215 protein-coding genes, 5 tRNA genes, 1 pseudogene and 1 riboswitch are annotated in these 226,951 nt (G+C 71.1%); of the genes and pseudogenes, 166 read left to right on the top strand and 55 right to left on the bottom strand.

What is annotated here, in order from left to right; translation table 11 throughout:
* Positions 1-3 precede the first annotated feature (3 nt).
* Together ABD297_RS10845 and ABD297_RS10840 are read right to left on the bottom strand one after the other, a co-directional pair.
* Positions 4-1,725: an MDR family MFS transporter gene (locus ABD297_RS10845; RefSeq protein ID WP_344254940.1), complete on the bottom strand. Its 1,722-nt coding sequence runs from the start codon at positions 1,723-1,725 to the stop codon at positions 4-6.
* 1 nt (position 1,726) lies between these two features.
* Positions 1,727-2,236, bottom strand: coding sequence for a MarR family winged helix-turn-helix transcriptional regulator (locus ABD297_RS10840; protein ID WP_344254939.1), 510 nt, complete (start codon positions 2,234-2,236; stop codon positions 1,727-1,729).
* 237 nt (positions 2,237-2,473) lie between these two features.
* Between ABD297_RS10840 and ABD297_RS10835 the strand changes: the two genes are divergently transcribed.
* A complete protein-coding gene (locus ABD297_RS10835; protein ID WP_344254938.1) occupies positions 2,474-3,241 on the top strand; it encodes an ANTAR domain-containing protein in 768 nt (255 codons plus the stop codon).
* Positions 3,242-3,396: 155 nt separating this feature from the next.
* Here the strand turns inward: ABD297_RS10835 and ABD297_RS10830 are convergent, their stop codons facing one another.
* Both ABD297_RS10830 and ABD297_RS10825 read right to left on the bottom strand, forming a co-directional pair.
* The gene (locus ABD297_RS10830; protein WP_344254937.1) at positions 3,397-4,185 is read right to left on the bottom strand and encodes a sigma-70 family RNA polymerase sigma factor; all 789 of its coding nucleotides are present in this window, start codon (positions 4,183-4,185) and stop codon (positions 3,397-3,399) included.
* A gap of 186 nt (positions 4,186-4,371) precedes the next feature.
* On the bottom strand, positions 4,372-5,235 hold the full coding sequence (locus tag ABD297_RS10825; protein WP_344254936.1) for a maleylpyruvate isomerase family mycothiol-dependent enzyme: 864 nt from the start codon (positions 5,233-5,235) through the stop codon (positions 4,372-4,374).
* A gap of 26 nt (positions 5,236-5,261) precedes the next feature.
* Between ABD297_RS10825 and ABD297_RS10820 the strand changes: the two genes are divergently transcribed.
* The 8 genes from ABD297_RS10820 to ABD297_RS10785 all read left to right on the top strand — a co-directional run bounded on the left by ABD297_RS10820 (position 5,262) and on the right by ABD297_RS10785 (position 14,323).
* Complete coding sequence (locus ABD297_RS10820; protein ID WP_344254935.1) at positions 5,262-7,325, top strand: bifunctional copper resistance protein CopD/cytochrome c oxidase assembly protein; 2,064 nt, start codon at positions 5,262-5,264, stop codon at positions 7,323-7,325.
* Positions 7,326-7,384: 59 nt separating this feature from the next.
* Complete coding sequence (locus ABD297_RS10815) at positions 7,385-7,567, top strand: DUF6767 domain-containing protein (RefSeq protein WP_344254934.1); 183 nt, start codon at positions 7,385-7,387, stop codon at positions 7,565-7,567.
* Positions 7,568-7,663: 96 nt separating this feature from the next.
* Positions 7,664-8,470 carry a carbon-nitrogen family hydrolase gene (locus tag ABD297_RS10810; protein ID WP_344254933.1) on the top strand — a complete coding sequence of 269 codons (807 nt, stop codon included), beginning with the start codon at positions 7,664-7,666 and terminating at the stop codon, positions 8,468-8,470.
* Entirely contained in the window at positions 8,467-10,365 is a 1,899-nt protein-coding gene (locus tag ABD297_RS10805) for an NHL domain-containing thioredoxin family protein (RefSeq protein ID WP_344254932.1), read from the top strand. The genes ABD297_RS10810 and ABD297_RS10805 overlap by 4 nt, the downstream gene beginning before the upstream one ends.
* Positions 10,366-10,412: 47 nt before the next feature.
* Positions 10,413-11,288, top strand: coding sequence for a hypothetical protein (locus ABD297_RS10800; protein ID WP_344254931.1), 876 nt, complete (start codon positions 10,413-10,415; stop codon positions 11,286-11,288).
* A gap of 94 nt (positions 11,289-11,382) precedes the next feature.
* Complete coding sequence (locus ABD297_RS10795) at positions 11,383-11,676, top strand: DUF6458 family protein (protein ID WP_344254930.1); 294 nt, start codon at positions 11,383-11,385, stop codon at positions 11,674-11,676.
* A 161-nt stretch (positions 11,677-11,837) separates the two neighbouring features.
* Positions 11,838-13,232, top strand: coding sequence for an acyltransferase family protein (locus ABD297_RS10790; RefSeq protein ID WP_344254929.1), 1,395 nt, complete (start codon positions 11,838-11,840; stop codon positions 13,230-13,232).
* 83 nt (positions 13,233-13,315) lie between these two features.
* Positions 13,316-14,323 carry a GNAT family N-acetyltransferase gene (locus ABD297_RS10785; protein ID WP_344254928.1) on the top strand — a complete coding sequence of 336 codons (1,008 nt, stop codon included), beginning with the start codon at positions 13,316-13,318 and terminating at the stop codon, positions 14,321-14,323.
* Positions 14,324-14,411: 88 nt separating this feature from the next.
* Here the strand turns inward: ABD297_RS10785 and ABD297_RS10780 are convergent, their stop codons facing one another.
* From ABD297_RS10780 to flgN, 6 genes are all read right to left on the bottom strand, one after another.
* Positions 14,412-16,274 carry an acyl-CoA dehydrogenase gene (locus tag ABD297_RS10780; RefSeq protein ID WP_344254927.1) on the bottom strand — a complete coding sequence of 621 codons (1,863 nt, stop codon included), beginning with the start codon at positions 16,272-16,274 and terminating at the stop codon, positions 14,412-14,414.
* 284 nt (positions 16,275-16,558) lie between these two features.
* Positions 16,559-16,632, bottom strand: a tRNA-Gly gene (locus ABD297_RS10775).
* Between the two features lie 73 nt (positions 16,633-16,705).
* The gene (locus tag ABD297_RS10770) at positions 16,706-17,065 is read right to left on the bottom strand and encodes a flagellar assembly protein FliW (RefSeq protein ID WP_344254926.1); all 360 of its coding nucleotides are present in this window, start codon (positions 17,063-17,065) and stop codon (positions 16,706-16,708) included.
* Positions 17,062-17,943: a flagellar hook-associated protein FlgL gene (gene flgL, locus ABD297_RS10765; protein ID WP_344254925.1), complete on the bottom strand. Its 882-nt coding sequence runs from the start codon at positions 17,941-17,943 to the stop codon at positions 17,062-17,064. Before flgL ends, ABD297_RS10770 begins: the two co-directional genes overlap by 4 nt.
* A 3-nt stretch (positions 17,944-17,946) precedes the next feature.
* Entirely contained in the window at positions 17,947-19,368 is a 1,422-nt protein-coding gene (flgK, locus tag ABD297_RS10760) for a flagellar hook-associated protein FlgK (RefSeq protein WP_344254924.1), read from the bottom strand.
* Positions 19,369-19,465: 97 nt separating this feature from the next.
* A complete protein-coding gene (gene flgN, locus ABD297_RS10755; RefSeq protein ID WP_344254923.1) occupies positions 19,466-19,990 on the bottom strand; it encodes a flagellar export chaperone FlgN in 525 nt (174 codons plus the stop codon).
* Positions 19,991-20,250: 260 nt separating this feature from the next.
* Here flgN and ABD297_RS10750 point away from each other — a divergent pair, with 260 nt between their 5' ends.
* From ABD297_RS10750 to ABD297_RS10605, 30 genes are all read left to right on the top strand, one after another.
* On the top strand, positions 20,251-21,096 hold the full coding sequence (locus ABD297_RS10750; RefSeq protein ID WP_344254922.1) for a flagellin N-terminal helical domain-containing protein: 846 nt from the start codon (positions 20,251-20,253) through the stop codon (positions 21,094-21,096).
* 216 nt (positions 21,097-21,312) lie between these two features.
* A complete protein-coding gene (gene fliD / locus ABD297_RS10745; RefSeq protein ID WP_344254921.1) occupies positions 21,313-22,719 on the top strand; it encodes a flagellar filament capping protein FliD in 1,407 nt (468 codons plus the stop codon).
* 11 nt (positions 22,720-22,730) lie between these two features.
* A complete protein-coding gene (gene fliS / locus ABD297_RS10740; RefSeq protein ID WP_344254920.1) occupies positions 22,731-23,150 on the top strand; it encodes a flagellar export chaperone FliS in 420 nt (139 codons plus the stop codon).
* Positions 23,143-23,460, top strand: coding sequence for a hypothetical protein (locus ABD297_RS10735; protein ID WP_344254919.1), 318 nt, complete (start codon positions 23,143-23,145; stop codon positions 23,458-23,460). The genes fliS and ABD297_RS10735 overlap by 8 nt, the downstream gene beginning before the upstream one ends.
* Positions 23,461-23,562: 102 nt before the next feature.
* Entirely contained in the window at positions 23,563-23,904 is a 342-nt protein-coding gene (gene flgB / locus ABD297_RS10730; RefSeq protein WP_344254918.1) for a flagellar basal body rod protein FlgB, read from the top strand.
* Positions 23,904-24,299 (top strand): flagellar basal body rod protein FlgC, encoded by a 396-nt coding sequence (flgC, locus tag ABD297_RS10725; protein WP_344254917.1) that lies wholly within the window; start codon positions 23,904-23,906, stop codon positions 24,297-24,299. Before flgB ends, flgC begins: the two co-directional genes overlap by 1 nt.
* Positions 24,296-24,664: a flagellar hook-basal body complex protein FliE gene (gene fliE / locus ABD297_RS10720; protein WP_344254916.1), complete on the top strand. Its 369-nt coding sequence runs from the start codon at positions 24,296-24,298 to the stop codon at positions 24,662-24,664. The genes flgC and fliE overlap by 4 nt, the downstream gene beginning before the upstream one ends.
* The gene (gene fliF, locus ABD297_RS10715; RefSeq protein WP_344254915.1) at positions 24,664-26,283 is read left to right on the top strand and encodes a flagellar basal-body MS-ring/collar protein FliF; all 1,620 of its coding nucleotides are present in this window, start codon (positions 24,664-24,666) and stop codon (positions 26,281-26,283) included. The genes fliE and fliF overlap by 1 nt, the downstream gene beginning before the upstream one ends.
* Positions 26,280-27,299, top strand: coding sequence for a flagellar motor switch protein FliG (fliG, locus tag ABD297_RS10710; protein ID WP_344254914.1), 1,020 nt, complete (start codon positions 26,280-26,282; stop codon positions 27,297-27,299). Before fliF ends, fliG begins: the two co-directional genes overlap by 4 nt.
* Positions 27,289-27,897, top strand: a complete 609-nt coding sequence (locus ABD297_RS10705; protein ID WP_344254913.1) for a FliH/SctL family protein — start codon at positions 27,289-27,291, stop codon at positions 27,895-27,897. Before fliG ends, ABD297_RS10705 begins: the two co-directional genes overlap by 11 nt.
* Positions 27,894-29,213, top strand: a complete 1,320-nt coding sequence (locus tag ABD297_RS10700) for a FliI/YscN family ATPase (protein WP_344254912.1) — start codon at positions 27,894-27,896, stop codon at positions 29,211-29,213. The genes ABD297_RS10705 and ABD297_RS10700 overlap by 4 nt, the downstream gene beginning before the upstream one ends.
* On the top strand, positions 29,210-29,644 hold the full coding sequence (locus ABD297_RS10695) for a hypothetical protein (RefSeq protein WP_344254911.1): 435 nt from the start codon (positions 29,210-29,212) through the stop codon (positions 29,642-29,644). The genes ABD297_RS10700 and ABD297_RS10695 overlap by 4 nt, the downstream gene beginning before the upstream one ends.
* A complete protein-coding gene (locus tag ABD297_RS10690) occupies positions 29,641-30,876 on the top strand; it encodes a C40 family peptidase (RefSeq protein WP_344254910.1) in 1,236 nt (411 codons plus the stop codon). Before ABD297_RS10695 ends, ABD297_RS10690 begins: the two co-directional genes overlap by 4 nt.
* The gene (locus ABD297_RS10685; protein ID WP_344254909.1) at positions 30,876-32,417 is read left to right on the top strand and encodes a flagellar hook-length control protein FliK; all 1,542 of its coding nucleotides are present in this window, start codon (positions 30,876-30,878) and stop codon (positions 32,415-32,417) included. The genes ABD297_RS10690 and ABD297_RS10685 overlap by 1 nt, the downstream gene beginning before the upstream one ends.
* A gap of 13 nt (positions 32,418-32,430) precedes the next feature.
* On the top strand, positions 32,431-32,856 hold the full coding sequence (locus ABD297_RS10680; protein ID WP_344254908.1) for a flagellar hook capping FlgD N-terminal domain-containing protein: 426 nt from the start codon (positions 32,431-32,433) through the stop codon (positions 32,854-32,856).
* 72 nt (positions 32,857-32,928) lie between these two features.
* Complete coding sequence (locus ABD297_RS10675; RefSeq protein WP_344254907.1) at positions 32,929-34,104, top strand: flagellar hook protein FlgE; 1,176 nt, start codon at positions 32,929-32,931, stop codon at positions 34,102-34,104.
* Positions 34,105-34,178: 74 nt separating this feature from the next.
* Positions 34,179-34,514 (top strand): flagellar FlbD family protein, encoded by a 336-nt coding sequence (locus ABD297_RS10670; protein ID WP_344254906.1) that lies wholly within the window; start codon positions 34,179-34,181, stop codon positions 34,512-34,514.
* A gap of 9 nt (positions 34,515-34,523) precedes the next feature.
* Entirely contained in the window at positions 34,524-35,351 is an 828-nt protein-coding gene (locus tag ABD297_RS10665) for a motility protein A (RefSeq protein ID WP_344254905.1), read from the top strand.
* On the top strand, positions 35,348-36,145 hold the full coding sequence (locus ABD297_RS10660; protein ID WP_344254904.1) for an OmpA/MotB family protein: 798 nt from the start codon (positions 35,348-35,350) through the stop codon (positions 36,143-36,145). Before ABD297_RS10665 ends, ABD297_RS10660 begins: the two co-directional genes overlap by 4 nt.
* Before the next feature lie 79 nt (positions 36,146-36,224).
* Positions 36,225-37,214, top strand: a complete 990-nt coding sequence (locus tag ABD297_RS10655) for a flagellar motor switch protein FliM (RefSeq protein WP_344254903.1) — start codon at positions 36,225-36,227, stop codon at positions 37,212-37,214.
* On the top strand, positions 37,211-37,945 hold the full coding sequence (gene fliN / locus ABD297_RS10650) for a flagellar motor switch protein FliN (protein ID WP_344254902.1): 735 nt from the start codon (positions 37,211-37,213) through the stop codon (positions 37,943-37,945). Before ABD297_RS10655 ends, fliN begins: the two co-directional genes overlap by 4 nt.
* Positions 37,946-38,476, top strand: a complete 531-nt coding sequence (gene fliO, locus ABD297_RS10645) for a flagellar biosynthetic protein FliO (RefSeq protein WP_344254901.1) — start codon at positions 37,946-37,948, stop codon at positions 38,474-38,476.
* A complete protein-coding gene (gene fliP, locus ABD297_RS10640) occupies positions 38,431-39,456 on the top strand; it encodes a flagellar type III secretion system pore protein FliP (RefSeq protein ID WP_425581159.1) in 1,026 nt (341 codons plus the stop codon). Before fliO ends, fliP begins: the two co-directional genes overlap by 46 nt.
* Positions 39,453-39,728, top strand: coding sequence for a flagellar biosynthesis protein FliQ (gene fliQ, locus ABD297_RS10635; protein ID WP_344254899.1), 276 nt, complete (start codon positions 39,453-39,455; stop codon positions 39,726-39,728). The genes fliP and fliQ overlap by 4 nt, the downstream gene beginning before the upstream one ends.
* A 4-nt stretch (positions 39,729-39,732) precedes the next feature.
* On the top strand, positions 39,733-40,491 hold the full coding sequence (locus ABD297_RS10630; protein ID WP_344254898.1) for a flagellar biosynthetic protein FliR: 759 nt from the start codon (positions 39,733-39,735) through the stop codon (positions 40,489-40,491).
* Positions 40,491-41,660 carry an EscU/YscU/HrcU family type III secretion system export apparatus switch protein gene (locus ABD297_RS10625; protein ID WP_344254897.1) on the top strand — a complete coding sequence of 390 codons (1,170 nt, stop codon included), beginning with the start codon at positions 40,491-40,493 and terminating at the stop codon, positions 41,658-41,660. The genes ABD297_RS10630 and ABD297_RS10625 overlap by 1 nt, the downstream gene beginning before the upstream one ends.
* Entirely contained in the window at positions 41,657-43,702 is a 2,046-nt protein-coding gene (locus tag ABD297_RS10620; protein WP_344254896.1) for a flagellar biosynthesis protein FlhA, read from the top strand. The genes ABD297_RS10625 and ABD297_RS10620 overlap by 4 nt, the downstream gene beginning before the upstream one ends.
* Complete coding sequence (locus ABD297_RS10615; RefSeq protein WP_344254895.1) at positions 43,677-44,600, top strand: hypothetical protein; 924 nt, start codon at positions 43,677-43,679, stop codon at positions 44,598-44,600. Before ABD297_RS10620 ends, ABD297_RS10615 begins: the two co-directional genes overlap by 26 nt.
* Positions 44,601-44,646: 46 nt before the next feature.
* Positions 44,647-44,937: a carbon storage regulator gene (locus tag ABD297_RS10610; protein WP_344254894.1), complete on the top strand. Its 291-nt coding sequence runs from the start codon at positions 44,647-44,649 to the stop codon at positions 44,935-44,937.
* Positions 44,938-45,106: 169 nt separating this feature from the next.
* Positions 45,107-45,961, top strand: a complete 855-nt coding sequence (locus tag ABD297_RS10605) for a sigma-70 family RNA polymerase sigma factor (protein ID WP_344254893.1) — start codon at positions 45,107-45,109, stop codon at positions 45,959-45,961.
* 131 nt (positions 45,962-46,092) lie between these two features.
* On the opposite strand, the gene ABD297_RS10600 is transcribed toward ABD297_RS10605, so the two are convergent.
* Positions 46,093-46,590 (bottom strand): FBP domain-containing protein, encoded by a 498-nt coding sequence (locus ABD297_RS10600; protein WP_344254892.1) that lies wholly within the window; start codon positions 46,588-46,590, stop codon positions 46,093-46,095.
* A 370-nt stretch (positions 46,591-46,960) separates the two neighbouring features.
* Positions 46,961-47,105: riboswitch (cyclic di-AMP (ydaO/yuaA leader) on the top strand.
* Between the two features lie 177 nt (positions 47,106-47,282).
* On the opposite strand from ABD297_RS10600, the gene ABD297_RS10595 reads away from it, so the two are divergent.
* Positions 47,283-47,690 (top strand): C40 family peptidase, encoded by a 408-nt coding sequence (locus ABD297_RS10595; protein WP_344254891.1) that lies wholly within the window; start codon positions 47,283-47,285, stop codon positions 47,688-47,690.
* 83 nt (positions 47,691-47,773) lie between these two features.
* Here the strand turns inward: ABD297_RS10595 and ABD297_RS10590 are convergent.
* Positions 47,774-47,844 (bottom strand) — tRNA-Gly (locus tag ABD297_RS10590).
* A gap of 108 nt (positions 47,845-47,952) precedes the next feature.
* On the opposite strand from ABD297_RS10590, the gene ABD297_RS10585 reads away from it, so the two are divergent.
* Complete coding sequence (locus ABD297_RS10585; protein WP_344254890.1) at positions 47,953-48,384, top strand: hypothetical protein; 432 nt, start codon at positions 47,953-47,955, stop codon at positions 48,382-48,384.
* Complete coding sequence (locus ABD297_RS10580) at positions 48,384-49,259, top strand: SMP-30/gluconolactonase/LRE family protein (protein ID WP_344254889.1); 876 nt, start codon at positions 48,384-48,386, stop codon at positions 49,257-49,259. Before ABD297_RS10585 ends, ABD297_RS10580 begins: the two co-directional genes overlap by 1 nt.
* 60 nt (positions 49,260-49,319) lie before the next feature.
* Here the strand turns inward: ABD297_RS10580 and ABD297_RS10575 are convergent, their stop codons facing one another.
* Entirely contained in the window at positions 49,320-50,849 is a 1,530-nt protein-coding gene (locus ABD297_RS10575) for an AAA family ATPase (protein WP_344254888.1), read from the bottom strand.
* A gap of 79 nt (positions 50,850-50,928) precedes the next feature.
* Between ABD297_RS10575 and dcd the strand changes: the two genes are divergently transcribed.
* The 7 genes from dcd (at position 50,929) to rpmG (ending at position 56,308) form a co-directional block, all read left to right on the top strand.
* A complete protein-coding gene (gene dcd, locus ABD297_RS10570) occupies positions 50,929-51,507 on the top strand; it encodes a dCTP deaminase (RefSeq protein WP_344254887.1) in 579 nt (192 codons plus the stop codon).
* The gene (locus ABD297_RS10565; protein WP_344254886.1) at positions 51,504-52,292 is read left to right on the top strand and encodes a serine aminopeptidase domain-containing protein; all 789 of its coding nucleotides are present in this window, start codon (positions 51,504-51,506) and stop codon (positions 52,290-52,292) included. The genes dcd and ABD297_RS10565 overlap by 4 nt, the downstream gene beginning before the upstream one ends.
* Before the next feature lie 52 nt (positions 52,293-52,344).
* A complete protein-coding gene (locus ABD297_RS10560) occupies positions 52,345-53,499 on the top strand; it encodes an ABC transporter ATP-binding protein (RefSeq protein WP_344254885.1) in 1,155 nt (384 codons plus the stop codon).
* Positions 53,496-54,137: an ABC transporter permease gene (locus tag ABD297_RS10555; protein ID WP_344254884.1), complete on the top strand. Its 642-nt coding sequence runs from the start codon at positions 53,496-53,498 to the stop codon at positions 54,135-54,137. The genes ABD297_RS10560 and ABD297_RS10555 overlap by 4 nt, the downstream gene beginning before the upstream one ends.
* The gene (locus ABD297_RS10550; protein WP_344254883.1) at positions 54,134-54,991 is read left to right on the top strand and encodes an ABC transporter permease; all 858 of its coding nucleotides are present in this window, start codon (positions 54,134-54,136) and stop codon (positions 54,989-54,991) included. Before ABD297_RS10555 ends, ABD297_RS10550 begins: the two co-directional genes overlap by 4 nt.
* Complete coding sequence (locus tag ABD297_RS10545; RefSeq protein ID WP_344254882.1) at positions 54,988-55,920, top strand: ABC transporter substrate-binding protein; 933 nt, start codon at positions 54,988-54,990, stop codon at positions 55,918-55,920. The genes ABD297_RS10550 and ABD297_RS10545 overlap by 4 nt, the downstream gene beginning before the upstream one ends.
* A gap of 220 nt (positions 55,921-56,140) precedes the next feature.
* Positions 56,141-56,308 (top strand): 50S ribosomal protein L33, encoded by a 168-nt coding sequence (gene rpmG, locus ABD297_RS10540; RefSeq protein WP_344254881.1) that lies wholly within the window; start codon positions 56,141-56,143, stop codon positions 56,306-56,308.
* Between the two features lie 85 nt (positions 56,309-56,393).
* On the opposite strand, the gene ABD297_RS10535 is transcribed toward rpmG, so the two are convergent.
* Complete coding sequence (locus ABD297_RS10535) at positions 56,394-57,119, bottom strand: hypothetical protein (protein ID WP_344254880.1); 726 nt, start codon at positions 57,117-57,119, stop codon at positions 56,394-56,396.
* Positions 57,120-57,294: 175 nt separating this feature from the next.
* Between ABD297_RS10535 and ABD297_RS10530 the strand changes: the two genes are divergently transcribed.
* From ABD297_RS10530 to ABD297_RS10520, 3 genes are all read left to right on the top strand, one after another.
* Entirely contained in the window at positions 57,295-58,536 is a 1,242-nt protein-coding gene (locus tag ABD297_RS10530) for a GAF domain-containing protein (RefSeq protein WP_344254879.1), read from the top strand.
* Between the two features lie 303 nt (positions 58,537-58,839).
* Positions 58,840-60,363, top strand: a complete 1,524-nt coding sequence (gene exaC, locus ABD297_RS10525) for an acetaldehyde dehydrogenase ExaC (protein ID WP_344254878.1) — start codon at positions 58,840-58,842, stop codon at positions 60,361-60,363.
* Positions 60,364-60,377: 14 nt separating this feature from the next.
* The gene (locus ABD297_RS10520) at positions 60,378-60,824 is read left to right on the top strand and encodes a DUF779 domain-containing protein (RefSeq protein WP_344254877.1); all 447 of its coding nucleotides are present in this window, start codon (positions 60,378-60,380) and stop codon (positions 60,822-60,824) included.
* Between the two features lie 66 nt (positions 60,825-60,890).
* On the opposite strand, the gene ABD297_RS10515 is transcribed toward ABD297_RS10520, so the two are convergent.
* From ABD297_RS10515 to ABD297_RS10505, 3 genes are all read right to left on the bottom strand, one after another.
* A complete protein-coding gene (locus tag ABD297_RS10515; protein ID WP_344254876.1) occupies positions 60,891-61,613 on the bottom strand; it encodes a transporter substrate-binding domain-containing protein in 723 nt (240 codons plus the stop codon).
* Positions 61,614-61,761: 148 nt separating this feature from the next.
* Positions 61,762-63,666, bottom strand: a complete 1,905-nt coding sequence (locus ABD297_RS10510) for a glycosyl hydrolase family 28-related protein (RefSeq protein ID WP_344254875.1) — start codon at positions 63,664-63,666, stop codon at positions 61,762-61,764.
* 158 nt (positions 63,667-63,824) lie between these two features.
* Positions 63,825-66,173, bottom strand: a complete 2,349-nt coding sequence (locus ABD297_RS10505) for a heterodisulfide reductase-related iron-sulfur binding cluster (protein WP_344254874.1) — start codon at positions 66,171-66,173, stop codon at positions 63,825-63,827.
* A 305-nt stretch (positions 66,174-66,478) separates the two neighbouring features.
* On the opposite strand from ABD297_RS10505, the gene cysK reads away from it, so the two are divergent.
* The 5 genes from cysK (at position 66,479) to ABD297_RS10480 (ending at position 70,560) form a co-directional block, all read left to right on the top strand.
* Positions 66,479-67,408, top strand: coding sequence for a cysteine synthase A (gene cysK, locus ABD297_RS10500; RefSeq protein ID WP_344254873.1), 930 nt, complete (start codon positions 66,479-66,481; stop codon positions 67,406-67,408).
* Positions 67,409-67,454: 46 nt separating this feature from the next.
* The gene (gene epsC, locus ABD297_RS10495; protein WP_344254872.1) at positions 67,455-68,165 is read left to right on the top strand and encodes a serine O-acetyltransferase EpsC; all 711 of its coding nucleotides are present in this window, start codon (positions 67,455-67,457) and stop codon (positions 68,163-68,165) included.
* Between the two features lie 180 nt (positions 68,166-68,345).
* Positions 68,346-68,436, top strand: a tRNA-Ser gene (locus ABD297_RS10490).
* A 709-nt stretch (positions 68,437-69,145) separates the two neighbouring features.
* Positions 69,146-70,129, top strand: coding sequence for a dihydropteroate synthase (folP, locus tag ABD297_RS10485; protein ID WP_425581158.1), 984 nt, complete (start codon positions 69,146-69,148; stop codon positions 70,127-70,129).
* Positions 70,130-70,356: 227 nt separating this feature from the next.
* On the top strand, positions 70,357-70,560 hold the full coding sequence (locus tag ABD297_RS10480) for a cold-shock protein (RefSeq protein ID WP_030200907.1): 204 nt from the start codon (positions 70,357-70,359) through the stop codon (positions 70,558-70,560).
* 118 nt (positions 70,561-70,678) lie between these two features.
* On the opposite strand, the gene ABD297_RS10475 is transcribed toward ABD297_RS10480, so the two are convergent.
* Positions 70,679-72,214, bottom strand: a complete 1,536-nt coding sequence (locus tag ABD297_RS10475; protein WP_344254871.1) for an LCP family protein — start codon at positions 72,212-72,214, stop codon at positions 70,679-70,681.
* Positions 72,215-72,404: 190 nt separating this feature from the next.
* On the opposite strand from ABD297_RS10475, the gene ABD297_RS10470 reads away from it, so the two are divergent.
* A tRNA-Ser gene (locus ABD297_RS10470) sits at positions 72,405-72,494 on the top strand.
* Positions 72,495-72,797: 303 nt separating this feature from the next.
* On the opposite strand, the gene ABD297_RS10465 is transcribed toward ABD297_RS10470, so the two are convergent.
* Together ABD297_RS10465 and ABD297_RS10460 are read right to left on the bottom strand one after the other, a co-directional pair.
* Complete coding sequence (locus ABD297_RS10465) at positions 72,798-73,316, bottom strand: DUF6328 family protein (protein WP_344254870.1); 519 nt, start codon at positions 73,314-73,316, stop codon at positions 72,798-72,800.
* A gap of 180 nt (positions 73,317-73,496) precedes the next feature.
* Complete coding sequence (locus ABD297_RS10460) at positions 73,497-75,341, bottom strand: phosphoenolpyruvate carboxykinase (GTP) (protein ID WP_344254869.1); 1,845 nt, start codon at positions 75,339-75,341, stop codon at positions 73,497-73,499.
* Between the two features lie 431 nt (positions 75,342-75,772).
* Here ABD297_RS10460 and ABD297_RS10455 point away from each other — a divergent pair.
* The 8 genes from ABD297_RS10455 to ABD297_RS10420 all read left to right on the top strand — a co-directional run bounded on the left by ABD297_RS10455 (position 75,773) and on the right by ABD297_RS10420 (position 86,474).
* Positions 75,773-75,845 (top strand) — tRNA-Arg (locus ABD297_RS10455).
* 156 nt (positions 75,846-76,001) lie between these two features.
* Positions 76,002-77,669: an MFS transporter gene (locus tag ABD297_RS10450; protein WP_344254868.1), complete on the top strand. Its 1,668-nt coding sequence runs from the start codon at positions 76,002-76,004 to the stop codon at positions 77,667-77,669.
* Positions 77,670-77,765: 96 nt separating this feature from the next.
* Positions 77,766-79,409, top strand: a complete 1,644-nt coding sequence (locus ABD297_RS10445; protein WP_344254867.1) for an AMP-binding protein — start codon at positions 77,766-77,768, stop codon at positions 79,407-79,409.
* Between the two features lie 126 nt (positions 79,410-79,535).
* Complete coding sequence (locus ABD297_RS10440; RefSeq protein WP_344254866.1) at positions 79,536-81,614, top strand: sunset domain-containing protein; 2,079 nt, start codon at positions 79,536-79,538, stop codon at positions 81,612-81,614.
* 313 nt (positions 81,615-81,927) lie between these two features.
* On the top strand, positions 81,928-83,688 hold the full coding sequence (gene argS, locus ABD297_RS10435) for an arginine--tRNA ligase (protein WP_344254865.1): 1,761 nt from the start codon (positions 81,928-81,930) through the stop codon (positions 83,686-83,688).
* A gap of 104 nt (positions 83,689-83,792) precedes the next feature.
* Complete coding sequence (locus ABD297_RS10430) at positions 83,793-84,512, top strand: flavodoxin family protein (RefSeq protein WP_344254864.1); 720 nt, start codon at positions 83,793-83,795, stop codon at positions 84,510-84,512.
* 113 nt (positions 84,513-84,625) lie between these two features.
* Complete coding sequence (locus tag ABD297_RS10425) at positions 84,626-85,006, top strand: SHOCT domain-containing protein (RefSeq protein WP_344254863.1); 381 nt, start codon at positions 84,626-84,628, stop codon at positions 85,004-85,006.
* Between the two features lie 19 nt (positions 85,007-85,025).
* Positions 85,026-86,474: a DUF2252 domain-containing protein gene (locus ABD297_RS10420; protein WP_344254862.1), complete on the top strand. Its 1,449-nt coding sequence runs from the start codon at positions 85,026-85,028 to the stop codon at positions 86,472-86,474.
* Positions 86,475-86,493: 19 nt separating this feature from the next.
* Here ABD297_RS10420 and xylB read toward each other — a convergent pair whose 3' ends face one another.
* The 6 genes from xylB to ABD297_RS10390 all read right to left on the bottom strand — a co-directional run bounded on the left by xylB (position 86,494) and on the right by ABD297_RS10390 (position 93,527).
* Positions 86,494-87,936, bottom strand: a complete 1,443-nt coding sequence (xylB, locus tag ABD297_RS10415; RefSeq protein WP_344254861.1) for a xylulokinase — start codon at positions 87,934-87,936, stop codon at positions 86,494-86,496.
* Positions 87,912-89,429, bottom strand: coding sequence for a mannitol dehydrogenase family protein (locus tag ABD297_RS10410; RefSeq protein ID WP_344254860.1), 1,518 nt, complete (start codon positions 89,427-89,429; stop codon positions 87,912-87,914). Before ABD297_RS10410 ends, xylB begins: the two co-directional genes overlap by 25 nt.
* A gap of 48 nt (positions 89,430-89,477) precedes the next feature.
* Positions 89,478-90,260, bottom strand: a complete 783-nt coding sequence (locus ABD297_RS10405; RefSeq protein WP_344254859.1) for an SDR family oxidoreductase — start codon at positions 90,258-90,260, stop codon at positions 89,478-89,480.
* Complete coding sequence (locus ABD297_RS10400) at positions 90,257-91,081, bottom strand: carbohydrate ABC transporter permease (RefSeq protein WP_344254858.1); 825 nt, start codon at positions 91,079-91,081, stop codon at positions 90,257-90,259. Before ABD297_RS10400 ends, ABD297_RS10405 begins: the two co-directional genes overlap by 4 nt.
* A complete protein-coding gene (locus ABD297_RS10395) occupies positions 91,078-92,037 on the bottom strand; it encodes a carbohydrate ABC transporter permease (RefSeq protein WP_344254857.1) in 960 nt (319 codons plus the stop codon). The genes ABD297_RS10400 and ABD297_RS10395 overlap by 4 nt, the downstream gene beginning before the upstream one ends.
* 125 nt (positions 92,038-92,162) lie before the next feature.
* Positions 92,163-93,527: an ABC transporter substrate-binding protein gene (locus tag ABD297_RS10390; protein ID WP_344254856.1), complete on the bottom strand. Its 1,365-nt coding sequence runs from the start codon at positions 93,525-93,527 to the stop codon at positions 92,163-92,165.
* Between the two features lie 397 nt (positions 93,528-93,924).
* Here ABD297_RS10390 and ABD297_RS10385 point away from each other — a divergent pair, with 397 nt between their 5' ends.
* The 3 genes from ABD297_RS10385 to pntB all read left to right on the top strand — a co-directional run bounded on the left by ABD297_RS10385 (position 93,925) and on the right by pntB (position 97,974).
* The gene (locus ABD297_RS10385; protein ID WP_344254855.1) at positions 93,925-94,833 is read left to right on the top strand and encodes a helix-turn-helix domain-containing protein; all 909 of its coding nucleotides are present in this window, start codon (positions 93,925-93,927) and stop codon (positions 94,831-94,833) included.
* Positions 94,834-95,019: 186 nt separating this feature from the next.
* A complete protein-coding gene (locus ABD297_RS10380) occupies positions 95,020-96,591 on the top strand; it encodes a Re/Si-specific NAD(P)(+) transhydrogenase subunit alpha (RefSeq protein ID WP_344254854.1) in 1,572 nt (523 codons plus the stop codon).
* A 6-nt stretch (positions 96,592-96,597) separates the two neighbouring features.
* Complete coding sequence (gene pntB / locus ABD297_RS10375; protein ID WP_344254853.1) at positions 96,598-97,974, top strand: Re/Si-specific NAD(P)(+) transhydrogenase subunit beta; 1,377 nt, start codon at positions 96,598-96,600, stop codon at positions 97,972-97,974.
* Positions 97,975-98,186: 212 nt separating this feature from the next.
* On the opposite strand, the gene ABD297_RS10370 is transcribed toward pntB, so the two are convergent.
* Entirely contained in the window at positions 98,187-99,098 is a 912-nt protein-coding gene (locus tag ABD297_RS10370) for a DUF3152 domain-containing protein (RefSeq protein WP_344254852.1), read from the bottom strand.
* 331 nt (positions 99,099-99,429) lie between these two features.
* Between ABD297_RS10370 and rplJ the strand changes: the two genes are divergently transcribed.
* Complete coding sequence (gene rplJ / locus ABD297_RS10365) at positions 99,430-100,014, top strand: 50S ribosomal protein L10 (RefSeq protein ID WP_142176945.1); 585 nt, start codon at positions 99,430-99,432, stop codon at positions 100,012-100,014.
* Positions 100,015-100,080: 66 nt separating this feature from the next.
* Positions 100,081-100,467, top strand: coding sequence for a 50S ribosomal protein L7/L12 (gene rplL, locus ABD297_RS10360; RefSeq protein ID WP_030194119.1), 387 nt, complete (start codon positions 100,081-100,083; stop codon positions 100,465-100,467).
* A 350-nt stretch (positions 100,468-100,817) separates the two neighbouring features.
* On the opposite strand, the gene ABD297_RS10355 is transcribed toward rplL, so the two are convergent.
* Entirely contained in the window at positions 100,818-101,942 is a 1,125-nt protein-coding gene (locus ABD297_RS10355) for a pyridoxal-phosphate-dependent aminotransferase family protein (RefSeq protein WP_344254851.1), read from the bottom strand.
* Positions 101,942-103,333: an FAD-binding oxidoreductase gene (locus ABD297_RS10350; RefSeq protein WP_344254850.1), complete on the bottom strand. Its 1,392-nt coding sequence runs from the start codon at positions 103,331-103,333 to the stop codon at positions 101,942-101,944. Before ABD297_RS10350 ends, ABD297_RS10355 begins: the two co-directional genes overlap by 1 nt.
* Positions 103,334-103,529: 196 nt before the next feature.
* Here ABD297_RS10350 and ABD297_RS10345 point away from each other — a divergent pair, with 196 nt between their 5' ends.
* Entirely contained in the window at positions 103,530-104,696 is a 1,167-nt protein-coding gene (locus ABD297_RS10345; RefSeq protein WP_344254849.1) for a hypothetical protein, read from the top strand.
* 52 nt (positions 104,697-104,748) lie between these two features.
* Here ABD297_RS10345 and ABD297_RS10340 read toward each other — a convergent pair whose 3' ends face one another.
* Positions 104,749-105,225, bottom strand: coding sequence for a DUF4178 domain-containing protein (locus ABD297_RS10340; protein WP_344254848.1), 477 nt, complete (start codon positions 105,223-105,225; stop codon positions 104,749-104,751).
* Between the two features lie 149 nt (positions 105,226-105,374).
* Between ABD297_RS10340 and ABD297_RS10335 the strand changes: the two genes are divergently transcribed.
* The 13 genes from ABD297_RS10335 (at position 105,375) to ABD297_RS10275 (ending at position 118,958) form a co-directional block, all read left to right on the top strand.
* Positions 105,375-106,427 (top strand): ABC transporter ATP-binding protein, encoded by a 1,053-nt coding sequence (locus tag ABD297_RS10335; RefSeq protein ID WP_344254847.1) that lies wholly within the window; start codon positions 105,375-105,377, stop codon positions 106,425-106,427.
* Position 106,428: 1 nt separating this feature from the next.
* Positions 106,429-107,199: an MlaE family ABC transporter permease gene (locus ABD297_RS10330; RefSeq protein ID WP_344254846.1), complete on the top strand. Its 771-nt coding sequence runs from the start codon at positions 106,429-106,431 to the stop codon at positions 107,197-107,199.
* Positions 107,200-107,210: 11 nt separating this feature from the next.
* Positions 107,211-108,077 carry an MlaE family ABC transporter permease gene (locus ABD297_RS10325; protein WP_425581157.1) on the top strand — a complete coding sequence of 289 codons (867 nt, stop codon included), beginning with the start codon at positions 107,211-107,213 and terminating at the stop codon, positions 108,075-108,077.
* Positions 108,074-109,441, top strand: a complete 1,368-nt coding sequence (locus tag ABD297_RS10320; protein WP_344254845.1) for an MCE family protein — start codon at positions 108,074-108,076, stop codon at positions 109,439-109,441. Before ABD297_RS10325 ends, ABD297_RS10320 begins: the two co-directional genes overlap by 4 nt.
* On the top strand, positions 109,438-110,469 hold the full coding sequence (locus ABD297_RS10315) for an MCE family protein (protein WP_344254844.1): 1,032 nt from the start codon (positions 109,438-109,440) through the stop codon (positions 110,467-110,469). Before ABD297_RS10320 ends, ABD297_RS10315 begins: the two co-directional genes overlap by 4 nt.
* Positions 110,466-111,497, top strand: a complete 1,032-nt coding sequence (locus tag ABD297_RS10310) for an MCE family protein (RefSeq protein WP_344254843.1) — start codon at positions 110,466-110,468, stop codon at positions 111,495-111,497. Before ABD297_RS10315 ends, ABD297_RS10310 begins: the two co-directional genes overlap by 4 nt.
* Positions 111,497-112,714, top strand: coding sequence for an MCE family protein (locus tag ABD297_RS10305; RefSeq protein ID WP_344254842.1), 1,218 nt, complete (start codon positions 111,497-111,499; stop codon positions 112,712-112,714). The genes ABD297_RS10310 and ABD297_RS10305 overlap by 1 nt, the downstream gene beginning before the upstream one ends.
* Entirely contained in the window at positions 112,711-113,949 is a 1,239-nt protein-coding gene (locus tag ABD297_RS10300) for an MCE family protein (RefSeq protein WP_344254841.1), read from the top strand. The genes ABD297_RS10305 and ABD297_RS10300 overlap by 4 nt, the downstream gene beginning before the upstream one ends.
* Positions 113,946-115,241 (top strand): MCE family protein, encoded by a 1,296-nt coding sequence (locus ABD297_RS10295; RefSeq protein WP_344254840.1) that lies wholly within the window; start codon positions 113,946-113,948, stop codon positions 115,239-115,241. Before ABD297_RS10300 ends, ABD297_RS10295 begins: the two co-directional genes overlap by 4 nt.
* Positions 115,242-115,265: 24 nt before the next feature.
* Positions 115,266-115,904, top strand: a complete 639-nt coding sequence (locus tag ABD297_RS10290; protein WP_344254839.1) for a hypothetical protein — start codon at positions 115,266-115,268, stop codon at positions 115,902-115,904.
* On the top strand, positions 115,888-116,793 hold the full coding sequence (locus ABD297_RS10285) for a hypothetical protein (protein ID WP_344254838.1): 906 nt from the start codon (positions 115,888-115,890) through the stop codon (positions 116,791-116,793). The genes ABD297_RS10290 and ABD297_RS10285 overlap by 17 nt, the downstream gene beginning before the upstream one ends.
* 135 nt (positions 116,794-116,928) lie before the next feature.
* Positions 116,929-117,891, top strand: coding sequence for a nitrilase-related carbon-nitrogen hydrolase (locus ABD297_RS10280; RefSeq protein WP_344254837.1), 963 nt, complete (start codon positions 116,929-116,931; stop codon positions 117,889-117,891).
* A gap of 56 nt (positions 117,892-117,947) precedes the next feature.
* Complete coding sequence (locus ABD297_RS10275) at positions 117,948-118,958, top strand: agmatine deiminase family protein (protein WP_344254955.1); 1,011 nt, start codon at positions 117,948-117,950, stop codon at positions 118,956-118,958.
* A 107-nt stretch (positions 118,959-119,065) separates the two neighbouring features.
* On the opposite strand, the gene ABD297_RS10270 is transcribed toward ABD297_RS10275, so the two are convergent.
* Complete coding sequence (locus ABD297_RS10270) at positions 119,066-119,656, bottom strand: DUF4282 domain-containing protein (protein ID WP_344254836.1); 591 nt, start codon at positions 119,654-119,656, stop codon at positions 119,066-119,068.
* Positions 119,657-120,153: 497 nt separating this feature from the next.
* Between ABD297_RS10270 and rpoB the strand changes: the two genes are divergently transcribed.
* The 7 genes from rpoB to tuf all read left to right on the top strand — a co-directional run bounded on the left by rpoB (position 120,154) and on the right by tuf (position 133,262).
* Complete coding sequence (gene rpoB / locus ABD297_RS10265; protein WP_425581156.1) at positions 120,154-123,636, top strand: DNA-directed RNA polymerase subunit beta; 3,483 nt, start codon at positions 120,154-120,156, stop codon at positions 123,634-123,636.
* 121 nt (positions 123,637-123,757) lie between these two features.
* Positions 123,758-127,654: a DNA-directed RNA polymerase subunit beta' gene (locus ABD297_RS10260; RefSeq protein WP_344254834.1), complete on the top strand. Its 3,897-nt coding sequence runs from the start codon at positions 123,758-123,760 to the stop codon at positions 127,652-127,654.
* Positions 127,655-127,843: 189 nt separating this feature from the next.
* The gene (locus tag ABD297_RS10255; RefSeq protein WP_344254833.1) at positions 127,844-128,461 is read left to right on the top strand and encodes a hypothetical protein; all 618 of its coding nucleotides are present in this window, start codon (positions 127,844-127,846) and stop codon (positions 128,459-128,461) included.
* A 406-nt stretch (positions 128,462-128,867) separates the two neighbouring features.
* Complete coding sequence (gene rpsL, locus ABD297_RS10250) at positions 128,868-129,242, top strand: 30S ribosomal protein S12 (protein WP_141823424.1); 375 nt, start codon at positions 128,868-128,870, stop codon at positions 129,240-129,242.
* A complete protein-coding gene (gene rpsG, locus ABD297_RS10245) occupies positions 129,242-129,712 on the top strand; it encodes a 30S ribosomal protein S7 (RefSeq protein ID WP_344254832.1) in 471 nt (156 codons plus the stop codon). Before rpsL ends, rpsG begins: the two co-directional genes overlap by 1 nt.
* Positions 129,713-129,844: 132 nt before the next feature.
* Positions 129,845-131,962 carry an elongation factor G gene (gene fusA, locus ABD297_RS10240; RefSeq protein WP_344254831.1) on the top strand — a complete coding sequence of 706 codons (2,118 nt, stop codon included), beginning with the start codon at positions 129,845-129,847 and terminating at the stop codon, positions 131,960-131,962.
* Positions 131,963-132,065: 103 nt separating this feature from the next.
* A complete protein-coding gene (tuf, locus tag ABD297_RS10235) occupies positions 132,066-133,262 on the top strand; it encodes an elongation factor Tu (protein ID WP_020143252.1) in 1,197 nt (398 codons plus the stop codon).
* Between the two features lie 292 nt (positions 133,263-133,554).
* Here the strand turns inward: tuf and ABD297_RS10230 are convergent, their stop codons facing one another.
* The 3 genes from ABD297_RS10230 to ABD297_RS10220 all read right to left on the bottom strand — a co-directional run bounded on the left by ABD297_RS10230 (position 133,555) and on the right by ABD297_RS10220 (position 135,774).
* Positions 133,555-134,382, bottom strand: a complete 828-nt coding sequence (locus tag ABD297_RS10230) for a class I SAM-dependent methyltransferase (RefSeq protein ID WP_344254829.1) — start codon at positions 134,380-134,382, stop codon at positions 133,555-133,557.
* Between the two features lie 85 nt (positions 134,383-134,467).
* Positions 134,468-134,989 (bottom strand): hypothetical protein, encoded by a 522-nt coding sequence (locus ABD297_RS10225; protein WP_344254827.1) that lies wholly within the window; start codon positions 134,987-134,989, stop codon positions 134,468-134,470.
* A 35-nt stretch (positions 134,990-135,024) separates the two neighbouring features.
* Positions 135,025-135,774, bottom strand: coding sequence for a DUF2785 domain-containing protein (locus ABD297_RS10220; RefSeq protein WP_344254825.1), 750 nt, complete (start codon positions 135,772-135,774; stop codon positions 135,025-135,027).
* Positions 135,775-135,848: 74 nt separating this feature from the next.
* Here ABD297_RS10220 and ABD297_RS10215 point away from each other — a divergent pair, with 74 nt between their 5' ends.
* From ABD297_RS10215 to ABD297_RS10075, 29 genes are all read left to right on the top strand, one after another.
* Complete coding sequence (locus ABD297_RS10215) at positions 135,849-136,658, top strand: hypothetical protein (protein ID WP_344254823.1); 810 nt, start codon at positions 135,849-135,851, stop codon at positions 136,656-136,658.
* Between the two features lie 23 nt (positions 136,659-136,681).
* The gene (locus ABD297_RS10210; protein WP_344254821.1) at positions 136,682-137,986 is read left to right on the top strand and encodes a M18 family aminopeptidase; all 1,305 of its coding nucleotides are present in this window, start codon (positions 136,682-136,684) and stop codon (positions 137,984-137,986) included.
* A gap of 69 nt (positions 137,987-138,055) precedes the next feature.
* Positions 138,056-138,454, top strand: a complete 399-nt coding sequence (locus tag ABD297_RS10205) for a thiol-disulfide oxidoreductase DCC family protein (protein WP_344254819.1) — start codon at positions 138,056-138,058, stop codon at positions 138,452-138,454.
* Between the two features lie 331 nt (positions 138,455-138,785).
* Entirely contained in the window at positions 138,786-139,094 is a 309-nt protein-coding gene (rpsJ, locus tag ABD297_RS10200; RefSeq protein WP_009775966.1) for a 30S ribosomal protein S10, read from the top strand.
* 11 nt (positions 139,095-139,105) lie between these two features.
* Complete coding sequence (rplC, locus tag ABD297_RS10195; RefSeq protein WP_344254817.1) at positions 139,106-139,759, top strand: 50S ribosomal protein L3; 654 nt, start codon at positions 139,106-139,108, stop codon at positions 139,757-139,759.
* Positions 139,756-140,391 carry a 50S ribosomal protein L4 gene (rplD, locus tag ABD297_RS10190; protein WP_344254815.1) on the top strand — a complete coding sequence of 212 codons (636 nt, stop codon included), beginning with the start codon at positions 139,756-139,758 and terminating at the stop codon, positions 140,389-140,391. Before rplC ends, rplD begins: the two co-directional genes overlap by 4 nt.
* The gene (gene rplW / locus ABD297_RS10185; RefSeq protein WP_030194219.1) at positions 140,388-140,687 is read left to right on the top strand and encodes a 50S ribosomal protein L23; all 300 of its coding nucleotides are present in this window, start codon (positions 140,388-140,390) and stop codon (positions 140,685-140,687) included. The genes rplD and rplW overlap by 4 nt, the downstream gene beginning before the upstream one ends.
* Before the next feature lie 26 nt (positions 140,688-140,713).
* The gene (gene rplB, locus ABD297_RS10180; RefSeq protein WP_142176969.1) at positions 140,714-141,550 is read left to right on the top strand and encodes a 50S ribosomal protein L2; all 837 of its coding nucleotides are present in this window, start codon (positions 140,714-140,716) and stop codon (positions 141,548-141,550) included.
* A 15-nt stretch (positions 141,551-141,565) separates the two neighbouring features.
* Positions 141,566-141,847: a 30S ribosomal protein S19 gene (gene rpsS, locus ABD297_RS10175; protein WP_141823434.1), complete on the top strand. Its 282-nt coding sequence runs from the start codon at positions 141,566-141,568 to the stop codon at positions 141,845-141,847.
* Positions 141,848-141,873: 26 nt separating this feature from the next.
* Positions 141,874-142,242: a 50S ribosomal protein L22 gene (rplV, locus tag ABD297_RS10170; RefSeq protein ID WP_020143239.1), complete on the top strand. Its 369-nt coding sequence runs from the start codon at positions 141,874-141,876 to the stop codon at positions 142,240-142,242.
* A complete protein-coding gene (gene rpsC, locus ABD297_RS10165; RefSeq protein ID WP_344254813.1) occupies positions 142,242-143,066 on the top strand; it encodes a 30S ribosomal protein S3 in 825 nt (274 codons plus the stop codon). The genes rplV and rpsC overlap by 1 nt, the downstream gene beginning before the upstream one ends.
* 2 nt (positions 143,067-143,068) lie before the next feature.
* Entirely contained in the window at positions 143,069-143,488 is a 420-nt protein-coding gene (rplP, locus tag ABD297_RS10160) for a 50S ribosomal protein L16 (RefSeq protein WP_020143237.1), read from the top strand.
* Positions 143,488-143,874 (top strand): 50S ribosomal protein L29, encoded by a 387-nt coding sequence (gene rpmC / locus ABD297_RS10155; protein ID WP_344254811.1) that lies wholly within the window; start codon positions 143,488-143,490, stop codon positions 143,872-143,874. The genes rplP and rpmC overlap by 1 nt, the downstream gene beginning before the upstream one ends.
* Entirely contained in the window at positions 143,871-144,161 is a 291-nt protein-coding gene (gene rpsQ, locus ABD297_RS10150; protein WP_147066118.1) for a 30S ribosomal protein S17, read from the top strand. Before rpmC ends, rpsQ begins: the two co-directional genes overlap by 4 nt.
* 138 nt (positions 144,162-144,299) lie before the next feature.
* Positions 144,300-144,668, top strand: a complete 369-nt coding sequence (gene rplN, locus ABD297_RS10145) for a 50S ribosomal protein L14 (RefSeq protein WP_020143234.1) — start codon at positions 144,300-144,302, stop codon at positions 144,666-144,668.
* A gap of 2 nt (positions 144,669-144,670) precedes the next feature.
* Positions 144,671-145,048 carry a 50S ribosomal protein L24 gene (gene rplX, locus ABD297_RS10140; protein WP_344254810.1) on the top strand — a complete coding sequence of 126 codons (378 nt, stop codon included), beginning with the start codon at positions 144,671-144,673 and terminating at the stop codon, positions 145,046-145,048.
* A 1-nt stretch (position 145,049) separates the two neighbouring features.
* Entirely contained in the window at positions 145,050-145,610 is a 561-nt protein-coding gene (gene rplE / locus ABD297_RS10135) for a 50S ribosomal protein L5 (protein ID WP_344254808.1), read from the top strand.
* A 1-nt stretch (position 145,611) separates the two neighbouring features.
* Entirely contained in the window at positions 145,612-145,797 is a 186-nt protein-coding gene (locus tag ABD297_RS10130) for a type Z 30S ribosomal protein S14 (RefSeq protein WP_020143231.1), read from the top strand.
* A gap of 133 nt (positions 145,798-145,930) precedes the next feature.
* Positions 145,931-146,329, top strand: a complete 399-nt coding sequence (gene rpsH, locus ABD297_RS10125; protein WP_147066123.1) for a 30S ribosomal protein S8 — start codon at positions 145,931-145,933, stop codon at positions 146,327-146,329.
* 12 nt (positions 146,330-146,341) lie between these two features.
* On the top strand, positions 146,342-146,878 hold the full coding sequence (gene rplF, locus ABD297_RS10120; protein WP_142176973.1) for a 50S ribosomal protein L6: 537 nt from the start codon (positions 146,342-146,344) through the stop codon (positions 146,876-146,878).
* 3 nt (positions 146,879-146,881) lie between these two features.
* Positions 146,882-147,256 carry a 50S ribosomal protein L18 gene (gene rplR / locus ABD297_RS10115; protein WP_147066127.1) on the top strand — a complete coding sequence of 125 codons (375 nt, stop codon included), beginning with the start codon at positions 146,882-146,884 and terminating at the stop codon, positions 147,254-147,256.
* A 40-nt stretch (positions 147,257-147,296) separates the two neighbouring features.
* Positions 147,297-147,953: a 30S ribosomal protein S5 gene (rpsE, locus tag ABD297_RS10110; protein ID WP_147066129.1), complete on the top strand. Its 657-nt coding sequence runs from the start codon at positions 147,297-147,299 to the stop codon at positions 147,951-147,953.
* Positions 147,953-148,135: a 50S ribosomal protein L30 gene (gene rpmD, locus ABD297_RS10105; protein WP_020143226.1), complete on the top strand. Its 183-nt coding sequence runs from the start codon at positions 147,953-147,955 to the stop codon at positions 148,133-148,135. The genes rpsE and rpmD overlap by 1 nt, the downstream gene beginning before the upstream one ends.
* A 2-nt stretch (positions 148,136-148,137) precedes the next feature.
* Positions 148,138-148,617, top strand: coding sequence for a 50S ribosomal protein L15 (gene rplO, locus ABD297_RS10100; protein WP_344254806.1), 480 nt, complete (start codon positions 148,138-148,140; stop codon positions 148,615-148,617).
* 180 nt (positions 148,618-148,797) lie between these two features.
* Entirely contained in the window at positions 148,798-150,120 is a 1,323-nt protein-coding gene (gene secY, locus ABD297_RS10095) for a preprotein translocase subunit SecY (RefSeq protein ID WP_344254804.1), read from the top strand.
* Positions 150,121-150,690 (top strand): adenylate kinase, encoded by a 570-nt coding sequence (locus ABD297_RS10090; RefSeq protein WP_344254802.1) that lies wholly within the window; start codon positions 150,121-150,123, stop codon positions 150,688-150,690. It begins immediately after the preceding gene.
* Between the two features lie 31 nt (positions 150,691-150,721).
* The gene (gene map / locus ABD297_RS10085) at positions 150,722-151,576 is read left to right on the top strand and encodes a type I methionyl aminopeptidase (protein WP_344254801.1); all 855 of its coding nucleotides are present in this window, start codon (positions 150,722-150,724) and stop codon (positions 151,574-151,576) included.
* A gap of 45 nt (positions 151,577-151,621) precedes the next feature.
* Positions 151,622-153,070 carry a serine hydrolase domain-containing protein gene (locus ABD297_RS10080; protein WP_344254800.1) on the top strand — a complete coding sequence of 483 codons (1,449 nt, stop codon included), beginning with the start codon at positions 151,622-151,624 and terminating at the stop codon, positions 153,068-153,070.
* 149 nt (positions 153,071-153,219) lie between these two features.
* On the top strand, positions 153,220-154,773 hold the full coding sequence (locus ABD297_RS10075; protein WP_425581155.1) for a DHA2 family efflux MFS transporter permease subunit: 1,554 nt from the start codon (positions 153,220-153,222) through the stop codon (positions 154,771-154,773).
* A gap of 88 nt (positions 154,774-154,861) precedes the next feature.
* Here ABD297_RS10075 and ABD297_RS10070 read toward each other — a convergent pair whose 3' ends face one another.
* A complete protein-coding gene (locus ABD297_RS10070; RefSeq protein ID WP_344254799.1) occupies positions 154,862-155,608 on the bottom strand; it encodes a hypothetical protein in 747 nt (248 codons plus the stop codon).
* 97 nt (positions 155,609-155,705) lie between these two features.
* Here ABD297_RS10070 and ABD297_RS10065 point away from each other — a divergent pair, with 97 nt between their 5' ends.
* The 15 genes from ABD297_RS10065 to ABD297_RS09995 all read left to right on the top strand — a co-directional run bounded on the left by ABD297_RS10065 (position 155,706) and on the right by ABD297_RS09995 (position 168,315).
* Positions 155,706-156,050 (top strand): iron chaperone, encoded by a 345-nt coding sequence (locus ABD297_RS10065; protein ID WP_344254797.1) that lies wholly within the window; start codon positions 155,706-155,708, stop codon positions 156,048-156,050.
* A 192-nt stretch (positions 156,051-156,242) separates the two neighbouring features.
* On the top strand, positions 156,243-156,464 hold the full coding sequence (infA, locus tag ABD297_RS10060) for a translation initiation factor IF-1 (RefSeq protein ID WP_013493543.1): 222 nt from the start codon (positions 156,243-156,245) through the stop codon (positions 156,462-156,464).
* A gap of 155 nt (positions 156,465-156,619) precedes the next feature.
* A complete protein-coding gene (gene rpmJ / locus ABD297_RS10055; RefSeq protein WP_006592630.1) occupies positions 156,620-156,733 on the top strand; it encodes a 50S ribosomal protein L36 in 114 nt (37 codons plus the stop codon).
* Between the two features lie 223 nt (positions 156,734-156,956).
* Positions 156,957-157,331 (top strand): 30S ribosomal protein S13, encoded by a 375-nt coding sequence (gene rpsM, locus ABD297_RS10050; protein ID WP_030194267.1) that lies wholly within the window; start codon positions 156,957-156,959, stop codon positions 157,329-157,331.
* Positions 157,332-157,388: 57 nt separating this feature from the next.
* Positions 157,389-157,784, top strand: a complete 396-nt coding sequence (gene rpsK / locus ABD297_RS10045; protein ID WP_020143208.1) for a 30S ribosomal protein S11 — start codon at positions 157,389-157,391, stop codon at positions 157,782-157,784.
* 32 nt (positions 157,785-157,816) lie between these two features.
* Positions 157,817-158,425 carry a 30S ribosomal protein S4 gene (gene rpsD, locus ABD297_RS10040; RefSeq protein ID WP_045191881.1) on the top strand — a complete coding sequence of 203 codons (609 nt, stop codon included), beginning with the start codon at positions 157,817-157,819 and terminating at the stop codon, positions 158,423-158,425.
* A 154-nt stretch (positions 158,426-158,579) separates the two neighbouring features.
* Positions 158,580-159,611 carry a DNA-directed RNA polymerase subunit alpha gene (locus ABD297_RS10035; RefSeq protein WP_344254795.1) on the top strand — a complete coding sequence of 344 codons (1,032 nt, stop codon included), beginning with the start codon at positions 158,580-158,582 and terminating at the stop codon, positions 159,609-159,611.
* Between the two features lie 72 nt (positions 159,612-159,683).
* Complete coding sequence (rplQ, locus tag ABD297_RS10030; RefSeq protein WP_344254794.1) at positions 159,684-160,382, top strand: 50S ribosomal protein L17, sunset domain variant; 699 nt, start codon at positions 159,684-159,686, stop codon at positions 160,380-160,382.
* Positions 160,383-160,607: 225 nt separating this feature from the next.
* Entirely contained in the window at positions 160,608-161,441 is an 834-nt protein-coding gene (gene truA, locus ABD297_RS10025) for a tRNA pseudouridine(38-40) synthase TruA (RefSeq protein WP_344254953.1), read from the top strand.
* Between the two features lie 135 nt (positions 161,442-161,576).
* Complete coding sequence (locus ABD297_RS10020; protein WP_344254792.1) at positions 161,577-162,191, top strand: hypothetical protein; 615 nt, start codon at positions 161,577-161,579, stop codon at positions 162,189-162,191.
* Positions 162,192-162,195: 4 nt separating this feature from the next.
* Positions 162,196-162,831 (top strand): hypothetical protein, encoded by a 636-nt coding sequence (locus ABD297_RS10015; protein ID WP_344254791.1) that lies wholly within the window; start codon positions 162,196-162,198, stop codon positions 162,829-162,831.
* Between the two features lie 61 nt (positions 162,832-162,892).
* Positions 162,893-164,575: an ABC-F family ATP-binding cassette domain-containing protein gene (locus tag ABD297_RS10010; protein ID WP_344254790.1), complete on the top strand. Its 1,683-nt coding sequence runs from the start codon at positions 162,893-162,895 to the stop codon at positions 164,573-164,575.
* 61 nt (positions 164,576-164,636) lie between these two features.
* Positions 164,637-165,689 carry a nitronate monooxygenase gene (locus tag ABD297_RS10005; protein ID WP_344254788.1) on the top strand — a complete coding sequence of 351 codons (1,053 nt, stop codon included), beginning with the start codon at positions 164,637-164,639 and terminating at the stop codon, positions 165,687-165,689.
* Between the two features lie 138 nt (positions 165,690-165,827).
* The gene (locus ABD297_RS10000; protein ID WP_344254787.1) at positions 165,828-167,660 is read left to right on the top strand and encodes a carbohydrate-binding module family 20 domain-containing protein; all 1,833 of its coding nucleotides are present in this window, start codon (positions 165,828-165,830) and stop codon (positions 167,658-167,660) included.
* Positions 167,661-167,784: 124 nt separating this feature from the next.
* Complete coding sequence (locus ABD297_RS09995) at positions 167,785-168,315, top strand: YbaK/EbsC family protein (RefSeq protein WP_344254786.1); 531 nt, start codon at positions 167,785-167,787, stop codon at positions 168,313-168,315.
* A gap of 24 nt (positions 168,316-168,339) precedes the next feature.
* Here ABD297_RS09995 and ABD297_RS09990 read toward each other — a convergent pair whose 3' ends face one another.
* The gene (locus ABD297_RS09990) at positions 168,340-168,621 is read right to left on the bottom strand and encodes a WhiB family transcriptional regulator (protein ID WP_344254784.1); all 282 of its coding nucleotides are present in this window, start codon (positions 168,619-168,621) and stop codon (positions 168,340-168,342) included.
* Between the two features lie 294 nt (positions 168,622-168,915).
* Between ABD297_RS09990 and ABD297_RS09985 the strand changes: the two genes are divergently transcribed.
* The 4 genes from ABD297_RS09985 (at position 168,916) to ABD297_RS09970 (ending at position 177,451) form a co-directional block, all read left to right on the top strand.
* Positions 168,916-169,989: a MerR family transcriptional regulator gene (locus ABD297_RS09985; RefSeq protein WP_344254782.1), complete on the top strand. Its 1,074-nt coding sequence runs from the start codon at positions 168,916-168,918 to the stop codon at positions 169,987-169,989.
* Positions 169,990-170,133: 144 nt separating this feature from the next.
* Positions 170,134-175,938, top strand: coding sequence for a pullulanase-type alpha-1,6-glucosidase (pulA, locus tag ABD297_RS09980; RefSeq protein ID WP_344254780.1), 5,805 nt, complete (start codon positions 170,134-170,136; stop codon positions 175,936-175,938).
* Between the two features lie 74 nt (positions 175,939-176,012).
* Positions 176,013-176,414, top strand: coding sequence for a hypothetical protein (locus tag ABD297_RS09975; protein WP_344254778.1), 402 nt, complete (start codon positions 176,013-176,015; stop codon positions 176,412-176,414).
* A gap of 95 nt (positions 176,415-176,509) precedes the next feature.
* On the top strand, positions 176,510-177,451 hold the full coding sequence (locus tag ABD297_RS09970; protein WP_344254952.1) for an aldo/keto reductase: 942 nt from the start codon (positions 176,510-176,512) through the stop codon (positions 177,449-177,451).
* A gap of 124 nt (positions 177,452-177,575) precedes the next feature.
* Here the strand turns inward: ABD297_RS09970 and ABD297_RS09965 are convergent, their stop codons facing one another.
* Both ABD297_RS09965 and ABD297_RS09960 read right to left on the bottom strand, forming a co-directional pair.
* On the bottom strand, positions 177,576-178,886 hold the full coding sequence (locus ABD297_RS09965; RefSeq protein ID WP_344254777.1) for an MFS transporter: 1,311 nt from the start codon (positions 178,884-178,886) through the stop codon (positions 177,576-177,578).
* Positions 178,883-179,560, bottom strand: a complete 678-nt coding sequence (locus ABD297_RS09960; RefSeq protein WP_344254775.1) for a helix-turn-helix domain-containing protein — start codon at positions 179,558-179,560, stop codon at positions 178,883-178,885. The genes ABD297_RS09965 and ABD297_RS09960 overlap by 4 nt, the downstream gene beginning before the upstream one ends.
* Positions 179,561-179,817: 257 nt before the next feature.
* On the opposite strand from ABD297_RS09960, the gene rplM reads away from it, so the two are divergent.
* From rplM to ABD297_RS09930, 6 genes and pseudogenes are all read left to right on the top strand, one after another.
* On the top strand, positions 179,818-180,261 hold the full coding sequence (gene rplM / locus ABD297_RS09955; protein WP_344254773.1) for a 50S ribosomal protein L13: 444 nt from the start codon (positions 179,818-179,820) through the stop codon (positions 180,259-180,261).
* 34 nt (positions 180,262-180,295) lie between these two features.
* Positions 180,296-180,802: a 30S ribosomal protein S9 gene (gene rpsI / locus ABD297_RS09950; RefSeq protein ID WP_344254772.1), complete on the top strand. Its 507-nt coding sequence runs from the start codon at positions 180,296-180,298 to the stop codon at positions 180,800-180,802.
* 226 nt (positions 180,803-181,028) lie between these two features.
* Entirely contained in the window at positions 181,029-183,446 is a 2,418-nt protein-coding gene (locus ABD297_RS09945) for a hypothetical protein (RefSeq protein WP_344254771.1), read from the top strand.
* Between the two features lie 235 nt (positions 183,447-183,681).
* Positions 183,682-185,028, top strand: coding sequence for a phosphoglucosamine mutase (gene glmM, locus ABD297_RS09940; RefSeq protein ID WP_344254770.1), 1,347 nt, complete (start codon positions 183,682-183,684; stop codon positions 185,026-185,028).
* A gap of 84 nt (positions 185,029-185,112) precedes the next feature.
* Positions 185,113-187,161 (top strand): M3 family metallopeptidase, encoded by a 2,049-nt coding sequence (locus ABD297_RS09935; RefSeq protein WP_344254768.1) that lies wholly within the window; start codon positions 185,113-185,115, stop codon positions 187,159-187,161.
* A 123-nt stretch (positions 187,162-187,284) separates the two neighbouring features.
* Positions 187,285-188,428 (top strand): annotated as a pseudogene (locus ABD297_RS09930) (low temperature requirement protein A).
* A gap of 91 nt (positions 188,429-188,519) precedes the next feature.
* On the opposite strand, the gene ABD297_RS09925 reads toward ABD297_RS09930, so the two are convergent.
* Positions 188,520-189,035: a beta-class carbonic anhydrase gene (locus tag ABD297_RS09925; RefSeq protein ID WP_344254767.1), complete on the bottom strand. Its 516-nt coding sequence runs from the start codon at positions 189,033-189,035 to the stop codon at positions 188,520-188,522.
* A 14-nt stretch (positions 189,036-189,049) separates the two neighbouring features.
* Positions 189,050-190,762, bottom strand: coding sequence for a fumarate hydratase (locus ABD297_RS09920; RefSeq protein ID WP_344254765.1), 1,713 nt, complete (start codon positions 190,760-190,762; stop codon positions 189,050-189,052).
* 386 nt (positions 190,763-191,148) lie between these two features.
* Here ABD297_RS09920 and ABD297_RS09915 point away from each other — a divergent pair, with 386 nt between their 5' ends.
* The 3 genes from ABD297_RS09915 to ABD297_RS09905 all read left to right on the top strand — a co-directional run bounded on the left by ABD297_RS09915 (position 191,149) and on the right by ABD297_RS09905 (position 194,465).
* Positions 191,149-192,477 (top strand): ABC transporter substrate-binding protein, encoded by a 1,329-nt coding sequence (locus ABD297_RS09915; RefSeq protein ID WP_344254763.1) that lies wholly within the window; start codon positions 191,149-191,151, stop codon positions 192,475-192,477.
* A 78-nt stretch (positions 192,478-192,555) separates the two neighbouring features.
* On the top strand, positions 192,556-193,539 hold the full coding sequence (locus tag ABD297_RS09910) for a carbohydrate ABC transporter permease (protein WP_344254762.1): 984 nt from the start codon (positions 192,556-192,558) through the stop codon (positions 193,537-193,539).
* The gene (locus tag ABD297_RS09905; RefSeq protein WP_344254760.1) at positions 193,536-194,465 is read left to right on the top strand and encodes a carbohydrate ABC transporter permease; all 930 of its coding nucleotides are present in this window, start codon (positions 193,536-193,538) and stop codon (positions 194,463-194,465) included. The genes ABD297_RS09910 and ABD297_RS09905 overlap by 4 nt, the downstream gene beginning before the upstream one ends.
* Before the next feature lie 105 nt (positions 194,466-194,570).
* Here ABD297_RS09905 and ABD297_RS09900 read toward each other — a convergent pair whose 3' ends face one another.
* The 4 genes from ABD297_RS09900 to glpX form a co-directional block, all read right to left on the bottom strand.
* Positions 194,571-196,232: a glycoside hydrolase family 13 protein gene (locus ABD297_RS09900; RefSeq protein WP_344254759.1), complete on the bottom strand. Its 1,662-nt coding sequence runs from the start codon at positions 196,230-196,232 to the stop codon at positions 194,571-194,573.
* A gap of 119 nt (positions 196,233-196,351) precedes the next feature.
* On the bottom strand, positions 196,352-198,079 hold the full coding sequence (locus ABD297_RS09895; protein WP_344254758.1) for a substrate-binding and VWA domain-containing protein: 1,728 nt from the start codon (positions 198,077-198,079) through the stop codon (positions 196,352-196,354).
* Positions 198,080-198,187: 108 nt separating this feature from the next.
* Positions 198,188-199,144, bottom strand: coding sequence for a carbohydrate kinase family protein (locus tag ABD297_RS09890; protein WP_344254756.1), 957 nt, complete (start codon positions 199,142-199,144; stop codon positions 198,188-198,190).
* A gap of 10 nt (positions 199,145-199,154) precedes the next feature.
* Positions 199,155-200,147, bottom strand: coding sequence for a class II fructose-bisphosphatase (glpX, locus tag ABD297_RS09885; RefSeq protein WP_344254754.1), 993 nt, complete (start codon positions 200,145-200,147; stop codon positions 199,155-199,157).
* A 96-nt stretch (positions 200,148-200,243) separates the two neighbouring features.
* Here glpX and ABD297_RS09880 point away from each other — a divergent pair, with 96 nt between their 5' ends.
* Positions 200,244-200,951 (top strand): DUF4245 domain-containing protein, encoded by a 708-nt coding sequence (locus ABD297_RS09880; RefSeq protein ID WP_344254753.1) that lies wholly within the window; start codon positions 200,244-200,246, stop codon positions 200,949-200,951.
* 76 nt (positions 200,952-201,027) lie between these two features.
* Here the strand turns inward: ABD297_RS09880 and ABD297_RS09875 are convergent, their stop codons facing one another.
* Positions 201,028-201,309, bottom strand: a complete 282-nt coding sequence (locus ABD297_RS09875) for an exodeoxyribonuclease VII small subunit (RefSeq protein WP_344254751.1) — start codon at positions 201,307-201,309, stop codon at positions 201,028-201,030.
* A 10-nt stretch (positions 201,310-201,319) separates the two neighbouring features.
* A complete protein-coding gene (xseA, locus tag ABD297_RS09870; protein WP_344254951.1) occupies positions 201,320-202,816 on the bottom strand; it encodes an exodeoxyribonuclease VII large subunit in 1,497 nt (498 codons plus the stop codon).
* Between the two features lie 61 nt (positions 202,817-202,877).
* On the opposite strand from xseA, the gene ABD297_RS09865 reads away from it, so the two are divergent.
* Positions 202,878-203,891 (top strand): phosphotransferase, encoded by a 1,014-nt coding sequence (locus tag ABD297_RS09865; protein ID WP_344254750.1) that lies wholly within the window; start codon positions 202,878-202,880, stop codon positions 203,889-203,891.
* Positions 203,888-204,922, top strand: a complete 1,035-nt coding sequence (locus ABD297_RS09860) for a 4-hydroxy-3-methylbut-2-enyl diphosphate reductase (protein WP_344254749.1) — start codon at positions 203,888-203,890, stop codon at positions 204,920-204,922. Before ABD297_RS09865 ends, ABD297_RS09860 begins: the two co-directional genes overlap by 4 nt.
* 43 nt (positions 204,923-204,965) lie before the next feature.
* On the opposite strand, the gene ABD297_RS09855 is transcribed toward ABD297_RS09860, so the two are convergent.
* Together ABD297_RS09855 and ABD297_RS09850 are read right to left on the bottom strand one after the other, a co-directional pair.
* Positions 204,966-206,678: a substrate-binding domain-containing protein gene (locus ABD297_RS09855; RefSeq protein ID WP_344254748.1), complete on the bottom strand. Its 1,713-nt coding sequence runs from the start codon at positions 206,676-206,678 to the stop codon at positions 204,966-204,968.
* Positions 206,679-206,816: 138 nt separating this feature from the next.
* Positions 206,817-208,046, bottom strand: coding sequence for a DNA recombination protein RmuC (locus ABD297_RS09850; protein WP_344254746.1), 1,230 nt, complete (start codon positions 208,044-208,046; stop codon positions 206,817-206,819).
* A 139-nt stretch (positions 208,047-208,185) separates the two neighbouring features.
* Here ABD297_RS09850 and ABD297_RS09845 point away from each other — a divergent pair, with 139 nt between their 5' ends.
* From ABD297_RS09845 to ABD297_RS09825, 5 genes are all read left to right on the top strand, one after another.
* Entirely contained in the window at positions 208,186-209,025 is an 840-nt protein-coding gene (locus ABD297_RS09845; RefSeq protein ID WP_344254745.1) for a thioesterase family protein, read from the top strand.
* Between the two features lie 10 nt (positions 209,026-209,035).
* Positions 209,036-209,575: a histidine phosphatase family protein gene (locus ABD297_RS09840; protein WP_344254744.1), complete on the top strand. Its 540-nt coding sequence runs from the start codon at positions 209,036-209,038 to the stop codon at positions 209,573-209,575.
* Between the two features lie 67 nt (positions 209,576-209,642).
* Positions 209,643-210,728, top strand: coding sequence for a redox-regulated ATPase YchF (gene ychF, locus ABD297_RS09835; protein WP_344254743.1), 1,086 nt, complete (start codon positions 209,643-209,645; stop codon positions 210,726-210,728).
* Positions 210,729-210,815: 87 nt separating this feature from the next.
* Positions 210,816-211,115 carry a hypothetical protein gene (locus ABD297_RS09830; RefSeq protein ID WP_344254742.1) on the top strand — a complete coding sequence of 100 codons (300 nt, stop codon included), beginning with the start codon at positions 210,816-210,818 and terminating at the stop codon, positions 211,113-211,115.
* Between the two features lie 176 nt (positions 211,116-211,291).
* A complete protein-coding gene (locus ABD297_RS09825; RefSeq protein ID WP_344254741.1) occupies positions 211,292-212,032 on the top strand; it encodes a GAF and ANTAR domain-containing protein in 741 nt (246 codons plus the stop codon).
* Between the two features lie 51 nt (positions 212,033-212,083).
* Here the strand turns inward: ABD297_RS09825 and ABD297_RS09820 are convergent, their stop codons facing one another.
* A complete protein-coding gene (locus tag ABD297_RS09820; RefSeq protein ID WP_344254739.1) occupies positions 212,084-212,824 on the bottom strand; it encodes a GAF and ANTAR domain-containing protein in 741 nt (246 codons plus the stop codon).
* 46 nt (positions 212,825-212,870) lie between these two features.
* Positions 212,871-213,605, bottom strand: coding sequence for a GAF and ANTAR domain-containing protein (locus tag ABD297_RS09815; protein WP_344254737.1), 735 nt, complete (start codon positions 213,603-213,605; stop codon positions 212,871-212,873).
* A gap of 452 nt (positions 213,606-214,057) precedes the next feature.
* On the opposite strand from ABD297_RS09815, the gene ABD297_RS09810 reads away from it, so the two are divergent.
* A complete protein-coding gene (locus ABD297_RS09810) occupies positions 214,058-215,173 on the top strand; it encodes a fatty acid desaturase family protein (RefSeq protein WP_344254736.1) in 1,116 nt (371 codons plus the stop codon).
* 695 nt (positions 215,174-215,868) lie between these two features.
* Positions 215,869-216,228: an arsenate reductase (glutaredoxin) gene (gene arsC, locus ABD297_RS09805; protein ID WP_344254735.1), complete on the top strand. Its 360-nt coding sequence runs from the start codon at positions 215,869-215,871 to the stop codon at positions 216,226-216,228.
* A 14-nt stretch (positions 216,229-216,242) separates the two neighbouring features.
* On the opposite strand, the gene ABD297_RS09800 is transcribed toward arsC, so the two are convergent.
* On the bottom strand, positions 216,243-217,544 hold the full coding sequence (locus ABD297_RS09800) for a DUF1479 domain-containing protein (RefSeq protein ID WP_344254734.1): 1,302 nt from the start codon (positions 217,542-217,544) through the stop codon (positions 216,243-216,245).
* A gap of 86 nt (positions 217,545-217,630) precedes the next feature.
* Between ABD297_RS09800 and ABD297_RS09795 the strand changes: the two genes are divergently transcribed.
* Entirely contained in the window at positions 217,631-218,860 is a 1,230-nt protein-coding gene (locus ABD297_RS09795) for an ROK family transcriptional regulator (protein ID WP_344254733.1), read from the top strand.
* Positions 218,861-219,089: 229 nt separating this feature from the next.
* On the opposite strand, the gene ABD297_RS09790 is transcribed toward ABD297_RS09795, so the two are convergent.
* Positions 219,090-219,854: a DUF5995 family protein gene (locus ABD297_RS09790; RefSeq protein ID WP_344254732.1), complete on the bottom strand. Its 765-nt coding sequence runs from the start codon at positions 219,852-219,854 to the stop codon at positions 219,090-219,092.
* A 113-nt stretch (positions 219,855-219,967) separates the two neighbouring features.
* Here ABD297_RS09790 and ABD297_RS09785 point away from each other — a divergent pair, with 113 nt between their 5' ends.
* On the top strand, positions 219,968-220,324 hold the full coding sequence (locus tag ABD297_RS09785; protein ID WP_344254730.1) for a hypothetical protein: 357 nt from the start codon (positions 219,968-219,970) through the stop codon (positions 220,322-220,324).
* Positions 220,325-220,330: 6 nt separating this feature from the next.
* Positions 220,331-221,191 (top strand): hypothetical protein, encoded by an 861-nt coding sequence (locus ABD297_RS09780; RefSeq protein ID WP_344254729.1) that lies wholly within the window; start codon positions 220,331-220,333, stop codon positions 221,189-221,191.
* Here ABD297_RS09780 and ABD297_RS09775 read toward each other — a convergent pair.
* Entirely contained in the window at positions 221,178-221,909 is a 732-nt protein-coding gene (locus ABD297_RS09775; protein WP_344254728.1) for a cache domain-containing protein, read from the bottom strand. The two genes, ABD297_RS09780 and ABD297_RS09775, sit on opposite strands and share 14 nt — an antisense overlap.
* A gap of 5 nt (positions 221,910-221,914) precedes the next feature.
* Positions 221,915-222,652 carry a FadR/GntR family transcriptional regulator gene (locus tag ABD297_RS09770; RefSeq protein WP_344254727.1) on the bottom strand — a complete coding sequence of 246 codons (738 nt, stop codon included), beginning with the start codon at positions 222,650-222,652 and terminating at the stop codon, positions 221,915-221,917.
* A gap of 116 nt (positions 222,653-222,768) precedes the next feature.
* Between ABD297_RS09770 and ABD297_RS09765 the strand changes: the two genes are divergently transcribed.
* Genes ABD297_RS09765 through ABD297_RS09750 form a run of 4 tightly spaced genes read left to right on the top strand, consistent with a single transcriptional unit; the run spans position 222,769 to position 226,823 of the window.
* Complete coding sequence (locus ABD297_RS09765) at positions 222,769-223,881, top strand: ABC transporter ATP-binding protein (protein ID WP_344254726.1); 1,113 nt, start codon at positions 222,769-222,771, stop codon at positions 223,879-223,881.
* A gap of 11 nt (positions 223,882-223,892) precedes the next feature.
* The gene (locus ABD297_RS09760) at positions 223,893-225,116 is read left to right on the top strand and encodes an ABC transporter substrate-binding protein (protein ID WP_344254725.1); all 1,224 of its coding nucleotides are present in this window, start codon (positions 223,893-223,895) and stop codon (positions 225,114-225,116) included.
* A gap of 38 nt (positions 225,117-225,154) precedes the next feature.
* The gene (locus tag ABD297_RS09755; protein WP_344254724.1) at positions 225,155-225,967 is read left to right on the top strand and encodes an ABC transporter permease; all 813 of its coding nucleotides are present in this window, start codon (positions 225,155-225,157) and stop codon (positions 225,965-225,967) included.
* A 37-nt stretch (positions 225,968-226,004) separates the two neighbouring features.
* A complete protein-coding gene (locus tag ABD297_RS09750; protein WP_344254723.1) occupies positions 226,005-226,823 on the top strand; it encodes an ABC transporter permease in 819 nt (272 codons plus the stop codon).
* Positions 226,824-226,833: 10 nt separating this feature from the next.
* On the opposite strand, the gene ABD297_RS09745 is transcribed toward ABD297_RS09750, so the two are convergent.
* Positions 226,834-226,951: integrase core domain-containing protein (locus ABD297_RS09745; protein WP_344254950.1), on the bottom strand; the 118-nt coding region annotated here is incomplete at its 5' end.

The following is a 226,951-nucleotide window of genomic DNA, read 5'->3' as shown; positions in this document are numbered from 1 at the left end:
CCGTCAGTGACCGGCCGGGATGGCGACGGCCTCGTCGTCGTCCTTCGCAGTCGCAGCGCCCGGCTTGGGGCCGAGGTCGACGTGCGGGAGGAAGAGCGTGGCGACGAACGCGAGGATCAGCACGCCGGCAGCCACGAGGAAGACGACCGACATCGCGTCGGAGAAGCCGACGAGGAACGGCTTGGCCAGGCGCGGGTCGAGCTGGTTGATGAACGAGCTGTCCGACAGGGCCGAGCCGCCGACGCCGCCACCGGCGCTACCCGACTGCTGGGCCGCCTGGAGCTGGCCGATGAAGGCCTTGTTGGTGGCCGGGTCGCCGCCGGTCGGGTTGCGCAGGGCCGCCTGGAAGGCCGGCGTCGGCGCGATGCTCGCGAAGGCGTCGGAGATCTTCGTGCCGGCCTGCGAGAACAGGATCGACAGGAAGACCGCGGTGCCGAGCGTGCCGCCGATCTGGCGGGTGAAGGTGGCCGAGCTCGTGGCCACACCGATGTCGCGGCGGTCGACGGCGTTCTGCACGGCGAGCGTCAGCGGCTGGAAGTTGAAGCCGAGGCCGATGCCGAAGAAGAACATCCCGATCATGGTCTTCCACAGCGGGGTGTCGGCCCCGACGAAGTGGAAGCCGTAGAGCGACAGCACGAGGATCGCGGCGCCGATGATCGGGAAGTGGCGGTAGCGGCCGGTGCGCGAGATGAGCTGACCGGAGATGATCGAGCCGGACATGATGCCGAGCGTCATCGGCAGCAGCTGGAGACCGGCCTCGGTCGGCGTCGAGCCCTTGACGATCTGCAGGTAGAGCGGGATCGCGGCGAGGCCACCGAACATGCCCATGCCGATGAAGACCGAGGCGACCGAGCTCGAGGCGACGGTGCGGTTGGTGAACAGGCGCAGCGGGATGAGCGCCTCCTCACCCATCGAGCGCTCGATGAGGAAGAACGCGACGAGCCCGACGACGCCGATGGCGTAGCAGGTGATCGAGGTGGCCGAGCTCCAGCCCCACTCACGGCCCTGCTCGGCCACGATGAGCAGCGGCACGAGCGCGACCGAGAGGCTGAGCGCACCGAAGTAGTCGATGCGGTGGTCGAGGCGGTGGTGGCGCAGGTGCAGCGTGCGCGTCACGACGATGAGGGCGGCGACGGCGATCGGCACGTTGACGAGGAAGACCCAGCGCCAGCCGGTGACGCCGAGGAGCGTGGACTGGCCGGCGAAGAAGCCGCCGATGACCGGGCCGAGCACGCTCGAGGTGCCGAAGACGGCGAGGAAGTAGCCCTGGTACTTCGCGCGCTCGCGCGGCGGCACGATGTCGCCGATGATCGCGAGGGCGAGCGAGAAGAGGCCACCGGCGCCGATGCCCTGGACGGCACGGAAGGCCGCGAGCGACGGGATCGACCAGGCGAGCGTGCAGAGCATCGAGCCGATCGTGAAGATCGAGATCGCGAAGATGAAGAGCTTCTTGCGACCGTAGATGTCGCCGAGCTTGCCGTAGAGCGGCGTCGCGATGGTGCTCGTGATGAGGTAGGCCGTCGTGACCCAGGCCTGGCCGGCGAGGTCGTTGAGGTCGTCGGCGATGACCCGCATCGCGCTGGCGACGATGGTCTGGTCGAGCGCCGCGAGGAACATCCCCATCATCAGGCCGACGAGGATCGTGAGGATCTCCTTGTGGGAGAGCACCGGGTGGCCGGCCCCGCTCGCGTCGACGCGCGACGGTTCGGCGGTGGTGTCGGACATGTCAGTCCTCTTTCTGCTTCTGGATTCTGGAGTCGTAGGGCATGGGGGGCGTCGTTGCACCCCGGTCCCGGAGGTTGGTGTCGAGCGCGTCGCCGAGCTCACGCAGCCGTGCGACGAACTCGGTGGTGACCGGGCCGTCCCAGTCGGTGAGCAGCCCCTGGAACCAGGCGGCACGGCTGGCCTGGATGCGGACCACGGCGTCGTGGCCGTGGTCGGTGAGCGAGACGACCCACGCGCGCCCGTCGTTGGGGTCGGCGCTCTTCTCGAGCAGGCCGCTCGTGACGAGCGAGCTCACCTGGCGGCTGACGGTGGAGACGTCGTTGTGCAGCGTGGTGGCGAGCTCGGAGATGCGCACGGTGCCCACGCCCGCTACGACGAAGAGCACGGGGTATGCCGTGACGTCGATGCCGTCCTCGAGGCGCGGTGCGGTGTGCTTGGCCGCGACGAGGAGCTTCTGGACGCGCAGCAGCCCGAGGAAGACGGCGTTCGCCTCGTCCTCCGTGACAGCCATGGTCGCTCCTGGGTGCGGGTAGTTGCTTGCAGCACGCAAGTATCTTCCGCGACCGGGCTCACGTCAACTCACTGTGTCCAATGTTTGTCTAAGGTGAGACGGCCTCGCCACGGAGGGGGGTCGTGTGGTTGTCTGTGGTCTCGCGCCACGGGGGAGGTGCGAGGATGACTGACGCGCCCGGACCGTCCAGCAGAGTGCGGGGCCCAGGCGCAAGAATGCAGGAGTGCAGGGAGTGACATGACGAGCGACGTTCCGATCGACCCGACGGTCAACGACGCCTTCCGACAGATGTCGGCGCTGATCTATGCCGGGGCCGACTCGGGCTCGATCCACCAGTCGCTGGTCGACGCCGCACTCCGGCTCGTCGAGGGCTGCGACCGCGCGTCGCTGCTCGTGCGCACCCGGGACCGCTACGTGACCGCCGCGAGCACCGACGACATCGCCCGCCGGATCGACCAGATCGAGCTCGAGGTCGGCGAGGGCCCCTGCGTCGACGCCATCATCTCCGAGGCCTACCAGCACGACGCGGACCTCACCGACGCCAAGACGCCGTGGCCGCGCTTCACCGAGCGCATCGTGGCCGAGACCCCGGTCCGGTCGGCCATCGGCTACCGGCTGCTCCTCGACGGCGACAAGGTCGGGGCGCTCAACCTCTTCTCCGACACCCCGGGCGGCCTGACGTCGAGGTCGGCCGACGTCGGCGCCGTCATCGCCTCGTTCGCCTCGGTCGCCCTGATGGCCATCCGGGCCCGCGAGGAGGCGGCCACGCTGCGTCAGGGGCTGCAGAGCAACCGCGAGATCGGCAAGGCGGTGGGCCTGCTCATGGCCGCGCACCACATCAGCGGCCAGCAGGCGTTCGAGCTGCTGCGGAGCACGTCGCAGGAGCTGAACATGAAGCTCGCCCAAGTGGCCTCGCAGGTCATCGAGGGGCAGGAGTCGCAGTTCGGACCGGGCTCGGCCGGCGGGCAGGGCGTCGGCGACAGCGCGACGAGCTCCGCGGTCTGACGCTCGGGCGGCCCACCGGCCCCAGGGGCCCGGTCGCTCCGTCTCGCGGTCCGGAGTCCGGTCCTCGGCCCGCGAGTCCCCGAAAGGGGCCCGGAACGACGAATGGCCCCGAGCCGCTGTTCGCGGTTGTCGGGACCATTCGGATCTGCTGGGGGTCAGGCGGAGGTCATTCCCTCCGCCGACAGCTGACGGCGCAGCTCGTCGAGGGTGCGCCGCAGCAGGCGGCTCACCTGCATGGCGCTCAGGCCCATCGAGTCGGCGATCTCGGCCTGGGTCATGTCGCCGCCGAACCGCAGCTGCACGAGCCGCTGGTCACGGGCGGGCAGCCGCTCGAGAGCGGTGCGCACGACGATGCCTTCGTCGAGGGCCGGGTCTGCACCCGGGTCCCCGCGGGCGTCGAGCAGGTCGAGGACCGGCCGGCTGCCGTCCGCCGTCGTCGAGTCGAGCGAGGCCGGGCGGAGGTTGGTCGAGGCGACCTGGGCCTCCCGGACCGACTCGAGCGGGATGTCCAGCTCGGTGGCCAGCTCGCCGGCGTCCGGGTCGTGGCCGAGTCGCTGCTCGAGCCGTGACCGGGTGTCGGTGACGAGCTGCCGGCGCTCCTGGAGCTCCCGTGGCGGCCGCACGAGCCAGCCGTGGTCGCGGAAGTGCCGACGGAGCTCGCCGGTGATGGTGGGTGTGGCGTAGGCGCCGAACTCGGTCGGCTTGGACAGGTCGAAACGCTTGACGGCCTTGAGCAGGGCCAGGAAGGCCACCTGCTCGAGGTCCTCACGGTCGAGGCCCTTGCCCGAGTAGCGGTGGGCGAGAGAACGGGCGAGCGGCATGTGCAGCACCGTCACGGTCTCGAGAGCGTTGGTGCGGTCGGACTCCGAGTCCGACGTGCGAAGGGTATGGATGAGCTCTCTGGTTCGCGCGTCCTTGCGCGGACCCACGGATGGGTCGGTCATTTCAACTCCGATGGATCGGATCCCCGATGCGGCGCTGGCTTGACCGACTTCTTATGACGCTAGGCCGTTGGGCACATATACACAAGGTGGCGGCCCGCCCCGCGCGAGGCCCTTTGGGTGTATACGCGGGCACGCGTCCGCCCCTGTGGCGGACGGCTCCGGGGGGTGTTTCGGCCCGTGGCTGAATCAGTGCGTGACGACGACGAGGGCCTCGAGGAGGCGGCGCGCGGTCTCCTCGTCGCCGGTCACGGTGTAGTGGATCTCGTCGACCGGGCGGCGCCCGGCGGCCCTCCGCGTCAGGGCGTCGGTGGTCAGGTGGATCGACGTGACGTCGAGCTGCTCCTCACCGTCGGGCCGGTCGTTGCCGCTGAACAGCGTTTCGCCGTAAGGGCGCCCGTCCTCACCCGTGACGATGCGCGCTCCGCCGCGGGCCACGACGGGGCCGCTCACGTCGAGCACGACGGCGTGCCCCGCGCCGATGCCGGCGACGCGTGAGGCGATGCGGGGGAGGGCTGCGAGGATGTCGGCGGTGAAGACCGCGGCGCTCGCGGAGTCGAGGTTGCCCGGACGGTCGAGGGCGGCGCGGAGGTCCTGCTCGTGCACCCAGGCGTCGACGATCCGGCGGTGCAGGTGCTCGCCGAACGTGGTGTCGGGCCCGAAGAAACCGCCGATGACGGTGTCGATGTCGGCGTCGGACTCGCGCAACTGGGCCACTCGGACGGGGTGGAACTCCGCCAGCTCGGCCACGACCTCCCGGCCGCTGAGCCCCCTGCGGGCCTCGACGTCCACCTCGACGAACCGGGCGAAGTCGGAGTGGACGTGGGGGTAGTCGGGCACCTCGACCTGGGGCCGGGGCAGTCCCGCGAAGGACTTCTCGGCGCCCACGACGTGCGCGATCTGGTCCTTGACGGTCCACCCGGGGCACTCGGTCTGGAGGTCGAAGTCCTCGTCCCGGCAGGAGTACCCGAGGTCGATGATGGACTGAACGGAGTGGTCGAACGCGTCGATCAGTCCGGTGCGGTCGTCAGGGGCGGCCGGGTGCATGGGCATGTCATCAGACTACTTACCCTTGAGGCATGCCAAGCCTCGAGCGAGCCCGCCTCACCGGTGCACCGACCGGTCCGGACGCCTCGGGCGGGGTCGCCGCCGCCGTGGTCGTGGCGGGTGTCGTCACCGTCGGCCTCGTGGCCAGTGTGGTCGCCGCCCGCTACACCGGCGCGGCCGAGGCGCTCCCCGGAGGTCTGAGTGACGCGGGGCCGGTCGTTCGGTGGGCGCTCCCGCTCACCCGAGTCGTCCACGACGTCGCAGCCTCCCTGACGATCGGCGCGCTGCTCGTCGCGGCGACGATGGTGCCGGGCCGTACGCGTGCGGAGAGCTCCGCGCTCGACGAGCCCCGCCGTGCGGCAGCCTTCCGGGTCGTCACCGCATCGGCCTTCGTGTGGGCCATCGCGGGGGCCGTGGGTGTCGTCTTCGCCTTCGCCGACGCCGCGGGCCTGCCGGTCTCGAGCCCCGACTTCGGCAACCAGCTCATGGGCTCGGTCTGGGCCATCGAGACGCTGCGCGTGGGTCTGCTCAGCACGGTCGCCGCCTTCCTCGTGGCCTCCGTGGCAGCGGTGTCCCGCTCCCGTGGCGTGGCCGTGGCGCTGACCGCCGTGTCGGCCCTCGGCCTGCTCGTCCTCGGGCTCGCCGGTCATGCCGGGGGCTCCGCCGACCACGAGACGGCCGTCAACGCCATCGCCGCGCACCTGCTGAGCGCCGCCGTCTGGGTCGGCGGTCTCCTCGCCCTCGTCGTGCTGAGGAACCAGCTCGGGGACGCGCTCGGCGTCGTGGCCCGGCGCTACTCGAGCGTCGCGCTCTGGTGCTTCGTCACCCTCGGCGTCTCGGGCGTGATGTCGGCGACGACGCGGCTCGGCGCCTGGTCCGACCTCGGGACGCCCTACGGCGTGCTCATCCTCGTCAAGGTGCTCGCCTTCACGGCTCTCGGCGTCGCTGGGGCCTGGCACCGCCGGGTCTCCCTCGACCGCATCGACGACTCCGGACCGGGCCGGGTGCGCGGCCGGCTCTTCGTGCGCCTCGCCGTCGCCGAGACGATGGTCATGGCGCTCGCCTTCGGCGTGGCCACCGCGCTGGCGCGCAGCGAGCCACCCGTGCCCGAGACGGTGGCCGACCCCAGCGCGGCGCTGTCGCTGACCGGCTACCCGGCACCGTCGGCGCCGACGGCCCTGTCCTGGCTCACGGCCTGGCGCGTCGAGTGGCTCTTCCTCGCGACCGGCCTGCTCGCCATCGGCCTCTACGTCGGGGGCGTCGTGCGGCTCCGGCGACGGGGTGACTCGTGGCCGGTGCTGCGGCTCGTCAGCTGGGTCGTCGGCTGGCTGCTGTTCCTCTACGCCACCAACGGCGTGCTCGGCATCTACGGCCGGGTCGCCTTCTCCTGGCACATGACCTTGCACATGGTCGAGGCGATGGTCGTGCCCATCTTCCTCGTGCTTGGTGCTCCGGTGACGCTGGCCCTGCGCTCGGTCCGCGCCCGCACCGACGGCACGCTGGGTCCGCGCGAGATGCTCCTCGCCCTGATCCACTCCCGGTTCCTCGCGGTGGTCGGCAACCCCATCTTCGCCGCCGTCTTCTTCTTCATGAGCCTCGTCGTCTTCTACTGGACCGGGCTCTTCCAGCTGGCCCTGCAGACGCACACGGGCCACCTGCTCATGACGGCCCACTTCGTCCTGGCCGGCTACCTCTTCGCCTGGGTCCTCGTCGGCGTCGACCCGGGACCCAAGCGCTGGAGTCCCGCGCTGCGCCTCGTCGTGCTCTTCGCGACGATCTCCTTCCACGCGTTCTTCGGTGTCGCGATGATCAGCGGCACCACCCTGCTCGGCGGGGACTTCTTCCCGACGGTCGCGATGCCGTGGGTCACCGACCCGCTGGCCGACCAGCGCTACGGCGGTGGCGTCGCGTGGGCGATCGGCGAGCTGCCGAGCCTCGTCCTCGCCCTCACGGTCGCGATGCAGTGGTTCCGCACCGACAGCGCCGAGTCGGTGCGCAAGGACCGCCGTGCCGACCGTGACGGCGACGCCGAGCTCACGGCATACAACGAGCAGCTCGCTGCCCTGGCCAGGCGCGACGCGCGACCCCGCCCCTGACCATGGCCTGACCCGAACACATTACTACTCGCTGTAGTATTGGTGTCGGGAGGAGAGACATGCCAGAGCGACCGTCGAACCTGCGGTGCCCGATCCGGATCGGCGAACCGTGCACGCTGTGCTTCCCGGGAGCGCGCGGCCCGCAGGACTGCGGCCTCGTCTACCTCGTCCAGAGCGACCCGGAGCTGCGGGAGGAGCTCGCGGCCAGGCGCCGCGAGAGCCACCGCGCGCGGGTTCGCTGACCCGGGCGCGGGCCCGGCGGCCTTCCCCCTGGGGTCGCCGACCCCGCCCGTGGTCGGCACTCGCACGGCGAGCGGCACGCGTGTGAGAGTTGGCCCATGAAGGTTGCCCTCATCCAGCTCGCCTACGGGGACGACGAGTCCGTCGTCGACCGCACAGCCCGCGTCGCCGACCTCGTGGGCGCCCAGGCCGGCCACGACCTCGTCGTCCTGCCCGAGCTGTGGGCTGCGGGAGGCTTCGACTACACCGCGTGGGACGAGCGGGCCGAGGCGGTCGACGGACCCGTCGCGCAGGCGCTCAGCGCCGCCGCCCGTGACGCGCGCGTCACCCTGCACGGCGGCTCGATCGTCGAGCGGGCCGACGCGGTCGACCCCGACGGCCGCGGCCTGTGGAACACCAGCCTCGTCTTCGCGCCCGACGGCGAGCTCGTCGCCACCTACCGCAAGATCCACCGCTTCGGCTTCGGCGAGGGCGAGCCGACCCTCATGGACGCCGGGGAGGACCTCGTCGTCGTCGACGTGCCCGTCGCGACCGGCGGCACGGTGCCCGTCGGGCTGTCGACCTGCTACGACCTGCGCTTCCCCGAGCTCTACCGCCGCCTGCTCGACCGTGGGGCGGAGGTGTTCGTCGTCCCGGCGGCCTGGCCGCGCAAGCGCGTCACGCACTGGACCCTGCTGGGGCAGGCCCGCGCCGTCGAGGACCAGTGCGTCGTGCTCCAGTGCAACACCGCCGGCACCCACGCCCGCCACGAGATGGGGGGCCACTCGCAGGCGGTCGACGCCACCGGGAAGGTTCTGGCCGCCGCCGGCCTTGATGAGGAGGTGCTGAGCATCGACATCGACACCGCAGCGACCTCCGAGTGGCGCCGAGCCTTCCCCGTGCTCGCGGACCGGAGGCTCTCGTGAGCACCGACGCCGCCACCGAGGCTGTCACCGACACCAGCGCGCTGCGCTCCCGGGTGAAGGTCCGCGCCCCCGAGCTCGTCGGCCGCGGCTGGCTCAACACCGGGGGGCGCGCGCTGTCCCTCGCCGACCTGCGCGGTCGCGTCGTCGTGCTCGACTTCTGGACGTTCTGCTGCGTCAACTGCCTCCACGTCCTCGACGAGCTGCGACCCGTCGAGGTGCAGTTCCCCGACTCCCTGACGATCATCGGCGTCCACTCGCCGAAGTTCGAGCACGAGGCCGACGCCGACGCGCTCGTGGCCGCCGTCGAGCGGTATGCCGTGCACCACCCCGTGCTCGACGACCCCGAGCTCGTGACGTGGAAGGCGTATGCCGCCCGCGCCTGGCCCACGCTCGTGGTGCTCGACCCGGAGGGCTACGTCGTCGCGTCGATGTCGGGAGAGGGACACGGCCCCGGGCTCGCCGCCCTCGTCGCGGAGATCGCCGAGGAGCACGCCGCCAAGGGCACGCTCCAGCCCGGCGACGACCCCTACGTCCCACCGCCGGCCCCCGACACCGCGCTGCGCTTCCCCGGCAAGGCGATCGCGCTGGAGGACGGCTCGGTCGTCGTCAGCGACACCGCGAACCACGAGGTCGTGCACCTCGAGGAGGACCTCGTGACCGAGCGTGCCCGCTGGGGCGGCGCCGGTGTCCTCAACGAGCCGCAGGGTGTCCTGCTCGCGACGCCCGAGGTCGCCGAGAGGCTCGGTGTCGACCTCCTCGTCGCCGACTCGGTCAACCACCAGGTCAAGGGAATCCGCTTCTCCGACGGCTCGATCCACGTCGTGGCGGGCACCGGCTCGCAGCTGCGCGAGCGCACCGGTGGCGGTCCGGCCCTCGAGCAGGCGCTGTCGACGCCGTGGGACCTCGCCTGGCTCGGCGACCGTCTGGTCATCGCCATGGCCGGCACCCACCAGCTGTGGGCGTGGACGCCCGGCGAGACCCTGGCCGACGGCCGGGTCGAGGTCGTCGGCGGCACCTCCAACGAGGGCCTCGTCGACGGACCGGCGCCCGAGGCGTGGTTCGCCCAGCCGTCCGGCCTCGCGACCTCCGCGACCGGTGACCGGGTCTGGGTCGCCGACTCCGAGACGTCGGCGCTGCGCTCGGTCACCCGAGCCCCCGACGGCGCGCTCGTCGTCGAGACCCACGTCGGCACAGGGCTCTTCGACTTCGGCCACCGCGACGGCGACGCCGGCGAGGCGCTGCTGCAGCACCCGCTCGGCGTCACCGAGCTCCCCGACGGGTCGGTCGCCGTGAGCGACACCTACAACGGCGCGGTGCGCCGTTTCGACCCGACCACGGGACAGGTCTCGACCCTCGCGCAGGGTCTCGCCGAGCCCAGCGACGCCGTGGTCGAGCGCGACCCGCAGACCGGCGAGGTCCGCCTCGTCGTCGTCGAGTCCGCGGCGCACCGGCTGACCCGGGTCGCCCTGCCCGAGGCCGCCCAGCGCGTCGACGGGCCGGCCCACCGCACCCAGCGACCGTCAACCCCGCTGCCCGCCGGCGAGGTGTCGCTCGAGGTGACGTTCGTGCCGCCGGCCGGCCAGAAGCTCGACCGCCGCTGGGGCGACCCGACCCGACTGGACGTCTCGGCCACGCCGGACGCCCTCCTCGTCTCGGGCGCCGGCCGTGCCGAGGGGCTGACCCGGACGCTCGTGCTGCGCGAGGGCATCGGCTCGGGCACGCTGCACATCTCCGTGCAGGCGGCGGCGTGCGACGGCGACCCCGAGACCGGCGAGGTGCCCGAGCACGCGGCCTGCCACCTCTTCCAGCAGGACTGGGGCATCCCGGTCACCCTCGACCCGACGGCCGGTGCCACACTGTCTCTCGACCTGCGGGGGGTCAGGGCCGGCGACTAGCCGGACGGGCAGGTGAGGACCAGACCGAAACGGACGAGGTGGCTCCCGTGGCACGACAGGCATCCGGCGGCGGGCGCTCCGTCCTCTCTGCGGTGTGCGGGCTGCTGGCCATCGTGCTGCTGCCGGTCTCGCTCGTCGGCTTCTGGGCCTCGGTCCTGCTGACCCGCACCGACGTCTTCGTCGAGGAGCTGCGGCCCGTCGTCACGAAGCCCCAGGTCCAGGAGGCCCTGACCGACGGCATCGTCCAGGGCGTCCTCAGCGCGATCGACCTGCGTCCCGCGATCGAGAAGGCCCTCGAGGCGCCGATCCGCACCCAGGCTGCGGCTCTCGTCGCGAGCCCCCAGGTGACCGCCGCCTGGACCACCGGCATCCGGGCGGTCCACACCCAGTTCATCGCCGTCATGGAGGGCCGCGCCAACACGCAGCTCGACGACCAGGGCCGGGTCTCCGTGCGCGTCACGATCCCGATCCCCGCCCTGACGTCGACGCTGGAGCAGGCCGGCGTGCCGAATGCCGGGACGATCGCGCCGGTCGTGGCGATCCCCCTCGTCAAGGCGGCCGACCTGCAGAAGGCGCAGACGGCATACCGGATCGCCGACGCCTGGGGTCCCTGGGCGCCGCTCGTCGTGGGGGCGCTCGCCCTGCTGTCGATCGCCCTGGCGCGACGCTGGCGCACCGCGACCACCCTCGTGGCCCTCGGCTGGATCGTCACGGCCGCCGCGCTCGCCCTCGTCCTCATGGTGGCTCGTGAGCCCCTCATGCGACGGGTCGACCCCGAGGTGGCGCGCACGATCGCCGACGCCGCCTACGGCCTCGCCGCGCGCAACCTCTACTACGAGATCGCCATCGCCGTCGGGGTGGGAGTCGTCATGCTCCTCGTCTCGGCCGTCACCCTCGGGTTCGGTCGGCGCCGCGCCCGCTGACACCCGCTCGCCCTCGGACCGTGGGTGTTGCGTGCCGGGCGGGTAAGGACATCGCAGGTGCGCGTCCAGGGCGTACCCCAGCCAAGGAGACCTCATGGGTATCGGACTCGGGATCTTCCTGCTCGTCGTCGGAGCGATCTTCTACTTCACCAACATCGACTCCAGCGTCCTCAACATGAGCAGCAGCACGGGCAACACGATCGGGATCATCCTCATGCTCGCCGGAGCCCTGGCGATCATCCTCGCGCTCGTCCTCAACGCCCAGCGCGCCCGCACGCAGCACACGGTCGTCACCGAGCGCCGTGGCGCGCCGGACGTCGTGGAGCGCCGGGTCGACGGCGACGAGGTCGTCGAGCGTCGCGTCGAGCGTCGCGACGAGACCCTCTAGACCGTCCGGAGGGGCCACCAGGCCCCCGATTGTCGAAAGGCCACGAACCGGAGCCCGGTTCGTGGCCTTTCGACGTCTCGGGGGAGGTGCTGAGCAGGAGAACTCACGTGCCCGGACCGTCGTTCGTGCTTGCATGAGATGTGAGCCGCAGCCGCCCTGACGTGACGCCGCACAGCGCGTCCGAGATCGCCGCCGCGACGCCGGCCGACCGGGACCGGTGGGTCGACGCCCTCCGTGTCGGGTCGCTGCTCGTCGTGGTCCTCGGCCACTGGCTCATGGTCGCCATCACACCCGCCGGGCAGATCACCAACGCGCTCGCGGTCGTGCCGTCCCTGCAGCCGCTCACGTGGGTGCTGCAGGTGATGCCGCTCTTCTTCCTCGTCGGCGGCGTCGCCCACGCGCACACGCTCGAGTCGCTCGAACGCCGCCTGCCGGCCGGCCGGGGTAGGTATGCCGCTTTCTTCCGTGCGCGGGCCGCCCGCCTCCTGCGCCCGACCCTCACCTTCCTGGCCGTCTGGGTGCTGCTGGGTGTCGTCGCGGACCTGTCGGGCCTGACGTCCCGCCCCGGTGACGCGGGGCGCCTGGCACGTGACGCGCTCGTCATGGTGCCGCAGCTGCTGTGGTTCGTCGGCATCTACCTGGGGGCGTGTGCTTTCGCGCCGCTGATGCGAAAACTCCACGGGCGATGGGGACTTCGCGTCGTCGGGGTGCTCGTGACGCTGGCCTGCGCCGTCGACGCGGTGCGCTTCGGCGGCGGCCCGGAGCTCGTCGGCAACCTCAACTTCGCTCTGGTGTGGCTGGCGCTCCACCAGCTCGGGTTCGCCTGGCGCGACGGGCTGCTCACGACTGCGCGTGGCTGGGCGATGGTCGTCGTGGGCTTCGGTGCGATGGGTCTCGCCATCACCCTCGGTCCCTACCCGACGTCGATGGTGGGACTGCCCGGAGAGGCGGTCTCCAACATGGCACCCCCCACGGCGGCGCTCCTCGCCCAGGGCATCGGCATCTGCGGCCTCGCGGTGCTGCTGCGGCCCGTCATGGCACGCGTGCTGGGCCGGCCGAAGGCGTGGCGGGCCGTCGTCGTCGCAGGTCCCTTCGCGATGACCGCCTTCCTCTGGCACCTCACCGCCCTGATGACGGTGCTGCTCGCGATGCGCGGCCTGGGTGTCGGGCAGCCTGCGGTCGCGTCGTGGGCGTGGTGGCTGACGCGTCCGCTCCTCTTCGCGGTGCTGGCCGTCGTGACCGGCCTGCTCGTCGCGGTCTTCGTCCGGTTCGACCGCGGCCCCCGCACGGCGACGGGACCGGCGACCGGGTCGGCGACGGCGGTCGAGGAGATGCGGCGCTGGGTCGACCCGATGGCAGCCGTGTCGGCCGGAGTGCTCTTCTTCGGCATCCTCATCGTCTCGATCGTCGGGGTCGACGTGCTGGGCAACCGGCCCGTGTTCTTCCTCGTCGGCGACGTGACGCCGGTCGTCGGCTTCGCCGTGCTGGCGGCCGGCCTGCTGCTGCTCCGCGCGACCCGACCGCGGCCCACGCCCGTGACCCGCCTCCGCCCGTGACCCGCCTCCGCCCCTGACCGCGGCACAAGGGCACGGGCAAAAGTCGATGGCCCGGGGAGGGGGCCGCCCCCTACCGTCGAGGGATGGAGACGATCCTCATCGACGCGCACGACGACGGCCTGTGCGCTCGCGCCTACGAGGTCATCGTCGCCAGCAAGAACCACGAGCGGCCCTGGAACGAGCCGCCGTCGCTGGAGGAGACCCTCGTCGAGTGGCGCCACGTCGACAAGGCCGAGCCGATGCAGATGTGGGGCGCGTTCGACGGGCAGGAGCTCGTCGGGGTCGCGACCCTCTGGCTGCCGATGGAGGACAACACCTCCATGGCGTGGTTCGAGCTCCAGGTCGACCCGGCCCACCGTGGCCGCGGCGCCGGTTCGGCGCTCGTCGCCCGGCTCGTCGAGCGGACCCGCGAGGAGGGGCGGACCACCATGGTCGTCGACCTCATCGTGCCGCCGGACTCCGACGGTCACCGCTACCGCCGGTTCGCCGAGCGCCACGGCTTCCACCTCAGCAACACCGAGATCCTGCGCCACCTCGAGCTCCCCGTGGCCGACGGCCTGCTCGACCGGCACGCCGAGCAGGCCCGCCAGAGGTGGGAGGGCGACTACCGGCTCGAGACCCATGTCGGCGGTGTGCCGCCTCGCCTGCAGGAGTCGCTCTGCGCCGTCATGAACCAGCTCGCCGTCGACGCCCCGACGGGTGACCTCGACTTCGAGGAGGAGTCCCTGACGCCGGCGCGCTACGAGGAGCACCTCGAGGTCTTCCGGCAGCAGGGTCGAGTGCGGCTGACGACGGTCGCGGTGCACCGCTCGACCGACCAGGTCGTCGCCTACTCCGACCTCATGCTGCCCTCGGGGGCGCCCGGAGTCGCCTGGCAGTGGGGGACGCTCGTGCACCGAGACCACCGTGGACGCCGTCTCGGCATGGCGGTCAAGGTCGAGAACCTCCGGCGTCTGCAGGCCGACCACCCGGAGCGCCGCCGCGTCGTCACGGGCAACGACGAGACGAACTCGTGGATGGTCTCGATCAACGAGGACCTCGGGTTTCGCATCGTCGAGCTGAACCCCGCCTACCAGCGCTCCCTCGCCTGACGGCATACACAGGCGGGTAGGGACGCCCGGCACACGAGGAGGCGCCCGTCCCCACGGTGGGGGAGGGCGCCTCGTCGTGAGGGGTGGCTCAGAAGGCCGACTCGGGCACGTCCATGAGGTCGTTGTCGGTGGCCTCGGCGATGGCGCGCTCGGCGGCGATCTTCGGCAGGACGTTCTTGGCGTAGAACGACGCGGCCGCGACCTTGCCGCGGTAGAAGTCGGCGTCCTTGCCGGCGGCGCCGCCGTGGAGGGCCTTCTGGGCGACCTCGGCCTGGCGCAGCAGCAGCCAGCCGACGACGAGGTCACCGGCGGCGAGGAGCAGGCGCGTGGTGTTCTGGCCGACCTTGTAGAGGTTGGCCGCGTCGCCGCCCATGCGCGGGTCGCTCTTCATGAGGTCGCCGATCATGTGGCCGACGATGCCCTGGATGTCCTCGAGCGCCTTGCCGAGCAGCTCGCGCTCGGTGTCGAGCGAGCCGCCGAGGTCCTTGGCGAACTCCTGGATCTGGCCGGCGACGTGCTGCAGGGCCTGGCCCTTGTCGCGGACGATCTTGCGGAAGAAGAAGTCGAGGCCCTGGATGGCGGTCGTGCCCTCGTAGAGCGTGTCGATCTTCGCGTCGCGGACGTACTGCTCGATCGGGTAGTCCTGCAGGAAGCCTGAACCGCCGTAGGTCTGCAGCGACTCGGTGCCGAGCAGCACCCACGCGCGCTCGGAGCCGAGGCCCTTGACGAGGGGGAGCATGAGGTCGCTGACCTTGTTGGCGAGGGCCGCGTCGGAGCCCTTCCCGAGCGGTGCGGCGGGGTTGCCGGCCTGCGCCTGGTTGACGGCGTCCTGCTGGCTCGCGGTGTAGAGCACGAGCGCGCGCAGGCCCTCGGCGTAGGCCTTCTGGAGCATGAGCGAGCGGCGCACGTCGGGGTGGTGCGTGATGGTGACGCGCGGCGCGGCCTTGTCGGTCATCTGCGTGAGGTCGGCGCCCTGGACGCGCTCCTTGGCGTACTCGAGCGCGTTGAGGTAGCCGGTCGAGAGCGTGGCGATCGCCTTGGTGCCGACGAACATCCGCGCGTTCTCGATGACCTTGAACATCTGCGCGATGCCGTCGTGGACGTCGCCGAGGAGGGTGCCGACGGCGGGCTCGTGCTCGCCGAAGGTGACCTCGCACGTCGTGCTGACCTTGAGGCCCATCTTGTGCTCGACGTTGGTGACGTGGGCGCCGTTGCGCTCGCCCAGCTCACCGGTCTCGAGGTCGACGTGGAACTTCGGCACGATGAAGAGGCTGAGGCCCTTGGTGCCGGGGCCGGCGCCCTCGGGGCGGGCCAGGACGAAGTGGACGACGTTGTCGACCATGTCGGACTCGGCCGAGGTGATGAAGCGCTTGACGCCCGTGATGTGCCACGTGCCGTCGGGCTGCTGGACGGCCCTGGCGCGGCCGGCGCCGACGTCGGAGCCGGCGTCCGGCTCGGTCAGCACCATCGTGGTGTGCCACGCCTTGTCGACGATGTGCTTGGCGAGCTTCTTCTGGTCGTCGTTGCCCAGGTGCCACAGCAGGTTGGCGAAGGAGTAGCTGGCGGTGAACATGTGGACGGCCGGGTTGGCGCCGCAGACCATCTCGGCGACGGACCAGCGCAGCGAGGCCGGGACGACCATGCCGCCGAGCTCCGCCGGCACGTCGAGGTTGCCCCAGTCGCCGTCCACGTAGGCCTTGAACGAGCGCTTGAACGAGTCCGGCATCGTCACGGTCTGGCTGGCCGGGTCGTAGACCGGCGGGTTGCGGTCGCTGTCGAGCAGGCTGTCGGCCAGCTCGTTCTCGGCGAGGCGCGAGACCTCGCGGAGGATGTCCTTGGCCGCGTCGACGTCGACGTCGGCGTAGATGCCCTGCCCGAGGACGTCCTGGCGCCCCAGCACCTCGAAGAGGTTGAACTCGAGGTCGCGCACGTTGCTCTTGTAGTGGCCCATCCGGGACCCTCCGCGTTCTTGTCGCTCGTCGTGCGTCCGCGGCGTCGGCTGCGGGCGCGCCAAGTTACTGGCCGGTCACTTCCATGATGCTACCGACGGGTAACGATCGCAAGAGGGAGAGGTCACAGTTACGGCACGGGAGGGGAAACGGGCGTATGCCGGGTGGCGCCGACCGCGCCCGACGCGCGCTCCGCGGCCACGCGGCATACGAGAGGCCGTGCCGCGCACGGGTGCCCGGGGACAGCAGAAGGGCCCGGTCGCGGTGACCGGGCCCTTCCGACTTCTGGAGCAGGCGGCACGAATTGCACGTACGTCTTCCTTCTGGAAGAAGGCTGTTCTGCTACTGAACTACGCCTGCGAGGCGACGCCAACCGTAGCAACACCGGGGCTCCGGAGTCCAAACGGACGCGCCGACGTGGGTCAGGTGAGACTCACGCGAGCGGGGCGCGCAGGTCCCAGCCCTCGAGGATCGCCTGGACCGCGCGACCTTCGCCGTCGTTGACGACGACCGGGGCGGCGAGGTTGACCGAGGTGCCCCGCTCGCCGGGGGTGGCGACGACGAGCAGGCGCGGCGCGTCGTCGGGTCCGAGGCCCACCTCGGCGCTCGCGTGCTCGACCTCGGGGGCGTACGTCGGCGTGTAGACCGACGCCTCGAGGACGAAGAGGCGCACGTCGGGGGCATCGGACGGGCGCAGGCTGAAGACGCCGTCGGCGCCGTCGACCGCCTCCAGCTCGTAGACGGTGTGCGGGTCGAGGCCGGGCATGGGCTGCTCGAAGACGAGGGTGCTCATCGCAGGAACTCCGTGAGGCTCGGCTGGATGACCTTCGCCGTGACGGCGAGGGCCGCTTGGTAGGCGGCCTGCTGCAGCTGCAGGTCGAGCACGGCCTGACCGAGGTCGACGTCCTCGATGGCGCTGCGGCGGGCGGTGAGGGAGGTCGTGGCCTCGGTGGCGGCCTGGCCGGCGCGGGTGAGGGTGGCCAGGCGCGACCCGACGTCGGCGCGGGTGGCGACGACCGTGGACATCGCGCCGTCGAGCGCGGTCAGGCGCCCGGTCGGGTCCGTCCCGGCGCGGAGGTCGGCGGCGATGCCGTCGAGGAGGGCGAAGACGGAGGTGGGCCCGCTGCCGAAGGCCGCCCGCCCGTCGACGTCGACCTGGACCGTCTCGTCGGTGCCGACCCGGCGGCTGACCGCGCCGCCGGCGCCGTTGTAGGTCGGGGGCGTGCCGTCGGTGAAGGCCGCCTCGGCGTCGGACGTGCCGGCGAAGACGTTGCGTCCGAGCAGGCGCGTGTTGGCGGCGCCCAGCAGGTCCTTGCGCAGGCTGTCGACGACGGTCGCGAGCGCGTCGCGCGCCGAATGGTTGAGGGAACCGTTGGTGCCCTGCACGACGGCGTCACGCACCTGGCGCAGCAGGCCGGTGGCCCCGTCGAGGGCCGAGTCGAGGGTGCTCAGCCACGCGGTGCCGTCGGCGATGTTGCGCTGGTACTGCCCCTGCGCCGCGAGGTCGGCCCGGACCCGCAGGGCCTCTCCGGTGCCCACCGGGTCGTCGGAGGGACGGGCGATGCGCGTCCCGGAGGTGGCGGTCTCCTGGGCGGAGGCCAGGCGCGACTGCCGCCCCGCGAGCGCGCGCTGCGCCGCGAGGGACATCGTCTGGTCGGTCACACGGAGCATGGGTCAGCGTCCTACCATTCCGGTCCGGTTGATGAGGGTGTCGAGGGCTTCGTCGACGGCGGTGAGCACGCGGGCGGCGGCCTGGTAAGCGTGCTGGGACGCGATGAGGTTGACGCTCTCCTCGTCGAGGCTCACCGAGGCCCCCGACAGCTGCGCCTGCCGGGCGCTTGCGGCGGCGGCGTCGGAGATCCCGGACTGCTGCGTCACGGCGCGCGCGGCGCTGCCGGTGGCCGTCACGAAGGCGGCCCAGCGGGCGTCGGCCGAGCCGGGCCCCGAGGCGAGGCGGGCGATGGCGTCGGCGTTCGAGCCGTCGAGCGCCCCGGCGCCGACGGCCCCGGTGGCGATGCCGTCAGGGCCGGTGGGCACCACGGAGAGCCCACGGGCCGGCGGCAGCGACGGGTCGAGGCGGAAGAAGTCGAGGCCGGTCGTGCCGGACGTCGCGCTGCCGGCTCGGTGCACGGCGTTGACCGTGGCGGCGAGCGTCGTCGCCACGTCGTCGTAGGACGCCGCGGCTTCGGCGATCGGGCCACCCGAGCCGCCTGACGCGGGGGCGAGGACCGACAGGGTGCCCGCGAGGGTGCCCCCCTCCAGCCCGACCTCGTGACCCGGCTGGTCGGCCCACTCGAGCCGCACGGGCGAGGCCGCGGTCCCGGACATCGCCGCGGCACCGGTGAGGGTGACGGGCCGGGCGGTGTCACCCCGCACGAGGGCGTTGCCGCCGAGGTAGACGGTCACCGTGCCGTCGGACTCGTCGCGCACGGTGGCGCCGGACGTCGCAGCGATGGACTGCGTCAGCCGGGCGCGGGTGTCGATGAGCTCGTTGGCCGAGGAGCCGCGGGCGAGCGCGCCGCCGATCTGCGTGTTGAGGGCGGCCACCTGGGCTGCGGTGTCGTTGAGGGAGGCGACCGTGTCGTGCGCGCCGGCGGCCGTGTCGGCCCACTGCGTCTCGAGGGCCGCCCGACCGCTAGCCAGCGTCGAGACGGCCGACCGGGCCGCGCCGAGCAGCGCAGTGGCCGCCCCCGCGTCGCCGGGCCGGTTGGCGACGTCGTGCCATGCCGACCAGAACGACTGCAGGCGCGCGGACAGCCCGTCGGTGCCCGGCTCGCGCAGCGTCGCCTCGATGCCGTCGTATGCCGTCGCGCGCGTCGCGTCGTAGCCCGCCGAGGACGCCGTGGCCCGGGCCGTGGCGTCGAGCAGCGCGTTGCCGAGACGGGCGATGCGGTCCACCGAGACGCCCTGACCGGCCTGGGGACCGGCGACGCCGAGGCCCATGGGTGCGGGGGCGCCGATCGAGGACTGCTCGATGCGCTGGCGGGTGTAGCCGTCGGTCCCGACGTTGGCGACGTTGTGGCCGGCGAGGTCCATCGCCTGCTGGGCGGCGGAGAGGCCGCGCCACGCGGTGCCGAGGGCGCCGAAGGTGCTCATCGTGACCCTTCCGGTCAGAGGGTTGTCAGAGGGTGTCAGAGGGAGGTCGGTGGGGTGCGAGAGGGCTGCGCGGGAGCTGCGGAGCGGGACGTCTCGCTCAGAGGCTGCGGTCGAAGAGGTGGGCGTCTCCCGCTGCGGCCGGGCGGCCCTGCGCGTCATAGGTCGTCGCGGGCGGCTCGGTCGTGGCGAGCGTCTCCTGCGTCGAGCGTGCCGCGGCGCGCAGGAACTGGGAGTTGGCGTCGCGCAGCGCGCGGATCGTGGCCGTCTGGTCGGTCATCGCGGCCAGGTGCGCCGTCAGGATCTCGGCCCAGGCGGCGTCGGGTGCCCCGTCCGCCAGGTCGCGCAGGCTAGCGTCGTCGGGCAGCTCCCACGCGTGGGCGACCGTTGCTGCGGCAGCAGCCCGTTCGAGCCCGGCCGCGCGCAGCCGCTCGAGCACCTGCTCGACCTCACGGGTGGCGTGGGAGAGCCAGCGGGTGCGGCCCGCCGTCAGGACGAGCTGCTCCTCCTCGAGCTTGAAGGTCAGCAGGTCCAGCAGCTCGCGCTCGTACCAGAGCCGGGCCGACAGGTCCTGGACCGTCGTGTCGGTGCCACCCCCTCCGGCCCATCGATCCCCGCCATCCACCGTGAATCCCCCATCCAGAGACCTCGCGAAGCGGTGCCAACCGCACCGTCAGTCTCCACTATCGGCAGTGCGGGGTGGGCGATAAGGGGTCCCCGGGAACCCGGTGCGGGCCGGCGGCGCGGTGCGCAGGCCCGGACGCGACGCGTCGGAAGTTCTGTCCGAATTGTCCTAACGCGTCCGGGAGGGCTGCCGACAGTGGCTGCTGAGGGCCCACGGACGGGCCCCCGCACCACCCCACCCATTTCATGGAGGAACTTCCGATGGCTCTGACCGTCAACACCAACCTCTCGGCCATGCAGGCCTACCAGAACCTCAGCCGCACCTCGGCGAGCATGGCCAGCTCGATGTCCAAGCTCTCCAGCGGCCTGCGCATCAACACGGCCGCCGACGACGCGGCCGGTCTGACCGTCTCCGAGGGCCTGCGCTCGCAGGTCAACGGCTACGGCGTCGCCGCTCGCAACGCGCAGGACGGCATCAACATGGTCCAGACCGCCGACGGCGCCCTGGGCGAGGTCCACTCGATCCTGCAGCGCATGCGCGACCTGGCGGTGCAGGGTGCCAACGACACGAACAACACCGACTCGCGCAACGCGATCGCCAAGGAGGCCGGCGACCTCTCGCGCGAGCTCTACCGCATCACCAACGGCACGAACTTCAACAGCATCGACCTGCTCAAGGGTGGCTCGAAGTCGTTCCAGGTCGGCGCCGGTGGCACCGCCAACGACGTCATCTCCGTGACGCTCGCCGACGTGGGCACCTCGACCGGCACGCTCATGTCGGCCGACGGCACCGCAGCGGGCGCCGGCTTCGACGTCAGCACCAACACGGCGTCGCAGACGACGATCACGGCCATCGACACGGCCATCACGGCCGTCTCGGGCAACCGAGCCGACCTCGGTGCCGTGCAGAACCGCCTCAACCACGCGATGAACATCGCCAACGTCTCGGCGCAGAACCTCGCGGCGTCGCAGTCGCACATCACCGACACGGACATGGCGTCGGAGATGGTCAACTACACCAAGGCGAACATCCTCTCGCAGGCCGGCACGGCGATGCTCGCGCAGGCCAACCAGTCCGGCCAGGGCATCCTCAAGCTGCTCGGCTGAGCGGTTCCGGGGGGTCGCTGACGACGGCCGGGGAGGACCCACCCCGGCCGTCGTCGGCCCTTCCGGTCGCCGCCACGCTGCGTGGCCCGTGCACGGCGCGCACGTCGCCCGTGCCCGCCGGCAGCACCCGCGGCGTCCCTGCCGAACGGGCAGGACCCGCAGGACCCGCCGGCCCAGCAGGACCCGCAGGACCAAGCAGGACCCAAGGAGGACCTCGTGGCCGTCTCGGTCAACGGGCTCGGCAGCGGGCTCGACATCACTTCGATCGTCAACTCGCTCATGGCGGTCGAGGCACTGCCCCAGCAGCAGCTCAAGCAGGCTCAGTCGCAGCAGCAGAGCCTGATGACCGTCCTGCGCGGGCTCAACACCAAGGCGGCGGCCCTCGCCACGCTCGGGGGCAAGGTCGCGGCGCCGAACGCGCTCAACCTGCTCTCCGCGGCCTCCAGCACCACCGGCATCACCGCCAGGGCCGGCACCACCGCGACGGCCGGCACCTTCGACCTGACCGTGACCCAGCTGGCCCGGACCCAGGTCGACGTCACCGCACCGCTCGGCGCGTGGCCCACGGCCGGCGGGTCGCCCGCCACCCTGACCCTGGTCGACGCCTCCGGCGCGAGCACCGAGGTCACCCCCGCGAGCACCTCGATCGACGACGTCGTCGCAGCCGTCAACTCCTCGGGCGGACCGGCGCGCGCCCTCAAGGTGGCCGCAGGCACCGACGCCAAGGGCGCGCCCCTCTACCGGCTCCAGCTCACGTCGACCCGCTCCGGCGCGGCCGGCGCCTTCAGCGCCTACGAGGGCACCGCCGCCCAGGTCTCCGCGGGCACCGCCACCGACCTCATGAGCAGCCCGGGTGCCGCCGTCGTCGCACCCGCCCAGGACGCCAAGGCGCTGCTGTATGCCGGCACGGCCGCCGAGCAGGTCGTGACCTCCGCGTCCAGCACCTTCGCCGACGTCGTGCCGGGCGTCTCCGTCACCGCCACGGCAGCCGGGGTCGGCACGGCGACGACGATCACCGTCACCGGCGACAACGCCGGCATCGCCAAGCAGGCGAACGACCTCATCACCTCCGTCAACGACCTCCTGGGCGCCATCGGCGCGGCCACGAAGGTGACGACGACGTCCGGCTCGTCCGGCGTCTCCGCCGCGACGGGCGGCCTGCTCACGGGGGACGTGACGGTCCGCGCCATCGCCGCGGCGGTCACGGACGCGGCATACCGCCCCATGAGCAACGGGCGCTCGCCCTCGGAGATCGGCATCGTCATCCAGCGCGACGGCACCTTCTCCTTCGACCAGGACAAGCTCACCGCCGCGCTCGCGGCCGACCCGACCGGGACGCGCTCCGCACTCGCCGAGATCGCCGGCCGCGTCACCACCGCCGCCACCAACGCCTCGGCACCGGCCAGCGGGACCATCACGCAGCTCATCGCCGGTCGCCAGTCGATGTCGGACGACCTCGGCACGCGCATCGCGAGCTGGGACCAGCGCCTCGCCGACCGCCGCACGGCGGTCCTCGCGATGTACAACGCGATGGACACCGCCCTCGGGACCCTGAAGTCGCAGCAGTCCTGGCTGACGAGCCAGATCGCCGGGCTCCCGACCTTCTCGCAGAACACCAAGTAAGGACACGACGCGTGACCAGTGCAGCCGACGCGCGCCAGCAGTACGCCCGGGACGCGATCCTCTCCGCGAGCCCCGCGCGACTGCTGACGATGCTCTACGACCGACTCCTGCTCGACCTGCGCCGAGGCGAGGCCGCCCAGGAGGTCGCCGACTGGGAGCGGGCCGGCAGCCAGCTCCTGCACGCCCAGGAGATCATCGCCGAGCTGTCGGCGACCCTGCGCCCCGACGTCTGGGACGGGGCCGAGGGGCTCCTCGGGCTCTACGAGTACGTCCGCATGGCCCTCGTCAACGCCAACATCCACCGTGACGTCGCGCGGACGCGCGAGGCCATCACCCTGCTCACCCCCCTGCAGGAGGCGTGGCATGCGGCCGCGGCCCTGCAGGACGCGCCGCTCGCCGGCGCCGCCCGGACGGGACACGCCATTGGCTGACATCTGGGACACCGTGCTCGACCGCCTCGAGGCGGACCTCGCCGCCGTCGAGCGCGGGCTGGGGGAGCAGCACCCACCCTCCGAGGCGGCCGTCATGGCGGCGCAGCTCGGCACCTGGGTGCCGCCGCGCGGGCTCGGCCCGCTCCCGGCCCACCTCCTCGGTCGGGCCCGGGCCCTCGCTGCCGCGCAGGCCCGCGTCGCCGAGCGCGTCGACGCCGTGCGGATCACGGCCGGTCACCACCTGACGGCCCTGCGCTCGGTCCCGAGCCTGCCGGGACAGCCCGCGATCTTCGTCGACGTCGAGGGCTAACGCCCCTCGGGCACCTGCCGATAGTCCCGGTCGAGCACGGATTGCTCGCCGCGTCAGGCCAGGGATCGGCCGTCTCCCCTTGCGAGTTCCTGCAGGAGAACTGTGCTCGATTCCGTGACGTCCGCCGCGCTCACCAGTGCCCTCGACGGCCTATCCCGTCGCCAGCGCGCCATCGCCGACAACATCGCCAACGTCAACACGCCCGGCTACCACGCCCAGCGCGTGCAGTTCGAGGAGGCGCTCGCCGCCTCCGTGCAGGAGGGCGACGGGAGCGCCACGGCGACGACGTCGCTGTCGGCCGAGCCCACCCGGACCAACGGCAACAACGTCAACCTCGACACCGAGACGCTGTCGAACATCGACACGGTGCTGCGCTTCCAGTTCGCGACCCAGGCGCTCAACACGCAGTTCACCGGCCTGCGCTCGGCGCTGAGGACGAGCTGATGACCTTCGACGCGATCGGGATCGCCGGGTCGTCCCTCACGGTGCACCGCAAGTGGCTCGACGCCATCGCGGACAACCTCGCCAACGCCAACACGGCCTCGCCGACGAGCGGACCCGCCTTCCGGGCGCGCTACATCGAGGCGCAGGCCGGGCCCGGTACGTCCGGGGTCTACGTCGCCGGCGTGCAGGAGGGCGACGCCGCGGGGCGCCTCGTCTTCGAGCCGAGCAACCCGCTCGCGGACGCCGAGGGCTACGTGCGCTACCCCGACATCGACCTGAGCGAGCAGATGGGCTCGCTCATCATGGCCCAGCGCGGCTACCAGGCGAACGCTCAGGTCGTGGACCGCGCCAGGACCATGTACGAGGCCGCACTGCAGATCGGCAGGTCCTCGTGAGCATCGGTCCTATCGGTGCCGTCGGCCCCGTCGGTCCGCTGCTCGGGGCCGGCGCGGTCTCCCCGGCTGCGTCGAACGTCTCGGGCGTCTCGGGCGTCTCGGAGGCTTCGACCGCGTCGGGCACCACGGCGACCTCGCGCACCGGCGGCGACTTCGCGGCCAGCCTCACGGGCGCCGTCGACAACCTCCAGCAGCTCCAGTCGAGCTCCAACCAACTCGCCGTGCAGGCCGTCACCGGAAGCCTCGACGACATCCACGCGGCCACGATCGCGGCGACGCGGGCGCAGGTGACCCTCGAGGTCGCGGCGGCCGTGCGCAACAAGGGGATCGACGCCTTCAACGAGATCATGAGGATGCAGGCCTGATGCCGCCGTTCCTGTCATCGACGCTCCAGCGCCTCGGCGCCACCGTCAAGGCCTTCACGGTCGGCCAGCGCACCGTCGCCGTCATCGGCCTGGCCGTCCTCGCCCTCGGTGCGGTCGCGCTCACGACGTGGGTCACCAAGCCCAGCTACAGCCCCCTCTTCACCGGCCTGGCCAGCGCCGACGCGAGCGCCGTCGTGCAGCAGCTCGGCAAGGACGGGGTGCCCTACCAGCTCGCCGACGGTGGCGCGACGGTCCTCGTCCCGCAGGACAACGTCTACGACGAGCGGCTCAAGGCGGCGTCCGCCGGGCTGCCGGCTGCGCCCGCCTCCGGCTACTCGCTCCTCGACAAGATGGGCGTCACGTCCTCGGACTTCCAGCAGAACGTCACCTACAAGCGCGCCATCGAGGGCGAGCTGGCGACGACCATCTCGCACCTCGAGGGCGTCCAGACCGCCTCGGTGCAGCTCGCGATCCCGGAGAAGACCGTCTTCACCGCGCAGCAGGGGGAGCCGACGGCGTCGGTCTTCGTCCAGGCCATGCCGGGGCAGACGCTGTCGGCCGACAAGGTCGAGGCCGTCGTGCACCTGACGTCGGCCGCCGTGCCGGGCCTCAAGCCGGTCAACGTGTCGGTCGTCGACGCCCAGGGCACGGTGCTCTCGTCCGTGGGCGCCGGGACGGGCGGCTCGGGCGCCAAGCAGACGAGCGAGTACCAGCAGCGCACCGAGGCCTCGGTGCAGGCAGTCCTCGACAAGGTGCTCGGGCCCGGCAACGCCACCGTCGCGGTGACGCCCGAGGTCGACAAGAACTCCGCGCAGCAGACGTCGGAGACCTTCGCCGGCGTCAAGGGCGTGCCGCCGCTCAGCGAGTCCACGACCACGGAGAAGTACCGCGGCACCGGGACCGGACAGGGCTCGGGAGTCCTCGGACCCGACAACATCGCGGTGCCCGGTGGCGCCGGGGGCAACGGGTCCTACGACTCCACCAAGGACACCCGCGACAACGCCGTCAACAAGGTCACCGAGGAGCACACCATCCCGGCGGGCGCCCTGAAGCGCCAGTCGGTCTCGGTCGCGATCAGCGCCGCCGCCGCCCGCAACCTCAACGTGCAGGACCTGCAGAACCTCGTGTCGGCCGCCGCCGGCATCGACACCACGCGCGGCGACGTCCTGTCGCTCCAGGTGCTGCCCTTCAGCACGACCGCCGCCGACCAGGCCAAGGCCGCCCTCGCCGCGCAGCAGGCGGCCGACGAGGCCCGCGCCGGCGAGGCGATGATGACCACCCTCGTCTGGGCCGGGGTCGTGCTGCTCATCGCGATCGCCGTGCTCGTGCTCTGGCTGCGCGCCCGTCGCCGCGCCGTGCGCGAGCCGGTCGAGCTCATCGGCGACCTCGTCGTCGTCGACGACGACCTCGCCCTGACGGCCGTGACGGCCGGCCCCGACACCGTCCGGCTGCCGGCCGCACCGGCGGGCCTGGTCACGGTGCCCGAGCTGCCGGGTCCGAGCGAGGACGCCGCCTTCGCCGAGGTGCGTCGCGCCCAGGTCAGCCGCCTCGGCGCGACCGAGCCGCTCAAGACGGCCGAGCTGCTGCGGGGCCTCATGGACGAGCGGCAGCCGGTATGAGCACGACCACCCACCTGACGGGCACCCAGAAGGTCGCCATCGTCCTCATGCAGATGGGCCCGGAGAGCGCGGCCGCGGTGATGGGCCACTTCAGCGACTCCGAGGCCGAGGACGTCGCCGCCGAGATCGTGCGCCTCAGCCGGGTCGACCCCGCCGTCTCCGAGGACGTCATCGCCGAGTTCCACGAGATGGCCGTCTCGGGGCGCCGGACCACCCTCGGTGGCCGCGACTTCGCCGCCGGGCTGCTCGAGTCGTCGTTCGGCAGCGACCGCGCCGCCGGCGTCATGGACCGCCTGACCTCGACGATGGCGGGCAAGTCCTACGACTTCCTCGAGAGCGTCGACCCGGCCCAGCTGGTCACGCTCCTCGACGGCGAGCTCCCCGAGACGATCGCGCTCGTGCTGGCCCACCTCCACCCGGAGCAGGCTGCCCAGGTCATCGCCGGGCTCGGGCCGGCTCGTGCAGCCGACGTCGCCCACGCCTTCGCCACCATGGGCCCGGCGACGCCCGAGGCCGTGCGCATCGTCGCCGACAACCTTCGGGCACGCACCGGGGCGGCTCTCACGCCGGGCGTGCGCCGACAGCGCGCCCTCGGAGGCGTCCAGGCCCTCGTCGACATCATCAACCGGTCCGACGTGGCCACCGAGCGCGCCGTCCTCGACGGTCTGGCCGGCGCCGACCCGACGCTCGCCGAAGAGGTGCGCAGCAAGATGCTGACCTTCGGCGACATCGTCAAGCTCGAGCGCAAGGACGTCCAGCTCGTCCTGCGCGGGCTCGATGCCGCTGTCCTGGCGCGGGCCATGAAGGGTGCGCCGCCGGCCGTGCACGACACCATCGTCGGCAACATCTCGGACCGCATCCGCGAGATCCTCGAGTCCGAGCTCGCGGCCCTGGGCCCGGTGCGCGCCTCGGAGGTCGAGGAGGCCCGGGCCGACATCGTCCGCTCGATCCGCGGCCTCGAGGAGGCAGGCACCATCACGCTGCGCCGGGGCGAGGAGGACGACCTTGTCTACTGACGCCTCGGTGGTCGCCGTCCCCGTCGTCTTCCCCACGATCGACCCGGTGGGGGAGGCCGAGGGCTTCACCCGCGGTCATGCAGCCGGGTATGCCGCGGGGCTGCGCCTCGCTGCTGCAGAGACGGCCGCACGGGAGGCCGAGCGGGAGGCGGCGCTCGCGGCCGCCCTTGCCGCCGAGCGAGCCCGCACCGACCGCGGGGTCGCCGCGCTCGACGTGGCCGCCCGTGCGCTCGCGACGCGGACCGCTCCGGCCCTCGCCTCCGTCGACGAGCTCCTCGTCGCCGCGGCCCTCACGCTGGCGGAGGCCGTGATCGGCAGCGAGCTCGCCGACGGTCCGCACGCGGCACGTGCTGCGCTGTCGAGGGCGCTGTCCGGCCCGGACGCCCCGGCCGTCGTGGCCGTGCGCCTGCACCCCGACGACCTGACCGTCCTCGCCCCGGCGGCCGACCGGACGGGTGCCGGGACCGTGGCGCTCGTGCCTGACCCCGCGCTCGGCCGCGGCGACGCCGTCGCCGTCTATCCCGACGGTGAGCTCGACGCCCGCGTGGCCAGCTCGCTCGAACGGGCCCGGGCCGCTGTCATGGAGGCGCGCCCGTGAGCGCCCTCGCACACCTCGTGGAGTCGGCCGCCACCGCCGCTGCGCCGGAGCGCATCGGCGAGGTGTCGGCCGTGCGCGGCCTGGCGCTCGAGGTCGCCGGCCTGCCGTGCGCCGTCGGCGACCACGTCGAGATCGCCTGTGCCACAGGATCGCCCACGCGTGCCGAGGTGGTCGCGAGCTCGCGTGGCGTGCTCACCTGCATGCCGCTCGGGCCTGTCGCGGGGCTCCGCGTCGGCCAGGCCGCGCGCGCCGTCCGTGGAGGCCTTCGGGTGCCCACCGGTCCCGCGCTGCTCGGCAGGGTGCTCGACGGCCTCGGACGACCGATCGACGGCCGGGGCCCTCTCCACGCGCCGACGGTGCGGCCCGCCGACCGGGCTCCGTCGCCGATGGACCGCACCCGCATCGACATGCCCCTCGCCACCGGCGTCCGGGCCCTCGACACCCTCGTGACGCTCGGACGCGGTCAGCGTCTCGGACTCTTCGCCGGGTCCGGCGTCGGCAAGTCGTCGCTGCTCTCCATGGTCGCTCGCGGCAGTGACGCGGAGGTCTGTGTCATCGCCCTCGTCGGCGAGCGCGGTCGCGAGGTCCGCGAGTTCCTCGAGGACGACCTGGGCCCCGAGGGGCTCGCCAGGTCGGTCGTCGTCGTCGCGACCTCGGACGAGCCCGCGCTCGTGCGCCTGCGGGCCGCGGACACCGCGACGAGCATCGCCGAGTCGTTCCGCGCGACCGGCGCGCACGTGCTGCTCATGATGGACTCGCTGACGCGAGTTGCCATGGCGCAGCGGGAGATCGGCCTCTCGGCGGGCGAGTCGCCGGCGACGCGGGGCTACCCGCCGTCGGCGTTCGCCGTCCTCGCACGCCTGCTCGAGCGGGCCGGCACCGACCGCACCGGCTCGGTCACCGGCATCTACACCGTGCTCGTCGACGGTGACGACCACAACGAGCCGGTCGCCGACACCGCGCGGTCGATCCTCGACGGGCACGTCGTGCTCGACCGCAAGCTCGCCGTGATGGGCCACTACCCGCCGATCGACGTGCTGGGCTCGATCTCGCGCGTCGCCACGAAGGTGAACCCTCCGGAGCGCAGCGCCGCCGCGACGGCGCTGCGTCGGGTCCTCGCCGCCCGGCGCGCCGCCCAGGACCTCATCGACGTCGGGGCCTACACGCGAGGCGCCAACCCCCTCGTCGACGCCGCCCTCGACCACGCGGCGCCGATCGAGGCCTTCCTCACCCAGCATCTCGACGAGCGGACCGCCGCCGTCGAGGCGTGGGACCTCCTCGCCCGACTCACGACGACCCTCGGGGGGCCGCGATGACCGTACCGTTCTCTCTCGCAGGGCTGCTGCGACTGCGCCGGCTCGAGGAGGAGCAGGCCGGGGCCGTCTACGGCGCCGCCACCGCCCGCCACGCAGCCCTCGTCGCACGCACCGACCGGGCCATCGCCGAGGCCGAGGCGATCCGCGCCGAGGTCGACACGATCCACGAGCTGCAGGCCGTGGCCGCCGCGCGCGCGGCGTCGATGGCGATGCTGGCCGAGCTGCACGCGCTGACCGCGGGTGCCGACGACGAGCGCACCAGCGCCCAGCGCGGCTACTCGGCGGCGCGGGGCCGGACGCTGGGTCTCGAGAAGCTCGAGGACCGCCACACCGAGACCGTGCACGCCGCCGCGCTGGTGGCCGAGCAGGTCGTGCTCGACGAGCTCGGCTCGTCGGCGTTCTCCCGCTCGGCGCGACGGGACGCCCGGTGACCTTCACCGAGTCCCTGGGACGGATCGAGCAGATCCAAGGCACCCTGGCGCAGTTCGACCCGGTCGCCGCCTCCCGCGCGGCGTCGGCCGCTGCGGCGCGGCGCAGCTCGACGGCATCGGCGCTCACCGGCTCACTGACGGGCTCGCTCTCGGGGTCTGCGGCCGGGACGGACTTCGCCGGCTCGCTGGCGGCGGCGTTGGGCACCGCGGGGTCGGACGGGACGGCCGCGGCGGCCGCTCTCGGCACACCGACCGACGCGACGGGCCTGTCGGGCGCGTCAGGGCTGTCGGGGCTGTCGGGGCTCGCCGGCCTGGCTGGCCTCTCGGGGGCGGTCGGAGGCGCCGGGTCGTCCGGCCCGGGGCTGACCGGTGACCAGGTGGCCGCCGCGGCGAAGCGCTACGTCGGCGTCCCCTACGTCTGGGGCGGCACCGACCCGGCCAGGGGCATGGACTGCTCCGGCTTCGTCCAGCGCGTCTTCAAGGACGTCGGCGTCGCCCTGCCCCGTGTCGTCTCCCAGCAGATGAAGCTGGGCACGCCCGTCGCCTCCATGGCGCAGGCGCGCGTCGGCGACCTGCTCATCAGCCACGGCAGCGGGCACATCTCGATCTACCTCGGGGACGGCAAGGCCATCGACGCCCCGATGCCGGGCCGGACGATCCAGGTGCGCGACGCGTGGGAGCTGCGCGGCAACCTCACCGCCATCCGCCGTATCGTCCCCGAGGCGGCGGCAGCACCCGGCATCGCGGTGCCTGCCTCGGCCGCAGCGGTCGGTCCGGCCACCGCCCGGCTCGACCCCTCCCAGCGGCGCTACGCCCAGGTCATCGTCGACGAGGTCCGTGCCCGCGGGCTGCCGGCCCGGGCCGCGGTCAATGCCGTCTCGACGGCCCTGCAGGAGTCCTCGCTGCGGATGTACTGGAACCCCAAGGTCCCCGGCTCTCGCGAGCTCGCTCCCGCCGGGGCGCCCCGCGGCACCGACGGCTACTCCGTCGGCCTCTTCCAGCAGCAGGTGCACGGCACCCGCTTCTCGTGGGGCACGGTCGCCGACGCCATGGACCCGCGCACCTCGACCCGCATGTTCCTCGACCGCCTCACCGCCCTCCCGGGGTGGCAGACGATGTCGGTGGCCGCCGCGGACCAGGCGGTCCAGCGCTCCGCCTACCCCGACGCGTACGCCAAGTGGGAGAGCACGGCCCGCGGCATCGTCTCCGAGCTCTACGGGACGGGCGCCTGATGCCCATGACCGTCCGCGGTGGAGCTACGTCATCTCCCGGGCCCGCGGCAGGTGCGGCGACGTCCGCCTCAGCCGGAACGGCGGCCGGATCGGCGCCCGGATCGGCCAGCTTCCAGTCCCTGCTCTCGTCGGCTCTGCGCCCGGCCGCTGCCCCCGCCGGTGGCGTGCGCGGCGAGGCGTCGTCGTCCGCGGTGGCCGTGGCCCACTCCGAGCAGGCGGACGGCGGTGGATCGTCCGAGCGGGTCGCGGACGGTGGCCCCACCGTCGGCCTGCGTGACAGCGCGATCAGTGGCACCAAGGGTGGCAGCGGGAGCGGCGACGCCGGGGGTGGTGCGGACTCGGACACGGGGGATGACGCCGCCGGTGGCGTCCCGGCGACGCCTGGGCTCGGCCTCACTCTCCTCGTCCCTGTGCTCCCTGTGTCGCTCGTCGGCCCACCGACCGCACCCACCGCACCGACCGCACCGACCGCGCTGACCGCCACGCCCGCCCGCTCGACGACCGACGGCGTCAGGGGCGCAGACGCGCTGTCCGGCACGCCGGGGACTGCAGGGCAACCGGCGGTGACGGGCCCGGTCGCATCGCCGCCGGGCCTCTCGGCATCGGGGAATCCTCTCGTCGGCTCCGCCTCGGTGGCCCTGCCGGGGCAGGCCGCGGCCGCTGCACCGGTCACCGACCTCACCGCGCCTCGTGGTGGCGCCGACGCCTCCACGTCCTACGGTTCGGGCGCGTCCAGCGGGCCGTTCGCCGGCCGCGGCGAAGCTCCCGGCACAGCGGCGCCCGAGCACCCGTCAGCGGTGGGCGCCGTCGCGTCGTCGCTCGTGACGGGCGTGACCACCACCCTCACACCATCCGGTTCGTCGTCCGGGACGGCCGACCCGTCCGCGGACACGACCACCCCCACGGGCACGTCTGCGTCATCGGGTCCGGCATCGTCTGCCGCGCCGACGCCGGTGCCGACCGGGATGGTGCCGACCCCTCCGACCGCCCCGCCACCGCCGCAGGGCACCGTCGCCCCCACGGTCCCGACCTCGTGGACGCACCAGCCGGCGCCGGCGTTGGGGGCGCAGCTCTCACGGCCCCTCGTCGAGCTCGCAACGGGCGCCCCGGGACAGCACGTCCTCACCATCCGGGTGTCACCAGAGCACCTCGGTCCGGTCACGGTGCGGGCGCACCTCGGCGCCGACGGCATACGCATCGTGCTGTTCAGCCCCGACGACGTGAGCCGCGCCGCGGTCCACGCCGTCCTGCCGGACCTGCGACGCGACCTCGCCGGGACCGGACTCGGGGCGAGCCTCGACCTGTCCGACCGTCCGGCTCCACGGCCGGATCCGTCGGCGCAGCAAGGGAGCCCGTCCCCCTTCGGGCAGCCGGGCGACGGCGGAGGCGGTCGCCGGGACGGCCTGCCGACCCCGACGCGCCAGCCGGCGGTCATGCCCTCCGCCGACCCGTCCACGAGCGGCGCCACGTCCGACGCCCGGACCGACCCCGCCACCCCCTCACACCTCCCGTCGTCCGTCCGGCTCGACGTCATCGCCTGACAGAAGGAGTCCCATGACCACGACCCCTATCGGACCGGTCGGCTCGACGAGCCTGACGTCCACGACCCCGACCCGCACCCCGAAGCAGACCATGGACGCGGAGGTCTTCATGAACCTGCTCGTGACGCAGCTGAAGAACCAGGACCCCAGCTCGCCGATGGACACCAACGCCATGATCGGCCAGTCGACGCAGCTGGCGATGATGGAGAAGCTGAGCCAGATGGCGACGGACAGCTCGAAGGGCCTGCAGGCCCAGCAGCGGGCCTCGGCAGCCGCGATGCTCGGCCGCACCGTCAGCTACCTCGGCGCCGACGGCGTCGCGGGCAGTGGCCTCGTCTCGTCGGTCACCTACACCGGCACGACGCCCACCGTGACCATCGGCTCCGCCGTCGTCCCGCTCGACTCGATCACCGGCGTCACCGGCGTCACCGGCACCTGAGCCGGGACCCCGTCCCGACGTGGTCCCACCCCCGACCTCCAGCCCGTACCCACCGCCCGAAAGGCAGACACCATGCTCCGCTCGCTCTACTCCGGCATCTCGGGCCTGCGCGCCCACCAGACCATGCTCGACGTGACCGGCAACAACATCGCCAACGTCAACACCACCGGCTTCAAGGGCTCCTCGACGCAGTTCCAGGACACCCTGTCGCAGCTGACGCAGGGCGCGTCCGGCCCCCAGGCCCTCACCGGCGGCACGAACCCCGCCCAGGTCGGGCTCGGTGTGCGCGTCGCCGCGGTGACGACCAACTTCACCCAGGGCTCGGCCCAGACCACGGGCAAGGCCACCGACATGATGATCTCGGGCGACGGCTTCTTCGTCACGAGCAAGGGCGGCCAGCAGTACTACGCCCGCGCCGGGGCCTTCGACCTCGACGCCTCGGGCCACCTCGTCACCCCCGACGGCGGCATCCTGCAGGGCTGGACCGCCGACGCCTCGGGCCGGATCAACACCGGCGGCCCTACGACCGACCTGCTGCTCACGCCGACGACGATGCTGCCGGCCCGCGCCACGACCGGCGTCGACGTCAGCGGCAACCTGCCCTCGGACGCCGCAGTGGGCACCGCCCTGCAGCGGGACATCCAGGTGTTCGACGCGAGCGGTGTGCCGCGCAGCCTGGCCCTGACCTTCACCCGGAGCGCGGGCGGCTGGAACGTCTCCGCCGCCGACGCCTCAGGTGCCAGCGGCACCGGCGCGCTGTCGTTCACCGCAGGCAAGCAGACCGCGGCCGGCTCGGTGTCCGTCGGTGGCATCACCGTCGACCTCAGCACGGTCACGGGCTACGCCGGGAGCACCACCGTGGCCGCGACCGGTCAGGACGGCTATAAGGCCGGCAACCTCGAGGCGTTCAGCGTCGGCGCGGACGGCTCGCTCGTCGGCTCGTTCAGCAACGGGGTTCGCCAGGCCGTCGGCCGGGTCGCGCTCGCCCGCTTCACCAACCCCTCGGGCCTGGAGAAGGCCGGCGACTCGTCCTACTCGAGCACCGCCAACTCCGGTGTCGCGCAGATCGGACAGGCGGGCGACGCCGGCTTCGGCTCGCTCGTCGGCGGCGCGCTCGAGATGAGCAACGTCGACCTCTCGCAGGAGTTCACCAACCTCATCGTCGCCCAGCGTGGCTTCCAGGCCAACGCGCGCATCATCACGACGTCGGACCAGGTGCTGCAGGAGCTCGTCGACCTGAAGCGGTGACCTTAACGACCAGGTCGACCTGCCGATAGAGGGGGGCGGAGGTGGGGATGAGCCCCGCCCCCCGAAAGGGCCCCATGATCGCAGTCACCCGTCTCAACGGGTCACGCTTCGCGGTGAACCCCGACCTCGTCGAGCGCGTCCAGGAGAACCCGGACACGACGCTCGTCATGGTCGGGGGAGCCACGTACGTCGTGCGCGAGAGCCTGCCCGAGATCATCGCCCTCATCGCCGACTTCCGCGCCCTCGTCATCGCCGCCGCGCAGTCGCTCACCGTCGGTGAGGTGCCCCAGCTCAGCGTCCTCCGGGGCGAGAACGACCCGCGGTCCGCGACAGCCCCGGCGAGCAGCCCGTCCCCGACGGCTGCGACCTCCCCGACGCCGCCGACGCCCCTGCGGCCCACCGAGCACTGAGGAGACAGCATGGACCCCTCACTCATCATCGGCCTGGTGCTCGCCTTCGGGTCGGTCGTCGCCATCGTGACGCTCGAGGGCTCCCACATCTCCTCGCTCCTGCTGCCACCGCCGATGATCCTCGTCTTCGGGGCGACGATCGCCGTCGGCCTCGCCGGCAACACGGTCAAGGACACCCTGCGGGCGTTCAAGGCCGTGCCGCGGGCCTTCCTCGGCAAGGCGCCCAAGCCGCAGGACAGCATCGACGGCCTCATCACCCTGGCCGAGAAGGCCCGCTCCGAGGGGCTGCTCGCGCTCGAGGCCGAGGCGAGCGAGGCCGGCGACGCGTTCCTGGCCGGCGCGCTGCAGAACGTCGCCGACGGCACGGACGCCGAGGAGCTGCGGATCCTCATGGAGGACCAGATCGCCACCAAGGCCCGCGTCGACCACGCCGACTCGAAGTTCTTCGCCGCGCTCGGGGGCTACGCGCCGACCATCGGCATCATCGGCACCGTCGTGTCCCTCACCCACGTCCTCGAGAACCTCTCGTCCCCGGACCAGCTCGGCCCGATGATCGCGAGCGCGTTCGTCGCGACCCTGTGGGGCCTGCTCTCGGCCAACTTCATCTGGCTGCCGATCTCGGCGCGGATCGCCCGCCTCAGCGAGCTGGAGGTCGAGCGGATGAACCTCGTCATGGAGGGTGTCCTCGCGATGCAGGGCGGCGCCCAGCCGCTGCTGCTCGCCGACCGCCTGCGCGCGATGGTGGCCGACACCGGGGCGAGCGACAAGGACAAGGGCGGCAAGGGCAAGGGCGGCAGGGGATCCGGCTCGCGCGACCCGGAGTCGGCTGCCGCATGAGCCGTCGCCGTCGTTCCCGCAAGGTCCCCGAGGAGTTCCACGTCGACGAGCGGTGGGCCGTGTCCTACATGGACATGATCACCGTGCTCTTCTGCCTCTTCGTCGTGCTCTACGCGATGTCGACGGTCGACAAGAACCGCTTCGAGAAGTTGCGCAACTCCCTCGCGACCGGCTTCGGCACCACGATCAGCCAGAAGGTCGACACCGCCTCGGGCACCGTCGTGCCGCCCTCGATGGCGAGCAAGGACAAGGAGGGCTTCGCCGACCTCGACCTCGCCGTCAAGGACGTCAGGAAGTTCAGCGCCCTGGCCGAGCAGATGAACAAGCGCCTTGCCGTCGAAGGACTCCAGAAGGACGTGCAGTTCCACATCGACCAGCGTGGCCTCACCGTCCGGCTCGTCGGGTCGCAGACGTTCTTCAGCCCGGACAGCACGGTGCTGACCCCGCGCGCCTACCGGATCATGCACGCCATCACCCCCGTCATCGTCGGGACCCGGCTGCAGGTCTCGGTCGAGGGCCACGCTGCCAACCTCATCACGTCCTACCCGTCGGTCTGGGAGCTGTCGGCGGAGCGGGCCACCAAGGTCGCGCGGTACATGGTCGAGCAGGGTGGCCTGCCCGGCGCCCGGGTCGGCGCCACCGGCTACGGGTCGTCCCGGCCCGCGAGCCGGGGGACCACCCCGGCGGACTACCGGCAGAACCGGCGCGTCGACATCGTCGTGCTCTCCGACCAGCCCGAGAGCGTGCGTGCCCTGATCCCCGACGCGCTCAAGGCGCAGGCCGGCCGGACCTGAGAGGGCGCCCTCAGCGGCACGTCGCGGACGGCATACGCAAGCCCTTACGGGACGCGGCAGCCTGCCGATAGTGCCGGTCGTGACTGTGCACGACGTGGGGGCGACCGCGGGGCTCGCCGTCGAAGCGTATGACTTCCGGCGCCCGACGACTCTCGCCCGCGAGCACAGCCGCATCCTCGAGGCCGCGTTCGACTCCTTCGCCCGGCAGTGGGGCACCCAGCTGACCGCGAAGGTGCGCACCAAGTCGACGGCCACGACCGAGTCGGTCATCGTGCAGACCTACGACGAGTACGTCGCGTCGCTGCCGACGGTGACCTGCATGGTGCGCTGCGTCCTCGGCGACACCCCCGCGAAGATGGTCGTGCAGTTCCCGACGCCCGCGGCCCTCGGCTGGGTGGCGCGGATGCTCGGCGGCAGCTCCGACAAGGTGGGCCTCGAGCGCAAGCTCACGCCGATCGAGCACGCCCTCGTCAAGGCCCTCGTCGAGGAGGCCCTCGACGTCCTCAGCTACTCGCTGGGGCCGCTCATGCCGGTCGAGGCGAGCGTCGAGTCGATCCAGCACAACTCGCAGTTCGCGCAGGCCGCCGCCACCTCGGACCTCATGGTCGTCGTGACGTGCGGCCTCCAGGTCGGCGAGACGGCCTCGACGGTCACGTTCGCCATCCCCGCGGACACGCTGCTGCCGCAGCTCGGCGCGGTCAACCCGGTCGCGAGCAGCGACAACGCCGCCGCGCTGACCCGCGAGCAGGTCGCCCAGGTGCCCATGGAGGTGGCCGTACGCCTGGCGCCCGTCTGCGTGACGCCCGAGCAGGTGCTCTCGCTCGCCGTCGGCGACACCATCAGCCTGCCGCACCACTCGCGTGACCCGTTCGTCGTGACGGTGGGGGGCGAGGACCTCGCCCGGGCCATGGTCGTGCGCGCCGGCACGCGTGCCGCTGCGCGCATCGTCTCGCTCGTGCCTCCGGCGCGCGGCCCGGAGCCGGCCCCGCCGGCCCCGCCGGGCACTGCCGCCCTCGACACCTTCGGCGCCCTCGACGCCTTCGCACCGACCCAGGAGAACCGTCCGTGAGCCCCGCACACCTCAGCTCCGTCGCCGAGCGCCTCGTCGCGTCACTGCCCGTCCCCGGCCTGGTCGTCGCCGGTCAGGTCGCCCAGGTCGGACCGGAGGCGCTGGCCGGCCCCGGCCCCGGCGGGGCGGCCGTCCTCTCAACCTCGCTCGTCGGACCCAGCCCTGCGGAGCTCGTCCTCGTCGTGCTCGACACCACCTTCGTCGCCGTGGCCGGGGGCGGCCCGGCCGCGTCGGTCCCGGCCGTGCTGCGCCCGGCCTTCGAGGCCGCCGCGTCGGCCCTCGGTGACGGCGTCCTGTCCGAGCTCGTCGCCGGCGACCCCGGGGGCCTGCTGGCCGACCCGGAGGTCAGCGCGGTCTTCGAGATCTCCGACGGCGTCGCGCCGTTCGGCTGGCTCGCGATCCGGCACGGCGCGTCGGAGGCCGCCGGCGTCGGGGGTGGTGCGGGCGCCGCGGCTGCCACTGGCGGAGAGCCGGCGTTCGACGGTCGCCTGCGCCGCATCCAGGACGTCGAGATGGCCCTCACGGTCGAGATCGGGCGCACCCGGATGAGCGTGCGTGACGCGCTGTCGATGGAGCCGGGCACCGTCGTCGAGCTCGACCGATCGGCCGGCGCGCCGGTGGACATCCTGCTCAACGGCCGTCGGATCGCGCTCGGCGAGGTGGTCGTCGTCGACCAGGACTACGCGGTCCGCATCTCCCGGATCCTCGACACCGCCGAGGCTCGGCCCTGAATGGACTCGCTCGTCCTGGGCCTTCGGGTCATCGTCTCGCTCGGTGCGGTCTTCGGCATCATGTGGCTGCTGCAGCGCCGGCTCCGGGCGGGCAACCCGGGCCTGCGTGCCCGGGTGCTGAGTGTGGTCGCGCGGCAGAGCGTCGGGCCCAAGGCGTCGGTCGTGGTCGTCGACACCGACGGTCGCCGCTTCCTGCTCGGCGTGACCGAGCACGGCATCACCGTGCTGCACTCGGCCGAGGCGCCGGCGCCCGTCCCTGACTCGCGGACGGCTGTCGGGAACCCCTACGACCTCGCGATCGGCCTCGAGCCCGACCCGACCCACGACGCCGTCGCGGACGACGGTGAGGCGGCCGCGCCGGCGGACTCCGACGTGCCGTCGATCCGGGCGGCCGCTCGGCAGGCGTCCTTCGCGGCCGAGCTGCGCAAGGAGACCGCACAGCAGTCGGCCGGTCAGGTGACCGGCTCCGTCCTCGAGCCGGCCACGTGGCGGGCCGCGGCCCAGGCCCTGAGGTCCGGTCGACGGTCGTGACCTCCCCGCTCCTCACGTCCCGCGCGGGGACCGCAGGCGTATGCCGTGGAGGCCGTGTTCGTCGCGTGCTGGCCCTCGCCGCACTGACCTTCCTCGCGGCGTGCGCCCTGCTCACCGCTTCGGCGTCGGCCGGCCACGCGGCCGAGCCCGCGGGACGTGCGGCGGGGGTCGCGCGGCCGTTCGCCGCAGGCACGACGGGTGTCCGCACCGCAGGCCCGGCGAGTGCGGCGCGCCCGATGCTGCCGGCCGAGCCGACCCCGAGCCCCACCCCGTCGACCGGCGCCAAGAAGTCGAGCACCGCCCGCCCGGCCATCGACCTGAAGATCAACACCCCCGACAAGGGCCCGTCGTCGGCGGTCGTCACCCTCATCGGGATCGGCCTTCTGTCGGTGGCGCCCGCGCTGCTGCTCATGATGACCTCGTTCACCAAGATCTTCGTCGTGCTCGCGATGACGCGGAACGCCTTGGGGCTCGGGTCGGTCCCGCCCAACCAGGTGCTCGCGGGCCTGACGCTCTTCCTGACGCTCTTCATCATGTGGCCCGTGCTGACCCAGGTGAACGTGCACGCCGTGCAGCCCTACCTCGCCGGCAACCTCGACTTCGGCGCGGCACTCTCCGCCGGCGCCAAGCCGCTCTCGACGTTCATGCTCGCGCACACCCGTCAGGAGGACATCGCCCTGATGACCCGGGCGGCTGGCATCGCCAACCCGGCGACCCCGGCGGCCACGCCCCTGCAGACCCTCGTCCCGGCGTTCATGATCTCGGAGCTGCGGGCGGCCTTCATCATCGGCTTCGTCATCTTCATCCCGTTCCTCGTCATCGACATCGTCGTGTCGTCGGCGCTGATGTCGATGGGCATGATGATGCTGCCGCCGGTCATGGTGTCGCTGCCGTTCAAGGTGCTGCTCTTCATCCTCGTCGACGGGTGGGGCCTCGTCATCACGGCGCTCGTCCAGAGCTACGCCGGGGGAGTGACGTGAACGCGTCGGCCGTCCTCGACATCTGCGTCCAGGCCCTGGCTGCCGCCGCGAAGCTGTCGGCGCCGGTCCTCATCACGGCCCTCGTCGTCGGCCTCGCGGTCTCGCTCGTGCAGTCCATCACCCAGCTGCAGGAGGTCACTCTCTCGTTCGTGCCCAAGGCCGTCGCGGTCGCCATCGCGCTCGCCGTCTCGGGCCACTGGATGATCGCCGAGATGGTGTCGTTCACGCAGGACCTCTTCGCCCGGATCCCGAGCCTGCTGGGCATGGCCTGACCCGATGACGATCCCCATCGACCAGGCCTGGGCCGAGGCGACGCTGCTCGCGATCGTCCGGATGACGGCCTTCCTCTTCATCGCACCACCGTTCTCGCACAACGCGTTCCCGGCGCGCATCAAGGCCATGCTCGGCGTCGGTCTGGGCATCGCGGTCTCGGGTCGAGCGGGCGCGTCCTGGACGGGCCGCGGTGACGCGGCCTTCGTGACGGGCCTCGTCCTCGAGCTGCTCACGGGGCTCGCCCTCGGCTTCCTCGTCTACCTCGTCTTCGCCGCCGTGCAGTCCGCGGGCTCCCTCGTCGACCTCTCCGGGGGCTTCCAGCTGGCCCAGGGCTACGACCCGCAGAGCAGGGTCAACGGGGCGCAGTTCACGCGTCTGACCCAGATGGCGGCGCTGGCCCTGCTCTTCAGCACGGACGGCTACCAGCTCGTCATCAGCGGCCTGACCGGGACGGTGGGCCCCCTGCCACTCGGCGGCGGGATCGACCTGTCCCGTCCGGTCGAGGCGATGGTCACCGGCGTCAGCGGCATGTTCGTCGCCGCCGTGCAGATCGCCGGGCCGCTCATGGCCGTCCTCTTCCTCGCCGACGTCGGCCTCGGCCTGCTGACGCGGGTCGCCCCGGCCCTCAACGCCTTCCAGCTGGGCTTCCCGCTCAAGATCCTCATCACCCTCGGGCTCGCGGGCTTCCTCTTCCTCGCCCTTCCTCGCGTCGTGTCGGCCCTGGCCCACGACGCCGCCCGGCTGCTGCTGGGGGTGGCCTGATGTCCGACGCGGGTGAACGCACCGAGCAGGCCACCGACAAGCGGATGAAGGAGGTCCGGTCCAAGGGCCAGCTGTCGAAGTCGCAGGACCTCACCGCCTGGCTCGCGGTCGGGCTCGGCGCCGTCATGATCCCCGCGACGATCTCGCGCGGGGCCGACGCGAGCGCGAGCCAGCTGATGACCCTGCGTTCGGTCAGCGCGGACCCCGACCCCGGCCGCGCCGTGGCGGCCCTCGGCGAGGGGCTCGGCTCGATCGGGTGGACGCTGCTCCCGCTCGTGTCGGCCGTCTTCGTCGGCGTCATCGCGGGGTCGGTGCTCCAGGGCGGCCTGCACGTCAAGCGCTTCTCCCCGTCGTTCGAGCACTTCGACCTCGTCAAGGGGATCGGGCGGATGTTCGGCAAGCAGGCCCTCTGGGGCGGCGCCAAGGCGCTGCTCAAGACGGCGGTCGTCTCGGTCGTGCTGTGGATGGTCGTCCAGGACCTCGTGCCGGTGCTCCTGTCCGCGGGCGGCCTGCCGGTGTCGGGCCTCATCGCCGAGACGGGGTACGGGGCGGCGTCGCTGCTGCGCTTCGCCGTCGTCGCCGGCATCGTCCTCGCTGCGGCCGACGTGGCGGTCGTCATGCGCCGCAACCGCGGTCGCACGCGGATGACGAAGCGCGAGGTCAAGGACGAGCACAAGACGAGCGAGGGCGACCCGCTCCTGCGTCAGCACCGGCGCTCGCGGCAGCTGTCCATGTCGCGGAACCGGATGATCTCGGCCGTGGCCGGTGCGGACGTCGTCCTGGTCAACCCGACCCACGTCGCCGTGGCCCTGACCTACGAGCCCGGCAAGGCCGCACCCCGCGTCGTGGCCAAGGGTGCCGGGACCATCGCCACCCGCATCCGCGCCGAGGCCGAGGACAAGGGCGTGCCGATGGTCCGGGACGTGCCGCTCGCCCGGGCGCTGCACGCGGGCTGCGAGCTCGGCCAGGAGATCCCGGTCGAGCTCTACACCCCGGTCGCAGGCGTCCTCGCCTTCGTCATGGCGCTGCGGGCCCGGGGTTCCGCGGCCGGCGTCCACACCGTCCCGAAGCGCCCCGCCCGGGCACCCGCCGCAGCGCCCGCTGCGGCGGGCGCGTCGGCCCCGACCTCCTCGTCCTCGTCCACGTCACACCCCGGAGGGCTCTCGTGAACCGTGACCTCGCCCGTCTGGCGGTGCCGCTCGGCATCGTCGGCATCGTCCTGCTGCTCGTCGTGCCGGTGCCCGCCGTCCTGCTCGACGTGCTCATCGTCTGCAACATCGCGCTCGCCCTCGTGATCCTGCTGACCGCGATGTTCGTGACGAAGCCGCTCGACTTCTCGGTCTTCCCGTCGCTGCTGCTCGTCGCGACGCTCTTCCGCCTCGGCCTCAACGTCGCCTCGACCCGGCTCGTCCTGGGCCAGGGTTTCGCGGGCCACGTCATCGAGGCGTTCGGCACGGTGACGGTCGGCGGCTCGCTCATCATCGGCGCGGTCGTCTTCGTCATCCTCGTCGTCATCCAGTTCGTCGTCGTCACCAAGGGTGCCGAGCGCGTCGCCGAGGTGGGTGCGCGCTTCACGCTCGATGCCATGCCCGGCAAGCAGATGGCGATCGACGCGGACCTCAACGCGGGCCTCATCACCGACGTCGTCGCGCGCGAGCGCCGGGCCCAGGTGGCGGCCGAGGCGGACTTCTACGGCGCGATGGACGGCGCCTCGAAGTTCGTCAAGGGTGACGCGATCGCCGGCATCGTCATCATCATCGTCAACGTCGTCGGCGGCATCGCCGTCGGCATGGTGCAGCGCGGGCTGTCGCTGACCGATGCGGTCAACACCTACACCCTGCTCACCGTCGGCGACGGCCTCGTGACGCAGATCCCGGCGCTGCTCATGGCGGTCTCGACGGGCATGATCGTCACCCGCTCCAACGCCGAGGCCGACCTCGGGCGCACGGCGTCGGTCCAGCTCTCGCAGTCGAGGACGGCCCTGCTCGTGGCCGGGTGTGCGTCGATCGTCATGGCCCTCCTGCCCGGTATGCCGCCGCTGCCCTTCCTCGCGGTCGGTGGCCTCCTCGTCCTCGCCTCCCGCCGGGTGCGCCCGGTCGTCGTGGCAGGCGCGGCCGGCGGTGCCGACGACGCCGGTGCCGAGGGCGGCCCCGTCGACCCGAACGAGGCGATCATCGAGAAGATGCGCGTCCAGCCGCTCGAGATCCTCCTCGCCGCTGACCTCGTCGACCTCGTGGGCGGCTCGCCGGACGACCTCCTCGGCCGCGTCAAGGCGCTGCGACACACCGTCGCGATGGATCTCGGCATCGTCATCCCCCCGGTCCGGACCCGGGACAGCGTCGACCTGCCACCGTCGACGTATGCCGTCCGCGTCGCGGGCGTCGAGGCCGGCCGCGGCATCGCGCCTCCCGGGCGGCTCCTGGCCCTCGGTGAGTCGCTGGACGCCCTCCCCGGTGCAGCGGTCATCGAGCCGGTCTTCGGTCTCGCCGGCAAGTGGATCCCGGCCGAGCTGCGCCACAGCGCCGAGCTGACGGGGGCCACCCTCATCGACCGGGTGAGCGTGCTCGTGACCCACCTGTCGTCGGTCGTCAGCGCCCACGCCTCGCGCCTGCTGTCGCGAGAGGACGTGCGGGTCCTGACCGAGGGAGTGCGGGCGGTCAGCCCGGCCACCGTCGACGAGCTGACGCCGTCGCTGCTCTCGCTCGCCGAGGTGCACCGGGTGCTCCAGGGCCTGCTCGCCGAGCAGGTACCGATCAACGACCTGACGCGGATCTACGAGGCGCTGACCCTGCGGGCCAAGGCGGGCGCGGACGCCGAGTCGCTCGTCGAGGCCGCGCGCGCCGGCCTCGGACCCGCACTCGTCGCAAGGTTCGCCGACGACGGCCACCTCACGGTCATCACGATCGAGCCCACCCTCGAGCAGGCCCTCGTGCAGGACCTGCGCCCGGCGGAGGGCGGCACGCAGCTCGTCGTCGACCCGGCCCGGCTGGACGCGGTGATGACCTCGCTCAGCTCGGCCGTCGCCGCAGCCGAGGCCGCCGGCAAGTCCGCCGTGCTCGTGTGTGCGCCGGTGCTCCGGCCGGCCCTGCGCAAGCTCGTCCCGACGCCCCCGCGGGGCGTGCCGGTGCTGTCGTACTCCGAGGTGACCTCGGCCGACGTCACCATCGAGACCGTCGGGGTGGTGCGTGTCGGTGCAGCAGTTCCTGCTTGAGGGGCGCAGCCTCGACGAGCTCGCCCGCGAGGCTACCGCCCTCTACGGGAACGGTGCCCGCATCGTGCGCGCCGAACGGGTCCTCGACCCCGGTGTCGCCGGCTTCCTCGGACGGCGCCACCTCGAGGTCATGGTGGAGGTGCCGGACACCTACGTGCCCGTCACGCCGGCCCGTCCCGGCGTGCACGTGCTGGGTGACCGCACCGGCCTGCTCGCCCTGCTGGAGAGCGCCGACCGTGCCGAGGACGACGTCAACGCCCCGGCGGCCGCGTCCCCTGTCGAGGCACCGGCCGCGACGGTCTCCACCGACTCGGACACCCTGTCGGCACTGCTCTCCCGCCTCGGCGTCGACCACGGCGACCTCGACGGGTCGCGCGCGGGGCGGCCCGGGGCGGCCGTGCCCCCGGCACTGCTGGAGGCACCCGGGGACCTCGTGCTCGTCCTCGGGCTCGGGGACACCGCCTGGCCAGTGGCCGACTCGATGGCCGTGGCCCTCGAGCTTGCGGATGCGGACGTGGTCCGCTACGGGGCCGGCGCCGCAGGACGTGACGGCAGCCCGCGGCTGGTCGGGCGGTGGGACGCGGCGGAGGCCAGAGCGATGGCGGTGGAGGCCCGCGCGACGGTGCTGACGGCATACGGCCTCGGCTCGCCCACGGCGGGACTGCCGAACCTCGACGAGGTGACGCTGCTCGGCCCCGACCAGGTGTGGCTCGTCGTCGACGCCCGGCACAAGGCGGACGAGACGTTCGAGTGGGTCTCGCTCGTGCGGGAGACCCTGCACGTCGACGCGCTCGCGGTCGTCGGGGCGGGCGACTCGCGGACGGCGCACACCGTGAACGGGCTCGGGCTTCCCCTAGGCTGGCTGGACGGGATGCCCGCGCCACGGACGGTGCTCTGAGCCGCGTCGACCACCGACGACCCGCAACCCACGGAAGGGAACCCTCATGCTCGTGCTGACCCGCAAGCCGGGCGAGAAGATCATGATCGGCGACGACATCGTGATCACGTTCCTCGAGAGTCGCGGCGGCGACGGCATCCGCATCGGCATCGACGCCCCTCGCCACCTCGAGATCAAGCGCGAGGAGATCGCCGTCGCCGTGGCGGATGCCAACCGCGAGGCCACCCGGGCCAACGCCGACGAGGTGCTCCGAGGGCTCGTGCCGCCCACCTCGGCACCACCGACCGCGGCGTCCGCCGGCTCGACGGGAGCAGGGGACGGGACGCCGACGCCGTAGGCGTCGCCGGCGGCGAGGAGCCTCCTCGCCGGGTTGACCGGGCAAATTTCGCGATTTCGCGTACAAACCCGGTTTTATCCACCCAAAATGGACATGTCTGAACGGGTGCGCAGACATCTGTTGCGCGACCCATCTCGCGCATGGTCGATGCGCTCGTCCAAGGGGTCCAGTGCTAGCAGCGGAACGCAACCGTCTCGTCGTCGACAACCTTCCGCTCGTCGGCTACCTCGTCTCCGAGCTGTGCGCCCGGGCCACCCACCTCTCCCGTGAGGACCTCGCCTCGGTCGGGGCCGTGGGGCTCGTGCTCGCCGCCGACAGCTTCGACCCCGCAGCGGGAGTGCCCTTCGGGGCCTACGCCCGGCGGCGCATCAGCGGGGCCCTCATCGACGAGCTCCGCTCGCTCGACTGGGCCGGCCGCGGCACGCGCCAGCGGATCAAGGCGATGCAGGCCATGGCCGAGACCCTCGGGGCACGCCTCGGACGCGCTCCCTCTCACGAGGAGATGGCCTCGGCCCTCGGAGTCACGTGCGACCAGGTCCGGGACGGGCTCGCTGATGCAGCAAGGGTCGTCGGCCCGCTCGACGCGGCCGCAGAGGCTCTCGCGGCCGACACGGTCGCGCCCGAGGACGCCGCTCTCGAGCGCGAGCGCCTCCAGCACCTCGGGGCGGCCGTGGCCGCCCTGCCCGACCGGCTCCGCTTCATCGTCACCGAGATCTACCTCGAGGGGCGCGCCGTCAAGGATGTGGCGGCCGAGCTCGGCCTCACCTCCTCGGCCGTATCCCAGCAGCGCGGGGAGGCCCTGCGGCTGATGCGAGGTGGCCTCGAGACGCACTTCGGCGACGAGCCCGACACGCTCCGCCACGTCTCGGCCGATGCCGGGCACCCCGTCGCGGTCACCTCTCGCCGCGCCGCCTACCTCGAGAGCGTCGGCGAGGCCGTCCAGGGCTTCCGCTCCTCCCGGACGCTCGTCGGGGGTGGCGTGCGACGCGTCCACGGGTCGCCCTCCCTCGAAGCAGCCGGCTGAGCCCGACCCGCGACGTCGTCACGGGCCGGACCGGCCACGGGCTTCGACGCGGGTGAGGTGACGGCCCGGACAGGTCCCGACAGGTCAGCGCCGGCGGACCGGTGGGGCCGGTAGGGACGCGTCCTGACCGGTCAGGACCCGTCGCGGAGGCGGCGTGCGAACGCGGACGAACGCTCCCGCAGCTCCTCGACGCGCCTCTCGACCAAGGCAAACGGGTCGAGGCCGCCCTCCATGCCGTTCGGCAACCGCCTCACGTGGGCTGAGCAGCTGAAGTCGGCATGCACGAGCGTGCCGAGGCTGTTGCCCTCCCGCCCCGCTGCGCCGGCGCGCTTGGCGACGAAGAGCGACACCTCGTTGGTCGCGAAGACGTCCTCGCACCACGCGCACATCGTGCTGGACCTGCGCGTGCGCTCCGAGGTGCGCAGGAGGAAGCCGACGGGCTCGTCATCGACGGGCACCACGGCATACGCGCGCTGGGGGTTGTTGCGGTCGACCCAGCCGAGCAGGTCGAGCTGCTCCCAACGGTCACCGAGGCGCTCGAGGTCGGGAGGGAGGCTTGCCTGCTTGGCCTCGCGGCGGGAGGCGTTGACGAACGAAGCGCGAATCTCGTTCTCTGTCAGTGGTTTCACGGTCTTTCCTGTCGGTCGGGCATGACCGGATGGCCCGGTCGGCCGGGGTGGGGGAGATGGCGCGGGACCGTGTCCGCTGAGCAGGCCATCCTGGCCACCCACCTCTCCGCGAGTCACCCCGCCGACGACCGACATGCTCCGGGCGGAGCAGCGTCCATGGTGCGTCAGGCGGGAGGCGATCTCCACCTATTTATGCCGGGAGCTGGCCCTCGAGGCGGTCCGTGCGTCCTGTTCGCCACCGTTTGGGGTGGCAACTCTTGCCAGAATCCATCCGTCCAGGGGGCTTTCGTGACCTTGTCTGTCACATTCGATGAATGTTCATCGTCCGGGGTCTTCCCCGGACGGCCCGCCGGACGCCGAGTCCTGTCCACCGGTGGGGCAGCCAAGGAATAACGGACAGGAGTGGGGGACCCACTCTCGGACCGGTCCGCCGGTCCTCGGGGTGAAGCCGCATCCGCGGCCGGGCAACTTCCGCCCGAACCCGACAGCTCACCTCACAGGCGTGGGAAGGACCTGCCATGTCCGCTTCTACCTCTGCACGTCGAGTTTCATTGCAGTCATTGGCGATTGCGCCCCTCGTGACTGCGGCACTCCTGGTCGGGACGGTCGGCACGACGCCGGCACCGACCGCCTCCGCGCCGGCCACATCGACCGCCGCATCGCCCGGCTCCGGGCTCTCCGTCCGAGCACCTGTGAACCTGACGACGAAGCCCGTCGCCTACGTCACGCCGGCGTCCATCGCCATCCCGCGCGGCCTCAAGGCCGTCAGGGTCGCGGCTGCCCAGAAGGGAAAGCCGTACCGCTGGGGCGGGGCGGGGCCGTCGTCCTTCGACTGCTCCGGACTCGTCTACTACGTCTACCGCAAGCAGCTGCACGTCTCGCTGGCGCGCACCGCCAACGCCCAGCGCCTGCAGACGATCCGCATCGCCAAGGCCAGCCTCCGACCCGGTGACCTCGTCTTCTTCATGTCCGGCGGCCGCGCCTACCACGTCGGCATATACGCCGGCGGCGGCAAGATCTGGCACTCACCGAGGCCGGGACAGCGAGTCCAGCTCTCGAAGCTGTGGACCAGCCGGTGGGTGGCGGGCCGAGTCCGCTGACGGGGTCGCGGCCCTCGGAAGCTGACGACCCCGGGGGCCGCGCGTCCACCAGGAGAAGAGGTGGACGGCGAGGTTGTGCGCGGAGCGAGCGACGGGAATCGAACCCGCGTATCCAGCTTGGGAAGCTGGCGCTCTACCATTGAGCTACGCTCGCACGGGCCGCCGGCGGAGCCCCGTGAGGGGCACGTGAGCGGCACGCGGCGCCAGTGTAGCCGACGCCGCGCCAGTGCCCAGACCGCGACCCCAGGGACCCGAAACCGTCATGGATCTCGACAAGCAGACCGCGTTCATCGACCACGTGCGGCAGCGTGGCGGAGCGAGCGCGCAGGTCGCCGTGACCCTCGAGCAGTTCTTCGACGGCAACGACTGCGAGTGGTCCATCGCGCCGAACCGCCCCGAGGACATGCCGCTGGAGTCCGTGCACCGCGTGCTGCTCGAGCTGCGTGAGCACCCGGAGGTCCACGACGCGCGCGTCGAGCTCGACGTCCTGGAGTTCCAGGACTTCCCGGACGACGAATGGCCTTTCGCCAGTGGGGTGGCCGTCATCACGACGTTGCAGCCCGAGGAGATCGACGCGATGACGGTCGATGCCGACACCGAGTCGAGTGGTGGGCCGGCTGCCAACGCGGAGTGGCTCGTCGACGGTCCGACCGTGCCCGAGGGGCACCACTACGTCGGAGTGTGGTGGGACTGATGGGCGATTCCGCAGCGCCCACTCCGATGACCACGGGCGAGGTCGAGCAGGTCACCGATGCGCTCTGCTACCACGGCGAAGGCCCCGTCTGGTCACCGACGTGGGGCGGCCTGCGCTGGGTCGACATGCTCGCCGGCGACGTGCTCTCCCTCCGCGAGGACGGGCACGTCGACCGGATGCACGTGGGCGCGGTGGCCGCTTTCCTGCGTCCCCGCACCGACGCTGGCTGGGTGGTCGCGACCGAGCGGGGGCTGGCGCGCGCGGACGAGCCACACGGCATACCCCTCCCGTGGTTCGACCTCTGGGACGACCCGTCCGTGCGGATGAACGAGGGCGGCGTCGACGGCCTGGGCCGCCTGTGGGCGGGCACGATGGGCTACGACCGGGTGCCGGGCAGCGCTCGCCTCTATCGCGTCGACCGGGCGGGCTGCGTCACGGTCGTCCTGCCCGATGTGACGATCTCCAACGGCATCGACCTCTCGCCCGACGGCCGCCTCGCCTACTACGACGACACCCCGACGGGTCGCACCGACGTCTTCGACGTCGTCGACGGCGAGCTGGTCAACCGGCGACCCTTCGTCACCCACGATGTCGGCCACCCCGACGGCCTCACGGTCGACAGCGCCGGCAACGTCTGGGTCGCCCTCAACGGCGCCGGCCGCGTGCGCTGCTTCTCGCCGCAGGCCGAGCTGCTCGCCGAGGTGACGTTGCCCGTGCGCCTCACGACGGCCTGCACGTTCGGCGGCGACGACCTGCGGGACCTCTACGTCACGACGTCGCGCGAGAACCTCGAGGACCCCGAGCCGCAGGCCGGCGCCCTCTTCCGCGTCCGCGTCGACGTGCCGGGGCAGCCGGTGCGCGCCTTCGCCGGCTGACGGGCGGCCCACGTCACCGACGCCCACCGATGGCGTATGCCGGGTGGCCGGCCCCCGCGGTCAGCCCGGTTGGGTGATCCCGCCGTCGGACGAGGTGCCGAACATCGCGACGGAGCGACCGGGGCGCGCGAACCGGCCGGACGGCATACCGTCGGCGCCGTCGAGTGTCTCGTCACGGCCGGCTCCCACGCCCAGGAGGCTGCGGGTGAGCCGCTGGGTGTCCGAGAGCAGCTCGTCGAGCGCGAGGCCGAGGTGATCGTCCGACGGCGGCTCGTCGTCGATCGCCGCGGCGAGGACCGCTCGCCGCACGAGCTCCTTGGCGAACGACGCGGTCGTGCCCTCGGCCCGCGAGGCGGCGGCCGAGATCGCCTCGGCCCCGAAGAGGTGACCGCCGTAGAGGCGGAGCAGCTCGCGGCGTCCCTCGGCGTCGGGGAGCGGGATCTCGGCGGCGAGGTCGACGCGTCCCGGGCGCTGCGACAGGGCGACCTCGAGGTCCTCGACGCGGTTGGTCGTGAGGATGAACGCCACGTCGGCGTCGGAGTCGAGCCCGTCGAGGGCGTCGAGCACCTCGAAGAGCAGCGGTGAGGCGCCCATCGGCGCGAACGAGCGGTCCTCGGCCACGAGGTCGCAGTCCTCGAGCACGACGATCGCCGGCTGGTGCGCGCGGGCGACCTTGGCGGCGTCGTGGATGAAGCGCAGCGAGCCGCCGCTCAGCAGCACGGCCGTCGTCCCCGGCGTCGCGGAGAGCAGGTGGCGCACCGTGTGGGTCTTGCCGGTGCCGGGAGGGCCGTAGAGCAGGACGCCGCGCTTGAGGTGCTGGCCGTGGGCGACGAGGCGCTCGCGCTGCTCGCCCATCCCGATGACGTGCCGGGCCACCCGGTCCAGCACGCCGTCGGGCAGCACGACCGCGGCGGCGTCGACCGTGGGGCGCTCGATGAAGGTCACGCCGGCGAGGCCAGGGCCGTAGGGGTCCGAGCCGAACGTGACGACCTGTCCCCGGATGACGCTGCGCTCGTCCATGAGCGCCTGCACCCTGGCCATCAGGGCGTCCGAGAGCTCGCGGTCCTCGGCGACGACCTCGATGGTGCCGGTCTCCCGGCCGAACTGCCGGTTCATCCCCTGCTGGCGGACGGCGACCGGTCGCCCCTCGAAGGTGAAGAGCCGGATGCCCGACGTCACGACCTGGCGCTGGTCGTCCTTGCCGGGCCCGGTGGGCATCCGGTCGTAGTCGACCTGTCCGACCGCCATCCCCGGGCCGTGGAAGCGCTGCACGAGGTCGCCGAGCGACATGTGGTGGCGGGCGTCCCCGGCGATGCCGATGACCGTGGCGTCCGGGTCGGCCGCCATGACCTCGGACAGGGCGATGTCCGCGTCGACGAGCCGGTGGGCGGGCACCGGCGCACCGACGACGGCGAGCAGGTGCGGCTCCACCCCGAGGTGCTCCTGCAGCGCCTCGGACAGCCGTCGGCCGCCGTCGGCCGCGGGCAGCTCGTCGAGGACGCGGCGCAGCACGGTGTGGAAGTCGGCGAGCAGCGTGTCGTCGCGTCGGCCGGCGTCGACCGGGGGCGTGGAGGGTGTCGAGGGGTCCATGACGTGACGATAGGGCGCCGCGACGTCCGGGTGGCAGGAGTCGCAGGGCGAATTCGGCGGGGCGTTATAGCCTCGTCCCGTGCTGCTCTCCGACAAGGACATCCGGGCCGAGATCGCTGCCGGGCGCGTCGAGCTCGACCCGTGGGACCCGCAGATGGTCCAACCCTCGAGCGTCGACGTCCGGCTCGACAAGTTCTTCCGGCTCTTCGACAACCACAAGTACCCTTACATCGACCCCGCGGCCGAGCAGCCCGACCTGACGCGGCTCGTCGAGGTCACGCCGGAGGAGGACGGCTTCGTCCTCCACCCGGGTGAGTTCGTCCTCGGCTCGACGCTCGAGACGGTCTCGCTGCCCGACGACCTCGCCGCGCGCGTCGAGGGCAAGAGCTCGCTCGGCCGGCTCGGGCTGCTGACCCACGCGACGGCGGGCTTCGTCGACCCGGGCTTCTCGGGTCACGTGACGCTCGAGCTGTCCAACGTCGCGACCCTCCCGATCATGCTCTACCCGGGCATGAAGATCGGCCAGCTCTGCTTCTTCCGGCTCAGCTCACCCGCCGAGAACCCTTACGGCTCAGGCGTGTACGGCTCGCACTACCAGGGCCAGCGCGGCCCGACGGCGAGCCGGTCGTTCGCCAACTTCCACCGCACCCGGGTGTGAGCGCCACGGACGACCTGACGCGCCCCGCCGAGGTGCACGACATCGCCGACCTCGAGCGCGAGGGCGCCGCCGACGACCGATCCGGTATGCCGCTTGCCTCCCTCGCGTGGGACGCGCAGCCCGCCGGGGCGACCGCCGTCGCCCTCGTCCTGCACGGAGGGGCGGTCGAGGGCCTCGAGCCCAACCGCCCGTGGTCGCACAACGTCGCCCGGCTCGTGCCGTTCGCCCGGGCCCTGCGGCGCGTGCCCGGGCCGCTGGCCGTCGCACGCCTGCGCTTCCGCGTCCGGGGCTGGAACGGCGACGCGATGCCCGTCGAGGACGCCAGGTGGGCGCTGGCACAGGTGCGGGCGGCATACCCGGGCGTCCCGATCGCGATCGTCGGCCACTCCATGGGAGGCCGCGTCGCGATGCACGTCGGGGACGACCCGGACGTGCGGCTCGTCGTCGGGCTGGCTACGTGGGTCGAGCCCGGCGACCCGCAGCCCGGTGACGGCACCCGCACCGTGCTGCTCCACGGCGACCGCGACATCATCTGCTCCCTCGCCCGCACGCGGACCGCGGTCGAGCAGATGCAGGCGCGTGGGCTCGACGCCTCCCTCGTCCGCGTGGCCCGCGCCGACCACGCCATGCTCGTGCGCTCCCGGCTCTGGACGGCGCTCGTCACGGAGATCGTCCGGTCGAGCTTCGCGGGCGAGCTGGGAGGCGACCCCGAGCCGCGGTCCGGCCCGATCGGGGCCGTCGTGGCGCGCGTCGTGCACGGCGGCGGGGTCATCATCGACATCTGACCGTGATTCGACGTCCGAGGCGCCGTCGGCGCAGGCGGGTACGTTGTTGAGCATGATCCGCTTCGAGGGCGTGACCAAGCGATACGCCGATGCGTCCGGCGACGACGGGGGAGCTGGGTCGGTCGCCGTCGACGACCTGACCCTGGAGGCCCCCACCGGCAAGATCACCGTCCTCGTCGGGCCCTCGGGCTGCGGCAAGACGACGACGCTGCGCATGGTCAACCGGATGATCACCCCGACGTCGGGCACGATCTCGATCGACGGCAAGGACACCGCCTCGCTCGACGTCGCCGAGCTGCGCCGCGGCATCGGCTACGTCATCCAGCACGCCGGCCTCTTCCCGCACCGCACCGTCCTCGACAACGTCACCACCGTGCCGCGGCTGCTCGGCACCGACAAGAAGACGGCTCGTGCCCGGGCCATGGAGCTCATCGAGCGCGTCGGCCTCGACCCGGCGATGGCACGGCGCTACCCCGCCCAGCTCTCCGGCGGCCAGCAGCAGCGCGTCGGCGTCGCCCGGGCGCTCGCGGCCGACCCGCCCGTCATGCTCATGGACGAGCCCTTCTCGGCCGTCGACCCCGTCGTGCGCGAGCAGCTCCAGAACGAGTTCCTGCGCCTGCAGTCCGAGCTCGGCAAGACGATCCTCTTCGTCACCCACGACATCGACGAGGCGGTCAAGCTCGGCGACCAGGTCGCCGTGCTGCGGGTGGGCGGCGTTCTGGCACAGCTGGACTCGCCCGCCAAGCTCCTCGCCGACCCCGTCGACGACTTCGTCGCCGGCTTCGTCGGACGCGACCGCGGCTACCGTGCGCTCTCCTTTGCGGCTGCGCCCGAGCTCTCGCTGGCCGACGAGCCGACGGTGCGCCTCGGTGCGCGGGCCGACGAGGTCCGCGCCGTCGGCACGCCGTGGGTGCTCTGCGTCGACGACGACCGCGAGCCGCTCGGCTGGGTGCGCGCCGCCGCCGTCGAGACCGAGGTGACCCGGAACCTGCTGCACCGAGGCGGCACCGTCGCCTCCACCTCCGGCTCGCTGCGTGCGCTGCTCGACGCCGCCCTGTCGTCCCCGAGCGGCCGCGGCGTCGTGGCTGACGACGACGGCCGGCTCGTCGGCACCATCCGCGCCGCCGAGGTGATCCCCGCGATCGAGGCCCGTCGCGACGCGGCTCCCGCCGACGCGGCTGCAGCCGAGGGGGCGACCGCCCGGTGACCTGGGCCCTCGACCACCTCGGCGACATCCTGTCCCGCGCCGGCCAGCACGCCTGGCTCGCCGGCCTGCCGCTCGTGCTCGGTCTCGTCGTCGCCGTGCCGCTCGGCTGGCTCGCGGCGCGACAGCCGAGGCTGCGGGCGGTCCTGCTGACGACGACCGGCCTGCTCTACACGATCCCCTCGCTGGCGCTGTTCATCCTCCTGCCGCCGCTGCTCGGTACGAAGATCCTCGACTCGATCAACGTCATCATCGCGATGACCGTCTACACCGTCGCCCTCCTGACCCGCACCGTCGCCGACGGGCTGTCGTCCGTCGACGGGTCGACCCGCCAGGCGGCGATCGCCATGGGCTACGGCCCGTTCGCGCGGTTCCGTGCCGTGGACCTCCCGCTCGCCGTGCCGGTCATCGCGGCCGGGCTGCGTGTGGCCGCCGTCAGCAACGTCAGCATCGTCAGCGTGGCCTCGCTCATCGGCATCTCGCAGCTCGGCTACTTCCTCACCGACGGCTACGCCCGCTCCTACCCGACCGAGGTCTGGGTCGGCATCGTCGCCTGCCTGCTCCTCGCGCTCGTCTTCGACCTCGTCATCCAGGTCGTCTCGCGCGTGCTGACGCCCTGGACGAGGGCGGTGGCCGCATGACGTTCGCGCAGGTCGTGGCCTGGTTCACCGATCCCGCCAACTGGCAGGGCACCGACGGCGTGCCCAACCGGGTCGTCGAGCACCTGGTCTACACCGGCCTCACCCTGCTCATCGCCCTCGTCATCGCCGTGCCGCTCGGCGCGTGGGTCGGCCACTCCGGCCGCATGCGCTGGCTCGTCACCGGCGCCAACGCGGCGCGCGCCGTGCCCACCCTCGGGCTGCTCTTCGCGGTCTCGATGTTCGTCGGGCCGCTCATCAAGAGCGACCTCGCCTTCGTCATCCCGAGCATCACGGTCCTCGTGCTGCTCGCGATCCCGCCGCTGCTGTCGGGCACGTATGCCGGCATCGACAGCGTCGAGCCCGCGGCCCGTGACGCGGCCCGCGGGATGGGCATGACGGGCTGGCAGGTGCTGGCCAAGGTCGAGGCGCCGTGCGCGCTCCCGCTCTTCCTCAGCGGCCTGCGCAGCGCGACGCTCCAGGTCATCGCGACCGCCACCATCGCAGCGTCGGTCAGCCTCGGCGGCCTGGGCCGCTACCTCATCGACGGTCTCGCCTCGCGCGACTACGTCCAGATGGTGTGCGGTTCGATCCTCGTCGCGGTCCTCGCGCTCGTCGCCGACGGCGTCCTGGCCCTGCTCGAGAACTGGGGCGTCTCACCGGGAATCAGCGGACGGTCCACGCGTGTTGCCCGATCACGCGCCCGACACCACGATCCCCACTCCGACCACGACCCCGCCGGTGCAGACCGCCCGGGCCCCGACCCGCGGCAGGCTGCGCTCGTCGGCTCCGGCAGCACCGGCCCCGTGGAGGCGACCGCCACCACGGGCACCCCATCCGAAAGGGACCGATCATGACACGCACGCGCTTCCTCGCCGCGGGCCTGCTGCTCGCCGCCGTCGTGCCACTGGCCGCCTGCGGTGGCGGCAGTGACCCGCTCGCCCCCGCCACGAGCCCCGCCGCGGGCTCGACCGGAGGCTCGACCGGGGCCGCCGGTTCGGTCAAGGTCGGCTCGGCCGACTTCCCCGAGGCCGCCCTGCTCGGCGAGATCTACGCCCAGGCCCTCGAGGCCAAGGGCATGACCGTCACGCGCCAGTTCAACATCGGCAGCCGCGAGACCTACCTCAAGGCCATCACCGGCGGCGAGGTCGACGTGCTGCCGGAGTACACCGGCTCGCTGCTCAACTTCTACGACAAGAACGCCAAGGTCGTGCAGCCCGACGAGGTCTACGCCGCCCTCCAGAAGGCCGTCCCGCAGGGTCTGTCGGTCCTCGACAAGTCCGCGGCGGAGGACAAGAACTCCCTCGCCGTCACCAAGGACACCGCCAACCAGTGGTCGCTCAAGGCGATCCCCGACCTGGCGGCGCACCAGGCCGACCTCACCATCGGGGCGCCCCCGGAGTTCAAGACCCGCCAGCAGGGCCTCGTCGGCCTCAAGTCGGTCTACAACATCACGCCCAAGGAGTTCCGCCCGCTGCAGAGCCAGGCGACGGTCGAGGCGCTGAAGAACGGCCAGGTCAAGGCCGCCAACATCTTCAGCACCGACCCCTCCATCGCGGCGAACGGCTTCGTCGTTCTCGAGGACCCGCAGAGCCTCTTCGGCTCGGACAACGTCGTGCCGCTCGTGCGCTCCGACAAGGCCGACAGCGTCAAGAGCATCCTCAACGCGGTCTCGGCCAAGCTCGACACCGCCTCGCTCGCCGACATGGTCAAGCAGGTCGTCGTCGACAAGAAGGACGCGAGTGCGGTCGCCAAGACCTGGCTCGCCGGCGCCGGCCTCGCCTGAGCCGGCCTCGGCTGGGCCCCGCGCTCACGTGAGCGGCTGACGGCATACGCCCGTCGTCCGCGAGCGTGCCGAGCGGTTCCCGAGAGGCAGTCACGACAGAGGCCCCCGCGTCGGATGCGGGGGCCTCTGTCGTGTCTCTGTCTGAGGGGAATGTATCACGAACGAGAATCGTTCTCATCAATGTCGCGAGCTTCGCGACCCGAGACCGAAGGAGCCACCCATGGCCAAGCACACCGACCTGCGCCCCGTCGTCACCCTCCGCTCGACCGCCGGCACCGGCTACAGCTACGTGACGCGCAAGAACCGCCGGACCAGCCCCGACCGCCTGGTCCTGCGCAAGTTCGACCCGGTCGCACGCGAGCACGTCGACTTCCGCGAGACCCGCTGAGGCCTCGCCCCTCGGCGCACGCCGTGCATCCACCGGTGGCCACGTCTCTTGGACGTGGCCACCGGTGGATGCCGTCCGAGGCGGGTCAGCGGATGGGGGTCCGCGCCGGGGAGTGGGCCGAGGTGGCAGCCGAGGTGGTGGTGGGTGCGACCCAGGTGACCGGCACGGCGGCCGGGGCCAGCGGTGCGAAGGCGACGACGACGTCGATGCCGTCGCGGAGCAGCTTGACGAGGCGCTCCTCGGGGTCGTCGACGCAGGCGCGCGCGATGCCGTCGACGGCGAGGGCCACGACCTTGGCGGCGTTGGCCGGCCGCACGGCTGCGGCGTTGAAGCCCATGCGGGCCAGGTGGATCCGAGCCCAGCGCTCCGCCGCCGGCGACGTCGCGAGTGCGGCGCGGGACGCCTTGGACAGCTGACCGGGGGAGCGGCCGTCCTGCTCCGCGAGGATGCCCTCGGCGTTGAGGATCGCGAGGGCCATGACGTTCTGGCGCTCCTCGGCCGACACGGGCAGCGCCGCACGGGCGGTGGTCAGCACGAGGGCTGTCGCCACGCGGGGGTCGTCGGGGTTGAGGCCGACCACCTCGGGGATCATCGTCACCAGCCGCTGTCGGTGCGTCTCGTCGAGCAGGTCGTTGACGCAGCGGGCGAGGGTGGCCAGCACGGGGTGGGTGCACTCCGGGTGGTCGCTCCAGCGCTCACCGGCCAGGAACGAGGCCATCTCCATGAAGCAGGCGCCCTTGCGGGGGCTGCGGTGGCGACCGCGTGACAGCACCGGCACGCCGTCGGGCACGAAGGGGGCTCGTCGTGACATCGTCGCTCCTCGGACTTCCCTGAAGGATTCTGGGCGGGTTCCTTCATGGTGCGCCTCAATCCGCCGCTTGACCACCCCCGTCGGGCAAGCTGTCCAACCCCGCGCCCGCGTCCCGCGGCTGTGGGATCCGGCGCACTCCTGTGCCGCGGCGCCGGAGTGCGTGCACAATCGCCCCATGCCCGTCGACGCGCACACCGAGTCCGAGAGCGCCGGGGTCCGTGCCCACGTCGCGGACTCGTGGCTGCGCTCGGCCGCTGCGGGGGTGCACGTCGACACGGTCGGCGCCCCGATCACCCTGCCGGCCGACGCCCTGCGCGACCACCGCGAGGCGCACCCGCTGGCAAGGGTCTTCCCCCTGCTCGACGACGTGCTCGGCCAGGCCGCTCGCGACTGCGACGCCGTCATGGCCGTCTCGGACGCGTCCGGGCAGCTGCTCTGGGTGTGCGGCACCCCGAGCGTGCTCCGGCGGGCCGAGTCGATCGGCTTCGTCGAGGGCAGCAACTGGGACGAGCGCCTCGCCGGCACCAACGCCCCCGGCATGGCGCTGCGCCTCGACCAGTCGGTCAACGTCGTCGGCGCTGAGCACTTCCGGCGCTCGGTGCAGCGCTGGAGCTGTGCCGCCACGACGATCCACGACCCGTCCGACCAGAGCGTGCTCGGCGTCCTCGACATCACCGGCGGCGACGACATCGTGGTGCCGCAGACCATGGCGATGGTCAGGGCCGCCGCCCGCATGGCCGAGTCCGAGCTCGCGCGCGAGCTGCTCGTCAGCGGGCGGGCAGCAGCACCGGCGCCGTCGTCGGCGCGCGGCCTGTCGGTGCTCATGGAGTCCCTCGGTCGCAACGACACCCTCCTGACGGTCGACGACGGGCGCGGCCACCGGCGGACGGTGCGCCTCAGCCCGCGGCACAGCGAGATCCTCCTGCTGCTCGCGTCGGCGCCGCGTGGGCTGTCCGGCGACGAGCTCGCCGTCCTGCTCTACGAGGAGGACAGCAGCGCCTCCACGCTGCGGGTCGAGATGGGCCGCCTGCGCAGCCTGCTCGGGGAGGAGCTGCTCGCGTCACGGCCGTACCGGCTCGTGGCCGAGCTGTCGGGCGACTGGCTCGCCGTCGAGGCGCACCTCGCTGCCGGTGACGTCGCCAGCGCGATGCGCGCCTACCGGGGGCCGCTGCTGCCCCGGTCGGTGGCGCCGGGCGTGGTGCGGCTGCGCGAGAGCGTCGAGGGCGACCTGCGCCGGGCCGTGCTCGGCAGCGGCCGGGCCGACCTCATGTCGGCGTGGACCAGGTCGGCGTCGGGGGCCGACGACTACGAGATGTGGCAGGCCCAGGCGCGGGTGCTCGGTCCCGGCTCGCCGCTCATGCCGCTCGTCCAGAACCAGATCCACCGCCTCGACCGCGAGCTCGGCCCCACCCCCTGACCGAGGGCGATTCGTGGCCTCTCGATCCCTCCGCATGGGCCATTCGTGGCCTCTCGACGCTCTCAACCGTCGAGAGGCCAAAGTTCGTGGGTGTGCGCACGTCGAGAGGCCAAAGTTCGTGGGTGTGCGCACGTCGAGAGGCCACGTGTGGCCGCTGCCTGAACGACGAGAGGCCACGAACCGGGCGTATGCCGTGAGCGCGCCACCCGGCATACGCGACGCAACGTGGTTGCAACGTTGCGCTGCCTAGCGTCCTGCCAACCCCTTCGAGGGGAGACCACCAAGGATGTTGGGAGATCAACCATGACCGTCTACGCACCGCCCGGGCAGCCGGACTCGCTCGTGACCGTCCTCGACCGCTACGGCCACTTCATCGGCGGCAACTGGGTCGACCCGAAGAAGGGCCTGTGGTTCGAGAACGTCTCGCCCGTCAACGGCAAGCCGTTCTGCGAGGTCGCCCGCGGCACCGAGGAGGACATCGAGGCCGCCCTCGACGCCGCCCACGCCGCCGCCCCCGCGTGGGGTCGCACGAGCCTCGGCGAGCGCTCGCTCATCCTCAACCGGATCGCCGACCGCATCGAGCAGAACCTCGAGGCGCTCGCCGTGGCCGAGACGTGGGAGAACGGCAAGGCCGTCCGCGAGACGCTCGCCGCCGATCTGCCGCTCGCCGTCGACCACTTCCGCTACTTCGCGGGCGTCCTTCGGGGACAGGAGGGTTCGAGCAGCGAGATCGACGAGAACACGGTCGCCTACCACTTCCACGAGCCGCTCGGCGTCGTCGGTCAGATCATCCCGTGGAACTTCCCGATCCTCATGGCCGTGTGGAAGCTCGCGCCGGCCCTGGCGGCCGGCAACTGCGTCGTGCTCAAGCCCGCCGAGCAGACGCCGTGGTCGATCCTCAAGGTCGTCGAGCTCGTCGGTGACCTGCTGCCGCCCGGCGTCCTCAACGTCGTCAACGGCTTCGGTGTCGAGGCGGGCAAGCCCCTCGCCTCTTCACCCCGCATCGCCAAGATCGCCTTCACCGGCGAGACGACGACCGGCCGGCTCATCATGCAGTACGCCTCGCAGAACATCATCCCCGTCACCCTCGAGCTCGGCGGCAAGAGCCCCAACGTCTTCTTCGAGGACGTCGCGCAGGAGCGGGACGCATTCTACGACAAGGCGCTCGAGGGCTTCACGATGTTCGCCCTCAACCAGGGCGAGGTCTGCACGTGCCCGTCACGCGCGCTCGTCCAGAGCTCGATCTACAGCGACTTCGTGCCCGACGCCGTGGCCCGTGTCGAGAAGATCAAGCAGGGCAACCCGCTCGACACCGAGACGACGATGGGCGCCCAGGCCAGCAACGACCAGCTCGAGAAGATCCTCTCCTACATGGACATCGGCCGTCAGGAGGGTGCCAAGGTGCTCACCGGTGGCGACCGCAACGTGCTCGACGGCGACCTCGCCGAGGGCTACTACGTCGCGCCGACGATCTTCGAGGGTGACAACTCGATGCGGATCTTCCAGGAGGAGATCTTCGGTCCCGTCGTGTCGCTCACGAGCTTCGACGACGAGGCCGCCGCCCTCTCGATCGCCAACGACACGCTCTACGGCCTCGGCGCCGGCGTGTGGACCCGCGACGGCTCGCGCGCCTACCGGATGGGCCGTGGCATCAAGGCCGGTCGCGTCTGGACCAACTGCTACCACCAGTACCCGGCGCACGCCGCCTTCGGTGGCTACAAGCAGTCGGGCATCGGCCGCGAGAACCACAAGATGATGCTCGACCACTACCAGCAGACGAAGAACCTCCTCGTCTCCTACTCGCCCGACGCGCTCGGGTTCTTCTGACCGGGCCGGTCCCCGTGACCACGCCCCCAGAGACGGTCGCGCCCGGTGAGCCATCGGCTTCCCCCAGCCGGGTCGACCTCACCGGTGAGGCGGCGGACCTGCTCCGTCGCCTCACCGGGATCCACGGACCGCTGATGTTCCACCAGTCGGGTGGCTGCTGCGACGGCAGCTCTCCCATGTGCTTCCCGGCGGGTGAGTTCCTCACGAGCGAGGCAGACGTGCACCTGGCCGACCTCGTCGTCAGCGGTGTCCCGGCGCCCGTCGGGTTCTGGATGTCGGTGTCGCAGTACGAGTACTGGAAGCACACGCACCTCACCGTCGACGTCGTGAAGGGCCGGGGCAGCGGCTTCTCCGTCGAGGCGCCGGAGGGGGTGCGGTTCCTCATCCGGTCGCGGCTGCTGACCGACGACGAGCGCGCCGCCTTCGGCATCGCCGCGCCGACGGTGGGCCGCCTCACCTGACCCGTCCGGACCGTGGAGGTTCGCACCCGCTCCCCGGGGTGCGAACCTCCACCCCGGCGTATGCCGTCAGGCGGGCGGAGCCGCCAGGTCACGTCGCTGCCGCGACCGCTCCAAGGCGGCGGCGACGAAGCCGTCGGCCTTGAGATCCTCGACGAGGTCGCGCAGGAAGGCGACCGTCCGTGGCGAGCGGGAGCGGGTCGTGCCGACGGCCTGGCGGATCTGCATGAAGGCGCCGTCGAGCAGCCGCAGGCCGTCGCGCGACTGCGCGAAGGCGGTCACGGGCTCACGGATCCCCGCCCCGACCTCGAGGCCTTCGTCGAGGAAGACGTCGACGCCCTCGTCACCGCGGACCAGCCGGGCGTGCTCCAGCGTGCGCGTCAGGTGCAGGTCGTAGGCCGACCCGGTCTTGACCCCGACCCGGACCCCCTCGGTGTCGACGTCGGAGGCAGTGCACAGCGGGGAGGCCGCCGGCACGACGTAGACGCCCTCGATGAGCACGTAGGGCTCGGTGAAGGCGACCTCGGCCTCGCGTGCCGGGTCGATCGCAAGGAAGCAGATGTCGGCCGCGCCGGTCGCCATCGCCTCGTAGGACCGGCGGGCCGCGTCGAAGCAGAGCAGCTCGACCGGCAGCCCGAGGCGCTCGCCCACTGCGCGGGCGATGTCGACGGTGACGCCCGACGGGGCAGACGGGCTGCCCTGTGCGAGAACGGGGTTGCCGAGGTTGATCGAGGCCCGGAGGGTCCCGGTCGGGGCGAGGTCGCGGGCGACGACGGACAGGTCGGCAGTCATCGGCTCACCCTACGGCCCATGAGTGGCGCACGGCTGCCCGGCCCGACGGCACACGGCCGTCCGGCCCGACGGCATACCTCCACCCGGCCGGACAGCAACGGCCACCCGGCCCGACGGCATACGACCGTCGGGCCGGGGGCGCACGTGCTCAGGGGTATTCGACGACGGTGACCGGCACGTCCGGGTTGGCGATGGTCGACGAGCCGCCGACGCCGTTGACGACGTTGCGGATGCCGCCCTTGCCGGTGGACGGGTCGAGGAAGATCGTCAGCAGGTCGTGCAGCCGGACGCCTGGTGTCGCCGGCACCTCGAACGCGTTGGCGGCGAAGATGTCGACGCCCTGGTTGAAGAAGCTGTAGGAGCCCATGCCGGACCCCGAGAAGCTCTTCACGCCGGGCCCCACGAGCAGGGCGGGGTAGCCCTCGTGGCCCGGTGCCGACATCCACGCGGCCTGGCTCGGCGGGTCGTAGGGCAGCTCGTTCTGGAAGAACGTGACCGACCCGTGCTCACCGTTCCAGATGACCTCGGTCTTCTGGTAGTGCTCGACGAATAGGCCTGTCGCAGTGACGTGGTCGCCGTTGACGACGAGGCCGGTGTCGGCGGTGTTGCTCGTCCAGCCGACGCCGTTGCCGTGGTCGGCGCGCCAGGCCCAGATGTCGTCGAGGACGACGTGGTCGCTGTTGACCTGGAGGCTGACGGTCGCCTTGCCGACGTACGGGCCGCCGATGCGGAAGAAGACGTCCTGCAGGGCGGTCGGGTCGGCGGCGCTGCTCCACCCGGCCCGGCTGGCGGCCGGCGTCCCGGCAGCCCGCTGGGTCCCGATCTGGAGCAGGACCGGCGAGTTGACCGGCCCGGCGTCGAAGGTGATGCCGGCGATGTCGACGCCCGGCACGTCGGCGACGCTCATGGCGACCTGTCCGTCGGTCGGCGTCAGGCTGGCCAGACCGAGGCCGAGGACGACGGTGTCGGCCCGCTTGACCTTGAGGGTCTGGTCGAGGTGGTAGACGCCGGGCGTGAGGAGCAGGTTGCGGCCGCGGGCGAGCTCGCGGTTGATCGCCTGTGCCGAGTCCGACGGCCTGGCCACGTAGAAGTCGCCGATCCCGATCGAGCGGCCGGGAGTCGACCCGGACGCCCACGTGACGCCGCTCGAGTCGGTCGCGGCCGCCGGCACGAAGACGCGGTAGGCGCCCTTGTCGTCGACGTAGAGGTAGGGCTTCTCGCGGCTCACCGAGGTCGTGGCGAAGGTCGTGTAGGGCCCGCAGCCGTTGGGCGCGCCCGGGAAGCACTCGGCGGGCGCGCCCTCGACGCCGGAGAAGACCTGGTTCCAGACGCCGTTGGTCCAGCCGTTCAGCACGCTGTTGCGGGTGAAGAACTGCTGCTGCGAGCCGTTGATGACGGTCCCGTCGAACTTCGAGTCAGCGATGAAGCCGCCGCTGGCGAACGAGGGGCCGGTGCAGTAGTCCATGAGCGTCGTCTGGCCCTTGACGTGCACGCGCCGCAGCGGCGCCGCCTGGGAGACGGCCCAGAACTGCCCGCTGTAGCAGCCGAAGCCGGGGGTGGTGACGTTGACGGTCAGGTTGGACATCGAGCGCCAGAAGTTGTTGAGCGCGATGCACCCGCTCGAGCCGCACTGGTTGCGCACGTAGACCGAGCCGTTGATGACGACGTCGCCCGGGTCCTTCCCGAGGCCGGCGACCTCGGTGTAGTAGCCGACCTGGAAGTTCAGCGGGTTGGCGGCGGTGCCGTAGGTGCCGGGCTTGAAGAGGATCGCGTGCCGTTCGGGGCCCATCTCGTTGGACACCTGCGCAGTGGCGATCGCGTCGACCTTGGCCTGGATCTCGGCGGTCGACATGGACGGGTCGAGCACGAGGGTGCCCGCTCCGAGGTCGGGGGCGGCGGGGGCCGCAGCCACGGCGGACGACGGCGCGGGGGCCGCTCCGGCCCCGGCGACGGCGATGGTCGGGACGGCCGCGGTCGCGACGGCCAGGGCCGCGAGGGCCAGTCGGTGGAGCCCGCGGGAGGGCCACCCACGTCGATCTCGTCGTTGAGTCATGCGCTCACGATTCACTGTCGCGGCGGTGAGGGCAAGAGTTTGTGAGAGCGTTCTCACGGCGAGTTTCCAGCCTGGGCGGGACGGCCGCACGACGACGAAGGCCCCCTCCGGACGGAGGGGGCCTTCGAGCACCGCTGGACGTATGCCGTCCGGCCGGCTCAGCCGACCGGAGCGGGCTCCGGGTCGGGCTGGGGCTCGGGCGTCGCGGTCTCGGGCTCGTCGTCGCCGTCGTCACCGCGGCGCACGGCGGCGAGGAGCATCTGCGCGACGTCGACGACCTCGACGGCGTCGGTGGCCTTGCCGTCCTGGATGGCGGCGTTGAGGCCGTCGGAGAGCATGACCTTGCAGAAGGGGCAGCCGACGGCGATGCGCTCGGCGCCCGTCGCCAGGGCCTCCTCGGTGCGGTTGGTGTTGATCCGCGTGCCGAGCTTCTCCTCCATCCACATGCGGGCGCCGCCGGCGCCGCAGCAGAACGACTTCTCCTTGCTGCGCTCCATCTCGGCGTACTCGACGCCGGGCAGGATCTGGAGCAGCTCGCGCGGCGGGGCGTAGACCTGGTTGTGCCGGCCGAGGTAGCAGGGGTCGTGGTAGGTCACCTTCGCGCCCGTCGAGGCGGCGCCGGTCAGGGTGCCGGCCGAGGACGCGTCACCGGGTCGGGCGACCGGGGTCAGGCGCTTCTCGCGGACGATGCGGTTGAGCAGCTGCGTGTGGTGCAGCACCTCGTACTGGCCGCCGAGCTGCGGGTACTCGTTCTTGATGGTGTTGAAGCAGTGCGCGCAGGTGACGACAATCTTCGTCGCGCCGACCTCGTTGAGGGTCTCGACGTTCTGCTGCGCGAGCATCTGGAAGAGGAACTCGTTGCCGGCGCGGCGGGCCGAGTCGCCGGTGCAGGCCTCGCCGTCACCGAGCACCGCGAAGCTGACGCCGGCCGTGTCGAGCAGCTCGGCGACGGCGCGCGTCGTCTTCTTGGCGCGGTCCTCGTAGGCGCCGGCGCAGCCGACCCAGAAGAGGTAGTCGACCTCGTCGAGGCTCTCGACGTCCTGGCCGACCTGCTTGACCTCGAAGGGGAGGTCCTTGGCCCAGTCCATCCGCAGCCGCGGCGCGAGACCCCAGGGGTTGCTGTTCTTCTCGAGGTTCTTGAACAGGCCGTTGAGCTCGGCGGGGAAGGCCGACTCGATGAGGTTCTTGTAGCGGCGCATGTCGACGATGGCGTCGACGTGCTCGATGTCGACGGGGCACTGCTCGACGCAGGCACCACAGGTGGTGCACGACCAGAGGACGTCCTCGTCGATGACGGCGTCGGGGCCGTGCGGGTTGTAGGCCGTCAGCGGGTGGCGGATGTCGTAGCCGGTCTCGCCGACGAGCTGCTCGGTGGCGACGGCGCCCTTGGTGGCGTCGCTGAAGCCCTCGGCCGACTCGATGCCGGCGTTGCGGATCTCCTCGGAGGCGAGCAGCCACGGCGACTTGGCGTGCGCGTGGTCACGCAGCGTCATGACGAGCAACTTGGGGGAGAGGGGCTTGTCGGTGTTCCAGGCGGGGCACTGGCTCTGGCAGCGGCCGCACTCGGTGCACGTCGTGAAGTCGAGCAGGCCCTTCCACGTGAAGTCCTCGACCTTGCCGACGCCGAGCGCGGCGTCCTCGTCGAGCTCGTCGACGTTCTCGAAGTCGAGCGGGTTGCCGTCGACCTTGATCGGCTGGAGCTCGCCGAGGCTGGTGCGGCCGTCGGCGTGGCGCTTGAAGAAGATGTTGAAGAAGGCGAGGAAGCGGTGCCAGGCCACGCCCATCGTCGGCTGGAGCGCGATGGTGATCATCCAGGCGAAACTGATGAGGATCTTGATCGCGGCGATGATCACGATGAGGTTCTCGATGGCCCCGATCGACAGGCCGGTGAAGAAGTTGCCGATCCAGCCGGTCAGCGGGAAGTGCAGGGCGTTGTCCATGCCGGTGCCCTGCTTGCGCGCGAGCGTCCACTCGAGCGCGCGGAGCAGCCCGATGCAGAGGGTGACGCCGAGGATCGTCAGCTCGACGTAGTAGGCCTGCCACCACGTGGAGCCGAAGAAGCGGCTGCGGCGGCCGTCCTCGCCGGCGGCCGAGCGCGGGTGGTTCTTCTGCCGGATCGCCATGAGCACGAGGATCGAGATGAAGCCCGCGAAGGCGAAGAAGTCGGTGACCCACTCGTAGAGGAAGAAGTGGCCGATGACCGGCAGCACGAACTCCGGCGAGAAGAGCTGGCCGAAGGCGTTGAGCAGGGTGAAGAACAGGACGCCGAAGCTGACCATGGTGAACCAGTGCGCGACGGCGACGACCGGCAGCCGCGACATGCGGGTGTGGCCGAGGAACTCGCGCAGCAGGGTGCGGGTGCGGGCTCCCTTGTCGTCACCGCGGTCCTCGGGCTGCCCGAGCCGGAAGGTGGCGAGGAAGTGGTTGACCGTCTTGACGAGCAGGGCGACGGCGACGGCGGTGACGCCGAGGCAGACGACGACGGCGACGATCTGGAGCGCACTCATGCCGGGGAGTCTACTGACGAGTTAACAACCGCCCCCGGAATGTGACGGCCGTCGCGGCGTGACGCTCGTCCCGTTCCGTCCCCTTCGTCTCCCGGCGGGCCCTCGAGGGTTCGTCGCCGGTCTGTCGACCCGGCCACGCGGGGAGATCGGGTATGCCGTGTCGTGGCCACCCGGCATACGCCCGGATCTTGGGCGGGTGGTGGCACAGGATAACGACGTGTTGGAATATGTATAACGAAGACCCGGTTGTCGATGACGACCTGGTCACCAGACCGATCCGCACCCCGGCGAAAGGGCTTCCGCACATGCCGATCTACGACGACGTGACCCAGCTGATCGGCAACACGCCGCTCGTGCGCCTCAACAAGATCACGGACGGCGCCGACGCGACGGTTGCGGCCAAGCTCGAGTTCTACAACCCCGCCAACTCCGTCAAGGACCGCATCGGCGTCGCGATCGTCGACGCGGCCGAGGCGAGCGGCGAGCTCAAGGCCGGCGGCACGATCGTCGAGGCCACGTCCGGCAACACCGGCATCGCGCTCGCCATGGTCGGCGCGGCCCGCGGCTACAAGGTCGTGCTGACGATGCCCGAGTCGATGAGCAAGGAGCGCCGCGCCCTGCTGCGTGCGTTCGGCGCCGAGCTCGTCCTCACCGACCCGTCCACCGGCATGAAGGGCGCCGTGGCCAAGGCCGAGGAGATCGCCGCCGAGCGTGGTGGCGTGCTCGCCCGCCAGTTCGCCAACGTCGCCAACCCCGAGATCCACCGCAAGACCACCGCCGAGGAGATCTGGAAGGACACCGACGGCCAGGTCGACATCGTCGTGGCCGGCATCGGCACGGGCGGCACCATCACCGGCATCGGCCAGGTCCTCAAGGCCCGCAAGCCCGGCGTCCAGGTCATCGCCGTCGAGCCGGAGGAGTCGGCGATCCTCAACGGCGGCCAGCCCGGTCCGCACAAGATCCAGGGCATCGGCGCCAACTTCGTCCCCGAGATCCTCGACACCGAGATCTACGACGAGGTCATCGACGTCAACGCCGAGACCTCCGTCAAGTGGGCCCGCCGCGCTGCGACCGAGGAGGGTCTGCTCGTCGGCCTGTCGTCCGGCGCCGCCCTCGCGGCCGCCGTCCAGGTCGCGCAGCGTCCGGAGAACCAGGGCAAGACGATCGTCGTCATCATCCCATCGTTCGGCGAGCGCTACCTGTCCACCATCCTCTTCGAGGGCCTCGTCGACTGACGTCGCGCGCCTCGTCACCCCCACCTGCCACCAAGGAGTCGTGCCCATGAGCACCGCACCACAGATCGACCACGAGCCACGGCCGGCCGAGAAGCCGCTGACGCTCGTGCGCGGTGACGGGGCCTCGGCCGCCGGCGCGGCCACGACCGCCCGCGAGGAGCGTTCGTATGCCGGACCGCTCGGTCTCGTGCGCAAGCTCGCCGACCGTGCGCTCGAGGACGTCGACGGTGCCATCGCGCGCGACCCGGCGGCGAGCTCCCGGCTCGAGCTGGTCCTGACCTCGCCCGGCCTGCACGCCGTCTGGGCGCACCGCGGGCTGCATGCGCTCTACCAGCAGCCGGGTGGGCGGCTACCGGCGCGAGTGCTCGCCACGGTGGCGCGCTCGATCACCGGTGTCGAGATCCACCCGGCGGCCCGGCTCGGCCGACGCTTCTTCATCGACCATGGCATGGGGGTCGTCATCGGGGAGACTGCCGAGGTCGGCGACGACGTCATGCTCTACCACGGGGTCACCCTCGGCGGCCGGTCGCTGGCTCACGTCAAGCGCCACCCCACCGTCGGCAACCGCGTCACGATCGGTGCCGGCGCCCGGGTGCTCGGGCCTGTCCTCGTCGGCGACGACGTGCAGATCGGCGCGAACTCCGTTGTCGTCAAGGACGTTCCGGCCGGAGCGGTGGCGACCGGCATCCCGGCTGTCATCCGCTTCCCCAAGCGCGACGCCACCAACCAGTGGCTCGACCCCGCGATCTACATCTGACCCACCGCCGCAGGTTTCGAGGGCGCGGTCCCGGGCACCGTCCTGCGGATGGTCGCGCAGCTGGTGGTGTCAGGACCCCGCCGGGCGCAGCACCATGACGCACGTCGTGCGACGTGTCATGGTCCGGGCCTGGTTGATTCGGACGGTGGGGCCGGCCGCGGATAGACTTCCGCGGACACTGGAGGGCTCGCATAGTGGCCGAGTGCGGCGGTCTTGAAAACCGCTATGGGTTCATAGCCCATCGTGGGTTCGAATCCCACGCCCTCCGCCACTGCTCCGTCGGCGCGGAGCGCCTTCGGAACAGCTGCGGAGGCGTGAGATGAAGGGGAGCGCTGGGCCCGGGCGAGGAACGAGCCCGGTACCAGCGCGGAGTCCCACGCCCTCCGCCACTGCTCCGTCGGCGCGGAGCGGCTGCATCCACCTCGTGCGCCTGGTCGGCACCTGTCGTGCAACTCGTCGCGCGGCTGGTCGCGCACCCGGTGTCGTCGGGGCGCAGCGCCCGCGCGATCTGACGCGCGACCTCGCGCCGGTCGGACGGCACCGCAGCCGCTCTGACCGGGTCCGGGCATGAAAAAAGGGGCTCCGGAGATCCGGAGTCCCTTTCGTTTCAAGCGCCGGCCTCGACGGTGAGCCCAGCGTGCACGCGTCCCCTCAGAGCAGGCCGAGCCGCTCCTCGAACGTCGTGCTGGAGTTGTACTGACCGACCGGCATGTTCTTGGACGGACGGTTCATGGCCGCGAAGAACGACACGAGGTACGACATCTCTGTATTCAGTTTCCTTAAGGCTGAGCCCTGACAGCGCGTCGAAGGGGCTCGGTGGTCGACCGTCATTGCGGGACGGTCAGGACCGGCCGACCACCCGCGACCCGGCCGGGAGCATGGCCGGGCCGTGGGTGACGTCTGCCCCACAATGGTAACAGTTGCGCAACCATGACCAGACCACCCGTTGACCTTTGTCGAGGGCCGTGAGATACGACAGTGTGACCTCTCAATTCGGCTCGGATGCCGCGCCCGACCCCGCCGAGATCCTGAGCCGACTGGCCCCCGTCGAGCTCCCGTCGGCGAGCCCGCTCGTCCTGCGCGGCAGGCGATTCGACGCCGCGACGCCGGCCGTCATGGCCATCGTCAACCGCACGCGTGACTCCTTCTTCAGCGGCAACCGGCATGCCGACCTCGAGTCCGCCAAGGCGGCCTTCGTCGAGGCGGTCGAGCTCGGTGCCGACCTCGTCGACGTCGGTGGCGTGCGCGCCGGCCAGGAGGGCGAGGTGGTCGACGCCGACGAGGAGGTCCGGCGCGTCGTTCCCTTCCTGCAGTGGGCCCGGGCCGAGCATCCCGACGTCCTCCTCAGCCTCGACACCTGGCGCTCCGAGGTCGCCCGTGAGGCCGACGGTGTCGTCGACCTCGTCAACGACACGTGGGCCGGCCACGACCGTGACCTCGTGCATGTCGCCGCCGGCATCGGTGCCGGCTACGTCATCTCACATACCGGCGGCCTGCCGCCCCGCACCGACCCGGTGGACGTGACCTACGGCGATGACCAGCTCGACGTCGTCCGGGACGTCGTGCGCACCCTGGCCGAGGGGGCCGCCGCGGCCGAGCAGGCCGGCATACCCCGTGAACGCATCCTCGTGGACCCGACCCTCGACTTCGGCAAGACCACGGCGCACTCGCTCGAGGTGCTACGGCATACGGCAGACGTCGTGGCACTGAACTACCCTGTGCTGCAAGCGATGTCGCGCAAGGACTTCGTCGGTGAGTCGCTCGACCTGCCGGCCGAGGAGCGCCTCGAGGGCTCGCTCGCCGCGACCGCGGTCGCGGCCTGGCTCGGGGCGACGGTCTTCCGCGCGCACGACGTCCGTGCGACCCGCAGGGTCATCGACATGGTGGCGACGATCCGTGGCGACCGGCCCCCGCGACTCGCCCTGCGAGGGACCAGGCGTGACGGCGCGGCGAACGCCTCCTGAACGCCCAAAATCTGGTGGCATCCGACGGGCTGAACGCGCGGTATTCTGCTAGGTTCGTCGCGGTTGCAGTTGCAGTTCCTCGAAGTCGAGCAGGTGCCCGTCATCCGCAATGGTGACGGGATTTCTTTTCGACAGCGGCGGGTTCGCCCGTCCCATGGAGTCAAGGCGGCAGCTTGGGATGCGCGAGGTGCGTCGTTCCACACGCTAAAGAAGGAAGAGTTACCCGTATGGCACAGGGCACCGTCAAGTGGTTCAACGCCGAAAAGGGCTTTGGCTTCATCGCCCAGGACGGCGGCGGCCCCGACGTTTTCGTCCACTACTCGGCCATCCAGTCGAACGGCTACCGTTCGCTGGAAGAGGCGCAGCGAGTCGAGTTCGAGGTCACCCAGGGTCCCAAGGGTCCCCAGGCTGACGCGGTTCGCCCGCTCTGATCCCTCGAGATCAACAGCAACGAGCGACACACAACCTCAGTCGTTTGTGACAAAGCCCCCGGCCATCGGCCGGGGGCTTTGTTGTGACCGGCGGGCCGCGTCGACCGCGGCCCACCGATCAGCACTCGTCGTAGGGCTTCGTCGTGGGTGACGGGGCCTTCGTCGGCGTCCTGGTCGAGGTGCTCGTCGGCTTCGGCGTCGAGGGGGTCGACGGTGCAGGGGGCTGGAGGCTCTTCTGCACGTAGGCGCGGATCTCGTCGTAGTTGGGCCGGACCGAGTTGAAGTCGGGGATCTTGTCGAACGAGACGCTGGTGATCTTGTTGTCCTTCTGGACGCGCTCGATGAGGTCGACGAACGCCGGAAGGTTCTGCGCGGGGATGTCGGTGTAGATGTTGTCGCGCGCGATCCTGGCGATCTCGGGGTACTTGGACACCATCTGGGCGGGGTCGACCTGCCGCACGACCGCCTGGATCACGCACCGCTGGCGCGCCTGGCGGTAGGTGTCGCTGTCGGCCGCACGGGTGCGTGCGTACCACAGCGCCAGGTTGCCGGAGAGGTGCTGGACCCCCGGGCTGAAGTAGCCGGTCTCACCGACGACGCCGCCGCGGCCGTCGCTGTGGCCACCGATGGGCAGCTTGGTGCCGAAGCCGCTCAGCTTGACGTTGACGGTCACGCCGCCCATGGCGTCGATGAGCTGGGAGAAGCCCTTGAGGTCGATGACCACCGTGTGGTCGATCTTGAGACCGAGGACCTCGGAGATGACGTTGCGGGTCTCGTCACGGCCGGGAACGCTGCCCGTGTAGGAGCCGGGGTGGTCCTGGCGGTACTGGTCGACCTCGGTCCACACGGCGTTGAGCATGCACTGGTCGTTGGGGTCCTTCTGCTCCCGGAAGCACACCGGACGGCCGTACGTGCCGCTCGGGTAGAGCCCGCGCAGGGGGCTGGCCTTGGGCAGCGGCACCCGCTGGAGGTTGCGGGGCAGCGAGATGAGCGCGGTCCGGCCGGTCTTGGTGTCGATGCTCGCGACGATCATCGAGTCGGTGCGCGTGCCCGTGCGCCCGACGCCCGCGTCGGAGCCGAGCAGCAGGATGTTGACGCGCGCCTGGTCGGCCCAGGGGTCCGAGCCCTGGGCGACCTGGGCGCCGACTCCCGGCTTGACCGGGGCCGTGCCGAAGACCTGGGCGACGGTCGTCTGGGTGATGCTGGCGTACTCCGCGAACTTGAACGAGGACGCCGCGACGAGGAAGACCATGAGCGTGGTGAAGGCGGCGAGCAGACGCGTGCGGCCCTTGTCCAGGCGCGTGGGGCGGGACTGGACCGCGGTCAGGATGATCGAGCCGCACCACAGGATGCCGATCACGACGAAGGTGATGGCGATCGCCTGGAGCACGGTGGGGCGCGCGACGAGCGAGAGCACGGCGTTGGTCAGGCCGGTCCGCAGCACGTAGTAGGCGCCCACGCCGATCCCGGCCAGGGCGATGACGAGGATCGCCCAGCCGGCCTTGCGGCTGCGGGTCTGCGTCAGGCCGGCGCCGGGCACCACGGTGCCGAGGGCTGTGAGGCCGAGTGCCCTGCGGAAACCGGACTTGAGTTCACGTCGCAGCGCTTCGCGTGTCGGGGGCGCAGCCTGACCTCGCGTGTTCGGATAGCTCATGGAGTCCTCTCTGATCGGCCCGTGCGCACGAGCCGATGCACATTCTGCCCTGACAACCTGATATGTGCCTCATCGACTCGGGTATGGCGTCCGGACGCGTGGACACCCCGGTTTGGGTCGGGCGCGCCGGTGCCGGTAGCCTGTGCTCGCCCGTGTATCCGGCGTCGCCTCGGCGGCCCGTGCCGGGCACGGAGGCGTCGCATAGTGGCCTAGTGCGCCCGCCTGCTAAGCGGGTTGAGGATAAAACCTCTCGCGGGTTCAAATCCCGCCGCCTCCGCCAGCACAAGACAGAAGGACCCTGACACGCTTTTCGTCGGGGTCCTTCTGTCTTGTGCTGAACGAACGTGTGGGATTTGGGAGGAGCTGGGCAGTCCCCGAGGAACGAGGGGCCTGCCCAGCGACGGCGTCCCGCCGCCGGGCGAGCGGTGACCCACAAACGTCGGCCTCTCGACTGGGGAGGACCCGCAAACGTTGGCCCCTCGACGGTGGAGAGAGGGCCAGACGTGGCCCCTCGACGTTATAGAGGGGGCCAGACGTGGCCTCTCCACGGGGGAGGACCCGCAAACGGTGGCCTCTCGACGGTTCAGGTGGGGGAGGGGGCGTCCGGGTGCTCGGCGGCGTCCTCGCGCCTCCGGCGCCGGCGCTGCGAGAGCGGGAGCACCAGCCACAGGCCGATCGCGAGAACCGTGAGGCCGCCGCCGATCCACAGCGCCGTCGTGTGAGAGAGCAGGACGTCGAGCACGAGCACGACGCCGCCGATCATCCCGACCACGAGGAAGAGCAGCCCGGTCCCGATCAGGGTGTCGGTGTGCCGCACGACGAAGTCCTTGAGCCCTTCGCGGAAGAGCATCCGGTGCATCGCGACGGGCGTCATGAACACGAGGGTGCTGATCGCGATCGAGACGAGGGTCACGACGTAGATGTCGCGCTGGAGGTCGGTCAGCGTCGTGAACCGCTGCTGGAACGGGATCGTCAGCAGGAACGCGAAGAGGATCTGCACACCCGCCTGCACGATGCGCAGCTCCTGCAGCTGCTCGCCGAAGTTGCGGTCGAGTCGCTGCGCCTCCGACTCCTCGCGCCGGTACGCGTGCGGTTCGCTCATGCCCTCCTCGTACCCGGGTGGGGGCCGGCGGCACGGCGCCCGCGTATGCCGGGTGCCGGGCGACACGGCATACGTCCTCGGGTGACCCGTCGGGATATGACGGAGGGCCCGGCACCACAGCGGTGCCGGGCCCTGCATCACGTCGTCCGAGCTCGCGGGCCAGCGGGCTGCGGACCGACCTCAGTGACCGCTGACGCGGGCCTTGAGGGCGTCGAGCTCGGCCCACAGCTCCGTGGGGAGCTGGTCGCCGAACTTGTCGAACCACTCCTGGATGAGGGGAAGCTCCTTCTCCCAGTCGGCCGCGTCGACCCTGATGGCCTTGGCCACCTGCTCGGGCGTCATGTCGAGGCCGTCGATGTCGATGGAGCCCTCGGTCGGCACGAACCCGATCGGGGTCTCCACGGCGTCGGCGTCCCCGTCGAGGCGCTCGATGACCCACTTGAGGACGCGGCTGTTCTCGCCGAACCCGGGCCAGAGGAAGGAGCCGTCCTCCTCGTCGCGACGGAACCAGTTGACGCCGAAGATGCGGGGGAGCTTGGAGGCGTCCGCGCTCTTGCCGATCTCGAGCCAGTGGTTCATGTAGTCGCCGGCGTGGTAGCCGATGAAGGGGAGCATGGCCATCGGGTCGCGGCGCACGACGCCGACGGCGCCGGTCGCGGCAGCGGTGGTCTCCGAGGAGAGCGTGGCGCCGATGAAGGTGCCGTGCTGCCAGTCGCGCGACTCATAGACGAGCGGCACGGTCGTCTTGCGGCGGCCGCCGAAGAGGATCGCGTCGATCGGGACGCCGTCGGGGTTGTCGTACTCCGGGGCGATCATCGGGCACTGCGAGGCGGGCGTGCAGAAGCGGCTGTTCGGGTGGCTCGAGAGCACGCCCTTCTTGCCGTCCTCCGGCGTCCAGCTGTTGCCGTGCCAGTCGGTGAGGTGGGCCGGGACCTCGTCGGTCATGCCCTCCCACCACACGTCGCCGTCGTCGGTCAGGGCGACGTTGGTGAAGACCGAGTTGCCCTTGTCGATGGTGGCCATCGCGTTGGGGTTGGTCGACGCGCCGGTGCCGGGGGCGACACCGAACAGGCCGAACTCCGGGTTGACGGCATACAGCCGGCCGTCCTCGCCGAAGCGCATCCAGGCGATGTCGTCGCCGACCATCTCGGCCTTCCAGCCGGGCACGGTCGGGGTGATCATCGCGAGGTTGGTCTTGCCGCACGCCGACGGGAAGGCGGCTGCGACGTAGTGCACCGAGCCCTTGGGCGAGGTGAGCTTGAGGATGAGCATGTGCTCGGCCATCCAGCCCTCGTCACGGGCGATCGCCGAGGCGATGCGCAGGGAGTAGCACTTCTTGCCGAGCAGGGCGTTGCCGCCGTAGCCGGAGCCGTAGCTCCAGATGGTGCGCTCCTCGGGGAAGTGGACGATGTACTTCGTGTCGGAGCACGGCCACTTGACGTCGGCCTGGCCGTCGGCCAGCGGGGCGCCGACCGAGTGCAGCGCCGGCACGTAGTCGGCGTTCGTCTCCTCGATCTTGTGCAGCACCCTGTCGCCGCAGCGGGCCATGACGAGCATGGAGACGACGACGTAGGCGGAGTCGGTGATCTCGACGCCGAACATCGGGACCTTGGCGTCGAGGTGGCCCATGACGAAGGGGATGACGTACATCGTGCGGCCCTGCATGGACCCCCGGTAGAGCTCGGTCATCCGAGCCTTCATCTCGTCGGGCGCCATCCAGTTGTTGGTGGGCCCGGCGTCCTTCTCGTCGACGGAGCAGATGTAGGTCCGGTCCTCGACGCGGGCGACGTCGGTCGGGTCGCTCGCGCAGTAGAAGGAGTTCGGCTTCTTGCTCTCGTCGAGCCGCACGAACGTGCCGGCCTCGACGAGCTGGTCGGTCAGCTCGGTCCACTCCTCGGGGGAGCCGGTGATCCAGCGGATGTCGCGCGGCTGCGTCAGCTCGGCGACCTGCTCGACCCAGGCGGACAGTCCCGCGTGCGTCGTGTGTGTCTGTTTCTCGTGGGTCGTGGTCAACTCGGGGCCCATCCCTTCGCGCGCGGTGCCGCCCGGCACCACGTCGTGCCGGTTCGAAGCTGCTCCCCACGTGGGTCCGGCCCGGGCCCGGATGGGGCCTGGAGGTGTCCACATGTTGAACAGATGACGTGATGACTTCAAGGTACGCGTCGCCGTGAGTGCCTTTGGCCGCAAGCCGGGCGCGGAGCGGTGAGACGGCTCACACCACGTCGGGGCCGCAAGAAATCCGACGACTCGCTGTCGGTTTCTTGCAGGATTTTCAGTACTCGTCCGTAGGTCGAGCGGGGGTCACGACGCGTCGCGAGGGATGCCGGGCGTATGCCGTGGGGCGGCGTGGCGCCGTCGCAGCGGGAGGTCGTGGGCGGGCCGGGCTGGGGGCCGATTTCGTGGATGCGGACCCGAGGCGCTAAGGTAACTTTTCGTTCCTCCCGGTGAGGAACGACGCACCCGTAGCTCAACGGATAGAGCATCTGACTACGGATCAGAAGGTTTGGGGTTCGAATCCCTACGGGTGCACTCTGTGTTGAGACAGAACGCGAGACCCCGACCGGTTGCCGGTCGGGGTTTCGTGCTGTCGGCCCCGATTGCGCTCCGCGCCCCGGCCGGTGGCACCGCGGCGTTCATCCTCTCGGGGTGACGCGGGGGCGGTCGGTGGGGCGCGACGCTGGTCGGGTGTCGACCCAGCCAGCCGCCCGGACCGGTGCCGGTCTGATCCTCACGGTGCTCGCTGCGAGCCAGTTCCTCATGACGCTCGACAGCTCGGTCATGAACGTCTCGATGGCCGTGGTGGCCAAGGACCTCGGCACGACGATCAGCGGCATCCAGACCGCCATCACGCTCTACACGCTCGTCATGGCCACGATGATGATCACGGGCGGCAAGCTGGGCACGATCCTGGGACGGCGGCGTGCCTTCGCCATCGGGCTGGTCGTCTACGGCGCCGGCTCGTTCGTCACCGCGATCTCGCCGAACCTCACCGTGCTGCTGCTCGGCTGGTCGCTGCTCGAGGGCCTCGGTGCCTCGCTCATCATGCCGGCGATCGTGGCGCTCGTGGCCGCGAACTTCCCGCCCGAGCGACGCGCCGCCGCCTACGGTCTGGTCGCGGCAGCCGGGGCCATGGCCGTCGCCGCCGGGCCGCTCATCGGCGGGGCCGTCACGACCTTCGCCTCGTGGCGCTACGTCTTCGCCGGCGAGGTCGTCATCGTCCTCGTCATCATCGCCTTCCTGCGCAAGGTGGCGGACGTGCCGCCGAGCCCCGCGCGCATCGACTACGTCGGCTCGTTGCTGTCGGTCGTGGGCCTCGGCTCGGTCGTCTACGGCGTGCTGCGCACGAGCGAGTGGGGGTGGGTGGTCGCCAAGCCGGGCGCTCCCAAGATCCTCGGCGCCTCCCCGTCCATCTGGCTGGTGCTGCTCGGCGTCCTCGTGGTCTTCGGCTTCATGCGCTGGGAGAGCCACCTCGTGCGCACCGGAGGCGAGCCGCTCCTGCGGCCGGCGCTGCTGCGCAACCGCGGTCTCGTGGCCGGCCTGTCCATGTTCTTCTCCCAGTACATCGTGCAGGCGGGCGTCTTCTTCGCCGTGCCACTCTTCCTCTCCGTCGTGCTCGAGCTCGACGCGCTCCAGACGGGACTGCGGATCCTGCCGTTGTCCTTCGCGCTGCTCGTCGCCGCCGGGGGCATCCCCAAGGTGTGGCCGCGCGCCAACCCGCGGCGGGTCGTGCGCGTCGGCCTCTTCTCGGTGCTCGCCGGCATCCTCGTCCTCGTCGGCGGCATGGATCCGGGCGCCAACGCCGGGGTCGTCGCGATCCCCATGCTGCTCATCGGCTTCGGCCTCGGCGCGCTCTCGTCGCAGCTCGGAAGCGTCACCGTCTCGTCGGTGCCGGACTCCGAGAGCGCCGAGGTCGGTGGCCTGCAGAACACCGGCACCAACCTCGGGGCCTCGCTCGGCACCGCCCTCGTCGGCTCCGTGCTGCTGGCCACCCTGACGGCCTCGGTCGTCTCCGGCATCCAGCAGAACCCGGCCGTCCCGGCATCGGTCAAGGCGCAGGCCTCGACCCAGCTCGTCGGCGGGGTGCCCTTCATCTCCGACAAGCAGCTGACCGACGCCCTGGCCGCGTCGCCGCTCGACGCCGCGACGGCCGCGGCCGTCGTCGAGGTGAACGCCGGCGCGCGGCTCGACGCGCTGCGGGAGGCCTTCGGGGTCACGGCCCTGCTGGCGGCGGGAGCCCTCCTGCTCACCGGGCGCCTGCCGGACCGCGCGCCCGGCGACGACGGGGACGAGGAGGACGGAGACGACGACGGGGACGGCGACGGGGACGGCGACGGGGACGGCGACGGGGTGTGAGTTCCCTCCACGTCACGGGCATTGCCTTGTGCGCCGTCGTCGCTCGGGGTTGGGTGTGATCAGACCCGTCCACCGATGCACGCCGGGAGGCCACCGATGACCGCCGCACCGCCAGTCACCCTCGACCCGACCCTCTCGCACACCCGGGGTGAGACGGACACGCCACTGCTCGAGACGACCATCGGCGACGACTTCGACGCGACGGCCGAGCGCTTCGGTGATCGCGAGGCGCTCGTCGACGTCGCCCAGGGCAGGCGGTGGACGTATGCCGAGCTGCGGGCCGACGTCGACCGGCTGGCCCGCGCTCTGCTGGCCACCGGGGTCCGGACCGGCGACCGGGTCGGCATCTGGGCGCCGAACTGCTCGGAGTGGACGCTCGTGCAGTACGCGACGGCCAAGATCGGCGCGATCCTCGTCAACATCAACCCGAGCTACCGTTCGCACGAGCTGCAGTACGTGCTCGGCCAGGCGGGGATCTCGACGCTCGTCGCGGCCGAGTCGTTCAAGACGAGCAACTACCGGCAGATGGTCGAGGAGGTGCGCGACGAGGTCGACGGGCTCGAGCGCGTCGTCTACATCGGCACGTCCGACTGGGACGACCTGCTCGCCCGCGCCGACGAGGTGCCGGAGAGCGAGCTGCACGGCATACAAGCAGGGTTGAGGAACACCGACCCGATCAACATCCAGTACACCTCCGGCACCACGGGCTTCCCCAAGGGCGCGACGCTCAGCCACCGCAACATCCTCAACAACGGCTACTTCGTCGGCGAGCTCTGCGACTACACGGAGGCCGACCGCGTCTGCATCCCGGTGCCCTTCTACCACTGCTTCGGCATGGTCATGGGCAACCTCGCGTGCACCACCCACGGCTCGTGCATGGTCATCCCGGCGCCCGGCTTCGACCCCGCCGCGACGCTGCGGGCCACGCAGGACGAGAAGGTCACCTCCCTCTACGGCGTGCCGACGATGTTCATCGCCGAGTGGAACCTGCCCGACTTCGCGGACTACGACCTGTCGACCGTGCGCACCGGCATCATGGCCGGGTCTCCCTGTCCCGCAGAGCTGATGAAGAAGCTCATCGCGGCCGGCATCGAGGAGATGACGATCTGCTACGGCATGACCGAGACGTCGCCGGTCTCGACGCAGAACCGCACCGACGACACCTTCGAGCAGAAGGTCGGCACGGTCGGTCGGGTCGGGCCGCACCTCGAGATCAAGATCGTGGATCCCCTGACGGGAGAGACGGTTCCGCGGGGCACCGCCGGTGAGTTCATGACCAAGGGCTACTCGGTCATGCTCGGCTACTGGGAGCAGCCCGACAAGACGGCCGAGGCCATCGAGGACGGCTGGATGCACACGGGTGACATCGGCGTCATGCACGACGACGGCTACGTCGAGATCACCGGCCGCATCAAGGACATGGTCATCCGCGGTGGAGAGAACGTCTACCCGCGAGAGATCGAGGAGTTCCTCTACACGCACCCCGACATCCTCGACGCCCAGGTCATCGGCGTCCCCGACGAGAAGTACGGCGAGGAGCTGTGCGCCTGGGTGCGCATGAAGGACGGGGCGACACCGCTGACGGCTGAGTCGTTGCGCGAGTTCTGCACCGGCCAGCTCGCGCACTACAAGATCCCGCGCTACGTCGAGATCGTCGACGAGTTCCCGATGACCGTCACGGGCAAGATCCGCAAGGTCGAGATGCGGGAGACGACCGCGAAGAAGCTCGGGCTCGGCTGACCCGGAACGCTCGGTACGGGTCGCCGTCGCCGACTCGGGCGTGTGCTGGGTGCCGCGGGAGTGCTCCAGCGCAGTAGGTTTCGGGGGACGTGGTCGCGAGGGCCCGTAATCCGTGAGGGGAATGGCATGTCCGACACAGGCAAGACGGTTCTGTGGATCGTGGTGGCGATCGTCGTCATTGCAGTGATCATCTGGTTGTTCGTCTCGGCCGGGCGCCGCCGCGAGGTCGAGGCCCGCCGCTTCGAGGCCGGCGAGCTCCGGGCCCGCGCCGACGAGCGCCGGCCCGAGGTGCAGGGCACCGAGGACCGCGCGTCCGTCACCGCCGCGATGGCGGCTGACGCCCGCGCCGAGGCCGACCGCAAGGCGGCCGAGGCGCAGCGGCAGGCGGCCGAGGCCCAGCGCCAGGCGGCCGAGGCGCGCCGGCTGGAAGAGCAGGCCCAGCAGCACCGGGCCAGCGCCGAGTCGGCCCGCGTGGAGCACGCCGGCCTCGAGCGGGAGGCCGACCGCGTCGACCCCGACGTCCCCACCGACGACGAGGGTTTCCGGGTGGACGCAGAGGGCAACCGGCTCCCGGGCCAGGAGCCCGCGCACGGCGCCGGCCTCGCTGCCGGTGCCGCAGCCGGCGCGGGTGCCGCTGCCGTGGGCGCCGCGGCGTTCACGCACGACGACGACGAGGACGACCTCGCCGATGCCGAGAACCCCTTCGCGCCCGCCGCAGCGGAGCGCGCGGAGCGCGCGGACGCCGGCGACGGCACGGCCGTGTCGGACACCGACGAGCGCGGTCGGGTCGACGAGCGCGCCGGAGTCGACGAGGGCACTGGATTCGACGAGGGCACCGCAGCCGACAAGGGCATGGGAGCCGACGAGGGCGCGGTGGTCAATGAGGCCGCGGCGCCGGGCGAGCCCGAGCACGGCGGGGCCGCGATGGCTTCGGCCTCCGAGACGGATCTCGCGAGCGAGGCCGACCGTGAGGTCGACGAGCGGTCGGCGGACCAGTCCTCCTACGCGTCGGAGGAGCCGGAGGTCCTCGGCACCACGCGCGAGGAGACGCGCGACGAGCGGCACGGTGTCGGCCACGAGGCCGCCCACGAGGACGGTCACGAGGACGGTCACGAGGACGGTCACGAGGACGGTCACGAGGACGTCGCGGCGGCGCAGGGCTCAGTGGGTACTGGGAGTGCACCGGAAGGGCTTCCCGACGAAAGGTCCACGACCATGAGCGACCACACCGACACCGACGCGAGCACCGGCACCGACGCGAGCACCGGCACCGACGCGAGCACCGGCACCGACGCCGCCAGCGACGCGTCCACGGACACGAGTGCCAGCGGTACGGACCACTCCTTCGTGCCGCCCGTGGCCGACGCCGAGCAGCCGAAGCAGGTCGAGGTCCCCGCCCTGGACGAGCGCGACGACGTGCTGTCCGGCGGCGGAACGCCCGACACCGACCCGGGCGACCACCGCGGGCAGGCCTGGGCCACGACGCCCGGCGACCGCGGGCTCGACGACGAGGCCGGGTCCGACGACGCCGCCGACGAGGGGCTGGACGTCGACATGGCCCCCCACTCGCACGAGAGTGACGAGGACGAGGAGCTGGCCGAGCCGGCGAGCGGCGACGCCGACCGCGCACCCGCCACCGCCTCCGGCCACACGTCCGAGCACACGTCCGAGAGCGCTGATGCCTCCGACAGCACGGGCGGCGCCACCGACACGGCCTGGACCGACGCCCCGGACGCCCCCGAGAGCCCCGCCCCGGCCGTGGAGTCCCGCGACGAGCACGCCGACCAGCAGCAGGATGACGAGCGGCGCGAGCCCTCCGCGGCGCCCACCGACACCGCGTGGTCGATCGACGACTCGACGTCGGACGCCACGGCGGGCTCGACCGAGGAGGCCGCCCAGGAGTCTCACGCCGAGGAGCAGGGCCAGGAGCAGAACCCGGAGCAGGGCCAGGAGGACCAGCAGCAGTCCGCGGCCGGTCGACGGATGTCCGGCTTCGACGAGGTCGTCGACGGCGGCTTCGGCCTCGGCTCCGCCGCACCGATCGCCGACGGCGCGCAGCCGCTCGGCCACGCGGTCAAGGGCCGCCGTGACGGCACGACCTTCCTCGGTCCCGACGACGCCGGCTACGACGACGTCGAGCCCGACGTGTGGTTCTACAACGAGGAGGCAGCCCGCCGCGCGGGCTTCCGGCGCGAAGGGGAGTGACCCCGGCCTGACGGCTGGATCACCACAGGTCGACGTGGCCACGTGCACCCGGTGCACGTGGCCACACCCCTGTCTGGGACCGCGGCCGGCCAGGTGCGACGGCCACCAGAGCCGGACGCCTGCCGCCGGAACGGACGCCCGCCGGCGGAACGGACGCCTGCCGTCGGACCGGACGCCGGCCCTCCCGCGCACGGACCCGGGCGCCGGCACGCGGACTCGGGCACACGGCATACGACGTCCTCGTCGTCCGGTGGGCAGGGGACGGCGGAAACGGTGGCGCGGGCACCCCGCGCGCACAAATAGACTGAGCGGCATGGTTTCCCCGCTCGTCGCACTCACGCCCAAGGTCCAGTCCGCGATCGCCGCCGCTCTCGGTGACGACTTCCGCGAGGCGGACCCGGTGCTGCGTCCGTCGCAGTTCGCCGACGTGCAGGTCAACGCCGCGCTCGCACTGGCCAAGAAGGTCGGGATGCCGCCGCGGGACGTCGCGGCCAAGATCGTGGCAGCGCTCGACCTCGACGGCGTCTGCGACTCCGTCGAGGTGAGCGGCCCGGGGTTCATCAACCTCACCTTCTCGAGCGCGTGGATCGCCGGGCTGCTGCAGGAGGTCGAGGCCGATGCGCGCGCCGGCGTCGCCCTGCAGCCGACGCAGAACATCCCCATCGACTACTCCGCGCCCAACGTCGCGAAGGAGATGCACGTCGGGCACCTGCGCACGACCGTCGTCGGCGACTCCATCGCCCGCACGCTCGAGCACCTCGGGCACAACGTCATCCGCCAGAACCACATCGGTGACTGGGGCACACCCTTCGGCATGCTCATCGAGCACCTGCTCGACGTCGGTGAGGGCTCGGACGAGGCAGGTCTGCTCATCACGGACCCCAACGCGTTCTACCAGGCCGCCCGCGTCAAGTTCGACGCCGCCGAGAAGGCCGAACCGGCCGGCAGCGCAGGCGACTTCAACGTGCGCGCCCGCTCGCGGGTCGTGCTGCTCCAGGCCGGCGACCCCGAGACGCTGCGGCTCTGGAACGAGCTCGTCGACCTGTCGAAGGTCTACTTCAACAAGCTCTACGCGACCCTCGGCGTCACGCTGACCGACCTCCACCTCGCGGGTGAGTCGATGTACAACGACGCGCTCCCCGGCATCTGCGAGGAGCTCGAGTCGCGGGGCATCGCCGAGGTGTCCGACGGCGCCCTGTGTGTCTTCCTCGACGGCTACACCGGCCGCGAGGGCAAGCCCGTGCCGCTCATCATCCGCAAGTCCGACGGCGGATACGGCTATGCCACAACTGATCTCGCGACCATCAAGTACCGCGTGCACGACCTCGGCGCCCACCGGGTGCTCTACGTCATCGGTGCGCCGCAGTCGCTGCACCTCAACATGGTCTGGGACACCGCGCGCAAGGCCGGCTGGCTGCCCGACGACGTCGTGCCCGTCCACGTGCAGATCGGCAACGTGCTCGGAGAGGACCGCAAGATCCTCAAGACCCGCTCCGGCGCGCCGCTGCGGCTCATGGCGCTCCTCGAGGAGGCCGTCGACAAGGCGCGCGCCGTCATCGACGAGACGCGTCCCGACCTCGACGAGCCGCTTCGCGCGACCATCGCCCGCCAGATCGGCATCGGCGCCGTGAAGTACGCCGACCTCTCCGTCGCGCACGACAGCGAGTACGTCTTCGACCTCGACCGCATGGTCGCGCTCACCGGCAACACCGGCCCCTACCTGCAGTACGTCGTGGCCCGCATCCGGTCGATCTTCCGCCAGGTCGGGCTCGACCCGGCCGCGCAGCACGCGCCGATCCTGCTGGGCGAGCCGCACGAGCGTGCCCTCGCCACGCACCTGCTCGGGTTCGGCGACGTCGTGGCCGAGGTCGGGGACACCTACGAGCCGCACCGGCTCGCGGGCTACCTCTTCGAGCTGGCCCAGGCGTTCTCGGCGTTCTACGAGAACTGCCCCGTGCTCAAGGCCGAGCACGACGAGGTCAAGGAGTCGCGCCTGACCCTGTGTGCCCTGGTGTTCCGGGTCATGACGACCGGTCTCGACCTGCTCGGCCTGGAGTCCCCCGAGCAGATGTGACGGCGCGGCCCGCGGCCGCGCAGCCACCTCGTCTGCACCTCGTCTGCACCTCGTCACATCTTGTCCGTTGCCGGGGTGGCCGGCGACGGAGGACAGTCGGCTCCATGACCGTCACGAACGCCTGGGACTTCAGCGGCCTCAAGGCCACCTACGTCAACTGCACCCTCAAGAAGAGCCCCGAGGTGAGCCACACGCAGGGCCTCGTCGACGCGAGCGCGGCCATCATGCGCGAGCACGGCGTCACCGTCGAGGAGATCCGCCTCGTCGACCACGACGTCGCCACCGGCGTCTACCCCGACATGCGCGAGCACGGGTGGGAGAGCGACGCCTGGCCCGAGCTCTACCCCGGCATCCTCGACAGCCAGATCCTCGTCGTCGCCGGACCGATCTGGCTCGGAGACAACTCGAGCGTCACCAAGCGGCTCATCGAGCGCATCTACTCCCTGAGCGGCATGCTCAACGACCAGGGGCAGTACCTCTTCTACGGACGGGTCGCCGGGTGCCTCATCACCGGCAACGAGGACGGCATCAAGCACTGCGCCCAGAACGTGCTCTACAGCCTCCAGCACGTCGGCTACACCATCCCACCCAACGCCGACGCGGGCTGGATCGGCGAGGCCGGCCCCGGCCCGAGCTACCTCGACCCCGGCAGCGGCGGACCCGAGAACGACTTCACCAACCGCAACACGACCTTCATGACGTGGAACCTCATGCACCTCGCGAGGATGCTGCACGACGCAGGCGGCGTGCCGGCATACGGCAACGTGCGGTCGGCGTGGAACGAGGGCGAGCACTTCGGCTGGCACAACCCCGAGTACCGCTGACCTCGGGGGCCACAGTCACCCTCCGAGGATGATGCCGCGGGGTGGGGCGGTTATGACGATGGCAGGGAGCACACCCGTCTGGGTCGCTGCCCTACGAGAAAGGTCGCCCCGACATGTCGTTCTGGGACATCATCTGGTTCATCATCGTCTTCTTCGCGTTCGCGTCGTACCTCATGGTGCTGTTCTCGATCGTGGCCGACCTCTTCCGCGACCCCGAGGTCTCCGGCGGGATGAAGGCGCTCTGGGTCGTGTGCCTCGTCTTCTTCACCTTCATCACCGCGATCGTCTACCTCATCGTGCGCGGCCGCGGCATGAACGAGCGCACGGCGAAGACGTACGAGCAGGCCCGCAAGGCACAGGAGGACTACGTGCGCTCGGTCGCCGGCACCGGCACCTCGGCGCCGGAGCAGATCGCCAAGGCCAAGGAGCTGCTCGACACCGGCGCGATCACGGCCGACGAGTTCGCCTCGCTCAAGGCCAAGGCGCTGGCCTGACCACGGGAGCCGTGGTTCCGTGAGCAAGGTTCGCGACGGGATCCTCCCGGACGCCTCGGCCGATCGTGCCGAGCGCGTCCGCGAGGCCCGATCGCGTATGCCGCTCGCTGCCCACGCGCAGCTCGCGCCCCCGGGTGACCAGGACGTCGTCGCCCTTCTCGAGGAGCAGGGTCGAGAGCGCATCGCGGAGCTGCTGCCGTTCCGCCACGGACGCATGCTCGCCTCGCCCTTCGCGTTCTACCGCGGCGCGGCGGCGGTCATGGCGGCCGACCTCGCGACGGCACCGGGCACCGGGCTGACCGTCCAGCTGTGCGGTGACGCGCACGTGTCCAACTTCGGGCTCTACGCCTCGCCGGAGCGGCGACAGGTCTTCGACCTCAACGACTTCGACGAGACGTGGCCCGGTCCGTTCGAGTGGGACGTCAAACGGCTGGCCGCGAGCCTCGAGATCGCCGGCCGCGGAAACGGCCTGCGCCGCAAGCGCCGTCGCGCCATCACCACCGCGACCGTGCGCTCCTACCGTCTGTCGATGGCGCAGTTCGCCGCACAGTCGACGATGGAGGTCTGGTACACGCGAGGCGAGGTGCAACCCGGCCTGCCCCGGCTCAAGGAGGCGCTGCCCAAGGCGTCCCGCGCCACGACGCGGCGCGTCGTCGAGAAGTCCCGGAGCCGGGACTCCGCGCACGCCCTGGGCAAGCTCACCGTCGTCGAGGACGGACAGCCGCGCTTCGCCAGCGACCCGCCCCTGCTCGTGCCGGTGCACGACCTCGCGCCCGACCTCGCCGAGGTCCTCGGTGACTGGGCCGACCGGATCCTCGTGCAGTACCGCAGCACCCTCCAGGCCGACCGGCGCGTGCTGCTCGACCGCTTCCGCGTGGTCGATCTCGCCCGCAAGGCCGTCGGTGTCGGGTCGGTGGGCACCCGGGCCTGGCTGATGCTGCTGCTCGACGAGGCGGGGGACCCGTTGATGCTGCAGGCCAAGGAGGCCGTCGACTCAGTGCTCGCCGCGCACCTGCCCGGCCCGACCTTCGACAACCACGGACGTCGGGTTGTCGAGGGGCAGCGACTGATGCAGGCCAGCAGCGACATCCTGCTCGGATGGCAGCGCACCACCGGTGTCGACGGTGTCGAGCGTGACTTCTACGTCCGCCAGTTCCGTGACTGGAAGGGCGGGTTCGAGATCGAGGCCGTCGACGACGCGATTCTGGAGATGCTGGGGCAGATGTGCGCCTGGACCCTCGCCCGCGCGCACGCCCGGTCGGGGGACCGGCGTGACATCGCGGCCTACCTCGGGGCGGGGGAGCGCGGGGAGGGCGTCGCCGGGAGTGCAGGCGGCGGCGAGGGGGCCGAGTTCGACGAGGCCGTCGCGGACTTCGCCGTGGCGTACGCAGACAAGAACGAGCGCGACCACGCCGCACTGGCCGAGGCCGTCGCGTCCGGACGCCTGCCGGCGGCGAGCGAGCTCTGACCCTCGCGAGGCTGCCGGTTCAGAGCCCGTGGGTGCTGCCTACCAGCGCCTGGTAGCGCGCCACGACGTCGGCGTGCGCCTGCTCCTCACCCGGCCGCACGGCATACTCCGAGTCGACCTCGAGGGCCCACGTGGGCGGCTCCGCGGCTCCGGACAGGGCCCACGCTGCCTGCCGGGCGGCGCCGACCCCGACGTACTCGGCGGGAGCCGGGACGACGACGGGGGCACGGAAGAGCCCGGGCGCCACCTCGCGGACCGCCCGGGAGGCCGCGGCGCCGCCGATGAGGAGGATGCGTCCGACCTCGACGTCCTTGGCGCGCAGCGCGTCCACGCCGGCGACGAGGTTGCAGAGCATGCCCTCGACGGCGGCACGGGCGAGGTTCTCGGGCGTGGCGTTCGACCGGGTCAGGCCGCCCAGGGTGCCGGTCGCGTCCGGGAGGTCGGGGGTGCGCTCGCCGTCGAGGTAGGGCAGCAGGCTCAGCCCTCCGGCGCCCGGACCTGCCTCGAGCGCCAGCCGGTCGAGCTCCGCGAGGTCGACACCGAGCATCGAGGCCGCCGCCGAGAGGACGCGAGCGGCGTTGAGGGTGCACATGAGGGGCAGGTGGTGGCCGGTGGCGTCGGCGAAGCCGGCGATCGCGCCCGTCTCGTCCCGGATGGCCGAGCGGTGCTGGGTGAAGACCGTGCCGCTCGTGCCCAGGGAGACGACGACGTCGCCGGGGTGCAGCGTCAGCCCGAGGGCGGCGCCCATGTTGTCGCCCGTGCCTGCAGCGACGAGCATCCCGGTCGCCGTGCGTCCCGCCGGCTGCGCCGGTGAGAGCACCTCGGGCACCTCGACGGTGCGACCGAAGGCACGCTCGAGCAGGTCGAGACGGTAGTCGCCGTCGGCAGCGGACCAGTAGCCCGTGCCCGAGGCGTCACCGCGGTCGGTGCTCCAGCGCTCGAAACCGTTGCCCTGCTTGAGGATCTGCCCGGTCATCCAGTCGTGGGGCAGGACCACCCGCTCGACCCTCGCCGCAAGGTCAGGCTCGTGCTCGGCGAGCCAGCGCAGCTTCGTCACGGTGAAGCTGGCCACCGGGACGAGGCCCACCGCGTCGACCCACGCAGCGACGCCGCCCAGCTCGGCGGTGAGGTCGCGGGCGGCGCCGGCGCTGCGGGTGTCGTTCCAGAGCAGGGCGTCGCGCACGACCGCGTCGTCCTCGTCGAGGGTGACCATGCCGTGCTGCTGACCACCCACCGCGAGAGCTGCCACGCCGTCGAGGATGCCGCCGCCGCTCGCCTGCTCAAAGGCCTCCCACCACCGGTCGGGGTGCACCTCGGTGGCGTCCGGGTGCGAGGCGCGCGCCGTTCGGACCACCTCACCGGTCTCCGCGTCGCAGACGACGATCTTGGTCGACTGCGTCGAGCTGTCGACGCCGGCGACGAGCGTTCTGCCGTCGGTCACGTGGTCACCCTGGTGCTCCATGACTGCAGCGTCTCCCGGGCGCCCTTCTCGTGCAAGGCCGAGAGGGCTTCTGCAAACACCGCAGTGAAGCGCTCGTCGTCGACGAGGCCGCCGAAGAGGTCCCGGTCGCGCAGGAAGGCGAGCGGGTCGTCGCCCTGTCGGGCGGCGGCCGCCATGACGCGGTCCTTGACGCGGTCGACGACCTCGATGGGGGCGCCCTGCTCGTCGACGCCCTCGGCGTAGCGCGCCCACGACGCGACGACGAGAGCCGATCGCTCGATCTCGCCGCCCGTCTCGAGGTTGCGGTTGATGACCGGCACGAGCCACTTCGGGATGCGGTCCGAGCTCTCGGCGCAGAGGCGGGCGAGGGTGTCGCGCACCTCCGGGTTGGCGAAGCGCTCGATGAGCTCGTGACGGTAGGCGTCGAGGTCGACGCCGGGCACCTCCGGGAGGGTCGGACTGCCCTCACGCTCCATGTAGCCGAGCAGGAAGTCGACGAAGAGCGGGTCCTGGCAGACCTCGTGCGCGTAGCGGTAGCCCGCGAGGTAGCCGAGGTAGCACAGAGCCTGGTGGCTCGCGTTGAGCAGCCGCAGCTTCATCAGCTCGTAGGGCACGACGTCCTCGACGAGCTGGACAGCCGCCTCCTCCAACGGCGGTCGCCCGTCGGTGAAGTGGTCCTCGAGCACCCACTGCGTGAACGGCTCGCACACGACGGGCCAGCCGTCGGCGACGCCGAACTCGTCGGCCAGGCGCTCGATGTCCTCGGGCGCTGTCACCGGGGTGATCCGGTCGACCATGCAGTTGGGGAACGAGACGTGCTCGTCCATCCAGTCGGCGAGCGACGGGTCCTTGAGCCGGGCGAAGGCCGTCATCATCTTGCGGGCCACGTCGCCGTTGCCGGGCAGGTTGTCGCACGACATGACGGTGAAGGGCGTGCCGCCCGCCTCGCGCCGCGCGGCCAGCCCGGCGATGACGTAGCCGAAGACGGTCCGCGGCACGGCACCGGCCTCGAGGTCGGCCCGGATCGCCGGGTCGTCCGCGTCGAACTCGCCCGTCACCTGGTTGACCAGGTAGCCGCCCTCGGTGATGGTGAGCGACACGATGCGCGTGCGTGGGTCGGCGAGACGGTCGACGACGGCCTGCGGGTCGTCCGGCGCGAACATCAGCTCGACGATGCTGCCGACCACCCGCGCCTCCCGGTGACCGTCCGGGTGCTTGACGACGAGCGTGTAGAGCCCGTCCTGCGCGGTCAGGGTGTCGATGATCCGGCGGTCCTGGGGGAGGGCGCCAACCCCGCAGATGCCCCAGTCGAGCGCGAGGCCGTGCTCCATGAGCCGGTCGACGTACATCGCCTGGTGAGCACGGTGGAAACCGCCCACACCGAAGTGCACGATGCCCGCCGTGACCTGCGATCGGTCGTACGCCGGCCGACCCACGGAGGGCGGGAGGGCGGCATACGTGCTCTGCGACAGGGGGATCGGCGTCGATGACGACGGGGCAGGCGTGGTGGTCATGGGTCCTCTGGGTGCTCTCGAAGGTGTGACCGGACGTGGGGGTGGGGCTCAGTGGACCTCGGACATGCTCCACATGGTCCAGAGCTCGGTCCGCATGCGACGGGGCTGGCGGAGGGTGTAGCCGACGGCCTGGGCGATGTCGTCCGGCTCCATGAAGTCGCCCTCGCTCGGGTCACGGCCGCCGAAGCGTCCGTCAGCGGCCGCGAAGGGGGTGTTGACCCCGGCGGGCGCGATCGTCGTCGTGCGGATGAGCTCGGATCGCAGCTCGCGGTCGAGCGCGTAGCCGAGGTTGATCTGGGCGCCCTTCGTGGCGGCGTAGACCGCCTCCTTGCCGCCGCCGATCAGCAGGCCCGCGACGGAGCCGATGATGACGATGTCGCCGCCGTCGCCCTGGGCGCGGAACTGGCGGACCGCCGCCCTGGCCAGCCACACGGTCCCCTTGACGTTGACGTCGACCATGAGCGCGACCTCGTCGGCCGAGTAGTCGAGGACGCCGCCGTAGAAGCCCACCGCGGCGTTGGCGACGACCGAGTCGACCCGCCCGAAGGCCTGCACCCCGGCGGCGACGAGCGCGTCGGCGGTGGACTCGTGCCGGACGTCCCCGACGCTGAGGGCGAGCCGGTCCTCGCCCCAGTCGGACCGGAGCGCGGTGAGGGCCTCGGCCCGCACGTCCCCGGCCACGACGCGACCACCGGCCTCGAGCACGAGCCGGGCGATGGAGCCCCCGATGGCTCCGCCGGCGCCGGTGACGACGACGACGGTTCCCTCGAGGCTGCGGCCCCGGGAGGCGGCGTGCGAGCCGGGGCCCGGGGCACCCTCGGTGATGCTCACTTGATGGCACCCATCGACAGGCCGCGGACGAGCTGCTTCTGCGCGACCCAGCCGGCGATGATGACGGGCAGCGCGGCGATCGTGGCTGCCGCCGACAGGACGGCGAGGAACTGCCCGCGGCCGTCGACGAAGCTGCCGAGGAACGGCGGTGTCGTGCGGGCCGCCGAGCTCGTCAGCAGCAGCGCGAGGAAGTACTCGTTCCAGGCGAAGATGAAGCTGATGAGCGCAGCCGCGGCCACGCCGGGAAGCACGAGCGGCAGGACGATCCGCACGATCTCGCGGAACATGCCGGCCCCGTCGACCCGGGCGGCCTCGATGATCTCGAAGGGGACCTCGAGCAGGAACGAGCGCATCATCCACACCGTGACCGGCAGGTTCATCGCGCCGTAGACGACGGCGAGCACGTAGATGTTGTCGAGCAGGCCGACCGTCTTGAAGATCATGAAGAGCGGCAGCACGATCGCCGCGAGCGGCATGAACCGGGTCGAGATGAAGAAGGACAGCGAGTTCTCGACGTTCTTGACCCGGCGGATCGACAGGGCGTAGGCGGCCGGGATCGCGAGGACCACCGAGATGATCGTCGAGGTCACCGCCGCGGTCAGCGAGTTCTGCAGGTAGCCGGCCATCCCGCGGTCCATGGCGAGCTGGTAGCCCTCGGTGACCGGCTTGAAGATGAACGTCGGGTCGACCGACGAGGCCAGCGACTCCGGCTTGAACCCGTTGAGGAACATCCACAGCACGGGGAAGAAGAAGACGAGGACGAGGATCCAGGTGACGAGGGTGACGAGGGCCCCGCGGGCCGATCGGGTCGAGCCGTTCATCGACTTCCTCCTGCCATGAAGACCTTGAAGACGCTCTTGAGCGCGATGGTCGCGACGATGATCGTGAGGATGACGGTCACGACGCCGTATGCCGCTGCCTGCCCGACGTCGAGGCCGATGAAGGCGCGCTCGTAGAGGAGGTAGGCGAGGGTCTTCGTGCCACCGGTCCCCTTGGTGAGGATGGCGATGGGGTCGAAGACCTGCAGGATGATGACCGAGCCGAGCAGCACGCCGATCTCGATGTACATCCGCAGGTGGGGGAGCGTGATCCAGGTGAAGGTCCGCCAGGCGCCGGCGCCGTCGACCTGCGCGGCCTCGAGGATGCCGCGGTCCTGGCCCTGCAGGCCGGCCAGCAGGATCAGCATCATGAAGGGCGTGAACTGCCAGGTGAGCACGATGACGACCGTCATCATCGGGTGCTCGGTGCTCCACGACACGACGGGCAGGTGCAAGGTCCGGAAGAGCCAGTTGAGCATCCCGATGTTGGTGTCGAACATCGAGTACTTCCAGATGAGCGCGGCGGCCGCCGGCATGATGAGGAACGGCGTGATCATCAGGGTCCGGGCCAGTGCCCGCCCGTGGAACTGCCGGTCGAGCAGGATCGCGAAGAGCAGGCCGAAGAGCAGTGCCATGACGACCGACAGGGCCGTGATGAGCACGGTGGCGACGATCGAGGGCCACAGGTCACCGGACGTCAGCGCGCTCGTGTAGTTGTCGAACCCGGCGAAGGCCCGGTCGTTGGGGTAGAGCAGGTTCCACTTCGTCAGCGAGAAGCCGATGGTCGTCAGGAACGGGATCTGCGTCAGCAGGATGAGGAAGATGACGGCCGGCAGGAGCAGGCCACGGTTGCGCCAGAGCTCCGTCCGCTGCACGCGCCGCTTGTCGGTCGCGGTGGTCGCGCGGACGTCGTCGAGCTCGGACGGTTGCTCGGATGGGTGGGTGGTGGTCGTCGTCATGTCGGCACTCCCTTGTGCGGCTCGTGCGACTGCGGTCGGAGAAGGTATGGGGGTGTGGTGCCGGAGTGCCGGGTCCGGGGCGTGCCGGACCCGGCACCACGGGTCACCAGGTCATCGACGCGGCGTCACTTCTTGTGCTTGTCGCCCGCGGCCTGGGCGATGGTCTGGCACTTGCCGAGCGCGTCGTCGATGGTGCCGCGGTTGGCGAGGTAGTCCGCGACGAGCTGGGCACACTGGTTGCCGACGTCCTGGAACTCGGGGATCGAGACGTACTGGATGCCGACCCACGGCTGCGGGTTGACGCCCGGCTGCTTCGGGTTGACCGAGCTCATGACGTCGAGCGTGATCGGGGCGTAGGCCTTGGCAGCGTCCTTGTACTCCGGGATCGAGTACGTCGAGGTGCGCGAGCCGGGCGGGACGTTGGACCAGCCGATCTTGTTGCCGACGAGCTTGATGTAGTCCTTGCTCGTGGCCCACTTGACGAACTTGATCGCCGCGTCCTTCTGCTTCGTCGACGCCGGGATGGCGAGGTTCCAGCTCCAGAGCCAGCCGGACTCCTTGGTCTTGTCGACCGGCATGTGGGCGTAGCCCATCTTGCCCTTCACCGGCGAGTCGGAGGCCTCGAGCATCGAGGCGGCGACGGACGCGTCGGCCCACATCGCGGCCTTGCCCTCCTTGAGGGCGGTCAGGCACTCGTTGAAGCTGTAGGACACGGGGTCCTTCTCGCCGGAGTCGTCGAGCATCTGCTTGTAGAAGCCGACGGCCTGCTTCCACTCGGGGGTGTCGACGGTGGCCTTCCAGTTGCTGTCGTACCAGCTGCCGCCGAAGGTCTGGACCACCGTGGTCAGCGGCGCGAAGAGATCGCCCCAGCCGGGCTTCCCGCGCATGCAGATCCCGGCCATGTCGGCCGTCTTGACCTTCTTGGCCGCGTCGGCGACCTCCTGCCACGTGGGGTTGTTGCTGATCTTGACCCCGGCCTTGTCCAGGACCTCCTTGTTGTACATGAGGATCGAGGACTCGCCGTAGAACGGGACGGCGAACAGCTTGTTGTCGAAGGTGTTGACGGCGCGGACCGGCGGCAGCAGGTCGTTGACGTCGTAGGACGGGTCGGCCTGGAGCGACGGGGTGAGGTCGACGAGCCAGCCGTTGGCGCCCCACTGCGGCGTCTCGTAGGCGCCGATGGTGACGATGTCGTACTGGCCGGCGCCGCTGGCGACGTCCGCCGTCACGGCGGCGCGCAGGTCGCCCTCCTCCATGACCTGGAAGTTGACCGTGACCCCCGGGTTGGCCTTCTCGTACTCGGCCTTGAGCTTCTCCATGTCCTTCATCTGGCCGTTGTTCACCGTGGCCACCTTGAGGGTGATGGGTGCGCCGGCGCCGCCGGTCGACCCGCCCCCGGACTGCACGGCGCCGGACGAACAGGCAGTCACCGTCATGGCCACCGCCACCACGCCCGTCCCCAGCGCGAGCATGCGCTTGTTCGCAAGCATTCCTAACTCCTTTGGTAGGCATCTGTCGTTCCGGCCCGAGCTCGACGACCACGGGTGAGGCAGGCACACCGTCCGGATCGGCATCCGCAACAGTTCTTGACTGGAACTTGCCGGAACGGTAATGAGGCGAGCGCACCGCCAACAAGCACCATGAGCCCTCTGTCATTGATACGATTTTTCGCGGTGGCTCGTCCGGGATGTGCACTTCGGTGCCGCTCCCCGCACGAGGAGGAGACGACGAGGTCCCAGGCCGACGAAGGACGAAATGGATTCGTATCGATCCAGCCAGACTCACGACCGTGGATCCGCCCACCCGGGCGGGGGGAGTACCGCTGTGCCGGATTCGTCGGTCTCGACAGCCTCACCGGCGTCCTCGGCCCTGCGGCTCGGTGCGCCGATGCGTCGGGAGATCATCCCGCCGCACCCTCAGGCCTCCATCCGCGTGCTGACCCACGACTTCCCGAGCGAGATCTGCGGCTGGGGCTACCACCCGGAGTACGAGATCCACCTCATCACCAAGACGCGCGGCAGCTTCATCGCCGGCGACCACATCGGCACGTTCGCGCCGGGTCACGTCAGCATGGTCGGTCCCAACCTGCCGCACGACTGGGTGAGCGACCTCGCCGAGGGGCAGGTGGCCGTCGACCGCGACGCCGTCATCCAGTTCAGCGACGAGTGGATCCGCCAGGCCACCGAGCACCTGCCCGAGCTCGCCGAGGTCTCCGAGCTGCTGCACCGCTCGACGCGCGGGCTCGTGTTCTCCGGCGCCACCGCCTGGCGGGCGGCCGAGACGATCCTGGCCTGCGTGCACAGCCACGGCGTCGAGCAGCTCGGCCACCTCTTCAAGCTGCTGGCGCTCTTCGCGCACGCCCCGACGGACGAGTACGAGCTCGTCGCGAGCGAGTGGGTGGGCCGTCCCAACGACGCGGCGTCGCGCGACGCGGGCGAGGCGGGGCTCAGCTACATCCTCGACAACCTGACCGGCGACATCCGCCTGTCGACGGCAGCGCGTCTCGCGTACATGTCCGAGCCGACGTTCTCGAAGTACTTCAAGACGGCGACCGGGATGACGTTCTCCAACATGGTCAAGAAGCTGCGGATCGCCTACGCCAGACGCCTTCTCGACACCTCCGAGGACTCGGTGGCCCAGATCGCCGAGCGCAGCGGTTACCACAACATGGCCAACTTCAACCGGCAGTTCCTCGCCGAGGTGGGCACCACGCCGAGCGCGTACCGCCGTCTGGAGTCGGACCAGAAGCCGCCACCGGAGCTGTTCAGCCTCGGCCTCCGGGCGCCGTCTCACTGACTCGAAACTGACCCGGCACTGACGAGGACGAGCGTCCCCGCTCCGTCGGGGTGCTCACCATCAGAGACGTTCGGGCCAAGGCACATGTCATTTGTGTGACGTGCCCGGCAGACCTGCCGCTACCCGCGGGTCGTGCCCTAGGTTCGTGAACCAGTGCCCACAGCCCTCCGCGCGAAGGAGCCCAGCGTGCAGATCGGTGTCCCCCGAGAGACCCGCGCCCGAGAGACACGCGTCGCCGCGACGCCCAAGACGGTCGAGCAGCTCGTCGCCCTCGGCTACGACGTGGCGGTCGAGAGCGGGGCCGGAGCCGCAGCGAGCTTCGCCGACGAGGCGTATGCCGCAGCCGGCGCTCGCGTGGTCACCGCCGACGAGGCGTGGGGCTCGCCGGTCGTCCACAAGGTCAACGCGCCGTCCGACGAGGAGATCGCGCGGCTGCGACCGGGCACCGTGCTCGTCTCGCTCATGGCGCCGGCGATCAGCCCCGACCTCGTCGAGAAGCTCAGGGCGGCCCGGGTCACCGCGATGGCCATGGACGCCGTCCCGCGCATCAGCCGGGCCCAGTCGCTCGACGTCCTGTCGTCGATGGCCAACATCGCCGGCTACCGCGCCGTCGTCGAGGCCGCCCACGAGTTCGGCTCGTTCTTCACCGGTCAGGTGACGGCCGCGGGCAAGGTGCCTCCTGCCAAGGTGCTCGTCGCCGGCGCCGGCGTCGCGGGTCTCGCCGCGATCGGCACGGCGCGCTCCCTGGGCGCCATCGTCCGCGCGACCGACGCCCGCGTCGAGGTGGCCGAGCAGGTCGAGTCCATGGGCGCGGACTTCCTCGCGGTGCAGCTCCCCGAGGTCGACGAGGCCGCTGCGTCGAGCGACGGCTACGCCAAGGAGATGGGGGAGGAGTACAACCGGCTCGCGGCCGAGCTCTACGGGCAGCAGGCTCCCGACGTCGACATCATCATCACGACCGCCCTCATCCCCGGACGTCCCGCGCCTCGGCTCATCACCGGCGAGATGGTCGCCTCGATGCGGCCGGGCTCGGTGATCGTCGACATGGCCGCGGCCAACGGCGGCAACGTCGAGGGCTCGGTCGCCGACCAGATGGTCGTCACCGACAATGGCGTCCGGATCATCGGCTACACCGACCTCGCCGCCCGGCTGCCCACCCAGGCGTCGCAGCTCTACGGCACCAACCTCGTCAACCTGATGAAGCTGCTGACCCCCGGCAAGGACGGCGAGCTCGTCCTCGACTTCGACGACGTCGTGCAGCGCAACATGACGGTCGCGCGGGACGGCGAGCTGCTCTGGCCGCCGCCCGCCATCCAGGTCAGCGCGGCGCCCGTCGCGCAGTCGCCGGCCGGCAAGAAGGTCGTCAAAGAGCCTGAGCCACCGAAGGATCCACGCCGGAGGTATGCCGGCATGGCAGTCGGTGCGGTCGTGTTCGCCGTGATCGCGGCCGTCTCACCCGCGAGCTTCCTCGGCCACTTCACCGTCTTCGCGCTCGCGGTCGTCATCGGCTACTACGTCATCGGCAACGTGCATCACGCCCTGCACACGCCGCTCATGTCGGTGACCAACGCGATCAGCGGCATCATCGTCGTCGGTGCGCTGCTCCAGCTCGGCTCGGCCCGGACGTCACCGGGCTCGTCGGGCTCACAGCTCGTCATCATCGTCCTCGCGTTCGTCGCCACGCTCATCGCGAGCATCAACATCTTCGGTGGCTTCACCGTGACCCGCCGCATGCTGACGATGTTCCGGAAGGGCTGACCGCACATGGACATCGCACTCATCCAGGCGGCATACATCGTCGCGGCCCTGCTCTTCATCATGTCGCTCGCCGGACTCTCGAAGCACGAGACCGCGCGCGACGGCAACGTGCTCGGCATGGTCGGCATGGGCATCGCCCTCGTCGCCACCCTGTGGCTCGCCCTCCGGGACGCCCCGTGGGGCAACGCGGTCGCGGTCGCCGTGGCGATGGCGATCGGTGCGTCGATCGGCATCTGGCGCGCGCGTCGCGTCGAGATGACGGGCATGCCCGAGCTCATCGCGATGCTGCACTCCTTCGTCGGCGCCGCAGCGGTGCTCGTCGGGCTCAACACCTTCCTCGCCTCCGACGGCACCGGGGACTCGGTGCACCTCGTCGAGATATTCCTCGGCGTCTTCATCGGCGCTGTGACGTTCACCGGCTCGATCGTCGCCTTCCTCAAGCTGTCGGCGCGCATCTCGAGCAAGCCGCTCATGCTGCCGGCCCGTCACTGGCTGAACCTGGCCGCGCTCGTCGTCTCGGCAGGGCTGCTCGTCTGGTTCGTCGCCGCGCACTCGCTCGTCCCGCTGATGGTCATGACGGCGATCGCGCTGGCCTTCGGCTGGCACCTCGTCGCCTCGATCGGCGGCGGCGACATGCCGGTCGTCGTGTCGATGCTCAACAGCTACTCCGGATGGGCGGCTGCTGCTGCCGGCTTCATGCTCGGCAACGACCTGCTCATCGTCACCGGAGCGCTCGTCGGGTCCTCCGGTGCCTACCTCTCCTACATCATGTGCCAGGCGATGAACCGCTCGTTCGTGTCGGTCATCGCCGGCGGGTTCGGCTCTGACGGAGCGGTCTCCGACTCGGACGTCGACTACGGCGACCACCGCGAGACCAACGCCGCCGAGGTCGCCGACCTGCTCAAGAACGCCTCGTCCGTCGTCATCACCCCCGGCTACGGCATGGCCGTCGCGCAGGCGCAGTACCCCGTCGCAGAGCTGACGTCCAAGCTGCGCGAGCGGGGCATCGACGTCCGGTTCGGCATCCACCCGGTGGCCGGTCGCCTGCCGGGCCACATGAACGTGCTGCTCGCCGAGGCGCGCGTGCCCTACGACATCGTGCTCGAGATGGACGAGATCAACGATGACTTCCCCGGCACCGACGTCGTCCTTGTCATCGGCGCCAACGACACGGTCAACCCGGCGGCGGCCGAGGACCCGACCTCGCCGATCGCCGGCATGCCGGTGCTGCAGGTGTGGAACGCCAAGGACGTCGTCGTCTTCAAGCGGTCGATGAACGCCGGCTACGCCGGGGTGCAGAACCCGCTCTTCTTCCGCGACAACAGCGCCATGCTCTTCGGCGACGCCAAGGAGCGCGTCGAGGACATCATCAAGGCCCTCTGACCCACCCGCCGCCGACAGGCTGGCTCCGTCCCCGACTGCCAACCGAACGCAGCGTTCGATCTCGAACTCACTGTTAGAACACTGAGTTCGAGATAAGTCGGATCGTAGCCATGTCGTTCTGTGAGCCAAGGAGTTGCTGACTCTGGTTGTCTTCCTAAGACCGCTTGGCCTCCGACTTGGCCACCGTCACGTCTCGCTCGGCTGGGCCGCTGTCAGGCCGGTTTGGGCGAGGGCCACGGCCACGCGGTGCAGCCCTTGAGCCCGTAGGTCTGCTGCATCATGACCGGCGCGACCTTGCCCGGGCCCCCGCAGTAGGCGTGGGCGTGTCCGATGCCGTGCCCGACCTCGTGGTTGACGAGGTAGACGCGGTACTGCGCGACGTCGCTGCCGTAGGCGTCTGCACCGAGCACCCAGCGGCGCAGGTTGAGCACCACGCGTCCGGAGTTGTGGCAGCTGACCTGGCCACGCGTCTCCAGCGGTGCGCACAGCTTGTCGACCGTGTCGGGGCTCGCGAGGGTGATCCGCAGGTCGACCGCCGCGCCCTTGGCCGCGTCGGCGGGGGAGACGTCGACGAAGCGCACGCCGTCCGTGGCCTGCCAGCCGCGCGGGTCGGTCAGCACCGTGCCCACGGCAGTGGCGAAGTCCTCGGCCCGGACGTCGATGCCGCCCTCGAGCTCGACGGTGTAGCGGACGACGCGTCCTCCGGCCGGGGCCGGCCTCAGGGCCGCGGCCGGCATCGCGACTACGGTGAAGCGGCCCGTCCCGGACAGGATGACGGCGCCCTTGTCGTCCTTGCCGTCGCCGGTCCCGGCGGGCGGTGAGTCAGCCGGTGCGGTCGCGGTGCCGCTCGCGGTCGACCGCGAGCTCTGTGAGTCGGTGCCGGCGTCGGGGATCCGCTCCAGGTCGTCGACCGAGATCGCCGGAGCCAGGCCGAGGCTCTGCGCGAGCTGCGACGCGCGTGACAGGGCGCTCTGCGGCACGGGCTCGCCCGCGCCGGCCCGCGTGACCGACCACAGGTCGGCTGCGATGCAGAGGACGACGCCGAGGGCTGCCAGCGAGCGACGGCGGCGGATCGCCTGCCGTTGGGCAGGGGTCGTCCGGCGCCCTGCACTGCCACTCGCCATGGAGGTCACGCTAGGCCACGTACCCGTTGGGGTGGGGGACCGCGCAGCGGACCCGCCGAGGGCCTCCCGGCCTCCACCGGCCCGATTTGGTCGGGACGCGTCCTGCCCGTACTCTGGTCAACGACCAATGACCGCCGGTTGGAGGGCGTGGGCAACCACGATCTCCCGAAGGTCCCGCACGTGTTGTGGGCAGCCAGCGCAGGACACTCAGCCTCACGGCATGCCTCGAGTATGTCGCTACGAGCCCCGAGCGCCCTGCGCCGGGGCTCTTTCTCGTGCAGGCCCTTCGGATCCTCCGCCCGGCGGCACCACGCAAGGGAAGGAGGCCCAGATGGCGAACTCCGAGAAGGACGCTGCCATTGCCGAGATCACGGACAAGTTCCGTGAGTCCGGTGCGGCCGTTCTCACCGAGTACCGCGGCCTGACCGTGGCCCAGCTCTCGCAGCTGCGCAGCTCGATCCGGGAACACGCCACCTACGCCGTGGTCAAGAACACGCTCACGGAGCGCGCCGCCAAGGAGGCCGGAATCACGGCCTTCGACGGCCACCTCCAGGGCCCGTCGGCCATCGCCTTCATCACCGGTGACCCGGTCGAGGCGGCCAAGGGTCTGCGTGACTTCGCCAAGGCACACCCCCTCCTCGTGATCAAGGCTGGCGTCCTCGACGGCAAGACCTTGAGCCCCGAGGAGATCACGAAGCTCGCGGACCTCGAGTCCCGCGAGGTTCTGCTGGCCAAGCTTGCGGGCGCCATGAAGGGCTCCCTCACCAAGGCCGCCTACCTCTTCGTCGCTCCTCTGTCGCAGACGGCCCGTGTGGTCGAGGCTCTGCGCCAGAAGCGCGAGGAGCAGGGCCCCGCCACGGAGGCTCCGGCCGCCGAGGCAACCACCGACGTCGCCGAGGGTGGCGACGAGAGCTGACGCCCACCGGCGTCTGCTCGGTTCATCAAACAGCCACTCACGGCAAGTAACAGGAAGGAAGCCATCATGGCGAAGCTCAGCACCGACGAGCTCCTTGACGCCTTCAAGGAGATGACCCTCATCGAGCTCTCGGAGTTCGTGAAGCAGTTCGAGGAGACCTTCGAGGTCACCGCTGCTGCCCCCGTCGCCGCCGCCCCCGCGGCCGGTGCCGGTGGCGCTGCCGCCGTCGAGGAGGAGGAGAAGGACTCGTTCGACGTCGTTCTCACCGCCGCCGGCGACAAGAAGATCCAGGTCATCAAGGAGGTCCGCGCGCTCACGAGCCTCGGCCTCAAGGAGGCCAAGGACCTCGTCGACGGCGCCCCCAAGCCCGTTCTCGAGGGTGTCGACAAGGCTGCGGCCGAGAAGGCCAAGGAGCAGCTCGAGGGCGCTGGCGCGACCGTCGAGCTCAAGTGATCTGACCCCGCTCTGCCGGGATCACTGCTCTACCGCGAAGGCGGGTCCGACCTCTGGTCGGGCCCGCCTTTCGCTTGCCCGCTCACGTGTGCGGGCTGCGTCGCGGGCCTGTGGCTGGGTCGCGGGCCTGTGGCTGAGTCGCGGTCGCGGGGCGTGACGGCGCTCGCGGCGTGGAGCGACGGCGGCCGTCCCTGCCGACGCGCCACTTTCGTATGCCGCGTGGCCGCCGCCGATGCCGCGACCACCGCCACGCCTCGCGCCCTTTGGTCCAGGGGGTCAATGTATCTGCGCGGCCCATGGGCCGCGCAGATACATCGACCCGGTTGCATCGACCGCGTGGTGGGGCGCCGTCAGGCGGCGTGGGCCAGGGCGTCCTTGAGGGCGGCGAGCACGAGAGCGACGCGGTCGGGTCGCGCGTTGTGTCCCATGAGGCCGATGCGCCAGACGGTCGCGGCGAACTCGCCCACCCCGGCACCGATCTCGAGGTCGTGGCGCTCCAGCAGGTAGCGACGAACCGCCGCCGAGTCGACGCCGTCCGGGACGCGCACCGTCGTCAGCTCGGGCAGGCGGGCGCCCTCCTGCGCGAAGAGCGTCAGGCCCATCTCCTCGAGGCCGTCCTGCAGCAGGCGCCCGGCCTCGGCGTGGCGGTCCCACACCTTCTCGAGGCCCTCGTCGGCGATGCGCTGCAGACCGGCGTGCAGGCTGACGACCATCGCCGTCGGGGCCGTGTGGTGGTAGGTGCGCTTGCCGGCCCCCGACGCCTCGCCGACGTAGCCGCCGAGGAGCCCGAGGTCGAGGTACCACGACGACGGCTTGGGCACCCGCCGCTCGAAGGCCCGGTCGCTGATGGTGAAGGGCGCCAGACCCGGTGCGACGCCGAGGCACTTCTGGGTCCCGGCGTAGCCGATGTCGATGCCCCAGTCGTCGGCGCGCAGCTCGATGCCGCCGATGCTCGTGACGGCGTCGACGAGGAGGAGGGCGTCGCCCTTGAGGGCGCCGAGGGCGGCGATGTCGGACCGGACGCCCGTCGAGGTCTCGGCGTGCACGGCGGCGATGATCTTCGGGGACGGGTGTGCTGAGGCGACCCGCTCGGCGTCGACGGGCGTGCCCCACTCGTGGTCGACGCGCACGACCTCGGCGCCGTGACGGCCGGCCACGTCGACCATGCGCTCGCCGAAGAGCCCGTTGACGGCCACGACGACGACGTCTCCCGGGTGCACCGTGTTGACGAACGCGGCCTCCATGCCGGCCGAGCCGGTGGCCGACAGCGGCAGGGTGCGTCGGTTGTCGGTGCCCCACACGTGGCGCAGCAGGTCGCACGTCTCGTCCATGATGGCGAGGAAGTCGGGGTCGAGGTGCCCGAGCAGCGGAGCCGCCAGGGCGAGCGTCGCCTCGGGGTAGGGGTTGCACGGGCCGGGGCCGAAGAGGTGCCGGTCGGCGATGGGGCGGCGGCTGGTGGCGGGGGGAGTGGTCATCAGAATCCTGCTCCGGGGTTGAGGATGCCCTGTGGGTCGAGGGCCTGCTTGATGCGGTGGGTGAGGGCCATGACGTCGGGTCCGAGCTGCTCGGGGAGGGCGTCGCGCTTGAGGCGTCCGATGCCGTGCTCGCCGGTGATGGTGCCGCCGAGCCCGATGGCGAGGCTCATGACCTCCGAGAAGGCTTGTGCCGCACGCTCTTTCGCGCCGGGGTCGCCGGCCGGGTAGACGATGACGGGGTGGGTGTTGCCGTCGCCGGCGTGCGCGACGACGGGGATCTCGACGTCGTGGCGGCCGGCGATCTCCGCGATGCCGGTCAGCAGGTCGGGCAGGCGCGGCACCGGCACGCCGACGTCCTCGAGCATGATCGCGCCGCGTCGCTCGATGGCGACGATCGCGGCGCGGCGTGCGGCGACGAACATCTCGCCCTCGGCGGCATCCGTCGTCGTGAAGCACTCGCGGGCGCCCCCGGCCTCGCACAGTCGCTGCATGGTGGCGATCTCCTCGCCCCGGGCGGCGCCGGGGGCGTCGGACTGCGCGAGCAGCATCGCGCCCGCGTCGCGGTCCAGCCCCATGCTGCGGTGGTCCTCGACGGCGTTGACCGACGTCCGGTCCATGAGCTCCATCATCGAGGCGCGCAGCGTGTTGCCGACGGCGACGACGACCCGGGCGGCGTCCTCGACGGTGTCGAAGGTCGCGACGAGGGTGGCGGGCGGCGCCTGGGCCGGGACGAGCCTCAGCGTCGCGCGCGTCACGATGCCGAGGGTGCCCTCGCTGCCGACGAAGAGCTTGACGAGCGAGAGCCCCGCGGTGTCCTTGACCCGCTGGCCACCGAGGTGCACGAGGGTGCCGTCGGCCAGGACGACGTCGAGCCCGAGCACGTAGTCGGTGGTGACGCCGTACTTGACGCAGCACAGGCCGCCGGCGTTGGTGGCGACGTTGCCGCCGATCGAGCAGATCTCGAACGACGACGGGTCAGGCGGATACCACAGGCCGTGCTCGGCGGCGGCCTGCTTGACCTCGACGTTGAGCACACCCGCCTCGGCGACGGCAGTCCGCGTGGCGGGATCGACCTCGATGGCGCGCATGCGCTCGAGGCTGAGCACGATGCACCCATCGACCGCGTTGGAGCCGCCGGACAGCCCGCTGCCGGCGCCGCGGGGAACGAGCGGTATGCCGTGCGCCCCCGCCCAGCGCACGGTCGCCTGCACGTCGGCCGCGCTCGCCGCACGGACCACGGCGAGTGGCATACCGGCCCCGGCGTCAGCCGTGTAGTCGAACCGGTAGGCGGCCACGCTCTCGGGCTCGGTCAGCAGCGCCCCCGGCGTCAGGGACCCGGCGAGCCCGTCGAGGACCTGCAGGTCGGGAGCGTCCTTGCTCACTGTCGTCACCGGACCACCGTAACCACGAGCTCCGCTCCTCGCGCGTCCCGGCCGATGGCGTATGCCGCCGGCTCGCTTCGACCTGGTCGGTCGAGGTGGGTGGTCGGCCGGGTCCTCCCGCCCCCCGCGACGGCCGGCGCCGCGGGCAGTGACGTGCGGCGCGACGTCCTGCCGATCCGTCGACCCTGTTCGGTAGGTTTGCGGCATGGGATGGCTCTCGCGCACCAACAAGTCTGACGCCGACAGCGCGGCGGAGGGCGCGTCCCCGACCGGCGGCCCGCCGGTCCCGCTCCCCGCGGCGCCCGTCGAGGACCTGTCCGGACCGGCGGTTCCGTTCGAGGGCCGCCCGGTCCCGGACGCCCCGGCTGCCACCGCCGGCACGGCTGGCGCGACCGACTCGGCTCCCACTGCACCTGCGACGCCCTCGTCAGCGACGACGGGCCCGGCGAGCCCCATGGGACGGTACGGGCCGCTCGTCACCGTGACCCGGTTCGACTCCGCCCCTCCGGAGCTCGAGTGGCAGCTGCCGCTGAGCGGCGAGCTCTACCGCCTCATCCCGGGCTCCGACCGGCCCGACTACTCGCTCCTCGTCCTCGACCGGCCCCTGCACTTCTACCCCCAGGACGGCTTCGACCTCGGCCGCGTGGAGGTCGAGCAGCGGGTCCAGGACCGCAAGGGGCGCACCATGGTCCGGGTCCACGCCCTGCTCCTCTGCTCCCGCTTCGTGGGCCAGCAACTGCACCCCGGCATGACCGATCTCGCCGTCAACCTCGCCTACGTCATCGACAACTCGCTGGCCCGTGACGCGGAGGTCGACTTCGCCAAGATCGAGTTCGCCGCGACCGGGTTCCTCGACGAGGGGCGACCGCCCGCCCCGGTGTCGCAGCACGCGGAGCAGACCCCGCCCGAGCCCACGCCGGGATCCGAGCCGACGCCCGAACCCGAGCCCACCCCCGAACCTGATCCGACGCGGGAACCCGAGCCGACGCCCGAACCCACGCCGGCCACGGAGCAGCCTGCTCCCGAGCCGGTCGCCCCGGCCACCGCGGAGACGACGGCCGGCTCACGGCATACGACCTCGGACGTCCTCGACGAGCTCGCCCGCACGCTCCGCGAGGGCATCGAGCAGCAGCGCGGCGCGCCCGTCCGGCGGATGACCGCCGCGCTCACCCTCGACCCCGAGCTGCGCCTCACGGGCCTGTCGGGCAACGCCGACGGACAGGCCCCGGTGCCGACGCCCGAGACCTTCGGCCGGATGGCCGAGGTGCTGGGGCGCCTCACCGACGCCGGGGGCGAGGAGCGCATCGCCGCCCTGACGCTGCGCGCCGACGGGGACTCCGTCAGCCACGAGGTCACCGCCACCCACGGGTGACGCGCGCCGACGGCCGGGCGCCGGAGCGCCGACATCCGATGACGGACTCGCGTCAGGCGTGGGGCGCTCGGTAGCTGCGCACGAGCGACGGGTCGAGGGGCCGTCCGACGCTGACCTCCCAGACGCCGCCGTCGAAGCTCTCGAAGACGAGCCGGGCGCCCGACCCGTCGGCGGCGACGAGCTCGACGTAGTCGCAGGAACCGGTGTTCCCCGTGCCCGTGTCGCCCGTCGCGGTGTAGGTGGCGTGGCCCGAGTCGTCGAAGACCCACTCCCGCCCGTCCATCGTCATGCCGCCCACGTCGGGCTCCCCGAAGAGGTCGTAGCGCGGCGTCCAGTGCACGACGGTCGGGCCGCCCCGCGGGCGGACCGAGAGCCACTCGTGCGGACCTGACTCCGTCTCGAGGCAGTGCTCGCGCCAGTCGCGGCCCGGCATGACGAAATGGAGGCTGCCGATGACGCGACGAGGCTCACCCGCGAGCTCGAGGACGGCTCCTGGAGCGACTTGGGACGCCCGCAGCTGAGCGCGCATTCGGCCTCCTCGTTCACATGGTCCTCACAGGATAGTCGGGCGCCGTGCTCCCGGTCCGTGTAAGCGAACCGGCGCGTAACTTCCGCCCCGTCCCGTCGTTTCCCCCGTAGCCGAGTCGAGACGGCGAGAGAGACACAGGTGAGTGCCACATGGGTGTGGAGATCGCGGTCACAGGTCTGACCAAGACCTTCGGTTCGCAGACGATCTGGCGGGACGTGACCCTCACGCTTCCCGCGGGGGAGATCTCGGTCATGCTGGGCCCTTCGGGCACCGGCAAGTCCGTCTTCCTCAAGACGCTCGTCGGGCTGCTCAAGCCCGACGCGGGGTCGATCGTCATCAACGGTCGCGACCTGACGCAGCTGCGCGAGGCCGACCTCTACGAGGTGCGCAAGCTCTTCGGCGTCCTCTTCCAGGACGGGGCGCTCTTCGGGTCGATGACCCTCTACGACAACGTCGCCTTCCCGCTGCGCGAGCACACGAAGAAGACCGAGGCCGAGATCAGGCGGATCGTCACCGAGAAGATGGAGCTCGTCGGCCTCTCCGGCGCCGAGGGCAAGCTCCCCGGCGAGATCTCCGGCGGCATGCGCAAGCGCGCCGGTCTGGCCCGAGCCCTGGTGCTCGACCCCGAGATCCTGCTCATCGACGAGCCGGACTCCGGCCTCGACCCGGTGCGCACGAGCTACATCAACCAGCTCTTCGTCGACCTCAACGCCCAGATCGACGCCACCTTCCTCATCGTCACGCACGACATCAACACCGCCCGGACCGTGCCCGACAACATCGGCCTGCTCTACCACAAGCACCTCGCGATGTTCGGGCCGCGCGAGATGCTGCTCAGCTCCGAGGAGCCGGTCGTGCGCCAGTTCCTCAACGCACAGACGATCGGCCCGATCGGCATGTCGGAGGAGAAGGACGCCGACGAGCTCGCCGCCGAGTCCGGCCAGGAGCTGCCCCCGCTGCCCCCGATCGCCCTCCAGCTGTCGACGAGCGACGGCCAGCCGCGTCGCGCCGAGCGACGCGCAGGCGACTGGTGCCGCGACAACGGCATCACCCCGCCGCCCGGCTCGTTCGAGTCGCAGAACGCCGGTATCCCGGGCGTCCGGCAGGCCCCGACGCAGGACGACGCCAGGACCGCCGAGCTCGCCGCAGCAGGCGCTGGAGCCGCCGGCGCCGGACCGGCCCAGCCGAGCGAGGTGGGCTGACATGGCCGCCCCGCTCACCGGTGTCCTGCGCCAGCCCGGCTCGCTCTTCGCCCTGGCGATCGACGTGTTCCGCGCGCTGCCCAAACGCCCGTTCCAGGTCAAGGAGTTCATCCAGCAGGCCTGGTTCATCGCGAGCGTCACGATCCTGCCGACGGCCCTCGTGTCGATCCCCTTCGGGGCGGTCATCGCCCTGCAGCTCGGCACGCTGACCCGCCAGCTGGGTGCCCAGTCCTACACGGGCGCCGCGAGCGTGCTCGCCGTGCTCCGCGAGGCGAGCCCCATCGTCACGGCCCTGCTCATCGCCGGCGCCGGTGGCTCCGCGATCTGCGCCGACCTCGGCTCGCGCAAGATCCGTGAGGAGATCGACGCCATGGAGGTGCTCGGCATCAGCCCGATCCACCGCCTCGTCGTGCCGCGCGTCCTCGCCTCGATGCTCGTCGCGGTCCTGCTCAACGGACTCGTGTCCGTCGTCGGCGTCGTCGGTGGCTACTTCTTCAACGTCATCGTCCAGGGCGGCACGCCCGGCGCCTACATCGCGAGCTTCACCGCGCTCGCCCAGCTGCCCGACCTCTGGACCGCCGAGATCAAGGCGCTGATCTTCGGCGCCATCGCAGCCGTCGTCGCCGCCTTCAAGGGGCTCAACGCGGGCGGCGGACCCAAGGGCGTGGGTGATGCCGTCAACCAGAGCGTCGTCATCACCTTCATGCTGCTGTTCGTCGTCAACTTCGTCATCACGGCCGTGTACTTCCAAGTCGTGCCGCAGAAGATCTGAGGAGGCGACCCATGGCGACCAAGACCCAGCAGGCAGCCCGCAGCGCGAGCGCGGAGCGGCTGCTCGACATCGCGTCCCGGCCTGCCCGGGCGCTCGACTCGCTCGGCGAGCAGATGCGCTTCTACGTGCGATCGCTCGCGTGGAGCGGGCGCACGCTGCGCCGCTACAAGAAGGAGGTGGTGCGGCTGCTCGCCGAGGTCTCCCTCGGCACCGGTGCGCTGTCGGTCATCGGCGGCACCGTCGGCGTCATCGCCTTCCTCGCCTTCTTCACCGGCACCGAGGTAGGGCTGCAGGGCTACTCCTCCCTCGAGCAGCTCGGTACCGGCGCCTTCACCGGCTTCTTCTCGGCCTACCTCAACACCCGCGAGATCGCCCCGCTCGTCGCGGGCCTGGCGCTCGCGGCGACGGTGGGCTGCGGCTTCACCGCCCAGCTCGGCGCCATGCGCATCTCGGAGGAGGTCGACGCCCTCGAGGTCATGGGCATCCCGTCGCTGCCCTTCCTCGTGACGACGCGCATGATCGCCGGCTTCATCGCCGTCATCCCGCTCTACGTGCTGGGCCTGCTCAGCTCGTATGCCGCGACGCGCTTCATCTCGACGGCGTACTTCGGCCAGTCGGAGGGCACCTACGACCACTACTTCCACCTGTTCCTGCCGCCGGGTGACGTGTTCTGGTCGTTCGTCAAGGTCATGGTCTTCGCGGTCGTGATCATCCTGATCCACTGCTACTACGGCTACACGGCGTCGGGCGGCCCGGCCGGGGTGGGCGTCGCCGTCGGCACCGCGGTGCGCACCTCGATCGTCGCCATCAACATCGTCGACTTCTTCCTCTCCCTGGCCATCTGGGGTGCCACGACGAGCGTGAGGATCGCCGGATGAGCATCGCGCCGACCGAGGGCGTCACCGACGTCAGCACGCAGTCGACCCCCGGGCCGATCACCCAGCACACGCGGAAACGCTTGGGACAGAAGGCATACGGCATCGTCTTCCTGCTCGTCGTCGCCCTGCTGCTCGGCCTCGCGATCGCCTCGTTCCAGAAGCGGTTCACGCCCGTGGTCATGGTTACGCTCGAGACCGACCGTCTCGGCAGCCAGCTGCAGGAGAGCTCCGACGTCAAGCTGCGCGGACTGCTCGTCGGGGAGGTTCGACGCATCGAGGTGACCCCGACGGGGACCCGGCTCCAGCTCGCGCTGCAGCCCGACGAGGTGGCGAAGATCCCGTCCAACGTCAGCGCCCGGCTGCTGCCCAAGACGCTCTTCGGCGAGCGCTACGTCGACCTCGTGACGGCGGCCACCCCGGCCCGGCCGATCCGCGCCGGCGACGTCATCCCGCAGGACCGCAGCAAGGTCGCCATCGAGCTCGAGACGGTCTTCGACAACCTCTACCCGCTCCTGCGCACGGTCCAGCCGGCCAAGCTCGCGACCACCCTCAACGCCCTTTCGACCACGCTCGACGGCCGCGGGGAGCAGATCGGGCGCAACCTCACGCTCGTCGACCGCTACTTCAAGGCCCTCAACCCGAGCATGCCGACGCTCCAGAAGGACATCAGCCTGCTCGCCGACACCGCCGACCTCTACAACGGCGTGGCCCCCGACTTCTTCCGGCTCACCGAGTCCCTGCGCGTCACCAACAAGACCATCGTCGACAAGGACCAGCAGCTCGCCGCCTTCCTCGTCGGCACCGCCGGGTTCGCCAACGAGGCCGCCGGCTTCCTGCGCGACAACGAGCAGCGGATCATCCAGGTCGGGCAGGTCAGCAAGCCCACCCTGCAGCTGCTCGCCGAGTACTCGCCCATCTACCCCTGCGTGGCCTCGGGCCTGGTGAACTGGCTGCCGCGCGCCAACGCGGCCTTCTCCGGCGGCACCTTCCACATCACCCTCGAGGTCGTGCCGCCCCGCAAGGCCTACCGCCCCGGGGAGGAGCCGCGCTGGGACGACAAGCGCGGTCCCCACTGCTACGGCCTGCCCAGCCCGGACGGCTCACAGTCCAACCCCTTCAAGGGCAACCACTTCGACGACGGCACCCAGCCCGCGAGCAACGCGCAGCCCTTCAGCGACCTGCCGCAGGCGCTGCTGGGCAACGCCTCCGCCGCGGACTCCGGCACGGCCGGCACCGCCGAGGAGCAGCGTGTCGTCGGCGCCCTCCTGACGCCCGACGGGCAGACGGCCGACCCGGGGGCGAGCGGCATCCAGACGCTGCTCGCCGGGCCCATGATGCGCGGCACGGTGGTGAGCACCCGATGAAGGTCAAGGGTTCCCTCGTCAAGCTCATCGTCTTCGCCGCCGTCACGCTCTTCGCGACGAGCATCCTCGCCCTGACGATCGCCAACATCCAGTTCGGGTCCAAGGCCACCTACACGGCCGTCGTCAGCGATGCCACCGGTGTCATCCCGGGCCAGGACGTCCGCATCGCCGGCGTGCGGGTCGGCGAGGTCTCGGACGTCCGTGTCGCCCACGACGCGGGACCGGACGGGGCCCACGCCGAGATCGACTTCTCGGTGCTCAAGAGCTCGGTGCTGACCCAGGGCACCGAGGTGACGGTGAAGTACCGCAACCTCGTCGGCCAGCGCTACCTCGCGCTGACGCAGGGCACGGGGGCCGCCGCGCCCCTGGCCGACGGCGCCACGATCCCGCTCTCGCGCACCCACCCGGCGCTCGACCTCACGGTCCTGTTCAACGGGTTCAAGCCGCTCTTCGCGGCGCTGTCGCCGAGCGACGTCAACGAGCTCTCCGGCCTGCTCATCCAGACCCTGCAGGGCGAGGGCGGTGACGTGAACACGTTGCTGGCCAAGACGGCCAGCCTCACCTCCACGATCGCCGACCGTGACGCCGTCATAGGTCGCACCATCGACAACCTCAACGCCGTGCTGGGCACCGTCGACGCCCACGACCAGCAGCTGCTCTCGCTCATCGACCAGCTCCAGCGCTTCACGAGCGGGCTGGCCGCGGACCGCGAGACGATCGGCCGCTCCCTCTCGGGCATCAACACCCTCTCCGCCGAGACGGCCGACCTGCTCGTGTCCACCCGGCCGCTCATCAAGGACGACGTGGCGCAGCTGCGCACGCTGGCCACGACGCTCAACAAGCCCTCGAACGTCAAGGAGTTCGAGAGCTTCATCACCGGCGCGCCCGGCCGCATCACGACCCTGACCCGCACGGCGACCTACGGCTCGTGGTTCAACTTCTACCTGTGCAAGTTCGACACCCGTAACCCGATCCTGCCCGGCGTGAGCCCCACCTACGACGTTTCGTCAGCGAGGTGCCAGTCATGAGCATCCCCTTCCGTGAGCGCAACCCCGTCCCCATCGGGGCGGTGGGCCTGCTCGTCATCGCCGTCGTGCTCTACCTGGCCTTCAATGCCTCCAACCTGCCGATCATCGGCGGCGGCACCTCCTACAGCGCCGCGTTCACCGAGGCCGGCGGCATCAAGCCTGACGACGACGTGCGCATCGCCGGCGTCAAGGTGGGCAAGGTGACCGGGGTCGACCTCGAGGACGGCCACGTCCGCGTCGACTTCACGATCACCGAGGACGCGAGCTTCGGCCCGCAGACCGGCGCCTCCATCCGGATGAAGACGATCCTGGGGGAGAAGTACGTCGCGCTCGACCCCAAGGGCCAGGGTCAGCTCGACCCCGACACGCAGATCCCGGTCGCGCGCACCGTCAGCTCCTACGACGTCATCAACGCCTTCCAGGACCTGACGACGACCACCGAGCGCATCGACACCGACCAGCTGGCGAAGTCCCTGACCGTCATCGCGACCGAGTTCAAGGATAGCCCGAAGTACGTCAAGGCCACGCTCGACGGCCTCTCGCGCCTCTCGCGCACGGTGGCCAGCCGCGACGCCGAGCTCGGCTCGCTGCTGCAGCGGGCCAACAGCGTCAGCGGTCTCGTGCGCAGCCGCAACGAGCAGGTGAGCACCCTCATCAGGGACGCCGACCTGCTCATGGTCGAGCTGGTCAAGCGCCGGGACGACATCCGCACGCTCTTCCGCAACACCTCCGCCCTGTCTCAGCAGCTGACCGGGCTCGCCCGTGACAACCGTGCGCAGCTGAAGCCCGCCCTCGCGGAGCTCGACAAGACGCTGGCGATGCTCCAGAAGCACGACGTCGACCTCGAGAAGACGATCCAGGCGATGGCCCCGTTCACGCGGGTCTACGCCAACACGCTCGGCACCGGGCGCTGGTTCGACACCTGGGTGTCCAACCTCGTCGTCCCCGTCGGCACCCCGGGTCTCGCGCTGCCCGGCACCAAGCTGCCCGACCTGCTCCTTCCCGGCACCTCAGGAGGTGGCCGCTGATGCCTGCCCGTGAGAGCACCTCGCGTATGCCGTTCGGTCGGCTGCACGCGCCCGTGACCCTGCTCGGCAAGATCGTCACCGGCCTCGTCGTCGTGGGCCTCGTCGCCGCGGGCATCGTCTTCTGGCCCAGCCAGGGGCAGACGTCCGTCAGCGCCGACTTCACGCGCGCGGTCGGGCTCTACCCGGGTTCCGACGTGCGCATCCTCGGGGTCAAGGTCGGCCAGGTCGACAGCGTGACGCCAGAGGGCGACCACGTCCACGTCACCTTCAGCTACGACGACAAGTACCGCGTGCCCGCCTCGGCCAAGGCCGCCATCGTCGCGCCGTCCCTCGTCTCGGACCGCTACGTCCAGCTGCTCCCGGTCTACGCATCCGGTCCGGCGCTGGCTGCGGGCGCTCGGATCCCGTTGGACCGCACGGCCGTTCCCGTCGAGCTCGACCGGGTGTCGCAGAGCCTCGACGACCTCATGGTCGCGCTGGGTCCCGACGGCGCCAACAAGAACGGGGCGCTCAACGACCTCCTGCGCACCTCCGCCGCCAACCTCGACGGCAACGGCGACAAGATCAACGGCACGGTGCACGACCTTTCGACCGCGCTGTCGACGCTGTCCGGCAGCCGCGAGGACCTCTTCGGCACGGTGAAGAACCTCCAGTCCTTCACCTCGATGCTGGCCGCCAACAACGACCAGGTGCGCCGGCTCAACTCCGACCTCGCCACGGTCGCGACGCAGCTCAGCGAGGAGCGGGGCGACCTCAAGGCGACCCTCCAGAGCCTCGGCATCGCCGTCGACGAGGTGTCCGGCTTCGTCTCCGACAACCGCGCGCTGCTCAAGAGCGACCTCGACCGGGCGGTCGCCGTGACGGGCACCATCGCGAAGAACCGGCAGGCCCTGGCCGCCACCCTCGAGAACGCCCCCGTCGCCCTGTCGAACCTCCAGAACGCCTACCACCCCCAGACCGGCACGCTCGACACGCGCAACAACGCCAAGGGTCTCGACGACCCGCTGCTGCTCATGTGCTCGATCCTCACCGGCCCGACGCAGACCGGGAACACCAAGCTGTGCGACTCGCTCAAGAAGGCGCTGCTCCTCAAGCTGCCCACCCTGCCGTCCCTGCCGAGCGGCACTGCGCTGCAAGGCGCCCCGCAGCCGAGCGGCCTGGTCAACCTCCGCGGTGCCGACCCGACCCTCGGTGGACTGCTCGGAGGTTCCCGATGACGTATGCCGTCCGCTCCAGGGTCCGAGGCGCCTCCGTCGTCGTCGTGCTGGCCTCGCTCGCCCTGGGTGGGTGCAGCGCCTACGACCTGCCCCTCCCGGGTGGTGCCGGCACCGGCGACAACTCCTACACCGTGACGGCCGAGTTCGCCGACGTGCTCGACCTCGTGCCCCAGTCGTCGGTCAAGGTCAACCAGGTCACGGTGGGCAGCGTCGAGGACATCAAGGTCACGGGCTGGACCGCGACGGTGCGGCTGCGCCTCCCGGGCAACGTCGTGCTGCCCGACAACGCCACGGCCGAGCTGAAGCAGACCTCGCTCCTCGGCGAGAAGTACGTGGCGCTGGCGCCCCCGACCGACGTGCCGCCCCAGGGGCGGTTGGGGGAGGGCGACCGCATCCCGCTGTCACGCACGAGCCGCAACCCCGAGGTCGAGGAGGTCCTCGGCGCGATGTCGTTGCTGCTCAACGGTGGTGGCGTGGCGCAGCTGAAGACCATCGAGAGCGAGCTCGACAACGCCCTGCGGGGACGCACCGGGGACGTCAAGGACCTCGTCACCCAGCTGGGCACCTTCGTCGGGGGACTCGACGCGCAGAAGGGCGAGATCGTCCGCGCCATCGACAGCATCGACAGGCTGTCCTCGACGCTGGCGAAGAACCAGACGAAGATCGCCGCCGCCCTCGAGGAGCTGCCCAAGGGCCTGACGATCCTGGCCGACCAGCGTCGCCAGCTCACGGCGATGCTGACCGCCCTGCGCGACCTGGGAGAGGTGGGCACCCGGGTCATCCGTGGGTCGCGGGCCGACCTCGAGGCGAACCTCCGGGCGATCAGCCCGATCCTGCGCCAGCTGAACAAGGCGGGTGACGACCTCCCCAAGAGCTACCAGCTGCTGCTGACCTATCCCTTCCCCAACAACGCCCAGGACACGATCAAGGGCGACTTCACCAACCTGTGGGCGACCCTCGACACCAATGTGGGCACCATCGCCGGCAACCTCGGCGTGGGCAAGCTGCCCAGCGTGCCGGGCGTCCCCGGGGTGCCGTCGCTGCCGCTTCCCTCGGTCCCGGTGCCGTCGGTCCCGTTGCCCTCGGTGCCCCTGCCCAAGGTCCCCCTCCCGTCCGTGACGGGGCTGCCGTCCCCGACGCTGCCCGGCGGCCTGCTCGGCTCGAGCGCCTCCGGTTCCGGCTCGGCCGACTCGGCCTCCTGGTCCACGCTCTTCCCCACGGGAGGCTCCCGATGATCACCCGCACCGTCCGGCTCCAGCTGGCCGCCTTCGCCCTGCTGTCCGTCACGCTCGTCGCGATCCTCTCGGCCAACTACGTCGGTCTCACCGACAAGATCGCGGGCGGCAGCTACGTCGTGTCCGCCGACCTCGCGCAGTCGGGGGGCATCTTCGCCGGTGCCGAGGTGACCTACCGCGGCGTCACCGTGGGCAAGGTGGAGGCGCTGCGCCTCTCGGGCGACGGGGTCGCCGTCGACGCCCGCCTCGACCGGGGCACCGAGGTCCCCAAGGACACCCGGGCGGTCGTCGAGAACCGCTCGGCGGTGGGGGAGCAGTACCTCGACCTGCAGCCGCGCACCGCGGGCGGCCCGTTCCTCGCCGCCGGCGACGTCATCCCGCGTGCCCGCACGGCCTTCCCCCTGCGCATCGACCAGCTGCTCCAGCACGTGAACGACACCGTCGCGTCCGTGCCCCGCGGCGCCCTCGTGACGACCGTCGACGAGCTGGCGCAGGCGTTCAAGGGCGGCGGCACGGACCTGCAGCGGCTGGTCGACTCGGGCGACGCCCTGACCGCAGCGGCCACCGAGGCGCTGCCGCAGACCACCAAGCTCATCGACGACGGACGCATCGTGCTCGACACCCAGGTCAAGAGCGGCGCCGACATCCGCACGAGCGTGTCCGGCTTCGCCGACGTCGCCGACACCCTGCGCCAGTCCGACCCCGACCTGCGGCTCGTGCTCGACCGCGGCTCGGTCGCCGTCGAGCAGCTCGACGCCCTGATCTCCGAGAACAAGCAGAGCCTGGCCGCGCTCCTGGCCAACTTCATCACCATCGGCAACGTGACGACCGCGCGCCTCGACGGCATCGAGCAGCTGCTCGTCACTTACCCCGACGTCGTGACCGGCGGCTTCACGGTCGTGCCCGGCGACGGCACCGCCCACTTCGGGCTCGTCCTCAACGTCGACGATCCCAAGGCGTGCGAGGCCGGCTACGAGGGCACCAAGAAGATCGACCCGCACCAGACGACGGGGTTGCCGCCGGTGAACCTCGACGCCCACTGCGCCGCCGCGCGAGGCTCCGGGACCGACGTCCGGGGCGCGCAGAACGCGCCGAAACCGACGCGCGGGGGCCAGGGCGGCCAGAGCTACCCGATGGCCTTCGGGGCGACACCCGTGGCTCTCGGCAACCAGGCCGTGACCTCCGGGCGCCCCGAGTCGTTGTCAGTCCAGTCCCCGGTCGCTCCGGCCGGTGACGGACGGACCGACAACGGCACGAGCTGGCTCTGGATGATGCAGGAGGCGCTCCGCTAGCCGGTGACGGAAGGAAACCCCTCGATGACGATGGTCACCACCCACCCGGAGACCGGGCGGCTCCCGAGCACGCCCGACGGCTCCGACGAACCGGACCCCCGCGACGCGGACACCGCTGGCGACGTGGGCTCCGGTCCCCACGACGCGCCACGTGCGGGCCTTAGGGGTGTCCGCACGTGGCGCCCCACCCCCCGGCTGCTCTGGGGCCTGATGGCGCTGTTCCTGCTCGCCGCGGTCGCCGTCTCGGCCACGCTCGGTCGCGCGACCTGGCAGCAGCAGCGCCAGACGGACGACGGGGCCGCGGCCCTCGCCGCCGGACGCCAGATCGCCGTCAACTTCGTGACGATGGACGCCGCGTCGTTCGATGCCGACACCAAGCGGGTGCTCGACGGGTCCACCGGGGCGTTCCAGAAGGAGTACGCGTCCACGCTGGCCCAGCTCAAGCCCGTCGTCACGGCCAACAAGACCGTCTCGACCGTGGAGCGGGCCGAGGCCTCGCTCGTCTCGGCCGACGAGGACTCGGCCAAGGTCATCGTGGGCGTCGTGGCCCCGACCTCGAACGCCTCGACCCCGCAGCCCGAGAAGAAGACCTATCGGCTCCGTCTCGACCTCGTGAAGGTCGGCGACGCGTGGAAGGTGAGCTCCCTTGACTTCGTCAGCTGACTCCCGCCGCCCCGTCGGCCAGGCCGGTACGCCCGGACCCCGCAAGCGCGTGGCCGGTGCCCGCCGTCGCGCCTCCGGCACCACCGAGGCCCCCTCGTCCACGCTCGTCCTCGACCCGCTGCCCGCCGCGGCCGGCGACCCGACCGACGGCCGGGCGACCACTGTCGCGCCGGACACGGAGGTCGACACCCGCGGGGCGGGCGCCCCCGAGGCGTCCTCGACGCCGCGCAGCGACCGGACCCCGGCGGCTCGTCGCACGGTCGCGAGGAGCGTGGCGACCGCCGAGCCCGGGCAGCGCACGGCGCCCGGGGCGTCCCGGTCCGGCGAGGCGTCCGAGGCGTCCGAGGAGCCGATGGGCGTGGCGCAGTCCGAGGAGCCGGGCGAGGCGAGGACGCCGCGTGCGTCCGCCGGCCTGTGGGCCTCCGCGATCGGGGCCACCCTGGCCCTCGCGGTCCTCGCTGCCTCGCTCGTCTACGCGCTGCGACCGACCGTCAGCGACGGCGACCGCACCGCCGCGGTCGGCTCGGCCCGCACCACGCTCGAGAGCCTGCTCAGCTACAGCGGCTCGACGTTCGACAAGCACGTCGGGGAGGTGACGCCCGAGCTCACCTCGCCGTTCAAGGACCAGTTCACCAAGGTGGCGGCCACCGACATCAAGCCGATGGCGGTCAAGAACGACGCGACGGTCCAGGCCAAGGTCTACGACGCCGGGGTCATGGACGCCGACGGCGACGGTGGCGACGGCACGACGGTCCGCGTCATGGCCTTCGTCAACCAGGCCACGACGACCAAGGCGCAGCCCACGCCGGCCATCGACCAGAACCGCGTCATCGCGACGATGCGCAAGGTCGGCGACCGCTGGCTCGTGAGCGAGCTGTCCGCGTACTGAGTCGGCCGTCCGGCTCCCACGGCGCCCCGCGCCGCGGGACCACCGCCGGGTCGGGGTCGTGCGGGATCCGACGAGGGCTCGGGGGCACCGGCCGGCGGCGGCCCCGAGCCCCCGGGTGTTGGCATACTTCACGCTGTGAAGCTCATCCAGGCCAATGGCGTCCCAGAGTCCCTCGCCCGCGTCGACCAGCCGCAGGCGCCGCCCGTCCGTGTCGCCCTCGTCCAGCACGAGTGGGTCGAGGACGCGGCCGCGCTCGTCGACACCCTGCGCGACGGCATCCGCACGGCGGCCGAGGCCGGGGCGAAGGTCGTGTTCCTCCCGGAGCTGACGCTGTCCCGCTACCCGGCCGACACGCTGCCCGAGGGCACGCCCTCCGCGACGGCAGAGGACCTCGCGACCGGGCCCACGGTGACGTTCGCCCGGGCCGCGGCCCGCGACTTCGGGGTCCACGTCCACGCCTCGCTCTACGAGCGCGCCGAGCAGGGCGACGGTCTCGGCTTCAACACCGCCGTCGTGGTCGCACCCGACGGGCAGGTCGTGGCGCGCACGCGCAAGACCCACATCCCCGTCACCGCCGGCTACTACGAGGACAAGTACTTCCGTCCCGGGCCGCCGGACGACGCCTACCCGGTCGTCGCCCTCGAGGACCCGTCGCTCCGGCTCGGCCTGCCGACCTGCTGGGACGAGTGGTTCCCCGAGGTCGCACGCCTCTACTCCCTCGGCGGCGCCGAGGTGCTCTGCTACCCGACCGCCATCGGCTCCGAGCCGGACCACCCCGACTTCGACACCCAGCCGCTCTGGCAGCAGGTCATCGTCGGCAACGGCATCGCCAACGGCCTCTTCATGGTCGTGCCCAACCGGTTCGGCACCGAGGGGCTCATCACCTTCTACGGCAGCTCCTTCATCTCCGACCCCTACGGTCGCGTCCTCGTCCAGGCGCCCCGAGACGAGGCCGCCGTCCTCGTCGCCGACCTCGACCTCGCGCAGCGCCGTGACTGGCTCGAGCTCTTCCCCTTCCTCGCGACCCGGCGTCCCGACTCGTATGCCGCCCTGACCGCCCCCGTGCGCGACGACCACCGTCGCGAGGTCCAGCAGTGACCGACCCCGCCCCGGCGTCGGGGGAGTCCGCCGCCGGCCAGCCGGCCGGCTGGGTGATGCCGTCGGAGACCGACCGCCACGACTGCACGTGGATGGCCTGGCCGAGCCAGGGCTACACGCTCGGCGCCACCTCGGACGAGGTGGCCACGGCCCGGGGCACCTGGGCAGCCGTCGCCAACGCCGTCGCCGGGTTCGAGCCGGTCCGGATGGTCGTCGTCCCCGACGACCTGGCCGTGGCCCGGCAGCTCCTGCACCCGGAGATCGAGCTCGTGCCCGCCGCCCTCGACGACGCGTGGATGCGCGACATCGGTCCGACCTTCGTCCGTTCCGCCGACGGCACGCGTCTGGGCGCCGTCGACTGGGTCTTCAACGGCTGGGGCGCCCAGTCCTGGGCCAGCTGGGAGCACGACTCGCGCATCGGCGCCTTCGTCGGCGGCCTCACCGGGGCCGAGGTCATCGGCTCGTCCCTCGTCAACGAGGGAGGCGGCATCCACGTCGACGGCCTCGGCACGGTGCTGCTCACCGAGACGGTGCAGCTCGACCCCGGCCGCAACCCGGGGCTGACCCGCGCCGACGTCGAGGACGAGCTCGCGCGCACCATCGGCGCGACGACGTGCGTGTGGCTCCCGCGGGGCCTCACCCGCGACTACGACGAGTTCGGCACGCGCGGCCACGTCGACATCGTCGCCACGATCGCGAGGCCCGGCGTCGTGCTGCTCCACGAGCAGCAGGACCCCTCGCACCCCGACCACGCCGTGTCGCGGCAGCTGCGCGAGGTGCTCGAGGACGCCCGCGACGCACGGGGCGAGCGGTTCGAGGTCGTGGGGGTGCCGGCGCCCCGGACCCTGGCCGACGCCGACGGGCCGGTGGACTGGTCCTACATCAACCACCTCGTCGTCAACGACGGGGTCATCGCGTGCACGTTCGGCGACGAGCAGGACGACGCGTCCCTCGCGGTCCTCGCCGAGGCCTACCCCGGCCGTCAGGTGGTGGGGGTCGACGCCCGCCCGCTCTTCGACCGCGGTGGAGGCATCCACTGCATCACCCAGCAGCAGCCGACCCTCTGAGGTCGCGGCCTCCGTGGTCCCGGGGCCGGCAGCGCGATGTGCGAGTGGGCACCTCCCCGCAGGGAAGGTGCCCACTCGCACAGCCGGCTGACCCGTCGGGCCGTTGGTCAGGCCTGCGGCAGCCTCTTGTGGACGTCCTCGCTCATGCGCACGACCGAGAGGTAGAACTCCAGGGTCATCCTGATGACGGCGAGGTAGATGACGACGAAGACCGGACCGAGGATGAGCGCCGCGAGGCCGGTCCCGAAGTTCTGGGTGAAGCCGATGATGACGAAGATGAGCCAGCTCGCCACGAGCGCGACCGTCGCCAGGAGGTAGACGAAGCGCACGAGGATCGGCGTGACGAAGTTGGTGAAGCTGAAGTCGAAGAGGGCGGTGAAGAAGCCCGCGCCCTCCTTGGCCGGGTCGGGGATGCTCGACATCCCGCTGGGACCGCCGGTCGGGCCCGTCGGGCCGGTGGGGCCGCCGAAACCTCCCGGGGCGCCCGTGCCTCCGGTGCCTGCGGGGGCCACCGGCGGTGGCGGGGGAGCGCCGGCACCGCCGGTGGCCGACGAGGGCGGCATGCTGCCCGGCGCGGCGGGCGGCGGCGGGGAGCTCGGGCCGGTCGGACCGCCCGCGCTGCTCGCCAGCGGCGTCGTGGGGTCACCGCCGGCGGGACGGTTGAAGGACGGCTGCTCGGGCGGGTTCGGATCGGACATGGCTTCCCTCTCGGAAGGAGACGTCAACGAATCTCTGGCGTGCTCCATGCTAGGGCGGGGACGTCCTCGGGGCCTGGTATCGGCTCAGTCTGACGCGGTGTCGGTGCAGGTCAGAGGGGTTCCGGGCGCGCCTACGCGGCGTGTCGCGACGCGCCTGGACGACAGCGGGTCTTGACGTCGGCCCCGCGGAGGGCCATATTCGTCGCGTTCGCATCGCGAGCTCCCGGTCCGGGGGGCGTGGCAGGTCACGTCGAGGGCGTCCGGTCGGTTCGCCCCGGACACGCCTCGTCAGGAGACCTCCGCTCCTTGACCCGGCTGGACACTCCTGCCCTTTGTGGGTAGGCTAGGCCTTTGCGCTGCCCATGCCCACCCTTCGCGACCTCGGTCAGGCCACTCACCATGCCATCCGGCATCCGGCCTGACCTCGGGACCCGCGAGCGGAGCCATGCGGCAACGCGGATCTGAAGATTCGAAAAAGGCCCGTGGAAGGACCCTCCTTGGCTGCCTCGCGTACTGCGACGAACATGTCCACCGCACAGACCCCTTCGGGGCGTCTGTCCTTCGCGAAGATTCGCGAACCACTCGAGGTCCCCGACCTCCTGGCGCTTCAGACGGAGAGCTTCGACTGGCTGCTCGGCAACGAGCGCTGGCAGGCTCGCGTCGCCGCGGCCAAGGCCGAGGGACGCACCGACGTCCCCGACCGGTCCGGGCTCGAGGAGATCTTCGAGGAGATCTCCCCGATCGAGGACTTCAGCGGCTCCATGTCGCTGTCGTTCCGCGACCACCGCTTCGAGGAGACCCGCAAGACGATCGAGTCGTGCAAGGAGCGCGACCAGACGTACGACGCACCGCTCTTCGTCACCGCCGAGTTCATGAACGCCCAGACGGGCGAGATCAAGAGCCAGACGGTCTTCATGGGTGACTTCCCGCTCATGACCGAGCGCGGCACCTTCATCATCAACGGCACCGAGCGTGTCGTCGTCTCGCAGCTCGTCCGCAGCCCGGGCGTCTACTTCGAGCGCACGCCCGACAAGACGTCCGACAAGGACATCTACACGGCCAAGATCATCCCGAGCCGCGGCGCCTGGCTCGAGTTCGAGATCGACAAGCGCGACATGGTCGGCGTCCGCGTCGACCGCAAGCGCAAGCAGTCGGTCACGGTGCTCCTCAAGGCCCTCGGCTGGACCGAGGCCCAGATCCTCGAGGAGTTCGGCGAGTTCGAGTCGATGCGCCTCACCCTGGAGAAGGACCACACCCAGGGCCAGGACGACGCGCTGCTCGACATCTACCGCAAGCTGCGCCCGGGCGAGCCGCCGACCAAGGAGGCCGCGCAGACGCTGCTCGACAACCTCTACTTCAACGGCAAGCGCTACGACCTCGCCAAGGTGGGCCGCTACAAGGTCAACAAGAAGCTCGGTCTCGACGCCTCGATCAACGACTCGACCCTGTCGATCGACGACATCGTCAAGACGATCAAGTTCATCGTCACGCTGCACGACGGCCAGGACTCGATGAAGGGCACGAAGAACGGCGAGGAGATCGACGTCCGCGTCGAGGTCGACGACATCGACCACTTCGGCAACCGTCGCCTCCGCTCCGTCGGCGAGCTCATCCAGAACCAGGTCCGCACCGGCCTGTCCCGCATGGAGCGCGTCGTCCGCGAGCGCATGACCACGCAGGACGTCGAGGCGATCACGCCGCAGACCCTGATCAACATCCGCCCCGTGGTGGCCTCGATCAAGGAGTTCTTCGGCACGTCGCAGCTCTCCCAGTTCATGGACCAGAACAACCCGCTCGCGGGCCTGACGCACAAGCGTCGTCTGTCCGCGCTCGGCCCGGGTGGTATCTCCCGTGACCGCGCCCAGATGGAGGTCCGTGACGTCCACCCGTCGCACTACGGCCGCATGTGCCCGATCGAGACCCCGGAAGGCCCGAACATCGGCCTCATCGGCTCGCTCGCGTCCTACGGTCGCATCAACGCGTTCGGCTTCATCGAGACGCCGTACCGCAAGGTGCGTGACGGTCACGTCACCGACGAGATCGACTACCTGTCCGCCGACGAGGAGGACCGCTACGTCGTGGCGCAGGCCAACGCGCCGCTCGACAAGCAGAACAACTTCACCGAGGACCGCGTGCTCGTGCGCACCAAGGGTGGAGAGGTCGAGCTCGTCCCCGGCGACGAGGTCGACTACATGGACGTCTCGCCGCGCCAGATGGTCTCGGCCGCGACCGCGATGATCCCCTTCCTCGAGCACGACGACGCCAACCGTGCCCTCATGGGCGCCAACATGCAGCGTCAGGCCGTCCCGCTCGTCAAGAGCGAGGCGCCCATCGTCGGCACCGGCATGGAGTTCCGCGCCGCCCTCGACTCGGGCGACGTCGTCCGTGCCGAGAAGGCCGGTGTCGTCCAGGAGGTGTCGGCTGACCTCGTCACCGTCGCCAACGACGACGGCACGTACCAGACGTACCGCATCGCCAAGTTCGCGCGCTCCAACCAGGGCACGAGCTACAACCAGGTCGTCGTCGTCAACGAGGGCGACCGGCTCGAGGCCGGCGGCGTCATCGCCGACGGTCCCGCGACCGACGGCGGCGAGATGGCGCTCGGGCGCAACCTGCTCGTCGCGTTCATGTCGTGGGAGGGCCACAACTACGAGGACGCGATCATCCTCAGCCAGCGCCTGGTCCAGGACGACGTCCTCTCCTCGATCCACATCGAGGAGCACGAGGTCGATGCCCGTGACACCAAGCTCGGCCCCGAGGAGATCACCCGGGACATCCCGAACGTCTCCGAGGAGGTCCTGGCCGACCTCGACGAGCGCGGCATCATCCGCGTCGGCGCCGAGGTCCGCGACGGCGACCTGCTCGTCGGCAAGGTCACGCCCAAGGGTGAGACCGAGCTGACGCCGGAGGAGCGCCTGCTGCGCGCCATCTTCGGTGAGAAGGCCCGCGAGGTCCGCGACACGAGCCTCAAGGTGCCCCACGGCGAGACCGGCACGGTCATCGGCGTCAAGGAGTTCCGCGCCGACCTCGGCGACGACCTGCCGCCGGGCGTCAACCAGCTCGTCCGCGTCTACGTGGCCAACAAGCGCAAGATCACCGACGGTGACAAGCTCGCCGGCCGCCACGGCAACAAGGGTGTCATCTCCAAGATCCTCCCGGTCGAGGACATGCCCTTCCTCGAGGACGGCACGCCGGTCGACGTCGTGCTCAACCCGCACGGTGTGCCGCGTCGAATGAACCTCGGCCAGATCCTCGAGCTGCACCTCGGCTGGGCTGCCAGCCGCGGCTGGAAGATCGAGGGCAACCCGGAGTGGGCCAAGGAGATCGCGGTCGACGCGCACGAGGCCCCCGCGGGCTCGCGCGTGGCGACGCCGGTCTTCGACGGTGCCTCCGAGGACGTCGTCACCGGTCTGCTCGACTCGACGCTCAAGACGCGCGACGGGGTCCGCCTCATCGACGCCTCGGGCAAGACGCGCCTCTTCGACGGCCGCTCCGGCGAGCCGTTCCCGGAGCCCGTCGCGGTCGGCTACATGTACATCCTCAAGCTCCACCACCTCGTCGACGACAAGATCCACGCTCGCTCCACGGGTCCCTACTCGATGATCACCCAGCAGCCGCTCGGCGGTAAGGCCCAGTTCGGTGGCCAGCGCTTCGGTGAGATGGAGGTCTGGGCCCTCGAGGCGTACGGCGCTGCCTACACGCTCCAGGAGCTGCTGACGATCAAGTCGGACGACGTCCCCGGCCGCGTGAAGGTCTACGAGGCGATCGTCAAGGGCGAGAACATCCCCGACTCGGGCATCCCGGAGTCGTTCAAGGTCCTCCTCAAGGAGATGCAGTCGCTGTGTCTCAACGTCGAGGTCCTGAGCAGCGACGGCACCACGATCGAGATGAAGGAGTCCGACGAAGAGGTCTTCCGCGCAGCGGAGGAGCTCGGCATCGACCTGAGCCGGCGTGAGCCGTCCAGCGTCGAAGAGGTCTGAGAAGGCCCCCTAACGACAAGCGGTGCGTATGCCGCTGGGCCCGCTCAGCGGCATACGCCCCCTCGTCAACGAATCCCCCTCAGACCAAAGACTTAACGAGAGTTACGAGAGAAGGAACCACGTGCTCGACGTCAACTTCTTCGACGAGCTGCGCATCGGCCTTGCCACTGCGGAGTCCATCCGCCAGTGGAGCCACGGCGAGGTCAAGAAGCCCGAGACCATCAACTACCGCACGCTCAAGCCCGAGAAGGAGGGCCTGTTCTGCGAGCGCATCTTCGGCCCGACCCGGGACTGGGAGTGCAACTGCGGCAAGTACAAGCGCGTCCGCTTCAAGGGCATCATCTGTGAGCGCTGTGGCGTCGAGGTCACCCGCGCCAAGGTGCGTCGTGAGCGGATGGGCCACATCGAGCTCGCCGCCCCCGTCACCCACATCTGGTACTTCAAGGGTGTCCCGAGCCGCCTCGGCTACCTGCTCGACCTCGCCCCGAAGGACCTCGAGAAGGTCATCTACTTCGCGGCCTACATGATCACCTCCGTCGACGAGGACCAGCGTCACGCCGACCTGCCCTCGCTCGAGGCGCAGATCCAGGTCGAGAAGAAGGAGATCGAGAACCGCCGCGACGCGGACGTCGAGTCCCGCGCGCAGCTGCTCGAGCGCAACGTCGCCGAGCTCGAGGCCGAGGGTGCCAAGGCCGACGCGAAGCGCAAGGTCCGCGACCAGGCCGAGCGCGAGATGAACAACATCCGCAAGCGTGCCGACCAGCAGGTCGAGCGCCTCGAGCAGGTCTGGGACCGCTTCAAGAACCTCAAGGTCCAGGACCTCGAGGGCGACGAGATCCTCTACCGCGAGATGCGTGACCGCTTCGGTCTGTACTTCGAGGGTGGCATGGGCGCCGCGGCGATCCAGAAGCGCCTCGAGTCCTTCGACCTCGACGCCGAGGCGGACCTCCTCCAGGAGATCATCGCCACCGGCAAGGGCCAGAAGAAGACCCGCGCCATCAAGCGCCTCAAGGTCGTCAACGCCTTCCAGATGACGACGAACCACCCGTCGGGCATGGTCCTCGACGCGATCCCGGTCATCCCGCCGGACCTGCGCCCGATGGTGCAGCTCGACGGTGGCCGTTTCGCGACGTCGGACCTCAACGACCTCTACCGTCGCGTCATCAACCGCAACAACCGCCTGAAGCGCCTGCTCGACCTCGGTGCCCCCGAGATCATCGTCAACAACGAGAAGCGCATGCTCCAGGAGGCCGTCGACAGCCTCTTCGACAACGGCCGTCGTGGTCGCCCGGTCACGGGCCCCGGCAACCGTCCGCTCAAGTCGCTGTCCGACATGCTCAAGGGCAAGCAGGGTCGTTTCCGCCAGAACCTGCTCGGCAAGCGCGTCGACTACTCCGGCCGTTCGGTCATCGTCGTCGGCCCGCAGCTGAAGCTGCACCAGTGCGGTCTGCCCAAGCAGATGGCGCTCGAGCTCTTCAAGCCGTTCGTGATGAAGCGCCTGGTCGACCTCGACCACGCGCAGAACATCAAGTCGGCCAAGCGCATGGTCGAGCGTGCCCGTCCGGTCGTGTGGGACGTCCTCGAAGAGGTCATCACCGAGCACCCCGTGCTGCTCAACCGCGCACCCACGCTGCACCGACTCGGCATCCAGGCGTTCGAGCCGCAGCTCGTCGAGGGCAAGGCCATCCAGATCCACCCGCTCGTCTGCTCGGCCTTCAACGCCGACTTCGACGGTGACCAGATGGCCGTCCACGTGCCGCTGTCGGCAGAGGCGCAGGCCGAGGCCCGCATCCTCATGCTGTCGAGCAACAACATCCTGAAGCCGGCCGACGGTCGCCCCGTGACCATGCCCACCCAGGACATGATCACCGGCATCTACCACCTGACCGACGCCCTCGACGGCGGCGGCCCGGGTGCGGGTCGTGCGTTCTCGTCCCCGTCCGAGGCCCGCATGGCCTTCGACCGTGGCGAGATCCTGCTCGGCTCGGCGATCAAGCTGCGCCTGACGGACGCGGTGCCCCCGGCCGGCTTCGAGCTGCCCGAGGGTGTCGAGGCCGGCGAGGACGGCATCGTCCCGAGCATCACGCTCGAGACGACGCTCGGCCGCGCCATCTTCAACGACACGCTGCCGCTCGACTACCCGTTCGAGAACCGCCCGGTCGACCGCAAGCGTCTCTCGGCGATCGTCAACGACCTCGCGGAGCGCTACTCCAAGGTCCAGGTCGCCGCGTCCCTCGACGCCCTGAAGGAGGCCGGTTTCCACTGGTCGACCCGCTCGGGCTGCACCGTCGCGATCTCCGACGTCACGACGCCGGACAACAAGACGAACATCCTCGAGGGCTACGAGACCAAGGCCGCCAAGGTCCAGACGCAGTACGAGCGCGGTCTGATCACCGACGACGAGCGTCGCCAGGAGCTCGTCGAGATCTGGACCCAGGCGTCCAACCAGGTCGCCAAGGAGATGGAGACCAACTTCCCGCGCACGAACCCCATCTACCGGATGGTGTCCTCGGGCGCTGGTGGTAACTGGTTCCAGATCCGTCAGATCGCCGGCATGCGAGGCCTCATGGCCAACCCGAAGGGCGAGATCATCCCGCGCCCGATCAAGGCGAACTTCCGTGAGGGCCTCACGGTGCTCGAGTTCTTCATCTCGACGCACGGTGCCCGTAAGGGTCTGGCCGACACGGCTCTGCGTACCGCCGACTCGGGCTACCTGACGCGTCGTCTCGTCGACGTGTCGCAGGACGTCATCATCCGTGAGGACGACTGCGGCACCGAGCGTGGCCTCAAGCTGCCGATCGCCCAGGTCAACGAGACCACGGGCACGCGTGCGCCGAGCGAGGTCGTCGAGGCCTCGGTCTACGCCCGCACGCTGGCCGAGGACGTCGTCGTCGACGGCGAGACCCTCGCCGTCGCCGGCATCGACCTCGGTGACGTCGTCATCGACGCGCTCTACGCGGCCGGTGTCGACGAGGTGCGGATCCGTTCGGTCCTCACCTGCGACAGCAAGGTCGGCACCTGTGCCGCCTGCTACGGCCGTTCGCTCGCGACGGGCAAGCTCGTCGACATCGGCGAGGCCGTCGGCATCATCGCGGCCCAGTCGATCGGTGAGCCCGGCACGCAGCTGACGATGCGTACCTTCCACACCGGTGGTGCGGCTGCGGCCGACGACATCACCCAGGGTCTGCCGCGTGTCGTCGAGCTGTTCGAGGCGCGCACCCCCAAGGGTGTCGCCCCGATCGCCGAGGCCACCGGCCGCGTCGAGATCGAGGACACCGACAAGGCGCGTCGCATCCTGCTCACGCCGGACGACGGCTCCGAGCAGCACGCCTACCCGGTGAGCAAGCGCTCGCGCCTCGTCGTCGCCGACGGCGACCACGTCGAGGTCGGCACCAAGCTGGTCCAGGGCGCGATCGACCCCAAGCAGGTCCTTCGCATCCTCGGCCCGCGCGCTGCGCAGAAGCACCTGGTGGACGAGGTCCAGCGCGTGTACCGCCAGCAGGGTGTGTCGATCCACGACAAGCACATCGAGGTCATCGTGCGCCAGATGCTGCGTCGCGTGACGATCATCGAGGCCGGCGACGCCGACCTGCTGCCCGGCGAGCTCGCCGAGCGTGGTCGCTTCGAGGACGAGAACCGTCGCGTCATGGCCGAGGGTGGCCGTCCGGCCGCCGGTCGTCCCGAGCTCATGGGCATCACCAAGGCCTCGCTCGCGACGGAGTCGTGGCTGTCGGCCGCGTCCTTCCAGGAGACGACCCGCGTGCTCACGCAGGCCGCCATGGAGGCCAAGTCCGACCCGCTGCTCGGCCTCAAGGAGAACGTCATCCTCGGAAAGCTCATCCCTGCCGGCACGGGCCTGCCCCGCTACCGGAACGTCAAGGTCGAGCCCACCGAGGAGGCCAAGGCCGCGATGTACTCCCTGCCGAGCTACGACGCCTACGACTACGCAGGCTTCGGTTCGGGCACGGGCGAGGCCATCCGTCTGGACGACGAGGCCCTCGGTCTCGACCAGTTCTGACCGGATCACCGGCCGCCGCGTGAGCGGCGGCCGGTGACCACCTCTCGTGCATCACGTATGCCGCTGGGCCGGCTTCCCGACAGGGGAGCCGGCCCAGCGGCGTTCCGGCAGGGGAGCCGGGCCGGCCAGTACGCCGGAGGACGTTCGAGGCCGTGCGATGACGTCTCCGGCCCTCGGTAGGGTGGTCGCATGACCGAGCCCACGGCCGCCGTGCCGAACGCGCCAGAGCCCGACGAGCTCGCCGCCCCCGCCCCCACCGCTGCTGGCGAGTCCGCCGCGCCGGTCCGGCCTGCCGCGGCCGACGGCGCGGACCCCGCCGACGGCGGCCCCACGCCCGCGATCATCGTGCTCACGGAGGAGGCGCTCAAGCCGGTCGACGTCGACAAGATCGTCGCGCTCCACGAGGAGGAGTCGCCCACCTACCGCGTGCTCGTGCCGGCGGACACGGACCGCAACCTGCTCAGCTCCTTCCTCAACCACCTCAGCCTCTTCGAGATGCGCGAGGCGCTCGAGTCGCTGCGCCCCGTCGACCGGAGCGAGGCGCACGCCGACGCCGACACGGCCCTGTCGCGCACCCTCGCCGAGTTCGAGAGCCACTCCGTCGTGGCCACCGGCGAGATCACGGCCGACGACCCGATGCCGACGCTCGTCGAGGAGGTCGCGCGGCTCGGGGCCCAGGAGGTCGTCGTCGTCACCGAGCCCCACGCCGTCGAGGACACCTTCCACACCGACTGGGCCTCCCGGGCCCGCGAGGCCCTCGGCGTGCCCGTCCTGCACATGTATGCCGGCGACTGGCGTCTCGGGTGACCGGACGCCCGGCGCTCCCCGCCAGGCGCACGCGTCCCGTCCGTGCCTGAGCGCGCGGGACGGCATACCCCATCCGGCCGGTCAGGGCCGGTCTCACCGATTTGGTCGGCGTGCCGCGCCCCGGTACGCTTGAACACTGTGTCTGAGGCACGCATTCAGGCATGCGCGATGACGGCCCCGGTGCCCTGTCCGCCCGCTCCTCGCGGACGTGACATCACTGCGGTCCAGAGCACACCTTCCGCCGGGCAATCCTGCTGACCGACCGCCGTCCGGGCGTCGTGAAGCGGGGGAGTGCAGGGGGGAGTACCGGTACCGACACGCCCGACCTCGGGGGTCGAGGTGCCGAACAGCCAAGGAGTCGTCCTTCCGGACGACTGACAACGAGCAACGTTATGGAGTAACCAGGTTGCCTACCATCAACCAGCTGGTCCGTAAGGGCCGCCAGGACAAGGCCACGAAGGCCAAGACCCCGGCGCTCAAGGGTTCGCCCCAGCGCCGCGGTGTGTGCACCCGCGTGTACACCACCACCCCCAAGAAGCCGAACTCTGCCCTGCGCAAGGTCGCCCGCGTGCGCCTCTCCAGCGGCATCGAGGTCACGGCCTACATCCCCGGCGTCGGCCACAACCTGCAGGAGCACTCGATCGTGCTCGTGCGCGGTGGTCGTGTGAAGGACCTCCCGGGTGTGCGTTACAAGATCGTCCGCGGCACGCTCGACACCCAGGGTGTCAAGAACCGCAAGCAGGCTCGTAGCCGTTACGGCGCGAAGAAGGAGAAGAGCTGATGCCTCGTAAGGGACCCGCTCCGAAGCGCCCGCTCGTCGTCGACCCGGTCTACGCCAGCCCGCTCGTCACGCAGCTCGTCAACAAGATCCTCCTCGACGGCAAGAAGTCCATCGCCGAGACGATCGTCTACGGCGCCCTCGAGGGCGTCCGCGGCAAGACCGGCACCGACCCCGTCGCCACGCTCAAGCGTGCGCTCGACAACGTCAAGCCGGCCATGGAGGTCAAGAGCCGTCGCGTCGGTGGCGCGACCTACCAGGTGCCGATCGAGGTCAAGCCCAACCGCTCGACCACGCTCGCCCTGCGCTGGCTCGTCGGCTACTCGCGGCAGCGTCGCGAGAAGACGATGACCGAGCGCCTCATGAACGAGATCCTCGACGCGAGCAACGGCCTCGGTGCCGCTGTCAAGCGCCGCGAGGACACGCACAAGATGGCCGAGTCCAACAAGGCCTTCGCGCACTACCGCTGGTGACCCAGCGGTCCGGTCGGTATGCCGGGGAGCTCGCTCCACGGCATACCGCCGGGCACGCGCCCGCCCGTCACGAGACGTGGCCCCCGGCGCCCCTAGATTTCACTACACGACGAATGAGACGAGAAACCTGACGTGGCACTCGACGTCCTGACGGACCTCAAGAAGGTCCGCAACATCGGCATCATGGCGCACATCGACGCTGGCAAGACCACGGTGACGGAGCGCATCCTCTTCTACACCGGTGTCAACCACAAGATCGGTGAGACCCACGACGGTGCGTCGACGACCGACTGGATGGAGCAGGAGAAGGAGCGCGGCATCACGATCACGTCTGCCGCCGTGACCTCCTTCTGGGAAGGCACCCAGGTCAACATCATCGACACCCCCGGGCACGTCGACTTCACGGTCGAGGTGGAGCGCTCGCTGCGCGTCCTCGACGGTGCCGTCGCGGTGTTCGACGGCAAGGAGGGCGTCGAGCCCCAGTCCGAGACGGTGTGGCGCCAGGCCGACAAGTACGACGTGCCCCGCATCTGCTTCGTCAACAAGATGGACAAGCTCGGCGCGGACTTCTACTTCACCGTGCAGACGATCAAGGACCGCCTCGGTGCGGAGCCCCTCGTCATGCAGCTCCCGATCGGTGCCGAGAACGACTTCCTCGGTGTCATCGACCTCGTCTACATGCGTGCCCTCGTGTGGCCCGGCGACGCCAAGGGCGACGTGACCATGGGCGCCAAGTACGAGATCGCCGAGATCCCCGCGGACCTCCAGGCCAAGGCCGAGGAGTACCGCATGGCCCTCGTCGAGCGCGTCGCCGAGTCCGACGACGCCCTCATGGAGAAGTACCTCGGTGGCGAGGAGCTGACCCCGGAGGAGATCAAGGGCGGCATCCGCAAGCTCACGGTCAACTCCGAGCTCTACCCGGTCTTCTGCGGCTCGGCGTTCAAGAACCGCGGAGTGCAGCCGATGCTCGACGCCGTCGTGGACTACCTCCCGTCGCCGCTCGACGTCCCCCCGATGATCGGTCACAAGCCGGGCGACGAGAGCGTCGAGCTCACGCGTGCGCCGAGCAAGGACGAGCCGTTCTCGGCCCTCGCCTTCAAGGTCGCCACGCACCCGTTCTTCGGCACGCTGACCTTCATCCGCGTCTACTCGGGCCACATCAGCTCGGGCACGAGCGTCATCAACTCGACCAAGGGCCGCAAGGAGCGCATCGGGAAGCTCTTCCAGATGCACGCCAACAAGGAGAACCCCGTCGAGGAGGCCATGGCCGGCCACATCTACGCGGCCATCGGCCTGAAGGACACGACGACCGGCGACACGCTGTCGGACCTCAACGAGCAGATCGTGCTCGAGTCGATGACCTTCCCCGACCCGGTGATCCAGGTCGCCATCGAGCCCAAGACCAAGGGTGACCAGGAGAAGCTCGGCACGGCCATCCAGAAGCTCTCGGCCGAGGACCCGACCTTCCAGGTCCACCACGACGAGGACACCGGCCAGACGATCATCGCCGGCATGGGCGAGCTGCACCTCGACATCCTGGTCGACCGCATGAAGCGCGAGTTCAAGGTCGAGGCCAACGTCGGCAAGCCGCAGGTGGCCTACCGCGAGACGATCCGTCGTCCCGTCCTCAAGTACGACTACACGCACAAGAAGCAGACCGGTGGCTCGGGCCAGTTCGCCAAGGTCCAGGTCAGCTTCGAGCCGCTGGGTGAGACCGAGGACGGCTCGATGTACGAGTTCGTCAACGCCGTCACCGGTGGCCGCGTGCCGCGCGAGTACATCCCGTCGGTCGACGCCGGCATCCAGGACGCCATGCAGTACGGCGTGCTCGCCGGCTACCCGCTCGTGGGCATCAAGGCGACGCTCAACGACGGTGCCTACCACGACGTCGACTCCTCGGAGATGGCGTTCAAGATCGCCGGCTCGATGGTCCTCAAGGAGGCCATCCGCAAGGCGGACCCGGTCCTGCTCGAGCCGATGATGGCCGTCGAGGTCCGTACGCCCGAGGACTACATGGGCGACGTGATCGGTGACATCAACTCCCGCCGTGGCCAGATCCAGGGCATGGAGGACATCAGCGGCGCCAAGGTCGTCAAGGGCCTCGTCCCGCTGTCCGAGATGTTCGGCTACGTCGGCGACCTGCGCTCCAAGACGCAGGGTCGCGCGAGCTTCTCCATGGAGTTCGACTCCTACGCAGAGGTCCCCAAGGCCGTTGCCGAGGAGATCATCAAGAAGACCCGCGGGGAGTGACTGCGGGACATCCCGTAGTCTCTTCCATCGGAAACCACCCCATCGCGCCACGTCCTGCCCTGGTCGTACGGCGTAACACAAGAAAGTCCTGAGGAGGACCACAGTGGCGAAGGCAAAGTTCGAGCGGACCAAGCCGCACGTCAACATCGGCACCATCGGTCACATCGACCACGGCAAGACGACGCTGACGGCTGCGATTTCCAAGGTTCTGCACGACAAGTACCCCGACCTGAACCCCCAGTTCGCGTTCGAGGACATCGACAAGGCTCCCGAGGAGCGCCAGCGCGGTATCACGATCTCGATCGCGCACATCGAGTACCAGACGGAGGGTCGTCACTACGCCCACGTCGACTGCCCGGGCCACGCTGACTACGTGAAGAACATGATCACGGGTGCGGCTCAGATGGACGGCGCGATCCTGGTGGTCGCCGCCACCGACGGCCCCATGCCGCAGACGAAGGAGCACGTCCTCCTGGCCCGCCAGGTCGGCGTCCCCTACATCGTCGTGGCGCTCAACAAGGCCGACATGGTCGACGACGAGGAGATCCTCGAGCTCGTCGAGATGGAGGTCCGTGAGCTCCTGTCGCAGTACGAGTTCCCGGGCGACGACCTTCCCGTCGTGCAGGTCTCGGCGCTCAAGGCGCTCGAGGGTGACGAGAAGTGGGGCCAGTCGGTCCTCGACCTCATGGACGCCGTCGACAACTCCATCCCGGAGCCCGAGCGCGACGTCGACAAGCCGTTCCTCATGCCCGTCGAGGACGTCTTCACGATCACCGGTCGTGGCACCGTCGTCACCGGTCGTATCGAGCGCGGCATCCTCAAGGTCAACGAGGAGATCGAGATCGTCGGCATCCACACCGGTCCGCCGGCCAAGACGACCGTCACGGGCGTCGAGATGTTCCGCAAGCTGCTCGACGAGGGTCGCGCCGGCGAGAACGTCGGTCTGCTCCTTCGTGGCACCAAGCGCGAGGACGTCGAGCGCGGGCAGGTCATCTGCAAGCCGGGCTCGATCACCCCGCACACGGACTTCGAGGCTCAGGTCTACATCCTGTCCAAGGACGAGGGCGGCCGTCACACGCCGTTCTACGACAACTACCGTCCCCAGTTCTACTTCCGTACGACGGACGTGACGGGTGTCGTGCACCTGCCCGAGGGCACCGAGATGGTCATGCCCGGCGACAACACCGACATGACGGTCGAGCTCATCCAGCCGATCGCCATGGAGGACGGCCTCAAGTTCGCCATCCGTGAGGGTGGCCGCACGGTCGGCGCCGGTCGCGTCACCAAGATCATCAAGTGATCTGACGCTTCACCAGCTTCACCAGCAGTTCCGGTAGGGCCCGTTCCGCTTCGGCGGGGCGGGCCCTTCCGCGTACCCCCACGTCTGGTGGTTCGCGTGGCCCGCGCGTCCGTGTCTTCGCGGGACGGGCGACGCGGGTCGCGGCGAGAGCGTCGGCGGCCGCGTCCCAGCGTCACGGCGTCTTGCGTATGCCGTTCGGCCGCCTCCGATGCCGCTCCCCACGTCGCCCGCCCCGCTCCTCGGGCGCGTGGGCCGAACCACCGTGTGGGCGCACGCTCCCTCTGGTCGGGGGTCAGGGGCGGGTGGCGGTGGTGTAGCGGACCTGTTGGGTGAGGCGGAGCTGGTCGTCCTCGCCCCGGTCGGGCTCGAGGGCGGAGGCGATCCGGGCCATGGCGCCCGGGAGCTCGGCGTCGGGGACCGCGGCCCAGAGCTGGCGCAGGCCGAGGGTCATGGTCCAGGCGCGCCAGGCGTCGGCGTCGGGCAGGGTCACCTCGAGCGGCTCGTCGTGGCTGTCGACGCCGGAGGCGCCGCAGGCCTCGAGCAGCGCGGCCATCGACGTGGTGCTGGTGAAGGGTCCGGTGCGACCGGTGGTGCGCGCGTCGAGCAGCTGCTGCGGTGCGTAGGCCAGCAGGACGGCCTCGGCGGCCGACCACGCGGCGTCCGTGGGACCGAAGGTCGACAGCCCGATGCGCCCGCCGGGCCGCACCAGGTGCACCCAGCCGGTGAGGGTCTCGTCCGGCTGCGGGTCGAAGAAGAGCACGAGCGAGGCGACGAGAGCGTCGAAGCCCCCAACCGGCAGCGTCTGGGGAGAGGCCTCCCCGACGACGACCTCGACGGGGAGCCCGCGGGACTCTGCCTCGTCCCGGAGGTGCAGGGCCATCGCGGGGGAGAGGTCGACGGCGGTGACGTGCCCGCCGGGGCCGACGGCCGAGGCGAGGGGGAAGGTCGCCGCTCCGCGCCCAGCGCCGACGTCGAGCGCCCGGTCGCCCGGGTGCGGCGCGGTCAGCTCCACCAGACGCCGGCCGATCGGCCTGAACCACGGCACGGTGCCCTGGTCGTAGCCGGGAGCCAGCTGGTCGAAGAGCGCGGCCACGCCCGCGCGACGCTGTGAGGGGTCCATGTCCCCGATGCTCCTCCTCCGCAGCTCGAGGCGGGAGCGGTTGGCCTGCTTCCGCCGCTCTTCCGAGAGGTGGCGCGGCGGCGACCTACTGGCCGCGCGCGACGAGGACGACGGTGTCGGAGTCGGCGGCGAGATAGGCCCGCGCCCGGAAGGAGCCCTCGGCGAAGAGGGCATCGAGCGTCTGCGACCGGAGCAGGGGACCGGAGGGCAGCGACGCCCGCAGACCCGCCTCGACGTCCGGCGCGTCGCCGCTGGGCGTCGGCGCGGGAGATGCCGCGCGCAGGACAGCCGCGGAGTCGGGGGCGAGCTGCACGACGGCGTCGATCCAGTAGGTCGACGGCCCCGGGGACCCGGAGCGGAGGGTCCCCGACATCCACGTCGCCGACACGGGCCGGCCCAGGGCGCCGAAGCGCTTCGTCAGCGGCTCGAGGTCGGTGCGCAGCTGTCCGGTGCCGACCTTGGTCGAGGTGTCCGGACGCCCGTCAGCCGTGCCCGTGCGGGGACCCACCACGGCTTCGCTCGCCACGATCCGTGGTCCGGCGGGGGCGCTGCTGCAGCCGCCGAGGACCGGGAGGCCCAGCGCGGTGGCGAGCGCGACCGCGGTCATCCGGGTGGGCGTCGCCCGCCGTGTCCTGGCGCCCATCACGGCGTCCGGGGTCGCCAGAACCACGGCGTCACCGCGGCGAGGAGGCGGGCCACCTCGGCCCTGACCCGGTCGGTGTGGGCCACGGTCAGCGGACGGTCGCCGTGGAGCACGTCCTCGCCGAGGGCCACGTGCAGCGATCGCAGCGTCCGCATGGTGTTGCTCGCCTCGGCCGGCACCGGTCCGGGGGATCCGGAGGCGAACAGCGCACGGACGTGGGCGAGCCACCCGAGCGCCGTCGACTCGTCGACGTCCTCACGCGCGAGCACCAGGGCCACGGCGCACGCGAGCCGGTCCTCCTCCTGGTCGCGCCACACGAAGGCCGTCGGCTCGACCATCCGCCGCGCGAGGGCGTCGAGCAGGGAGGCCGGGTCTCCGACGCCGGCGACGCCGCACGCGCCGTAGAAGTCGGCGCCGTGGGCCACCGCGTGCACCCACCCCACCAGGGGGTCGTGGCCGCGCAGGTCCTGCTCGCCGGCGTACCACCGGGTCACGGCCCGCGGCCACGCATCGTCGAAGTCCCCGGCCGCCACGAGCGAGGCCAGCACGAGCGGGGCGAACGACCGGGCCTCGGCGCGGTCGTGACCCAGCCGCTCGAGCATCGCCGCGGCGAGCCAGGACCGGTCGTCGGCGGAAAGGTCGTTGTCGCGCACGAGACGCGTCAGGGCGGCATACGCCCCGTCGTCGCGGACGGCGGGGTCCGGGGAGGCCAGGTCGTCGACGAGGCGGTGCAGGACGGCGTCGGGCATGGGGGCGATCCTGCCACCCTCCCTGGTCGTTGCCCTTCGTTGCCTTGGTCGGACGATTGCCGTATGACTGGCGCATGACATCGACGGGGGAGCGGACCCGACACCCGCGTGCGGCGGCGAGGCGTCTCGCGGTGGGGGTCTGCTCGGTCGGGCTGCTCCTGTCGATCGGCGCCTGCTCCAAGGACGGTGGCTCGGCGATGGCGGCGCGGGTCGCTGCCGACGCCGGCCCCGTGACGGGGGTCCCCGCTGCGGCTGGTCCCGTGCCGGGATCCTCCACCGGTCCGGCCACCGGCGTGCCGACCGACCTTCCGGCGGCGACCACGACGCCGTCGTCCGCCCCCGCGACGGGCGACACCCCGATCCTCGTCGGGCGCCGGGTCACGGCCGCGCGCGCCGGGCTGTCCTTCGAGGTGCCGGCTGGCTGGCAGGCCTTCGACCCCTCCCGGGTGACGCGGGCGAGCGCCGCGGCGCTGCCCCAGGCGGCCAAGGACCTCGCGGCCAACTCCGGGCTGTCCGTCGAGGAGTACCTCAAGCAGGTCGGCAGGGCCATCGAGGTGATGGTCATGGGGCCGGTCACGCGCGGCGCGGCCGACAACATCTCCGTCATCCCGACCCCGGCGAGCCGGCTGCCGACCGAGGACGACCTGCGCGCGCAGCTCGAGTCCGTCGGGGCGAAGGTCGTGCGCGTCGACCGGACCACGACCCCGCTCGGGCCGGCCATCGTGGCCGAGTCCCGGCTGCCGATGGCCACCTTCGTCACCCACACCCGCTCTGTCGCCGTCGAGCACGACGGCCTCGTCACGTTCCTCACCGTGACGGCCACGACGCGGGCGAGCGCGGAGTCGCTGCTGCGCCAGATGCTGGCCACCCTCAGACCCGCCTGAGCCGGCGGATAGGGTCGGGAGCCATGGCGCACTCGTTCGACACCGACACCGAAGCCCAGGGCCTGATCGACTACGTCGACGCCTCCCCGACCCCCTTCCACGCCTGCGAGCAGGCCGCGGCCCGGCTCTCCGCGGAGGGCTTCACCGAGGTCGACGAGACCGAGCCGTGGCCGGCCCAGCCCGGGCGGCACTACCTCGTGCGCGGTGGGTCGCTCATCGCCTGGGACACCACGGGCGCGCACGGCGCCGGCGCGGGACCGGCCGCGGGCTTCCGGGTCGTCGGGGCGCACACCGACAGCCCCAACCTGCGCATCAAGCCCAACCCCGACCACGCGCGGGCCGGCTGGCAGATGCTCGGCGTCGAGCCCTACGGAGGCCTGATCCTCAGCTCGTGGCTCGACCGCGACCTCGGCCTCGCCGGCCGGGTCGCCGTGCGCGGGGCAGGTGGGGTCGAGTCCCGCACCTTCCACGGCCGGGACGCCCTCCTGCGCATCGCGCAGCTGGCGATCCACCTCGACCGCACCCAGAACGAGGCGCTGAGCCTCAACAAGCAGGCGCACCTCGAGCCCCTGTGGGGCGTCGGTGACGAGCCCGGCGACTTCGTCGGCTACCTCGCCGAGCAGGTCGGGGTCGACCGGGAGGACGTCCTGTCCTGGGACGTCATGACCCACCCGGTCCAGCCGTCGACGCGCCTCGGCCGCGCCCGCGAGCTCATCGCGGCCCCGCGCCTCGACAACCTCGCGACCTCGTATGCCGGGGTGCGGGCCCTGCTCGACGCCGTGGCCACCGAGCCGTCCCACGTCCCCGTCCTCGTCCTCTTCGACCACGAGGAGATCGGGAGCACCTCCGAGCGGGGCGCCACCTCGACGCTGCTGCCCTCCGTCCTCGAGCGGATCGTCACCGCCCGGGGAGGCACCCGGGACGACTACTGGCGTGCCCTCGCGGCCACCGTCATCGCCTCGGGCGACATGGGGCACGCGACCCACCCCAACTACGCCGACCGGCACGAGCCGATGCACCAGATCCGGGTCAACGGCGGCCCGGTGCTCAAGGTCAACAGCAACCTGCGCTACGCCACGGACTCCGTCGGCGCCGGCGCCTTCCGGCTGGCCTGCGAGCAGGCCGGCGTCCCCATGCAGACCTTCGTCACCCGCAGCGACCTCCCGTGCGGCTCGACCGTCGGTCCCGTGACGTCGTCGCTGACCGGCGCGACCACCGTCGACTTCGGTGCGGCCACCCTCTCGATGCACAGCACGCGTGAGCTGATGGGCGCCGAGGACCCGGCGATGTATGCCGGTGCGCTGAGCGCGTTCCTCGCCCCGGCCTGAGCGCCCGCCACACGGCATACGCCAGCCGGTGGGCGCGGGCGGGCGCCCGACGGGTGCGAGGATGGGGTCGTGGAGACCACGCTCATCGTCCCGACCCGCCCCACCCTGGTCTACGACGCCGACTGCGCCTTCTGCACACGCAGCGTGGAGCTCCTCCAGCGCTGGGTCGACCGGCGGGCCCGTTACGACGTGCGCCCGTGGCAGGCGCTCGACCTGGCGGCCGTGGGGCTGACGGAGCAGGACTGCGACGCAGCAGCCCAGTTCGTCGACGCGGACGGCACGGTCCGCGCGGGACACCTGGCCATCGCGAGCGCCCTGACCCACGGCGCACCCGGCTGGCGACCGCTCGGCCACCTCGTCGAGGTGCCGGGGATCTCGTGGCTGGCCGGGCGCGCGTACCGCTGGGTCGCCGCGCACCGGCACCAGCTGCCGGGTGGCACCGCGGCGTGCGCCCGCCCTCTCGGATGACGCGACGCGCCACCTCGGCCGCCCTGCGCGCCCACCTCGCCTCGATTTGATAGTGCGGTGCGCGCTCTGGCACACTGTTCAGGTTGCTTGACGCGCGTCGCTGACCCATGTCGGTGGCGCCGCCCCTTGAGAGCCTCCTGACGGGGACTCGCCCGGACTCCTCTCGGAGGCCCGAGGGAAGCGCAAGTTACCCGGTTCGGCCGGGCAATCCACACGAAAGTGGCACTCAGGTGCGCACCTTTCACCGCGAAGCGGGCGCGACACGCCCGACCTCGGGGGTCGGATGGCCAAGGGAACCGGTAGTCAGAAGCGAGAGAGAGACGTTCATCAGATGGCGGGACAGAAGATCCGCATCCGGCTGAAGTCGTACGACCACGAGGTCATCGACAACTCGGCTCGGAAGATCGTTGACACAGTGACGCGCGCCGGCGCGACCGTGGTGGGCCCCGTCCCGCTGCCGACGGAGAAGAACGTCTTCGTCGTCATCCGGTCGCCGCACAAGTACAAGGACAGCCGCGAGCACTTCGAGATGCGCACCCACAAGCGCCTCATCGACATCATCGACCCGACGCCCAAGGCCGTCGACTCGCTGATGCGTCTCGACCTGCCGGCGGACGTCAACATCGAGATCAAGCTCTGAGGCGGCCCCAGATGACTGTTGCTCAGAAGAACGTCAAGGGCGTGCTCGGCGAGAAGCTCGGCATGACCCAGGTGTGGGACGCAGACAACAAGCTCGTCCCCGTGACCGTGGTCAAGGCCGGCCCCTGCGTCGTGACGCAGGTGCGCGCCGACGAGACCGACGGCTACTCCGCGGTCCAGATCGCCTTCGGTGCGATCGACCCCCGCAAGGTGAACAAGCCCATGAGCGGCCACTTCGAGAAGGCCGGCGTCACGCCGCGCCGTCACCTCGTCGAGCTCCGCACGGCTGACGCCGGCGCCTACGAGCTCGGCCAGGAGATCACGGCCGAGTCCTTCGAGGCCGGCCAGCGCGTCGACGCGACGGGCACGACCAAGGGCAAGGGCTTCGCCGGTGTCATGAAGCGTCACGGCTTCCACGGTGTCAGCTCCTCCCACGGTGCCCACCGCAACCACCGCAAGCCGGGCTCCATCGGCGGCTGCTCGACCCCCGGCCGTGTCTTCAAGGGCATGCGCATGGCTGGTCGCATGGGTGGCGTTCGCCAGACGACCCAGAACCTCCAGATCCACGCCGTTGACGCCGAGAAGGGCCTGCTGCTCATCAAGGGTGCCGTTCCCGGCCCCCGCGGTGGCATCGTCCTGATCCGCACGGCTGCGAAGGGTGCATGAACGACATGGCAACCAAGACGCAGAACCTGCCCGCCGAGATCTTCGACGTCCAGACCAACGTCCCGCTGATCCACCAGGTCGTCGTGGCGCAGCTGGCCGCCGCTCGTCAGGGCACGCACTCGACCAAGACCCGCGGCGAGGTCCGCGGCGGTGGGCGCAAGCCCTACCGCCAGAAGGGCACCGGCCGCGCCCGTCAGGGCTCGACCCGCGCCCCGCAGTTCGCCGGTGGTGGCGTCGTCCACGGCCCGCAGCCGCGTGACTACTCCCAGCGCACCCCCAAGAAGATGAAGGCCGCCGCCCTGCGTGGTGCCCTCTCCGACCGGGCCCGCTTCGACCGCATCCACGTCGTCGACTCCATCGTCTCGGGCGACCTGCCCTCGGCGAAGGACGCCGCCGCCCTGCTCGCCGGCCTGACCGAGCGTCCCAACCTGCTCGTGGTCATCGAGCGCGGCGACGACCTCGCGATGAAGTCGGTGCGCAACCTGCAGAACGTGCACGTCCTCGTCGCCGACCAGCTCAACACGTACGACGTGCTGTGCGCCGACGACATCGTCTTCACCCAGGCCGCCCTCGACGCGTTCGTCGCCGGTCCCGTGAAGGCCGACAAGGCCGACAAGGAGGCCACCAAGTGAGCATCCACACCAAGGACCCGCGCGACATCCTGATCGCGCCGGTCGTCTCCGAGAAGTCCTACGGTCTGCTCGACGAGGGCAAGTACACCTTCATCGTCGACCCCCGTGCGAACAAGACGGAGATCAAGATCGCCATCGAGGCGATCTTCGACGTCAAGGTCGACAAGGTCCACACCCTGAACCGCCAGGGCAAGACCCGTCGCACCCGATTCGGCCTCGGCAAGCGCAAGGACACCAAGCGTGCGATCGTCTCCCTCCGCGAGGGCTCGATCGACATCTTCGGTGCGGGCGCCTGAGATAGACGAAGAGAGACTTAACGAACATGGGTATCCGCAAGTACAAGCCGACCACACCGGGCCGTCGTGGCTCGTCGGTCGCCGACTTCGTCGAGATCACGCGCACCACTCCCGAGAAGTCGCTGGTCCGCCCCCTGTCCAAGACAGGTGGCCGTAACAACGCCGGCCGCATCACGACCCGTCACATCGGTGGCGGTCACAAGCGTGCCTACCGCGTCATCGACTTCCGTCGCCACGACAAGGACGGCGTGCCGGCCAAGGTCGCTCACATCGAGTACGACCCCAACCGCACCGCGCGCATCGCGCTCGTCCAGTACGTCGACGGCGAGAAGCGCTACATCCTGGCCCCGAACAAGCTGAAGCAGGGCGACCCGATCGAGAACGGCCCCGCGGCCGACATCAAGCCGGGCAACTCGCTTCCGCTGCGCAACATCCCCGTGGGTACGGTCATCCACGCGATCGAGCTCAAGCCCGGTGGCGGCGCCAAGATCGCCCGCTCCGCGGGTGCTCGCGTGCAGCTCGTCGCCAAGGACGGCCCCTACGCCCAGCTGCGTATGCCGTCCGGCGAGATCCGCAACGTCGACGCGCGCTGCCGCGCGACCGTCGGCGAGGTGGGCAACGCCGAGCAGAGCAACATCAACTGGGGCAAGGCCGGCCGCATGCGCTGGAAGGGCAAGCGCCCGACCGTCCGTGGTGTCGCAATGAACCCGGTCGACCACCCGCACGGTGGTGGTGAGGGCAAGACGTCCGGTGGACGTCACCCCGTCAGCCCCTGGGGTCAGGCCGAGGGCCGCACCCGCAAGGGACACAAGGAAAGCGACAAGCTCATCGTGCGTCGCCGTCGTACTGGCAAGAAGCGCTGATAAGGAGCCTTTGGAATGCCTCGTAGCCTGAAGAAGGGCCCCTTCATCGACGACCACCTTCAGAAGAAGGTGGACGCCCAGAACGAAGCGGGCACCAAGACCGTCATCAAGACCTGGTCGCGCCGTTCGGTCATCAGCCCGGACATGCTCGGCCACACCTTCGCCGTCCACGACGGCCGCAAGCACGTCCCGGTGTTCGTCACCGAGTCGATGGTCGGCCACAAGCTCGGCGAGTTCGCGCCGACCCGCACGTTCAAGGGTCACGTGAAGGACGACAAGAAGGGTCGTCGTCGCTGATGGCCATCGAATCCAAGGAAGAAGTCATGGAAGCCAAGGCTTCGGCGCGGCACGTCCGTGTCAGCCCGCAGAAGGCTCGCCGTGTCGTGGACCTGATCCGCGGCAAGGCCGCCACCGACGCCGTCACGGTGCTCACCTTCGCCCCTCAGTCGGCCTCCGAGCCGGTCAAGAAGGTGCTGGAGAGCGCCATCGCCAACGCCCGCGTCAAGGCCGACCGTGAGTCGGTCGCCTTCGACGAGCGCAACCTGGTCATCACGGCCGCGTTCGTGGACGAGGGCCCGACGATGAAGCGTTTCCGTCCGCGTGCCCAGGGCCGCGCCGGTCGCATCAACAAGCGCACGAGCCACATCACCGTGGTCGTCACGCAGCCGGAGAACACGAAGGGAGCCCGCTGATGGGTCAGAAGGTCAACCCCCATGGCTTCCGTCTCGGCATCACGACGGACCACAAGAGCCGTTGGTTCGCCGACTCGACGAAGTCGGGTCAGCGCTACCGCGACTACGTCAAGGAAGATGTCGCCATCCGTCGCCTGATGGAGAAGGGCATGGAGCGCGCCGGTATCGCCTCGGTCGACATCGAGCGCACCCGTGACCGCGTCCGCGTCGACATCCACACCGCCCGCCCGGGCATCGTCATCGGTCGCCGCGGCGCCGAGGCCGACCGCATCCGTGGCGAGCTCGAGAAGCTCACGGGCAAGCAGGTCCAGCTGAACATCCTCGAGGTCAAGAACCCCGAGATCGTCTCCCAGCTGGTCGCCCAGGGCATCGCCGAGCAGCTCTCGGCCCGCGTGGCGTTCCGCCGCGCCATGCGCAAGGGCATGCAGTCCGCCCAGCGCGCCGGCGCCAAGGGCATCCGCGTGCAGGTCTCCGGCCGCCTCAACGGCGCCGAGATGAGCCGCACGGAGTTCTACCGCGAGGGTCGCGTCCCGCTGCACACGCTGCGTGCGCAGATCGACTACGGCTTCTACGAGGCCCGTACGACCTTCGGTCGCATCGGCGTCAAGGTGTGGATCTACAAGGGCGACATGACGGCCAAGGAGCTCGCTGCCCAGCAGGCCGCCGCTCCGCGCCCGTCGCGTGGCCCGCGTCGTGACGGCGGTGACCGTCCGAACCGCGCCCGTCGTGGTGACCGCAACGAGACCGCCGCTGCTCCGGCAGTGAACGAGACCGCTGCTGCCGAGGCCCCCGCCGCGGCCAGCACCGAGAATGAGCAGGCCTGACCATGTTGATTCCCCGTCGAGTCAAGCACCGCAAGCAGCACCACCCGAACCGCCACGGTGCGGCCAAGGGTGGCACCACGATCGCGTTCGGTGACTACGGCATCCAGGCTCTCGAGCCGGCCTACGTGACCAACCGTCAGATCGAGTCCGCTCGTATCGCGATGACCCGCTACATGAAGCGTGGCGGAAAGGTCTGGATCAACATCTACCCCGACCGTCCGCTCACCAAGAAGCCCGCCGAGACCCGCATGGGTTCCGGTAAGGGTTCGCCGGAGTGGTGGATCGCCAACGTCAAGCCGGGTCGCGTCATGTTCGAGATCTCGGGCGTGGCAGAGCCGGTGGCGCGTGAGGCCATGCGCCTCGCGATGCACAAGCTCCCCATGAAGTGCCGCTTCGTTCAGCGTGAGGGTGGTGACATCTGATGGCAGTCGGAACCAAGGACCTGGCTCCCGAGCAGCTGCGTGGTCTGGACGACACCAAGCTGGCGGACGAGCTGAAGAAGGCCAAGGAAGAGCTGTTCAACCTGCGTTTCCAGTCGGCCACCGGCCAGCTGGACAACCACGGCCGTCTGCGCGCCGTCAAGAAGGACATCGCGCGCATCTACACCGAGATGCGTGAGCGCGAGCTCGGCATCGGCTCGGCCCCCGCCGCCCCCAAGGCGCCGGAGAAGGCCGAGAAGGTCGAGAAGAAGGCTGCCAAGGCCGACAAGAAGGCCGACAAGGCCGAGAAGGCTGACAAGGCCGAGAAGGCTGACAAGGCCGAGAAGAAGGCCAAGAAGGCTGACAAGGCGCAGGAGGCTGACGCATGAGCGAGCAGGAGAAGGTCGTGAGCGACCAGGCGAGTGAGCGCAACTACCGCAAGACCCGCCAGGGCTACGTGGTGAGCGACAAGATGGACAAGACCGTCGTCGTCGAGGTCGAGGACCGCGTCAAGCACGCCCTCTACAGCAAGGTCATCCGTCGCACCAGCAAGGTCAAGGTGCACGACGAGCAGAACGCTGCCGGCGTGGGCGACCGCGTGCTCATCATGGAGACGCGTCCGCTCTCCGCGACGAAGCACTGGCGCATCGTCGAGATCCTCGAGAAGGCCAAGTAAGACCCAGCTCGGGGGGCGCTGCCCCCCGAGTGCCCTCCGGTGGCCCGACCCGTCGGGCCCCGGAGGCACAGACCACAGTCCAGTTCGGCAAGGCTTCGCCCCCGGGCGAAGAACCAGCACGACGACAGGAGTTAGACAGTGATTCAGCAGGAGTCGCGGCTTCGCGTCGCCGACAACACCGGTGCCAAGGAAATCCTGTGCATCCGTGTTCTCGGTGGCTCGGGCCGTCGGTACGCCGGCATCGGTGACACCATCGTCGCCACCGTCAAGGACGCGATCCCGGGCGGCAACGTGAAGAAGGGTGACGTCGTCAAGGCCGTCATCGTCCGCACCGTCAAGGAGCGCCGTCGCGCCGACGGTTCGTACATCAAGTTCGACGAGAACGCTGCGGTGATCCTCAAGGCCGACGGTGACCCCCGTGGGACCCGCATCTTCGGCCCGGTGGGCCGTGAGCTGCGCGAGAAGAAGTTCATGAAGATCATCTCGCTCGCGCCGGAGGTGCTGTGAACATGGCGAAGACCACCAGCAAGATGAAGATCAAGAAGGGTGACCTCGTCCAGGTCATCTCGGGCCGCAGCCAGAAGAACGGCGGCGACCGGGGCAAGCAGGGCAAGGTCATCGCGGTCTACCCCGAGACCCAGCGCGTGCTGGTCGAGGGCATCAACCGCGTCACCAAGCACGTCAAGGCCGGCGCGACCGCCCGTGGCACCCGCACCGGTGGCCTGACGCACACCGAGGCCGCCGTCCACGTGAGCAACGTGGCGATCGTGGACCCCGAGACGAAGAAGCCGACCCGCGTGAAGACGCGTGTCGAGACCGTCGAGCGCAATGGCCGCCAGAAGGCGTCCCGCGTCCGTGTCGCGGTCAAGTCGGACAAGGACCTCTGAGATGACTGAGACCAGCACCAAGCCGCGCCTTCAGCAGCGCTACCAGGACGAGATCAAGAGCTCGATGCTCGAGCAGTTCGGCTACCCGAACGTCATGCAGGTTCCCGGCGTCGTCAAGGTCGTCGTGAACATGGGTGTCGGCGACGCGGCCAAGGACAGCAAGCTCATCGAGGGTGCCGTCCGCGACCTCACCGCCATCACCGGCCAGAAGCCGGTCGTGACCAAGGCGCGCAAGTCCATCGCCCAGTTCAAGCTGCGTGAGGGCATGCCGATCGGCGCCCACACGACGCTGCGCGGCGACCGCATGTGGGAGTTCCTCGACCGTCTCGTGACGATCGCCCTCCCGCGCATCCGCGACTTCCGTGGCCTCTCGCCGAAGCAGTTCGACGGCAACGGCAACTACACGTTCGGTCTGACCGAGCAGTCGATGTTCCACGAGATCGACCAGGACCGGATCGACCGCGTGCGGGGCATGGACATCACCGTGGTCACCACGGCGACCAACGATGACGAGGGTCGCGCGCTGCTCAAGCAGCTGGGCTTCCCCTTCAAGGAGAACTGACATGGCCAAGACCGCGCTCGTTAACAAGGCGAACCGGAAGCCGAAGTTCAAGGTCCGCGCGTACACCCGTTGCCAGAAGTGCGGTCGCCCGCACTCGGTGTACCGCAAGTTCGGCCTCTGCCGCATCTGCCTTCGCGAGATGGCTCACGCGGGCGAGCTGCCGGGCGTGACCAAGAGCTCCTGGTAATTCGGCTCCCGAGCCCAGAGCACAACCCAGACCAACACACCTCTGACACCGTAGGTCGGCCACACGACGGCCCAGCCGTCGCCGGGCAGATTGCCCCGGTCGAAACCCCGGTGAGGAAGGGCGGAGAGCCCACATGACCATGACTGACCCGATTGCGGACATGCTGACCCGCGTCCGGAACGCCAACTCGGCGCACCACGACGTCGTCTCCATGCCGTACTCGAAGCTGAAGAAGAACATCGCCGAGATCCTCCAGTCCGAGGGCTTCATCGCCTCGTGGAAGATCGAGGAGGCCGAGGTCGGCCAGACGCTGACCATCGACCTCAAGTACGGCCCCAACCGCGAGCGCTCCATCGCCGGCGTGCGTCGCGTGAGCAAGCCCGGTCTGCGCGTCTACGCCAAGTCGACGAACCTGCCCAAGGTTCTCGGTGGCCTCGGCGTCGCGATCCTGTCGACGTCGAACGGTCTGCTGACCGACCGCCAGGCACACGAGAAGGGCGTGGGTGGGGAAGTCCTCGCCTACGTCTGGTAAGGAGACACTGACATGTCGCGAATCGGACGACTCCCGGTCTCCATCCCCTCGGGTGTGGACGTCAAGGTCGAGGGCCAGGACGTCTTCGTCAAGGGCCCCAAGGGTGAGCTCTCCCTGACCGTCGTGCAGCCGATCACGGTCGAGCTGGGCGAGGGCAACCTCGAGGTCAAGCGCCCCAACGACGAGCGTGACTCACGCTCGCGCCACGGCCTGACCCGCTCGCTCATCAACAACATGGTCCTCGGTGTCACCGAGGGCTACGAGAAGAAGATGGAGATCCACGGCACGGGTTACCGTGTCGCCGCGAAGGGCTCGGACCTCGAGTTCTCGCTCGGATACTCGCACCCGATCCTCATCCAGGCTCCCGCCGGCATCAACTTCGCCGTCGAGAACCCGACCCGCTTCTCGGTGCAGGGCATCGACAAGCAGCTCGTCGGCGAGGTCGCGGCGAACATCCGCAAGCTGCGCAAGCCCGACCCGTACAAGGGCAAGGGCGTTCGCTACGCGGGCGAGCAGATCCGTCGCAAGGTTGGAAAGGCCGGTAAGTAAGCCATGGCAATGATCATCAAGCGCGGCAAGTCCAAGGCTGCCGCCCGCATCCGTCGCCAGGTGCGCGGTCGCAAGAAGATCGCCGGCACCGCGGTCCGTCCCCGCCTCGTCGTGTCGCGGTCGACCCGTCACCTCTTCGTCCAGGTCGTCGACGACACCGTGGGCAAGACCGTGGCCTCGGCCTCGACGATGGAGGCCGACCTGCGCTCCTTCGACGGTGACAAGACGGCCAAGGCCAAGAAGGTCGGCGAGCTCGTGGCCGCCCGTGCCAAGGACGCCGGTGTCGAGGCCGTCGTGTTCGACCGTGGTGGCAACAAGTACCACGGCCGTGTCGCGGCGATCGCCGAGGGCGCCCGCGAAGGCGGTCTGTCCCTGTGAGCAACTTCGTGAACGCAATTGTTGAGATGAGGAACATCTGATGCCCGGACAGCAGCGTCGAGGCACCGGCCCCGCCGGTGGCGGCGAGCGCACCGAGCGCGGAGACCGCCGTGACAACCGCGGCGGCCGCGACAACCGCGACAGCCGTGACGACAAGAACCAGTACGTCGAGCGCGTCGTGACCATCAACCGCGTCTCCAAGGTCGTCAAGGGTGGTCGTCGCTTCAGCTTCACCGCCCTCGTCGTCGTCGGTGACGGTGACGGCACCGTGGGCGTCGGCTACGGCAAGGCCAAGGAAGTTCCCGCGGCCATCGCCAAGGGTGTCGAGGAGGCCAAGAAGAACTTCTTCAAGGTCCCGCGCATCCAGGGCACCATCCCGCACCCCGTCCAGGGTGAGGCGGCTGCCGGTGTCGTCATGCTCCGTCCCGCCGCTCCCGGTACCGGTGTCATCGCCGGTGGCGCGGTGCGTGCGGTGCTCGAGTGCGCCGGCATCCACGACGTGCTCAGCAAGTCGCTGGGCTCGGACAACGCCATCAACGTCGTGCACGCCACGGCCCAGGCCCTGCGCGAGCTCGAGCGCCCCGAGTCGGTCGCTGCCCGTCGTGGCAAGACCCTCGAGGAGGTCGCTCCGGCGGCCATGCTCAAGGCCCGTGCCGCCGGTCTCGCCGAGGCCCAGGCTGCGAAGGCAGGTGCCTGATGGCTCGTCTCAAGGTGACCCAGACCCGTTCCGAGATCGGTGGCAAGCAGAACCAGCGTGACACGCTGCGCAGCCTCGGTCTGAAGCGCATTGGCGACGTCGTCGTCAAGGAGGACCGTCCCGAGATCCGCGGGATGGTCAAGACGGTCACGCACCTCGTGTCCGTCGAGGAGGTTGACTGACCATGGCTGACAACGCCAAGAAGTCGGGCGGCGAGTCCGCCCTCAAGGTCCACCACCTGCGTCCGGCCCCCGGAGCCAAGACCGCCAAGACCCGCGTCGGTCGTGGTGAGGGCTCCAAGGGCAAGACCGCCGGTCGTGGCACCAAGGGCACGAAGGCCCGTTACCAGGTCCCGGAGCGTTTCGAGGGCGGCTCGATGCCGATGCACATGCGCCTTCCCAAGCTCCGTGGCTTCAAGAACCCGTTCCGCACGGAGTACCAGGTCGTGAACCTGGACCGCCTGCAGCTGCTCTTCCCGGAGGGTGGTCAGGTCTCCGTCGCCGACCTCGTCGCGAAGGGTGCCGTCCGTGACGGCTTCCCGGTGAAGGTGCTCGGCACGGGTGAGATCTCCGTCAAGGTCGAGGTCGAGGCGCACAAGTTCTCGGCGTCCGCCAAGGAGAAGATCGAGGCCGCCGGCGGCACGGTCACGGCCCTCGCCGGCTGAGTGACCAGGTACGAGTGACCACCACACACCTCGTGTGAGCAGCGCCCCGGGCGCCCGACCCGCGAGCCGACGTGACGTCGGCCACCGCGGTGGGGGCCCGGGGCGCTGCGTCTTTGCGTTAACCTTCCACGGATTGCATGTCTTACGCCGCGCCACCGCGCGGCCCCCCAGGAGGACCCAGTGCTCGCCGCTTTCGTACGCGCGTTCCGAACCCCGGACCTGCGCAAGAAGCTGCTCTTCACGCTCGGCATCATCGTGCTGTTCCGTCTCGGTTCGCACGTCCCGACGCCCGGCATCAGCTACAGCCTGGTTCAGAGCTGCCTGCAGGCCAGCAAGGGCCAGTCGGGCGACCAGAGCGGGTTCCTGAACCTCGCCAACCTCTTCAGCGGCGGCGCGCTGCTGCAGCTGTCGGTCTTCGCGCTGGGGATCATGCCGTACATCACGGCGAGCATCATCATCCAGCTGCTCACGGTCGTCATCCCGCGCTTCGAGGCGCTCAAGGAGGAGGGCCAGTCGGGGCAGAGCAAGCTCACGCAGTACACCCGCTACCTGACGATCGGCCTGGCGATCCTCCAGTCCTCGACGCTCGTCACGTTCGCCCGCAACCCCTCCAGCCTCTTCGGTGGCTCGTGCGACACGATCATGACCGACCAGTCGACGGTCACGATCCTCATCATGGTCCTGACGATGACGGCCGGCACCGGCCTCATCATGTGGTTCGGCGAGCTCATCACCGACAAGGGTGTCGGCAACGGCATGTCGCTGATGATCTTCACCTCGATCGCGGCCGGCTTCCCGGCCTCGCTCTGGGGCATCAAGGAGAACAAGGGCTGGGGCACCTTCCTCGGCATCCTGCTCCTCGGCATCTTCGTCATCGCCGCGGTCGTCTTCGTCGAGCAGTCCCAGCGCCGCATCCCGGTGCAGTACGCCAAGCGGATGGTCGGCCGGCGCATGTACGGCGGCACGTCGACCTACATCCCGCTCAAGGTCAACATGGCGGGCGTCATCCCCGTCATCTTCGCGAGCTCGCTGCTCGCCCTCCCGGGTCTCGTGGCGCAGTTCAACACGCACGCGGACGGCAACAACCCGGCCTGGGTCCAGTGGGTCCAGGAGAACCTCGTCAAGGGCGACCACCCGATCTACATGGCGACCTACGTCGCCCTCATCCTCTTCTTCACCTTCTTCTACGTCTCGATCACGTTCAACCCGACCGAGGTCGCGGAGAACATGAAGAAGTACGGCGGCTTCATCCCGGGTATCCGGGCCGGGCGACCCACGGCCGAGTACCTCAACTACGTCCTGACCCGAATCACCGTGCCGGGTGCCATCTACCTCGCCATCGTCTCGCTCATCCCGCTCGTGGCCCTCGTGCTCGTCGGTGCCAACCAGAACTTCCCGTTCGGTGGCACCTCGATCCTCATCGTCGTCGGTGTGGGACTCGAGACGGTCAAGCAGATCGAGGCGCAGCTGCAGCAGCGTCACTACGAAGGGTTCCTCCGTTAAATGCGACTGATCATCCTCGGCCCGCCCGGCGCCGGTAAGGGCACGCAGGCGGCCCGGATCGCCGAGCGCCTCGGCATCCCGGCCATCTCGACCGGCGACATCTTCCGCGCCAACATCAAGGACCAGACCCCGCTCGGGGTCAAGGTCGATCAGATCATCAAGTCCGGTGGCTACGTCTCGGACGACATCACCAACGAGATCGTCGAGGACCGCCTCACGTGGGACGACGCCGAGGGCGGCTTCCTGCTCGACGGCTACCCCCGCACCGCGGGCCAGGTCGACGCCCTCGACGCGATGCTGTCGCGTCACGGCCACGCCCTCGACGCCGTCCTCGAGCTCGAGGTCGACGAGGACGCCATCGTCCAGCGGCTGCTCAAGCGCGCCGAGACCGAGTGCCGCGCCGACGACACCGAGGACGTCATCCGTGAGCGCCAGGCGATCTACCGCAAGGAGACCGCGCCGCTCGCGCAGCACTACGACCTCGTCGGGCTCCTCGTCAAGGTCGACGGCATGGGCGCCGTCGACGAGGTCACCGACCGCGTCATCGCAGCCCTGCCGCAGCACGGCTGAGCGCCACCACAGCCACGACGAAGGACCACGAATGTTCGGACGCCGTAACCGGCTCCAGGGTCGCACCGACGAACAGCTCCTCCTCATGCGTGAGGCGGGGCTGCTCGTCGGTCGCACCCTCGAGCTGCTCGCCGCCGAGGTGCGTCCGGGCATGACGACGCTCGAGCTCGACCGCCTCGCCGAGGACTTCATCCGCAGCAACGGCGGCATCCCCAACTTCCAGCTCGTGCCCGGCTACAGCCACACGCTGTGCACGAGCGTCAACGACGAGGTCGTCCACGGCATCCCGGGTCCGCGGGTGCTCGAGGTCGGCGACATCGTCTCGGTCGACTGCGGCGCCGAGGTCAAGGGCTGGAACGGCGACGCCGCGTTCACGGCCGTCGTCGGTGGCCGCGAGGCCGGCAGGCCCGAGGACCTCGCGCTCATCGACGCGACCGAGGCCAGCCTCTACGCCGGCATCGCCGCGATGCAGGTCGGCGGCCGTCTCTTCGCCGTGGGCGACGCCGTCGAGGCGAGCATCGAGGCCGCTGCCGAGCGCGACGGCCGCGTCTACGGCGTCATCGACGAGTACGTCGGTCACGGCATCGGCACCGAGATGCACATGGACCCGCAGATCCCCAACTACGCCGTGCGCGAGACGGGCCCGAAGCTCGTCGACGGCTTCACCGGGGCGATCGAGCCGATGGTGACGCTCGGCGGGGCCGACACCAAGGTGCTCGGTGACGACTGGACCGTGGTGACGCTCGACGGCACGCGGGCCGCCCACTGGGAGCACTCGGTGGCCGTGCGCGAGGCCGGCCTGTGGATCCTCACGGCCGTCGACGGGGGCAAGGCCGCCCTCGAGGCCGTCGGTGCGGCATACGCCCCCCTCGACGCGACCGCCTGAGCCCGCTCGCCCACGAGAGCCGCGGGGCAGCGTAACCTCGCGCTCGTGAGCCTTCCCCGCAGCAGCCCCTCGGCGCAGGACGTCGACGCCACAGGTCTCCTCGCGTTCGTCGATGCCGCCGAGCGCGACCGCCTCGGACTGCACAGCCTCATGGTCGTGCGCCACGGGCACGTCGTGGCGGAGGGCTGGTGGAGGCCGTATGCCGCGAGCCGCGTCCACCTCGCCTACTCGCTCTCCAAGACGGTGACGGCCACGGCCGTGGGCTTCCTCGTGCAGGAGGGGCGCCTCTCGCTCGACGACCGCGTGCTCGACCACTTCCCGGAGCTCGATCGCAGTGCCGTCGCCGCGGGCTGGGACGACGTGAGAGTGCGCCACTGCCTGTCCATGACCGTCGGCCACGAGCAGGACGCCTGGCCGCAGGTCTTCGACCGGATGAGCGGCAGCGACCACGGCGACGACGACATCGTCCGTGGTGACTGGGTGCCGAGGGTCTTCGCGACGACCCCCACCCGCGCCCCCGGCACGGTCTTCGCCTACAACCAGGTGGCGACCTACCTGCTGTCGGTCATCGTCGGCCGTGTCGCCGGCGCAGGGGTGCCCGAGATGCTGCGACCGCGCCTGCTCGAGCCGCTGGGCCTGCCCGACATCCCGTGGCACCGCGACCCGCTCGGACGCGAGCTCGGCTTCACCGGGTCGCACCTGACGACGGAGGCCGTCGCCTCCATCGCCCAGCTCTACCTGGACCGTGGGCGCTGGGAGGGACGCCAGCTGCTCGACGAGGCCTGGGTCGAGGAGGCGACGCGCGCCTTCGGTCCGCTCAACGAGGACCCGGGCGCCGACGAGGACTGGCGGAGGGGCTACGGCTACTCGTTCTGGATGCAGCGTCACGGCTACCGCGGCGACGGCGCCTACGGCCAGTTCCTCGTCGTTCTGCCCGAGCACGACACCGTCGTGGCGGTCACGGCGGAGCAGTCCCGCATGCAGTCGACCCTGGACGGGCTGTGGGCGCACGTCGTGCCCGCGATCGGTGCGCGAGGGTCCGACGCCGCCGACCGCGAGCTCGCCGATCGCCTCGCCGGCCTGGAGATCCCGGCCATGTCGGGCGACGCGCTCGGGCCCGAGTACGCCGAGTTCAACCGCTCGGACGTCTCCGACCTGGCCTCCGACTACACGGCCGTCTCGGTGGCGCGCGACGGCGCCGAGCACGTGCTCGGGCTCCAGCGGCGCGGCGAGTGGCTGCGGGTGCCCGTGGGGCGCGGCGCGTGGCGCGAGGGTGAGCTCGTGGCCGGGGGAGCGACGCTGCCGGTCGTGGCCAGCGGGGGCTGGGTCGACGAGGACACCTTCCGTGCCGAGGTCATCGTCATCGAGTCCCCGCACCGCTTCCGGCTCGAGGCGCGGGTGCGCAGCTCGGACGCCGACCTGACCTGGCGGATGGTGCCGCTCACCGGCTACGACCCGCTGTGGCTCGCGACCCGGTGGACGTCGGCCCGATAGCCCGCCTGTCCGCGCCGTCGGGGCGTCCCGTGCGCGCGGGTCTCCCGGCCGTCGGGATCGTGCCGGTCGTCCTCGTCGGCCCGTGACCGCTGTCGGTGCGCGGGTGGACAATCGGGGATGCTGCGCGAAGCGGCGGAAGGGGGGCCACCATGGCCACGGAGGAGAGCGCCACCGGCGTGAGCGAGCAGGCGGCGACGGCGGCAACGGCGCGTTCAGGCCCCGCGGCCTCCGCACCGCACCACGGCGGGGTCCCGGACGGTCACAACCCGTGGCCCGCGCTCTGGGCGATGGTCATCGGCTTCTTCATGATCCTCGTCGACTCGACCATCGTGTCGGTGGCGACGCCGGCGATCCTGCGGGGACTGCACACCGACGTCAACAGCGTCATCTGGGTCACGAGCGCCTACCTGCTCGCCTACGCGACGCCACTGCTCATCACAGGTCGCCTCGGTGACCGCTACGGCCCGAAGAACCTCTACCTCGTCGGCCTCACGGTCTTCACGCTCGCCTCGCTGTGGTGCGGCCTCACCGGCACCATCACGGGCCTGATCATCGCGCGCGTCGTGCAGGGCCTGGGCGCCTCGATGCTGACGCCGCAGACGATGGCCGTCATCACCCGCACCTTCCCCGCCGCCTCGAGGGGGCAGGCGATGGCGCTGTGGGGCGCGACCGCCGGGGTCGCGATCCTCGTCGGCCCGGTCGTCGGAGGCCTCCTCGTCGACGGCCCCGGGTGGGAGTGGATCTTCTTCATCAACGTGCCGGTCGGTGTCGTCGCGTTCGCGCTCGCCGCGCGGCTCGTGCCGCGCCTCGAGACCCACAGCCACCGCTTCGACTGGCTCGGCGTTGCGCTCTCTGCGGTCGGCATGTTCCTGCTCGTCTTCGGCGTCCAGGAGGGCGAGACGTACGACTGGGGCACGATCACCGGCATCGTCTCGGTGCCGTTGCTCATCGGGGCCGGGCTGCTCGTGCTCGGCGCCTTCGTGTGGTGGCAGGCCCGCAACACGAGCGAGCCCCTGCTGCCGCTCGGGCTCTTCGACGACCGCAACTTCACCCTGGCCAACATCGCGATCACGACCATCGGCTTCTCGATCACGGCGATGGCCTTTCCCTTCATGCTCTACGCGCAGGCCGTCCGCGGCCTGTCTCCCACCTCTGCGGCCCTGCTGCTGGCGCCCATGGCCGTCATCTCGGGTGGGCTCGCCCCGGTGGCCGGCCGGATGTCGGACCGGGTGCACCCGCGCGGCATCACGGCGGTCGGCATCGGCCTGACGGCCGCCTCGCTGCTGTGGCTGGCCCTCGTCATGCAGCCCGCGACGCAGACGTGGCTGCTGCTGCTTCCGATGGCCCTCATGGGCGTGGGCAACGCCTTCATGTGGGGTCCGCTCGGGGCCACGGCCACCCGCAACCTGCCGCTGTCGTCGGCGGGCGCCGGTTCCGGCGTCTACAACACGACGCGCCAGGTCGGGGCCGTCCTCGGCAGCGCGGCCATCGCCGCGGTGATCCAGGCCCGACTGTCCGCCGACCTGCCCGGGATCCCCGGCGACCTCGGTGGCCTCCAGGCCTCGGGGGCGTCCATGCCGGCCCGGGTCGCCGAGGGGTTCGCCTCCGCGATGTCCGAGTCGATGCTGCTGCCGGCTGCGGTGCTCGTCGTCGGCGTCGTCGCGGTCCTCTTCTTCGAGCGTCCGGCCAGCCACCCGCACTGAGCTCCGGCGCGACGACGCGAGACCGGTCTCCCGACGGTGGTCGGCCGAGGCGCCGTCGCGGGCCGCCGGGACCGCCCGGCACCGCGGGTCAGCGGCCGAGCAGCCCCGGCGTCCCACCGACGTGGACCACCATCCGCTCGGCGACCACGCGGGCGTTCACCTGCAGCACCTCGAGCGGCACGCGCGGCAGGTTCTCCTCCCAGTCGATGAGGGGTGAACCGCGGAACTGGAGCATGCGTGCCGGTCGCCCGAGGAAGAAGAGGTGCAGGTGCGCTCCGCCGTCGCCGTACTTCGCCAGCTGGACGCGGCCGACGCTCGGCACGTGCTCGACCGCGTCCGAGACGGCCACGACGAGCTGGCCCATCTCGGCGGCGAGGTCGCGGGGGAGCGAGGGCAGGTCGTGGTGCTCCAGCGGTGACAGCATGAGCATCACGGGCAGGCCGGTGTCGTCGGAGAAGGTCAGTCGCCAGCGGTCGTCGGACCACACGAGACGGTCGCTGCTCGTCCTCGCCTCGGGGTCGGTGCACCAGCAGTCGGCGGCGCGCTCGCCGCGCCGTGGTGGCTCCTCGTCGGCCGGGGGGCGCACCGGCTTCAGGCGCAGGCCCTCCGTCTCGTAGGGGTAGATGTCCCAGCCGGGCATCTCCTCGACGGCCACGGGCAGCCGGCCGTCCTCGTCCGCGGCGGCCGCGATCCGCGCGAAGTACGCCTCGACGCTCTCGGCCTCGGCTGGGGGTGCGGTGACGACGTCGGTGTGGTCCTCCGGCGCCGTGGCCGCAGGCTCCCGGGTCGTCACGGACGGGGTCGGTGCAGGGGCGTCGGTGCCGGGCTCGGTCATCCGGCCAGTATGCCGCGGTGCGCGGTCGCCCACCCGGGCACACGGCATACGCCCCGAACCGACCCGGGGAGCGTGGAGGTCGTGGGACCGTGGGTGGGTGGGGACCATCGGGGACTACCTCGACGCCCTCGCGCCCGACCAGCGCGAGGCACTGCAACGCGTCGTCGACGTCGCGAGGCGGGTCGCACCCGACGCGGAGGAGGGCACGAGCTACGGCATGCCCGCGCTGCGCCTGGACGGACGGCCACTCGTCGGCGTCACCGCGTCGGCGCGCCACCTCTCGCTCTTCCCGTTCAGCCCGGCCGTCGTCGAGGCCGTCGCGCCCGACCTCGGTGGCTTCTCGCTGAGCAAGGGCACCATCCGCTTCACCGTCGACCAGCCGCTGCCCGAGCCGGTCGTCGAGCAGGTCGTCCGGCTGCGCCGCGCCGAGCTCGAGGGCTGACCGGGGGCAGGGTGCCCGGCGCCCGCACCGATTTCAGGAACGGCAGCATCTGGCGTATTCTTGTGCGTTGGGTGTCGTGTGCCTCGACGCCTGCATCGCGCCTGTGCCCCGAGAACCACCAGGAGCACGGCAACCAGGCACGTCCCAAGGCCGCCTCAGTCCGAGTCGGCCAGCTACAGATAGACGGAGGATATGGCCAAGAAGGACGGTGTCATCGAGATCGAGGGCACGATCGTCGAGGCTCTCCCGAACGCGATGTTCCGGGTGGAGCTCTCCAACGGTCACAAGGTGCTCGCACACATCTCGGGAAAGATGCGACAGCACTACATCCGGATCCTCCCTGAGGACCGTGTGGTGGTGGAGCTCTCTCCCTATGACCTGACCCGCGGTCGGATCGTCTTCCGCTACCGCTGAGCACCAGGGTCGGCCAGGACCAGCCCGCGTGAGCGGGGAGCCCGGCCGGGACGAGTGCGAGGCACCAACTCCCGATTACACAACCAAGCACCTGACCGTCGCGCGCCCTCCGGGGCGCGGGTGGACCGGGTGCGCGATCTGAAGACAGCAGGCAGATGAAGGTTCAGCCGAGCGTCAAGAAGATCTGCGACAAGTGCAAGGTGATCCGCCGCAACGGTCGGGTCATGGTGATCTGCGAGAACCTGCGCCACAAGCAGCGCCAGGGCTGAGCAGAGCCACCACCTCGCCGTCGACAGACTTCGACAGCACGCAAGACAAGTGAATGAAAGCAGCACCCGGCCCCTGATGACCGACCGTCGTGTCGGCGCAGGACGTCACCCCCGGCACGGAGGCCGGGGACCGGTGGCCCGTCCTTCTGTGTGACGGGCCGTGACCCCGGATCGGTGCCCTGCTCCAGACCTCCGCGAAACAGAAATCAGGAGACAACCCAACATGGCTCGTCTTGTTGGAGTCGACCTTCCGCGCGAGAAGCGCGTCGAGGTCGCACTGACCTACATCTTCGGTGTCGGTCGTACCCGTTCCAAGCAGGCGCTGGTTGCCACCGGCGTCGACCCCAACACCCGCGTCAAGGACCTCGGTGAGACCGAGCTCGTTGCGCTTCGTGACTTCCTCGAGGGCAACTACCGCCTCGAGGGTGACCTTCGCCGTGAGGTGCAGGCCGACATCCGCCGCAAGGTCGAGATCGGCTCCTACGAAGGTCTGCGTCACCGTCGTGGTCTGCCCGTGCGCGGTCAGCGCACCAAGACCAACGCGCGCACCCGCAAGGGTCCGAAGCGCACCGTGGCCGGCAAGAAGAAGGCCCGCTGACGCTGATCGCTTCCGCGATCGCGTCTCACCGACATTCAGTTCTGACGTAGGAGAAAAATGCCTCCCAAGGCTCGCGTGACGAAGGTTCGTCGCAAGGAGAAGAAGAACGTCGCCCACGGGCACGCTCACATCAAGAGCACGTTCAACAACACGATCATCTCGATCACGGACCCCACCGGCGCCGTGATCGCCTGGGCCTCCGCCGGCCAGGTCGGCTTCAAGGGCTCGCGCAAGTCCACCCCGTTCGCTGCCCAGATGGCTGCCGAGGCTGCGGCCCGCCGCGCCATGGAGCACGGCATGCGCAAGGTCGACGTCTTCGTGAAGGGCCCGGGCTCGGGTCGCGAGACGGCGATCCGTTCGCTCACCGCCACCGGCCTGGAGGTCGGCGCGATCAGCGACGTCACGCCCACGCCGCACAACGGTGTCCGCCCGCCCAAGCGCCGTCGCGTCTGATCCGGCACTGAGCGAGAGAGAGAACTAGGAACATGGCTCGTTACACCGGCCCGATCACCAAGAAGTCCCGCCGCCTGAAGATGGACCTCGTCGGCGGCGACAAGAACTTCGAGCTCCGCCCGTTCCCGCCCGGCCAGCACGGCCGTCGCCGGATCCAGGAAAAGGAGTACCTGACGCAGCTTCAGGAGAAGCAGCGCGCTCGCTTCCAGTACGGCGTCATGGAGAAGCAGTTCGTCCGCTACTACAAGGAAGCGGCGAAGCGCCCCGGCAAGACCGGTGAGAACCTTCTCCAGATCCTCGAGTCGCGCCTGGACAACGTGGTCTACCGCGCGGGCCTGGCCCGCACCCGTCGCCACGCCCGTCAGCTCGTCACGCACGGTCACTTCGAGGTCAACGGCGTGCGCGTCGACGTCCCGAGCTACCGCGTCGAGCAGTACGACATCATCACGGTCCGCAAGCAGTCCGTCGAGAGCTTCCCGTTCGAGCTGGCCCGCCAGACGTTCGGCGAGCGTCCCGTCCCGGCCTGGATGCAGGTCGTCGACGGCTCGCTGCAGATCCTCATCCACCAGCTCCCGGTGCGCGCGCAGATCGACTCGCAGCTCACCGAGCAGCTGATCGTCGAGCTCTACTCGAAGAACTGACCGAGGACGTATGCCGTGGGGCCTCGGCCCCACGGCATACGGCCCTCGTCGCTGGGGCCGGCTCGCAGACAGAGCCGCGCCGGCCCGCCCGGATCACGACCGGGCAGTTTCACGAGGCGTCATATGGCGGTCGCCCGTGGGAAGGAACTGAACAGTGCTCATCGCACAGCGTCCCGTGCTCTCCGAAGAGGTTGTGGTCGCGAACCGCAGCCGCTTCACCATCGAGCCGCTCGAGCCCGGCTTCGGCTACACGCTCGGCAACTCCCTCCGTCGCACCCTGCTCTCGAGCATCCCGGGCGCGGCGGTCACCTCCATCCGCATCGACGGCGTGCTCCACGAGTTCACGACCGTGCCGGGCGTGAAGGAGGACGTCACCGAGATGATCCTCAACATCAAGGGCCTCGTCGTCTCCTCGGAGCACGACGAGCCGGTCGTCATGTACCTGCGCAAGCAGGGCCCGGGTGCGGTCACCGCCGCCGACATCACGCCTCCGGCTGGTGTCGAGGTGCACAACCCCGACCTGCACATCGCGACGCTGAACGACAAGGGCAAGCTCGAGATGGAGCTGACCGTGGAGCGTGGCCGTGGCTACGTCTCGGCGCAGCAGAACAAGTCCGGTGACCAGGAGATCGGCCGCATCCCGGTCGACTCGATCTACAGCCCGGTGCTCACCGTGACCTACAAGGTCGAGGCGACCCGAGTCGAGCAGCGCACCGACTTCGACAAGCTCATCGTCGACGTCGAGACGAAGAACTCCATGACCCCGCGTGACGCCATGGCCTCGGCCGGCAAGACGCTGGTCGAGCTCTTCGGCCTGGCCCGCGAGCTCAACGTCGAGGCCGAGGGCATCGACATGGGCCCGTCGCCGACGGACGCCGCGCTCGCCGCGGACCTCGCCCTGCCGATCGAGGACCTGGACCTCACCGTTCGTTCCTACAACTGCCTCAAGCGCGAGGGCATCCACACCGTGGGTGAGCTCGTGGGCCGCAGCGAGGCCGACCTGCTCGACATCCGCAACTTCGGTGCGAAGTCGATCGACGAGGTCAAGGCCAAGCTCGTCGGCATGGGTCTGGCCCTCAAGGACAGCCCGCCCGGGTTCGACCCGTCGGCCCTGGTCGACGGCTACGGCGACGATGACTACAGCGACGACGACGACCAGTCGTTCGTCGAGGACGAGCGTCTCTGACCAACCGCTTCTTGACCGAGCCCTCGGCGCACTGCTCGAGAACGGCCTGGTCGGACTTCTAGGAGAAACGAAATGCCCACCCCCACCAAGGGTCCCCGCGTCGGTGGCGGCCCCGCCCACGAGCGGCTGATCCTGGCCAACCTCGCGACGTCGCTCTTCGAGCACGACAAGATCACGACGACCGAGGCCAAGGCCAAGCGCCTGCGCCCGCTCGCCGAGCGTCTCATCACGTTCGCCAAGCGTGGCGACCTGCACGCCCGTCGTCGCGTCCTCACGGTCGTGCGCGACAAGGGTGTCGTCCACCGCCTCTTCGCCGAGATCGCCCCCGACATGGCGGCTCGCGAGGGTGGCTACACCCGCATCACGAAGATCGGCGCCCGCAAGGGTGACAACGCCCCCATGGTCGTCATCGAGCTCGTCCGCGAGCCGCTGTCGGCCAAGAAGGCGACGGTCAAGGAGGCCGAGTCCGCCACGAAGCGCGCTGCGAAGCAGAGCGAGGCGAAGCAGGCTGCCGCCGAGACCAAGGCCGCCGAGGACGCCGAGAAGGCCGACGCCGCCGAGGCCGCTGCCGAGCTGCCCAAGGGCGCCGTCGCCGCGAACGAGGACGGCTCCTCGCCCGAGGACGGCTACACCGTCAAGGGCAACGCCGACTCCGGCAAGTACCACGAGCCCGACGGCCAGTGGTACGACCAGACGATCGCCGAGTTCTGGTTCAAGTCGGCCGAGGACGCCGAGGCCGCCGGCTTCACGAAGGCCGGCTCCGGTTCCTGAGCCCACTGCACGACCGAGGTGGCCATCCCCGCACACGCGGGGGTGGCCACCTCGTTTTCTGTCCCGTCGCACGCGCCGTTAGGCTCGGTCGCCGTGGACGCATCGAGGGGCTCGGGTGAGCCGACAGAGCCGGGCGCACTCCCTGCGACCGGTCACCCGGGGGCGCCGGAGGCCGGAAGCGAGCCGGGTGGCCCGGGCGGTCCGGGCGCTCCTGACCCGCCGTCGCTGAGGGTCCGGCTCGACCTCGCCTACGACGGGACGGCCTTCTCGGGATGGGCCATCCAGCCGTCCCTGCGCACCGTCCAGGGCGAGCTGACGACGGCACTGACGACCGTGCTGCGCAGCGCCGACCCGGTGCGGGTCACCGTGGCCGGGCGCACCGACGCCGGCGTGCACGCGCGAGGCCAGGTCGCGCACGTCGACCTCGACCCCGCCCGGTGGGCCGCCCTGCCGGGGCGCTCCGACCGTGACCCGGGGGTCGCCCTCGTCAGCCGTCTGGGCGGGGTCCTGCCCCACGACGTCGTCGTGCACCGCGCCCAGCCGGCACCGCTGGGTTTCGACGCGCGCTTCTCCGCCACGGAGCGGCGCTACCTCTACCGGATCTCCGATGCCGAGACCGTGCGCGACCCGCTGCGCCGGCACGACACCGTCTGGTGGCGCCGACCGCTCGACGTCGAGGCGATGGACGAGGCGGCCCGGTCGCTGCTCGGCCTGCGCGACTTCGCCGCCTTCTGCAAGCAGCGCGAGGGTGCCACGACGGTGCGCACCCTGCTCGACTTCTCGTGGTCCCGGCTGCCCGACGGGGTCCTGGCCGCCACCGTCCGGGCCGACGCGTTCTGCCACTCGATGGTGCGCTCGCTCGTCGGGGCCGTCGTGCCCGTGGGGGAGGGCCGTCGCCCGCCGGACTGGCCGCGGGCCCTGCAGGACGGCGGCGACCGCGCCGCCGGCATCCACGTCATGCCGCCGCACGGGCTAAGTCTCGAGGAGGTCGTCTACCCCGCGGACGCCGAGCTCGCCCAGCGGGCCGTCGTCACCCGCGCCCGCCGCCCTCCCGTCTGACCGGGCCGTGGGGCCACGCACGCCCACGGGTGGCTCATGGGTGGCCGGGGCGGTCGTCCGGGGGTGCATCCGGACGTGTCTCGGGGCTGAGACCCGACCGGACCGCCCGGCCCGCCCTGTGGTTGGATCGAGCGCATGATGGCCCGACCGAACCGCGTGCTCTCGGTCGGGCTCCTCACCTGCGCCCTGGTGCTGACGGGCTGCTCCAAGGACGCCACCGTCGCGTCGCCGTCAGGCTCTGCCGGCCCCGCGACCGCATCGACCGGCACCGGCTCCGACCCCTCCGGCACGGCGACGGCCCAGGGCGACGAGGTCCGGAGCCGCTCCGGCGGGTTCACCGTCGTGCCCCCCGAGGGCTGGGCCGAGGCCACCGACAAGGCGAAGAGCGTGGCCGGCATCGACCTCGTGCTCCTCTCGTCGAAGAAGGTCGACGACTTCGCCAACAACCTCGTCGTCACGGCCGCCGACGGCGACCAGTCGGTGCTCGACGCCGAGCTCGTCAAGGGGCGCCAGCAGCTCGCCGCCGCAGGCCGCACCGTCTCGTCGGCACCGGACAAGACCATCGCCGGGGCCACGGCCGTCGGCTTCACGACGGCCTTCGCGCAGCAGGGCGTCAAGGTGCTCGCACGCTCCTACGGCATCGAGCGCGCCGGGCGGGTCTACCTGCTCACCCTGAGCTCGTCGCAGGCCGACGCCGCCCACGCGATGACCGAGTTCGACGCACTGCTGTCGACCTGGGCGTGGACGTAGCCCGATGACGGTGCGCCCCAAGCCGTCGACGCTCCTGCTCCCGGCGCTCGCACTGGTGGCGGTCGCCGGCCTGAGCGGCTGCTCCGGCGACGCCGCGCCCGCGCCGGCCGCGCCGACCGACACCGGGGTGGTGCACCTGCCGACGTCGGCCGCGCCGACGACCGACAGCGCCGGGCACCGCATCCAGCCACTGCCGGTCCCCGCCGCTGCGGCGATGAGCGGCGACCGCGTCCGTGGCCTCGCCTACAGCTTCGCCCAGCCCGTCGGCTGGAGCCGGGCCGAGCGTGACCTCAGCCCGAGGCCCGACGTCCTCGTGCAGCCCGACGACGACGCGGTCCGGGCCTTCATCGCCGTCGAGCGACCCATCGCCGTCGGCTCGCACTCTCTCTCGGAGGTCGTCGACGGCCTGCGCGCCGGCTTCACCGCCAAGGGCCTGCACCCGCTCGCCGCGACCGAGCGTGACATCGCCGGCTACCACGCCATGGGGATCGTCGTCGACCAGTCCGAGCAGGTCCGCGACGTCTACTACGTCGCGGCCTACACCGAGCACGTGTATGCCATCCGGCTGACCTACGACCCCTCGCACCCCGAGGCCCTCGGCGTCTACCGCGCCGTGCTCGACTCGTGGTCGTGGGGCTGACGCGTGCGGCGGGGACTTAACCGCGTGACGCGGCGACACGGCATACGACAGGCTTGATCCCGTGGGCCACGTCGACGTCAACTCCATCTCCTTCAGCCTGCCCGACGGCAGGCCGCTGCTCAACGACGTCTCGGTGCGGGTGGGCGAGGGCGCCAAGGTGGCGCTCATCGGACCCAACGGCACCGGCAAGACGACCCTGACCCGGATCATCGCGGGCGACCTCGCGGCCCACGAGGGCGCGGTCACGCGCTCCGGTGGGCTCGGCGTCATGCGCCAGTTCATCGGCAAGGTGCGCGACGACACGACGGTGCGCGACCTGCTCGTGTCGGTCGCCCCCGACCGGATCCGCACGGCCGCCGAGGAGGTGGACCGCACCGAGCTGCTCATGATGGAGCGCGACTCCGAGGACGACCAGATGGCCTACGCGCACGCGCTCGTCGAGTGGGGCGAGGCGGGTGGCTACGAGCAGGAGACGCTCTGGGACAAGTGCACCGTCGCAGCCCTCGGCATCCCGTACGAGCAGGCGCAGTGGCGCAAGGTGACGACACTGTCGGGCGGTGAGCAGAAGCGGCTCGTGCTCGAGGCGCTGCTGCGTGGCCCCGAGGAGGTGCTGCTGCTCGACGAGCCGGACAACTACCTCGACGTGCCGACCAAGCGGTGGCTCGAGGAGGCCCTCGTCGCCTCGCCCAAGACGGTGCTCTTCATCAGCCACGACCGCGAGCTGCTCGACCGCGTCGCCACCCGCGTCGCCACCCTGGAGCCCGGCGGCGCCGGGGCCACGCTCTGGGTGCACCCGGGGCGCTTCGCGACCTACGCCCAGGCCCGCAGCGACCGCAACGACCGCCTCGAGGAGCTGCGCCGTCGCTGGGACGAGGAGCACGTCAAGCTCAAGACGCTCGTGCAGACCCTCAAGGTCAAGGCCAAGTTCAACGACGGCATGTCCTCGCGGTACCAGGCGGCGCAGACCCGCCTGGCGAAGTTCGAGCAGGCCGGCCCGCCCGAGGAGACGCCGATGACCCAGTCGGTCAAGATGCGCCTCACCGGAGGCCGCACGGCCAAGCGCGCCATCGTCGCGACCGGCCTCGAGCTGACGGGGCTCATGAAGCCGTTCGACCTCGAGGTCTGGTACGGCGAGCGCGTCGCCATCCTCGGCAGCAACGGCTCGGGCAAGTCGCACTTCCTGCGCCTGCTGGCGTGCGGCGGCACCGACCCCGAGCGCGAGCACCAGCCGGTCGGTGACGTGCGTCCCGTGCCCGTCGAGCACTCGGGCGTCGTGCGCCTCGGCTCGCGGGTGCGCCCGGGATGGTTCGCCCAGACCCACGAGCACCCGTCGCTCATGGGCCGCACGCTGCTCGAGATCCTGCACCGTGGTGACGAGCACCGCGAAGGCCGCCCCCGCGAGCAGGCCGCCGCCGCGCTCGACCGCTACGAGCTGGCCCGGTCGGGGGAGCAGAAGTTCGAGTCGCTGTCGGGCGGTCAGCAGGCGCGCTTCCAGATCCTGCTGCTCGAGCTCTCGGGCGCCACGATGCTGCTGCTCGACGAGCCCACCGACAACCTCGACCTGCAGTCGGCCGAGGCGCTCGAGGAGGGCCTCGACCGCTTCGAGGGGACCGTCGTCGCCGTCACCCACGACCGGTGGTTCGCGCGCGGCTTCGACCGCTTTCTCGTCTTCGGCGCCGACGGACGCGTCTACGAGTCGACCGAACCGGTGTGGGACGAGGGGCGCGTCGTCCGTCCCCGGTGACTCCTTCGCAGGCGCGGCCGGCACCCTGTGCCCGGTCGTGGCTGCGGAGTAGCGTCGGGGCATGCCGCTGCTGCGATCGATCGAGACCGGTGTCGTCGGCGCGCCGATGGCCGGAGGGCCCACGACACCCGAGCTCGTCGCAGCCGTCGGTGACGCGGGTGGCCTCGGCCTGCTCGCGGGTGGCTACCTCACGGCGCCCCAGCTCGCCGCGGCGATCGCCGAGGTGTGGGACGCGACGTCGCGTCCCTTCGGGGTCAACCTCTTCGTGCCCGCCCAGGCGAACGCGTATGCCGTGGGGCCGGGTGAGCTGAGCGGCACCGACCGCGCCGAGGCGGTCGCCGCCTACCGTGCGGCTCTCGTCGGCGACGGTGAGGAGCTGGGCGTGCAGCCGGGGGAGCCGCGACCCGGCGACGACGACGACTGGGAGCGCAAGCTCGACCTCGTCGTGCGTGAGCGGGTTCCCTTGGTGTCGTTCACCTTCGGGTTGCCGAGCAGCGCGGTGCTCGGTGAGCTCCGGCGTGCCGGCATCGAGACCATGGCCACGGTCACCGACGCCGACGAGGCTGCCGCAGCGCTTCGCGCAGGGGTCGACGCGCTGTGCGTCCAGGGCGCCGACGGTGGCGGCCACCGCGGCACGCTCGACCCCGTCAAGGAGCCCTCCGGTGCGGACCTCGTCGACCTCGTCGCGGCCGTGCGCGCGCAGACGGACGTGCCCGTCGTGGCGGCCGGCGGCATCTGCACGGCCGAGCGGGCGGCGCAGGTGCGCACGGCCGGGGCCGACGCCGTCCAGGTCGGCACCGCGCTGCTGCTGACGCCCGAGGCCGGGACGGGCCTGGCCTACCGCCGGGCGCTCGCAGACCCTGCCTTCGAGCGCACCGCGGTGACGCGGGCCTACTCCGGCCGCCTGGCGCGCGGGCTGGAGACCGACTTCCTGCTGCGGCACCAGGGGGACGCCCCGGCGGCCTACCCCGAGGTCCACCACCTGACGGTCCCGCTGCGGAGGGCGTCGGCGGCAGCGGAGCGCCCCGACCTGCTCGCCCTCTGGGCCGGCACCGGGTGGCGGGCGGCGCGACCGGTGCCGGCCGCGACGGTGGTCGCGCAGCTCGCCCGCTGACCGGACTCGTTTCAGGTTGCGGGTGGTGGCGGCCGGCGGTTGACTGCCGCAAGTTCTTGCAGTCGATCGCAGGAACTTCCATGAGGTGACGGCCATGCCGTCGCGCCCTTCCGCACCGTCTCAACGAGGAGATGCCGCATGCGCCTGTCCCGATCGTCCGCCCCGCCGACGCCACCCGCCCCGCCCGCCAAGAAGCCCACCCCGGCCGGCCCTGCCGCCGGGCCCCGCGGACGGAGGCGGCACCGTGCCCGGCTCGTCGCGGCGGCCGTGGCCGCCGTCGCCGCGCTCGGGTGGTCCGTCGCCGGACCGGCAGGTCCCGGCGCCGTCGTGCCGCAGGCCGCCGCGACGCCGCCGGGCAGCAAGGACGTCACGGCGACGCTCTTCGAGTGGCGCTACGACGCCGTCGCCCGCGAGTGCACCAACGTCCTCGGCCCCAAGGGCTACGGCTTCGTCGAGGTCTCGCCGGCCGCCGAGCACATCCAGGGCCCGCAGTGGTGGACCTCCTACCAGCCGGTCAGCTACCTGATCGGCGGCCGCCTCGGCGACTCGACGTCGTTCCGCTCGATGGTGACCGCTTGCCACAACGCCGGGGTCAAGGTCGTCGCCGACGTCGTCGTCAACCACATGAGCGCCGGCTCCGGCACCGGCACGGCCGGGAGTGTCTACACGAAGTACTCCTACCCGAGCGTCTACTCCGACCGCGACTTCCACACCTGCCGGCAGAACATCAGCAACTACGCCGACCGCACCGACGTGCAGACGTGCGAGCTCGTCGGGCTCGCCGACCTCGACACGGGCAGCGACTACGTGCGTGGCGCCATCGCCGGCTACCTCAACACCCTCCTCGGGCTCGGCGTCGACGGGTTCCGCATCGACGCGGCCAAGCACGTGGCCGCGACCGACCTCGCGGCGATCAAGGCCAAGCTGACCAACCCGAACGCCTTCTGGGTCCAGGAGGTCATCTACGGCGCCGGCGAGGCCGTGCAGCCCACCGAGTACACGGGGTCCGGTGACGTCGACGAGTTCCGCGCGGCATACGACCTCAAGCGGGTCTTCACGAGCGAGAAGCTGAGCTACCTCAGCAACTGGGGCGCCTCATGGGGCTACCTGCCGAGCGGCAACGCGCGCACCTTCGTCGACAACTGGGACACCGAGCGCAACGGCTCGACCCTGAGCTACAAGGCCGGGGCGACCTACACGCTCGCCAACGTCTTCATGCTCGCCTGGCCCTACGGCGCTCCCAACGTCTTCTCCGGCTACGAGTGGACCGACCCCGACGCGGGGCCGCCGCTCGGGGGAGCGGTGAACAGCTGCTACTCCGACGGCTGGAAGTGCCAGCACGCGTGGAGCCAGATCGCCGGCATGGTCGGCTTCCGCAACACCGTCGCCGGCACGGCCGTCACCAACTGGTGGAGCAACGGCAACAACGCCATCGCCTTCGGTCGGGGCGCCAAGGGCTACGTCGTGGTCAACCACGAGAGCGGCCCCGTCACCGCAACCTTCCAGACGTCGCTGCCCGCCGGCACCTACTGCGACGTCACCCACGGCACCGTCAGCTCGGGCACCTGCTCGGCGGCGACCTACACCGTCAGCGCGTCCGGGACCTTCACCGCGACGGTCGGGGCGAACGAGACCATCGCGCTGCACGTCGGCGCGACGAGCGGCGCCGTGCCGGCGACGCCCTCGGTGAGCTTCGGCGTCAACGCCACGACCTCGGTCGGGCAGGACATCTACGTCGTCGGGGACAACGCGGCCCTCGGCTCGTGGGCACCGGCCTCGGCGCTCAAGATGGACCCGGCCACCTACCCCGTGTGGCGCCGGACCGTAGCCCTGCCGGCGGGCACCGTCGTGCAGTACAAGTACCTCCGCAAGGACTCCGCAGGCACCGTGACCTGGGAGTCCGGGGCCAACCGGACCGCCACCGTGCCGGCGTCGGGCACGCTGACGCTCGACGACACGTGGCGCCCGTGACGCCCTGAGGGGTTGCCCAGGGCGTTGCCCGTGCCGACGCCGCCGAGTCCGTATGCCGTGAGGCGGGCTCGGCGGCGTCGTGCCGGCGTGCTGGGTGGCGGGCCACGCGGCATACGCTCGGGGCATGCCCAGTGCCGAAGGAAACCTGACGTGGGTGGCTGCCTCCGAGCGCCCCGACCTGCTCGCCCCGCCCGTGGCGGCGGCGCTCGAGCACGTGCCCGGCGCCCGCGTCGCGCCCATCGACGCGGCGCTCGCCGACACCGCCGCCTTCTGCGAGGCCTACGACGTGGCGCCCGAGGCCTCGGCCAACTGCGTGGTCGTCGAGGCCCGGCGTGGTGAGGAGACGACGCTGGCCGCCGTCATGGTGCTCGCCACCGATCGCGCCGACATCAACCGTGTCGTGCGCAAGCACCTGGGGGTGCGCAAGATCTCGTTCGCCGACCAGGCCAAGGCGCAGGAGCTGACCGGGATGCAGCAGGGCGGGATCACGCCCGTGGGCCTGCCGGGGGAGTGGCCCGTCCTCGTGGACGAGGCCGTCGTCGCGGCCGGGCTCGTCGTCGTCGGCGCCGGACTGCGGGGGGCCAAGCTGCTCCTCGACGGGGCGGCGCTGGCCGCCCTGCCCGCGGCCCAGGTCATCGCTCTCGCGATGCGCTGACCCGGGCCCCTCGGGACGTTCCGGTCAGCCGGCGACGTCCCAGAGCATCTGGGCGCGCTCGGTCGGGGTCGTGCCGCCCCAGATGCCGAACGTCTCGGGCACCCGGAGGGCGTGGTCGAGGCACTGGGCCCGCACCGGGCAGCTGCCGCAGACCATGCGGGCGGCCTCGGTCTTCTCGCGGCGCTCGCGCTGGTCGATCTCCTGGTCGTCGGTGAAGAACTGCTCGACGGCCTTGGTGCGGCAGCGGCCCTGCTCCTGCCACTCGTAGGAGGAGTAGGTGGGGCGCGGCAGGCGGGTGACGGTCATGGCTTCCTCCGTGGTCTCGGGTCGAGCAGGGGCGAGCAGGTCGAGCGTGGCTCCGGCCTCGCCGTGGTCGCGGCTTCGTGCGTCGCGTCGGGCGTGGCCTCGGCGGGGAGGTGATCCGGGGCGACCAGCTGATGCAGGTCGAGGTGATCTGATGCAGAACTTACGCAGAACTTATGCATTGCACAAGACCCTTGCATAGGTTTATGCTTCGGGGAGCCCGATCGGTGCGGGGGCGGTCCATGACGGGAATCTCGGACCGCCCCGCCCCGAGCAGGGCGACCTACCTGGACGGTGATGACCCTGATGAACGCGCATCCGGCGGCCGCGAGCGGCGCCGGCCGGCAGGAGCCCGACGACCCCGAGTTGGGGGACCCCGTGCCCGAGCTCGGCTGGCCCGTCGGCGTCGTGTCCGATCGCCTCGGGATCGCCGCTCCGACGCTCCGGTCGTGGGACCGCCGGCACGGCGTGGGTCCGAGCCTGCGCACGAGTGGCAACCACCGTCGCTACACCGAGCTCGACATGCGCCGGGTCCAGCTGATGGCGCGGCTGACGGCGCAGGGAGTGCCGGCCCAGAGCGCCGCCGACTCCGTCCTGGCCATGGATGCCCGTTCCATCGCGGAACGTCTCGGTGCCGGTGGCGTGACCGTCGGTGCGACGGCCCCGGGGGCAGCGGCGGTCGTCGACGACGAGATCGACCGCGACGGGGTCCCGGAGTCGGACGTGGCGCAGGCCGATGCCGCCGACATCGTCGAGTCGATCGTCGCCGCGGCCAGGGCCCTGGACGCCCGCACGATGTCCCTGCTCTACCGGCAGGTCATGCGCCGACGTGAGGTCGGAGCCGCGTGGGTCGAGGTCTTCGCGCCGGCACTGCGCCGGGTCGGGGACCTCTGGAGGGAGGGCCGGCTGGGGGTGCAGGCGGAGCACCTCACGAGCGAGCTGCTCCAGTCCGAGCTCCGGGCCGTGGTGCGGGCCAACCGGCTCCGGGTCGCGGGCCGGCCGGTGGTGCTGGCCGGCGCCGACGACGAGCAGCACCACCTTCCGCTGCTGGCGCTCGAGGCCGAGCTCGCGCGCCACGGCGTCGCAAGCCTCTTCCTCGGCCCGCGCGTCCCCTCCGAGGCGCTCGTCGCGGCACTGCGCGAGTCGCGGCCGAGGGCGGTCTTCCTCTGGGCCTCGATCGCGCGCCCCGGGGTCGAGCCCCTGTGGCGTGACCTCGCCGTCGTGGACTGGGACCTCGAGGTCGTCATCGGCGGCCCGGGGTGGGCCGACGGGATCGTCGTCCCGGCGGGGCCGGTGGTGCTGACGCGGGTCACCGACTTCGGGACCGCGGTTCGAGCCCTGACGTCGTCTCCCGGTGGCTTGACGCGCTGAGCAAGAATTCGCAACATCCTGAACACGAATGCAAGATTTTGCAGATCAGGTCTGGCGTGGTGTCCGAGATGGGCGCTAGGTTCTCCCCCGGTGGTCGAGCGTCCAGACACGGGCGTGAGCGACCGAGCCCACAAAGGAGTGCGCATGCGCCGTCGCCCGGCCCTGTCCGTCGCCGCTGTCTCAGCCCTGGTCATGGCGGGACTCGCCGTCCCGTTGGCGGCCGCCCCGACCGCGCGGGCGGCCGACGCCCCGCGCACGGCGACCCTCGTCGGATCCCTGCAGGACGAGCTCGGCTGCAGCGCCGACTGGCAGGTCGACTGCACCAAGACCGACCTCACGCTCCAGCCCGGCACGACGACGTATGCCGCCGACTTCCGGCTGCCCGCCGGCAGCTACGAGCTCAAGGTCGCCATCAACCACTCGTGGACCGAGAGCTACGGCCAGGGGAGTGCGAACATCCCCCTCGTGCTGGCCGGTCCGGCGACCCTGCACTTCACCTACGACGACACGACGCACGCCGTCGGGGTCGCCCCGACCGATCTCCCGGGTGCCGCCACCAAGGCCGACAGCGCCCTCGCGACCCCGTCGCTGCGTCGCCTCGCGACGAAGGAGCGCTTCTACTTCGTCATGGCCGACCGCTTCGCCAACGGCGACACGGCCAACGACAGGGGCGGCCTCACCGGCGGCCCGCTCTCGACCGGCTTCGACCCGACCAACGAGGGGTTCTACCACGGCGGGGACCTCAAGGGCCTGACCGGCAAGCTCGACTACATCAAGGGCCTCGGCACGACCGCCATCTGGCTCACACCGTCGTTCAAGAACCGGGCGGTGCAGGGGAGCGGGTCCGACGCGAGCGCCGGCTACCACGGCTACTGGATCACCGACTTCACGCAGATCGACCCGCACCTGGGCACGAACGCCGACATGAAGACCCTCATCGCGGCCGCGCACGCCAAGGGGATGAAGGTCTACTTCGACATCATCACCAACCACACCGCCGACGTCATCTCCTACGAGGGCGACAAGTACTCCTACGTCAGCAAGGCCACCAGCCCCTACAAGGACGCCTCGGGCAAGGCCTTCGACGACGCCGCCGTCGCCGGCAAGCCGGCCTGCACGGGCGCAGCGACGGTGCCCGACTGCTTCCCGGCGATGTCCGCGGCCACCTCGTTCCCCTACGTGCCGAAGGTCGCCGACGCCGACAAGGACGTCAAGGTCCCGGCGTGGCTCAACGACACGACGCTCTACCACAACCGCGGTGACTCGACGTATGCCGGTGAGTCGGCGACGTACGGCGACTTCTCCGGTCTCGACGACCTCTTCACCGAGAACCCCAAGGTCGTCTCGGGCATGGAGGGCATCTACAAGTCCTGGGTGGACTTCGGGGTCGACGGCTTCCGCATCGACACCGTCAAGCACGTCAACATGCAGTTCTGGCAGGCGTTCTCGCCGGCGATCCTCGACCACGCAGCCGCGACCGGCAAGAAGAACTTCTTCATGTTCGGCGAGGTCTACGACGGCAACCCGAGCTACACGAGCCAGTTCACGACGCAGGGCAAGCTCCCGGCCACGCTCGACTTCGGTTTCCAGGGCGCCGCCCTCGGCTTCGCGCAGGGCAAGGCGACGACCGGCATCCGTGACCTCTTCGCCGGGGACGACTACTACACCGACACCGACTCCAACGCCTACGAGCTGCCGACCTTCCTCGGCAACCACGACATGGGTCGCGTCGGGGCGATGCTCCTGGCCGGTGGCGCCACGGGCGACGACCTCCTCGCCCGCGACCGGCTCGCCACGTCGCTGATGTTCCTGACCCGCGGCCAGCCGGTCGTCTACTACGGCGACGAGCAGGGCTTCACGGGGCCCACGAGCGACTTCGGCGACAAGCGCGCCCGCCAGGACATGTTCGCCACGCAGACGCCGATCTACAAGGACGACGTCATCGTCGGCAGCAAGGAGCTCGCCGGCACCTCCGCGCACTACGACACGTCGGCGCCGCTCTACCGCGCCATCAAGCAGCTCTCCGCGCTGCGCGCCGCCAACCCGGCCCTCGCCGACGGCGCCCAGGTGCACCGCTACGCCTCCGACGCGGCCGGCATCTACGCCATCAGCCGCATCGACAAGGCGGCCAAGCGTGAGTACGTCGTCGTGGCCAACAACGCCACGACGGCCAAGAGCGCGACGTTCTCCACCTACTCGGCGGGCTCGAAGTTCGTCCCGCTGCTCGGTGCGACGTCCGACCTCCGGGCGGCTGCCGACGGCCGGGTCACCGTCACGGTCCCGCCCCTGTCCGTCGCGGTCTACCGCGCGAACTCCACGATGGCACAGCCGAAGTCGGCTCCCGCGATCTTCCCGACGTCCCCGAGTGCGGGCGGCGTCGTGGGTGGCCGCGCGGAGATCGGCGCGGCCCTGCCGGGCAGTTCGTTCGCCGAGGTGAGCTTCCTCCAGCGCCCGGTCGGCACGTCCACCTGGACCCCGATCGGCACCGACGACAACGCCCCGTACCGCGTCTTCCACGACGTGTCCGGCCTCGCCAAGGGCACCCTCGTCGAGTACCGCATGGTGGCCCGCGACATCGCCGGCCACGTGTCCGCGACGTCCACCTACGGCATCGTCGGAGAGCCGACGACCGCGGGTGGCGGCGGCACCGGCGGTGTCGGCCCGGTGACCCAGCCCGCCAACGTCAGCGTCCCCGGAAACCACAACTCCGAGATGGGCTGCCCCGGCGACTGGCAGCCGGACTGCGCCCAGGCGCAGCTCGCCCTCGACCCCAAGGACGAGATCTGGAAGGGCACCTACTCCTCGATCCCCGCGGGCGACTACGAGTACAAGGCCGCCATCAACAAGTCGTGGGACGAGAACTACGGCGTCGGCGGCGGCAAGGGCGCGGGCAACATCGCCTACACCGCCCCGGCCGGCAAGCCCGTCACGTTCTACTACGACCACCGCACCCACTGGGTGACGAGCGACGCGCAGGGGCCGATCATCACGGCACCGGGCAGCTTCCAGAGCAAGCTCGGCTGCCCCGGCGACTGGGCCCCCGACTGCATGCGCTCCTGGCTCCAGGACCCCGACGGTGACGGCACCTACACCTTCACCACCGACCAGATCCCTGCCGGCAGCTACGAGTTCAAGGTCGCGGTCGGTCTGAGCTGGAACGAGTCCTACCCGTCGAGCAACGTGGCCTTCTCGGTCCCGTCCGACGGCGTGCTGACGACCATCAGCTACAAGGCCTCGACGCACGAGGTCTCGGTCAAGACGTCCAAGGCCGGGGCTGCTCCCGACCTGACGAAGTCCAAGGCCTACGTCGTCGGTCCCGACCTCGTCGCGTGGCCTGCCTCCGCCCTGCCTGCCGGCACCGACCCGGCGACGCTGGGCTGGCGCCTGCACTGGTCGGCCGACGGTGGGCTCGCCGTCGACGCCGAGGCGGTGACCGGTGGTTCGGTCGCGACGCTGACGCGTGACCCGGCGGGCCTGCCCGCCTCGCTCGTCGCCGCCCACCCGGAGCTCAAGGGCTACGTCGCCCTGCGCACCGACAAGGCCACGGCACGGCAGATGCCGCAGATCCTCAAGGGTCAGGTGGCCGTCGCGATGTACGACTCGAACGGGTCGCTCCTCGACGCCACGGGTGCCCAGACGGCCATCGCGCTCGACGCTCTGTATGCCGCGTCCGCCCGCACCCGCTCCTACGGCGTGAGCTTCTCGGGATCGGGCCGGGTGGGCTTCTCACTGTGGGCGCCGACGGCCCAGCAGGTCACCCTCCTGACCTGGCCCGCGGGCAGCGCCGACCAGCCGGTCGCCACGGCCCGGAGGACCGCCATGGCCAGGGACGGTGCCGGGGCGTGGACCACCTCGCTCGCGGCATCGGCCAAGGGCGCCCGCTACCTCTACGAGGTCAAGGTCTGGGCCCCGACGACCGGCAAGGTCGAGACCAACGTCGTGACCGACCCCAGCTCGGTGGCCCTGACGCTCAACTCGACCCGCTCGGTGGCGGTCGACCTGCGCGACCCGGCCTTCATGCCGTCGACGTGGCGCACCACGCCGTCGCCGAAGCTGGCGCAGGACGTCGACTCCACGATCTACGAGCTGCACATCCGCGACTACTCGATGTCCGACGCCAAGGTGCCCGCCGCCCAGCGCGGCAGCTACCTCGCCTTCGCCGCGGACGGCGACGGCCGGGCGCACCTCAAGGCGCTGGCCAAGGCCGGCCTCAACACGGTGCACCTCCTGCCGAGCTTCGACATCGCCTCGATCGAGGAGGACCCGGCCAAGCAGGAGACGCCGAAGTGCGACCTGGCCTCCTACGCGCCGGACAGCGAGGAGCAGCAGAAGTGCGTCGGTGCCGTCGCGGCCAAGGATGCCTTCAACTGGGGCTACGACCCGTACCACTGGAGCGCTCCGGACGGGTCCTACGCCTCGAGCGCCAAGGCTGCTGACGGTGGTTCCCGCGTCGCCGAGTTCCGCACGATGGTGGGGGCCCTGCACCAGGACGGCCTGCGGGTCGTGCTCGACCAGGTCTTCAACCACACGGCGGCCTCGGGACAGGACGACAAGTCGGTGCTCGACAAGATCGTGCCCGGCTACTACCACCGCCTCAACGCGAGCGGCGCGGTCGAGACGTCGACGTGCTGCCAGAACGTCGCCACCGAGCACGCCATGGGCGAGAAGCTCATGGTCGACTCGGTCGTGTCGTGGGCGCGCAACTACCACGTCGACGGCTTCCGCTTCGACCTCATGGGGCACGCCAGCCGGGCCAACATGCTCGCGGTCCGTTCGGCGCTCGACGCGCTGACGCTGCAGAAGGACGGCGTCGACGGCAGGTCGATGTACCTCTACGGCGAGGGCTGGAACTTCGGCGAGGTGGCGAACAACAAGCTCTTCGTCCAGGCGACGCAGGGTCAGCTGGGCGGCACGGGCATCGGGACCTTCTCCGACCGGCTGCGTGACGCCGTGCGTGGTGGCGGTCCGTTCGACGAGGACCCGCGGCGCCAGGGGTTCGGCTCCGGCGAGGCCACCGATCCCAACGGGGCCGCGGTCAACGCCGACGCCGCGACCCGGCTCGGCAACGACACGGACCTCGTCCAGCTCGGGCTGGCCGGCAACCTCAAGTCGTTCACGTTCCGCAGCCAGAAGTCCGGCACCGTCGTCAACGGCACGCAGGTCGACTACAACGGCTCACCGGCCGGCTATGCCGACCAGCCCGACGAGGTCGTCAGCTACGTCGACGCGCACGACAACGAGACGCTCTTCGACTCGCTGACCTACAAGCTGCCGGTCGCCACCTCGATGCAGGACCGGGTGCGCATGAACACCCTGTCGCTGGCGACGACCGCTCTCGCGCAGACGCCGTCGTTCTGGCACGCGGGCGCCGACCTGCTCCGCAGCAAGTCGCTCAACCGCGACTCCTACGACAGCGGCGACTGGTTCAACCGACTCGACTGGACGGGTGCCGACAACGGCTTCGGCCACGGCCTGCCGCCCGAGGCGCAGAACTCGGCGAAGTGGCCCTACATGAAGCCGCTGCTCGCGAACGCTGCGCTCAAGCCGACTGCCGCCGACGTGCGGACGGCGGAGGCGATGTCGCAGGACCTGCTGCGACTTCGCTTCAGCACCAAGCTGTTCCGTCTCGGCAACGCTGCGGCCATCGACGCGAAGGTGTCGTTCCCGGTCTCCGGGACGCCCGACGCCAAGCAGGGTGTCATCGTCATGCGGATCGACGACACCGTGGGGGCCGATGTCGACCCGGCTCTGCGCGGTGCGGTCGTGGTCTTCAACGCGACGCCCTCGGCCGTGGCGCAGAAGGTGCCGGGCCTGACCGGTCCGGTCACCCTCAGCCCGGTCCAGGCGAACGGCGCCGACAGCGTCGTCAAGAAGGCGACCTACGACGCCGGCAGCGGATCGTTCTCGGTGCCCGGCCGCACCGTCGCGGTCTTCGTCCAGCCGAACTGACACGCCGCTCCACCACAGACGCCCCCGGCGCCCGGATCTCGGGCGGCGGGGGCGTCTGCTATACCCTTAGGGGTATGACCCAAACGGTGGGACCCGTCCCGGCGGTCGGAGCGCGCCGCCGGCCCCTCCGCCGGTGGGCGACGTTCGTCGTCCTCCTCGCCGGGCTGGTGCTGCTCGCCACCTGGACCCAGGGATGGGACTTCGCCACCGCGCCGCTGTGGTCCACGCTCGTGCTCGCCTCCCTCGTGGCAGCCGCCGGAGCCGCTGCGACCTTCGTGCCGCAGCAGGGCGAGAGTGCCCTCTCACGCCTCGGCGGGTCGTGTGCGACGGTCGACGCGGTCGCCACCGTCGCGAGCGTCGGTGTCGCGCTGAGCTCGGCCCGCGACGGCGGCACGGCCTCCCTGGCCCTCGTGCTCGCCGGCTTCGCCCTGGCCCGCCGGGCCACCACGCCCCAGGGCTGCGGCCCCGACTGCTGACACGTCCGTTCCGGACCAGCACCTGACGGCCCGGCCTGTCGCGAGCCCGCCCTGCGGCATACGTTGTTCGGGTGACCACACGTGCGACGGACGACATGACCTACCGGCAGCTCGGCGACAGCGGCCTGACCGTCTCGACGGTCGGCCTGGGCTGCAACAACTTCGGGCGGCGCCTCGACCAGGAGGGCACGACCGCCGTCGTCAACGCCGCGATCGACGCCGGCGTGACGCTCTTCGACACGGCAGACATCTACGGCCTCGGTGCGAGCGAAGAGCTGCTGGGCTCTGCGCTCGGCAAGCGGCGCGAGCACGTCGTGGTGGCAACGAAGTTCGGCATGGACATGCAGGGCGCCAACGGCCCCGACTGGGGTGTCAGAGGTTCACGCCGCTACGTTCGCACGGCGGTCGAGGCGAGCCTGCGGCGTCTCGGCACCGACTGGATCGACCTCTACCAGCTGCACCGTCCCGACCCGCACACGCCGATCGGCGAGACCCTGGCCGCGCTCGACGAGCTCGTGCGCGAGGGGAAGGTGCGCTACATCGGCAGCAGCAACCTCACCGGCTGGCAGGTCGTCGACGCCGACTGGACCGCCCGGGGCGCCGGCACGGAGCGGTTCGTCTCGGCGCAGAACGAGTACTCCCTGCTCGAGCGTGACGTCGAGGACGAGCTCGTGCCGGCCTGCGAGCACGTCGGGGTCGGGCTGCTGCCCTTCTTCCCGCTCGCTTCGGGACTGCTCACCGGCAAGTACCGTCGCGGCGAGGAGGCGCCCCAAGGCACCCGTCTCGCCTCCATGTCCGACCGCCTCGACGCGGCGGACTGGGACGCCATCGAGCGCCTCGAGGGGTATGCCGCGGAGCGCGGTCTGCGGCTCATCGACGTCGCGATCGGCGGCCTCGCGGCCCAGCCGGCGGTGGCCTCGGTCATCGCAGGGGCCACGACGCCCGAGCAGGTGCGCGACAACGTGCAGGCCGGCCTCTGGCACCCGAGCATCTCCGACCTCGCCGCCCTCGACGAGATCACGACTCCCGCCGGCTGACCGCCCGTTCGAGCGAGCGCTCGGCACCGCGGACCCCGGGTGTAGGCCGGGTGGGGCGGCCACTTGCGTGAGCCCTTCGCCCCAGTGGGGTGGGTGGGGTGGACGCGGCCACTCGAGTGGGCGCTCACTCGACGGGGACGGGGCGCCCGGTCGACGGGGACGAGGCCGGGTGTCTCTCGCAGCGGAGGGCGTGCCGGTAGAACCATGCGCCACCGATGCTGAACGTGCCGGCCGCGACCATGGCCACCTGCGTCGAGGTGCGCTCGGCGAGCAGGCCGAGCAGGGGAGCGGCGACGCCGAAGGCGACCGAGGCCACCATGGAGTTCATCGACAGCACCGTGGTCCGGTTGCGGGCCCGGGCCTCGCGGTGCAGCAGGGCCGAGTGCATCGGCCCGGCCGAGCCGTGGAGCAGGTAGGTGACGCCGTAGGCCGCCACGAGCGCAGCCGGTCCCGCCACGAGTCCCATGACGACGGCGCCGAGTCCGTTGAGGACGCGCGCGAGGATCGCGGTCCGGGCGACGCCGATGCGCCGGCTGCACCACCCGCCGAGGGCGGCCCCGACGGCGAAGACCGCCCAGCCGGCGGCGGCGACCGGACCCATGACGGCGCCGGCGCGCTCCTCGCCGCCGACGAGCTCGGCCAGCCGGATGGGCTGGAACGTCTCGAAGACGATCATCGCGACCGACCAGAAGAGCTCGACGGTGACGATGCCGCGCAGCACGCGGTTGTCGCGGAGCAGGCCGAGGCCCTCACGGACGACGGCCGGGGACTCCTTGGCCGAGGCCAGGGCGCGCCGGGCGCCCGAGGTGTCGAGGTGCTCCGCCGACGGCGGCTCGCGCAGCAGCACGAGCACGGCGAGCAGGTGCACGACGTTGAGGGAGACGAACACCGCGACCGGCAGCACGAGCGCGGAGGCGCCGGCGAAGGGGTGCCACCACACGAGGCCGCCGGAGACCAGCGCCCCGGTGGCGATGCCGACCCCGAGCACCGTGCCCTGCGCGGCCAGCGAGCCTTCGACGTCGGACCCCGGCGCCGTGGCGTGGACGGTGTCGACGAACCACGCCTCGAGCGGTCCGGAGTCCAGGGCCCGGAACACGCCCATCAGCACCGCTGCCGCCAGGAACGCCCAGAACGAGTGGGCGACGAGCAGGATGCCGCTCGCGACGACGTTGACCACCGCCGAGACGACGAAGACCGGCCGCCGCCCGAAGGCGTCGGCGAAACCGCTCGTCGGCAGCTCGAGGACGAAGATCGTCAGACCGGCGGCGGACGAGATCGTCATCGCCTGGGCGACGGAGAGGCCGCGCTCGAGCTGCCACAGGGTGAGCAGGCCGACGACGAGCCCGACGGGGAACCAGCGGGTGAAGGTCAGGGTGAGGAAGACGCGACGGGCGGCGGGGGCGGACAGGACGGCATACGACCTCGGGCTGCTCATCGGGACGACTCGCGCGAGCCGGCGGCCGGCGGCCGGTCGAGGTCGAGGGGGTAGGCGAAGGCGTAGACCGCGATCCGGCGCGCTTGCGGGTTGCCCTGCCCGACCCGGCGGTAGCGCTCGATGAGGTCCCACATCTCCTCGCGCATCGCCTCGAGCGACTCGGCGGTGACGAGCACCGAGGCGTCGCTCGAGCCGCACGCGTCCTGCCACGCGGTGGGCCACGTCGTGGACACGTCGAGCCACTTGTCGTACTGCTCGCTGAAGTGGCGCGCGTAGTCGCGGGTCAGCCAGTTGAGTGCGGTCTCGGAGTCCTCGTCGCCCTCGAAGTCGCTGGGGTGCCAGGAGTGGTACTCGGAGCTGGCGCGCCAGAGCCGGCGCTTGCCCTCGCCCTCCTCGGTGTCGTGGACGAGGCCGACCGACTCGAGCTTGCGCAGGTGGTAGCTGGTCGCGCCGGAGTTGGTGCCGAGCGCGGCCGCGAGGTCGGTGGCCGTCGCCGGGCCGCCGCGGCGCAGGGCCCCGAGCAGCCGCGAGCGCAGCGGGTGGGCCAGCACACGCAGGCTCTCGGGCGTGAGCCAGACGTCCTCGTGGTCGGTCGGGTCGTCGCCCATGGACGGCGAGGAGGCGCCCGAGGACGGGGTGGGGGAAGCGGGCGAGGGCGAGTCCGATGCGGCCACACTGTGCACAATACCTTTGCACAGTTCATGTGCACAAGGATTGTGCATGCGAGCAGCGAAGCGACGTCTGTGCAGGTCAGAGCCCCTTTCGGACGCTGGCTCCCGGGATTTGGGCGCCGGGCGTCGACCCCGTAACATTGATGAGGTTGTGCACCGGGCCGTCAGGCGAACCCTCCTCCGTCGAGGACGGGCGACGCGGACCGAGCCCAGCGGCATTCACGGCTCCACCATCTTCACCGAAGCGAAGGCAGACTCCATTGCGCACGTACACCCCGAAGCCCGGCGAGGTCACTCGCACGTGGCACGTCATCGACGCGACCGACGTCGTGCTCGGCCGTCTCGCGAGCCAGGCCGCTGTCCTGCTCCGGGGCAAGCACAAGCCGCAGTTCGCACCGCACGTCGACACCGGTGACTTCGTCATCATCATCAACGCCGACAAGGTGGCCCTGACCGGCGCCAAGCTCGAGCAGAAGAAGGCCTACCGCCACTCGGGCTTCCCGGGCGGTCTGCGCTCGACCTCCTACACCGAGCTGCTCGCCAAGAGCCCCGAGAAGGCCGTCGAGAAGGCCATCCGCGGCATGCTGCCGAAGAACTCGCTGGCCCGCCAGCAGCTCTCCAAGCTCAAGGTCTACCGCGGTGCCGAGCACCCGCACTCGGCCCAGCAGCCCGTCCCCTTCGAGATCACCCAGGTTGCGCAGTAAGCCCCCGGCTGCTGCGTAGAAAGCGACAAGACACGTGACTGACATCGTGAACGAGGACGTCCTCGACACCGACGAGCCCGAGCTGACCGAGTACACCAGCGAGTCCTCGGCCGACTCCGCCCTCGGCGAGCCGAAGCGCGCGCGCCAGGTCTCGACCCCCGGCGCTGCGACCGGTCGTCGCAAGCAGGCCATCGCCCGCGTCCGGATCGTCCCGGGCACCGGCGAGTGGAAGATCAACGGCCGCACGCTCGACGCCTACTTCCCCAACAAGGTCCACCAGCAGATCGTCAAGGAGCCCCTGACGCTCCTCGAGCTCGACGGCTCCTACGACGTGCTCGTCCGCGTGCACGGCGGTGGCCCCTCCGGCCAGGCCGGCGCGGTGCGCCTCGGCGTCGCCCGCTCGCTCAACGGCGTGGACGAGGAGCTGAACCGTCCCGCACTCAAGAAGGCCGGCTTCCTCACCCGTGACCCCCGCGTCCCGGAGCGCAAGAAGGCCGGTCTCAAGAAGGCCCGCAAGGCTCCCCAGTACTCCAAGCGCTGATGCTTCGGCTGGCGCCGAGCATCACCGCTTGGCTCCAGTCGCGCTGATCGCCGCCTGCACTGGCTGCACGAAGGCCCCCGAGCAGTGCTCGGGGGCCTTCGTCGTTCCCCGATGGCGTATGCCGTGTGCCCGGGCACGTCGCGGCCGTTCCGCAGCGCCGTCGCTCGGCGCGCAGGGAGTGTGCGGTATCGGCTGATCCCAAGACTGGCGTGGCACCCTTGACGGCATGCAGGTGACCCAGGGGACGGCCGCGCGGCGGGGGATCGGCGGCGTGCTGGGTCCGGTGGGCGCCATCGGCCTGCTCGTGCTGGCGGCGGGTGGCCTCGCCCTTGCCTGGACCACGACGGGCAGCGACACCGGCGTCGTCGGCTGGTGGCTGGCCGTCGTCGGGCTCGGCGTGCTGCTGCCGGGGTGGGCGCTGGTGCGCTGCGTGCACGGCGCCGGGACCAACGCCACCGACCTGGGCTGGGCGGGTGCGGCCGGCATCGTCGTCGCGCTGCTGACCTGGCTGCTCGGGCACCTGCTCGGTGTCAGTCTGCCCACGCTCGTCGTCGGGCCGGCGCTGGCGCTCGTGCTCCTCGGCGTGCCTGCAACGCGGCGCCGCCTCGTCGGGTCGTCGGTGGACGGCGGCCGGTGGCCGCTGGGGGCCTGGGCGGGTCTGGCGGTCTCAGCGCTCCTGGCGGTGCGCTGGATGTGGGTCTCCGGGCTCGCGGTCAACGCGCCGGAGCCGACGGCCCGCTTCCAGCTCTTCCACCAGGACCTGCTCTACCAGACCGCCCTCACCGGGGAGGCGCGCCGCAGCCTGGACCCCGGCTATCCCATGGTCGACGGCGAGCCGCTCGGCTACCACTGGTTCTTCCACGCCCTGGCCGCCCAGCTCGGCGGCTCGGGACTGCACGACCTCGACGTCGTCTCCCGCCTGCTCCCGGCGACCCTCGTGGTCCTGCTCGTGCTGCTCGCGGCGTCCGTCGGCACCCAGGTCACGGGTCACTGGACGGGCGGCCTGGGGGCGGCGCTCGCGGTCGGGGTGGTCCGACCCTTCTCGGTCGACCCGTGGGCACAGGGACCGCTGTCGATCCTCGGCAACTACTGGCAGCTGAGTCCCACCGCGACCCTGGGATGGGTCCTGGGACTCGCCCTGACCGGTGCGCTCGTGGCCCTGCTGCGCCGCAGCCCCCTCGACCGGGCCGTCCCGCTCTGGCTGCTGCCGCTCTTCGCGGTCGGCGCCGCCGGCGCCAAGTCGGCCCAGGTCCCCGTCGTGCTGTGCGGGGTCGGCCTGGCGGGTGTGGCAGCCCTCGTCGCGGGCAGCCGTCGAGAGGGTCGTGGGCGCACGGCACTGCTCTACGGCGGCACGCTCGTCGGCCTCCTCGTCGTCATCGGGCTGGCGCTCGCCTTCATCTACCCCGGCTCCTACGGCCTGCGCCTCGACCTGCTGGCCTGGCCGGGCGACTCGGCGAAGCAGGTCTACGGCACGCGGAGCGTCGCCACCTCCGCCGAGGCGGCAGCCGCTGCGGTGACCTTCGTGCGGCGGTGGCTGCCCATGCTGCTCCCGTGCGCGGGGCTGCTCGTCCTGCTCCGCCGTCGCGCGTCCGAGCCGGCGGGGTGGATCGGCCTGGGGGTGGTGGTCGGCGGGCTCGTCGCCGTGCTGAGCCTGACCCATCCCAGCGCCAGCCAGTACTACTTCGCCGCCGCTGCCCTCCCGCCGGGCCTCGCGCTCTCCGGTGCGGGCGCGGGCCTCTTCGTCCAGGAGACCCTGGTGAGGGCGGACGGGCTGCCCGGGCGCCAGGCCCTGCGCCCCAGGGCCCGTGCCCTGCTCGTGCCCGGGGCCGTCGTCGTCGTGGCGGTGCTCGTCGGGGTGCTGTGGCGGGCGACGCAAGAGCGCGCCCCGGCGCCGCGGGTGTCGCCGGCCGTCGGCGAGCCCGGAGCACTCGGCGCCAGGACGCTGGCGTGGCAGTGGGCCTCTCCCACCCTGCTCGTGGTCGCGCTCGTCCTGCTCGTCGTCACGCTCGGCTGGGTCGTGGTCGTCGTGCGCCGCGACCAGCCACGGGCCGGCACCTGGGGTGGCCTCCTGGCCCTGGCGTCGCTGGCCATCGGGGTGCTCGCCCTGGTGCCGGCGCTCAAGATCGGCTACACGCCCGGCGAGCCCGTGTCCGCGGCCCCGGCGCCGCAGGTCGGCAAGGCCGAACCGCGGCCCGCCGTGAGCCCCGCCCTCTACGAGGCCGGGCAGTACCTCCGGGTGCACGCCGACCCCAGTGACGTCATCGCGACCAACCGCATCTGGAACGGCCGCACCAGGGCCGGCTACCGCGACAACCGGGACTTCTCGGTCGTCGCCCTGTCGGGGCTGCGCACCGACGTCTCGGGCTACGGCTACGCCCCTCGTATGCTGCAGGCCGCCTCCGAGGCCGACGTGCCCTACTTCTACGCCCCCTTCTGGGACCCCGCCCGCCTCGATGCCGAGCTGGCCCTCATCACCTCGCCCACGCGGGCCACGCTCGACGCGGCCTACCGCGACCGACACATCCGCTGGATCGTGGCCGACGAGCGCTCGGGGGAGGTCTCTACCGAGCTCGCCTCGCTCACCGACGTCGTCATGCACCGGGACGGTGTCTGGCTCGCGCGGGTCCGTCCGCCCGCCTCGTGAGCTCCGGGACTGCGCCGTCCCGAGGCTCGTAGGAGGGCCGTTCGAGCCACCCCCGAGGCCTTCACGGCGCCGCCGCGCAGCCGTCGCGGGGCCTCCGAGGGGCCCCCGTGGGGCCTTCGTAGGGCCGGCGCGGCGGTCGGCCGAGGCGCCGGTGCCTGGCTCGGGCGGTATGGTCGTCCGAGCAGATCGGCGACCGGGCACCCACGGTCGCACCCCTCGGGAAGGCAGAACACGCGTGGCTCGACTCTTCGGCACGGACGGCGTCCGTGGTGTGGCGAACAAGGACATCACCGCAGAGCTCGCGCTCGACCTCTCCGTGGCGGCGGCCCACGTCCTCGCCGAGGTCGGCGCCTTCAACGGCCACCGCCCCGTGGCCGTCGTCGGACGCGACCCCCGCGCCTCGGGTGAGTTCCTCGCCGCAGCCACCGTGGCCGGCCTGGCATCCGCCGGGGTCGACGTCCGCGACGCCGGCGTGCTGCCGACCCCCGCGATCGCCTACCTCGTGGCCGAGCAGGACGCCGACCTCGGGGCCATGCTCTCGGCCTCGCACAACCCGATGCCCGACAACGGCATCAAGTTCTTCGCACGCGGCGGCCACAAGCTCGCCGACGATCTCGAGGACCGCATCGAGGCGCGCCTGCGCGACGACTGGCAGCGACCCACCGGCGGTGACGTCGGGCGCATCACACCGCTCGCCGACGGGGCCGACCGCTACGTCGCCCACCTGCTCGCCACGCTGCCCCACCGGCTCGACGGGCTGCACGTCGTCGTCGACGCCGCGCACGGGGCCGCCTCCGAGGTCGCGCCGCGCGCGTTCCGCGAGGCCGGAGCCACGGTCACCGTCATCGGCGGCGAGCCCGACGGCCTCAACATCAACGACGGCTACGGCTCCACGCACACCGACCACCTCAAGGAGACCGTCGTCGCGACGGGCGCCGACTTCGGCATCGCCCTCGACGGCGACGCCGACCGCTGCCTCGCCGTGGACGCCGACGGTCACGAGGTCGACGGCGACCAGATCATGGCGATCCTCGCGCTCGCCATGAAGGAGCAGGGCGTGCTGCGCGGCGACACGCTCGTGGCCACCGTCATGTCCAACCTCGGCATGATCCAGGCCCTCGGCGGCGCCGGCATCACGGTGCTGCAGACGGCGGTGGGCGACCGCTACGTCCTCGAGGGGATGAAGGTCGGCGGCTACTCCCTCGGGGGCGAGCAGTCCGGCCACGTCGTCATGCTCGACCACGGCACCACCGGGGACGGCACGCTCACCGGGCTCATGCTGGCCTCACGGGTCGCGGCCACCGGTCGCACGCTCGCCGACCTCGCCGGCATCATGACCCACTTCCCGCAGGTGCTCGTCAACGTCAAGGGAGTCGACAAGTCGGCGCTCGACGCCAACGCCGCGGTCGCCGACGCCGTGCGTGCCGCCGAGGGCGAGCTCGGCGAGACCGGACGCGTGCTGCTGCGCAAGTCCGGCACCGAGCCGGTCGTCCGGGTCATGGTCGAGGCCGCCGACGGCGAGCAGGCCCGCACCCTGGCCGACCGCCTCGTCGGGGTCGTGCAGGCCGAGCTGTCGCTCTGACCCGGCCGGACGGCATACGCCCGCCCGCCAGGTCGGCAGGAAACCCGGTCGAGCGGCCCACGGCCGCTGCGTAGGGTTCGGGGCATGCGCGACGACACCCCGGCCAACCCCCTGCTCGAGCCGAGCCCGCTGCCCTTCTCGCTGCCGCCCTTCGGGCTGATCCGCGACGAGCACTACACCGAGGCCTTCGACCGCGGCATGGCCGAGCACCGCGCCGAGGTCGACGCGATCGCCATCGACCCCGCCCCGCCGACCTTCGAGAACACCCTGGTCGCGCTCGAGCGGTCCGGGGCGCTGCTGAGCCGCACGAGCCTCGCCTTCTTCGGCACGTCCAGCTCGCTCGCGACCGCCGAGGTGCAGGCGATCGAGGAGGACTACGCCCCGAGGCTCACCGCCCACAGGGACGCCGTCCGCCTCGACCCGCGGCTGTACGCACGGATCAAGGCCGTCCACGACGACGAGGACGCGATGGCGGCCCTCGACGCCGAGGCGCGCCGGCTCGTCGAGCGCCACCTCACCGAGATGACCGTCGCCGGAGCCGGACTCGACGAGGAGGACAAGGTGCGCCTGCGGGCGCTCAACGAGCAGCTCGCGACGCTCGGCACGCGCTTCGAGAAGCAGCTGCTCGCGGACTCCAACGAGCTCGCCGTCCTCGTCGACGACCTCACCGACCTCGACGGGCTGACCTCGGGGGAGGTCTCGGCCGCCGCCCAGGCAGCCCGTGACCACGGGCACGACGGCGCCTGGCTCATCACACTCGTCCTGCCGACGGCACACCCCCACCTCGCCTCGCTCACCGACCGCGACCTGCGCAGACGTCTCCACGAGGCGCAGGGCTCGCGAGGCGACCGCGGCAACGCGAACGACACCAAGGAGCTCGTGCTCGCGATCGTCCGGCTGCGCGCCGAACGGGCCCGGCTGCTCGGCTACCCCACGCACGCCGCCGCGGCACTCGCCGACTCGACGGCCCGCTCGCCCGAGCGCGTCCTCGGCCTGCTCGGGCGGCTCGCCCCGGCCGCCGCCCGCAACATCGAGGCGGAGCGGGAGCTGCTCGAGGCCGAGGCCGGGCACCCCGTCGAGGCCCACGACTGGGCCTACTGGTCCGAGCGCGTGCGTGCGACGAGGTATGCCGTCGACCTCGCCGCGATGCGGCCCTACTTCGAGGCCGAGCGCGTCCTGCACGACGGGATCTTCCGCGCCGCCGAGCGCCTCTACGGGCTGACGTTCACCGAGCGTGAGGACCTCGCCGGCTACCACCCCGACGTCCGGGTCTTCGAGGTGCACGAGGCCGACGGGACGCCGATCGGGCTCTACCTGCTCGACCTCCACACCCGCGACACGAAGAAGGGCGGGGCGTGGATGAACAGCCTCGTCCACCAGAACGACCTGCTGGGCCGGCCGCACGCCGTCGTCACCAACAACCTCAACGTGCCCAAGCCCGGCCTCGGTGAGCCCACCCTGCTGACCTACGACGAGACGCGCACCTTCTTCCACGAGTTCGGTCACGCCCTGCACGGGCTCCTCGCGCGCGTCACCTACCCGCACTTCGCGGGCACCCGGGTCTTCCGGGACTTCGTCGAGTACCCCAGCCAGGTCAACGAGATGTGGATGCTGTGGCCGGAGGTGCTCGCGAGCTATGCCGTGCACCACGAGACGGGCGAGCGCCTGCCGCAGGAGCTCGTCGACCGTCTCGTCGAGGCCCAGGCGTGGGGTGAGGGCTTCGGCACGGGGGAGTACCTCGCGGCGGCCCTGCTCGACCAGGCCTGGCACGCGCTCTCGGTGGAGGAGGCGGCCGCGGTGACCGACGTCGCGGCGTTCGAGGCGCAGGTGCTGGAGCAGGTCGGGCTGGGCAGTCCGCTCGTGCCCCCGCGCTACCGGTCGACGTACTTCGCCCACACCTTCAGCTACGCCTACGACGCGCAGTACTACGCCTACATCTGGAGCGAGGTGCTCGACGCCGACACGGTGGCGTTGTTCCGCGAGAACGGCGGCCTGACGCGCGAGAACGGCGACCGCTACCGCCGCCACGTGGTCGGCATCGGCGGCGCGGCGGACCCGCTGGCGTCCTACCGCGAGTTCCGGGGCGCCGACGCCAACGTGCGTCACCTGCTCGAGCGGCGCGGGCTCGACTGACCACCCGGCTGGGAGAGCAGCCCGTCGCCCGATGATGCGACGAGCTGCTCCTCCGACCGCGGGGTGCGGCGCTGGCAGACTCGCTTCGTGAGCCACGTCAACGTCGTTCCCCTGTCACGGCGCATGAGGCCTGGGGACCCGCACGAGCAGCACCGGGTCGCGACCCCGCTCGAGCTCTTCTTCGACCTCGTCTTCGTCGTGGCCATCGCCAGCGCGGCGGCCCAGTGGCACCACGGTCTGGCCGAGGGTCACCTCGGCGACCTCGTGGGCTTCGTCATGGTCTTCTTCGCGATCTGGTGGGCGTGGATGAACTACACGTGGTTCGCCTCGTCCTACGACTGCGACGACGTGGGCTACCGGCTGCTCACCTTCACCATCATGGCCGGCTCGCTCATGCTCGCCGCCGGCATCCCGGACCTCTTCGCCACCGGTCAGTCCGGGCTCGTCGTCGCGGGCTATGCGGTGATGCGGTTCGCGATGGTGGCCATGTGGCTGCGGGCCGCACGCAGCCATCCGGAGGGCCGGCGCACCGCCCTGACCTACGCGGGCGGCATCTCGGTCGTGCAGGTGCTCTGGATCGCCCGGCTGCTGCTCGAGGGCGGGACGGCCCTGCGCGTCGTTCTTCGCCCTCGTCGTGCTCGAGCTGCTCGTGCCCGTCGTCGCCGAGCGCCACGGGATCACCCCGTTCCACCCGCACCACATCGCCGAACGCTATGCGCTGCTGACCATCATCGTGCTCGGGGAGGTCATCCTCGCCTCGGTGCAGGCGGTCCAGGGCGCCCTCGTCCGGGGCGCCGAGCCGGGGCTGCTCGCCCTCGTGGTGGGTGGTCTGCTCATCGTCTTCTCGATGTGGTGGCTCTACTTCAAGCGCGACCACGCACCGCTCTTCGAGGGCGAGATCGCGAGCATCTTCCTCACCGGCTACGGGCACTACCTCGTCTTCGCCTCGGTGGCGGCCACCGGGGCAGGCCTGGCGGCCGCCGTCGACCAGGTCCAGGGGGAGGCGCACGCGTCGGCACGCGCCATCGGGCTGGCGCTCGCCGGCGCCGTGGCGGTGTACGTGTGGTGCCTGACCGTCATGCACGCGAGGGCTGGCGCGGCGGCGGTCGAGATCAGGGTCGGCGTCGCCGTCGGGCTGGTGCTGGTCGGGGTCGCGGCCCTGGCGCTGCCGGTGGGCCTGACGGTGCTGACGATCGGTCTCGTGCTCTCGGCCGCTGTCGCGCACCACGTCTGGACGACCCGCGACGTCGCGCCCCTCCCCGCCTGAGACGACCGAACGCCGCGTTCGGTGGCGAAAGCGCTGTCAGAACAGTGGGTTCGGCACCGAACGCGGCGTTCGGCGGTGGAAGCGGGGTGAGTCAGTCGACCCGGCGCAGCAGGCCCGTGTCGACGTCGTAGACGAAGCCGGCGACCTCGACGCCCTCGGCGATGAGCGGGTGCGTGCGCACCCTGGCGAGGTCCTCGCGCAGCGCGCGCTCCTGGTCGGCGATGGCGTGGAACGTCATCCAGGAGGCGTCCTTGCCGGCGCTGGCACCGACGCGCTCGCGCAGCTCGGCCTCGCTGTTGGACGCCATGGCGCACCGGGTGTGGGGCACGACGAGGATGCGGTCGACGTTGAGCAGGTGGGTGGCGAGGACGAGCGCCTCCAGGGCGTCGCTGCCGACACGGCCGCCCGGGTTGCGGAAGATCTTGGCGTCGCCCGGCTTCAGGCCGACGAGGCCGAGGGGGTCGATGCGGGAGTCCATGCACGTGACGATCGCGACGCCGGCCTGTGCGATGCCGTCGAAGCCGGCCATGTCGAAGCGGTCGGCGTAGGCCTGGTTGGCCTCGAGCAGGTCGTCGAAACCCTTTGCTGCAGTGACGTTCTCACTCATTGGTGTCCCTTCGTTCATTGGAGTCCAGGTCGCTTGGAGATCGTGAAGGCCATCGGCTTGCTCACCTCGGCGAAGAAGTCGTTGCCCTTGTCGTCGACGACGATGAAGGCCGGGAAGTCCTCGACGTCGATCTTCCACACCGCCTCCATGCCGAGCTCTTCGTACTCGAGCACCTCGACGCTCCGGATGCAGTCCTGGGCGAGGCGCGCAGCCGGGCCACCGATCGAGCCGAGGTAGAAGCCGCCGTGGGCGGCGCAGGCGTCGGTGACCTGCTTGCTGCGGTTGCCCTTGGCGAGCATCACCCTGGAGCCGCCCGCGGCCTGGAACTGGTCGACGTAGGAGTCCATGCGGCCCGCGGTGGTCGGCCCGAACGAGCCGGACGGCATACCCTCCGGTGTCTTCGCCGGGCCCGCGTAGTAGACCGGGTGGTCCTTGAGGTACTGCGGCATCGGCTCGCCCGCGTCGAGGCGCTCCTTGATCTTGGCGTGGGCGATGTCGCGAGCGACGACGAGCGGCCCGGTGAGCGAGAGTCGCGTCTTGACCGGGTGCTTGGACAGCTCGGCGAGGATGTCGTCCATCGGCTGCGTGAGGTCGACCTTGACGACGACGTTGCGGCTGGTCGAGCTCACCCCGACGGCGTCGTCCTCGTGCTCGCCGAGGTCGACGGCGCCCGCGTCGGGCAGGAAGCGCGCCGGGTCGGTCTCGAGCTGCTCGATGAAGACCCCGTCGGCGGTGATCTTGCCGAGCACCTGACGATCGGCCGAGCACGAGACCGCAATGGCCACAGGCAGGCTCGCCCCGTGGCGGGGGAGACGGACGACGCGCACGTCGTGGCAGAAGTACTTGCCGCCGAACTGGGCGCCGATGCCGAACTGTCGGGTCAGCTCGAGGACCTTCTCCTCGAGCTCGGTGTCGCGGAAGCCGTGTGCGGTCATGGACCCGGACTTGGGGAGGGAGTCGAGGTACTTCGCCGAGGCGTACTTGGCTGTCTTCAGGGCGAACTCGGCACTCGTGCCGCCGATGACGATGGCCAGGTGGTAGGGCGGGCACGCCGCAGTGCCGAGCGACCGGAGCTTCTCGTCGAGGAAGCGCATCATGGCGTCCTCGTTGAGGATGGCCTTCGTCTCCTGGTAGAGGTAGCTCTTGTTGGCCGAGCCGCCGCCCTTGGCCATGAAGAGGAACTTGTACTGCGCCTCGTGGCCGGGGATGGTGTCGGCATAGATCTCGACCTGGGCCGGCAGGTTGGAGCCGGTGTTCTTCTCCTCCCACGTGGTGATCGGCGCCATCTGCGAGTAGCGCAGGTTGAGGCGGGTGTAGGCGTCGAAGACGCCCTCGCTGATGGCCTTCTCGTCGGTGCCCTCGGTCAGCACGTGCTGGCCGCGCTTGCCCATGACGATCGCCGTGCCGGTGTCCTGGCACATCGGCAGCACCCCGCCGGCAGCGATGTTGGCGTTCTTGAGCAGGTCGAGGGCGACGAACTTGTCGTTGTTGCTGGCCTCGTCGTCCTCGAGGATGTTGCGCAGCTGCTGGAGGTGGCCGGGCCGCAGGTAGTGCGCGATGTCGTGCATCGCGGTCTCGGTCAGCAGGCGCAGCGCCTCGGGGTCGACCTCGAGGAAGGTGCGTCCTCCGGGGCCGTCGACGGCGCGGACGCCCCCGGTGGTCAGCAGCCGGTAGGGCGTCTCGTCGGCGCCGATCGGCAGCAGGTCCTCGTAGACGAAGTCGGCCACGACACGCTCCTTGCGCTCTGGTGGGCTCGTGGTCGGGGGCCGTATGCCGCCCGGGCCGCGCCGCCGTGGTGCGACGCCGTCTGTGAGCCTAATCGGTCACGTGGGGGCTCGAGAAAGGCGGTCGTCAGAACGCGGAACACGCCAACGGCCCTGGGCGGGCGCGGACGCACGAGGAAGGGGCCACGGTGTAACAACTCGGCAAAGGTGTTCAGACCTGTGGCGCACGTCACTCTTGTGGTGTTGGGTGTGAGAGACGGACACACGACGGGCAGCGACTCGTCACCACTGCCCGACGGCGACGTCGAGCACCTGTTGAAACCGGCATATGGCGTGACCGGTCAGCTTCGGGGCCAATGATGCCCCCAACCCTCCGAGGAGGAGCAAGCATGATCAACCGCAGGTCAACCGTCACAGCGCTCGTGGGGATCGGCGTCGCCGGTCTCGCCGCCGGGTGTCTGTCGTCCAACTCGGGTGGTAGCACCAGCAATGGCTCGGCCGCGGGCGGCCCGGGCAAGACGACCGTCGAGGTCATGTACGGCCTCGGCCCGGACACCGAGCCCGGCTTCAAGGCCGATGTCTCCGCGTGGGCGGCCCAGAACAAGATCACCGTCAAGTTCACGAAGGCCGCTTCGTGGGACACCGAGATCCGCACCCGTGTGCAGGGCGGCAACGCCCCCGACGTGGGGCTGTTCCCGCAGCCCGGACTCATGTGCGACCTCGCCAAGCAGAAGAAGCTCATCCCCTACGACGACGCGACGGTCGCCACCGACAAGGAGACGCTCGTCCCCGGCTTCGTCGAGGCGGGCACGTGCGCCGACGGCAAGGTCTACGGCCTGCCCAACGAGGTCAGCGTCAAGAGCATCCTGTGGACCGACGCCCCGGCGTTCAAGGCCGCCGGCTACCAGGCCCCGAAGACCCTCGACGACCTGCTGACGCTCACGGCCAAGATCAAGGCCGACGGCAAGACGCCGTGGTGCATTGCCGCCGAGTCCGGAGCCGCCACCGGCTGGCCGATCACCGACTGGATCGAGGACCTCGTCCTGCGCTTCGCCGGCCCCGACAACTACGACAAGTGGGTCAAGGGACAGCTGAAGTTCAACAGCCCCGAGATCAAGCCCGCCTGGGAGTACTTCCAGAAGATCGCCTTCGGCGAGGGCTACGTTCGTGGTGGCACCAAGTCCATCGTCGCAACCAACTTCCAGACCGGCGGCAACGCCCTGTTCACGCAGCCCCCCGGCTGCTACCTCTTCAAGCAGGCGACGTTCGTGGCCAACAAGGGCGGCTTCCCCGACGCGGTCATCTCCAAGCTGGACACCGAGACGGCTCCGATCGCGTTCCCGGCCAAGACCGCGACCGACAACCCCGTGCTCGTCGGTGGTGACATCGCCGCTGCGTTCAACAACGACCCGAACACCCTCAAGCTGCGCAACTTCATCGCCAGCAAGGAGAACGGGACCCAGCAGGCCAAGAACGGTGCGTTCTCCCCGCACAAGACGGCCGACGTCTCGCTGCTGCCGAACAAGACGCTCCAGACCATCGCCTCCGACGTGCTCTACAAGGCGACTGCTGCGCGCTTCGACGGGTCGGACGCCATGCCGGCCAAGGTCGGCGCCGGGACGTTCTGGACCGAGCCGGTCAAGTGGCTCTCGGGCCAGCAGGACCTCAACACGACGCTCGACAACATCGACGCGAGTTTCCCCAAGACCGGTAGCTGACGCCGCCTGACCGCGGGGGTGACCAGCCGGTCGCCCCCGCGGTCGACAGCGCATTCTCCCAACAAGAGAGGAAGTGCAATGGCTATCAAGATCCTCAACGCAGTGATCGCGATCCTGGGGGGCATCGGCGGCGCCGTCATCATCTTCTGGATCCTCAACAAGCTGTCCGAGTCGCTCAAGGGCCGCTGGGAGGACCGGGTCAAGCCCTGGATGTTCGCCGGACCGGCGATCCTCGCGATCACCGTCTACCTCATCTACCCGGCCATCGTCACGATCCAGTACAGCTTCGCCAACGAGGACTCGACGGCATACGTCGGCTTCAAGAACTACGTGGACGTCCTGACCGACAAGACGTTCCTGCAGGTGCTCTTCAACAACGTCCTGTGGATCGTCATCGTTCCGGCACTGACGGTGGTCCTCGGCCTGGGCGTGGCGGTGCTCGCCGACCGGCTGCGACCTCGCGGCGAGAAGACCGCCAAGACCTTCATCTTCCTGCCGATGGCGATCAGCATGGTCGGCGCGGCGACGATCTGGCGCACGATCTACGACTACCAGCCCCAGGGAACCCCCCAGACGGGCCTGCTCAACGCCTTCCTCGGGCTCTTCAACAAGGACCCCGTCTACTGGTACGGCACGGACACCCTGCACCTCAACAGCCTGATGCTCATGATCATCCTGATCTGGACGCAGGTCGGGTACTCGATGGTCCTGCTGTCGGCGGCGATCAAGGGTGTTCCCGAGGACACCGTCGAGGCCGGACGCATCGACGGTGCCGGTGAGCGACGGATCTTCTTCAGCATCATCATCCCCCAGATCTGGCCCACGGTGATCACGGTCTTCATCACGGTGCTCATCGGCGTCATGAAGGTGTTCGACGTCGTCTACGTGACCACCAACGGCGCTTACAACACCGACGTGATCGCCCGCCGCTTCTACGACGAGCTCTACACCCAGGGCAACAACGGCTACGCGGCGACGATCGTCGTCATCCTGCTGATCGCCGTCATCCCGATCCTCATCTACCAGGTCCGCCACTTCCGGGCCGAGGAGGCTGCACGATGACCACGACGATCCAGCCAGGCACCGGCACACCCGCCGACGAGCCGCAGGTCCTCAAGCAGAGCAAGATGGGGACCGGTGCCGGATCGGCCGGTTGGCCGGTGCGCATCGGCCTGCTCGTCCTCTGCGTCGCGTGGATGATCCCCGCGCTCGGCATGCTGGTCAACTCGTTCCGCCCGCGCGACGAGCAGTTCGCCTCGGGCTGGTGGACGGCGTTCTTCAACCCCTTCGGGTCTTCGTGGACGCTGCAGAACTACACCAACGTGCTGACCTCGGACGCAGCCGGGATCCCGATGTCGCAGGCGTTCATCAACAGCCTCATCGTGGCCCTCCCGGCCACCGTCATCCCGATCCTCATCGCCGCGTTCGCTGCGTACGCCTTCACCTTCATGCAGTGGAAGGGCCGCGACGTCGTCTTCGTCATCATCGTGGGGCTGCTCGTCGTGCCCAACCAGGTCGCGTTCGTGCCGCTCGTCAAGCTCTACTCGGGCCTGGGCCTCAACGGCACGTTCATCGCGGTCTGGCTGGCCCACATCGGCTTCGGCATGCCGCTCGCCGTCTACATCCTGCGCAGCTACATGTCCGGGCTGCCGACCGCCGTCATCGAGTCGGCGAAGATCGACGGCGCCAGCCACTTCACGACGTTCTGGCGCCTCATCATGCCGATGTCGACCCCGGCGCTGGCCTCGTTCGCCATCTTCCAGTTCCTCTGGGTCTGGAACGACCTGCTCGTCGCGCTGATCTTTCTCGGTCGCGGCGACAACACGGTCGCGACGGTGGCGCTGCAAGGTCTCCAGGGGCAGACGGGTGCCGGTAGAGAGCTGATACCCGCGGCCGGCTACATCACGATCATCGTCCCGATCCTCGTGTTCCTGGCCCTGCAGCGGTACTTCATCCGTGGCATGACCTCAGGTGCGGTCAAGGGCTGAGGCCCGTCCGCTGAACGACCGCCGACACTGCCGGCCCGGAACCCCAGGTTCCGGGCCGGCGTGCTGTCTGCGGCAGGTCCGACCGCTCTCGGGACGGCGCCGTCCTCAGTCGTCCGCGGCCACGACCCACGCCGTGGTGTCCGGCCCGAGGCTGCCGTCGGCCAGCAACGGGCCCGAGCTGAGGACCACGTCGCCCGCCGGAAGGGCCAGCGAGGTCGCCGCGACGTTCGTCACGACGTGCCACCGGCCTCGGGTCAGGTGCAGGCCGCCGTCACCCACCTCGACCCAGGAGACGTCGTCACCGGGCTGCTCGCCGGGCAGCTCGGCGACGAGCCGGCGCCGGAGGTGCAGGGCGGTCCGGTAGAGCTCGAGCGTCGACGACGGGTCGTCCTGCTGCGCGGCGACCGCGTAGTCGGCGAACCAGTCCGGCTGGGGGAGGTGTGCGGGACCGGGCCCGAAACCGAAGGACGGGCCGTCGGGCGTCCACGGGATCGGGACCCTGCATCCGTCGCGGCCCTTCGCCGTGTGGCCCGTGCGCTCCCACGTCGGGTCCTGCAGCCGGTCCCGTGGGATCGTCGCGACCTCCCGCAGGCCGAGCTCTTCACCCTGGTAGACGTACGCCGACCCGGGCAGCGACAGGACCAGGAGGGTCGCGGCACGCGCTCGGCGCAGGCCGAGGGCGACGTCCTCGTGCGGGTCCGTGCCGTCGCTCATGAGCCACGACGCCAGGTCGGTGTCGTCGGGCAGGCCGTAGCGCGTGGCGTGCCGGACCACGTCGTGGTTGGAGAGCACCCAGGTCTGGGGGCTGGCCGTGGCGCGCGCCTCGCTGAGGTTCTGCTCGATCACCCGCCGAAAGGCGTTCGCCTGCCACGGCGCCTGGAGGAGGTCGAAGTTGAAGGCCTGCCCGAGGCCTTCGGGGGAGGCGTACCTCCGGCGACGCTCCGCCGGGACCCACGCCTCGGCGACCGCCATGCGCGGAGGGTCGTAGGTGTCGAAGAGGGCGCGCCACTCTGCATAGATCTCGTCGACCTCGTCGCGGTCGTAGAACCGGTGGCTGCCGTCCAGGGGGAGGTCGCCCGCGACCTCGACGTGCGACGGCATGGGGCGGCTCAGGTCCTTGGCCAGCATGTGCGCCACGTCGATCCGGAAGCCGTCCACGCCGCGGTCGGCCCAGAAGGCCAGGGTGGTGAGGAACTCCTGCCTCACCTCCGGGTTGCCCCAGTTCAGGTCGGGCTGCTGAGGGGTGAACAGGTGGAGGTACCACTGCCCGTCCGGGACGCGGCTCCAGGCCGAGCCCCCGAACGCTGCCTGCCAGTCCGAGGGCGGCCGGGAGCCGTCGGGGCCCTCCCCGTCGACGAAGTGGTAGCGCGCCCTCTCGGGCGTCCCCGGCCCGGCCGCGAGGGCCTCGCGGAACCACGCGTGCCGGTCGGACGTGTGGTTCGGGACGATGTCGACGATGAGCCGCAGCCCGTGCTCGTGCGCGACCCGGGAGAGCTCGTCGAACTCAGCGAGCGTCCCGATGAGCGGGTCCACGTCGCGGTAGTCGTCGACGTCGTAGCCCCCGTCCGCGAGGGCGGACGGGTAGAAGGGGCTGAGCCACAGGGCGTCGACGCCGAGGTCCGCCAGGTAGGGGACCTTCGAGCGGATGCCGGCCAGGTCGCCGACGCCGTCACCATTGGCGTCGGCGAAGCTGCGTGGGTAGACCTGGTAGACGACGGCCCGGCGCCACCAGTCCGCATCCGTTGCCCGTGTGCTCGGCTGGGTCATCTGCGCTCCTCAGGTCGTGTCACCGTCACGACCATCCAACCCGGCTTCCTCGCGCCGGTCCAGATCGCAGCACGCCCCGGGGCGGGGGCGTGCTGCGAGGTCCGGACGGGCCGTCGGCGTCAGACGCAGCGGCCGTTCTTGCAGTCGTGGTCGAAGAGCGCACGGGCGAGCACCGTCGTCATGTCGGCCGGGGTGGGCGCCGAGTAGAAGTCGGAGTACGTCATCCGCGAGATCTCCGAGAGGGCCTTGGGGTCGACGTCCGGCCCGATCCCGATCGTCGTGATGGCGATCGGCTTGTTCGGGTCGCTCGCGCCCTTGAGGTTGGCCTTGAGCTGCTCGAGCGAGATGCCCTGCGGGTCGTCGTTGCGACCGTCGGTGAGGATGACGACCGCGTTGACGCGGCTGGGGTCGTACTCCCGCTTCACCTTCTGGTATGCCGCCCAGATCGTGTCGTAGAGGCCGGTGCCGCCGCCGACGTTCTTGGAGAGGTTGGCGGCCGCGGTGGCCACGACGGCGCGGTGCGAGTCGTCGTCGAGCCGTCCGATCGGCGCGAGCTCGCGCCAGTCCTGGCCCGGGCCGCCCTTGTCGATGGAGAACACCCAGAGCCCGAGCTTGGTCGACTTCGGCAGCGCCGCGAGTGCGATGCCCGCGGCCTCCTGGGTGATGGCGACGCGGGTCGTGTTGCCGACCTTGTCGTTCATCGAGCCGGACACGTCGAAGACGGACAGGAGCGAGAAGTCGGTGGTGGCCGACTGCCACACGTTGGTGGCCGCGGTGACGGTGGCGGCGTCGGGGGTCGGGCCGATCTTGACCTCCCCGACGCTGCCCGTCGGGGTGGGCATCGTGACCGGTACGCCGGTCGAGCGGATGCCGTACTGCGCGAAGATCTTCGCCGCGTCGGGCGACATGAGATAGGCGCGGAGCAGCTCGATCGCCTGGTCGCGCACCGGGTCGGTGGCGACGTTGACGAGGGAGAACTCGAAGGCGGGGGTGCCCTCGCTGGGCGTGACCGAGACCATCCTGTGGTCGGGGTAGAGACGGTTGTGGTCGATGAGGTCGGCCTCGGACACGGGGAAGGCGGAGGCCGTGGTCGGGTCGGCGTTGTAGGCGCTGAAGAGGTCGTCGATCGAGGGGGCAGCGCCCTTGGCGAGCTTGGGGATCACGACCCGACCCTGCTCCTTGGACAGCTCGGGCAGCGCGGACGCGAGGGTCAGCATGCCGGCCGTCGTCGAGCGCGGGTCGCTCATCCGGATGGGGCTGTCGGACGCGACGAGGTCGAGCCACTTGGGCTGGCCCTCGAGCTTGGCGGCCTGGGCCGGGTCCATGGCGATGACGAGCGGGCTCTTGGCGAAGGCGCTCGCGGGTTTGGCGTTGAGCTTGGCGGTCTCGTTGACCCGCTCGACCCAGCGGGGCGAGTCCGGGATCCAGCCGTCGGGGCGGTCGGGCTGTCCCTGGCCGAGGCCGATCATCGCCTCGATGGGCGCCTTGCCCTTGACGACGTAGTCGACGCACGGGGAGTCGGGGTCGGCCTGGTACTCCTTCGCGAGCGCGAGGACGGCCGGCTGCGCCGCCTCCGAGACCCAGAGGGAGACGGGGGTGCGGTCGGGGCACGACTTGCCGGGTGTGGCCGTGAGCGCGGCGACGGGCGCCACCTCGCGACCTCTCCACCAGAGGGCGCCACCGACGCCGGCGCCGGCGAGCAGCACGACTCCGAGCACGGCCGCGATGATGCGGTTGCGCCGCGCCGCGGCGATCCGGGCCTCGAGGGCCTTACGGTTGGCTCGGCTCTCGAGGAGGCTCTGTTCGTACGGGCCGATCGGGCGTTGTGGAGGGGTGGGGTCGGGCACGAGGTTTCCTCACATGAGGACGCCCCGGCACCGGGGCGTCAGGGTGAACCACCGGCCAAAACTACCCGCGGTTCGCGCAGAATGGTGCCCGACCTCGCGTCGACTTGTCTAATGTCCGATTTGTCCGCGGGACAAGGCCATTCGCGTCGGCGCGTGGGCGCCGGCCCGCTCGACGGTGAGGGCCCCGGCACGAAGTGCGCGCTCCACGGCGGGCACGATGTCGGCGAGATCGGCGGCGTGCAGGCGCGCTCGGGCCTCGGGTCCGCCGAGCAGCCCGGCGTCGAGGAGTCCCGACACCAGACCTGCCATGAAGGAGTCCCCGGCGCCGACGGTGTCGACGACCTCGACGCGGGGCGCAGGCAGCGCCAGCTGCTCGCCGGTGCGGGTGACCCGGACGACGGCGCCGTCACCGCCACGGGTCACGACCACGACGGCAGGCCCGAGCTCGCCCCACCCGCGCAGGACCTCATCGAGGCCCTGGCCGGGGCACAGCCACGCGACGTCCTCGTCGCTCAGCTTGACGACGTCGGCCAGGGCGATCGAGGCCTCGATGGTCTCGCGTGCGGCCTCGGGACGGCCCATGAGCGACGGGCGGGCGTTGGGGTCGTAGGACACGGTGGCGCCGAGCTCCCGGGCGGCCGCGAGGATCGCGCGCACCTGACTCCCGCCGGGCTCGAGCACGGCCGCGATGCTGCCCGTGTGCACGTGGGCGTATGCCGTGAGGCCGGGGACCGCGGCCACCTGCCACTCGAGGTCGAAGACGTAGCTCGCGGCCCCCGTCTCGTCGAGCGTGGCGTGGGCGACGGAGGTGAAGGGGGCGCCCTGGGAGCCGGCGGTGAGCGCGACCCCTCGCTCACGGCATACCTGCTCGATGCGCCGGCCGCGCTCGTCGGTCGCGATCCAGGTCGCGAGGTCCACGGGGTGCTCGAGGGCCGCCAGCCCGAAGGCGACGTTGGCGGGGCTGCCGCCGACGTGCTCCTCGGTGTCACCGGCCGGGGTGGTGACGGCGTCGACGAGTGCCTCGCCGACGACGAGGGTGCGGGCCGGGGCGGTGGGAGCGCTCACGTCAGCCGCCTCAGGCGTCGATCATGTCGGCGCTGCCGAACCAGCCCGGACGGTCGAAGCGGTGCTCGCTGTCGATGGTCCGGATGGTGCCGCTGCGCGAGCGCATGACGAGGGAGTTGGTGCGCGCGGACTTCGCGCCGTAGCGGACGCCGCGGAGCAGCTCGCCGTCGGTGATGCCGGTCGCGACGAAGAAGCACTCGCCCGTGACGAGGTCGTCGGTCGACAGGACGCGGTCGAGGTCGTGGCCCGCGTCGATGGCCTTCTGCCGCTCGTCGTCGTCCTTGGGCCAGAGGCGGCCCTGGATCACGCCCCCGGTGCACTTGATGGCGCACGCGGCGATGATGCCCTCCGGCGTGCCGCCGATGCCGAGGAGCAGGTCGACGCCGGTGTCGGGACGCGCCGCCATGACGGCGCCGGCGACGTCGCCGTCGACGATGTAGCGGATGCGGGCACCGGTGGCGCGGATCTGCTCGGCAAGGCCCTCGTGGCGGGGGCGGTCGAGCATGACGACGGTGACGTCGGCCGGAGTCTCCTTCTTGGCCTTGGCGATTCGCCGGATGTTCTCGGCGACCGGGAGCCGGATGTCCACGACGTCGGCCGCGTCGGGACCGGTCGCGATCTTGTCCATGTAGAAGACGGCCGAGGGGTCGTACATCGCGCCGCGGTTGGCGACGGCCATGACGGCCACGGCGTTGTTCATGCCCTTGGCCGTCAGTGTCGTGCCGTCGATCGGGTCGACGGCGACGTCGACCTCGGGACCCGTGCCGTCGCCGACCTGCTCGCCGTTGAAGAGCATCGGGGCGTTGTCCTTCTCGCCCTCGCCGATGACGACGACGCCACGCATGCTGACCGTCGAGATCATCGCCCGCATCGCCTCGACAGCGGCGCCGTCGGCCTTGTTCTTCTCGCCACGACCGACCCACCGGCCCCCGGCCATGGCTGCTGCCTCGGTCACCCGGACCAGCTCGAGAGCGAGGTTGCGATCCGGCTGGCTGTGCTTCATCAAAGGTCCTCCGTCGGCGCAGAACGAGTCCGCGCCAGCCTAGCGGTGACACCGCCCGGGTTTGGACCGTGTCCGGACGTCGGGGACGATGGGGGCATGAGCACCCCGACGACCCCGTCGTCACCCTCGGCAGAGAGCACCCCGGCGTCGGCGAGCGCGCCGGCGGAGGGCGCCGCGACCGACACCGTCGCGTCGGAGCCGTCGACGCCGGCCGCGCCGCCGAGCCGCTACTCGCTCGGGACGTTCCCCAACATGTTCCGCTCGATGTTCGTCATCGGGCTGTTCGTCCTGGCGCTCGTGGCCATCGTCCCGCGCATCACGCAGGTGCAGCGCCCGGCCGTCGACGCGGCCGGCAAGGCGAGCCAGGTGGCCGCCCTGACGACCTGGCCGGTCGAGCTTCCCCGGGGCCTCGGCCAGGGCTGGGTGCCCACGGTCGCGACCTATGCGCCCGGCACCGAGAAGGTCCCGACGTTCACGACGGTCTGGACCACCCCCAGCGGCGCCGACATCGCCCTGAAGCAGGCCGTCGGCGCGACCCAGGGCTGGGTCGCCCGGTCGGTCAACGACGGCAGCGCCGCGGGCACGGCGACGGTCAAAAGCCGGGCGTTCGAGCGGTTCGTCGCGAGCGACAAGGGCCAGATCGCCTACGTCGTCAAGGGCCAGGGCGCCAAGGGGCTCACGCTCGTGGCAGGGGGCACGGCACCGGAGGACGAGCTCAAGGCGTTCGTCGCGGCTCTGGCACCCGTGACCCCGGCGCCGGGCGTCAGCCCCGCGCCCGCCGCGTCATCGGGCGCCACCGGCTGACCCGAGCCCCGAGTCCCTGACAGGGCGCCGGCGGGTCCGCGGGTATCGGTGCGCGGGGTCGGTCAGGAGGGGTCGGTCAGGAGTCGTCCTCGTCGAAGATCTCGTCGTCGGCGTGGAGCTCGCCCGCGGGGGCGGGCGGCCGGGTCGCCTGCTCGATCTCGGCCTGGGCGCCGTCGAGCCACGTCGCGCAGTGGGCCGCCAGGGCCTCGCCGCGACGCCAGAGGTGCATCGAGTCCTCGAGGGGTGCCTGACCCGCCTCGAGCTTGGCCACGATCGCGATGAGCTCCTCACGGGCGTCCTCGTAGCGCATCGCGGCGATGTCGGGGAACGAGCCGTCGGTCGTCGTCGCGTCAGCCATGGGCGTCACCCTACGACGTGAGGTCACCGGCGGCGCCGGCAGCGTCGTCCGCCCGGTCCTTGTCACCCGCGCCGTCTGCGCCGCCTGTGCTGCCCGAGCCGGCTGCGTCAGCGGGGCGGCTCGCCGGCTTCGGCGCGCTCGCCTTGCGCGGCTGGCGCGGCTTGCGGGTGGTGGCGGCGCCGGCACCGGTGGCTCCTGCCGGCCCTGCTGCGGTGGCGGCCGAGGACCGCTTGCGCGCCGGAGTCCGTGGTGCCGGAGCCTTGGGGTTCGCGTCCTCGGGGCCGGGTGACACCGGCCGCACCCCGAAGTCGCCCCTGGCCACGCGGACCCGCAGCAGCTCGCCGACGCCGACGTCGTCCTGGTCCATGACGATGCGGCCGTCGCGGTGCTGCACCACGGCATACCCCCGCTCGAGGGTCGACTGCGGGGACAGCGCCACGACCTGTCGGCGCAGGTGCTCGGCCTGGTCGGCGGCACGGTGCAGCCGGGCCTCCATCCGCGTGGCGGCCCGCACCCGAAGGGCGGCCACCTCCTGCCGTCGCACGCGCACGAGTGCGACGGGGTCGGCCATGACCGGCCGCGAGACGAGCGAGCGCAGCCCGGACCGCTCCGCCTCCACGCGGCGCACCATCGCGCGGCGCACCCGGTCACGAGCGCCGTCGACGAGCGCCCGCTCGTGGGCCGCGTCCGGCACGACCTTCTTGCCCGCGTCGGTCGGGGTGGAGGCACGCCAGTCGGCGACGAGGTCGAGCAGGGGTGTGTCGACGTCGTGGCCGATCGCGCTGATGACGGGCGTCCTGGCCTGCGCGACCGCCCGGATCATGGCCTCGTTGGAGAAGGGGAGCAGCTCCTCGAGGGCGCCGCCCCCACGGGCGATGACGATGACGTCGACGCTCCTCATGGCATCGAGCTCGCGCAGCGCCTCGACGACCTCGGTGACGGCCGACGTGCCCTGCACCGCGACCTCCCGGATCTCGAAGACCACTGCGGGCCAACGCCGCCGGGCGTTCTCGACGACGTCCTTCTCGGCGGCGGAGTTGCGACCGGTGATGAGGCCGACCCGGTGCGGCAGGAAGGGGATCGGCCGCTTGCGCCCGGCGTCGAAGACACCCTCGGCCGCGAGGGTGCGCTTGAGGATCTCGACCCGTGCCAGCAGGTCACCGATGCCGACGGGGCGGATCTGGCGGCCCTCGAGCTGGAGCGTGCCCCGCTTGGTCCAGAACGTCGGCTTGGCCTGGAGCACCACCCGGGCGCCCTGCGCGAGCGGGATCGGCATCGCGTTGACGGCGTTCATCGGGACGGAGACCGACAGTGACATGTCGACGTCGGGATCGCGCAGGGTGAGGAAGGCCGTGCCGCCTCGGGGGTTGAACTGCATGACCTGGCCCTCGACCCAGAGCTGGCTCATTCGGTCGACGTAGTCGGAGATCTTGAGGCTGAGCACCCGCACCGGCCAGGGCTGCTCGGCCGTCGTGTCGGCGGCCTTGTCGGGCAGCGGGCTCGTCATGCTCACCCGCGCCACCCTAAAGGTGTTGCCGGGTCGGTGGCGCGCACCTGGTGTCGGCGCGGTGACTCCCGTCGACGCACGCTGGGTGGCCGACCGCTTCGCGCTGGGCGCGGTCCGCTCGGTCGAGTGGGTGGCGCGAGGCGCCCTGGGTGAGGTCCACCGTCTCGTCACCGACACGGGCCCGTATGCCGTGAAGCGGGCCTTCTGGCGCGAGGACCCTGGCGACGTGGTCGAGTCGAGAGCCAGGTTCGAGGTGGGTCTCGTCGAGCGGTGCGTCGCCGCGGGCGTGCATGCGCCTCGGCCGGTGCTGACCGGTGACGGCACCGTCGTCGCCCGTGACGACTCCGGCACGGGGTGGCGGGTCCACGAGTTCGCCCCGGGTGTCGTGCCGGACCGATCGGACATCGCGGCCGAGCACTGGGTGCTCGGGCAGGCGGCGCTGATCCACCGGCTCGAGGGCGAGCCGATGCCGGGCGACACCGTGCACCCGTTCTACCGCGACTGCGCCGTCGACTGGTCGGACCTCGCCGACCGTGCCGTCGCCTCCGGTGCCGACTGGGCAGGCGGACTGCGCTCGCGCGCGACGGAGCTCGACGACCTCGGCGCCTGGGCGAGCTCGGTGCCCCTCGGTGCACCGGTGCTGTGCCACCGCGACCTCAGGGCGAGCAACACGCTGCTGGACGACGACGGCACCCGGTGGCTCCTCGAATGGGACGAGGTCAGCGCGCACGTGCCGGCCCGGGAGGTGGGGACGGTGCTGCTGCACCACGTGCCCGACGAGGCGGCGCTCGTGACGCTCGCGGCGGCATACGGCCACGTCGGCGGGACGGAGCTGCCCGAGGGCGCCGAGCCCTTCGCGAGCGGTGTGGCGGTGTGGCTCAACTTCCTCGCCGGCCAGGTGGAGGTGCTGCGCGACCCGGACAACGACGCGGACCACCGGGAGTTCGCGCTGCCCAACCTGCGTGGGCTCGTCGAGGACGTCCCCGGCATGCCTGCACTCGCGAGGTGCGGCGTGGTGGCCGGGCAGGCGGCGAATCGGGCTCGCACGCGGGGTCCCCGTACGATGGGCGCATGAGCGACACCGCCGACCAGACGTCCGCCAAGAAGGTCCTGCTCGCGGCGCCTCGCGGCTACTGCGCGGGTGTCGACCGCGCCGTCGTGACCGTCGAGAAGGCTCTCGAGCTCTACGGGCCGCCCGTCTACGTGCGCAAGCAGATCGTGCACAACAAGCACGTCGTCAACACGCTCGAGAAGCGCGGCGCGATCTTCGTCGACGAGACGGACGAGGTGCCCGAGGGCGCCACCGTGATCTTCTCCGCCCACGGGGTGGCCCCCGTGGTCCACGAGGAGGCGAAGGCGCGCAGCCTCAAGACGATCGACGCCACCTGCCCGCTCGTGACCAAGGTGCACCGCGAGGCCGTCCGGTTCGCCGACGACGACTTCGACATCCTGCTCATCGGCCACGAGGGCCACGAGGAGGTCGTCGGCACCTCGGGCGAGGCGCCCGAGCACATCACGCTCGTCGACGGCCCCGACGACGTCGAGAACGTCACCGTCCGCGACCCCGAGAAGGTCGTCTGGCTCTCGCAGACGACGCTGTCGGTCGACGAGACGATGCAGACGGTCGCCCGGCTCAAGGAGAAGTTCCCCGCCCTGCAGAGCCCCCCGTCCGACGACATCTGCTACGCCACCCAGAACCGCCAGCTCGCCGTCAAGCAGATGGCCAAGGACACCGACCTCATGATCGTCGTCGGGTCGCGCAACTCGTCCAACTCGGTGCGCCTCGTCGAGGTGGCGATCGAGCACGGCGCCCGCGGCGGCCACCTCGTCGACTTCGCCGACGAGATCCAGGAGGAGTGGCTCGAGGGCGTCACCACCGTCGGCGTCACCTCGGGGGCCAGCGTCCCGGAGGTGCTCGTGCGCGACGTGCTCGCGTGGCTCGCCGAGCGCGGCTACGGCGAGGTCGAGGCGGTCATCGCGGCCGAGGAGTCGCTCCTCTTCTCCCTGCCCAACGAGCTGCGCCGGGACCTCAAGGCGCGCAAGGGCGAGGACGCCGGCACCCTGCGCCACGACGCGGCCTTCGAGGACACCGGCTCGCTGCACTGACGGTCCCCGTCCGGGCGCCGGGCCGTCGGGTCCGGCGAGCGGGTCAGCCCCCGAGCGCCTGGGTCAGCGCCGGTTGCAGGTCCTGGTAGCTCTCGGTGGCGACGTACTGGCCGCCGGTGACGGCCACGACCTGTCGCATCGCCGCGGCATCGGCACGTCCGCCGATCCCGAGGACGACGAGCGTGACCGGACGACGGGGGTCCTTCGCGGCGGCGAGCCGTTTCTTGAGCAGGTCGAGGCTGAGGCCGTAGTCGTCCTCGTTGGGCCCGTCGGCGACGACGACGACGGTGTTGGTGTAGCCCGGGCGCCAGACCGACTTGGCCCTGTCGTAGGTCGCGGCGAGCGTGTCGTAGAGCCCGCTGCCGCCGCCGACATAGGTGTCGAGTCCCGTGACCGCCGTGTCGAGGGACTTGAGGCTCCTGGGATCCCCGAGGCCGGCGTAGTCGGTGAGCTGTCGGAAGTCGTCGGCGTGGCTGCCCACGTGGAGCGAGTAGACCCACAGGGACGCGATGGCGTTCGGGGAGACCGTGGCGAGGGCTCGGACCGTTGCCTGCTGCACCACGGCGAGGCGGCTGCCGTCGTCGGTGCGCTCGAGCATGGAGCCGGAGACGTCGACGGCCAGCAGCGTCTGGGTCTTGCGGGCCGCGGCGCTCCACTGCGACCCGAGCTTGTTCAGCGCAGCCTCGTCGGCCGGGCCGACCTCGCGGATCTCTCCGTAGAGGGGTGAGGGGTCCTTGGGAGAGCCGGCAGTCGTGCGGAAGCCGCTGTCCTGCAACATCTTCTGGCTGTCTGCGGACATGAGGTAGGTGCCGAGGGCCGCAACGAGGCGTGCCTTCGCGGGATCGGTCGTGACGGTGACCAGGGAGTAGTCGAGAGCGGGCGCGCCCTCCGCCGGGGCGACGGCCGCGAGCGACTGGTCGGGGTGGGCGGTGTTCCACGCGAGCAGCTGCGCCTGGGACACGACGGCACTGCCGGAACGAGCGCGGGCGAGCCCGTCCAGCGTCACGCCGGCGCCGGACGTCGGCGCCGATGCCGCGACGATCGACTGCACCGTGGCGGCCGGGAGCGATGTCGATACCGACCCCAGGACGCTGCGGGCGACGGCCGAGCGGTTCGGGTCGGGGAGGCGCGCGGGTGCCGAGCCACCTGCGGCGCCGAGCAGGTCGGCCCAGCCGAGCCGGGTGCCGAGGGCCGAGGCCGTGTCGTCCTTCATGGCGACGAGCACCGGGGTGGACGCGAACGGCCGGCCCGGGGTGAGGGTGGTGCCCGAGACGGCCTGGGCGCGCGCCAGCCACACGGGCGAGTCCGTGACCCAGGCGTCGGGACGTGCGGCCCCGGCCAGCGACCCGGCGATGGCGTACGGCTCGTCGGACTGCACGGTGAAGGCCGCGCACGGCGCGTCCGGACGTCGGGCCAGGGACGCAGCGACCGCGCCGAGGACCGGGGCGACGGCGGGTGCGACGGCGACGCGGACCTTGGTGGGGTGGGCGCACGAGGTCGGCTGGGCCGCGACGGTGGGCACGACGGTCGGGACGTCGCGGGCCCCGACGTAGCGGTAGGCGCCGTAGCCGAGGCCGCCCACGAGGACGACGGTCGCGACCGCTGCGAGGGCGCGGGTCCGCCGGCGCAGGCGGGCACGCTCGCGCTCGGCCGCCTCGGCACGCTCGCGCGACTCGCGCAGGCTCTGCTCGTACGGTCCGATGCGACGCCTCGGCGCGTCGGAGTCCTCTGGATCCCAGCCCCCCGGCCCGGTCACGATGTACCCGATCCCACGCGCGTATTGTGCGCGGCGACCTACGAGGTGTCCACTACCCGGACAAAACGGACAGTGAGCGCTGGCTGGCGGAACTCCTTGCGGCGCAACGCGTCCCGCCTGCGTCGCAGGGTGGCGCGGTCAGGCCGACCGGTGCCGGGCGCCGTCGCCCTCGTCGCCGGCACGGCTCGCCGGCCCGTCGGTGCCGGCGACGTGCTCGAGGAAGGCGGCGTCGCGAGCCGTGCGCCCGAGGTCTTCGGTCAGCTCGGCCGCGCTGAGCGAGCGCGGCGCGACCTCGATGGGCGTCAGCGACGGCGGCACGTCGCTCGCCAGGTGCAGCTCGTGCATCCGCCTGGCCGTGACGAGGACCCGCGACTCGAGCGTGCCGACGAACTTGTTGTACTGCTCGACCGACCGCGACAGCGACTGACCCATGGTCGTCACGTGGCCGCCGAGGGTGGCGAGACGGGCGTAGAGGTCCTGCCCGATGGCGAGCAGCTCACGGGCGTTCTGCTCCAGCGCGTTCTGCTGCCAGATGGCCCCGATGGTGCGCAGCACCGCGAACAGGGTGCCGGGGGAGGCGAGGACGACCTTGCGCGAGAGGGCGTGCTCGTAGAGGCCGGGGTCGTCGGCGAGCGCGGTGGCGAGGATGGCCTCTCCGGGGACGAAGCAGATGACGACCTCGGGGGAGCGGGTGAAGGCGGTCCAGTAGGCCTTGGCGGCCAGGCCCTCGACGTGTCGCCGCAGGGCGGTGGCGTGGGCGGCGAGCAGCTCGGCGCGCTCGACCTCGTCGACCGTCTCGCTGTGCGCCTGCAGGAAGTGCGCCATCGGCGCCTTGGAGTCGACGACGACGTGGCGTGCGCCGGGCAGGTTGACGACGGCGTCGGGCCGCACGGTGGCCCCGTGTCGGCTGACGCTCGTGACCTGCTCGTCGAAGTCGCAGCGTGCGAGCAGGCCGGAGAGCTCGAGCACCCGGCGCAGCTGGACCTCGCCCCACGCGCCGCGGATGGTCGAGGCGTTGAGCGCCGTCGCCAGGGTTGCGGTCTCGGAGCGCAGCGACTCGGTGGAGCGGCTGACCTCGGTGAGCCGCTCCCCGAGCTGGCCGAACTGCAGCGACCGGTCGCGCTCGAGCGCCCCGACCTGTCGCTCGACCCGCCCGATGGTGTCGCGCAAAGGAGTGAGCAGGGCGGCGGTCGTGTCGTCGACATCGCGGGCGGCCTCGAGGTCGGCCACCCGCTCGCGCAGGACGTCGCGCTCGGCCTCGGCCCCCGCGGAACGGGCGAGCAGGGTCGAGCGGGCCGACAGCCATGCGAGCAGGCCGCCGACCAGTGCACCGATGACGAGCCCGACGAGCAGAGCGGTGAGGTCCATGGCAGCACCGTCCCAGACGCCGCCGACAGGACCGGTCCCCGACACCCGGCGGAGCGAGACTGCCCCCGAGGCGCCGACGTGGCCCACGGCATACGCACGGGTTGCCTGCGACGTCGGCGAGGTCTGTTAGACCTGTCCCGTGAGTGAGTACGACGACGCGATTCGGCTCGAGGCCGGCGACGACCCCAGCCGGCGGCACGGGACCTTCCACGAGGAGTGGATGATCGGCAACGCCGTCAACGGTGGGCTCGTGATGACGACGGCGTTGCAGGCGCTGGGCGCGCACCTCGCCGCCGACCCGACCGAGACGACCGAGCACGTCGACCCGGTGGTGCTCTCGGCCTACTTCATGACCGCCTCCCAGCCCGGGCCGTTCACCGTGACCACGGAGGTGATGCGCTGCGGTCGCAGGCTCTCCACCGGCCAGATGACGATCCACCAGACGGGTGACGACGGGAAGCCGGTCGAGCGCATGCGGGCCATCGGCTCCTTCGGGGACCTCGCCGGCCTCGAGGTGCAGCGCCAGGCGTCCCCGCCCGACATGCCGCCACCCGAGCAGTGCGTGTCGGCCGAGCAGGCACCGCCCGACTTCCTCGCCAACGCCAAGTTCCTCGAGCGCCTCGACCTGCGCCTCGACCCGGCCACGGCCGGCTGGGCGATGGGCCGGCCCTCGATGCAGGGCGTCATGCGCGGCTGGCTGCGTCTGCGCGACGGCCGCGAGCCCGACACCACGATGCTGATGATGGCGCTCGACGCGCTGCCACCGGTGGCCTTCGACCTCGGCCTCTTCGGGTGGACGCCCACGCTCGAGTTCACCGGTCACGTGCGGCGCCGGCCCGCGCCCGGCTGGCTTCAGGTCTCGCTCGGCAGCGACACGCTCGGCGGCGGCATGATGGAGGAGGACGCCACGATCTGGGACTCCGCCGGCAACCTCGTGGCCCAGTCGCGCCAGCTCTGCGGCGTGCGGCTGCCGCGCTGAGGCGCCCCACATGGGTGTCCGGCTCGTCTACGAGACCCACTCGGTCACCGAGGACAACGAGGCCGGCATCGCCACCGGCTGGCTGCCGGGGCGGCTCTCCGAGCAGAGGCGCCGGCTCGCCGTCGAGCTCGGGCAGCGACGGCCGGCTGCAGGGTTCGCGGCCGTCTGGTCCTCCGACCTCGCCCGCGCCGTCGAGACAGCCGACCTCGCGTATGCCGGGAGCGGGGTGCCGCTGCACGTCGACGCGCGCCTGCGCGAGTGCGACTACGGCACGCTGAACGGCGGACCCGTGACCGAGCTCGAACGGGTGCGGCGGGGCCACGTCGACGTGCCGTTCCCGGGTGGCGGCCAGAGCTATCGCGACGTCGTCGACGCGACGGCCGGCTTCCTGGCCGACCTGCGCCGCGACCACGACGGTGAGCGCGTCCTCGTCATCGCCCACTCCGCCAACCGCTGGGCCCTGCAGCACCTTCTCGACGGCACGCCCCTCGAGCACCTCGTCACGGCGCCGTTCGCCTGGCAGCCCGGCTGGGAGTGGACGCTGACGTGACCCGCGCGGGACGGCATACGCCCTCGTGGTCGGCAGGCCGCCCGATCGCCACTAAACTCTTGTCCTCGTGGCACTCACCATCGGAATCGTCGGTCTCCCCAACGTCGGCAAGTCGACGCTCTTCAACGCGCTGACCAAGAACAACGTGCTCGCCGCGAACTACCCGTTCGCGACGATCGAGCCCAACGTCGGCGTGGTCCCGCTGCCCGACTCGCGGCTCGGCGCACTCGCCGAGATCTTCGGGTCCGAGAAGATCCTCCCGGCCACCGTGAGCTTCGTCGACATCGCCGGCATCGTGCGCGGCGCCTCGGAGGGGGAGGGGCTCGGTAACAAGTTCCTCGCCAACATCCGCGAGGCCGACGCGATCTGCCAGGTCGTGCGTGCGTTCGAGGACGGCGACGTCGTGCACGTCGACGGCAAGGTCAGCCCGGCGAGCGACATCGAGACGATCCACACCGAGCTCATCCTCGCCGACCTCCAGACCCTCGAGAAGGCCGTGCCCCGCCTCGTGAAGGAGGCTCGGGTCAACAAGGAGAAGAAGGCCGCGGTCGACCTGGCGCTCGCCGCGCAGAAGGTGCTCGAGCAGGGCCACACGCTGTATGCCGCGGGGCCGGCGGCCGGGATCGACCTGGCCGAGGCCAAGCAGCTCGGCCTGCTGACGACCAAGCCCTTCATCTACGTCTTCAACCTCGACGAGGACCAGCTCGCCGACACCGAGCTCCAGGCGTCGCTGCGCGAGCTCGCGGCCCCGGCCGACGCGGTCTTCCTCAACGCCAAGCTCGAGATGGACCTCATGGAGATGGAGCCCGACGAGGCGCTCGAGCTGCTCCAGAGCTTCGGCGCCGAGGAGTCGGGCCTCGACCAGCTCGCCCGCACCGGCTTCCACACGCTCGGCCTGCAGACGTACCTCACGGCCGGGCCCAAGGAGTCGCGCGCCTGGACCATCGGCAAGGGCTGGACCGCCCCGATGGCCGCCGGCGTCATCCACACGGACTTCCAGCGCGGATTCATCAAGGCCGAGGTCGTCTCGTTCGACGACCTCGTCGCAGCGGGGAACATGAACGCCGCCAAGGCGGCCGGCAAGGTGCGCATCGAGGGCAAGGACTACGTCATGGCCGACGGCGACGTCGTGGAGTTCCGCTTCAACGTCTGAGTCCCGCTGCGTCACATCTGGCCTTACTCTGGAAGCGGTAGCCCCGGACCCCGGCACCTGACACCTGCCGGCAGCCTGGAGGCACTGATGTTCAACTCCCTCGTCACGCGCGGCGCTGGTCGCGACCCGAGCCAGGGGACGAACCACACTCCCCTCGAACCCATCCGGCCGGTCTCGCTGGAGGACGAAGCGCTGCGGGAGGAGATCGAGCTCCTCCTGGACGTGATCGCCACCGTCGCAGACCGCGCCGATCACCTCACGTCAGAACAGGTCGACGCTGCCCTGCGGCTGCCGAGGAGAGGCAGAGGGCGGCCGTGGTGTGACGCCCCAGTCGGCGGTCAGCTGGCAGGAAGCCGACCGGAGGTAGGCAGGCGCAGGGTCGGGTGAGATGAGCGAGACGTTGAACGCTGTCCCGGTGCACCGGAACCATCGAGTCGGTCGGCGGCTTTCATGCCGCCCGCGTCGATGCCAGCGCAGGCCCGTGGCCCGCGACGGAGGATGAAGTGCCCAGAGCGACCGCCGCGCCGGTGGGCGCTCGCCCCTTGATGGCCTAGTCTCCGGCCATGGCCCCTCAAGTCGACGCCGCGCGCGGACTTCCGTCCCCCGCGGACACCGGCACGGCCGCCGGCGACCAGTTGGCGCGTCTTCTCAGTGAGTTCGCCCGGCGAGCACAGGCCGAGACCGACACGGGCCTGATGCTCGATGAGATCGTCAGGGCGGCCGTCGCGTTGATCCCCGGTGTGGACGAGGCCTCGATCAGCGTCACCACGGGACGGCGCGACGTCAGCTCGCAGCATCCCTCGGGGCGGCTGCCCGAGAGGGTGGACGCCGTGCAGACGGAGACCGGTCAGGGACCCTGCCTCGACGCGGCCTACGAGCACGAGACGGTGCGCGTGCCTGATATGGCCAGCGAGGAGCGCTGGCCGAAGTTCGCTGCCCGGGCCTCGGCGCTCGGCGCAGCGAGCATGTTGTCGATCCAGCTGTGGGTGGAGAACGACAACCTCGGCGCGCTCAACCTCTACAGCTACACCCCCGACAGCTTCACCGACGAGTCGGAACACGTCGGCCTGCTCTTCGCCAGCCACGCGGCGGTTGCCTTCGCCGGCGCCGACAAGGTGCACCACCTCAACATCGCTCTCGCACGGCGCGACCTGATCGGGCAGGCCAAGGGCATTCTCATGGAGCGCTTCACGATCACGGCTGATCAGGCGTTCAACGTCCTGGTTCGAGTCAGCCGGGACCAGAACCGGAAGCTCTTCGACGTCGCGGAAGATCTCGCTCAGACAGGACACCTGAGGCAGTGAGCCTCCGGGGACCGGCTTCCCCCGTGGACGGTCGAAGCCGCAGGGCTCCCGTCAGCGCGACCGCGTGGCGGCCGTCAGCTCCGGGTGGCTGGCTCGGTCGTGGAGGACCGCGTCCGCCACATCGGTGAGTCGGTAGTGGTGGCGCCGGCTGTAGGCACGAAGCATCTCGAAAGCAGTGTCCGGTGTGACGGCGTGCAGCTGCGAGAGGGCGCCCTTCGCCTGCTCGATGGTGATGCGGCTGTTCAAGGCCCGCTGCAACTGCTCGGTGAGCAGCTCGCCGTGCCTGATGGTCCGTTCTTGGAGGAGCCCGATGGTGGCCACGTCGGCCAGGGCCTGCAACAGGTGGGCATCGGCGTCGGAGAAGACCCGGGGATCGGTGTCGAAGAGGTTGAGCGCGCCGATGACGGTCTGCTGGTGGCGCATGGGAAACGCATGCACCGAATGGAAGCCCGCGCTGACGGCCAGTGGGGCGAACTGCGGCCACCGGGCCGCTGCCTTCTCGAGCTCGGCTTCACGGACGGCGCGACCCTCGCGGAAGCAGTCCTGACACGGGCCTTCGAGCCGCTGCACCTGGAACAGCTCGACGATCCGGGCCGACTCCGTCGATGCAGCCATGAACTGCAGGTGCGCGTTCTCGTCGCTCAACAGCAGGCCCGATGCCGAGGAACCGGCCAGCTCGGCTGCACGCTCCGTGACCACGGTGAGGAAGTCGATCAGGTCGAAGTCGTCGACAAGGGTGTCGGCGACATGGACGAAGGTCTCTGCCAGACGCTCCGCGGAAATGGCACTCATGCTCGTCTCCCGTCGACCCGGGCGCTGCCGCAGGGCATGGTCGTGGTCACACGTCCTCCCGGGTGAAGACAATCCTACCGTCGAGGATCCCTCGGGCGACGTCGATGATGGGCTGACCGCTGGCGTAGGCGTGCGCACGGAGTCGGACCATCGCCTCTGCCAGGGGAACCTCGAGCTGCACCATCACGACACCCTGGGCCTGGTAGACCTCCGAGCTGAGCGGGAAGGCGTCACCCATTCCGTCGGCGGCATCTCCGACCGGGCCGTGCACCGACTGCTGCAGCATGGTGGTCAGGCAGACGCGTGCCAAGCACAGCGCGTCTCGCAACGACTCGGGCGTGAGGGGCCCTGCTCGGTACCGGTAGAGGTCCAGGACTCCCAGTCGCGCCGCGCCCACGTGGACGGGAAAGGCGAAGGCGGCGTTCACGCCCTCCTCCAGAGCGGCTGCCGCGAAGGCGGGCCAGCGTCGGGTACCGGTGCGTCCCACGTCTTCCTCGATGGCCGGACTGCGCGCCGCGGACGCTTCGACGCACGGTCCCTCGCCCAAGGTGAACTGGATGTCCTCGAGGCGGCGGAAGAGCGGGCTGGAGGCGGCGGCCGTGCCAAGGGGATGCGCGTTCCTGTCCGTCATCGTGATGCCTGCCCCGTCGGCGGGCAGGAGCCGGACGGCGACCCGGCAGATCCGGTCGAGCCTTTCGGCGAGAGGGCCGTCACCGCCCCGCGGGGACTCGGCGTCGACGAGGCTCACGACGTGGTGGAAGCGATCGAGGGCTCTGCTCACCTGCGTGAGCCTGAACATCCGACACGCTCATGCATGGCGCTGAGTCTGCTCCTGCGAGATCGCTGCTCGTTGATGCCACGAGTGTATGGCGCGCCACCCCGACCGACCCGGTTGCGCCGATCCGGAGTGCGTCGTCCGCGCAGGTGCCGACAATGTCGCCGGAGCACCGAATGGGTATGCAGTACTGGAGTGTTCCCTGCAGGCGTGCCCCTGGACCCCGGTCCCGCCACATGGCGCTGGTTCGGTGGGCGTGCCTTCCACCCACGGCAACCGGCGTACCGACCTCCCGGGGGCCCAACCCTCGCGGAGGAACCGCCTTGTCGGGCTGTGCGCCCGGCGCCCACGGGCAGCGCGTGTCCGCGATGGGCACCGTTGCGCCTGGTCCCTCGACCTCCGAAGAGCGGAACCCGCCGATGTCAGCAACCCCGAGATCACTCTCGTCCCTTCGAACCATGCGACGTGGCAGCGAGGCCGTTGCGGCCGACGACCCCGCGGCGACAGCGCCCGCGAGCCCCCCGGGCTCGTCCACCAGCGACTTCACCGCCCTCATGCGACAGGCCCAGGTGCTCGGGTTGCTGCGTCGCCGGTACGGCTACTACTGGACGAGGCTCGTCGGCGCGGTGGCCGCGGTCGCGGCGTGGGTTGCCGGATTCATCTGGCTGGGTGACAGCTGGTGGCAGCTGGGCATGGCAATCGTGCTCGCCGTCCTCATGACGCAGATCGCGTTCCTGGGGCATGACGCGGCACACCGGCAGATCTTCCGCTCGGCGGGGTGGAACGACTGGGCCAGCCTGGTCCTGGCGAACCTGCTCGTCGGCATCAGCTACGGGTGGTGGCGCGCCAAGCACAACCGCCACCATGCCAACCCGAACAAGCACGGCGCTGACCCCGACATCGCGCCAGGAGCCATCGTGCTCACGCCCGAACCGCCCACCAACCCTCGCGGCGCAGTCCTGCGTTGGCTCGTCACCCACCAGGGGTGGTACTTCTTCCCCCTCACCCTGCTCGAAGGGTTCTCCCTGCACTGGGACGGTATCCGCGGGGTCGTGTCGCGCTCCGACGTTCCTCGCCGGTGGGTCGAGGTCGGGTTGCTGATGGTGCGTCTGGGCGGCTTCGCTGCGCTGGTCTTCGCGGTCCTCCCGCCAGGCAAGGCCGCCCTGTTCCTGACCGTCCAGATCGCCGTGTTCGGGCTGTACCTCGGGTGCGCCTTCGCGCCCAACCACATCGGGATGCCGCTGGTCCCGGCGACGCTCAGGCTGGACTTCCTCCGCCGTCAGGTCCTCGTCAGTCGCAACATCACGGGCGGGCGCGCGGTCTCGGTCCTGATGGGTGGCTTGAACCACCAGATCGAGCACCACCTGTTCCCCTCCATCGCCCGACCCCACTTGCGCACGATCGCGCCCGTGGTGGCGGCCTACTGCGCGGCCCAGGGGATCCCCTACACGCAGACCAGCCTGCCCACGGCGTTCCGGGACGTCGTCCGCCACCTCAACCGGGTCGGCCTCGCCGGCAACGACCCTTTCCTCTGCCCCCTCGTGGCACAACGCCGCTCGATCGATCCTCGGTAGGCGGTGCCGCTAGTGTGAGCTCCAGCCTCACTTCGGGGCGCATGCCCTCTCGCCTGCGAGAGGAGTTAGCTGGATCATCGATGGACGCCCAGGCCCACTCCGACGCAGCCTCTGAGCGCGGCGCCGACAACGTGACCGAGATCCACAATCCCTCCGTCGACGAGAGCGCCGCGCGGCACGGGGCGTGCGCTCAGGTGCATCTAGCCACCGGGGCGATGTGTGTCATGCGACGCGGCCACGCGGGCTCATGCGAGTTCACCCCCGCTGCAGAGACTGCAGCACTGCTCGCGACCCGCCGGAGCGAGGAACACTGGCAGGACTGAGCGTGCCGACGGTGCGGCACGATGGCGCGATACTGCCCGGTCAAGGCCCGCTCAGAACGGGGAGCTGCTGCGCGGCGTTGCGCATCTGCTTGACCACGAACAGCTCGCGGTTGCCGCAGCCGACGCAGGTGAGGACCTCGGGGCCGCCCGGAGTGCGCCGGTAGCTGTGGCCGAGGATCCGGCAGGACAGGTGCAGGCGGCTCGTCCTGCGCTTCCGGCTCGTCCGGCTCGTCGTCGTGTGGGGTCGAGGTGCCTGTCGAGGTGTTCATGCCTCGAGGATGGGCTGCGCCGGCGGCCGCGTCTGTGCGCGCGGCGACACAGCGCCGCCCTGGGCGGGCTGAAGGCTCACGGGCCGCCGCTAGGGTCCTCGGCATGAGTGACGACGTGACGATCCTGCACAACAACCGCTGCTCGACCTCGCGGGCCGCCATGGAGCGCATCGCCGAGGCGCACGTGCAGGCCGATGTCGTCGACTACCTCCGCGAGCCGCTGGACGCGGCGGCTCTGGGCGCGCTGCTCGACAAGCTCGAGGACGCACCGACCGACCTCGTCCGGCGTGACGCGCACTTCCGCGAGCTCGGCCTGGACGAGGCCGACGTGCGCACCCGGGACCAGGTGCTCGCCGTGCTCGCCGAGCACCCCCGGCTCCTGCAGCGACCGGTGGTGGTGCGGGGCGACCGAGCGGTCATCGGCCGCCCGAAGGAGCGCGTCGCCGCCTTCCTGGCCGAGTGACGGGCGGCCGCCCGTCACTCGAGCCCGAGGCCGCGGCGTCCCGTCGTGTTGAGCCCGTCCGCGGCGAAGCGGTCGGGCCACGTGCGCTCGTAGTGCTCCTCGGGGAAGTCGCTCGGGCTGGAACCGCTGAGGAACGCCTGACGGACGCTCACGGCATACCTCTCGTTGCGCTCGCACCAGGGGGCCGCGGGGATGTACATGACGTTGCCCCAGCCCTGCTGGTCTTGGACGGGGGCGACGCTGTGGATCATGTCGCAGTGCCACCAGACGGAGTCGCCTGCCTGCACGTCGGGGATGCCGCTCAGGGCCTCGAGGAGCAGGGGGTGCCAGCGCTCGGAGGCGGGGAAGACCTGGTTGGTCGTGACGCCGCACATGTCGTCGTCGGGGACGTCGTCGAGCAGAGGGCGCAGCATGAGGTAGGCCATCGCCTCGGGGATCGGCACGGTGTGCAGCACGCCCTGGTCGTGGGCCATGTCGGACAGGGCGGTCCAGCCCTGGAAGGTGCGGAAGGCCGAGCACATCGTCGTGCCGGGGTACTGCGGACCGGCGGTGCGGTGGGCGGCGTCCCACGGGTCGTAGTCCTCGACGCTGCCGTCGAAGAGGTGCCGGAAGGCCCGCTGGTAGCTCTCCGTCATCCAGAGGTCGAGGGTGCCCGGGTCGCAGTGCGCGCCGAGGCCGTTCGAGTCCGCGCCCGGCGGGCGGCGACGGATGCGGTCGGGGTAGAGCGAGTCGCGCTCGGGGTCGAACCACGTGACGCCATCGGACTCGTGCCTCCACTGGGCGTTGAGCAGCGACTGGACCGTGGCCATCCGCTCGCTCTGGCGCGCTTCCATCTGGGCGGGGGACCAGTAGATCGGGTAGATCTCGGGCTTGGACCCGACGCTGCCGAAGAAGTCGTCGCCGGGACCGCGGTAGCTCTCGAAGAACCCGTTGCCCTCGACGTAGTCGACGATGCCGGCGTCCCAGGCGAGCGCCTGCTCGCGGGGGAAGTGGCCGCGCACGACGAGGCAGCCGCGACGGCGCAGCTTGGCGAGCTGCTCGGCGGTGACGGTGCCGTTCTCGATGTCGGCGTAGTCGATGACGGGCCAGACGCTCTCGCCGCGGTCGCGGTCGGCGTGGATCTCGGCGACGCGCTCGCGGACCCGGGACTCAATGACAGCGAAGACCTCGTCGACCGTGCGGCCCGAGGCCTCGATGCGGCGGCGGATCGCGGCCTTCACCTCGCGGATGGCGCCGGGGAGGTCCTCGGGGGTGCTCTCCCAGTGCGGGAGCGCCGGTGCGGTGCCGGCGGTCGTTCGGGCGGGCGTCGTCGTCATGGCGTGTCCTTTGGTCAGGAGTCCTTACCAAGGGGACGCTAGCGCGCCTGCGGCATTTGGGCAACAGTCCTAACTAAGATGGCGGCATGTCGTCCGCCAAGCCGAGCCTGGAGCTGTTGCGCGCTCTCACCGAGGAGCACGTGCTGCGGGCACTCATGGACCGTCGCCGCCTGACCCGGGCCGAGATCGCCGCCGCGACGAGCATCTCCAAACCGACGATCTCCGAGGGCGTGCGCCGGCTCGTCGACCTCGGCCTCCTCGTCGACACGGGCGAGCGCAGCACCGGACGGGGACGGTCCGGCACCTACTACTCCCTCTCGCCGGACTGCGGCGCCGCGCTCGTCGTGAGCATCACGCCACGCGGTGTCACCGTGGAGTCGATCGACCCGTTCGGTGACGTCGGGACCTCGAGCGTGGTCCCGCTCGACCGCGGGGCGGGGGCGTATGCCGTGACGCGGGCCCTCGAGGCCGCGCTCGAGCGTGTGCAGGCGTCCGGGACGACGTCGGGCACGTCGGGCACGTCGGGCACGTCGCGCACGTCGAGCGCGTCGGACACGACGCCTTCCCGGGGTGCCGTGCGACGACTGCGCGTGGCCGTCGTGAGTGCGGCCGACCCCGTCGACCGCGACACCGGTCGCCTCGTGCACCTGCCCGACGCCCCGTTCCTCGTCGGCGACCTCGACCCGCGCTCCCTCCTGGCGGGCGCGGTCGAGGGGCCGGTGCTCGTGGACAACGACGTGAACTGGGCTGCGCGCGCAGAGCAGGCCGCCGGAGGCGACGGCGCGGCAGGCGGTTCTGCGGACTTCGCCTACCTCTACCTCGACGAGGGGCTCGGCTGCGCGGTCGTCTCCGACGGCGAGGTGCGTCGCGGGCACTCCGGGCTCGCCGGCGAGATCGCCCACCTCGTCACCGAGGGCCCCGACGGTCGGGCGGTGCGGTTGACGGAGGTCTTCGCGGAGCTGGGCCTGCGGCGTCATGGGTCCACGGCGATCGACGTCGAGCGGCTCCGGCAGCGGGTGGCGGCCGCGCGGAGCGGCGACGCGACGCTCGGCGCGCTCGGGGCCGCAGTCTCCGGCGTTCTGGAGGCGGTCACCGCGCTCGCCGACCCCGAGCTGGTCGTCGTCGGGGGCGGCTGGGGCTGCGACGAGGCCGTCGTCGAGGAGCTGCGCCGCCGGTCCGCCGGCCTCCCTCGGCCGGTCGCCGTGGTGTCCGCGGCCGTCGGCGAGGAGCCGCAGCTGTCCGGCGCGCGTGCGGCTGCGCTCGAGCAGCTGCGTGAGCTCGTCGTCGCGGCGGTTCGCGGCCCGGACCGGCCCTAGGGCGAGCCGGTCGGCGCACCCGTCGCTCCGCCGGTCCGAGCGTCCGAAGCCCCCGCCAGGAGTCGCCGAAAGAATCTCGCAGGAAGTCGCCGAAAAAAACTGTCGCGCTGTGTAACGCCCTCCGCCGCCCGGGCGATGGTGGGGATAGAAGAGGCGCCACTCGGACCCCCGAGCGAGTGGCGCCTCTCCTGTGTCCGGGTGTCCGGCCACCGTCCGACGGTGGCCCGCGTCAGCCCTCCGGGGGCAGCACGACCCCGAACCCGGCGACCGCGAGCCTGAGCAGCACCTGGCCGGGCGCGAGCAGGTCGGCGATGCGAGCGGCACTGAGCACCTCGAGCTCGGCGAGGCGCACGGCATACGCCTGCGGTCCCGCGACGCGTGCACGCTGGAGCTCCATGGTGTTGTGCCACACCTTGGCCCGGGCCTCGCGCAGGAAGCGCGTCGAGGCCGCACGGTTGAGCGGCGTCAGGAGCCGGTCGAGCACGCTCTTGGCACCCTGGGCGCTGAGCTCGTCGTCCTCGGCCGCGACGCGCCCCGACAGCACGGCGTCGATCCGCTCGTGGTCGCGGCGCCGTCGGGCCAGCAGCACGGGGTCGCCGAAGTCGGCGTCGCTGATGACCCCGAGCAGGGCCTGGGGCAGGTCGTAGTTGACGTGGGCGTTGATGCCGAGCAGCACCTGACGCAGGGGCGGCAGGTCCGGCGGAGCCTCGAACGCGAGGCGCCACGGCCGTGGCGCCGGACGGCGCGCGTCGCCGCCCAGGTGGGCCTCGAGGGCGTCGAGGTAGAGGTCGGCGAAGACGACGTCCCACACCTCCACCCAGGCCGGGTCCTCGAAGGAGCCGGACGCGACGGCGTCCCCGACGGCCAGGGTCGTGCGCTGGTAGGTGGCGAGGAAGGCGCGCCGGGAGGCCGGCTCCGCGGGCATCCTGTCGAGGGTCGACGCCATCCGTTCGACGACGTCGGCGATCGTCCGCCCGTCCGCGGTGCCGGTCATCGCGATCTCCTCACGCATGCCGTCCCTCGCACCTATTCTGGAGCGAGAGTCGCACGGCGTCAGGGGAATCCGGACGCCGCAGCGCAGGGGGCGCTCCTGGTCGAGGAGGCCGGATGAGAGCACGCACGCACGGCCCCAGGTCCTTCGACGCGGTCGCCGTCGGACAGCGCGAGACGGACGCCTGGGTGGCCTCCTACCGGCACGAGTGGCTCGCTTTCCTCAGGGTCTCGGTCGGGATGGTGGCAGCCGGCTTGGGCATGAACCGTCGCGACACGGTGCGTGGCGCCGCACTCGTGCTGCGCGCCAACCCAGCATGGGCTCCCTTCCCGCACAACGACCCCCGTCGCGCCCGCGACCTCGTGCGCAGGTTCTGTGCGATCGCCGCCCGATCCGGTGACGTCTCCCCGGACCCTGCGCTCGTGCCGTCGCACGCCGCGCTGCTCGACGCGGTCAGCCGCGCGAGGGGGTGAGCCGCGATGGGACGGGACCGCCCCAGCGCGGTGCCCCCGGCGGGGGAGCGGCGCGACGACCGCATCCTGGCGGCGACTCGCGTCCTCGCGGTGGTGCTCGTGCCGATCCTGCTGACGGCGTTCGCCATCCTCTATGCCTTCCCGGCGGACACCGGCAGGCTCTTCGCCTGGACCATCCGGCCGGAGCTGACGCCGATGGTGCTCGCGTCGGCCTACCTCGGCGGGGGCTGGTTCTTCGTGAGGGTCGTCCACGAGAGTCGGTGGGCGCGAGTGAGTGCCGGGCTGCTCTCCGTGACCCTCTTCGCGGCGCTGCTCGGCGTCGCCACGGTCATCCACTGGGACCGCTTCAACCACGGACACCTCGCCTTCTGGCTGTGGGCAGCGCTCTACTTCACGGCGCCGTTCCTCGTCGTGGCGACGTGGGGCGCCAACCAGCGCGTCGCGGCGCCGCCGCGGCCCGAGGAGGTGTGCGTCGGTCCGGTCGCGCGCGTGGTCGTCGCGACCGGTGCGGGTCTGGCGCTCGTGCAGGGGCTGGTCATGTTCGTGCTGCCGTCGCTCATGATCCCGGTGTGGCCCTGGTTGCTGACCCCGCTCACGTGCCGCGTCGTCGGCGCGGTCTTCTGCCTCGGCAGCGCCGGTCTCGTCGTCCTCGTGGACCGCAGGTGGGTGCGCCTGCGGCTCATGGTCGAGGTCGAGGTGGTCATGCTCGCGCTCATCCTCGTCGGCATGCTGCGGGCGCGGGGTGACCTCTACCCGGACCGGCCGCTGACCTGGCTGCTGCTCGGCGGCTTCATCGCCACCCTCGTGGCGTCGCTGTGGCTCTGGCGTGTCATGGCCGCCCTCGAGAGGGGCCTCAGCGAGGGGTGAGGACGACGAAGGGCAGGCCCTCGCACGGGGTCGCGGCCCACTCCTGGTGCTCGGGCGCCTCCCCTCTCAGCCAGTGCTGCACCGGCAGCCCGCGCAGCAGGTCGCCGGTGACCCACGACGGGTCAGACGACGTCACGACGCGTCCGGCGGCGTTGACGAGGACGCAGGTCCGGTCGACGGTCTCCATGACGTCGAGGAGGTGCTCCTCGAACCAGGCGACGAGGACGTCGACACCGACCACCCCCGAGAACGAGCCGTCGACGAGGAGCGGCGTGGTGAAGGTCAGGGTGTACTGGTCGGTGCAGACGTAGTCGACGTAGGGCCCGGTCACGTGCCGGTCGCCGGTCTCGAAAGGCTTTGCATACCAAGGCAGCTCGGTGTAGTCACGGAACCCGATCGCGCGTGGGTCGGTCTCCGCCGCCAGCTTGGTGACGACGTGGGTGCCACCCCGGGACTCGACGGTCCACCACTCGAGCCAGTAGGGGGCGTCGGAGAGCACGTCGGGGGCGAGGACGGCGCCGGCGCCGGCCACCGGGGTCTGGGGGTCGGTGAGCAGGTCGTGGCAGCGCTGCTCGATGCAGAGGTCGGCCCGTCGCGGGGCCGTCGCCGACAGGGGTCCCTCCAGCAGTGCGGCGATGTCGTCCAGCTGGTCGAAGACCCAGCGGCCGAAGTCCGAGACCCACCGCGCGACGTCCGTGTCGTTCGTCGTGGTCGTCATGCCGCTCACCTGGTCCTTCGCGATCGGGTGTCACGGTGCAGGGCCTTCACCGCGTCGAACAGCTGGGTCACATGATCCTCCGCACGTCCCCGGGCCGCTGCTGCGTCGCCGGTGGCGATGGCCTCGACGATGGCGTCGTGGCCTCGGCGTCCCTCGGTGACGGCCTCGGCGTCGGCGAGCCAGAGCACGGGCCCGATCTCGCGCTGGAGCACCATCTCCTCGCGGGTCAGCCGGGCCGACTGCGCCGTCGCGGCGAGCTCGAGGTGGAAGGTGCCCTCCTGCCGGGGGGTGCCGCTCGGTTCGCCGGGGTCGGGCCGCAGCGCGGCGAGGCGACGCAGCCGCTCGACGTCGTCGGGGTCGGCGCGAGCCGCCGCGAGCGCGGCGCAGTGGCCGCTGATGGCGCAGTAGTGGTCGGCGAGGTCGCGCAGCTCGCCGAGCCCGACCCGCGACAGGCGGGCGAGCAGGGCGGCCCGTCCCCCGTCGCGGGGCGCCTTGACGAAGGACCCGCCACCGCGACCCCGTCGGGTGACGATGAGGTCGTCGTCGCGCAGGGCGCCCAGCGCCTCGCGCACCGTCACGGTGGCGACCCCGAAGCGGTCGGCGAGGTCGCTCTCGGGCGGCAGCATGCTCCCGTCGGGCAGCAGGCCGAGCGCGATCGCCTCGCCCAGCCGCCGGCGCACGGCCTCGGCGCGGCCCTCCGCGGGCAGCGGGGCGAACACCGCGGCATAGGGACCGAGCGGCATCGACCGGTCCGCCATCGGTGCCTCCCACCAGTTCGGCCATTCCTCTTGCGCGTAAACATATGGACCCATACCTTTTCCGTCCAGAGGGAAACACCCACCGACGCAGAGGAGTCCGAATGTCCGCCGAGACGGCGACCGGCACGCCGGCCATCCGGCTGGCCTCGCTGCGCAAGGAGTTCGAGGGGAGCCCGCCCGTCGTGGCCGTCGACGACGTCGACCTCGACGTCCGGGCCGGGGAGTTCTTCTCGATGCTCGGTCCGTCGGGCTCGGGCAAGACGACGGTCCTGCGGATGATCGCCGGCTTCGAGGAGCCCACCGGCGGCCGCATCGAGCTCGCCGGGCAGGACGTCACGCGTCGCCAGCCCTACGACCGCGACGTCAACACCGTCTTCCAGGACTATGCGCTCTTCCCGCACATGAGCGTCGCCGAGAACGTCGAGTACGGCCTGCTCGTCAAGAAGGTCTCGCGGGCCGAGCGTCGCGTCCGGGTTGCCGAGGCCCTCGAGCAGGTGCGCCTCGCCGACCACGGCAGCCGCCGTCCGTCCCAGCTCTCGGGCGGCCAGCGCCAACGCGTGGCGCTCGCCCGGGCGCTCGTCAACCGTCCGACCGTCCTGCTCCTCGACGAGCCGCTCGGCGCCCTCGACCTCAAGCTGCGCGAGCAGATGCAGGTCGAGCTCAAGGGCATCCAGCGGGACGTCGGCATCACCTTCCTGTTCGTCACGCACGACCAGGAGGAGGCCCTCACGCTGTCCGACCGGATCGCCGTCTTCAACGCCGGTCGCATCGAGCAGGTCGGTACGGCCCACGAGGTCTACGAGAGCCCCGCCTCCGCGTTCGTCGCGGGCTTCGTCGGCACCTCGAACCTGCTGACGGGCGAAGCCGCCCACGCCGTGAACCGGCGTGACGGCTCCTTCGCCATCCGCCCCGAGAAGCTCGTGGTCGCGCCGGCCGGCTCACCCGCCGCCGACGGGCTCGCACGCGCAGAGGGCGTCCTCGAGGAGGTCGTCTACGGCGGCCCCGTCACGCGCTACGTCGTGGCCCTCGACGCCGGCGGCCGGCTCACTGCCCTCGAGCAGAACACCGGCAACCGGGACGACACCGCGGACCTGCGCCGCGGCGACCGGGTCTCGCTGCACTGGCGGCCCGAGCACGTCATCGACGTTCCCGGCCGGCCCACGCCGGAGGCGTCGTCGCCCACCGCAGCACCACAGCAGTCACCCACCAGATGAAGGAGATCGGCGTGCGCACGTCAAAGAAGTCCCTGCGCGGCACCGTCGGGACCGTCGCGGCAGTGGCCGTCCTCGCCCTGGCCGGATGCGGCAGCTCCACCCCCAGCACGCCGGGCGGCAGCGGTGCCCCCGGCGGGATGCAGGTCCCGAACCTCAAGGCCCTCGACAAGCTGGGCACCCCCGAGGGTGAGGTCAACGTCCTCGCCTGGCCCGGCTACGTCGAGAACGGCAGCAACGACCCCAAGGTCGACTGGGTCACCGACTTCGAGAAGTCGTCCGGCTGCAAGGTCAACATCAAGACGTTCGGCACGTCCGACGAGGCCGTGCAGCTGATGCGCACCGGTCAGTACGACACCGTGTCCGCCTCCGGCGACGCGACCCTGCGCCTCATCGCGGCCGGCGACGTCGAGCCCGTCAACACCTCGCTCGTCCCGAACTACGCCGACATCTTCGACTCGCTGAAGATGAAGCCCTGGAACTCGGTCAACGGGGTCGCCTACGGCATCCCGCACGGCCGAGGGGCCAACCTGCTGATGTACCGCACCGACCTCGTCAAGCCCGCCCCCGACTCGTGGGGCGCCGTCTTCGACCAGGCCGGCGCGCAGAAGGGCAAGGTGACGGCATACGACTCACCCATCTACATCGCCGACGCCGCGCTCTACCTCATGACGGCCAAGCCCGACCTCGGCATCAAGAACCCCTACGCCCTCGACGACAAGCAGCTCGCCGCGGCCGTCGACCTGCTCAAGGCCCAGAAGGCCAACGTCAGCGAGTACTGGTCGGACTACCTCAAGGAGGTCCAGGCCTTCAAGAACGGCTCGACGACGATCGGCACGACGTGGCAGGTCATCGCCAACGTCGCGCAGGGCGAGAAGGCCCCGGTCGAGGCGGTGCTGCCCAAGGAGGGCGCGACCGGCTGGTCCGACACGTGGATGGTCGGCGCGAAGTCGACCCACAAGACCTGTGCCTACAAGTTCATCGACCACATCGTCTCGCCCAAGGTCAACGCCCAGATCGCCGAGTACTTCGGTGAGGCCCCGGCCAACAAGAAGGCGTGCGCAGAGACCGCGGACCCCAACCACTGCAAGGTGTTCCACGCCGAGGACGAGGCGTACTTCTCCAAGGTCCGCTACTGGACCACGCCCATCGCCGCGTGCCTCGACGGGCGGACCGACGTCAAGTGCACCGATTACGCGACGTGGACCAAGGCCTGGACCGAGATCCGCAACAGCTGACCCACCACCCGCACCCCACCACGACCGAGGAGGCGACGATGAGACACCGCAGAGGGCTGGCAGCCCTGCTGGGCCCACCCCTGCTGTGGCTCGTCGTCGCCTACCTCGGCGCGCTGGCCGTCATCTTCGCGACGGCGTTCTGGACGACCGACCCGTTCACCAACCTCGTCGTGCGCACCTTCACGCTCGAGAACTTCCGCGGGCTCGGCAGCTCGACCTACCTCGGCATCATCGGCCGCACCCTGCTCATCGCCGTCCTCGTCACCGTGCTGTGCGTCGTCATCGCGGTGCCCTTCGCCTTCTTCATGGCGCGGGTGGCGCCACGCCGGATCCGGGGGCTGCTGCTCGCCGGGGTGCTCGTGCCCCTCTGGGCGAGCTACCTCGTCAAGGCGTACGCGTGGCGCACCATGGTCCAGCCCGGCGGGGTCCTCGACGCAACCTTCGGCGCCACGCCCGGCTACGGCCTGGGCGCGGTCGTGCTGACCCTGACCTACCTGTGGCTGCCCTACATGGTGCTGCCGGTCTATGCCGCGTTCGAGCGCCTGCCCGAGAGCCATCTCGAGGCGAGCGCCGACCTCGGCGGACGGCCCGCGACGACCTTCCGCCGCGTCGTCGTGCCGGCGCTCCTCCCGGCCATCGCGGCCGGCTCGGTCTTCACCTTCTCGCTGTCGCTGGGCGACTACATCGCCGTGCAGATCGTCGGCGGCAAGCTCCAGGTGCTCGGCACGGCGGTGCTGCAGAACATCACGCTGGACCTGCCCTTCGCCGCCGCGCTCGGCACGGCATCGGTCGTGGTCATGGTCCTCTACCTGCTCGCCGTGCGGCGCACGGGCGCGCTCGACAACCTGTGAGGCCCCACGGCGCCGGGGCCGCGATGAGGAGGAGCCGATGAGGCTCGGACGCGGGTCCAGGGTGGCCCTGACGGCGTATGCCGCGATCGTGCTCGCCTTCGTCTACGTGCCGCTGGCTGTCGTGGCGCTCAACTCGTTCAACAGCGACCGCACCTTCGGGTGGCCGCCGCCGGGGCTGACGACGCAGTGGTGGCGGGCAGCCCTGCAGGCACAGGGCCCCCGCGACGCACTGCTCACCTCGGTCCAGGCCGGGCTGGGCGCCACGGCCATCGCCCTCGTGCTGGGCACGCTCCTCGCGCTCGCCCTGAGCCGCTACGACTTCTTCGGCAAGCACGCCGTCTCGATCCTCGTCGTGCTGCCGATCGCGCTTCCCGGCATCGTCACCGGCATCGCCCTGCAGTCGGTCATCCAGAACGTCCTGACGCCCGTCTTCGGCATCGGCGCCGGCCTCTTCACGATCATCGTGGGCCACGCGACCTTCTGCATCGTCATCGTCTTCAACAACGTGACGGCGCGGCTGCGTCGCCTCGGCGGCTCGCTCGAGCAGGCGTCGGCCGACCTCGGCGCGCGGCCGTGGACGACCTTCCGACGGGTCACCTTCCCGCTGCTGCGCTCGAGCCTGCTCGCCGGGGCGCTCCTGGCCTTCGCGCTCAGCTTCGACGAGATCGTCGTGACGACGTTCACCGCAGGTCCGGACAGCCAGACGCTGCCGATCTGGATCTTCGACAACCTCTTCCGGCCCAACCAGGCGCCCGTCGTCAACGTCGTGGCCGTCGTGCTCATCGCCCTGTCGATCATCCCGGTCTGGCTGGCACAGCGGCTCGGCGGCGCCGACGCCGCCGAGAGCCGCCTCTAGGTGTACTCGGTCATGACGTTGGTGACAGGCGGCTGATCGGCGGCAGGCCGTTGAGCGCGGTGTGGCGTCGTCGAGTGTTGTACTCCTTCAGCCAAGGAGCAAGGGCTGCAGCTCGATCGGCATTGCTG

Origin of the sequence: Terrabacter carboxydivorans (genome assembly GCF_039532035.1) — a bacterium.
Taxonomy (GTDB): Bacteria; Actinomycetota; Actinomycetes; order Actinomycetales; family Dermatophilaceae; genus Terrabacter; species Terrabacter carboxydivorans.
Note: the sequence above shows the minus strand (reverse complement) of the source record. Positions and strands in the feature narration are given on the sequence as shown.

What these genes read in the sequence shown, in the direction of transcription:
- ABD297_RS10300 (WP_344254841.1), top strand. Translation starts at nt 112,711, where the DNA reads ATGACGTATGCCGTCCGCTCCAGGGTCCGAGGCGCCTCCGTCGTCGTC.
- glpX (WP_344254754.1), bottom strand. Translation starts at nt 200,147, where the DNA reads ATGAAGCACAGCCAGCCGGATCGCAACCTCGCTCTCGAGCTGGTCCGG.
- ABD297_RS09990 (WP_344254784.1), bottom strand. Translation starts at nt 168,621, where the DNA reads ATGACCGTCACCCGCCTGCCGCGCCCCACCTACTCCTCCTACGAGTGG.
- flgK (WP_344254924.1), bottom strand. Translation starts at nt 19,368, where the DNA reads ATGAGCACCTTCGGCGCCCTCGGCACCGCGTGGCGCGGCCTCTCCGCC.
- ABD297_RS09860 (WP_344254749.1), top strand. Translation starts at nt 203,888, where the DNA reads ATGAGCGACACCGCCGACCAGACGTCCGCCAAGAAGGTCCTGCTCGCG.
- ABD297_RS10000 (WP_344254787.1), top strand. Translation starts at nt 165,828, where the DNA reads ATGCGCCTGTCCCGATCGTCCGCCCCGCCGACGCCACCCGCCCCGCCC.
- ABD297_RS10425 (WP_344254863.1), top strand. Translation starts at nt 84,626, where the DNA reads ATGTCGTTCTGGGACATCATCTGGTTCATCATCGTCTTCTTCGCGTTC.
- ABD297_RS10660 (WP_344254904.1), top strand. Translation starts at nt 35,348, where the DNA reads ATGAGCCGTCGCCGTCGTTCCCGCAAGGTCCCCGAGGAGTTCCACGTC.
- pulA (WP_344254780.1), top strand. Translation starts at nt 170,134, where the DNA reads ATGCGCCGTCGCCCGGCCCTGTCCGTCGCCGCTGTCTCAGCCCTGGTC.
- ABD297_RS10560 (WP_344254885.1), top strand. Translation starts at nt 52,345, where the DNA reads ATGATCCGCTTCGAGGGCGTGACCAAGCGATACGCCGATGCGTCCGGC.
- ABD297_RS09965 (WP_344254777.1), bottom strand. Translation starts at nt 178,886, where the DNA reads ATGAGCAGCCCGAGGTCGTATGCCGTCCTGTCCGCCCCCGCCGCCCGT.
- ABD297_RS09850 (WP_344254746.1), bottom strand. Translation starts at nt 208,046, where the DNA reads ATGGACCTCACCGCTCTGCTCGTCGGGCTCGTCATCGGTGCACTGGTC.
- ABD297_RS09785 (WP_344254730.1), top strand. Translation starts at nt 219,968, where the DNA reads ATGAGAGCACGCACGCACGGCCCCAGGTCCTTCGACGCGGTCGCCGTC.
- rplB (WP_142176969.1), top strand. Translation starts at nt 140,714, where the DNA reads ATGGGTATCCGCAAGTACAAGCCGACCACACCGGGCCGTCGTGGCTCG.
- rpsS (WP_141823434.1), top strand. Translation starts at nt 141,566, where the DNA reads ATGCCTCGTAGCCTGAAGAAGGGCCCCTTCATCGACGACCACCTTCAG.
- ABD297_RS10370 (WP_344254852.1), bottom strand. Translation starts at nt 99,098, where the DNA reads ATGGCGAGTGGCAGTGCAGGGCGCCGGACGACCCCTGCCCAACGGCAG.
- ABD297_RS10845 (WP_344254940.1), bottom strand. Translation starts at nt 1,725, where the DNA reads ATGTCCGACACCACCGCCGAACCGTCGCGCGTCGACGCGAGCGGGGCC.
- ABD297_RS09925 (WP_344254767.1), bottom strand. Translation starts at nt 189,035, where the DNA reads ATGAGTGAGAACGTCACTGCAGCAAAGGGTTTCGACGACCTGCTCGAG.
- ABD297_RS09970 (WP_344254952.1), top strand. Translation starts at nt 176,510, where the DNA reads ATGACCTACCGGCAGCTCGGCGACAGCGGCCTGACCGTCTCGACGGTC.
- ABD297_RS09820 (WP_344254739.1), bottom strand. Translation starts at nt 212,824, where the DNA reads ATGAGTGCCATTTCCGCGGAGCGTCTGGCAGAGACCTTCGTCCATGTC.
- ABD297_RS10390 (WP_344254856.1), bottom strand. Translation starts at nt 93,527, where the DNA reads ATGCTTGCGAACAAGCGCATGCTCGCGCTGGGGACGGGCGTGGTGGCG.
- ABD297_RS10325 (WP_425581157.1), top strand. Translation starts at nt 107,211, where the DNA reads ATGGCGACCAAGACCCAGCAGGCAGCCCGCAGCGCGAGCGCGGAGCGG.
- ABD297_RS10305 (WP_344254842.1), top strand. Translation starts at nt 111,497, where the DNA reads ATGCCTGCCCGTGAGAGCACCTCGCGTATGCCGTTCGGTCGGCTGCAC.
- ABD297_RS09810 (WP_344254736.1), top strand. Translation starts at nt 214,058, where the DNA reads ATGCGACGTGGCAGCGAGGCCGTTGCGGCCGACGACCCCGCGGCGACA.
- ABD297_RS10835 (WP_344254938.1), top strand. Translation starts at nt 2,474, where the DNA reads ATGACGAGCGACGTTCCGATCGACCCGACGGTCAACGACGCCTTCCGA.
- ABD297_RS10585 (WP_344254890.1), top strand. Translation starts at nt 47,953, where the DNA reads ATGGATCTCGACAAGCAGACCGCGTTCATCGACCACGTGCGGCAGCGT.
- rplD (WP_344254815.1), top strand. Translation starts at nt 139,756, where the DNA reads ATGAACGACATGGCAACCAAGACGCAGAACCTGCCCGCCGAGATCTTC.
- rpsE (WP_147066129.1), top strand. Translation starts at nt 147,297, where the DNA reads ATGCCCGGACAGCAGCGTCGAGGCACCGGCCCCGCCGGTGGCGGCGAG.
- ABD297_RS10780 (WP_344254927.1), bottom strand. Translation starts at nt 16,274, where the DNA reads ATGGGCCACTACAAGAGCAACGTGCGCGACCTCGAGTTCAACCTCTTC.
- epsC (WP_344254872.1), top strand. Translation starts at nt 67,455, where the DNA reads ATGAGCACCGCACCACAGATCGACCACGAGCCACGGCCGGCCGAGAAG.
- ABD297_RS10270 (WP_344254836.1), bottom strand. Translation starts at nt 119,656, where the DNA reads ATGTCCGATCCGAACCCGCCCGAGCAGCCGTCCTTCAACCGTCCCGCC.
- rplE (WP_344254808.1), top strand. Translation starts at nt 145,050, where the DNA reads ATGACTGAGACCAGCACCAAGCCGCGCCTTCAGCAGCGCTACCAGGAC.
- exaC (WP_344254878.1), top strand. Translation starts at nt 58,840, where the DNA reads ATGACCGTCTACGCACCGCCCGGGCAGCCGGACTCGCTCGTGACCGTC.
- ABD297_RS10395 (WP_344254857.1), bottom strand. Translation starts at nt 92,037, where the DNA reads ATGACGACGACCACCACCCACCCATCCGAGCAACCGTCCGAGCTCGAC.
- ABD297_RS10825 (WP_344254936.1), bottom strand. Translation starts at nt 5,235, where the DNA reads ATGCCCATGCACCCGGCCGCCCCTGACGACCGCACCGGACTGATCGAC.
- ABD297_RS10210 (WP_344254821.1), top strand. Translation starts at nt 136,682, where the DNA reads ATGGCGCACTCGTTCGACACCGACACCGAAGCCCAGGGCCTGATCGAC.
- rplL (WP_030194119.1), top strand. Translation starts at nt 100,081, where the DNA reads ATGGCGAAGCTCAGCACCGACGAGCTCCTTGACGCCTTCAAGGAGATG.
- ABD297_RS09905 (WP_344254760.1), top strand. Translation starts at nt 193,536, where the DNA reads ATGACCACGACGATCCAGCCAGGCACCGGCACACCCGCCGACGAGCCG.
- map (WP_344254801.1), top strand. Translation starts at nt 150,722, where the DNA reads ATGTTCGGACGCCGTAACCGGCTCCAGGGTCGCACCGACGAACAGCTC.
- fliF (WP_344254915.1), top strand. Translation starts at nt 24,664, where the DNA reads ATGCCGCCGTTCCTGTCATCGACGCTCCAGCGCCTCGGCGCCACCGTC.
- ABD297_RS10610 (WP_344254894.1), top strand. Translation starts at nt 44,647, where the DNA reads ATGCTCGTGCTGACCCGCAAGCCGGGCGAGAAGATCATGATCGGCGAC.
- rplO (WP_344254806.1), top strand. Translation starts at nt 148,138, where the DNA reads ATGGCTGACAACGCCAAGAAGTCGGGCGGCGAGTCCGCCCTCAAGGTC.
- rplX (WP_344254810.1), top strand. Translation starts at nt 144,671, where the DNA reads ATGGCGAAGACCACCAGCAAGATGAAGATCAAGAAGGGTGACCTCGTC.
- ABD297_RS09830 (WP_344254742.1), top strand. Translation starts at nt 210,816, where the DNA reads ATGTTCAACTCCCTCGTCACGCGCGGCGCTGGTCGCGACCCGAGCCAG.
- ABD297_RS09910 (WP_344254762.1), top strand. Translation starts at nt 192,556, where the DNA reads ATGGCTATCAAGATCCTCAACGCAGTGATCGCGATCCTGGGGGGCATC.
- ABD297_RS10430 (WP_344254864.1), top strand. Translation starts at nt 83,793, where the DNA reads ATGACCGTCACGAACGCCTGGGACTTCAGCGGCCTCAAGGCCACCTAC.
- ABD297_RS10075 (WP_425581155.1), top strand. Translation starts at nt 153,220, where the DNA reads ATGGCCACGGAGGAGAGCGCCACCGGCGTGAGCGAGCAGGCGGCGACG.
- ABD297_RS10465 (WP_344254870.1), bottom strand. Translation starts at nt 73,316, where the DNA reads ATGAGCGAACCGCACGCGTACCGGCGCGAGGAGTCGGAGGCGCAGCGA.
- ABD297_RS10830 (WP_344254937.1), bottom strand. Translation starts at nt 4,185, where the DNA reads ATGACCGACCCATCCGTGGGTCCGCGCAAGGACGCGCGAACCAGAGAG.
- ABD297_RS09995 (WP_344254786.1), top strand. Translation starts at nt 167,785, where the DNA reads ATGCCCAGTGCCGAAGGAAACCTGACGTGGGTGGCTGCCTCCGAGCGC.
- flgC (WP_344254917.1), top strand. Translation starts at nt 23,904, where the DNA reads ATGACCTTCGACGCGATCGGGATCGCCGGGTCGTCCCTCACGGTGCAC.
- ABD297_RS09795 (WP_344254733.1), top strand. Translation starts at nt 217,631, where the DNA reads ATGTCGTCCGCCAAGCCGAGCCTGGAGCTGTTGCGCGCTCTCACCGAG.
- fliO (WP_344254901.1), top strand. Translation starts at nt 37,946, where the DNA reads ATGGACTCGCTCGTCCTGGGCCTTCGGGTCATCGTCTCGCTCGGTGCG.
- xseA (WP_344254951.1), bottom strand. Translation starts at nt 202,816, where the DNA reads ATGACGAGCCCGCTGCCCGACAAGGCCGCCGACACGACGGCCGAGCAG.
- rpmC (WP_344254811.1), top strand. Translation starts at nt 143,488, where the DNA reads ATGGCAGTCGGAACCAAGGACCTGGCTCCCGAGCAGCTGCGTGGTCTG.
- ABD297_RS10810 (WP_344254933.1), top strand. Translation starts at nt 7,664, where the DNA reads ATGAAGGTTGCCCTCATCCAGCTCGCCTACGGGGACGACGAGTCCGTC.
- rpsJ (WP_009775966.1), top strand. Translation starts at nt 138,786, where the DNA reads ATGGCGGGACAGAAGATCCGCATCCGGCTGAAGTCGTACGACCACGAG.
- rpsM (WP_030194267.1), top strand. Translation starts at nt 156,957, where the DNA reads ATGGCTCGTCTTGTTGGAGTCGACCTTCCGCGCGAGAAGCGCGTCGAG.
- ABD297_RS09935 (WP_344254768.1), top strand. Translation starts at nt 185,113, where the DNA reads ATGCGCGACGACACCCCGGCCAACCCCCTGCTCGAGCCGAGCCCGCTG.
- rpmD (WP_020143226.1), top strand. Translation starts at nt 147,953, where the DNA reads ATGGCTCGTCTCAAGGTGACCCAGACCCGTTCCGAGATCGGTGGCAAG.
- flgL (WP_344254925.1), bottom strand. Translation starts at nt 17,943, where the DNA reads ATGCTCCGTGTGACCGACCAGACGATGTCCCTCGCGGCGCAGCGCGCG.
- ABD297_RS10580 (WP_344254889.1), top strand. Translation starts at nt 48,384, where the DNA reads ATGGGCGATTCCGCAGCGCCCACTCCGATGACCACGGGCGAGGTCGAG.
- ABD297_RS10255 (WP_344254833.1), top strand. Translation starts at nt 127,844, where the DNA reads ATGACCGAGCCCACGGCCGCCGTGCCGAACGCGCCAGAGCCCGACGAG.
- cysK (WP_344254873.1), top strand. Translation starts at nt 66,479, where the DNA reads ATGCCGATCTACGACGACGTGACCCAGCTGATCGGCAACACGCCGCTC.
- ABD297_RS10315 (WP_344254844.1), top strand. Translation starts at nt 109,438, where the DNA reads ATGAAGGTCAAGGGTTCCCTCGTCAAGCTCATCGTCTTCGCCGCCGTC.
- ABD297_RS10020 (WP_344254792.1), top strand. Translation starts at nt 161,577, where the DNA reads ATGATGGCCCGACCGAACCGCGTGCTCTCGGTCGGGCTCCTCACCTGC.
- ABD297_RS09750 (WP_344254723.1), top strand. Translation starts at nt 226,005, where the DNA reads ATGAGGCTCGGACGCGGGTCCAGGGTGGCCCTGACGGCGTATGCCGCG.
- ABD297_RS10345 (WP_344254849.1), top strand. Translation starts at nt 103,530, where the DNA reads ATGGGATGGCTCTCGCGCACCAACAAGTCTGACGCCGACAGCGCGGCG.
- ABD297_RS10680 (WP_344254908.1), top strand. Translation starts at nt 32,431, where the DNA reads ATGACCACGACCCCTATCGGACCGGTCGGCTCGACGAGCCTGACGTCC.
- ABD297_RS10320 (WP_344254845.1), top strand. Translation starts at nt 108,074, where the DNA reads ATGAGCATCGCGCCGACCGAGGGCGTCACCGACGTCAGCACGCAGTCG.
- ABD297_RS09875 (WP_344254751.1), bottom strand. Translation starts at nt 201,309, where the DNA reads ATGGCTGACGCGACGACGACCGACGGCTCGTTCCCCGACATCGCCGCG.
- ABD297_RS09900 (WP_344254759.1), bottom strand. Translation starts at nt 196,232, where the DNA reads ATGACCCAGCCGAGCACACGGGCAACGGATGCGGACTGGTGGCGCCGG.
- argS (WP_344254865.1), top strand. Translation starts at nt 81,928, where the DNA reads ATGGTTTCCCCGCTCGTCGCACTCACGCCCAAGGTCCAGTCCGCGATC.
- ABD297_RS10820 (WP_344254935.1), top strand. Translation starts at nt 5,262, where the DNA reads ATGCCAAGCCTCGAGCGAGCCCGCCTCACCGGTGCACCGACCGGTCCG.
- rpsC (WP_344254813.1), top strand. Translation starts at nt 142,242, where the DNA reads ATGGGTCAGAAGGTCAACCCCCATGGCTTCCGTCTCGGCATCACGACG.
- ABD297_RS09800 (WP_344254734.1), bottom strand. Translation starts at nt 217,544, where the DNA reads ATGACGACGACGCCCGCCCGAACGACCGCCGGCACCGCACCGGCGCTC.
- ABD297_RS10340 (WP_344254848.1), bottom strand. Translation starts at nt 105,225, where the DNA reads ATGCGCGCTCAGCTGCGGGCGTCCCAAGTCGCTCCAGGAGCCGTCCTC.
- ABD297_RS10770 (WP_344254926.1), bottom strand. Translation starts at nt 17,065, where the DNA reads ATGAGCACCCTCGTCTTCGAGCAGCCCATGCCCGGCCTCGACCCGCAC.
- xylB (WP_344254861.1), bottom strand. Translation starts at nt 87,936, where the DNA reads ATGGAGCACCAGGGTGACCACGTGACCGACGGCAGAACGCTCGTCGCC.
- ABD297_RS10750 (WP_344254922.1), top strand. Translation starts at nt 20,251, where the DNA reads ATGGCTCTGACCGTCAACACCAACCTCTCGGCCATGCAGGCCTACCAG.
- ABD297_RS09775 (WP_344254728.1), bottom strand. Translation starts at nt 221,909, where the DNA reads ATGACGACCACGACGAACGACACGGACGTCGCGCGGTGGGTCTCGGAC.
- ABD297_RS10575 (WP_344254888.1), bottom strand. Translation starts at nt 50,849, where the DNA reads ATGGACCCCTCGACACCCTCCACGCCCCCGGTCGACGCCGGCCGACGC.
- ABD297_RS10385 (WP_344254855.1), top strand. Translation starts at nt 93,925, where the DNA reads ATGCGTCGGGAGATCATCCCGCCGCACCCTCAGGCCTCCATCCGCGTG.
- rpsD (WP_045191881.1), top strand. Translation starts at nt 157,817, where the DNA reads ATGGCTCGTTACACCGGCCCGATCACCAAGAAGTCCCGCCGCCTGAAG.
- ABD297_RS10530 (WP_344254879.1), top strand. Translation starts at nt 57,295, where the DNA reads ATGCCCGTCGACGCGCACACCGAGTCCGAGAGCGCCGGGGTCCGTGCC.
- ABD297_RS10445 (WP_344254867.1), top strand. Translation starts at nt 77,766, where the DNA reads ATGACCGCCGCACCGCCAGTCACCCTCGACCCGACCCTCTCGCACACC.
- arsC (WP_344254735.1), top strand. Translation starts at nt 215,869, where the DNA reads ATGAGTGACGACGTGACGATCCTGCACAACAACCGCTGCTCGACCTCG.
- ABD297_RS09780 (WP_344254729.1), top strand. Translation starts at nt 220,331, where the DNA reads ATGGGACGGGACCGCCCCAGCGCGGTGCCCCCGGCGGGGGAGCGGCGC.
- ABD297_RS10665 (WP_344254905.1), top strand. Translation starts at nt 34,524, where the DNA reads ATGGACCCCTCACTCATCATCGGCCTGGTGCTCGCCTTCGGGTCGGTC.
- ABD297_RS10625 (WP_344254897.1), top strand. Translation starts at nt 40,491, where the DNA reads ATGTCCGACGCGGGTGAACGCACCGAGCAGGCCACCGACAAGCGGATG.
- fliG (WP_344254914.1), top strand. Translation starts at nt 26,280, where the DNA reads ATGAGCACGACCACCCACCTGACGGGCACCCAGAAGGTCGCCATCGTC.
- ABD297_RS10355 (WP_344254851.1), bottom strand. Translation starts at nt 101,942, where the DNA reads ATGACCACTCCCCCCGCCACCAGCCGCCGCCCCATCGCCGACCGGCAC.
- ABD297_RS10215 (WP_344254823.1), top strand. Translation starts at nt 135,849, where the DNA reads ATGACATCGACGGGGGAGCGGACCCGACACCCGCGTGCGGCGGCGAGG.
- ABD297_RS10130 (WP_020143231.1), top strand. Translation starts at nt 145,612, where the DNA reads ATGGCCAAGACCGCGCTCGTTAACAAGGCGAACCGGAAGCCGAAGTTC.
- ABD297_RS10475 (WP_344254871.1), bottom strand. Translation starts at nt 72,214, where the DNA reads ATGAGCTATCCGAACACGCGAGGTCAGGCTGCGCCCCCGACACGCGAA.
- ABD297_RS10515 (WP_344254876.1), bottom strand. Translation starts at nt 61,613, where the DNA reads ATGACTGCCGACCTGTCCGTCGTCGCCCGCGACCTCGCCCCGACCGGG.
- ABD297_RS10535 (WP_344254880.1), bottom strand. Translation starts at nt 57,119, where the DNA reads ATGTCACGACGAGCCCCCTTCGTGCCCGACGGCGTGCCGGTGCTGTCA.
- ABD297_RS10410 (WP_344254860.1), bottom strand. Translation starts at nt 89,429, where the DNA reads ATGACCACCACGCCTGCCCCGTCGTCATCGACGCCGATCCCCCTGTCG.
- rpsH (WP_147066123.1), top strand. Translation starts at nt 145,931, where the DNA reads ATGACCATGACTGACCCGATTGCGGACATGCTGACCCGCGTCCGGAAC.
- rplP (WP_020143237.1), top strand. Translation starts at nt 143,069, where the DNA reads ATGTTGATTCCCCGTCGAGTCAAGCACCGCAAGCAGCACCACCCGAAC.
- ABD297_RS10695 (WP_344254911.1), top strand. Translation starts at nt 29,210, where the DNA reads ATGACCGTACCGTTCTCTCTCGCAGGGCTGCTGCGACTGCGCCGGCTC.
- ABD297_RS10440 (WP_344254866.1), top strand. Translation starts at nt 79,536, where the DNA reads ATGTCCGACACAGGCAAGACGGTTCTGTGGATCGTGGTGGCGATCGTC.
- rpmJ (WP_006592630.1), top strand. Translation starts at nt 156,620, where the DNA reads ATGAAGGTTCAGCCGAGCGTCAAGAAGATCTGCGACAAGTGCAAGGTG.
- ABD297_RS09755 (WP_344254724.1), top strand. Translation starts at nt 225,155, where the DNA reads ATGAGACACCGCAGAGGGCTGGCAGCCCTGCTGGGCCCACCCCTGCTG.
- ABD297_RS10310 (WP_344254843.1), top strand. Translation starts at nt 110,466, where the DNA reads ATGAGCATCCCCTTCCGTGAGCGCAACCCCGTCCCCATCGGGGCGGTG.
- rplQ (WP_344254794.1), top strand. Translation starts at nt 159,684, where the DNA reads ATGCCCACCCCCACCAAGGGTCCCCGCGTCGGTGGCGGCCCCGCCCAC.
- ABD297_RS09790 (WP_344254732.1), bottom strand. Translation starts at nt 219,854, where the DNA reads ATGACCGGCACCGCGGACGGGCGGACGATCGCCGACGTCGTCGAACGG.
- ABD297_RS10550 (WP_344254883.1), top strand. Translation starts at nt 54,134, where the DNA reads ATGACGTTCGCGCAGGTCGTGGCCTGGTTCACCGATCCCGCCAACTGG.
- ABD297_RS10510 (WP_344254875.1), bottom strand. Translation starts at nt 63,666, where the DNA reads ATGACTCAACGACGAGATCGACGTGGGTGGCCCTCCCGCGGGCTCCAC.
- ABD297_RS10785 (WP_344254928.1), top strand. Translation starts at nt 13,316, where the DNA reads ATGGAGACGATCCTCATCGACGCGCACGACGACGGCCTGTGCGCTCGC.
- ABD297_RS09765 (WP_344254726.1), top strand. Translation starts at nt 222,769, where the DNA reads ATGTCCGCCGAGACGGCGACCGGCACGCCGGCCATCCGGCTGGCCTCG.
- ABD297_RS10505 (WP_344254874.1), bottom strand. Translation starts at nt 66,173, where the DNA reads ATGAGTGCGCTCCAGATCGTCGCCGTCGTCGTCTGCCTCGGCGTCACC.
- ABD297_RS10670 (WP_344254906.1), top strand. Translation starts at nt 34,179, where the DNA reads ATGATCGCAGTCACCCGTCTCAACGGGTCACGCTTCGCGGTGAACCCC.
- ABD297_RS09825 (WP_344254741.1), top strand. Translation starts at nt 211,292, where the DNA reads ATGGCCCCTCAAGTCGACGCCGCGCGCGGACTTCCGTCCCCCGCGGAC.
- ABD297_RS09770 (WP_344254727.1), bottom strand. Translation starts at nt 222,652, where the DNA reads ATGCCGCTCGGTCCCTATGCCGCGGTGTTCGCCCCGCTGCCCGCGGAG.
- ABD297_RS10545 (WP_344254882.1), top strand. Translation starts at nt 54,988, where the DNA reads ATGACACGCACGCGCTTCCTCGCCGCGGGCCTGCTGCTCGCCGCCGTC.
- ABD297_RS10795 (WP_344254930.1), top strand. Translation starts at nt 11,383, where the DNA reads ATGGGTATCGGACTCGGGATCTTCCTGCTCGTCGTCGGAGCGATCTTC.
- ABD297_RS09945 (WP_344254771.1), top strand. Translation starts at nt 181,029, where the DNA reads ATGCAGGTGACCCAGGGGACGGCCGCGCGGCGGGGGATCGGCGGCGTG.
- ABD297_RS09985 (WP_344254782.1), top strand. Translation starts at nt 168,916, where the DNA reads ATGACCCTGATGAACGCGCATCCGGCGGCCGCGAGCGGCGCCGGCCGG.
- ABD297_RS10015 (WP_344254791.1), top strand. Translation starts at nt 162,196, where the DNA reads ATGACGGTGCGCCCCAAGCCGTCGACGCTCCTGCTCCCGGCGCTCGCA.
- infA (WP_013493543.1), top strand. Translation starts at nt 156,243, where the DNA reads ATGGCCAAGAAGGACGGTGTCATCGAGATCGAGGGCACGATCGTCGAG.
- ABD297_RS10335 (WP_344254847.1), top strand. Translation starts at nt 105,375, where the DNA reads ATGGGTGTGGAGATCGCGGTCACAGGTCTGACCAAGACCTTCGGTTCG.
- ABD297_RS10295 (WP_344254840.1), top strand. Translation starts at nt 113,946, where the DNA reads ATGATCACCCGCACCGTCCGGCTCCAGCTGGCCGCCTTCGCCCTGCTG.
- ABD297_RS10400 (WP_344254858.1), bottom strand. Translation starts at nt 91,081, where the DNA reads ATGAACGGCTCGACCCGATCGGCCCGCGGGGCCCTCGTCACCCTCGTC.
- ABD297_RS10005 (WP_344254788.1), top strand. Translation starts at nt 164,637, where the DNA reads ATGCCGCTGCTGCGATCGATCGAGACCGGTGTCGTCGGCGCGCCGATG.
- ABD297_RS10220 (WP_344254825.1), bottom strand. Translation starts at nt 135,774, where the DNA reads ATGCCCGACGCCGTCCTGCACCGCCTCGTCGACGACCTGGCCTCCCCG.
- ABD297_RS09840 (WP_344254744.1), top strand. Translation starts at nt 209,036, where the DNA reads ATGGGTGTCCGGCTCGTCTACGAGACCCACTCGGTCACCGAGGACAAC.
- rpsK (WP_020143208.1), top strand. Translation starts at nt 157,389, where the DNA reads ATGCCTCCCAAGGCTCGCGTGACGAAGGTTCGTCGCAAGGAGAAGAAG.
- rplJ (WP_142176945.1), top strand. Translation starts at nt 99,430, where the DNA reads ATGGCGAACTCCGAGAAGGACGCTGCCATTGCCGAGATCACGGACAAG.
- rpsQ (WP_147066118.1), top strand. Translation starts at nt 143,871, where the DNA reads ATGAGCGAGCAGGAGAAGGTCGTGAGCGACCAGGCGAGTGAGCGCAAC.
- ABD297_RS10225 (WP_344254827.1), bottom strand. Translation starts at nt 134,989, where the DNA reads ATGACCGCGGTCGCGCTCGCCACCGCGCTGGGCCTCCCGGTCCTCGGC.
- ABD297_RS09915 (WP_344254763.1), top strand. Translation starts at nt 191,149, where the DNA reads ATGATCAACCGCAGGTCAACCGTCACAGCGCTCGTGGGGATCGGCGTC.
- ABD297_RS10460 (WP_344254869.1), bottom strand. Translation starts at nt 75,341, where the DNA reads ATGGGCCCCGAGTTGACCACGACCCACGAGAAACAGACACACACGACG.
- ABD297_RS10685 (WP_344254909.1), top strand. Translation starts at nt 30,876, where the DNA reads ATGCCCATGACCGTCCGCGGTGGAGCTACGTCATCTCCCGGGCCCGCG.
- ABD297_RS10070 (WP_344254799.1), bottom strand. Translation starts at nt 155,608, where the DNA reads ATGACCGAGCCCGGCACCGACGCCCCTGCACCGACCCCGTCCGTGACG.
- ABD297_RS10840 (WP_344254939.1), bottom strand. Translation starts at nt 2,236, where the DNA reads ATGGCTGTCACGGAGGACGAGGCGAACGCCGTCTTCCTCGGGCTGCTG.
- rplC (WP_344254817.1), top strand. Translation starts at nt 139,106, where the DNA reads ATGACTGTTGCTCAGAAGAACGTCAAGGGCGTGCTCGGCGAGAAGCTC.
- rplV (WP_020143239.1), top strand. Translation starts at nt 141,874, where the DNA reads ATGGAAGCCAAGGCTTCGGCGCGGCACGTCCGTGTCAGCCCGCAGAAG.
- pntB (WP_344254853.1), top strand. Translation starts at nt 96,598, where the DNA reads ATGGACATCGCACTCATCCAGGCGGCATACATCGTCGCGGCCCTGCTC.
- ABD297_RS09975 (WP_344254778.1), top strand. Translation starts at nt 176,013, where the DNA reads ATGACCCAAACGGTGGGACCCGTCCCGGCGGTCGGAGCGCGCCGCCGG.
- ABD297_RS10815 (WP_344254934.1), top strand. Translation starts at nt 7,385, where the DNA reads ATGCCAGAGCGACCGTCGAACCTGCGGTGCCCGATCCGGATCGGCGAA.
- ABD297_RS10275 (WP_344254955.1), top strand. Translation starts at nt 117,948, where the DNA reads ATGCCGTCGGAGACCGACCGCCACGACTGCACGTGGATGGCCTGGCCG.
- ABD297_RS10090 (WP_344254802.1), top strand. Translation starts at nt 150,121, where the DNA reads ATGCGACTGATCATCCTCGGCCCGCCCGGCGCCGGTAAGGGCACGCAG.
- ABD297_RS10290 (WP_344254839.1), top strand. Translation starts at nt 115,266, where the DNA reads ATGACGATGGTCACCACCCACCCGGAGACCGGGCGGCTCCCGAGCACG.
- ABD297_RS10480 (WP_030200907.1), top strand. Translation starts at nt 70,357, where the DNA reads ATGGCACAGGGCACCGTCAAGTGGTTCAACGCCGAAAAGGGCTTTGGC.
- rpsG (WP_344254832.1), top strand. Translation starts at nt 129,242, where the DNA reads ATGCCTCGTAAGGGACCCGCTCCGAAGCGCCCGCTCGTCGTCGACCCG.
- rpmG (WP_344254881.1), top strand. Translation starts at nt 56,141, where the DNA reads ATGGCCAAGCACACCGACCTGCGCCCCGTCGTCACCCTCCGCTCGACC.
- rplF (WP_142176973.1), top strand. Translation starts at nt 146,342, where the DNA reads ATGTCGCGAATCGGACGACTCCCGGTCTCCATCCCCTCGGGTGTGGAC.
- ABD297_RS10675 (WP_344254907.1), top strand. Translation starts at nt 32,929, where the DNA reads ATGCTCCGCTCGCTCTACTCCGGCATCTCGGGCCTGCGCGCCCACCAG.
- ABD297_RS09880 (WP_344254753.1), top strand. Translation starts at nt 200,244, where the DNA reads ATGAGCACCCCGACGACCCCGTCGTCACCCTCGGCAGAGAGCACCCCG.
- ABD297_RS10230 (WP_344254829.1), bottom strand. Translation starts at nt 134,382, where the DNA reads ATGGACCCCTCACAGCGTCGCGCGGGCGTGGCCGCGCTCTTCGACCAG.
- ABD297_RS10630 (WP_344254898.1), top strand. Translation starts at nt 39,733, where the DNA reads ATGACGATCCCCATCGACCAGGCCTGGGCCGAGGCGACGCTGCTCGCG.
- rplR (WP_147066127.1), top strand. Translation starts at nt 146,882, where the DNA reads ATGGCAATGATCATCAAGCGCGGCAAGTCCAAGGCTGCCGCCCGCATC.
- ABD297_RS10330 (WP_344254846.1), top strand. Translation starts at nt 106,429, where the DNA reads ATGGCCGCCCCGCTCACCGGTGTCCTGCGCCAGCCCGGCTCGCTCTTC.